Annotated in this window: 186 protein-coding genes, 4 pseudogenes and 2 other annotated features (1 of these 192 running past the window's edge); of the genes and pseudogenes, 58 read left to right on the forward strand and 132 right to left on the reverse strand. The window is 51.1% G+C overall.

The window, feature by feature from the left end; all coding sequences use genetic code 11:
- Positions 1-64 precede the first annotated feature (64 nt).
- From MHI43_RS23800 to MHI43_RS23810, 3 genes are all read left to right on the forward strand, one after another.
- On the forward strand, positions 65-1261 hold the full coding sequence (locus MHI43_RS23800) for an oxalate decarboxylase family bicupin (RefSeq protein WP_015736773.1): 1197 nt from the start codon (positions 65-67) through the stop codon (positions 1259-1261).
- A 189-nt stretch (positions 1262-1450) separates the two neighbouring features.
- Positions 1451-1903: a MarR family transcriptional regulator gene (locus tag MHI43_RS23805; protein WP_015736774.1), complete on the forward strand. Its 453-nt coding sequence runs from the start codon at positions 1451-1453 to the stop codon at positions 1901-1903.
- The gene (locus MHI43_RS23810; protein WP_015736775.1) at positions 1900-5067 is read left to right on the forward strand and encodes an MMPL family transporter; all 3168 of its coding nucleotides are present in this window, start codon (positions 1900-1902) and stop codon (positions 5065-5067) included. Before MHI43_RS23805 ends, MHI43_RS23810 begins: the two co-directional genes overlap by 4 nt.
- A 158-nt stretch (positions 5068-5225) precedes the next feature.
- Here MHI43_RS23810 and MHI43_RS23815 read toward each other — a convergent pair whose 3' ends face one another.
- On the reverse strand, positions 5226-5906 hold the full coding sequence (locus MHI43_RS23815; protein WP_036660127.1) for an O-methyltransferase: 681 nt from the start codon (positions 5904-5906) through the stop codon (positions 5226-5228).
- Positions 5907-6039: 133 nt separating this feature from the next.
- Here MHI43_RS23815 and MHI43_RS23820 point away from each other — a divergent pair, with 133 nt between their 5' ends.
- On the forward strand, positions 6040-6927 hold the full coding sequence (locus MHI43_RS23820; protein WP_036660124.1) for a LysR family transcriptional regulator: 888 nt from the start codon (positions 6040-6042) through the stop codon (positions 6925-6927).
- 194 nt (positions 6928-7121) lie between these two features.
- Here the strand turns inward: MHI43_RS23820 and MHI43_RS23825 are convergent, their stop codons facing one another.
- The 5 genes from MHI43_RS23825 to MHI43_RS23845 all read right to left on the reverse strand — a co-directional run bounded on the left by MHI43_RS23825 (position 7122) and on the right by MHI43_RS23845 (position 13694).
- Entirely contained in the window at positions 7122-8006 is an 885-nt protein-coding gene (locus MHI43_RS23825) for a carbohydrate ABC transporter permease (protein WP_090909547.1), read from the reverse strand.
- Positions 8007-8050: 44 nt separating this feature from the next.
- The gene (locus MHI43_RS23830; RefSeq protein WP_015736779.1) at positions 8051-8962 is read right to left on the reverse strand and encodes an ABC transporter permease subunit; all 912 of its coding nucleotides are present in this window, start codon (positions 8960-8962) and stop codon (positions 8051-8053) included.
- Positions 8963-8972: 10 nt separating this feature from the next.
- On the reverse strand, positions 8973-10589 hold the full coding sequence (locus MHI43_RS23835) for an ABC transporter substrate-binding protein (protein WP_036660121.1): 1617 nt from the start codon (positions 10587-10589) through the stop codon (positions 8973-8975).
- Positions 10590-10923: 334 nt separating this feature from the next.
- Positions 10924-13197, reverse strand: coding sequence for a helix-turn-helix domain-containing protein (locus MHI43_RS23840; RefSeq protein WP_036660119.1), 2274 nt, complete (start codon positions 13195-13197; stop codon positions 10924-10926).
- 152 nt (positions 13198-13349) lie between these two features.
- Positions 13350-13694 (reverse strand): helix-turn-helix domain-containing protein, encoded by a 345-nt coding sequence (locus tag MHI43_RS23845; RefSeq protein WP_036660117.1) that lies wholly within the window; start codon positions 13692-13694, stop codon positions 13350-13352.
- A 199-nt stretch (positions 13695-13893) separates the two neighbouring features.
- On the opposite strand from MHI43_RS23845, the gene MHI43_RS23850 reads away from it, so the two are divergent.
- The 4 genes from MHI43_RS23850 (at position 13894) to MHI43_RS23865 (ending at position 19969) form a co-directional block, all read left to right on the forward strand.
- Complete coding sequence (locus tag MHI43_RS23850) at positions 13894-15069, forward strand: MFS transporter (RefSeq protein WP_015736784.1); 1176 nt, start codon at positions 13894-13896, stop codon at positions 15067-15069.
- Between the two features lie 160 nt (positions 15070-15229).
- Positions 15230-16126 (forward strand): cupin domain-containing protein, encoded by an 897-nt coding sequence (locus tag MHI43_RS23855; protein WP_036660114.1) that lies wholly within the window; start codon positions 15230-15232, stop codon positions 16124-16126.
- Positions 16127-16578: 452 nt separating this feature from the next.
- Complete coding sequence (locus MHI43_RS23860; protein WP_036660112.1) at positions 16579-17940, forward strand: dipeptidase; 1362 nt, start codon at positions 16579-16581, stop codon at positions 17938-17940.
- 889 nt (positions 17941-18829) lie between these two features.
- A complete protein-coding gene (locus MHI43_RS23865) occupies positions 18830-19969 on the forward strand; it encodes a zinc-dependent alcohol dehydrogenase (protein WP_015736787.1) in 1140 nt (379 codons plus the stop codon).
- Between the two features lie 207 nt (positions 19970-20176).
- Here MHI43_RS23865 and MHI43_RS23870 read toward each other — a convergent pair whose 3' ends face one another.
- Positions 20177-20548: a glyoxalase/bleomycin resistance/dioxygenase family protein gene (locus MHI43_RS23870; RefSeq protein WP_036660109.1), complete on the reverse strand. Its 372-nt coding sequence runs from the start codon at positions 20546-20548 to the stop codon at positions 20177-20179.
- A 73-nt stretch (positions 20549-20621) separates the two neighbouring features.
- Entirely contained in the window at positions 20622-21557 is a 936-nt protein-coding gene (locus tag MHI43_RS23875; RefSeq protein WP_036660105.1) for a phosphotransferase family protein, read from the reverse strand.
- Positions 21558-21747: 190 nt separating this feature from the next.
- Between MHI43_RS23875 and MHI43_RS23880 the strand changes: the two genes are divergently transcribed.
- From MHI43_RS23880 to MHI43_RS23890, 3 genes are all read left to right on the forward strand, one after another.
- Positions 21748-22245, forward strand: coding sequence for a DinB family protein (locus tag MHI43_RS23880; protein WP_036660103.1), 498 nt, complete (start codon positions 21748-21750; stop codon positions 22243-22245).
- A gap of 63 nt (positions 22246-22308) precedes the next feature.
- Positions 22309-23301, forward strand: coding sequence for a YafY family protein (locus MHI43_RS23885; RefSeq protein ID WP_036660101.1), 993 nt, complete (start codon positions 22309-22311; stop codon positions 23299-23301).
- 5 nt (positions 23302-23306) lie between these two features.
- Positions 23307-23609 carry an antibiotic biosynthesis monooxygenase gene (locus MHI43_RS23890; protein WP_036660099.1) on the forward strand — a complete coding sequence of 101 codons (303 nt, stop codon included), beginning with the start codon at positions 23307-23309 and terminating at the stop codon, positions 23607-23609.
- 65 nt (positions 23610-23674) lie between these two features.
- Here MHI43_RS23890 and MHI43_RS23895 read toward each other — a convergent pair whose 3' ends face one another.
- Entirely contained in the window at positions 23675-24502 is an 828-nt protein-coding gene (locus tag MHI43_RS23895; RefSeq protein ID WP_015736793.1) for an AraC family transcriptional regulator, read from the reverse strand.
- A gap of 119 nt (positions 24503-24621) precedes the next feature.
- On the opposite strand from MHI43_RS23895, the gene MHI43_RS23900 reads away from it, so the two are divergent.
- From MHI43_RS23900 to MHI43_RS23910, 3 genes are all read left to right on the forward strand, one after another.
- Positions 24622-25971 (forward strand): alpha-L-fucosidase, encoded by a 1350-nt coding sequence (locus MHI43_RS23900; protein WP_036660097.1) that lies wholly within the window; start codon positions 24622-24624, stop codon positions 25969-25971.
- A 226-nt stretch (positions 25972-26197) separates the two neighbouring features.
- On the forward strand, positions 26198-27082 hold the full coding sequence (locus tag MHI43_RS23905; protein ID WP_036660096.1) for an ATP-binding cassette domain-containing protein: 885 nt from the start codon (positions 26198-26200) through the stop codon (positions 27080-27082).
- Positions 27079-27870 carry an ABC transporter permease gene (locus MHI43_RS23910; protein WP_015736796.1) on the forward strand — a complete coding sequence of 264 codons (792 nt, stop codon included), beginning with the start codon at positions 27079-27081 and terminating at the stop codon, positions 27868-27870. Before MHI43_RS23905 ends, MHI43_RS23910 begins: the two co-directional genes overlap by 4 nt.
- Positions 27871-28150: 280 nt before the next feature.
- Here MHI43_RS23910 and MHI43_RS23915 read toward each other — a convergent pair whose 3' ends face one another.
- The 5 genes and pseudogenes from MHI43_RS23915 to MHI43_RS23935 all read right to left on the reverse strand — a co-directional run bounded on the left by MHI43_RS23915 (position 28151) and on the right by MHI43_RS23935 (position 33009).
- On the reverse strand, positions 28151-28951 hold the full coding sequence (locus MHI43_RS23915) for a TetR/AcrR family transcriptional regulator (protein ID WP_036660269.1): 801 nt from the start codon (positions 28949-28951) through the stop codon (positions 28151-28153).
- 147 nt (positions 28952-29098) lie between these two features.
- Positions 29099-29463, reverse strand: a pseudogene (locus MHI43_RS23920) (VOC family protein).
- A 307-nt stretch (positions 29464-29770) separates the two neighbouring features.
- Positions 29771-30604: a carbohydrate ABC transporter permease gene (locus MHI43_RS23925; RefSeq protein ID WP_036660094.1), complete on the reverse strand. Its 834-nt coding sequence runs from the start codon at positions 30602-30604 to the stop codon at positions 29771-29773.
- Positions 30605-30620: 16 nt separating this feature from the next.
- The gene (locus MHI43_RS23930) at positions 30621-31511 is read right to left on the reverse strand and encodes a sugar ABC transporter permease (protein ID WP_009591023.1); all 891 of its coding nucleotides are present in this window, start codon (positions 31509-31511) and stop codon (positions 30621-30623) included.
- A gap of 97 nt (positions 31512-31608) precedes the next feature.
- Entirely contained in the window at positions 31609-33009 is a 1401-nt protein-coding gene (locus tag MHI43_RS23935; RefSeq protein ID WP_036660093.1) for an ABC transporter substrate-binding protein, read from the reverse strand.
- Positions 33010-33291: 282 nt separating this feature from the next.
- Between MHI43_RS23935 and MHI43_RS23940 the strand changes: the two genes are divergently transcribed.
- Both MHI43_RS23940 and MHI43_RS23945 read left to right on the forward strand, forming a co-directional pair.
- Positions 33292-33777 (forward strand): anthrone oxygenase family protein, encoded by a 486-nt coding sequence (locus MHI43_RS23940; protein WP_036660092.1) that lies wholly within the window; start codon positions 33292-33294, stop codon positions 33775-33777.
- A gap of 124 nt (positions 33778-33901) precedes the next feature.
- Entirely contained in the window at positions 33902-34588 is a 687-nt protein-coding gene (locus MHI43_RS23945; protein WP_036660090.1) for a G1 family glutamic endopeptidase, read from the forward strand.
- 81 nt (positions 34589-34669) lie between these two features.
- Here MHI43_RS23945 and MHI43_RS23950 read toward each other — a convergent pair whose 3' ends face one another.
- Both MHI43_RS23950 and MHI43_RS23955 read right to left on the reverse strand, forming a co-directional pair.
- Complete coding sequence (locus MHI43_RS23950) at positions 34670-35896, reverse strand: amidohydrolase (protein ID WP_036660088.1); 1227 nt, start codon at positions 35894-35896, stop codon at positions 34670-34672.
- A gap of 49 nt (positions 35897-35945) precedes the next feature.
- Entirely contained in the window at positions 35946-36602 is a 657-nt protein-coding gene (locus tag MHI43_RS23955; protein WP_051425283.1) for an ankyrin repeat domain-containing protein, read from the reverse strand.
- Positions 36603-36745: 143 nt separating this feature from the next.
- On the opposite strand from MHI43_RS23955, the gene MHI43_RS23960 reads away from it, so the two are divergent.
- On the forward strand, positions 36746-37615 hold the full coding sequence (locus tag MHI43_RS23960) for a LysR family transcriptional regulator (RefSeq protein ID WP_036660086.1): 870 nt from the start codon (positions 36746-36748) through the stop codon (positions 37613-37615).
- Between the two features lie 78 nt (positions 37616-37693).
- Here the strand turns inward: MHI43_RS23960 and MHI43_RS23965 are convergent, their stop codons facing one another.
- The 8 genes from MHI43_RS23965 to MHI43_RS24000 form a co-directional block, all read right to left on the reverse strand.
- Complete coding sequence (locus MHI43_RS23965) at positions 37694-39547, reverse strand: ABC transporter ATP-binding protein (protein ID WP_036660085.1); 1854 nt, start codon at positions 39545-39547, stop codon at positions 37694-37696.
- On the reverse strand, positions 39531-41306 hold the full coding sequence (locus MHI43_RS23970; RefSeq protein ID WP_036660083.1) for an ABC transporter ATP-binding protein: 1776 nt from the start codon (positions 41304-41306) through the stop codon (positions 39531-39533). The genes MHI43_RS23965 and MHI43_RS23970 overlap by 17 nt, the downstream gene beginning before the upstream one ends.
- 262 nt (positions 41307-41568) lie before the next feature.
- Entirely contained in the window at positions 41569-43635 is a 2067-nt protein-coding gene (locus MHI43_RS23975; RefSeq protein WP_036660082.1) for a UvrD-helicase domain-containing protein, read from the reverse strand.
- A 201-nt stretch (positions 43636-43836) separates the two neighbouring features.
- Positions 43837-44676, reverse strand: coding sequence for an ABC transporter permease (locus MHI43_RS23980; protein ID WP_036660081.1), 840 nt, complete (start codon positions 44674-44676; stop codon positions 43837-43839).
- Positions 44673-45623, reverse strand: a complete 951-nt coding sequence (locus tag MHI43_RS23985) for a daunorubicin resistance protein DrrA family ABC transporter ATP-binding protein (protein ID WP_036660080.1) — start codon at positions 45621-45623, stop codon at positions 44673-44675. Before MHI43_RS23985 ends, MHI43_RS23980 begins: the two co-directional genes overlap by 4 nt.
- 62 nt (positions 45624-45685) lie before the next feature.
- The gene (locus MHI43_RS23990) at positions 45686-46504 is read right to left on the reverse strand and encodes an NAD(P)H-binding protein (RefSeq protein WP_036660079.1); all 819 of its coding nucleotides are present in this window, start codon (positions 46502-46504) and stop codon (positions 45686-45688) included.
- A 50-nt stretch (positions 46505-46554) separates the two neighbouring features.
- Positions 46555-47448 carry a YafY family protein gene (locus MHI43_RS23995; protein WP_015736810.1) on the reverse strand — a complete coding sequence of 298 codons (894 nt, stop codon included), beginning with the start codon at positions 47446-47448 and terminating at the stop codon, positions 46555-46557.
- A gap of 276 nt (positions 47449-47724) precedes the next feature.
- Entirely contained in the window at positions 47725-48483 is a 759-nt protein-coding gene (locus MHI43_RS24000) for an MBL fold metallo-hydrolase (protein WP_036660078.1), read from the reverse strand.
- Positions 48484-48609: 126 nt separating this feature from the next.
- Between MHI43_RS24000 and MHI43_RS24005 the strand changes: the two genes are divergently transcribed.
- Positions 48610-49041, forward strand: coding sequence for an Lrp/AsnC family transcriptional regulator (locus MHI43_RS24005; RefSeq protein ID WP_036660077.1), 432 nt, complete (start codon positions 48610-48612; stop codon positions 49039-49041).
- A 91-nt stretch (positions 49042-49132) separates the two neighbouring features.
- Here the strand turns inward: MHI43_RS24005 and MHI43_RS24010 are convergent, their stop codons facing one another.
- The 12 genes from MHI43_RS24010 to MHI43_RS24065 all read right to left on the reverse strand — a co-directional run bounded on the left by MHI43_RS24010 (position 49133) and on the right by MHI43_RS24065 (position 65787).
- Positions 49133-50404, reverse strand: a complete 1272-nt coding sequence (locus tag MHI43_RS24010; protein ID WP_036660076.1) for a Gfo/Idh/MocA family oxidoreductase — start codon at positions 50402-50404, stop codon at positions 49133-49135.
- Between the two features lie 34 nt (positions 50405-50438).
- On the reverse strand, positions 50439-52052 hold the full coding sequence (locus MHI43_RS24015) for an extracellular solute-binding protein (protein WP_036660075.1): 1614 nt from the start codon (positions 52050-52052) through the stop codon (positions 50439-50441).
- A 48-nt stretch (positions 52053-52100) separates the two neighbouring features.
- Positions 52101-52985, reverse strand: coding sequence for a carbohydrate ABC transporter permease (locus tag MHI43_RS24020; protein ID WP_036660074.1), 885 nt, complete (start codon positions 52983-52985; stop codon positions 52101-52103).
- Positions 52986-53003: 18 nt separating this feature from the next.
- Entirely contained in the window at positions 53004-53963 is a 960-nt protein-coding gene (locus tag MHI43_RS24025; protein ID WP_036660073.1) for an ABC transporter permease subunit, read from the reverse strand.
- A 733-nt stretch (positions 53964-54696) separates the two neighbouring features.
- The gene (locus tag MHI43_RS24030) at positions 54697-55737 is read right to left on the reverse strand and encodes a LacI family DNA-binding transcriptional regulator (RefSeq protein ID WP_036660071.1); all 1041 of its coding nucleotides are present in this window, start codon (positions 55735-55737) and stop codon (positions 54697-54699) included.
- Between the two features lie 264 nt (positions 55738-56001).
- Positions 56002-57186 (reverse strand): MFS transporter, encoded by a 1185-nt coding sequence (locus tag MHI43_RS24035; RefSeq protein ID WP_015736818.1) that lies wholly within the window; start codon positions 57184-57186, stop codon positions 56002-56004.
- Positions 57187-57331: 145 nt separating this feature from the next.
- Positions 57332-57634 (reverse strand): metalloregulator ArsR/SmtB family transcription factor, encoded by a 303-nt coding sequence (locus MHI43_RS24040; RefSeq protein ID WP_009591021.1) that lies wholly within the window; start codon positions 57632-57634, stop codon positions 57332-57334.
- A 110-nt stretch (positions 57635-57744) separates the two neighbouring features.
- Positions 57745-58962, reverse strand: a complete 1218-nt coding sequence (locus tag MHI43_RS24045; RefSeq protein ID WP_036660070.1) for a hypothetical protein — start codon at positions 58960-58962, stop codon at positions 57745-57747.
- Positions 58963-58991: 29 nt separating this feature from the next.
- The gene (locus MHI43_RS24050; protein WP_155989826.1) at positions 58992-60425 is read right to left on the reverse strand and encodes an extracellular solute-binding protein; all 1434 of its coding nucleotides are present in this window, start codon (positions 60423-60425) and stop codon (positions 58992-58994) included.
- Positions 60426-61116: 691 nt separating this feature from the next.
- Positions 61117-62673, reverse strand: coding sequence for a 2-isopropylmalate synthase (locus MHI43_RS24055; protein ID WP_036660069.1), 1557 nt, complete (start codon positions 62671-62673; stop codon positions 61117-61119).
- A 97-nt stretch (positions 62674-62770) separates the two neighbouring features.
- Positions 62771-63000, reverse strand: a binding site (T-box leader).
- 81 nt (positions 63001-63081) lie between these two features.
- Positions 63082-64152, reverse strand: coding sequence for a bifunctional 3-deoxy-7-phosphoheptulonate synthase/chorismate mutase (locus tag MHI43_RS24060; RefSeq protein WP_036660068.1), 1071 nt, complete (start codon positions 64150-64152; stop codon positions 63082-63084).
- A 429-nt stretch (positions 64153-64581) separates the two neighbouring features.
- Positions 64582-65787, reverse strand: coding sequence for a DUF418 domain-containing protein (locus tag MHI43_RS24065; RefSeq protein WP_036660067.1), 1206 nt, complete (start codon positions 65785-65787; stop codon positions 64582-64584).
- Positions 65788-66133: 346 nt separating this feature from the next.
- Here MHI43_RS24065 and MHI43_RS24070 point away from each other — a divergent pair, with 346 nt between their 5' ends.
- Both MHI43_RS24070 and MHI43_RS24075 read left to right on the forward strand, forming a co-directional pair.
- Positions 66134-66829: a response regulator transcription factor gene (locus MHI43_RS24070; RefSeq protein ID WP_036660066.1), complete on the forward strand. Its 696-nt coding sequence runs from the start codon at positions 66134-66136 to the stop codon at positions 66827-66829.
- On the forward strand, positions 66826-68283 hold the full coding sequence (locus MHI43_RS24075) for a HAMP domain-containing sensor histidine kinase (RefSeq protein ID WP_036660065.1): 1458 nt from the start codon (positions 66826-66828) through the stop codon (positions 68281-68283). Before MHI43_RS24070 ends, MHI43_RS24075 begins: the two co-directional genes overlap by 4 nt.
- A gap of 77 nt (positions 68284-68360) precedes the next feature.
- Here MHI43_RS24075 and MHI43_RS24080 read toward each other — a convergent pair whose 3' ends face one another.
- Positions 68361-69317: an HD domain-containing protein gene (locus MHI43_RS24080; RefSeq protein WP_036660064.1), complete on the reverse strand. Its 957-nt coding sequence runs from the start codon at positions 69315-69317 to the stop codon at positions 68361-68363.
- 211 nt (positions 69318-69528) lie between these two features.
- A complete protein-coding gene (locus MHI43_RS24085) occupies positions 69529-70449 on the reverse strand; it encodes an aldo/keto reductase (protein ID WP_036660062.1) in 921 nt (306 codons plus the stop codon).
- Positions 70450-70661: 212 nt separating this feature from the next.
- Between MHI43_RS24085 and mgtE the strand changes: the two genes are divergently transcribed.
- The 3 genes from mgtE (at position 70662) to MHI43_RS24100 (ending at position 74154) form a co-directional block, all read left to right on the forward strand.
- A complete protein-coding gene (mgtE, locus tag MHI43_RS24090; RefSeq protein WP_036660061.1) occupies positions 70662-72017 on the forward strand; it encodes a magnesium transporter in 1356 nt (451 codons plus the stop codon).
- A 194-nt stretch (positions 72018-72211) separates the two neighbouring features.
- Complete coding sequence (locus tag MHI43_RS24095; protein ID WP_036660060.1) at positions 72212-72808, forward strand: DUF1349 domain-containing protein; 597 nt, start codon at positions 72212-72214, stop codon at positions 72806-72808.
- Positions 72809-73077: 269 nt separating this feature from the next.
- Positions 73078-74154, forward strand: a complete 1077-nt coding sequence (locus MHI43_RS24100) for an SDR family oxidoreductase (RefSeq protein WP_036660059.1) — start codon at positions 73078-73080, stop codon at positions 74152-74154.
- 71 nt (positions 74155-74225) lie between these two features.
- On the opposite strand, the gene MHI43_RS24105 is transcribed toward MHI43_RS24100, so the two are convergent.
- Positions 74226-74600, reverse strand: coding sequence for a helix-turn-helix domain-containing protein (locus MHI43_RS24105; RefSeq protein WP_015736832.1), 375 nt, complete (start codon positions 74598-74600; stop codon positions 74226-74228).
- A gap of 33 nt (positions 74601-74633) precedes the next feature.
- On the reverse strand, positions 74634-75983 hold the full coding sequence (locus tag MHI43_RS24110; RefSeq protein WP_036660058.1) for a PLP-dependent aminotransferase family protein: 1350 nt from the start codon (positions 75981-75983) through the stop codon (positions 74634-74636).
- Positions 75984-76151: 168 nt separating this feature from the next.
- Here MHI43_RS24110 and MHI43_RS24115 point away from each other — a divergent pair, with 168 nt between their 5' ends.
- Complete coding sequence (locus tag MHI43_RS24115) at positions 76152-77135, forward strand: glycoside hydrolase family 43 protein (protein ID WP_036660056.1); 984 nt, start codon at positions 76152-76154, stop codon at positions 77133-77135.
- A gap of 101 nt (positions 77136-77236) precedes the next feature.
- Here MHI43_RS24115 and MHI43_RS24120 read toward each other — a convergent pair whose 3' ends face one another.
- The 4 genes from MHI43_RS24120 to MHI43_RS24135 form a co-directional block, all read right to left on the reverse strand.
- Positions 77237-77875 (reverse strand): SdpI family protein, encoded by a 639-nt coding sequence (locus MHI43_RS24120; protein ID WP_015736835.1) that lies wholly within the window; start codon positions 77873-77875, stop codon positions 77237-77239.
- Positions 77859-78143 (reverse strand): autorepressor SdpR family transcription factor, encoded by a 285-nt coding sequence (locus MHI43_RS24125; RefSeq protein ID WP_015736836.1) that lies wholly within the window; start codon positions 78141-78143, stop codon positions 77859-77861. Before MHI43_RS24125 ends, MHI43_RS24120 begins: the two co-directional genes overlap by 17 nt.
- A gap of 227 nt (positions 78144-78370) precedes the next feature.
- Complete coding sequence (locus tag MHI43_RS24130) at positions 78371-78874, reverse strand: GNAT family N-acetyltransferase (protein WP_036660267.1); 504 nt, start codon at positions 78872-78874, stop codon at positions 78371-78373.
- Positions 78875-78966: 92 nt separating this feature from the next.
- Positions 78967-79548, reverse strand: coding sequence for a TetR/AcrR family transcriptional regulator (locus MHI43_RS24135; protein ID WP_036660054.1), 582 nt, complete (start codon positions 79546-79548; stop codon positions 78967-78969).
- Between the two features lie 386 nt (positions 79549-79934).
- Between MHI43_RS24135 and MHI43_RS24140 the strand changes: the two genes are divergently transcribed.
- Positions 79935-81101, forward strand: a complete 1167-nt coding sequence (locus MHI43_RS24140) for an MFS transporter (RefSeq protein WP_051425286.1) — start codon at positions 79935-79937, stop codon at positions 81099-81101.
- 197 nt (positions 81102-81298) lie between these two features.
- Here MHI43_RS24140 and MHI43_RS24145 read toward each other — a convergent pair whose 3' ends face one another.
- From MHI43_RS24145 to MHI43_RS24160, 4 genes are all read right to left on the reverse strand, one after another.
- Positions 81299-82780 (reverse strand): chromosome condensation regulator RCC1, encoded by a 1482-nt coding sequence (locus MHI43_RS24145; RefSeq protein ID WP_036660053.1) that lies wholly within the window; start codon positions 82778-82780, stop codon positions 81299-81301.
- Between the two features lie 124 nt (positions 82781-82904).
- Positions 82905-84206, reverse strand: coding sequence for a hypothetical protein (locus tag MHI43_RS24150; RefSeq protein WP_036660052.1), 1302 nt, complete (start codon positions 84204-84206; stop codon positions 82905-82907).
- 464 nt (positions 84207-84670) lie between these two features.
- Positions 84671-85525: an NAD(P)-dependent oxidoreductase gene (locus tag MHI43_RS24155; protein ID WP_036660051.1), complete on the reverse strand. Its 855-nt coding sequence runs from the start codon at positions 85523-85525 to the stop codon at positions 84671-84673.
- Between the two features lie 349 nt (positions 85526-85874).
- Positions 85875-86057: a GapA-binding peptide SR1P gene (locus MHI43_RS24160; protein WP_009591018.1), complete on the reverse strand. Its 183-nt coding sequence runs from the start codon at positions 86055-86057 to the stop codon at positions 85875-85877.
- A gap of 728 nt (positions 86058-86785) precedes the next feature.
- On the opposite strand from MHI43_RS24160, the gene MHI43_RS24165 reads away from it, so the two are divergent.
- Positions 86786-87433: a transcriptional regulator gene (locus MHI43_RS24165; RefSeq protein ID WP_036660050.1), complete on the forward strand. Its 648-nt coding sequence runs from the start codon at positions 86786-86788 to the stop codon at positions 87431-87433.
- 30 nt (positions 87434-87463) lie between these two features.
- Positions 87464-87658 carry a hypothetical protein gene (locus tag MHI43_RS24170; protein WP_036660049.1) on the forward strand — a complete coding sequence of 65 codons (195 nt, stop codon included), beginning with the start codon at positions 87464-87466 and terminating at the stop codon, positions 87656-87658.
- A gap of 160 nt (positions 87659-87818) precedes the next feature.
- Here MHI43_RS24170 and MHI43_RS24175 read toward each other — a convergent pair whose 3' ends face one another.
- The 21 genes from MHI43_RS24175 to MHI43_RS24275 all read right to left on the reverse strand — a co-directional run bounded on the left by MHI43_RS24175 (position 87819) and on the right by MHI43_RS24275 (position 117635).
- On the reverse strand, positions 87819-88439 hold the full coding sequence (locus MHI43_RS24175; protein ID WP_015736845.1) for an SRPBCC domain-containing protein: 621 nt from the start codon (positions 88437-88439) through the stop codon (positions 87819-87821).
- A gap of 79 nt (positions 88440-88518) precedes the next feature.
- Positions 88519-89487, reverse strand: coding sequence for a YafY family protein (locus MHI43_RS24180; protein ID WP_015736846.1), 969 nt, complete (start codon positions 89485-89487; stop codon positions 88519-88521).
- 407 nt (positions 89488-89894) lie between these two features.
- Entirely contained in the window at positions 89895-90815 is a 921-nt protein-coding gene (locus MHI43_RS24185) for an NAD(P)-dependent alcohol dehydrogenase (protein WP_015736847.1), read from the reverse strand.
- 112 nt (positions 90816-90927) lie between these two features.
- A complete protein-coding gene (locus MHI43_RS24190) occupies positions 90928-93636 on the reverse strand; it encodes a LuxR C-terminal-related transcriptional regulator (protein WP_036660047.1) in 2709 nt (902 codons plus the stop codon).
- A 422-nt stretch (positions 93637-94058) separates the two neighbouring features.
- Positions 94059-95159: a nitronate monooxygenase family protein gene (locus MHI43_RS24195; protein ID WP_015736849.1), complete on the reverse strand. Its 1101-nt coding sequence runs from the start codon at positions 95157-95159 to the stop codon at positions 94059-94061.
- A gap of 301 nt (positions 95160-95460) precedes the next feature.
- The gene (tyrS, locus tag MHI43_RS24200) at positions 95461-96720 is read right to left on the reverse strand and encodes a tyrosine--tRNA ligase (RefSeq protein ID WP_015736850.1); all 1260 of its coding nucleotides are present in this window, start codon (positions 96718-96720) and stop codon (positions 95461-95463) included.
- A gap of 440 nt (positions 96721-97160) precedes the next feature.
- Positions 97161-97976 (reverse strand): tetracycline efflux ABC transporter Tet(58) subunit B, encoded by an 816-nt coding sequence (gene tetB(58), locus MHI43_RS24205; RefSeq protein WP_015736851.1) that lies wholly within the window; start codon positions 97974-97976, stop codon positions 97161-97163.
- The gene (gene tetA(58), locus MHI43_RS24210) at positions 97973-99004 is read right to left on the reverse strand and encodes a tetracycline efflux ABC transporter Tet(58) subunit A (RefSeq protein ID WP_015736852.1); all 1032 of its coding nucleotides are present in this window, start codon (positions 99002-99004) and stop codon (positions 97973-97975) included. The genes tetB(58) and tetA(58) overlap by 4 nt, the downstream gene beginning before the upstream one ends.
- Before the next feature lie 246 nt (positions 99005-99250).
- A complete protein-coding gene (locus tag MHI43_RS24215; protein ID WP_036660045.1) occupies positions 99251-102382 on the reverse strand; it encodes an S-layer homology domain-containing protein in 3132 nt (1043 codons plus the stop codon).
- Positions 102383-102858: 476 nt separating this feature from the next.
- Positions 102859-103806, reverse strand: a complete 948-nt coding sequence (locus MHI43_RS24220) for an ArsR family transcriptional regulator (RefSeq protein WP_015736855.1) — start codon at positions 103804-103806, stop codon at positions 102859-102861.
- A 241-nt stretch (positions 103807-104047) separates the two neighbouring features.
- A complete protein-coding gene (locus tag MHI43_RS24225) occupies positions 104048-105445 on the reverse strand; it encodes a family 43 glycosylhydrolase (RefSeq protein WP_015736856.1) in 1398 nt (465 codons plus the stop codon).
- 86 nt (positions 105446-105531) lie between these two features.
- Positions 105532-107274, reverse strand: coding sequence for a sugar-binding domain-containing protein (locus MHI43_RS24230; RefSeq protein ID WP_015736857.1), 1743 nt, complete (start codon positions 107272-107274; stop codon positions 105532-105534).
- Positions 107275-107307: 33 nt separating this feature from the next.
- Positions 107308-108312 carry an aldose 1-epimerase gene (locus tag MHI43_RS24235; RefSeq protein ID WP_015736858.1) on the reverse strand — a complete coding sequence of 335 codons (1005 nt, stop codon included), beginning with the start codon at positions 108310-108312 and terminating at the stop codon, positions 107308-107310.
- A 12-nt stretch (positions 108313-108324) separates the two neighbouring features.
- Positions 108325-110103, reverse strand: a complete 1779-nt coding sequence (locus tag MHI43_RS24240; protein WP_036660042.1) for a glycoside hydrolase family 2 — start codon at positions 110101-110103, stop codon at positions 108325-108327.
- Positions 110104-110154: 51 nt separating this feature from the next.
- Positions 110155-111090, reverse strand: coding sequence for a carbohydrate ABC transporter permease (locus tag MHI43_RS24245; RefSeq protein WP_015736860.1), 936 nt, complete (start codon positions 111088-111090; stop codon positions 110155-110157).
- Positions 111091-111105: 15 nt separating this feature from the next.
- On the reverse strand, positions 111106-112077 hold the full coding sequence (locus MHI43_RS24250; protein WP_036660039.1) for an ABC transporter permease subunit: 972 nt from the start codon (positions 112075-112077) through the stop codon (positions 111106-111108).
- A gap of 29 nt (positions 112078-112106) precedes the next feature.
- On the reverse strand, positions 112107-113840 hold the full coding sequence (locus MHI43_RS24255; RefSeq protein ID WP_015736862.1) for an extracellular solute-binding protein: 1734 nt from the start codon (positions 113838-113840) through the stop codon (positions 112107-112109).
- 776 nt (positions 113841-114616) lie between these two features.
- Positions 114617-115570 carry a glycoside hydrolase family 43 protein gene (locus MHI43_RS24260; protein ID WP_036660036.1) on the reverse strand — a complete coding sequence of 318 codons (954 nt, stop codon included), beginning with the start codon at positions 115568-115570 and terminating at the stop codon, positions 114617-114619.
- Between the two features lie 315 nt (positions 115571-115885).
- Positions 115886-116542 carry an SUMF1/EgtB/PvdO family nonheme iron enzyme gene (locus MHI43_RS24265; protein ID WP_186326472.1) on the reverse strand — a complete coding sequence of 219 codons (657 nt, stop codon included), beginning with the start codon at positions 116540-116542 and terminating at the stop codon, positions 115886-115888.
- Between the two features lie 56 nt (positions 116543-116598).
- Positions 116599-116973 (reverse strand): DUF4180 domain-containing protein, encoded by a 375-nt coding sequence (locus MHI43_RS24270; RefSeq protein ID WP_036660032.1) that lies wholly within the window; start codon positions 116971-116973, stop codon positions 116599-116601.
- Entirely contained in the window at positions 116973-117635 is a 663-nt protein-coding gene (locus MHI43_RS24275; RefSeq protein WP_015736866.1) for a TetR family transcriptional regulator, read from the reverse strand. The genes MHI43_RS24270 and MHI43_RS24275 overlap by 1 nt, the downstream gene beginning before the upstream one ends.
- Positions 117636-118051: 416 nt before the next feature.
- Here MHI43_RS24275 and MHI43_RS24280 point away from each other — a divergent pair, with 416 nt between their 5' ends.
- The 5 genes from MHI43_RS24280 (at position 118052) to MHI43_RS24300 (ending at position 128163) form a co-directional block, all read left to right on the forward strand.
- Positions 118052-122533, forward strand: coding sequence for an S-layer homology domain-containing protein (locus MHI43_RS24280; protein WP_036660264.1), 4482 nt, complete (start codon positions 118052-118054; stop codon positions 122531-122533).
- Between the two features lie 242 nt (positions 122534-122775).
- On the forward strand, positions 122776-123483 hold the full coding sequence (locus MHI43_RS24285; RefSeq protein ID WP_015736868.1) for a response regulator transcription factor: 708 nt from the start codon (positions 122776-122778) through the stop codon (positions 123481-123483).
- A gap of 6 nt (positions 123484-123489) precedes the next feature.
- Positions 123490-124929 carry a HAMP domain-containing sensor histidine kinase gene (locus MHI43_RS24290; RefSeq protein ID WP_036660029.1) on the forward strand — a complete coding sequence of 480 codons (1440 nt, stop codon included), beginning with the start codon at positions 123490-123492 and terminating at the stop codon, positions 124927-124929.
- Positions 124930-125019: 90 nt separating this feature from the next.
- On the forward strand, positions 125020-125784 hold the full coding sequence (locus MHI43_RS24295) for an ABC transporter ATP-binding protein (RefSeq protein WP_036660027.1): 765 nt from the start codon (positions 125020-125022) through the stop codon (positions 125782-125784).
- A 6-nt stretch (positions 125785-125790) separates the two neighbouring features.
- Positions 125791-128163 (forward strand): FtsX-like permease family protein, encoded by a 2373-nt coding sequence (locus MHI43_RS24300; protein WP_036660025.1) that lies wholly within the window; start codon positions 125791-125793, stop codon positions 128161-128163.
- 147 nt (positions 128164-128310) lie between these two features.
- On the opposite strand, the gene MHI43_RS24305 is transcribed toward MHI43_RS24300, so the two are convergent.
- The 4 genes from MHI43_RS24305 to MHI43_RS24320 all read right to left on the reverse strand — a co-directional run bounded on the left by MHI43_RS24305 (position 128311) and on the right by MHI43_RS24320 (position 131697).
- Positions 128311-128793: a hypothetical protein gene (locus tag MHI43_RS24305; protein WP_015736872.1), complete on the reverse strand. Its 483-nt coding sequence runs from the start codon at positions 128791-128793 to the stop codon at positions 128311-128313.
- Positions 128790-129587, reverse strand: a complete 798-nt coding sequence (locus MHI43_RS24310) for a DUF3100 domain-containing protein (RefSeq protein ID WP_036660023.1) — start codon at positions 129585-129587, stop codon at positions 128790-128792. The genes MHI43_RS24305 and MHI43_RS24310 overlap by 4 nt, the downstream gene beginning before the upstream one ends.
- Before the next feature lie 33 nt (positions 129588-129620).
- Positions 129621-130883 carry a M20/M25/M40 family metallo-hydrolase gene (locus MHI43_RS24315; RefSeq protein ID WP_015736874.1) on the reverse strand — a complete coding sequence of 421 codons (1263 nt, stop codon included), beginning with the start codon at positions 130881-130883 and terminating at the stop codon, positions 129621-129623.
- Between the two features lie 214 nt (positions 130884-131097).
- Positions 131098-131697 carry a short chain dehydrogenase gene (locus MHI43_RS24320; protein WP_015736875.1) on the reverse strand — a complete coding sequence of 200 codons (600 nt, stop codon included), beginning with the start codon at positions 131695-131697 and terminating at the stop codon, positions 131098-131100.
- Positions 131698-131963: 266 nt separating this feature from the next.
- Here MHI43_RS24320 and MHI43_RS24325 point away from each other — a divergent pair, with 266 nt between their 5' ends.
- The 6 genes from MHI43_RS24325 to MHI43_RS24350 all read left to right on the forward strand — a co-directional run bounded on the left by MHI43_RS24325 (position 131964) and on the right by MHI43_RS24350 (position 139628).
- On the forward strand, positions 131964-132917 hold the full coding sequence (locus tag MHI43_RS24325) for an ABC transporter permease subunit (protein WP_015736876.1): 954 nt from the start codon (positions 131964-131966) through the stop codon (positions 132915-132917).
- 12 nt (positions 132918-132929) lie between these two features.
- Entirely contained in the window at positions 132930-133859 is a 930-nt protein-coding gene (locus MHI43_RS24330; protein WP_009593207.1) for a carbohydrate ABC transporter permease, read from the forward strand.
- A gap of 88 nt (positions 133860-133947) precedes the next feature.
- Complete coding sequence (locus MHI43_RS24335) at positions 133948-135444, forward strand: ABC transporter substrate-binding protein (protein ID WP_015736878.1); 1497 nt, start codon at positions 133948-133950, stop codon at positions 135442-135444.
- A 135-nt stretch (positions 135445-135579) separates the two neighbouring features.
- On the forward strand, positions 135580-137343 hold the full coding sequence (locus MHI43_RS24340) for a histidine kinase (RefSeq protein ID WP_036660020.1): 1764 nt from the start codon (positions 135580-135582) through the stop codon (positions 137341-137343).
- Positions 137318-138079, forward strand: a complete 762-nt coding sequence (locus MHI43_RS24345; protein WP_015736880.1) for a response regulator — start codon at positions 137318-137320, stop codon at positions 138077-138079. Before MHI43_RS24340 ends, MHI43_RS24345 begins: the two co-directional genes overlap by 26 nt.
- A gap of 28 nt (positions 138080-138107) precedes the next feature.
- The gene (locus MHI43_RS24350; RefSeq protein WP_036660018.1) at positions 138108-139628 is read left to right on the forward strand and encodes an ABC transporter substrate-binding protein; all 1521 of its coding nucleotides are present in this window, start codon (positions 138108-138110) and stop codon (positions 139626-139628) included.
- Between the two features lie 122 nt (positions 139629-139750).
- Here the strand turns inward: MHI43_RS24350 and MHI43_RS24355 are convergent, their stop codons facing one another.
- The 13 genes from MHI43_RS24355 to MHI43_RS24415 all read right to left on the reverse strand — a co-directional run bounded on the left by MHI43_RS24355 (position 139751) and on the right by MHI43_RS24415 (position 155298).
- Positions 139751-140635 carry an IS3 family transposase gene (locus MHI43_RS24355; protein ID WP_155989900.1) on the reverse strand — a complete coding sequence of 295 codons (885 nt, stop codon included), beginning with the start codon at positions 140633-140635 and terminating at the stop codon, positions 139751-139753.
- On the reverse strand, positions 140557-140895 hold the full coding sequence (locus MHI43_RS24360; protein WP_235201830.1) for a helix-turn-helix domain-containing protein: 339 nt from the start codon (positions 140893-140895) through the stop codon (positions 140557-140559). Before MHI43_RS24360 ends, MHI43_RS24355 begins: the two co-directional genes overlap by 79 nt.
- 146 nt (positions 140896-141041) lie before the next feature.
- Positions 141042-141473, reverse strand: a complete 432-nt coding sequence (locus tag MHI43_RS24365) for a DUF1992 domain-containing protein (RefSeq protein WP_015736882.1) — start codon at positions 141471-141473, stop codon at positions 141042-141044.
- A 17-nt stretch (positions 141474-141490) separates the two neighbouring features.
- Positions 141491-142030, reverse strand: coding sequence for a hypothetical protein (locus tag MHI43_RS24370; protein ID WP_341283172.1), 540 nt, complete (start codon positions 142028-142030; stop codon positions 141491-141493).
- A 264-nt stretch (positions 142031-142294) separates the two neighbouring features.
- Positions 142295-145420, reverse strand: a complete 3126-nt coding sequence (locus MHI43_RS24375) for a glycoside hydrolase family 2 TIM barrel-domain containing protein (RefSeq protein ID WP_036659648.1) — start codon at positions 145418-145420, stop codon at positions 142295-142297.
- Between the two features lie 15 nt (positions 145421-145435).
- On the reverse strand, positions 145436-146257 hold the full coding sequence (locus MHI43_RS24380) for a carbohydrate ABC transporter permease (protein WP_015736885.1): 822 nt from the start codon (positions 146255-146257) through the stop codon (positions 145436-145438).
- A complete protein-coding gene (locus tag MHI43_RS24385; RefSeq protein WP_235201618.1) occupies positions 146254-147069 on the reverse strand; it encodes a sugar ABC transporter permease in 816 nt (271 codons plus the stop codon). Before MHI43_RS24385 ends, MHI43_RS24380 begins: the two co-directional genes overlap by 4 nt.
- A 239-nt stretch (positions 147070-147308) precedes the next feature.
- Positions 147309-148619 (reverse strand): extracellular solute-binding protein, encoded by a 1311-nt coding sequence (locus tag MHI43_RS24390; protein ID WP_036659651.1) that lies wholly within the window; start codon positions 148617-148619, stop codon positions 147309-147311.
- A gap of 186 nt (positions 148620-148805) precedes the next feature.
- Positions 148806-150593, reverse strand: coding sequence for a sensor histidine kinase (locus tag MHI43_RS24395; RefSeq protein WP_036659653.1), 1788 nt, complete (start codon positions 150591-150593; stop codon positions 148806-148808).
- Positions 150590-152161: a response regulator transcription factor gene (locus tag MHI43_RS24400; protein WP_036659654.1), complete on the reverse strand. Its 1572-nt coding sequence runs from the start codon at positions 152159-152161 to the stop codon at positions 150590-150592. Before MHI43_RS24400 ends, MHI43_RS24395 begins: the two co-directional genes overlap by 4 nt.
- Before the next feature lie 315 nt (positions 152162-152476).
- Positions 152477-153490, reverse strand: a complete 1014-nt coding sequence (locus MHI43_RS24405) for a zinc-binding alcohol dehydrogenase family protein (protein ID WP_036659656.1) — start codon at positions 153488-153490, stop codon at positions 152477-152479.
- A 19-nt stretch (positions 153491-153509) separates the two neighbouring features.
- Entirely contained in the window at positions 153510-154451 is a 942-nt protein-coding gene (locus tag MHI43_RS24410; RefSeq protein ID WP_015736891.1) for an aldo/keto reductase, read from the reverse strand.
- Positions 154438-155298 carry an amidohydrolase family protein gene (locus MHI43_RS24415; RefSeq protein WP_200868597.1) on the reverse strand — a complete coding sequence of 287 codons (861 nt, stop codon included), beginning with the start codon at positions 155296-155298 and terminating at the stop codon, positions 154438-154440. Before MHI43_RS24415 ends, MHI43_RS24410 begins: the two co-directional genes overlap by 14 nt.
- Positions 155299-155438: 140 nt before the next feature.
- Between MHI43_RS24415 and MHI43_RS24420 the strand changes: the two genes are divergently transcribed.
- The 5 genes from MHI43_RS24420 (at position 155439) to MHI43_RS24440 (ending at position 159826) form a co-directional block, all read left to right on the forward strand.
- Positions 155439-156314, forward strand: a complete 876-nt coding sequence (locus tag MHI43_RS24420; protein ID WP_015736893.1) for an AraC family transcriptional regulator — start codon at positions 155439-155441, stop codon at positions 156312-156314.
- A 141-nt stretch (positions 156315-156455) separates the two neighbouring features.
- The gene (locus MHI43_RS24425) at positions 156456-156911 is read left to right on the forward strand and encodes a MarR family transcriptional regulator (protein WP_036659660.1); all 456 of its coding nucleotides are present in this window, start codon (positions 156456-156458) and stop codon (positions 156909-156911) included.
- 58 nt (positions 156912-156969) lie between these two features.
- Positions 156970-157794, forward strand: a complete 825-nt coding sequence (locus MHI43_RS24430; protein WP_036659662.1) for an NmrA family NAD(P)-binding protein — start codon at positions 156970-156972, stop codon at positions 157792-157794.
- Positions 157795-157907: 113 nt separating this feature from the next.
- Positions 157908-158831 carry an LD-carboxypeptidase gene (locus MHI43_RS24435; RefSeq protein ID WP_036659664.1) on the forward strand — a complete coding sequence of 308 codons (924 nt, stop codon included), beginning with the start codon at positions 157908-157910 and terminating at the stop codon, positions 158829-158831.
- Positions 158832-158911: 80 nt separating this feature from the next.
- Complete coding sequence (locus MHI43_RS24440; protein ID WP_036659666.1) at positions 158912-159826, forward strand: nucleoside hydrolase; 915 nt, start codon at positions 158912-158914, stop codon at positions 159824-159826.
- A gap of 153 nt (positions 159827-159979) precedes the next feature.
- On the opposite strand, the gene dgoD is transcribed toward MHI43_RS24440, so the two are convergent.
- The 17 genes from dgoD to MHI43_RS24525 all read right to left on the reverse strand — a co-directional run bounded on the left by dgoD (position 159980) and on the right by MHI43_RS24525 (position 179131).
- A complete protein-coding gene (gene dgoD / locus MHI43_RS24445) occupies positions 159980-161128 on the reverse strand; it encodes a galactonate dehydratase (protein WP_036659668.1) in 1149 nt (382 codons plus the stop codon).
- Positions 161128-161778: a bifunctional 4-hydroxy-2-oxoglutarate aldolase/2-dehydro-3-deoxy-phosphogluconate aldolase gene (locus MHI43_RS24450; RefSeq protein WP_036659670.1), complete on the reverse strand. Its 651-nt coding sequence runs from the start codon at positions 161776-161778 to the stop codon at positions 161128-161130. Before MHI43_RS24450 ends, dgoD begins: the two co-directional genes overlap by 1 nt.
- Before the next feature lie 263 nt (positions 161779-162041).
- Positions 162042-164045 (reverse strand): AbfB domain-containing protein, encoded by a 2004-nt coding sequence (locus MHI43_RS24455; RefSeq protein WP_036659672.1) that lies wholly within the window; start codon positions 164043-164045, stop codon positions 162042-162044.
- 65 nt (positions 164046-164110) lie between these two features.
- A complete protein-coding gene (locus MHI43_RS24460) occupies positions 164111-165067 on the reverse strand; it encodes a glycoside hydrolase family 43 protein (protein WP_036659674.1) in 957 nt (318 codons plus the stop codon).
- 222 nt (positions 165068-165289) lie between these two features.
- Positions 165290-166123: an AraC family transcriptional regulator gene (locus tag MHI43_RS24465; protein WP_036659676.1), complete on the reverse strand. Its 834-nt coding sequence runs from the start codon at positions 166121-166123 to the stop codon at positions 165290-165292.
- A gap of 228 nt (positions 166124-166351) precedes the next feature.
- A complete protein-coding gene (ptsP, locus tag MHI43_RS24470; RefSeq protein WP_036659678.1) occupies positions 166352-168112 on the reverse strand; it encodes a phosphoenolpyruvate--protein phosphotransferase in 1761 nt (586 codons plus the stop codon).
- Complete coding sequence (locus MHI43_RS24475; protein WP_036659680.1) at positions 168112-168381, reverse strand: HPr family phosphocarrier protein; 270 nt, start codon at positions 168379-168381, stop codon at positions 168112-168114. The genes ptsP and MHI43_RS24475 overlap by 1 nt, the downstream gene beginning before the upstream one ends.
- A gap of 105 nt (positions 168382-168486) precedes the next feature.
- Positions 168487-169221: an SIS domain-containing protein gene (locus tag MHI43_RS24480; protein WP_036659682.1), complete on the reverse strand. Its 735-nt coding sequence runs from the start codon at positions 169219-169221 to the stop codon at positions 168487-168489.
- A gap of 67 nt (positions 169222-169288) precedes the next feature.
- The gene (locus MHI43_RS24485; RefSeq protein ID WP_015736905.1) at positions 169289-170017 is read right to left on the reverse strand and encodes a creatininase family protein; all 729 of its coding nucleotides are present in this window, start codon (positions 170015-170017) and stop codon (positions 169289-169291) included.
- A gap of 15 nt (positions 170018-170032) precedes the next feature.
- Entirely contained in the window at positions 170033-171025 is a 993-nt protein-coding gene (locus tag MHI43_RS24490; protein ID WP_015736906.1) for a phosphotriesterase, read from the reverse strand.
- A 141-nt stretch (positions 171026-171166) separates the two neighbouring features.
- Positions 171167-172462, reverse strand: coding sequence for a PTS ascorbate transporter subunit IIC (locus MHI43_RS24495; RefSeq protein WP_015736907.1), 1296 nt, complete (start codon positions 172460-172462; stop codon positions 171167-171169).
- A gap of 23 nt (positions 172463-172485) precedes the next feature.
- Positions 172486-172749, reverse strand: coding sequence for a PTS sugar transporter subunit IIB (locus tag MHI43_RS24500; RefSeq protein WP_009593269.1), 264 nt, complete (start codon positions 172747-172749; stop codon positions 172486-172488).
- On the reverse strand, positions 172746-173189 hold the full coding sequence (locus tag MHI43_RS24505) for a PTS sugar transporter subunit IIA (RefSeq protein WP_036659685.1): 444 nt from the start codon (positions 173187-173189) through the stop codon (positions 172746-172748). Before MHI43_RS24505 ends, MHI43_RS24500 begins: the two co-directional genes overlap by 4 nt.
- Before the next feature lie 35 nt (positions 173190-173224).
- The gene (locus tag MHI43_RS24510) at positions 173225-175315 is read right to left on the reverse strand and encodes a BglG family transcription antiterminator (RefSeq protein WP_235201610.1); all 2091 of its coding nucleotides are present in this window, start codon (positions 175313-175315) and stop codon (positions 173225-173227) included.
- A gap of 287 nt (positions 175316-175602) precedes the next feature.
- Entirely contained in the window at positions 175603-176970 is a 1368-nt protein-coding gene (locus MHI43_RS24515; RefSeq protein ID WP_015736910.1) for a HAMP domain-containing sensor histidine kinase, read from the reverse strand.
- Positions 176967-177641 (reverse strand): response regulator transcription factor, encoded by a 675-nt coding sequence (locus tag MHI43_RS24520; RefSeq protein WP_009593251.1) that lies wholly within the window; start codon positions 177639-177641, stop codon positions 176967-176969. The genes MHI43_RS24515 and MHI43_RS24520 overlap by 4 nt, the downstream gene beginning before the upstream one ends.
- Before the next feature lie 464 nt (positions 177642-178105).
- The gene (locus MHI43_RS24525; RefSeq protein WP_036659687.1) at positions 178106-179131 is read right to left on the reverse strand and encodes an SGNH/GDSL hydrolase family protein; all 1026 of its coding nucleotides are present in this window, start codon (positions 179129-179131) and stop codon (positions 178106-178108) included.
- Between the two features lie 264 nt (positions 179132-179395).
- On the opposite strand from MHI43_RS24525, the gene MHI43_RS24530 reads away from it, so the two are divergent.
- Positions 179396-180463, forward strand: coding sequence for a GntR family transcriptional regulator (locus MHI43_RS24530; RefSeq protein ID WP_235201611.1), 1068 nt, complete (start codon positions 179396-179398; stop codon positions 180461-180463).
- A 42-nt stretch (positions 180464-180505) separates the two neighbouring features.
- Positions 180506-181519, forward strand: coding sequence for an SGNH/GDSL hydrolase family protein (locus MHI43_RS24535; protein ID WP_015736923.1), 1014 nt, complete (start codon positions 180506-180508; stop codon positions 181517-181519).
- Positions 181520-181591: 72 nt separating this feature from the next.
- Here the strand turns inward: MHI43_RS24535 and MHI43_RS24540 are convergent, their stop codons facing one another.
- From MHI43_RS24540 to MHI43_RS24550, 3 genes are all read right to left on the reverse strand, one after another.
- Positions 181592-183130 (reverse strand): extracellular solute-binding protein, encoded by a 1539-nt coding sequence (locus MHI43_RS24540; protein ID WP_036659689.1) that lies wholly within the window; start codon positions 183128-183130, stop codon positions 181592-181594.
- A gap of 88 nt (positions 183131-183218) precedes the next feature.
- Positions 183219-184130 (reverse strand): carbohydrate ABC transporter permease, encoded by a 912-nt coding sequence (locus tag MHI43_RS24545; protein ID WP_015736925.1) that lies wholly within the window; start codon positions 184128-184130, stop codon positions 183219-183221.
- An 88-nt stretch (positions 184131-184218) separates the two neighbouring features.
- Positions 184219-185130 (reverse strand): ABC transporter permease subunit, encoded by a 912-nt coding sequence (locus tag MHI43_RS24550; RefSeq protein WP_235201612.1) that lies wholly within the window; start codon positions 185128-185130, stop codon positions 184219-184221.
- A 299-nt stretch (positions 185131-185429) separates the two neighbouring features.
- On the opposite strand from MHI43_RS24550, the gene MHI43_RS24555 reads away from it, so the two are divergent.
- The gene (locus tag MHI43_RS24555) at positions 185430-187721 is read left to right on the forward strand and encodes an AraC family transcriptional regulator (RefSeq protein WP_036659694.1); all 2292 of its coding nucleotides are present in this window, start codon (positions 185430-185432) and stop codon (positions 187719-187721) included.
- Between the two features lie 107 nt (positions 187722-187828).
- Here MHI43_RS24555 and MHI43_RS24560 read toward each other — a convergent pair whose 3' ends face one another.
- The 7 genes from MHI43_RS24560 to MHI43_RS24590 form a co-directional block, all read right to left on the reverse strand.
- Positions 187829-189454, reverse strand: coding sequence for a hypothetical protein (locus MHI43_RS24560; RefSeq protein WP_051425275.1), 1626 nt, complete (start codon positions 189452-189454; stop codon positions 187829-187831).
- Between the two features lie 602 nt (positions 189455-190056).
- Positions 190057-190194: a hypothetical protein gene (locus tag MHI43_RS24565; protein ID WP_200868598.1), complete on the reverse strand. Its 138-nt coding sequence runs from the start codon at positions 190192-190194 to the stop codon at positions 190057-190059.
- A complete protein-coding gene (locus MHI43_RS24570) occupies positions 190191-193238 on the reverse strand; it encodes a glycoside hydrolase family 38 C-terminal domain-containing protein (protein ID WP_036659696.1) in 3048 nt (1015 codons plus the stop codon). Before MHI43_RS24570 ends, MHI43_RS24565 begins: the two co-directional genes overlap by 4 nt.
- 96 nt (positions 193239-193334) lie before the next feature.
- The gene (locus tag MHI43_RS24575; RefSeq protein WP_036659698.1) at positions 193335-194960 is read right to left on the reverse strand and encodes an extracellular solute-binding protein; all 1626 of its coding nucleotides are present in this window, start codon (positions 194958-194960) and stop codon (positions 193335-193337) included.
- A gap of 111 nt (positions 194961-195071) precedes the next feature.
- Positions 195072-195968 (reverse strand): carbohydrate ABC transporter permease, encoded by an 897-nt coding sequence (locus MHI43_RS24580; RefSeq protein ID WP_015736932.1) that lies wholly within the window; start codon positions 195966-195968, stop codon positions 195072-195074.
- 11 nt (positions 195969-195979) lie between these two features.
- Entirely contained in the window at positions 195980-196894 is a 915-nt protein-coding gene (locus MHI43_RS24585) for an ABC transporter permease subunit (RefSeq protein ID WP_036659703.1), read from the reverse strand.
- Positions 196895-197480: 586 nt separating this feature from the next.
- Complete coding sequence (locus MHI43_RS24590; protein ID WP_036659705.1) at positions 197481-198329, reverse strand: helix-turn-helix domain-containing protein; 849 nt, start codon at positions 198327-198329, stop codon at positions 197481-197483.
- A 146-nt stretch (positions 198330-198475) separates the two neighbouring features.
- Here MHI43_RS24590 and MHI43_RS24595 point away from each other — a divergent pair, with 146 nt between their 5' ends.
- Positions 198476-199417, forward strand: a complete 942-nt coding sequence (locus tag MHI43_RS24595) for a DUF1861 family protein (RefSeq protein WP_036659707.1) — start codon at positions 198476-198478, stop codon at positions 199415-199417.
- A gap of 516 nt (positions 199418-199933) precedes the next feature.
- On the forward strand, positions 199934-201019 hold the full coding sequence (locus MHI43_RS24600) for a GntR family transcriptional regulator (protein WP_036659709.1): 1086 nt from the start codon (positions 199934-199936) through the stop codon (positions 201017-201019).
- Between the two features lie 162 nt (positions 201020-201181).
- On the opposite strand, the gene MHI43_RS24605 is transcribed toward MHI43_RS24600, so the two are convergent.
- The 10 genes from MHI43_RS24605 to MHI43_RS24650 all read right to left on the reverse strand — a co-directional run bounded on the left by MHI43_RS24605 (position 201182) and on the right by MHI43_RS24650 (position 213308).
- The gene (locus MHI43_RS24605; RefSeq protein WP_036659711.1) at positions 201182-202624 is read right to left on the reverse strand and encodes a DUF1565 domain-containing protein; all 1443 of its coding nucleotides are present in this window, start codon (positions 202622-202624) and stop codon (positions 201182-201184) included.
- Between the two features lie 278 nt (positions 202625-202902).
- Positions 202903-204030, reverse strand: a complete 1128-nt coding sequence (locus MHI43_RS24610) for a Ger(x)C family spore germination protein (RefSeq protein WP_036659714.1) — start codon at positions 204028-204030, stop codon at positions 202903-202905.
- Complete coding sequence (locus MHI43_RS24615) at positions 204027-205121, reverse strand: endospore germination permease (protein ID WP_036659716.1); 1095 nt, start codon at positions 205119-205121, stop codon at positions 204027-204029. The genes MHI43_RS24610 and MHI43_RS24615 overlap by 4 nt, the downstream gene beginning before the upstream one ends.
- Positions 205122-205124: 3 nt before the next feature.
- Positions 205125-206621, reverse strand: a complete 1497-nt coding sequence (locus MHI43_RS24620; protein ID WP_036659718.1) for a spore germination protein — start codon at positions 206619-206621, stop codon at positions 205125-205127.
- A 273-nt stretch (positions 206622-206894) separates the two neighbouring features.
- Positions 206895-208604 (reverse strand): iron ABC transporter permease, encoded by a 1710-nt coding sequence (locus tag MHI43_RS24625; RefSeq protein ID WP_015736941.1) that lies wholly within the window; start codon positions 208602-208604, stop codon positions 206895-206897.
- Positions 208601-209629, reverse strand: coding sequence for an ABC transporter ATP-binding protein (locus MHI43_RS24630; RefSeq protein ID WP_036659720.1), 1029 nt, complete (start codon positions 209627-209629; stop codon positions 208601-208603). The genes MHI43_RS24625 and MHI43_RS24630 overlap by 4 nt, the downstream gene beginning before the upstream one ends.
- A gap of 2 nt (positions 209630-209631) precedes the next feature.
- On the reverse strand, positions 209632-210735 hold the full coding sequence (locus tag MHI43_RS24635) for an extracellular solute-binding protein (protein WP_036659722.1): 1104 nt from the start codon (positions 210733-210735) through the stop codon (positions 209632-209634).
- A 41-nt stretch (positions 210736-210776) separates the two neighbouring features.
- Positions 210777-211595: an MBL fold metallo-hydrolase gene (locus MHI43_RS24640; protein ID WP_036659724.1), complete on the reverse strand. Its 819-nt coding sequence runs from the start codon at positions 211593-211595 to the stop codon at positions 210777-210779.
- A gap of 39 nt (positions 211596-211634) precedes the next feature.
- Positions 211635-212786 (reverse strand): GntR family transcriptional regulator, encoded by a 1152-nt coding sequence (locus MHI43_RS24645; protein WP_036659727.1) that lies wholly within the window; start codon positions 212784-212786, stop codon positions 211635-211637.
- Between the two features lie 297 nt (positions 212787-213083).
- Entirely contained in the window at positions 213084-213308 is a 225-nt protein-coding gene (locus MHI43_RS24650; protein ID WP_155989817.1) for a hypothetical protein, read from the reverse strand.
- Between the two features lie 466 nt (positions 213309-213774).
- Between MHI43_RS24650 and MHI43_RS24655 the strand changes: the two genes are divergently transcribed.
- Both MHI43_RS24655 and MHI43_RS24660 read left to right on the forward strand, forming a co-directional pair.
- Positions 213775-215199 (forward strand): hypothetical protein, encoded by a 1425-nt coding sequence (locus tag MHI43_RS24655; protein ID WP_036659729.1) that lies wholly within the window; start codon positions 213775-213777, stop codon positions 215197-215199.
- Positions 215200-215250: 51 nt separating this feature from the next.
- Entirely contained in the window at positions 215251-216471 is a 1221-nt protein-coding gene (locus tag MHI43_RS24660; RefSeq protein ID WP_036659732.1) for an MFS transporter, read from the forward strand.
- 112 nt (positions 216472-216583) lie between these two features.
- Here the strand turns inward: MHI43_RS24660 and MHI43_RS24665 are convergent, their stop codons facing one another.
- A complete protein-coding gene (locus MHI43_RS24665; RefSeq protein ID WP_036659734.1) occupies positions 216584-216946 on the reverse strand; it encodes a helix-turn-helix domain-containing protein in 363 nt (120 codons plus the stop codon).
- Between the two features lie 164 nt (positions 216947-217110).
- On the opposite strand from MHI43_RS24665, the gene MHI43_RS24670 reads away from it, so the two are divergent.
- Positions 217111-217737 carry a TetR/AcrR family transcriptional regulator gene (locus MHI43_RS24670; RefSeq protein WP_015736948.1) on the forward strand — a complete coding sequence of 209 codons (627 nt, stop codon included), beginning with the start codon at positions 217111-217113 and terminating at the stop codon, positions 217735-217737.
- A 212-nt stretch (positions 217738-217949) separates the two neighbouring features.
- On the opposite strand, the pseudogene MHI43_RS24675 reads toward MHI43_RS24670, so the two are convergent.
- The 4 genes and pseudogenes from MHI43_RS24675 to MHI43_RS24690 form a co-directional block, all read right to left on the reverse strand.
- Positions 217950-218186: pseudogene (locus tag MHI43_RS24675) on the reverse strand (SDR family oxidoreductase); the annotation flags it as partial.
- 121 nt (positions 218187-218307) lie between these two features.
- On the reverse strand, positions 218308-219177 hold the full coding sequence (locus tag MHI43_RS24680; RefSeq protein WP_036659739.1) for an SDR family NAD(P)-dependent oxidoreductase: 870 nt from the start codon (positions 219175-219177) through the stop codon (positions 218308-218310).
- Positions 219178-219221: 44 nt separating this feature from the next.
- The gene (locus tag MHI43_RS24685; protein ID WP_081746244.1) at positions 219222-220172 is read right to left on the reverse strand and encodes an NADP-dependent oxidoreductase; all 951 of its coding nucleotides are present in this window, start codon (positions 220170-220172) and stop codon (positions 219222-219224) included.
- 173 nt (positions 220173-220345) lie between these two features.
- The gene (locus MHI43_RS24690) at positions 220346-221104 is read right to left on the reverse strand and encodes an SDR family oxidoreductase (protein WP_015736951.1); all 759 of its coding nucleotides are present in this window, start codon (positions 221102-221104) and stop codon (positions 220346-220348) included.
- A 181-nt stretch (positions 221105-221285) separates the two neighbouring features.
- Here MHI43_RS24690 and MHI43_RS24695 point away from each other — a divergent pair, with 181 nt between their 5' ends.
- Complete coding sequence (locus MHI43_RS24695) at positions 221286-221924, forward strand: TetR/AcrR family transcriptional regulator (RefSeq protein ID WP_036659741.1); 639 nt, start codon at positions 221286-221288, stop codon at positions 221922-221924.
- Between the two features lie 429 nt (positions 221925-222353).
- Here the strand turns inward: MHI43_RS24695 and MHI43_RS24700 are convergent.
- Positions 222354-222552 (reverse strand): annotated as a pseudogene (locus tag MHI43_RS24700) (hypothetical protein).
- A 47-nt stretch (positions 222553-222599) separates the two neighbouring features.
- Complete coding sequence (gene ilvB / locus MHI43_RS24705; RefSeq protein WP_051425280.1) at positions 222600-224312, reverse strand: biosynthetic-type acetolactate synthase large subunit; 1713 nt, start codon at positions 224310-224312, stop codon at positions 222600-222602.
- Between the two features lie 404 nt (positions 224313-224716).
- Positions 224717-224984 (reverse strand) — a binding site (T-box leader).
- A gap of 245 nt (positions 224985-225229) precedes the next feature.
- Between ilvB and MHI43_RS24710 the strand changes: the two genes are divergently transcribed.
- The 3 genes from MHI43_RS24710 to MHI43_RS24720 all read left to right on the forward strand — a co-directional run bounded on the left by MHI43_RS24710 (position 225230) and on the right by MHI43_RS24720 (position 227335).
- Positions 225230-225406, forward strand: coding sequence for a hypothetical protein (locus MHI43_RS24710; protein ID WP_235201613.1), 177 nt, complete (start codon positions 225230-225232; stop codon positions 225404-225406).
- Between the two features lie 111 nt (positions 225407-225517).
- Positions 225518-226366 carry a helix-turn-helix transcriptional regulator gene (locus tag MHI43_RS24715; protein WP_036659748.1) on the forward strand — a complete coding sequence of 283 codons (849 nt, stop codon included), beginning with the start codon at positions 225518-225520 and terminating at the stop codon, positions 226364-226366.
- Positions 226367-226462: 96 nt separating this feature from the next.
- On the forward strand, positions 226463-227335 hold the full coding sequence (locus MHI43_RS24720) for an SDR family oxidoreductase (RefSeq protein WP_036659751.1): 873 nt from the start codon (positions 226463-226465) through the stop codon (positions 227333-227335).
- 213 nt (positions 227336-227548) lie between these two features.
- Here the strand turns inward: MHI43_RS24720 and MHI43_RS24725 are convergent, their stop codons facing one another.
- Positions 227549-228427 carry a helix-turn-helix transcriptional regulator gene (locus tag MHI43_RS24725; protein WP_036659753.1) on the reverse strand — a complete coding sequence of 293 codons (879 nt, stop codon included), beginning with the start codon at positions 228425-228427 and terminating at the stop codon, positions 227549-227551.
- Between the two features lie 193 nt (positions 228428-228620).
- Here MHI43_RS24725 and MHI43_RS24730 point away from each other — a divergent pair, with 193 nt between their 5' ends.
- Entirely contained in the window at positions 228621-229190 is a 570-nt protein-coding gene (locus MHI43_RS24730; RefSeq protein ID WP_036659755.1) for an NAD(P)H-dependent oxidoreductase, read from the forward strand.
- 23 nt (positions 229191-229213) lie between these two features.
- Positions 229214-229516 (forward strand): Dabb family protein, encoded by a 303-nt coding sequence (locus MHI43_RS24735; protein ID WP_036659757.1) that lies wholly within the window; start codon positions 229214-229216, stop codon positions 229514-229516.
- Positions 229517-229734: 218 nt separating this feature from the next.
- Here MHI43_RS24735 and MHI43_RS24740 read toward each other — a convergent pair.
- A pseudogene (locus MHI43_RS24740) lies at positions 229735-230094 on the reverse strand (MerR family transcriptional regulator); the annotation flags it as partial.
- A 200-nt stretch (positions 230095-230294) separates the two neighbouring features.
- Between MHI43_RS24740 and MHI43_RS24745 the strand changes: the two are divergent.
- Positions 230295-230686, forward strand: partial view of an alpha/beta fold hydrolase gene (locus MHI43_RS24745; protein WP_036659762.1) — the 5' end (the start) only. 541 nt of this gene lie beyond the right edge of the window; only the first 392 of its 933 coding nucleotides appear in the window; it begins with the start codon at positions 230295-230297; its stop codon lies beyond the right edge, outside the window.

A 230686-nucleotide genomic window follows, 5' to 3' on the forward strand; every position in this document is an offset into this window, starting at 1 on the left:
TAAACTTAATGGATGGCAGTTTAAACGGATGCGTTTCGTAAAAACCATGTGGAGGGAGATACCGATGATGGAGGATCAGAACCAGAAACGAGAAAATGCCGGCCGTATACCCCAGCCGATTCGCAGCGACGGTGCTGGCGGGCCGGACTATGGTCCGCGGGATGTGATGAGGGATATCGAGAATCCCGACATGCTTGTCCCTCCGGTCACGGATGCGGGCTTGATGCCGAATCTGAAAATGTCGTTCTCCGACACGCATATGCAGCTGAATCATGGCGGCTGGTCGCGGGAAATTACGGTACGGGACCTGCCGATTGCAACCACGCTGGCCGGCGTGAACATGAGCCTGACGCCCGGCGGAGTTCGGGAGCTGCATTGGCATCAGCAGGCGGAATGGGCCTATATGATATGGGGCATCGCCAGGATTACGGCCATGGATGCAAGCGGCAGGAATTTTATCGCGGATGTGGGACCGGGCGACCTTTGGTATTTTCCGGCCGGCCTCCCCCACTCGATCCAAGGACTCGAGGAAGGCTGTGAATTTCTGCTGGTCTTTGACGACGGCCACTTCTCGGACCTGAACACCTTATCGATCTCCGACTGGTTTGCCCACACGCCTAAGGACGTGTTGTCCGCCAACTTCGGCGTGCCGGAGAACGCGTTTGATCATATCCCTAAGGAGCAGGTTTATATTTTTCAAGACCAGGTACCGGGTTCGCTTGCCAGCCAGGAGGTGCAGTCTCCCTACGGAACGGTGCCGCTCAGCTTCAAGCACCGGCTGTTGGCGCAAGAACCGATCATAACCCCTGGCGGAAGCGTAAGGATCGTGGATTCCCGCAATTTTCCGATCTCCAAAACCGTTGCTGCCGCGTTAGTCGAGATCAAACCTGGCGCCATGAGAGAGCTCCATTGGCATCCGAATCAGGACGAATGGCAGTATTACTTGACCGGGCAGGGACGAATGACCGTATTTGCAGGCAATGGAGCGGCTCGGACCTTCGATTACAGAGCCGGCGACGTCGGTTACGTGCCTTTTGCCTTCGGTCACTACATACAGAACACGGGGACGGAATCCTTATGGTTTCTGGAAATGTTCAGAAGCGACCGGTTCGAGGATATATCCTTGAATCAATGGATGGCCTTGACCCCTCGGGATCTGGTCCGGGATAACCTGAACGTCGGAAACGAAGTCACCGACGCTTTGCGCAAGGAGAAGTGGCCCGTCGTAAAATATCCGGGATTTTCGTATTATCCGCGATAACGCTCCACTCCCCTTCTTTGTCTCAGACATAGCCCGTTTTACCAAAAGAGCTTGCAGGCCTGCCAAAGGGCTTGATTCCGAGGCGGTCTGCATGTGCTCTCATGCTGAGATTGACTTTTCCTTCCTTCTGCCATATAGTTCATTAATGAAACTATTTCATACGTGAACTATTTGAGAGGAGAACTATCATTGAACGACAAAGCAAGGCAGTGGATCGACCGCTATGTCGATGTCTACCTGCTGGTATCGCGGCGGATCAATGCCCAGATCCGAGAGCAGCTCGGCGAAGACCTCACCAGCGACCAGTTTCAGGTGGTACGCTTGATCAACGGCATGGATCGCTGTACCTCATCCTATCTGGCGGAAGCGCTCGCGGTCGGCAAAAGCTCGGTCACGGCCATCGTCAACCGCCTCGTGGATGCCGGCATTATCGACAGAACCCGAGACGAAGCGGATCGCAGGCTGGTGTATCTGACTTTAACGGAGTACGGACATACGATTTTTGAATCGGCCCAGGAGCAGATAAGGGAGATCGTCTCCCCTTACCTGCAGCATTTTGAAGAAAAAGATATCGAAATGTTTATCTCGATGTTCGAGAAACTGGGGCAATTGATGTTTGAATCAGGGGGGAGAAAGAATTGAAAGCTATACTGAAAGCAAGATGGGCCATCATCGTGCTGTGGCTGGTGGCCGCCGTCGCGCTGTTTATGTTCGCGCCTTCCATGGCGGACCTGGTGCGGGAGAAGGGCCAGCTATCCGTGCCGGATGGATACACCTCTTCGCGCGCGGCTGAAATCCTGAAGGAAGCCTCCGGGGGCGAGGGCGGGGAAACTCTGAACCAGGTTGCGCTTGTCTTCAACAAACCCGACGGGTTAAGCGAAGCGGATAAGGAAAGCATCCGGCTGGGCGTTCAAGCTTTAAACGACAATAAAGACAGCCTTCACATCGATTCCATTAATGAACCGTTCACGCAGACGGAGCTGGAAGACACGCTCATCGCCAAAGACGGCAAGACCATCATGGTCGCGCTTCAGGTCAGCGGGGGCGAAGAAGCCGTGAAAGAGCTGCCCGGGAAGGTCGATCAGGTGCTCGAAGGCGTTCAAGCCGATCATTATCTGACCAGCGAAGGTCTCATCAACGAAGATACCATCGTCAGCTCCGAGGAAGGCCTGAAGAAAACGGAATATATTACGGTCATCTTTATTCTGTTGATCCTGTTCGTTGTTTTCCGTTCCTTCGTGGCACCGTTCGTGCCGCTGTTGACCGTGGGGCTTAGTTATCTCGTGTCCCAGTCGGTCGTATCATTTCTCGTGGACCAGTTCAACTTCCCGATATCCACTTTCACCCAGATCTTTATGGTGGCCGTCATGTTCGGGATCGGAACCGACTACTGCATCCTGCTGATCAGCCGGTTTAAGGAAGAACTCACCACGTCCGAAGATACCCAATCGGCCATTATCGAAACTTATCGGAAAGCCGGCGGCACCGTGCTTTATTCCGGGCTTGCCGTATTCGTCGGCTTTGCAGCCATCGGTTTATCCAAGTTCATTCTGTATAAATCCGCGGTTGCGGTTGCCATCGGCATCGCGGTTATGCTTCTTGCGTTAGTCACGGTCGTGCCGTTCTTCATGGCGGTCCTCGGGAAGAAACTCTTCTGGCCGTCACGCGGCAAGCTGGAACACAGCGAAAATAAACTATGGGGAGCGGCCGGTTCCTTCTCCCTCAAGCGTCCTTGGGCCGCCATGCTCGTCGTGGCCGTCATCGTCGGGCCCTTCCTCGCTACGTACAGCGGCAAGCTGTCGTTTAACAGCCTGGAGGAAATCGGTCCGAGTTATGATTCGGTCAAGGGCTTTAATATCATTTCGGACAGCTTCGGTCCCGGGCAGTCGCTGCCTTCCACCATCGTGATCAAGAACGATGACCGGATGGATACGGCGGAGTACATGGGACTCGCGGAAAAAATCAGCCGGGAAGTGGAAAAGGTTGAAGGCGTTTCGAGCGTTCGCGGACTTTCGCGTCCAACCGGCGAGCAAATCAACGATTTCCTCATTCCAACTCAAGTCAAAACGTTAAACGAAGGACTCGGGGAGTCCAAAGACGGGCTGACCCAAATTCAGAACGGACTTTCCGAAGCAGGCAAGCAGCTCAGCGAGAATGCGCCGAAGCTGAATGAGGCTGCTGCGGGAGCGCAAGAGCTGACGAAGGGAACGGCCGACCTGAAGGACGGCATCACCGAGCTGGGTCAGGGTCTCAGCGCCATTCAAAAAGGGATACAAAGCGGAAGCGCCGGTGCCGGCGAGCTCAAAGCCGGACTCGCCAAGGCAGCGCAAAGCGCGAAAGAGTTGGCTGCTGCCCACGACCAGCTGCTTCAAGGCTACAAGCAGCTCGACACCGGATTAGCGGCCCTAAACGGCGGCGTTGCCGGAATCCAGGAACAGTTGGGCGGCGTTGCCGCTGCTCTGAAAGGACTTGAAGGCTCCTTCACGGGATTGGAGAGCAGCCATCCGGAACTCGTTCAGGATACCGATTATCAAACGATTAAAGGCACCGTTACCCAAACGGCAGCAGGCACGGCCGAATTGGCCGCGGGATTGGGACAGATCTCCGAGCAGCTTAAGGGCGCATCGGCAGGCTTATCGGAAGCCAACGCCGGCTACGCCAAGGCAGCCGCAGGTCAAACGGCGCTTGCCGACGGTCTTCAGCAGCTTGTGTCCGGGATCGCAGAGCTTCAATCCGGCCTCTCGCAAGCCGCTAACGGGCAGGGCCAAATCGTAAGCCAGATCCCTTCCATTACGGGCGGACTGGACCAGCTGCAAGGCGGCCAGAAGCAGCTTGCCGACGGGTTCGGCGATCTTACCGGACAGATCGGAGAGCTGACGGAAGGACTGAATTCCAGCGCCGACGGGCTGAAACAAATTTCGGACGGACTGCATTCCGCTCAGGATTACCTGCAGCAAATTCAGGACGTTCAGGATGAGGACCTCAGCGGATTCTTCATCCCGCAGGAAGCCCTGGAGAACGAAGAATTCCAGACGGTATTCGATACCTACTTGTCCGATGACCGCAAAGTGATGACGCTGGATGTGGTGCTGTCAACCAATCCGTACAGTGAAGAAGCGCTGGGCAGCGTCGAACAGATTCAGGCAGCCGTCGACCGTGCAGTAAAAGACACGAAGCTGGAGAACGCCGAGGTTGCCATCAGCGGCATTACCAGCACCAACAACGATTTGCAGAGCATCTCGAATGAAGATTACACGCGTACCGTGATTCTCATGCTGAGCGGAATCTTCATTATCCTGGTCGTGCTGCTGCGATCCATCGTGATGCCGATCTACCTGATTATTTCGCTTGTCATCACGTACTTTACCGCCGTCGGCGTTACGGAGATGATCTTCGTCCACGGCTTCGGATATTCCGGCATTACTTGGGCCACGCCGTTCTTCAGCTTTGTGATGCTGATTGCGCTAGGGGTGGATTACAGCATTTTCCTGATGGCACGCTTCAACGAGAACAAAGCCTGGAACGTTCAGGATGCCATTCTCCATGCCATGCGCAACATGGGCACGGTCATTCTGTCCGCGGTGGTCATTCTTGGCGGTACCTTTGCGGCCATGTATCCATCCGGCGTATTGTCCATGATGCAGATCGCCACGGTCGTCTTGGTTGGACTTGTGCTTTATGCTCTCCTGTTCCTGCCATTCTTCGTGCCGGTGATGGTTCGCATCTTCGGCCGGGCCAACTGGTGGCCGTTCAGCCCTAAGGAACAGGGCGACGCTTCCAGAACGGGTCATGACCTGAAGATGTAATTAACATGTTGAATACGATAAAAAGGGCTGCACCCTCGTTAGGCATACGGGGGATGCAGCCCTTTTGTCGTTCCCTCCCAAACATCGGAATCTTCATACCATTCTTCCGTAAGGGCAGGGCTATCGCATTCAGAGTATGGTACGGGCCGTTATGTCCTCTACTGCACAATTCCGATATAGAACCCGTCATATCCCTTGCTTCCAACCGTTTGAATGGCCGTGCCGGCAATCGAGGAGTCTGCCGACAGCATATCCATGAATTTTCGGATGCCATGCACCCGAGGGTCTGTGCTGTGATAATCGATGACTTCTCCGTTCCGGATGACATTATCGCTAATGATGACGGTGCCGGCCTTGGAGAACTGCAGCGCCCACTTCAAATAATTCGGATTGTTCGGTTTATCGGCATCGATGAAGATCAGATCGAACGGCTCCGCCTTTTCCTTAGCCAGTTGCTCCAACTGCGCCAATGCATCGCCTACGCGGATGCTGACCCTATCCTCCAGTCCAGCCAACTCTACGTTGGATTTGGCAACCTTCGCATGATGCGGATCGAGCTCCAATGAAATCAGCCGCCCTTCTGCCCCGATCGCCCTAGCCATCCAGATCGTGCTGTAACCGCCAAGCGTACCAATCTCCAAGATTCGTTTCGCTCCCTTGATCTGAACGATCACGTTCAGCAGCTTGCCCTGAGCGGGAGATACATCGATCTCAGGCAAGCCTGCCTCCCGGTTTGCGGCCAACACCTTCTCCAGCACCTTGTCATAAGGAATCAAATGTTCCGTCACATAATCGTCCACTTTGCCCCAAGTCGCAGCATCATTCGCATTCGCTTTCATGCCTGTTTCCTCCCTTAAACTTCAAATTGGATTTTACACATTCATTGTATGTGATTTATTATTATAAAAATAATATATAATTAAATAATTTATATAAATATAATATATAAATAAGACAGGAGTGCGGCTCCATATGAATTTACATGCCTTACGGCTGTTTCACGTCATTGCCACAACCGGCAGCGTCACCCGGGCTGCCGAATTATTAAATATAAGCCAGCCGGCCATAACGGCACAGGTTAAGAAATTCGAGAAGGAGCTTTCCCTTACCCTGTTCAAGCCGCAGGGCAGAGGCATCGGATTGACGCAGGCTGGCGCCGAGCTGCTCCCCCTTGCCAAAAGGCTCTTCTCGGTTGAGCAGCAGATCGAACAATTCTGCCGGGATTACCGCAGCGGTTCGAGGGGGCATATCCGACTGGCCGCAACCTACCTTCCCTCCCATTTTCTTCTGCCGGCCTGGCTCGCAAAATACAAGCAGCGGTACGAAGACGTCGAAATGAGCATTACCACCACGAATTCCAGCGATGCGCTTAAGCAGCTGCTGAACATGGACGTGGATCTTGCGATATACGGCGGCCTCCCTGAGGAATCGCCGGATACGATACAGACTGAGGAGCTGTTCCGGGATGAGCTGTGGTTTGTCGTCTCCCCCGACCACCGTTATGCCAATCAGCATATCTCCCTGGTCGAGATGATGAGAGAGCCCTTTGTCATGCGGGAGGAGGGAAGCTCAACGCGAGAAAGGTTATTTGCCTTATGCCGCACCCACAGCGCGCCTTCGCCCCGCATCACGCTGCAATTCAACGGCCTGCACGAAGCGATCACGGCCGTCATTGCCGGATACGGAGCCAACTTCGTGTCTTCGCTCGTGGTGCGGGAATACGTGGAGCGCGGCGAGCTCAGCCAGGTATACGTCGATGGCATCGAGCTGCAAAATATCATTGCGGTCTGCACCCGCAAGCATGAAGCATTATCCGCTGCCGCCATGAATTTCGTGGAGATGATCCGAGAACGGCCATAAGTTAATCGTAAGTCGTTTGGGAAGATGGAGCTGCGCATTTTGGAGCTTGCCTGCATTAGTTCCTTTGGGCCTTATCTGAGAAAACAACCCGTATGCTGCTCCGGCATACGGGTTGTTTATTTGCGTTCTGTTCACTTGGATCTGCCCTACCGTTTTCATACGTTTAGGGTACGATCGCGGAAAATCGCCGCGCGTCACCCTTTAATGGAGCCGATCATGACGCCTTTCTCGAAATATTTTTGCATAAACGGATAAATGAGCAGAATCGGAAGCGTCGAGACGATAATGACGCCGTACTTGATCTGGTCGGCATATCGCTGCGCGTACCCTCCGGCATCCCCGCCCGTTCCCGCACCGCTCGAGAATACCTGGTTCGACAGCAGGATATCCCGCAGAACGATCTGCAGCGGCTGGAGCTTCGTATCCCGGATATAGATCAGCGCCGTAAAGAAATCGTTCCAATGTCCCACCAAATAATAGAGCCCGATGACGGAGACCAGCGCTTTGGACAGCGGCAAAGCCACTTTGAAGAAGAAGGTAAAGTGAGAGCAGCCGTCCATGACGGCGGCTTCATGCAGCTCCTGCGGCAGCGAGTTTTCAAAGAACGTCCTCGCAATGATCAAATAAAACACATTCACGGAGAACGGGAGAATAAACACCCAGATCGTGTTGGTCAAGCCAAGACCCTTCATCAATAAATAGGTCGGAATCAGCCCGCCGTTGAAGAACATCGTGATCACAAAAATAAACATAATGATGCGTCTGGCGCGAAATTCCTTTCTGGACAGCACATAAGCCGCCGGAAGCGTGAACAGCATGTTCACCAGGGTGCCGAACACCGTGTAAAACAACGTATTTCGGTACCCGGTCCAAATCCGCATATCCTTGAAAATTTCCTGGTAACCGAAAAAACTAACATTTTTGGGGATAAACATGACCTTCCCCGTAGAGACGAGCGTTGAGTCGCTGAACGAAGCAATGATGATAAAATACAGCGGATACGCAATCAGCAGAAAAATCAAAACGCACAGAAAACCCAAGATGATCTTAAATCCCAGCTCCTTGCCGTTGATGCGCATTCTGGCAGTTTCATGTTCCACAACCGTTTCTCCTTCCCCAATCATTAGAATAAGCTCGTTTCCGACATTCTCTTCGATATCGTGTTCATCGCATACAGAAATACGAAATTGATGAGCGTGTTAAACAAACCGATAGCCGAAGCCAAGCTGAACTGGTTGGAGATGATCCCGATTTTGTAAACATAGGTGGCTATGACCTCCGAGACGGGAAGGTTCAGCGAATTCTGCATCAGGAATATTTTCTCGAAGCCGGTCCCGAGGATATTCCCCATACTGAGAATGAACAGGATGATGATGGTTGGAACGAGTGCGGGAATATCGACGTACCGGATCGTCTGCCAGCGGCTGGCCCCATCGATCTTGGCTGCATCATACAGCTGGGGATCCACGGTGGACAAGGCCGCAAGATAGATAATGCTATTCCAGCCGCAGTGCTGCCATATGTCGGAGAGCACGTACACCGGAATAAAGGTCGAGGTGGAGGCTAACAAATTGATATGCCCCAGCCCCACCGACTTCATAAAGTGACCGACAACGCCGGTTTCGGAGGACAGCAGCACGTTCAGCATCCCGACCAGCACGATGATGGATATGAAATGGGGCAGGTATACGGTGGTCTGCATCACCTGCTTCATTCTTTTTCGGCGAATCTGGTTTAGAATGAGCGCTAAGATGATCGGGGCCGGAAAGCCGAGCACGATCGTGGCCAGACTGATCAGAAACGTGTTTCGCATCAAATCGGTGAACAGGTAACTGTCGATGAATTGCTGAAAGTAGGCGAGCCCGCGCCACTCTCCGCCGGTCAAGCCTTGGCTGAAATCGTAATCCCTAAACGCAAGCTGGATGCCGTACATCGGCACGTAGTTAAACAACAGAATGACGGCAATCGCCGGAAAAATCATAATCCACAGCTGGTAATCACGTCTGAAGGTGTCCAATCTTTTGCGAGGCCCCATATCCTCCCTCCTAGTTTTGATTCATGTAATCGTCGTAATATTTTTGCATAATCTCAAGATTCTGCTTCAGGCCTGCCTTCTCGCTTTCCTTGATATACGCGTCCCATTCGGCTTCCACGCCGCCCTTGGTGACCCATTTGGCAAAGCTGGATTCCGCCAGATTCATTACGTTCGTATTGTTCAGGCTCATGGCGTTATTGTCCATGGTGGAATACTTGATGAACATGCCGGGGAACACGTCTTTATCAGGATCCACGTCCAAGGCCGCCTCCAGCGGCTCCGATTGACCCAGCACCTCCTGCATATCGGTGCCAAGCGTCAGCTTTAAGGTATCGGGAATATAAAATGCGCCGTTGTCCGCCATCGTCGAGGTCCATTTCCACGTGCCCGGATCCATCTTGGCATCGGCCGGAGGCAGAACGGCATATGTACCGTCTCCGTTATCTTTAATGTTCGGTCCGAGGGATCCGAACAGCACCTGCATGCCCACCTCGGGCGCATAAAGCTCGTTGATGAATTTCATGGCCGCTTCTTTGTTCTTGGTCTTGGAGGACATGACGATATGGTTGGTGCCATAATTCAGGGAGTAATGATCGTAGCTCCAGGACAGCTTCCCTGCATAATCTGCCGACACCTTCATCGGCGGCATGGAAGCATACTGCGGTGCCAGCTGCTCGCCGAAGCGGTCGGACGCCACCCATCCCCAAGTAAAGCCGACCTTGGCCGTATCCCCTTCCCCACGCGCGATGGATTGAAATTTCGTATAATCATGCGTGAACACTTCCGGGTTGATCAGACCCGCCTTGTACAATTTATTCAGAAATGCCACCATCGTTTTGTACCGTTCATCCGTCAGGAAGTTCTTCACCTGACCATCTTCCACGAAATAACCTTGTCCGCTGCCGTCCGTCAGCGTAATGCCCATGCTGCCCAGGAGCACCGCGGGGTTAAAATATCCGCCGATGCCTCCCGGCCAATCCATCGGAATCTCGTCATTCGGATCGCCGTTGCCGTTGGCATCCTTCTCTTTGAAAGCCACCAGGACTTCATACAGCTCATCCCATGTGGTCGGCATGCTCAGACCGAGGTGATCCAGCCACTGCTGGTTAATGAACTGCCTGCTGGCGGTAGCGGGCCAGAACCGCTGATATTTCGGGAGACCGTAGATTTTGCCGTCCGACTGCGTGGCGATTATTTTCGTATCCGGTTTTTCATTAAACATGTTCTGTACGTTGGGCGCCTGCTCCAGCATGCCGGATAGATCCTGGAACAAACCCTGGAATTGCGCAAAGTCTGCATCCGTAATGACGTTCGGCCCGATGAACAGATCCGGAATATCGCCGCTGGCCAGCATCGTCCCTTTCTTCTGTCCCCAATCCGCGGTAATCTCCTGCCATTCGATGTCCACGCCCGCCGTCTCCTCAACCTTTTGCAGCCACTCCATTTCGGCCAGCGGCTTCGTGAGCGGGTGCTTGGTAATGATAGCGGTAAGCTTTACTTTGCTGCCGGTTTGGTCTCCGGGAGTCTCCGCCGAGTCGTTCTGGCCGCCTCCGGCCCCGCTGCAGCCTGTTAACAACATGGTCGTCATGGCGACAAGCGAGATGAAAACGTTTACCCTTTTCTTCATTCCATTACCTCCTGGTTTCGTTTGTTGGTCTGGTCCATGGGGGTATACGGCCTTGAGTCGGCCTTGCCTTGGGACAGTTTTCACTCTAAATGAAGGCGGCGAGCACCGTAAACGGACAGTTTTTCAGGCATCCTCATTTTTTGAAGGCGCCTATCATCCCATAAATGTAAACGCATCCATTACAAGCCGGCGCATGGAATTCAAATTTTGTATATGTTCAAAAATTGAAACATCTTAGCCTGTAAAACAACTGCCTAGGAATAGCTTCTAAGCAAGCAGGTTTATAAAAGACCGCTGTAATCGGCCTTGTCATCGGCATCAGCGGTCTTTCGTTTTAAGCTTTATGCGTATTTCGATATTGCCCCGGCGTCGTGCCCACCATTTTTTTGAAGGATCGGATAAAACTCGAGGTATTGGTGTACCCGACCTGTTGGGAGATGGCTTCGAGCGTCTCCTCGCTGTCCCGCAGAAGCTGAATGGATTTCTGAATTCGAAGCTGATCGATATGCTCTTTGAAATTTTGCCCCATCGTTTTTTTGAAGTGATGGCTGAAGTTGGAGACCGACATATCAAAATAATCGGCCATCATCTGCAGCGAACAGTTCGGATCCATCCCTTTCTCCGCAATCAGGGACAGGATCTCATCCTGGGTTGCCGCCCGGGAAACGGGGAGGGTTTCCTTGATCATATCGCACAGCTTGGCATAGCTTTCCCTTATGATCCCGATCATCTGTTCCAGCGTATAACGATGGTTAAAAGCCGCATCCGTAAGTCGCAGCAGGCTCTGATCGTCATGACGGAACCGCTGGAGGCCGTTGAAGATGACGGTAACGGTATTGAGATACACGCTCTGAATCATATGTGGCGGCAGGCTGTCATTGCTTAGGTAACCGATCATTCTCTCTGCTAGAGAGGCCAGCATGGCTGCATCATTCTTGAGGATTGCAAGCTCGAGGGATTGCAGGATTTCGGCATAATAGGAGACAGCTCCGGTCTGGGGAATCCCAATGTTATCAAAGACCAGCACGGCGTCGGTCTTTCGGATGCGCAGAAACTCCGCCGTCCGGAGTGCCTGCAGATAAGAGAGATGGAGGTCCTGCGGAGACGGGGCTTCGCCAGGCTTGCCGATGCCGATCACCGTTCGCCGGCCCGTGTGCTCCAATATTTCATCCTGCATCCGTTCCAGGCAGGATGTGAGCGGGACATTCTCCGCATGGGAGCACACCAGAATCAATTCCTGCGGATAGATGCTTTTAAAGAAATAACCTTGGATATCCTCCGGCAGCCGTCCTTCATAGCACCGGCAGTAATCCAGTATCTTCTCCATCTCTGCTCCATCCGCTTCGCAGCATAGTACGGCAACCGAGAAGTAATCATACTGAAACCGGAGGCCGACCTTTCTTGCTTCCCGTTCGAAATCATCCCAGCCTGCAAGATGCCCGCTCACCAGTTCAAACAGCAGGTTATCCCGCATAATCGGCAACGATCCCTTCACATGCTCGTCAAGCTTGCTGTTGGCCAGCGAAAGCTCCTCCAGCGTATATTTGATCGTATCGATCTCGTTCATGGGCTTCCGGTCCCGCGGTTCGAAGACTTGAACGGCAAGATCAACCAGACGGCGAATCGGCTGATAGTTGTTCCGGATCGATATATAGATGATAAACACTTCAAGCAGCAGGATCAGGCCGACCAGGATGGCCGTATTCAACTGAATTGTCCGAATGCCCTGAAGGGATGAGGATACCGGCAGCAGGCTCACGTATTTCCATCCATTCTTGTCCGAAACCGAGGACGATACCAGATAATCCGATCCGCTGATCGCATAAATGCCCGAAGAGGAAGATGTCTCATCCCCTATGCCCTGCACAAGCTTCCTGAAGTCATCGGAGGATTGGTATGACGTATCATGGGAAGATACCAATCGCCTTCCCTGGCCGTCAAACACAAAAAAATCGCCGCTATAGGTTTCCGAGACGGACTTCATCATCCGGACGATCGTATCTTCCCTTACCATGATCATGACGGCTCCGGGGGAATTCGTGCCTCCTACCGGCAGCGGTTGCACGAAGGTCAGCATTCGAACCCGGTTATTGCCGGGCACAATCACGTTCTCAACCGGCCTGACGATGGGAGACTCGAGATCATTCAAGGTCTGGATCATATCTTCGCCGGCCCAGTTTTCATAGTAGTAACCGACGCCCGGAATGGACAGATCGTCCAAACTGTATGCGCTTCCAGTTTTGGAAAACAAATAACCGATGTTCTTTACATACAGCAAGGTGTTGTAAATAAATGCATCGGTTGCATTGTATTTTTTCATCTCATTGGCAATGAGGACACGCTGGTAGTCGCTTTCCTCGGCCTTGTACATCTTGAATTCCCGATTCTGCACCAGCTCGAACGGCAAATTGTATACATACCGGGTAAACGTATCCATCGATGTCATGAACTGCTCCGTAATATGCGCATTCCAGTCCATTTCCTTCTCTTTCACAACGTCCGCCGAATAGGGATAGTAATAACACAGGATGACGATCACGGGAAACATCAGCACGAGCAAATAGGAAATCAACAATTTGGTCAGCAGGTTAATCTTATGGATTCGCAAACGGCAACCACCTCCCTATCACTTCATTCCCATTTTCGAAAATGTTATCTATAAGAATACGAAATTTTCAAAAAAAAGAAAACTCATTTCCGCTGTATACGCGTCGGAAATGAGTTTTCTGATATCATACCATTTTGGCGGCAGCGGGAACGTCAGGAGGATTGTTCCACTCCCCATTTTTCGGCCCACTTCTCCATCTCCTTCAAAGAATCCAGGAAGTCCATCCCCTTCTCGGTCAATGAATACTCCACGGAGACCGGAACGGTAGGGAATACCTCGCGTCTCACGATGCCGCTGCTTTCCAAATGGCGCAGGGCATCCGTCAAGGATTGCGTCTTGATGATCGCTGCATCCCGGTGAAGCTGATTAAACCGTTTCGGTCCTTGGGCTAATTGCGCGATGACAAGGAACGCCCATTTGGCTCCAAGAATTTGCAGCACCGAGCAAATATGATTGAACGCTGGCTTTTCCTGAAACTCTTCTTTAACCGGCTCCATTGCCTCACCCCATCACTAACTAATCGTAAGTTAGTCAAAATGACTGGATAATATCCAAATACTTTGCCTTCTTACATCATATATGCGTGCTGCTTATAATACAAACACAAAGAGATTTCATGCTTTACTATCCGAAACGGCATGTGCTAGCCATGATCCGATTGAGGGTATCAATCTCCCAACGGAAAGGATAATGGATATGAATCGATATACGATATATTTATTGGCGCTCGGTGTTTTTCTTACCGCTACCTCGGAACTGGTCGTCTCGGGTATTCTGTACGCGATTGCTGACGATCTTCATATTTCCTTGGCTTTTGCCGGCCAGCTGATTACCGCCTATTCGCTTGCTTTTGCGATCGGAACACCGATTTTGGTCTCGCTTACCGCTCGAATCAATCGAAAAAAGGTGCTGCTCGGCTCGCTTCTGCTATTCATTGCCGGCAGTCTTGTTTCTTTTTTTAGCACCGAGGTATGGATGCTCATGGCTTCCCGTGTCATTCTTGGCGTAAGCTCAGGCGTCTATCTCGTTGCCGCAATGGGTACCGCAGCCAAAATGGTGCCACCGGAAACGTTAGGCCGTGCGATCGGCACCATCGTGCTGGGTTTCAGCAGCGCCATGGTGCTGGGCGTTCCGATCGGCATATGGATCACGAATCTGCTGAACTGGCAATCCATTTTTCTGCTGCTGGCTCTGCTCAGTCTGTTGGTCGCTTTTGTCCTTATCAGGCTCCTGCCGGATGTTCAAGGGGATGCCCCCGTTTCCTTCCGCCAGCAATTCAAAGTGCTGGGGAGTCTCGTGATCGTCAGCGCCCTGCTGCTTACGTTCTTCCGGGAATCCGGCAATTCGGTACTGTTCACGTATGTGACGGCGTTTATCCAGGATATTTTTCGCATCGCGCCGTCCGGCATCAGCATCATTATGCTCGGCTTTGGCCTATTGGGAGCCATCGGCTCCAGGCTCGGCGGTTATGGTGTCGACCGTTTTGGGGCAGGGAAGGTGATTGTCCTCAGCACGCTCGTTCATATTGCGGTATTTGCGCTGCTTCCGCTGCTCGCCGGTCAATCGGTCATTGGACTTTCGCTGATGGGAGTCATGGTGATGTCCATGTTTGCGGCGGGCCCGGCGGTCCAGAGCTATTTTATCCAGCGGGCACCGGGTTCTTCCAATCTGGTTCTCAGTTTAAACACCTCCATTGTCCATCTGGGGTTAGCCGCAGGAGCAGGTGCAGGAGGCTTCATGGTCAATACGTCATCCACGCTTCAATACCATCCATGGCTCGGGGGAGTCGTGCTCGCGCTTGGCTTGGTGGCAGGACTCGTCAGCTTCTCGGCCGGACGGAAGTCGCCGGTTTCCATCCCGAAATCGGCCTGACCTCGCCTGCTCCACCCTATGAGTGTTTAGCGCAAGCCGCCCTGTCAACGGGCGGCTTGCATCCTGCTGATTGTTAAAAATGGGCTCACGGATGTTTGCCCATGGGCATAACGTGTGTTATGGGTCAACGCCTACTACATGATGAAGGGCAGGAGTCACAGTGGCAGTCTCTTATATGGATTTCACCTCACCGTCCGTTCGGTATACTTACGATATGAGCAATAACCCGTTTTTCAAAAAAGATAGTCAAAATTACATTAATTCTCTCTCCGTAAAAGAATTGAACACGCTCGGCAACGCTTCCCTGCTGGATATATATCTCAGTACCGGAAACGTAGTGGAGCCGCATATCCATCAAAATGCATCGGAGCTGGTATATGTCGTTTCCGGCTCGGCCATCGTCTCCCTTGTCAATCCGTTTACGAAAGAACTGCTGAACTTCACGGTAACGCCCGGTCAAGTTGCGCTCGTGCCCCAAGGCTGGTGGCATTATGAAATGGCGACGGTTGACAATACGCATCTGATCGCGGTCTTTGACGCGCCGGTGCCTGAATTCATTGGAGGTTCGGATCTCTTGAGATTGACGCCGGCCAGCGTGTTTGCTCACACCTACTGCCTGGATGAAGCCAAAGTCAAAGAGACCTTGGCACCGATTACCGACACGGTTGTTATCGGGCCGCCAAAAAACTGTCCGCAGCAAGGCCAAGTGCAAGGGCAAGTGCAAGGGCATATGAAACATCAGCCTCACGCGTCTCATCTTAATCAGCACTATTATCATCAAGGAGCGCCTGGCCATCGAGATTATGAGCTTCTTCAGCAGCAGCAACAGCAATTCCAGCAACAGCAGCAGTTGTTCCAGCAGCATTTCAATGCGCAGGATCAAACGCAGCATGGAACGTATGCTGCTGAACCGCAGCGAACCCCAACTCAAGCACAAGAGCAGTTCCGTTCGCAACAGCAATTACATGAACAACAGCGTCAGCAGTTCATTCAACAACAGCAGCAGTTGCCATTCCTGCAACGCCAGCTAATTGGAAACGGCTGGGATAAATTCTGATTAGCCCTTCGGTGATGGAGGGTCATCCATTGAAATACGCAGCATCATGATTCGTCATAATGCTGCGTATTTCTTTTTAATATGGAATTATATGATTTAGGAAGACCGGATGCTCCCGTTATTCTCAGAATCCGGCTGGGGTACGGCATGATTGCGGAAGCCGCGATACAAGAGGAGTGTTGCAGAGGGGAAGCTGCATACACGACCTATTCCGTCCTGGGTGCCTGAACGCCGGATTTATGCGGTTCGACACCGCAATAAGCTGATCAGTCCGGCACTGCGCATGTTCTGGAGAACCTTTTGGACAATTTTGCATGACAGCTGCCCGATTAGATTCAAGACAGGTTTCCGATTTGATCCGGCTGTATTTCGTATTCTCCGAAAAACGGTTAGAATAGTAAGATACGGCATCTTTTCGAATGCCAATGTAAATCGAAGGAGGATCCATATTCATGAGCGTTGATTATAAAGCGTATTTCGCTGAACACCGCGAAACCCATCTGAATGAATTGAAGGAATGGTTGTCCATTCCGAGCATTTCGGCCTTGTCCGAGCACAAAGGCGATGTCGCCAAAGCTGCCGAGTGGCTCGCAGGCAAGCTGACCGAAGCGGGACTTGAGCATGTGGAGGTTCACCAGACGGCCGGGCACCCGATTATTACGGCAGACTACCTGCATGCCGAAGGCAAGCCGACCGTGCTCGTCTACGGCCACTATGACGTTCAGCCCGTTGATCCGCTTCATCTGTGGGAAACGCCGCCGTTCGAGCCGGCTGTCCGCAACGGCAAATTGTACGCGCGCGGAGCAACGGACGACAAAGGCCAGCTCTTCCTGCATGTCAAAGCCGTCGAAGCCATTTTGAAGCAAGAAAAGGAGCTTCCGGTCAACATCAAATTCTGCATTGAAGGCGAAGAGGAGGTTTCCAGCCCCAACCTGCCGCTCTATCTTGACAACAACAAGGACAAGCTGGCGGCAGATGCCATCGTGATCTCGGATACATCCCTGCTCGCGCCTGGCAAACCGGCCATTTCCACGGGCCTTCGCGGGTTGTGCTCCCTGGAATTGTCCCTGGAAACAGCCAATACCGATCTTCATTCCGGTACATACGGCGGCGGCGTGCCGAACGCCCTGCACGCAATGGTGTCCTTGCTCTCCTCGCTCCATGACGAGCAGGGCCGCGTCGCGGTTGAAGGCTTTTATGACGGCGTACTCGAACTGTCGCCCGAAATGCGCGAGGAATTTGCCAAGCAGGAGTTCGACGAGGATAAGCTGAAGCGGGACCTCGGCCTTGATTCCTTGTACGGCGAAGAAGGCTTCTCCTTCGTTGAACGCGTGGGAGCGCGTCCTACCCTTGAGCTGAACGGCGTATACGGCGGGTTCCAGGGAGAAGGCAGCAAAACGGTCATTCCGAAGGAAGCCCATGCGAAAATCACCTGCCGCTTGGTCGCCGATCAGGATCCGCAGGCTGTTCTTGACGCGATCGAGAAGCATCTGCATGCGCACACCCCGGTCGGCGCCAAGATCACCTTCCAGCCGAAGGAAAAGGCATTCGCCTTCAATATCGATCCGTCCCATCCGATGCTGCAAAAAGCCGCAGATGCCTTCGAGAACGTGTACGGCACGCGTGCACTGTTCACGAAAGACGGAGGATCGATTCCGATCGTGGAGAAGCTGTCCAGCACGCTGAACGCACCTGCCGTCATGATGGGCTTCGGCTTGCCCGACGAGAATCTGCATGCGCCGAACGAGCATTTTAATTTGGAGAATTTCGATAAGGGCTTGCTGACGATCGTAGAATATTTGAAGCTGGTATAACGGTGACGCCAACAGTCCGAAAGTAACATAGTAACATCCTAAATAAGAACGCGTATGGCGGGATAATTGTATCCTTTCCAATACGCGTTCTTTTGCTTTTATGAGAGCCACTTGCGATTCATAATCCGGTTATTGGCGTGGGAGCCACTTGACATTCATAAGCCGGTTATTGGCGTGGGAGCATCGATTTACCGACGGAAAGCGGCCAGGACGTGTTTACACGACTAAACACCTGCAGATCCCCAATCAGACGGTGCCATATTAAATGGTTGCCGGTCCTATGTATGCGGTGGTTTCCCTACCAGCAGGCAGCTCTTCACCACAACATGTGGTTTCCACACCTAACAGGTGTCTTCATCCCATCACATGCGGTTTCCACGGCAAACAAGCGCCGTAATCCCCATACCCATCGGACTACAGATCCGTTATTTACCACAAATCAGGCCATTCTCTAAGTGTAACGGACACCAGTTCCGTTATTTAACCCTTTCGCCGCCAAAAAACGGACTTTTTATGCAAATAACGGACCTCATGTCCGCAAGTATCAAAGTTTAGCTCTTATCAGAGCAAATAACGTATCCTGTGTCCGCTAAAGCCCGAAGTATACAATATGGTGGACAGCCGTTACATGTCTCGGACCACGTACCGTGCGAACAGGGTGCAGGGCGCCGATATACTTAAATAAGCATGTTTGTCATCGGTTCGGACAACCGATTCGCACTTACTGCCTCGCGCCATGTTGCCGAAGCCATAGAAGTGAAATTGGGCGAAGAAACTATGTTTTTGCGCGTATCAGCGCATATGCATGAATAGCGGTGGGGATGTTAATACAAGTGGAAATCGGGTATTTAAGAAGATAACTTCTCTACAAAGCATAAGGAGGGAACGTATGAGAGCAGTCACATTTCAAGGCGCCAAAGACATTCAGGTCAAACACGTAGAGGATCCATCCATTCGGACCCAGGATGATATTATCGTCCGCATCACTTCTACAGCCATTTGCGGTTCCGATCTTCATATATACCTAGGGGCTATGCCCGCGGCTAAAGATTTCGTGATCGGCCACGAGCCCATGGGGATCGTAGAAGAGGTCGGTGCCAACGTAACCCGCGTGAAAAAAGGCGACCGCGTCGTTCTTCCGTTCAATGTTTCTTGCGGTCACTGCTACTATTGCAATCATGATATGGAGAGTCAATGCGACAATTCCAATGGCAACCCGGATGTCCATGCCGGAGGGTACTTGGGTTACACCGAACGCTACGGAAGCTACCCCGGCGGACAAGCTGAATATTTGCGCGTGCCCTACGGGAACTTTATGCCGTTTGTCATACCGGAGTCGTGCGAGCTGGAGGATGAGGCGCTTCTGTTCTTGTCCGACGTTCTCCCTACCGCCTATTGGAGCGTGGAGAATGCCGGCGTAAAACCGGGCGATACCGTAACGGTGCTGGGCTGCGGGCCGATTGGCCTGATGACCCAGAAATTCGCCTGGATGAAAGGCGCAAAGCGGGTGATCGCCGTGGACCGTCTACCTTACCGTCTGCAAAAAGCAAAGCGGCTGAACAACGTGGAGATCTACAATTTTGAAGAATATGACGATATGGGCGAGTACATTCGAGAGATCACCAAAGGCGGCACGGATATCGTGATCGACTGCGTCGGCATGGACGGGAAGAAGTCGACGATGGAAGCCATCGGCCAAAAGCTGAAGCTCCAAGGCGGAACGTTGAGCGCGATTGATATCGCCATCCAGGCCGTGCGCAAATTCGGCACCGTCCAGCTGACCGGCGTATACGGTTCGCTGTACAATATGTTCCCGCTCGGCCATATCTTTGAACGGAACATTACCCTTACCATGGGGCAGGCCCCCGTTATTCATTACATGCCGGAGCTGTTCAAGAAGATCACCGCCGGCGAATTTGATCCGACGGAGATTATCTCCCACCGGCTTCCTCTGGAACAGGCAAGCGATGCCTATCGGATATTCAGCGATCACGAGGACGAATGCACCAAGGTCGTTCTAAAGCCGTAGCATAATTTCACAGAAAAAAGATAACCAAGCATTCCCTGTCACATCCTTTATCTTGGATAGGAGATGCTTGGTTTTTTGTGTCCCGGTTCATGGAATTTAGGGAGTGAGCCTAAAATTTCGCAGGGTGCGTGTTAGACGCTTCGACATATCCTCACCCGTCTCAAGGGGTGCGTAGTCAACGGCAACCACATTTACCGGGTAGGCTGTCTATTCACTCGCTTTTCTGGGATTCACCCGGATGATCGTCCCGCACGGATCCGATATCCAGTAGCCCCGCGAGTTCTCGTAAACCTCCACCTCATCCCTGCGGTCCACTCTGTGCTCTCTCAAATATCGGGCAGCCTCCTCCGGATCCTCCGTGTTGACCTCTAGCCAAACATCCTGCTGCGAATAGTTGAGCATGCAATCCAGCCATAAGGTATTCGGGCCGTGCTGAAAAGCATGCGACCCGTCCCTGAATCCCAAATATGGCAGCCTTAAAACCTCTTTGTAAAAAAACACGGTCTCCTCATACTTGTGCTTCGGAATTTTAATGGCAATATTAATTCCACCGATAAACTGAATGTCCGCTGATGTCATGAGTGCAAACCTCCATTGTGTTTTTTTGCCATTGTATCATGCAGCAGCTTGGTTAAATTCTTCCGGATTGCTGTTATTCGCGGCGATTTGGCATAACCTCGGCATTCGTTATATACCAATTGGGCACATGCGTCCGGAATCCATCATACCAATTCAGCACGGTTTGAGCTTGATTCATCATAACCTCCACTTCCTGCTCTCCGAACGGGATGGCCCAATGAATGGAGGAAATCTGATTGCTTGCGATATAAAGCGCCATTAATCTGAAAAATGAATCCGGCACCTCTCGTCCTTGAAAATATCCATGAATACGACCCGAAGCGAACCACGGGCTAATCGCGGCATCCCACGTAATCCGGTTAAACTCCTCCCAAGGATCACCGTAGTCCGCCCGGTTGAAATCAATGATGCCGAGTTCCCCTTCAGGCGTAACCACCATGTTGCCGACATGATAATCCCCATGTTGAAAAGCAACGGGACGCTCTTCTAGCAAATACCGGTGCGCCTCCATAAAACGGACGATGTTCTCAGCGCCGGCAAGCCGGATGCCGCAGCTCTCATAATTTTTTATGTATCGATCCATTTTTGAATTATAGTAAGACGCCCACGTATCCAATCCGCTTTCAGCCGGAATGCCATGCATCCTGTTCAAATATGCGCCTGCCTGAACGCCAAGCCGGTACTGCTCCTCTGAATCCAGCAAAGGAATCGCCTCCCTTGCATCTTCTCCCGGAACCCAGGTGAACAGGGAATACACTTGCCGGCCACCATGACAGACGCCAAAATCTATCGGGCGAGACGTTCGCATTTCGATGGGATCCAGCTTTTTAACCGTTTCAAACTCCCATTTCTTCCTCTCGAACTGAGAGATATCGGATAGCCGGAGGAGCCGCTCCTCGCCTTGCATATCCTGAATATAATATTTACGATCTGCCGACCAGCCCTTGTCAACCGCTTGAATGACAATCCATCCATCAGCCCCCGGGATATCACGAATCGCTTCCTGCATGCCATGCACCTCCTGTATCCAAAATCCTTAACGATCCTTGAGCCCTTATTCATTATAAATGAAGATGGATACTTAGAGCATACAATCCCATTTTTTTAATTTGGCCTACAATCACTGACCGTAACTGTCAGGAATGATGTAATATACTCGATTTGCAGCACACATCCTAAACCAAAGCGAGGGTTAACACATGAACATGAGCAAGGCGGATTTTACGACAGAATGGTTAAAAGAGGCTCAAATAACGGAACAAGTCATGAACGCTTTAACCGACGATTCGCTTAAAACCGCCATGACGGAGCAGCATCGCACGCTCGGTCAGCTGGCGTGGCATTTGGTCATGTCGATTCAATACATGACCATGCTCGGTTTGCAATTTGAGGGCCCGTCCCGCGAGCAAAAAATTCCCGATTCGGCTGCCGAAATTACCGACAGCTACCGCCGGATCCGGCATGCCCTTCTGGATGCGGTTCAGTCGCAATGGAGCGAGGAGGATCTTCGCGCTACCCGTGAATTCGACGGAGAGCCTTGGACCAATGCGGCATTCCTGCATTTTACCCTGGTTCATCAAGCGCATCACCGCGGACAAATGACGGTGCTGATGAGACAAGCCGGCCTGCGGATTCCCGAGCTCTATGGTCCGACCTACGATTCCTGGATCGACAAGGGCATGGACCCGCTCGTATAAAAAAGATACAATCTACTTAAAAGTAAACGGTTGGGATCGTCCCTAAGGAAGGAGCGCGTTTTGATGTCCAAAGCGGATAATATGCTGTCGATCCTGTGGATGCTTCGCTCGGGCAAAAAGATGACCGCGCAGCAAATCGCCGATGAGCTGGAAATCCATGTTCGAACGGTGTACCGCTGCATCGATTCGTTATGCGCCAGCGGCGCGCCCATTATCGCCGATTCCGGGCCGAACGGCGGCTTTCGGATTCTCGGACCGTTCGCCGAGTCCCCGCTGATGTTTGATGCGGAAGAGCAGAAGGCTTTGGTGCATGCCTCGATTTTTGCCAAAGAAACCGGCTATCCGTTCACGGACGCGCTGGAGCGGGCGATCGGCAAGCTGAAGCTTTATACGAACGAGGAGCAGCTTCATCAGATCGAACGGCACAGCAGCGGCATCGCGGTTTTGCAGCCTCCGGTCCATGACGGGCTTCGCCCGCTGCTGCAGACGCTGGAGAATGCTGCGGCACAGGGACAAACCCTGAAGATGACGTATTCGAAGGGCCGGGAAGGCGCCGGAACCGTCCGAGACTTCGATCCCTACGGCATTATCCATTGGAAAGGCCAATGGTATGCTGCGGGCTACTGCCGTCTGCGCCAAGAGATTCGCAATTTTCGCGTGGACCGGATCCTCGGTCTGGAGACGACAGATCTGGTCTTTGAGCGGCCCGTTGATTTTTCGGCCAAGGATGTCTTGCTTGGCAGTCTTCTCCCGGATCCACGCAGCACGGAACCCCTGGTCGATGTTGTCATCCAAGCCCACGAGCATGTTCTGAATGAATTGAGCCAGCATTGGTTGTTTGGGCATACCCTCGTATCGCGTCATGATGGCGAGGCTCGTTTCGGGCTGGACACGTCTTCGCTGAAGTCCTATGTGCCCTACTTCCTTCTCCCCTACGGCAAAGCTTTAACCATTATGGAGCCCGCTTCGCTCGTCCTGAAACTGTCCGAGATCACGACAAGCCTAGCACTCCATTACGAACGCATGTTAATCGGCATGACCAAAAAGGAAGGATGATACCCATGGAGAAATTTGCAATGTACGGGAAACTGATCGCCCATCCGGGCAAACGGGATGAACTTGCGGAGATCCTGCTTGAAGCAGCCGCGATGCTTCGCGATAACGAAGACTGTGAGCTTTATATCGTCAACGTCTCGGATAGCGATTCGAATGCCGTATGGGTCACGGAATTGTGGAGCAGCCAAGACGCGCATGCCGCTTCCTTGCAGGGAGCGGATACGTCCGAGCTGCTGCAGCGCGGGCGGGCGCTGATTGCCGGCGCAGAGCCGCTCAGGCTTAAACCGCTTGGTGGCAAAGGGTTTTAGGTAATTCCGGTTAGGAATAAAAGAGGCCGTTCCCGAATCGAAATTCAGGAGCAGCCTCTTTTTTGCTATATATTGTTACGATATTCCGAGGGGCTGTAGCCTACCTCTTTCCGAAACGTTTTCGAGAAATAGTTCGCCGATTCAAAGCCGGTGGCATCCGCAATTTCCTTGATGCTTAGAGACGTCGTCCTCAGCATGAGTTTGGCCTGCTCCATCCGTTTGAGGCTTAAATATTTTTGCGGCGTGATTCCGAAATGCCGTTTGAAATACTTAATAAAATAATTCGGGTGCAAATGCAGCGTTCCCGCCATCTGCTCCAGCGTAATTTCCTCATGCAGATGATTTTTGATGTACTGCTGCACTTTGTGGAGCCTGCCCATATCCTCCATTTTGTCCGCATGAATCTGCGGCTGCTGGTGTTCGAACACGCGGGAGAGAATGTCCAGCATTACTGACTTTTCCCTCAATCGCGCGGCGAGGGTATCGGAACGATGCGCATCGACGAGCTGCTGGAATAATGCCGGCATCTCCGCGTTCCCCGACAAATCGTAGCAATGGGGCACGTTCAGCCAGGAAAACACATCGGAATCGCCCACGGTCGCCGAGAAGTGAGACCAGTATTTAAGATAGGGGCGGCCGCTGATGACAGAGTAGGATTGCCGCGTCCGTGCCGGCATCAGAACCAATTGACCCGGTACGGGATACAGCTCCTCATCGCCGATCTTCACCCACCCTTCCCCATCCAGGATAAAATAGAGCTTGTTGTACGACACGGTGTAGTCGAATTCCTTCCATTCCGGCCAGCACTGCGTTCTTTCGGCCTCCCAGATCTGAACCTGCATGTTCAGGAGCATCTGCTGAATGGCTTCATGTTCATTTCGTTCATTCTTCATCTTCGATTATCCTCTAAAGTTATTATAATACCCATCGGAGTTAAGTAATTATCTATTCATACTAACACATTCTTGTTAAAATCAAACTCGACAATTCCAAGAATCGGAGGTTTGAATCCATGACAACGACTACCACTCCAACCAATCAAGTCATCCATGATCGAAACCAGCGCGTGCAATGGTTCCAGAACGACCGTTTCGGCATGTTCATTCACTGGGGGCTTTACTCCATCCCGGCCCGAGGCGAATGGCTCCGAAGCACGGAACAAATGAGCATCGAGGACTATCAGGCCTATTTCGATGAATTTGATCCCGTTGACTATAATCCTCGGGAGTGGGCCAAAGCGGCCAAGAAAGCAGGCATGAAATATGCGGTGCTGACGGCCAAGCATCATGACGGATTCTGTTTGTTCGACAGCAAGCTGACGGAATATAAGTCAACGAATACCAAAGCCGGCCGGGATCTCGTACAGGAGTTTCTGGAAGCTTTCCGTGAAGAAGGCCTTAAAGTCGGCCTCTATTTCTCGCTGATCGACTGGTATCATGAGGACTACCCGGCTTATGGAGACCGGATTCATCCGATGCGGGCGAACGAAGACTTCAAGCGCGATCCGAAAAACTTCGACCGATACCTGGATTACATGCATGGACAAGTGCGTGAGCTGCTCACAGGCTACGGCAAACTCGATATCATGTGGTTTGACTTCTCTTATGATAACATGCGCGGCGAGGTGTGGCGCGCCACCGAGCTGATGAAAATGATCCGCGAGCTTCAGCCGCACATTCTTATCGACAACCGGCTGGAGGGAAGCGGCGAGAGCGGCGGCAGCATCTATACCACCGATCCGTCCGTATACAGCGGCGACTTCGCGTCGCCGGAACAGATCATTCCGCCGCACGGGGTTGTGGACCAGACAGGTGCCCCGATTCCATGGGAAGCCTGTATTACGCTGAACAACAACTGGGGTTATGCCGCAGCTGACCGCAATTACAAATCGGCAACCACCATCATCCGCAAGCTGGTGGAATGCGTCAGCAAGAACGGCAACATGCTGTTGAACGTCGGTCCTGACGCGAAAGGCTCCATCCCGAAGGAGAGCCTCGACGTGCTGGAGGAAATCGGCGACTGGATGAGCAAGAACGGAGACAGCATCTATGGCTGCGCGGCTGCCGATTATCCGAAACCGGAGTGGGGTCGTTATACCCAAAAAGGCAATACGCTCTATGCCCACGTCTTTGAGGAGTCCATCGGACCAATCAATCTCATCGGCATGGCCGACAAGGTGAAGAAGGCCCGGCTGCTCGCGGACGGATACGAATTGTTCCTCAGCCGCCCATGGAGCGCGGCCGAATTCGTCGAAGACGCATTCGTGAACTTCGCGCGTCCTGAACACTTCACCTATCCGCTCCCCGACAAACGCAATACCGTCATTGAACTGGAGCTTTATGACGAATCGGATCGTTCGTAACGATAAGATCGCTTATACATGAACTAATCCCTATAAGAGCCTGACTCGATGTTTTGTTACATCGCGTCAGGCTTTTTTATGTCCGGACGCCTCGTCCTCCCAAGATCATCATGCCGTTTTCAAAACGCAAAAAAATCGTATTGCACAATAACTGTTTATGCAATATACTAATTATCAATTAAACTGTTTATATAATACACAATTATTTAAAGGAGATGTTCGGCTCATGATTAACTATGCTGTTGAAATTCGTCAGCTTCGCAAAAGCTTTGGGCACCAGACCGTGCTGGACGGGATCGACCTGAGCGTGCCGCAAGGAAACGTATTTGCTCTTCTCGGTCCTAATGGGGCCGGCAAAACAACCTTGATTCACATCCTGTCCACGTTGGTGACGCCCGATGCCGGGAGCGTGATGATCAACGGGTTCGATCTCCGCGATCACAAGCAGGAAGTTCAGCAGTCCATCAGTCTGACCGGCCAGTTCGCGGCCGTTGACGAAGTGCTGACCGCCGAAGAAAACCTCAGGATGATATGCAGGCTGTCGGGTCTATCCGCTGCGGAAGCCGGGCGGAGAACCGCCGAGCTGTTGGAGCACTTCGATCTGGCGGCCGCGGCGGCCAAGCGCGTGAAGACGTATTCCGGCGGGATGAAGAGACGGCTTGATCTGGCGATCAGCCTTGTCGTACCGCGGCCCGTGTTGTTCCTCGATGAACCGACCACAGGACTTGATACGCGCAGCCGCCGTGCGCTGTGGGATATCATCCTGCAATTGAAGAGCCAAGGCATCACTATCCTGCTGACCACGCAGTATTTGGAGGAAGCCGACCAGCTTGCGGACCGGATTGCGGTTCTGGATGGGGGACGAATCGTGGCTGAAGGTAGTCCGGCCGAGCTGAAGACCCGGGTCGGTGGTGAAATGCTGGAGCTTCGCGACGCACGTGACGAAGTGATCCACAGGATTCCGACAAGCGGCAGCATCGGCGACGTCGCACATACGCTTCAGGAGTTCATACGCTTGCTCCCGAATGAGACGCGCGTAAGTCTTCACAGACCCAATATGGATGATGTATTCCTGTCGCTTACCGACAAGAAAATGGAGGGAATTGTATGATAAGAGCAACGGCTGCGAAAACAAAAACAACGTCCCTAGCAGTTACCCAGTCTGTCTTTATCGGCCGCAGCCTGCGTCACAGCATCCGCAACGCGGAGGCGATGATAACGGCAATGGTGCTGCCGATCATGCTGATGCTGCTGTTCACCTATGTATTTGGCGGTGCCCTCGATCCCAGCGGACAGTATGTTAACTACGTGGTTCCGGGGATCATCCTGCTATGCGCCGGCTTCGGATCGTCCAGCACGGCCGTCGACGTCTCCCAGGATATGACCAATGGCATCATTGACCGCTTCCGCACGATGCCCATTCAAAGCTTGAGTGTCATCACGGGGCATGTGGTCGCCAGCCTTGCCCGGAACATGCTTGCGACAGGCGTTGTTATCGCAGTGGCTCTGCTCGTTGGATTCAGGCCATCAGCAGGGCTTATGGATTGGATACTCGCCATCGGCTTGATCGCGCTCTTCATCTTTGCCTTTACCTGGCTCTACGCCGCTATCGGTCTCGTTGCAGGCAGTCCGGCAGCGGCCAGCAGTTATGGATTCATCCTGCTCTTTCTCCCTTACCTCTCCAGTGCTTTCGTTCCCACCGAGACAATGCCGGCTTGGCTGCAAGGGATCGCAAGCAACCAGCCGATTACGCCGGTCATCGAATCCATTCGCGGATTACTGACGGGAGGCTCCATCCAGGATCAGATCGGCTGGGCGATCGGATGGTGCCTGTTCATCCTGATCGGCTCGATGGTATGGAGCATGTGGACGTTTAAGAGGAAAGCCGGACGACGCTAAATACGGGTGGTTGCTTTACTAAGGGCGCACGAAGGATACTCCATCCGCTTCCAGAAGGCTGCCGTGTCCTTCCTATCTCATAGTCGGTCATTCCACCAGTACCCCCGTAACTAACGTTAATGAAAGTCCGGCCGGAACGATACCAACCAACCGGGCGCTGAACAAGTCGGGCTTGGTCCGACTCAATCAGCAAAAAAAAAACGATCCTCATGAGGATCGTTTTTTTGCTCGGCTGTTGCTGCACTTTTTGGATCGACCAAGCCCCGTAACTTGGCCGACATCATGGCTTGTCCGGTGGTTCCTGTTGTTTCTTGGCTTGAAAATATTGCTCGATACCATCCAAAATGCGTTCTAACCCGAAATCAATGTCATTGCCTATCGGATTCACTTCCTCGCTGTCTTCCGTATAGACCCCCGACATCACAACCGGGTACAGGAACGGAAACCGATCCGGCTTCATAAGCTGTTTCAGCGCTTCCGTATAATCAAGTCCACTAAACTGTTCCGGGGTGGAGCCTGCCTGTATGGCGCGGTCCATATCCCGCTGCATCATGCCGCTCGTTCTGGCATAATTGCTTAACAAGAGAATCAAGGACATCCGCTCATAATCATTCAGCGGAAGATCCTTCATGAACCGCAGACCCCAATCGATAAATCGCAGATTGTTCGGCGTAATGGGAATACCCGTAATCGGAATATCTCCGAACCAGGGGTGATCCCGGAATACCTGCATCGTCGATTTGACGTAGACCCGCATATTCTCGCGCCAGTCAGCAGAATCTTCCGCCGGAATGGGAATATCGCACGCGGCGTTCTGCATCAGCACCAAAAGGTCGTCCTTGCTGGATATGTACCGGTACAGCGACATGGCGGTAAAACCCAAAGTGGACGCAATTCGATTCATGGAGACAGCTGAAAGCCCTTCTTTATCGGCGATGTCGATGGCCGTATCTACAATCTGGGAAAGGCTCATCTCCCGTTTCGGTCCCCGCTGCGGCGGCTTAACCAATCCCCAGCTGAGAGCCGCCCCTCTGGGCAGCTTGGATCCAATATCCGGATCTATCGTCTCATCGTTAGACATGATCATGTTTCCTTTCTGCATCCTTGCATCTGATAATAATTGTTTATATTATAAACAGTATAACATATCTCATCATCCATAGGTAAAGAGGGCGAATCAGGGTCTTTGCAGAGAGCTGCCGGCTTCGCCGCCCTGTGCTCAATCATGCTAAAGATGCGTCAAAATGTGGACCAGCTTGCCGAACGGATCGCGGACAAAAAAGCGCGTACTCCCCAAGGCTCATGAACAGGCCCATATTCAATGCGAAAGCCTCCCCGCCTCATGCCCTCCAGCACGGTCTCTATATCGTCCACTTCGATCGACAAATCCGGTACCGGCGTGCCGCCGCCCCCCTCGGAAGCAAAGCTGATCTGAACGCTCATCTTCTCCTGCGAGCCATAAGTGGTGATCCAGCCGTGATCCATGATTTTATCCAGTCCCAACACATCTTGATAAAACGTTTTGGCTGCGGCGGCATCCTTCGTATCGATATTCGCAACGATTCGTTTAACTCCCGCCTTGTCCTCCTCCATTCATCATGCTAAAGATTCAAGGTATCTAACGCTATACGCGCTCTCACGCAACTGCACATCTAAAGTATAACAAATCCTTCCATCATAAAAAGCTGTTGAGATTGAACTCAACAGCTGATTCGTTAGCTCCCTGATGCAGTTGGCCTAATGATGATTTCATTCACAGCCCGAATCGGCTCACCGCCAAGTCGCGGCGATCGGATACGAACAGCAAAACGGAAGGGATTCGCCAGTCAAACATAAAAAAACGGCATTTCTGCCGTTTTTTTATGTCAGGCATCAAGCCGCCCTGCCTTTTATTCGCATGCTATCCTTTCGTTCCGCCCTGCAGCCCGAAGCCCTTGGACATAAACTGCTGGGATAGAATGTACATGATGATCGCCGGGATGGCGTACAGCACCGAGAAGGCCGCGAGGCTGCCGTAGTCGACCATGCCGTACTGCCCGAAGAACTGGTACAGCTTCAGGGATGCCGGGAACTTCTCGGGCGATTGCAGCAAGATATACGGAACGAAGAAATTGCCCCAGCTGCCCGAGAATGTAAAGATGGCCACCGTGCATATCCCCGGAACCATCAGCGGCGCCACCACCTTGCGGATCCCCGTAAACACCGAGGCCCCGTCCACCCATGCGGCTTCCTCCAGATCGCTCGGCACGGAATCCATGAAATTCTTCATCATCCATATCCCGTACGGCATGGACGACGCTACATAGAACAAGATGACGCCCAGGATGTTGTCATACAGCTTTAACCCCAGGAACAACTGATAGACAGGGACCATAACGGCCGTAATCGGCAGCGAGGTCATGAACAGAATGGTCAGCATGAAGGGCTTCTTATATTTCATCTGATAACGGGATAACGGGTAAGCCGCTAGCAGCGCCAGCAGGACAACCAATACGGCTTGGCCAAGCGACATCACCAGGCCGATCAGATAAGCGCGCTGGTTCTCGCTGCTTGTAATCACCTCTACGTAATTGGCGCCGGTAATCTTGCTGGGCACTTTCAGGGATTGCATTGCATTCGGATCGACGGAAGCTACAAGCACCCAGAGCAGCGGCAGCACGAAGCAAATGCCGATCCCCGCAAGAATCGCATACGGCAGAATTCGATAGACTAATTTACGTTGTTTGGCATTCATATGATTTCACCCCTGGTTACTCTTTCATCGACCTGATATACAGGAGGCTTAACACAATCCCGATCAACAGCAGCAGCAGCGAAATAGCGGTTCCATAGCCTAATTGATAGTTCACAAACGCCTGGTTGTACATAAAGATCGGCAGGGTCGTCGTGGAGTTGCCCGGACCGCCACCGGTCATCGCATAGATGAGCCCGAACACCCCGAGCGTCTGCAAAGTAACCAGCATCATGTTCGTGGTAATGGTGCTTTTGATGTAAGGGATGATGATGCGAGTGAAGATTTTCCACTTGGAGGCTCCATCCACTACCGCCGCTTCCTCGATTTCGTTCGGCACGTCATCCAGCGCGGCTTGAAATACCAGCATCGAGAAGGCCGTGCCGTGCCAAATATTCGCAAGAATGATCGTCAGCATCGGGACGGTAAACAGCCAGGTCACTTCCGAAAATCCGAAAAATGTGATAATCGCATTCAGCGTGCCTTCATCCCCGAAGAAGCTGTACAGACAAAGGGCGCACACGATCTCGGGCGTTACCCAGCCCGCAAGCACAATCGTTCCAATCACGCGCCGAAACGTCTTGTTCCTCTGCTTCATCAGCAGCGCAATCAGAAATCCCAGCACCTGCTGCCCGATCACCGCCGAACCGATAAGAAATACCAGCGTGTTCCAGATACTGATCCGAACCGTGGGGTCCTGGAACATCCGGGTATAGTTGTCAAGGCCGATAAACTTGAGTTCCCTCGCCGCTTCCCCGGTCAACGCCAGATTGGTGAAGGAATAGAAGAACGTTAACAGGATGGGATATATAAAAAACACGAGCATAATCGCGATTGAAGGCAGCAAAAAAAAGAGCCAGGTATACGTTTTTCTTCGTTTCGGGTAAACGTCCACGGACAGACTGCTCATGTGTGGTTCTCCTTCCATACGGATGATCTGAAAAACCGCTTGCCCAAGTCTCCGCGATGACAGGAGCGCTTGAGCAAGCCGGTTTGCTTATAGCAGGTTATTTCTCCACGATATGATCCGCTCCAACAATGCGGGTAACGTCCTGCGCATATTTATTCATGGCATCCGCAGGCGACGTTCCCGTTGCTACGGATTCCACCATCGTCTGGATCTGCGTCGACACTTCCGGATACTTTTCCTGTGCCGGTCTAAACTCTGCGTTCTGCAGGTATTCGGTCGCGATTTCGTTAAACGGCATTTTCGTATATTCCGGATCCTTGGCAACATCGGCACGCACCGTAATATTGCCGGAGGACATGACGAGCTTCTGGGTATTTTCCTTGCCTAGCGCATACTTGATAAATTCCCATGCCTCGTCTTTATTCTTGGAATTGCTTGGAATCGACAGCGCCCAGCCTCCGGCCAGCGTGATCGAGCCGGGCTCCTGTCCTTGGCTGGTCGGCATCGGCGCAAAGCCGAGCACGTCCTTATATTCAGGCCATGGCGCCGCGCCGGTTTCCATATAGTTGCCCGTGATCCAGGAGCCATCCAGCGAAATCGCCAGCTTGCCCTGCGGCAGGTATTCGCGGGAAGCCGTGTTGCCTGCCTGGCCGTTCAATACTTTGGAGAGCGGCGGTCCCAGCTTCTCTTTGTTGACCGTTTCCACAAAAGTCAGCGCGTCCAGAATGCCCTGGCTTTTCGTAATCCATTTGCCGCTGGCATCGTCATACAGCCTTTCGCCCGTTCCGTAGAGCAGCATCTCGTAGGTTTGCATGGAGGTTGCTTCGCCTGTAGCCTTGCCCATGTTCATCCAGATCGGTACAACGTCGGGCGCCTTCTCCTTGATCGTTCGCGCAGCGTTTAAGACCTCCTCCCAATTCTTAGGCTGCCAATCCTCCGGAAGACCCGCTTGTTTGAAAATATCCTTGTTATACCAAAGGCCCCTGGAATCCGTGTTATACGGCACGCCGTATACCTTGCCATCGCTGGCAGTGACCCCCTTCTTCATCGCTTCGATGAAGGAGCCGTTGCCCCAGTCTTCCCATTCCGCCAATTTATCTTCGAGCGGCTCCAGATAGCCCGCGCTGGCATCCGAGTTCAAGATGAAGGTATCTTCCGTCACGATATCGGGCGCCGTATCTTTGGATTTCAGTGCCAGAGCCACCTTGGCAAAATAATCCCCTTCCGATGCCTGAATCGGTGTCGGCTTAATCTCTACGCTTTTGTCAGGGTAACTGGCCGACACTTCCTTGAGCCATTTATAGAACGCTCCGTTCTCGCCGATCCCGTCATCCCGAAACGTAACGGTAATGATTTTCTTGGCCGTCTCTCCGTCCTTTCCCGGCTCCGGATTGCCGGTATCGGCCGGCGTTTCCTTGCCCCCGGCACAACCGAACAACAAAGAAACGCTTAATAAAGCCGTCGTTACTAGCCAAATCCCCCTCTTGCCTGACTTCATACGGATCCCTCCTTTTGGCTGAACACATTGAATATATGATCCAAATTTTGGATACGCTTACGAGAGCGTATATTCAACTCTATTTAGTAAATAGCGTAGATATGCTAATTACCATATATAGTAAAAACAAGTATACAGATCCCTCTATATCTTCATTCCTTCAATTTTAGGTCTTTACTTTTGCCGAAAACGCCAATATATTTGTATGTACAAACAATTATTTGGTGAATTTACATGGATCCAAACGTCAGAACAACAGATAAAACTGGAGGTAACCTACCCATGAGTGATCGCTTGATTTTTTTGCTGGCTCTATTTTCAGTGACAGGCTCGGGCCTCATAGCCGGCCTGTTCTTCGCCTTCTCCTCCTTCATGATGACCGCTTTATCCCGGATTCCGAACGAACAGGGGATTAACGCCATGCAGTCCATCAATGCAACCATACTCAACCCCACGTTCGGCGCACTGTTTACAGGTACCGCCCTAACCAGTATCGTTCTTGCGGTCCTATCCATCCTCCGCTGGGGAGAACCGGGATCCGTCTACTTGCTGGCCGCCAGTCTGCTGTATCTGACGGGATTCATCGTAACGATGGCCTTCAATGTCCCGCTCAATGACGCGCTGGCTGCCGTTGATCCTGCGAGCAGCGCAGGAAGCGAGATCTGGAATGCCTACCTAAGTAAATGGACGGCCTGGAACCATGTACGGACGGTCACCTCCATAGGGGCCATGATCCTGTTTGTTTTTGCCTTACGGCATATCCCTTAAGACTGGATTACCCTGAAAACTAGATTTAAGGGCTGCCTGTTCAAACTTTCTAACACATAACCCATACCAACTCTACCGATTCTTCATTAGATATACTATCAATCTAGTAAGGGCGGTGGAGATGATGGGGATTTCCACGACAGGTCAGTGGAATCACACATGCCAACTTGACACTTCAGCCAAGCCGCGTCGCAACATCGGATGGATATCAAGCAATTGGAGCGGATACTCTATCACTGGAAAAAAAGGAGCTTTCAAACGGGTCTCCGCCAAATGGAACGTGCCGTTTGTTCGGCCAAGCCGCGGGACGTCCTACTCCTCGGCCTGGATCGGCATTGACGGATTCAGCAACAGCAAATTGATACAGACCGGAACGGGTCATGATTGGATAGACGGCAAGGCTTATTATTATGCTTGGTGGGAGATTCTCCCGGCCTCGGTTACGATCATTCCGCTGCCCATTCAGCCGGGTGACCGCATGCATGCCAGCATCATCAAGTGCAGCGGGTCAAACTGGCTGATCTGCCTTCGCAACGTATCCCGGAACTGGACCTTTCGAACATTGCAGCGGTACGGCGGTCCGCAGACCTCGGCGGAATGGATCGTCGAAGCGCCGCAAATCAATGGGGCGCTTGCCACGATGGCACGATTGTCCCCCGTTGTCTTCTCCTGCTGCCGCGTCAATGGGAAACGCCCCAAACTCACGGCGGATGATGGGGGCATTATGCTTCAGAATTCAACCGTTACCTCCATTCCTTCCAATCCGAACCGGGCAGGAGACGGTTTCGTTGTCAAAGGCGTTCATCAATAAGAGCCTGGCGCCTTAATGCCCATCAACCAGCAACAGCCGCTGCACGCCGGAAAAGTCCGGCATGCAGCGGCTGTTGCTTTATCATATACCGTAAACCGGTTTTCCCTTATACAGCACGGCATGGCGGCGGGACCGCCTGGCAACGGCTTCTGCGGAGCAGCTGGCTTCCACAATCACCGCATCCGCCGTATCCCCGACGTTTGGCCACGCATAGCGGCCGTCCTGGTCTAGCGGCGTCACGCCTCCCGTAATAAACCCGAGAGCCTGTCCGAGCGAACGCTCATCGCTCATATGGAAGCGTTCGGCCAGCGTACCCGCCTTGTCCAGATTATCCCCTTTGCCGAACGGGGACCAATGGTCCATAATGCTGTCTTGCCCAAGCGAAATGTTTACGCCGCGGCGATGCAGCTGCGGGATCGGGATGGTTCGGCCAAGCGGTACGGAGGAGGTGATGGAAATACCCAAGTCCGCTAACCGAATCGCCACTTCATCCACCTCGCTTGGTGAGACGTCCGCGAAAGCGAGGGCATGGCTGAGCGTGACTCTTCCGTTCCACCCCGCCTCTTCCGTAAGATCAGCTACCCGTTTAAAGGCATTCAATCCGATCTGGGACGACTCATGCAGGTGCAGGTCAATGCCGGCGTTGGCTTCCACCGCCAGCTCCATCACGGTGTTCAGCGATTTCTCCATATCCTCGTCCACCGTCGTGGGATCCAGCCCGCCTACCAGCGCGGCTCCGTTCCGGAGCGCTTCCCTGACCAGGGACACGGACTGGCTGCGAAGCAAGCCGTGCTGAGGAAAAGCAACGATCTCCACAAAAGCTTTTTCCTTATATCCTTCAGCCGCCTGCAAGGTGGCTTCCAAATTTTTCAGACCGACGACGGGATCCACATTGCAGTGGGAGCGGACGTGGGTAGAACCGTAACGCAGCAGCAGATCCAGCAGTCCCTCCGCTCGCTCCTTGGCGGTGGGAAGAAGCTCGGGAAGCAGCCTCTCTTCCTCCTCGATCCGGCTGAAAATTCCGTGAGCCGGACGAAGCGGTGCCTTCCATGGGCCTCCATAATAGGTTTTGTCCAGGTGGATATGCATATCTCTAAAAGAAGGTAGCATCAGCTTCCCCTTCATATCCCATGTCGGCAGCAGCGTATCCGGCAAAGCCTCCGCGGGACGAATCTCAGAAAAAGCCCCATTCTCTATCTTCACATGAAAAATTCCCGTTTCGGTTCCGGTCACGACGTCCTCCTCGTAGCGGTAACCCGTTTCCAGTCGGACATGCAGCAGCCAGTATGCCTTGCTTTGTTCGTTCATATAACCTTCATCCCCTTCTCGCTTATATCCGCCTTCTTTTCGATACTCCTTAGTTCGCAGCCCCCATTAAGATGCGTTCGATTTCTTGATATCCTCGCTCCCGGGCGTGCTGCAGGGGAGTTACGCCGTTCCCGTCCGGAAGCTCAGGGTCTGCCCCATGATCCAGCAGCAGCTTCACGATACGCTGATAGTTCTCGCTGCCGTCACCCAGAATGACAGCCTCCAGCAGCGCGGTCCAGTTCAAATTATTAATATGGTTCACATCGACGCTGGTCCGGGTCAGCAGCTCCTGCACAATCTCCACATGACCGCGGTCGGAGGCCGGTATAAGAGCCGTACCGCCAAAACGGTTCGTGAGCGTCACATCCGCATCGGCATCAATGGCCAGCCTCAGGATGTCCAGCATTCCTTCAGCACCGGCATACAAAAACACATTATTCAGTTGGTGATCCCGAATATTGATATCGGCGCCAGCCTGAATCAAGGCGTCTACCGTATCGACATGATTGCGGTAGGTTGCCGCCATCACCGCCGTTCTTCCCTGTTCATCCGTCGCATCGATGTTAGCGCCGGCTTGAAGAAGCTGTCGTACTTGCTCCGTATTCCCTTGCTCGGCGGATTCAATGAGTTGACGATCCATATTCTTCTTCACCTCGTGTTTCTCCGAATTTGGTTGACAGGCCGACAGGAAAAGGATCAATAGCATAGCTGTTATACGCAGCACCCGATACTCCCCCCTCTTTCTATCGTATATATGGGTATGCTACCATGAGACAGAACCATATGAAAAATACTTAAAAAATTGAATTTATGAAGGTTTTTCATATACAAGGAGGTTTGCATAAGCATATGGATATCAGGCAGCTCCGCTATTTTATTGCCATCGTGGAGGAAGGCACCATCTCGCTCGCCGCCAACCGGCTTCATATATCCCAGCCGCCGCTCAGTCAGCAGCTGAAAGCCATGGAGGAAGAACTCGGATCGGTCTTGGTATATCGAAGAGGGAAGCGGCTGGAAATCACCGAATCGGGGAAAGCGCTCTACAAATACGCGCTCCAAATGACCCAGCTCATGGAAGAGGCTAAAGCTGAAGTGAAAGAGGTCGGGAACGGAGATAAAGGAACGCTGAGCCTTGGCATCAATACCCTGTCTTCGGTAGAGCTGCCGTCATGGCTCCATGAGTTCAGGGCAAGATATCCCCAAGTCTCGTATAAAATTCAGCAAAACGAGTCGTATCAGCTCTGTGAGCTCGTGCGAAACCGGTCGCTCGAAGTAGCGATCGTTCGCCTGCCGCTTGAATTGGACGATTTCTCGATCCTTCATCTGCAGTCGGAGCCTTTTTACATGCTCACCTCGGAGCCATCCATCGAACAGGAGACGACCCTCTCCCATATCGCGCAGCATCCGCTTATTCTGCCAAGCACGGAAGGGCTGGGCGTGTATTATACGATCCAGATGGCTTTCTCGGAGCAGAAGCTGCAGACGAACATCGTAGCCGAATGCTCCGACATTTCGCTGCTGCTGCGCTTGGTCGCTTCGGGGTTCGGCGTGGCGATCGTTCCCGAGACCCTGATCAAACAGCAGCTGCCCGCAGCGGTGCATGCCTTCAAAATCAAGGACACCCCGGCTGCGGCCTCCACGGCCTTAATCTGGCTGAAGGATCACCATGTCTCCAGAACGGCGCTGAACTTCATTGACCTGTTGGCTAGCACCTTATAGATTTGCGAACCTCATCGGATGTCCAGCAGCAAAAAGAGGACAGAGCTAATGAAGCTCCGTCCTCCAATCGGGTGCCGTTTATTTCGTGCGATACAACGAGCCTGCGACCCCCTCCCGCTCCTGCTTCTGTCCTTGGGAGTGAAGATACAGCTCTTCGTAATACCCATGGGAATCCAGCAGTTCCTCATGGGTCCCTTGCTCCACGATTCGGCCTCTGCTCATGACCAAGATTCGGTCCGCCCCCATGATGGTGGATAAGCGGTGGGCAATGACAAGGGTCGTCCGCCCCTCGGCAACGAGCTGCAGCGCATTCTGGATGAGCTGCTCCGTGTGCGAATCCAGGTTGGCGGTCGCTTCGTCCAGAATGAGAATTTTGGGCTGGAACACGATGATTCGCGCGAAGGAGATCAGCTGCCGCTCGCCGGCGGACAAGCCGCTGCCCCGCTCCGACAGCCGGGTGTCATATCCCTCCTTCATCCTCCTGATGATTGAATCCGCGCCGATAAAGCGGCAAGCCTCGATCACCCGTTCCCTGGCTATGTCCTCATCGAACAGCCGCACATTGTCCAGCACCGTTCCGGAGTAGAGATAGGGCTCCTGCTGCACAAGGCCCACGATCCGATGCAGATCGGACTGCGCCAGCTCCCGGATGTCGATTCCATCAATCCGAATGCTCCCTTCGTTCACGTCGTAGAAACGGCACAGCAGGCTAATGAGCGAGCTTTTTCCCGCGCCGGTGGTTCCGACGATCCCGATCATTTCCCCGGGTTGGATATGAAGATCCAAATCCCGAATGACCGGAGCCCCGCCTTCGTAACCGAACGTGACCCGATCAAAGTCGACGCGGCCCTGAACCTTCGCCTTCTCCATGGCCGCCGGCATGCGTCGATCCGTAACCTCAGGCTGAATCGCGAGCAGGCTCCATATCCGGTTAATCGCCACCGTCGCCGATTGCAGCGTGTTCCACTGCTGGGTGATCGTATTGATCGGCTGGAAGAATAAACGGATATACGTAATAAAAGCATAAAGCACGCCGAACTCCAGCGTCGTCCCCAGAACGGCTTGCCCGCCGAGCCACGTCACGAACGCAATCGCCAGGTTGTTCAATATCTCGTAGGAGCGGTTAAACAGCACATTGGTCCGGATCTCCCGGATGTTGGCTTTGAAATAAGAGTCGTTCCGCTCCTCGAACTGCTTCTCCTGCTCCTTCTGCTGATGGAACACTTGGATCAGGTTCATGCCTGAGAGATTCTCCGCCACGAAAGCCACCAGCCGGGATAACCGCGTTCTCGCCATCTGATAGGTGTGGCGCATATACCGCCGGAACGCAATCGCGATCCCTGCAATGATCGGCAGCAGGATGAGGCAGTATAAGGTCAGCGTGACGTCCAGCTGGAACATCATCACCAGGATAAAGATCAGCGTGAAGCCGTCACGGAACAGGCTGAGCAGCACCTGGTTAAAAAACTGGTTGATCGCTTCGGTATCGCTGGATACATGCGTAATCAAGCTGCCGCTCGGCACCTTGTCGAAATACGACATCGACAGCCTCGAGATATGGGCAAACAGCCGTTTGCGAATGCTCGCTACAATGCTCTGCCCCGCTTTTTGGAGCAAATTATTTTGCAGATACGTAAACATCATGCTGAGCAGCGATAACGAAAAATAGATGCCGCAGATGATCATCAGGCTCTTGTAATCGTTCTTGCCGACCATCAGATTATCGTCGATCGCGATTTTCATCAGGTACGGCTGCAGCAGCTCTGCCGAGATGGCAATCAAGGTGCAGCCGATAAACCCGGCAAAGGTCAGCCGGTGTTCCTTCATATAACCCGACAAAGCCCGGAACGTGGATATATACTTTGGCTTGGACTGAGGGGCGTTCAAATCCGCCTTCTGATCCAGCTGCCAATTGTTAATGGCCTGTGCCATGAAACTTCATCCCCTCTTCCTGAATGTCATGCAGCGTCCGGTACAGTCCGTCCGTAGACAGCAGTTCTTCATGCGTACCCCGCTGGACAATCTCTCCCTGATCCAGGACGATGATCTCATCGGCATGCTTCAATGCACTAATCCGGTGGGCAATGATGATCGTGGTCTTCCCCTGGCGGATATCGCGAATCGTCTCCATGATTTCCGTCTCCGTCACCGCATCGACGGCGCTTACGCTGTCGTCCAGAATGAGGATGGGCGCATCCTTGATAATTCCCCTCGCCAGGCTTGTCCGCTGCCGTTGTCCGCCGGAAAGGGTAATGCCGCGCTCCCCTAAGCGGGTCTCGAACTTGTCCGGAAACTCCGCTATGTTGTCATACACCCGTGCCTTTCGTGCCGCTTCCTCGACGACGGCCGGTTCCGTGTCCCTTCTATAGAAAGCAATATTCTCGCGGATGGTCGAGCTGAACAGGAAGCCGTCCTGGGGAACGTAAGCGATTCCTTCGCGCAGGCTTTTTAATGTAAGCTTCCGAATGTCCTCGCCGCCGATCAGCACCTTCCCCGGAGGCGGGTCGAAGGTGCGCAGCAGCAGCTTCATCAGCGTGGTTTTTCCGCTTCCCGTACGACCGATAATGCCCAGCGTCGCGCCGGGCGGAACGCTCAGCCGAATGCCGCGCAGCACCTGCCTGGAACCTCCTTCATGGCCGTCCAAAGCATCGTAGGAAAAAGATAAATCCCGCACCTCAATCCCTGGATACTCCAGATTCAGCTCCTTGGCGCCAGGCAGTTCCTTAATGTCGGCCTGCTTATCCAGCAGATCGTTCAAGCGGTCAAGCGAGGCCCTCGCTCTCTGGACGACATTAATGACATTCCCGATCTGCTGCAGAGGGTTCATCAGCATGCGAATGTAAAGCGTCAATGCGACAAAGTTACCGACCGAGATGCGTCCCATGATCGTTAAGTAACCGCCGAATGAGAGGGCGATAATAAGGGAGGATGCGCCTAGAAACGGAATGATCGATTGAAAGAGCGACGACACGCGCACCAGCCGCAGCTGCTTGTCCCGGATGCTGTCCACCGTCGTCCCGAAGCGCCGTTTCATCGTCTCTTCCACCGCAAACTTCTTCGTGACGCGGATCCCGCCAAACTGCTCCTCCGCCGATTCCGTCATCACGCCGAGCGCTTCCTGAACCTGAAGCGATCTTCTCCTGATGATCGGCCCGAGCCAGACGACGATGATCGGTATCAGCAGCAAAGGAACGATGCTTGCGGCCACCAGATACAGCGGAACATTCGTTATCAGCAGCATGACAATCGTGGAGACCAGCAGGATCGAGGCGTTTGCCGTCTGATTGATCCCCATCGAGATCGCTTCCCTTACCGTCGTCACGTCGTTCATGAAATAACTCAGCAGCTTGCCGACGCCGTTCTTGGAATAAAACCGCTCGCTGAGCCCCGTAAAATGGACAAACAGCCGGCGCCGGTTCATAAATTCGAAATAACGTCCCGTGTACATGACCAGAAACTGGCCGATCCCGCCGATGACGGCAAAACCGACGCCGATACCCAGCAGCGTCCAGCTGTACTGCACAACGCCGCCGACCGACAATAAACCATCTTTCAATTCATCCGTGAAATTGCCCAGCACCCTCGGGAAATTCACGTGGATGATGTTGGCTGCCAAGTGGCAGCAAATCGACAATACGTAAAATGGCCACGTCTTCCTGAAAAAGTCTCCAAGTATTCGATGAGAGTCCAATGTCCCATATCACTTCCTGTCCTGTTATTGGATTATTCAGTCCGTTACGTTCCTCCTTCCGTACGTTTGCTGTGATGCTCCCATATTAATAGTTTCTAGATATAAAGGAGTCCTCCTTCCTAAACCGCCTGATGTTTTATTTAAATTTAGACATAACATCGATCAAGGTCATCGGAGTCCAATAAACTAAAGAAAAAGCCGCGCACATGGGCCGCGGCTCTGGATAACGATATTCTTACGTATGGCACTGCCCTGATCCGGTTTACGCCGGGCCGGCCAACCACGCCGCGGGCTCGCCGGAATAGGTCAGCAGCAGCTTATGCATCGCCCGGGTACAGGCAATGTAGAGCAAACTTCGATCCATCTCGGTACGATAGTTTGCGGCGCCCGCAAAAGGAACGATAACCTGGTCGAATTCCAGCCCTTTGGCCATATGGGCGAAGGTGATCGTGATTCCCTCCTGAAAGCGGTCGCTGCTAAAATCGAGCAGGTTCACATTGTCCGTTAACCCTTTGACCGACTCGTACACCTGCCGGGCTTGCGATGACGTTTTGCATATGATCCCCATCGTCTGCATCCCGGAATTCGGAAAGTTTCGGGTGTGTTCTTGAATGAACGCCAGCTCCTGCGCCGCATCATGACGCCGGATCAGCAGCGGTTCTTCACCATGCCGCTCCACGGGTATCATGGTGCTGCGCGGATGGATCCGCTTTGCAAGCTTCATGATTTCCAGCGTGGAACGATAGCTTTTTACCAGCTCGATCGTATCGGCTTGAGGAAACACGCGCTGGATATCGGGCAGCGAGGTTGAAGTATACACGTTGACCGATTGGTTGCTGTCGCCGAGAATCGTCTTTTTGCAAGCAAACCATTTGGAGATGACGGCATACTGAATCGGAGTATAATCCTGCATTTCATCGACCAGCAGATGCTTTACCATATCGAAGGAGGCACTCCCTTCCAGATACATCTTGAGGTAAATCAGCGGAAAAACGTCAGCGTATTCGATCGTTCTCCTCCCCTTCATGATGAACAGATCCGGTATGTTCCGATATGAGAAGAATGCCTTGTACAGGCTTAACGCATTTTGATATTTGAACATTTTTCGGATCGCGGCTTTGACTTTATTGGCTTCCGCCGAAGTCAGCCTCTCGCCGTCCTCCGTACGGGCCTGCCCCGACAGGACCGAGGCGGTCTTCTCCAATCGCTGCCTGACCGGCAAACTCATGGTGCCCAGGTATTTATCCATAACCTCCGAGGCCGGTATGAGCACCCCCTTCATCTGAATATCCGTTGGCTGGAAAAATTGCTGATCACCATATTCCAGATAAGCATCCAGCTCATGCACAAAATCCAAACCGGCCTTATACCGGATCCGTTCGATGGCCTGCTCGTCATGGGCGTGCACGATTTCGTCCACCTGTTCGGAGAAGGTCTGGAACTGGCATAATCCTCCCAACTCTTTGGCAGCAAGCTCCTCCATCGTGACCTCCATGATTTTCTCTTCGCCAAGCTCCGGCAGCACGCTCGATATATAATCGGAGAACACTTTATGCGGGGATATGATTAGCACGTTGCTGGAAGTCAAGGTTTCCTTATGGCGATACAGGAGAAAGGCCACCCTGTGCAGGGCCACCGAGGTTTTGCCCGAGCCTGCCGCTCCCTGAATGATCAGCTCATGCGCGGTTTCGTTTCGGATGATGGCATTTTGCTCCTGCTGGATGGTAGCCACGATATTCTTCATCTTCTCGTCCGAGTTGCTGCTGAGCTCCTTCTGCAGCACGTCGTCATTGATGTTCATGGAGCTCTCGATCATATATTCCATTTGGCCGTCTTTGATTTTATACTGCCTTTTGACGGTAATTTCGCCCTGCAGCCTCCCCATGGGCGCTTCATACGACGCAGGACCGGCATTGTAATCATAAAACAGGCTGGCAACCGGCGAGCGCCAATCATAGATGAGATGCTCCTGACTCTCCGGGTTCGTGAACGAATGGGTGCCGATATAGTAGGCGCCTTCTTCTTCCTTCGGTTCATTCGTACGAAAATCCACCCTCCCAAAATAAGGCGAGGCAAGCAGCTTGCGCATCCTCTGCAGCCTGGCCGCCTGTTTCTCTCCGGTATCGATCGACAAAGAAATATCAACCCGGTTGGCCGCACGCTCCGCCGCATCCAATTGGGCCATGTTGACCCACAGGTATTTCTTGGCTTCAATGATATCCTTATACGAATCGGACACCTTCCCCTCTAATTCCTCCGATGCCCGTTGAAGCTCCTTTAATACCAATGCAAGATATTCCTGCTCTGCGTTTTCGTTTGGATTCAGCACTCCGATTTCCCCCTCTTCGCTAAAGAATAGCTCTAAGTATAGGGGTTTCCCGAAAAAAATATAGACTTATACTTTCCGTTGTAGTATTGTGTATTTATCGTGGGTCCAAAAATAGCGATACGATGGACATAGACTGCAAATGACGTACCATAGATAAAAACCAGGCTGCATGCTCATGCAGGCCTGGTTTTTTTGTGCTTGTTACCGCTCGTTTTTCGTCTGGTACAGATAAAGCGTAAGCGGGGCAAATATCCCCATAAACAGCACGCAGACTCCGATTCCGGTCATGATCTCGGCCATGCCTGCCGTACCGCTCATCAGCGCCCTGACCGTGGTAGCCGCCATACTGACGGGATTCAGATCGATGAGGGTCGCTGTCCATTTCGGCATCGTCGACGAATCCACCAGAATGCTGCTGGCGAACAGCAGCGGATATATCGCGATCATGCTGGACCCCGACACCGTCTCCGGCCGCTTGGCCACGACGCCGACCAGCGCAAATATCCAGCTGACGCTGAAGGCAAACAACAGGATGAAGGCTATGGCGCACAACACCTGAATGGCACTGCCTTCGGGGCGGAAACCCAGCGCCACGCCCGTACCGAGGGCAGCAGTAACGCCGGCCGCATAACGCAGCCCATCCGTAAGGATGGAGCCAATCACGGATGCGGGCTGCCAGAAGGGCAGCGTTCGGAAACGATTGTACACCCCTTTGGTAATATCCGAGCATATCGTGGTTCCGCTGTACACGGTCATGGGAACGACCGTCAGGATCAGGATGCCGGGCAAGAGGAATTGAATATAAGCCCCGGTTGACCCGGCCATGGCACCGCCGAACAGGTAACTGAAGATGAGCAGCAGCAGAACCGGCGACAGAACCGCATCCATCACCAGACCAAACCCGTTATGCTTGGTATGCTGCCAGGTTCTCCACATAAAGATTCGAATCGACGTCAGGATAGAGGGAGGATCGATGACCGCTCGCCGAACCGTCGGCAAGCCGTCCTTATTCGCTGTCGCTGTATGCTGGTTTGCACTCATGGAGCGCCTCCTTTCGACTTTGCGTCGGTCAGTGACAGAAAGACCTCATCCAGACTCGGCTCGCTTAAGGCAAAATAGTCAATGGCGAACCCGTTCTCCATCAGCGAATGGATGGCCTGATGGGCAGCAATCGCATCCTTCACCGGGATCTTATGTACCAACGGATGATCGTCATGCAATACGGTCAGGGCGTGCGCCTCGTATAACCACGTACCCAGTTTATCCCGATCGGCCAGCTCGTTGAATTGGACGGTTAACGTCCTGTCGCCAATCGAAGCCTTCAATTGCCGAGGCGTCCCTTCCGCTATCAAATTCCCCTTATCCATCACGGCAATCCGGTCCGCCAGTTGATCAGCTTCCTCCAAGTATTGGGTTGTGAGCAGCACCGTAGTCCCCCGTTTCAAGAGCGACCTTACAACATCCCACACTTGAACACGGCTTTGCGGGTCGAGGCCCGTCGTCGGCTCATCCAGAAAAATAACATCGGGCTCGGTAACGATACTGGCGGCAATATCCAGCCGCCTCCGCATCCCGCCGGAGTAATGCTGCACCGCGCGATCCTTCGCTTCGCTGAGTCCGAAGGCTTCGATCAGCTCCTCGCTTACGGACCGGGCCGCTTTTGCCGAATGACCGTAAAGCCTGGAGATCAGCTTTAAATTCTGAAGACCGGAGAGTCCTTCATCCAGTGCCGCAAACTGGCCTGTCAGGCTAATCCTTCTCCGAACGTTTCGGGCATTGCCCACGATATCAAATCCGGCTACGCTGGCGTACCCGCCATCCGGCTTTATCAGGGTGGATAACATATGGATGGTGGTTGTTTTTCCGGCGCCGTTCGGACCTAACAAGGCAAAGAGCTCTCCTTGTTCGACTCGCAGTTCGATTCCTCGAACGACCTCCGTTCCGTTAAAGGATTTACGAAGCCCTTTCGTTTCAATGGCGTAAGACAAGTATCACATTCCCTTCTCTTCCTTTATCATCGCGGTCTCCATCATCTTAAGAAGGCCCGCTCTTAAAAATCGTCCAGATGATCACGGACCCAATCGGCAAGCGTTGCTGCCGGCCGCCCCGTGACCTCCTCCACCGTCGGCAGTACCGTATAACCGATCTCGGGCGGATTTTTTCCCATTTGCACAAAAAACTCAATCGACTCTTCGTCGTAGCCCTGCTCTCTCCATTGCTCTCTCGCCTGTTCCTCGGTCAGTTCGACAAAACGGATCTCCTTGCCTGTTACCTCGCTTATGATCCGAACCGCTTCCGTTCGCGAGAGGGCCTCCGGTCCCGTAAGGAAATATTCTTGGCCATGGTGACCTTCCTCCAGAAGTGCGGCAACGGCCACGCGAGCGATATCGGCTTCATGGATTCTCGCACTCAACGCATGGCCGAACGGCTCGCGGACAACGCCTTCGTCACGGATCGATTCCTGCCAATCGGTCAGTATATTCGCCATAAACTCACCGGGCTTGAGCAGGGTCCATTCCATTCCGCTGTTTCGCAGAGCTGCTTCTACGGGACCTTCTTCATAGCCCACCAATACCGTGACCCGCTTTACGCCCGCCTTCTCGGCCAGCTCGATAATCCGCGGATCCGTCTGAAGGGTTCCGTAAGCCTCATCGCTGGAAATGATCAGATGCATCGCGGTTACGCTTTGCAGCGCGGGGATCAGACTATCCGGGTCATTGAGATTGCCGGCATACATCTGAACGTCCTCGGGCACTTTCGCCTGCTGCGGATGGCGTGAGATCGCTCTCACTTCGTTTCCTTGCAGCACAAGCTGCTGCACGATGTGTTTTCCAACGGTTCCGGTAGCGCCTGTTATTAAAATGGTCATATGGAAATCCTCCTTGTTCGTTGATTAAAGGTACGCGTATATTGGTTGCGTCATGGTTCGTAACGTTTACGGATGTCCTCCAGCTCTTTCAGCAGATCTTCCTTCAGTTCCGGCGGCGAGAGGATCTCCACCTTGGCACCGTAGCTTAGGATCACCGAGATTGCATACGCTTTGGTGTAGAAGATGGTTTGGACATCCAAGCATCCCTCGCTGGAGGCGCATGCATCCGGAAACTGCTCGATCACCCGCGGACCGGCGGACGGATCGAAACGAAGATGCGCCTCAATTCCCTGCATTTCCTCTTGCTCCTCCCGCTCCAGGCCCTCTCTTCGGAGGAACGTGTTCTCGGATATTTCAAGACCGGTTATGCGAGATACCCTGAAAATTCGCTTCGACTGCTGGAGCAAGCAGTAAGCCTCCAAATACCAGACGCCTTGTTCCCAGTACAGCTGCAGCGGCTCCACTTGCCGCTCTGAGCGGCTGCCGGATGCGCTGGTATAATGAAGGGTTATCAGGTTCGAGCTTTCAATGGCTTTCAACATTTGCCGGACCCATGTCCGCTCATGTTCCGACGTGCTCATCTCGACTATGATTTGTTCATGACATCCTCCGTTCAACAGGGCAGGCTGCAGGGTTCCGAGCTTATTCATGATCGCTGTATATCTCCCTTTCACAGTCCCTTCGATGCCCTTTAAGAGATGATAGATAGCCAAAAAGTCATCCACGGAGAAGTGCTGCCTCGTCAGGTAGAACCCGCTCATCAGTTCAAACCCGCCATCCGCACCGGGATAGGAAGCGATTGGAATGCCGGCCTGATTGATGAGGTCCACATCGCGGTAAATCGTGCGAACCGAAACCTCGTACCTAGCCGCCAGCGCCGTGGCGGTCACTCTTTTTTTAGTCAATAACTCCATCGTAATGCCAAGCAGCCGGTCCAGCTTCATCGTTTACACTCCTTGCGTTTCGTCCTTTTTGACTTCTGAATCGAATGTTAAACCATAAATCCTGACATCTAGCATGTCAGGATTAAATTACGTTCCCGTTGAAATAGGGATTAATTTTATGAAAAGCAGCAGATGAGGCGGGACAACAAAAAAGCTCCGTATCACGGAGCTTCCTGCATAGATTATATCATATTCAGACGGTCTCACTGCTGCTGAAGCCATCGGATGGCAGCAAGTTTTTCCCGCTGCTATAGCGAACGGCAACATGTTGCGGTTTTACGCTTTCCACTCGACCCATTGGCCATCCTGCGGAATTTCGATTCGCGAGCCAAGGCCTTCAGCTGCCAGACGACCGGACAGCGCTTCTCTTGACACAAGGCAGTGGTTGATGGCTTCCATATGGACCGCAACGGCCTTCGTATATGGAGCATACCGCAGCAGTTCGATCACATCGTCCTCATCCATGATGATCGGGTCCCCCGCGAGAAACCGGGCGCCGCCGGCATTGACAACCGTCATATCTGGCTTATGTGCATCGAGCGCTTCTTTCACTTCATCGCACCAGATGGTATCGCCCGCTATATAAAGCGTCGGGTGTCCTTCTGCTTTCAGAATAAAGCCGGATACCTGCCCCATCATCTGGCCGATCTCACCGGTTCCATGCCGGCCGCCGGTTCGGATGATCGAGATTCCTTCATATTCCAAGGATTCCGATACTGCCGTCACGGACGCAAAACCCTGTGAAGATAAGGTATCCTCATCTCCCGGTTGGCACAGGATCGGCGTTGACTTCGGCAGTGCGTCGATCGCGTCTTGATCCCAGTGATCCGGGTGCAGGTGCGTGACCAGCACCGCGTTCGGACGGAGCTTGTCAGCCATGGAGAACGGCAGCGGGACAAGCGGATTCCGTCTGTCATTCGCGGAGTTGAAGACGGGCGGGTTCGCCTTGGCATCGCTAAACATCGGATCGACCAGCAGTTCAAGATGGGCGTACTGTATTCTTAACGTAGCATTACGTATTAGCTGAAGTTTCACTTTCATTTCCCCTTTGTTTCAATTAATATGGTTCTTAAACCCATTATAGAGATCGCTATAATTCCTGCCTACGGCTTCGTGAAAGGAATTAGGGGAACTCACTTTCATCGTGAAAGGAACATTCGCATGCCAAGCGCTCATGAATTCGACGAAGTCGATCTTCGCATATTGCAGCACCTGCTCGAGGATGCAAGCCTGTCTCACAAAGCGATCGGACAGCGGGTGCATTTGACGGGACAAGCCGTCGGGGCCCGCGTTCGCAAGCTGCAGGATCTGGGTGTCATTGAAGGCTTTACGCTTCGTTGGAATCCGGACAAAATCGGTCTGACCGTACACGCTTTTGTCACCGTGTTCTTGGCGTTACATACGGCTCACTCACCTTTCCTGTCCTTTATTCAGTCGCACGACATGGTCGCCGAAACCCACCGCGTCAGCGGTGAGGGCTGTTATTGGCTCAGGGTACGGGCGGGTTCGCCCAAGGATTTGAACGATTTTCTGGAAGAGCTTCTGAAGTACGGGAATTATAAAGTCAGCCTGTCCATTGACCAGGTCAAATAAAAAGAAGAAGCGGCTGTCCCCAGGATCAGCCGCTTCTTCTTTTTATTCTTTTGTGAATTTTTCATATGGTGTAATTTTAATATAATCCCGTTTATTTTACCGCGTTTTCTTCAGCCATCAATTCCCGCGCATATTCGTTCAGATTGATGGACCGGCCTTGATTCAGCCTTGATTTCTCCGCTGCGAACGCGATAAGATGGCTCCGCACGGAGGCGCTTGCCGACGTCAGGCTCTCCTGTCCATTATAGCTCCGAACCTCTCTCAGGAAGCTGGCCACGATCCCGCTGTCGCCCCCGCCATGTCCGCTGGATTGCGAAGGAATCGTAATCTCCGTCTTCTGACCGGTCAGGAAATCGTATACCGTGATCTTGCCTTCCTCTCCCCGAAGCTCGCCGCGGGTACCCATAATTTGGATTCTGCGCTCCTGTTCATGCGTAAATCCGCACATGCTGAACATCGCGGTGGCGCCGCCCTCAAACTCCATATTGACGACCTGATGATCAACGACGTTGTTATCGCTCCGATATACGCAGCGGCCATAGTCCGTCTCGCGAAGCCCCTGAATAATGTTCGGCTTGGTCAGCTCCTGGGTAAAATGCCTTGCCCAGCCCTTGTACTCATCGCTCAAGTAAAACCGTGGAGCGGAATAGGGACAGGTGGGTTCCACTTTGCAATCCAGGCATCGGTCCCCCGAGCCTTCGGGCGCCTGGTCCTCACGAAAATGCATCAGCGAGCCAAACGAAGTGACCTGCGTGCAGGGACGGTCCATCAACCAAGACAGCACATCCATGTCATGGCACGATTTGGCCAGAATCATCGGGCTTGCCTTGTCGGAGTTATTCCAATTCCCCCGCACGAAGCTGTGCGCCATATGCCAATATCCCACGTTCTCGTTCAGCTGGATCGAAGCCACCTCGCCGATGGTCCCTTCCTGAAGCACGCGTTTAATGGCACTCCAAAAAGGGGTATACCTCAGCACATGGCATATGGTCAAAAGCCTGTTGTTACGGATGGCGGCCTGCTCCATCTCCAGGCACTCCTTCGGCTCCGGGGACATCGGCTTCTCCAAAAGCACGTGATACTGTTTCTCCAAAGCTTGCATGGTTGGGCCATAGTGCATACGGTCCTGCGTACAAATGACGGCGATATCGGCAAGCCGGGCCTCGGCCAGCAGCGGTTCCCAGGTTTCGTAACACCGCTCCGGCGGGATGCCATGCTCCTCGGCAAATCGGGTGCGCCGCGCCGGATCGGCCTCGGCTACGGCCACGAAGGCCAGTTCATGCGGGTAGTCCAGGGCATAGGGGGCGTACCCCCCGGCGCCGCGCGCGCCTGCCCCGATCAATATGGCTTTCAATTGTGTCATCTCATGTCGCTCCTTTAATGTTTTGGTACTTGTCTTATTCGGTATATCGGTCGGCCGCGGATTGATAAATGGACAGATAGCGCTCCGCTCCCATCTTTTGCAGGTTAGCGACATACTGGTCCCAGTTATCAAAAGACTCGTTGCCGGCTATGAATTTATCCCGCATCTCATCCACGTACGTGTGAATGTCGGTCTGGATTCCGGTAAGCTCGGACTGCTCATCGGCCGTAAAGTTAAACGGCGGCCAGACCTTCTCTTGAGGGATGACGTACGGCTCGGCTTTCTTTGCGTTCTCTACGGACGTCGGCAGGCCTTCTGCTCCCTTGAAATATTTCTGCGTCACGAAGCCCGGATAATATCCGCCGGGCCATATCAGATACTGCCCGACCGCTTGGTCCAGGTTAAGCCCTTCCGGATTGTTCTTGATTTCGTCCACGTAATCCACATTGCCGGCCGCATCTTCCTTATACGTTTCGTCTTTCCAGCCCATGAAGAACATGCGGATGCCTTCGTCGCTGTAGAAATAATCCATCCAGCGGATCAGCGCGGCCGGATTCTTCGCTTTATCCGTCAGGACAAACATCCCGATGTTCCCCAGCGGGGAGCCTGTAGCACTGAACATCTGATCGCCGTGCGGCCCCTTCAATACCGGAAGCCCCACATAACCCTCCTGGTTGTAGATGGCGACCGGATCCACGTTATCAACGACGCCGAGAAGGCCTTCAACGCCTTTGGCGTCCACCTCCGTGCTCTTCACGGACATGATATCCTGCTCCAGCAGGCCGTCCTTGTACAGCTTGTTCACGAACTGAAGCAGTTCCTTGTATCTTGGATCCGTCGGAATGAAACGGACCTTTCCGCTCGCCGGGTCGGTATCCACGTTAATGTTCGAGGTTCCGTGATAATTAAGGCCGAACGAACCTCGCAAATAGTTGACGATGCCGGCGGTTCCTACGCCGCCCCAAGCATATTCATCCTTCTGGCCGTTGCCGTTCGGGTCCTTCTCCTTAAACGCCTTCAGCATATCGTAGAATTCATCCAGCGTCTGCGGCTCTTGAAGGCCAAGCTTGGTCAGCCACTCCGTCTTCACCCACGGCGTTCCGTACAGCACGGACCGGAATTCCGGATCATACAGCGTCGGCAGCCCGTAAATGTTGCCGTCCGGCATCGTAATCCCCTTCTCGATGACCGGATATTTCTCCATCAACGCTTTAAAATTCGGCGCGTATTGATTTATCAGGTCATTCAACGGGATAAAAGCGCCCTGCTTGCCGTACTTCAGCAAATCCGCCCTCGGGAATGCGGAAGCATAGAACATCTCCGGATAATCGCCGCCGGCAAGCAGCAGGTTGCGTTTTTCGGCCAAATTGTCTTTATGCACCGTGTCCCACTGCACCTTGATATTGGTCATTTTCTCATATTCCTGCCACAGCTTGATGTTGTTCCAGTCGGCATTGGCAAAGAACTTTCCGGCAAAGCCGGTCACCGTCATCTTGTCGTCGACAATCGGAAATCCCGTTTCATTTATCGCGGCTTTCCCTTCATCGGCCGAGTCTGTTCCGCCCGAACCCTTCGGGCTGCAGCCCGCCGCCAGCGATACCGACAGCATGCAGGTCAACAGAAGACTTCCCCATTGCTTCAGCTTCATCCGTAATCCTCCCCTTTTCGTGTTCCATCCATTTATCCATGCAAGGAATTATCCTTTGATGGCCCCGATCATTACGCCTTTGACAAAATATCGCTGCAGGAACGGATAGAGCGCCAGCACCGGAATATTGGCCACGACCAGCACCGCGTACTTGATGCCCTCCACTTCCCTTTGCTGCTTGATCGCCGATTCGGTCGACATTTTGACCATGTCGTTCGTTTGTCCCTGAATCAGGATTTCGCGCAGGATGAGCTGCAGCGGAAATTTATCTTTGTCCGACAGATACAACAGTGCATTGAAGAACGCATTCCAATGACCGACCGCATAGAAGAGAATGGTCACCGCGATAATCGGCATGGACAGCGGCAATATGATCCGGGTCAATATTTTGATGTTCGAGCAGCCGTCGATGGTCGCGGCCTCCTGCAGCTCGCCGGGAATGGACTGCTGAAAGAAGGTGCGCATGATGATGATGTTCCAGATGGATACGGCATTCGGGATAATCATGACCCAGAGCGTGTTCAGCATGCCGAGGTTCTTGATCAGCAAATACGTCGGAATGAGTCCTCCGCTGAAAAACATCGTGAAAACCAATAGTGCCATGATGGCATTTCGCCCGACAAAATCCTTCCGCGACAGCGGATAGGCCGCAAGAATGGTCATCGTGAGGTTGATGAACGTGCCCAGCGATGTGTACACCAGCGTGTTGGTAAAGCCGCTGATGATATCCTGGTTCTGGAATATTTTCGCGTAGGAATTCAGGTTGACTCCCTTTGGCCACAACAGCATCTCGCCCCGGAGAACCGCCTGCGGGTCGCTAAACGATGCGCTGAGCACAAAAAGCAGCGGGTACATGACGATGATGGTGACCAGGATCAGAATCGCATAGTTGATGACATTAAAAATACGGTCCCCTCTGGATTCAATTTGCATGGTTCGATGCTCCCCTCTTTACCAAAGACTTGTTTCGCTAACCCGCTTCGAAATAAAGTTCACCGCAACCAGCAGAATGAAATTGATGACGGAATTGAACAATCCGATCGCCGCGGAGAAGCTGTACTCGGCATTCTGGATCCCCATTCGGTAGACATAGGTGGCTATAATGTCGGAGCTCTCCATATTCAGGTTGTTTTGCATCAGGAGCACCTTCTCGAACCCGATGCCCATAAGGCTGCCCATGTTCAGGATCAAGAGTATGATGATCGTTGGCATGATGCCCGGGATGTTAATATGCCATATGCGCTGAAGCCTGGTCGCACCATCGACACGCGCGGCTTCGTGCAGCTGGTTGTCAATGCCGGCAAGGGCAGCCAAATAAATGATGGAGCTCCAGCCCATCGTCTGCCATACATCCGACAGCACGTACAGGGACTTGAACCAAGATGGCTCCGTCATGAAATTGATCAGCTGGCCGCCGAACATTTCAATGAAATGGTTGATGATACCGTAACGGGGCGATAAGAAGATCATCATCATCCCGACAACGACCACGGTAGAAAGAAAGTGAGGAGCATAGGTGATGGTCTGCACGAATTTCTTAAAACGTTCGGCCCGTATCTCATTCATGAGCAATGCCAGAATAATCGGGATCGGAAAACCGACGGCCAGGCTGTATAAACCGATGCCCAGCGTGTTCTTGATCAAGCGCCAGAAATAATAGCTGTTGAAAAATCGGTCAAAGTGCTCAAAGCCGACCCACGGACTGCCCCATATCCCTTGCGTTGCAATAAAGTCCTTAAAGGCGATCTGGATGCCGTACATCGGAACGTACTGGAACAGGACGTAATAGGCGATGACCGGTGAAATCAGAGCATAAAGCTGCCAATTACGGAGGATGCGATTCCACATGAAGCGCTTACGCTTCGTCTCGGATACCGCATTTGCTGCGGGCTGCAGGGTCGTATTTGCCAATGAGCATCACCTCGGTATGTATTGGTTAATCTAGAACGCCAACAAAGCAAACCATAACGTTCCATTGACCCCCTCCTTTAGCGGGTACCTTTAGGGGATCATGTTCTCTTCCTATGGATCCAGCTGGTAAAGCACTCGGTTTACGATTTCCCTCCTTTTCTCTGCAATCCGTCATCTGACAAAAGCAACAACCGCATCAAGCCACCGTGATTCAATGGGGCATTTCAGGATCTTCATGTCATAAATAATGACATTCTCATAGTTTATAAATAAAATCCGATGGAATCGGACGTTATTCTAGTTCTTTGGATTTATTTTTGGATAATATCAGAATATATTTGGAATTAGTTTGGATAATTATCGATACTAGCAAGAGTTGAAACTTGCAATTTGAAGGGTCTTCAACTTCTCTACGGGGAATATTTAATATTATTCGATTACGTTGATATAAAAGGGATGAAAACGCAATCAATGTGTAAATGGAACGATGCGGACGGTGATTATCCAACTCCAAAAAAGGAAAACCCAACGCCAAACATCTCCATGATTTTCACTCATAATAATATAGGATTTTGGCAAAGTCAAACACTTTTTTGGATCTTTTTGGTGTGAAATGATTTGTTTTGGAGTGAGTAACAGCAAAAAACAGCCGCCGGTTTTCAAGCCGACGGCTGTTTGATCATCTTTTTCTTGTCTTTAAATGTCAGTTAACCGAACATAATAAGTTATATTTTTACTGCTTCCGGGTAAATCTGGAGGATTCCCGCACAATCAATGAGCATGGCAGCAATATCTTGGTTGCCATCGGGAAATGACCATCCAAATAATCCACAATCGATTTGGCCGCTACCCTGCCGATTTCGTATTTGGGAACGGATACGGAGGACAGCGGCGGTGTAGTATACTGGGCCACATCGATGTTATCCATTCCTACGATCGCGATATCCTCCGGTATGCGGCCGCCGTTCTCGACAACGGCCCGCATGGCTGGAATGGCAAGCATGTCGCTTGCACAAAAAACAGCCGTCGGCCATTGCCCTTTGGGAAGCCCCCCCAATAACTCGGACAATTTGCTGAAACTTCGGTCCACGTTCCATCCGGTGTTCATCTGCCACTCCTCGCGCACCTCTAAGTTGGCCTCGAGCATAGCGAATTTGTATCCGACATACCGTTCCTCGCTTTCCATCTGCTTGGAATATGCGGGGCCTCCGATATAAGCGATCCGCGAATGCCCTTGGTCGATCAGGTGGCGTACGGCTGCCCTCGCCGATAGGATCCGGTCACAGTCTACAACCGGGACGTTCAGCCGGTCATCATTCAAACTCACGCCCATGATGGCAATCCCGGCCTGCTGCATCAGCTCAAACAGTTCTTTGTCGTACCAGCTTATGGCTACGATCCCTTGCGCCCCCGTCTCCCTCAGCATGAGCCGTATCCGGTCCGCATCGCCGACCTCTTCGCATGTGCGGACGATAGCCGGGGGCTGGCCCAGCTCCTCCATTTTTTTATGAAAACCGGCTAGAACCGTTGAAAAATACGGGTGATCGTCCATCAGATGTTGGGGGACGACACAGACAACCCGTTTGTCGGCCGTATTGTAAGCATGTACGCTTCGGGGTGGTTCATGTAGTTTATAACCGAGTTCAAGAGCCGCTTCCCGAATTTTCTGCTTGGTTTCTTCATTGACCGGACGGTTAGCATCGTTGCTGATGGCCCGCGAAACCGTGGATATGGATACGCCGACCCTTTCGGCGATATCTTTAAGCTTAGCCAATCGATCTCCTCCTCCTGCAAAATTTGGAACCAAATTTTCCGCTATCATTGATCATAGCATAAACGTTCCGGTTGGAGGGCGTCAAATGGATGTCCATTTGGCTGTACGAGGAGCCTCGGCCTCAGCCGCAGCTACTGCTTTCTTCCATTATCGAATTTTAGAAACGAAGCCGGGCCTCTTGAACAGACTTTTGTTATCTTAGCAGCGATGCTGCCGGAGCATCGCAGGCCCCGGAGCAGCAGGCTGTTACCATCGGTCATGCTTTCAAGCATCGAGTGCCGCGTGATCCGTGCTCTCCTGCTTAATGTATTGAAACAGTACAAGCGATACAACCGCGGCTATCGCAACACCCGCAGCGCCGATCCATGCGATGGACGACAACGAAATTCGTTCGATCGCGATTCCACCGATACCCGCGCCTGCCGCCATGGACAGCTGCATCATGGACTGGTTCAGGCCAAGCATGACCCCCGAGGAATTCGGCTCCAGCTGGACGAGATTATACTGCTGCGTGGGCCCGGATGACCAAGCGGCCAGCGACCAAATCACAAGTACGGCAAACACCAGCATAACGGATGCTCCCGCATCGGTAAAAGTCAGGACGATTAAAGCAATAATATGCAGAAGCATGCCGCCGATTAAGGTAAGCGGTACTCCCCATCTGTCCGTGCTGAACCCTCCGAACTTGGAGCCGATGAGGCTGGCAATGCCGAAGGCAAACAGGGCTGAACTGATCCATTGTTCGTTCAAACCGCTAACGTTCAGCAGATAAGGGGACAGGTACGTATAGGCGACGGAATACCCGCCCAGCCAGAAGAACGTAATCGCCAAACCAAGTGCCACTTTGGGTTTCTTGAGCAGGGCGAACTGCTGGAGCAGCGGAACCGGGGCATCACCTGTTGTTTTGGGAATGGCCTTATGCAGGACCAACATCGAAATAACCCCCAGAACGGCAATCAACCCGAACACCGATTTCCATCCAAAAGCAGCGGCTGCGACTCGCCCGAGCGGAACGCCTATGATGAGCGAAGCCGTGAAGCCCATGACCACCGTGGCGATCGAGCTCGCCTGCTTGCCTGGCGGCGCGATTTTGGCGGCGATTCCGAGCGCCGTGACAACCACCATGCCAGCGCCCATCGCCATAAGTACGCGGGCGATGACAAACGGGATATATCCCGGCAGAGCGAATGACAAAAGATTGGCAACCACAAACACGCCTAACGAATAGACCAGCAGCTTCCGTCTCTCCACCTTAGCCGTCAATGCCATAAGCACGGGAGTCAAGATTGCGTATACCAACGAGAAAATCGTGATTAGCTGGCCTGCAGCGGTGATGGTAATCCCTAACGAATCCGCGATTTTATCCAACACCCCCGATATGATATACTCCGACGTCCCTACTAAAAAACTGACGATAGCCAAAACATAAATTTTCCATGAACCTGTCATGATTCCACTCCTTTATTTTATATTTACATATCGTGAATTGTCGATATGTTAAACCAATAAAAAGTCATATCGCAATATATAGATACGTAATGCAGAACAAAACTGAATATTCCTTCTTACTCTAAGGAAACATTCAGTTCCTGTTCTATATCTCCTGCTTCAAATACTCTCCGATTTCCCGGATCACTTCTTCATCCCGCTTATAATACGTAAATTTCCCCAAGCGTTCCGTCTTGATCAGGCCTGCCCGATGCAGAATCGATAAATACTGCGATGCTGTGGACTGCGTCATGTTCAATTTCTCGGTCACCTGGCTTACGCATACCCCGATTTCCCTCATATCAATCCCTTCGTGGGGCGTAAAATGCTGTTCCGGTTCCTTGAGCCACTGCAATATTTCCAGTCTTGATTCATTGGACAACGCTTTAAACACTTCGATTGGTTTCATACGTATCATTATATCGAGATTTATCGATATGTCAATCCTGATTCCTCCGGTTTCTTGTTGAACCAGCAAAAGCCGATCCCGTCAGGATCGACTTTGCGTCAAAACCTTCGTTATCCGTCAAGCTCATCCGATTGAATGCCGTAGCGTTTCACGGCACTCGCGTAGAACCATTCTTCTGCCGTATGCAGCGCCGTTTCTTCATCGATCCAGCCCGACGTGACCCGCTCCCACAGAAACTCGGCAGCCAGCTTCTTCACAAGCAGGATCTTGCCGTAGCTCCATTCCATGCATCGGGCATCCGAAACGATCACCGAGCTTTTACTGGCCGGGAGTGCTTCCAGACGGTACTGCATGCTGTCCCGGTACGTGCTTGCCCGGAAGTTGAACCACCACATCCCCCCGACATGAACGTTCGGAAAATTCCAGGCAGCCTGCACCGCATCCAGATTGTTCAGCTCCGACGCAAGCACAAGCTCAAAAGGACAACGGTATGTCTCGAATAAAGCGGCGAGCTTCAGGATCCGCTCCGTATCGTTCGCAGGGAACGCCGTGCCGCACCATGACCTTTCGACGCCCAGAAACAGCTGGACAAGCAAGCCGTTTCGATCGGCTGCCGCACAGATAAAGTGCAGCAGCTCCATCAAGATGTCGTCACGTCCGCTTGCCGAGCCGATCTCCCGGCGGAGGTTCGCGCTCGATTCATACCGCGGCAGCGTGGTCATAATGCCCTGGCAGCCCGCTTCTTTATAACCGCCAAGCTGCCGGTTTATCTCGTCCCGTACCGCGAGCAACGTCCTGGCCGGTTCTGAGGATTGCACGATCTGGTCGACCCATCGGCCCAGCGCTCCGTCAATCCGGGGAATCCATACCGCAGGATCCCGCATGCCTTGAAATGTTGCGTGCTCCGGATGGTTCACGACAAACCGGCGGATATTCATCCGGTCTGCCGTTTGCTGTGCCCATCCCTCTTCGGCGGCTGAATGCCGCACTGCGGTCACGGCTTCCCGAATCGAATCTTCATCCTTGATCCCGATCCCGTATAACTCACGCATAATGGAAGTGAACGTCCAGTTCATCAGCGTGCTTCTCGTCGAGCGGTAGGCATTCAGAAATACAGCTATGCGTTCCTCCTCAGGCAGCTTCTCCGCTCCATCCGGATAGCCTCCGGCTTGGAGCTCCCGATAGAACCAGAAGTAGTGCGCGATTTCCCAGAAATCCCTTGCGCCAAGCCGGTCGCCGACAAGGTGGGTATGGGTATCAAAGACCGGCAGTCCCATGATTCGCTCAAAAAACGCGGCTTGTTTGCCGCCGTTATCATGCAGGCTCATGCCAACATCTCCTTCGCTTCAAAAATCGCCTACTTTCGATTTTCCGAAACGACGACGCCCTTCCCTTCGTTGTAACGGTCTGTCGCTTCCTTGATGATTTCGAGGCCGCCTTTTTTCTTATACTCCTCGATTACGTTCGGCCAGTCCGAGATCGGTTCCCTGCCATAGATCATCTTGATCATATGATCGAGAACCAGCTTCGGACCTACATCATCGCCCTGCGGGGCAGCATCCGGATATTTGGCATACGCGTCCAGTGCAGGCGAGAAGCGAATCGAGCCCAGCCCTTCCTTGAAGACCACGGTATCCATAAACTTGATCATGTCCTGCCCGTCTTCCGTCAGCTCTTCTCTTGCCTTGTTATAAACCATATCGTGCACAAACCAGAACATGGCGCGGAAACGGTCCTCATCCATGGCCTCCGGCGTAGTCGGCGCCGTGAACTTTACCGTTCCGTTCTCATTCGTATAGGTTTCGCCTTCAATCCCGAACGAGAAGTACGTTTCCGCCTCCGGCGTCAGCATCCAATCGAAAAACTTGATGATGCCGATCGCCTTTTCCTCCGACACCTTGCTGTTAATGTAGTAAGACGTATTAATGCTGGAGTAGAGCAGATGGCCTCCGACGTTCTCGGGTCCTTTCGGAGCAGGAATGATGTCCAGCTTAGCCTCCGGCACGGCGTTCTTCAGCTTGCCGCGGTATTCCGCGAGCAGCTGCGCGTTGGCCGACCACATGCCCGACTTGCCGCTCTCGTTGTTTTTGCCGTAGTCACTGGATGTCAGGGTTGCAAAATCCTTCGGAATCAAGCCTTCGTCGTACATGGTCTTATAGGTCTCCAGCGCCTTCGTCATATTCTCCACGTCGAAGAACTTGGGAACGACCTCCCCGTTCTGCAGCTCAAACTGGGACGGCAGCACATCAAAAGCGCCTAATATCGTATCCGCATATTTAAAATTCTCGCGCATTTGATACGGAAATTCCACGCCTTCCTTCTTCATCGCACGCATCACGTCCAGAAACTCGTCCACCGTCTTGTGCGCCGGAAGGCCGGTTTTCTCCAGCAGATCGGTACGGATGAACAACGCCCGCCGGGACGGATTGGACAGCCAGGCCGGGATTCCGTATATTTTGCCGTCATAGCTGGTCTCCTGCCACGCTTCCTTCGGCACGCTCTTCATCAAGTTCGGCGCATGCTCCTTCAGCAAATCGTCAAGCGGCATGAATACGCCGGCCTCTACGGAGCCGGACATCCCCTTGCTCGTGGCCCCTCCCACGTTCTGGACAACGTCAGGAATATCATTGGAAGCGAACATCAGCGTCATTTTGCTATCGAAATCTTTCAGCGGAAGCATCGTCAGATGAATGTCCGTATTGGTCAGCTTCTCAAGCTCCTTCACCCATCTTTCTTCGTTCACATCCTTCGAACGCTCGGCGTGTTTGTTTCCGCTGGTCGCCATGGACATCGTAAAGGACAGCCTGCCATCGGCGCGGCCCCGGACGAACCGGCTTTCCCTCCATCCGCTTCCTTAGCACCATTACAGCCGACTGCCGTTAAGGCGATAAGCGCACTCATCAAAATGAAACTCCATTTTCTTCTCATCCACATCGCTTCCTTCCCTATTCTCGCAGATTGCCTATCCAGTTGCTTCTACATGACTGCCCCGATTTCGAGTCTGCTCAGTCTTAATGAAAGTCGGTAAGCCCGCTCCCCCCGAAGAGTGTCACCCACAGTTATAAAGCGCTTTCATAATAACATTCAAATCCCGTCGATTGACATGTACTTTTTTCAGCTCGCCTGTGTTTTCCTATGCAGGGCGTTATATGCCCGAAGCGGAACTCTGTCATCAATGCTACTTTTACGCAACGCACAAAAAAACCGACTCCGGGGCTACGCGAAGTCGGTTTTTTCATTTATATTACGTTACCGTTATTACTTGCCCTTCGGTGAACGCAGCCAACTCATGGGGCATACAGGCAAACACGGCTTTCGGATGTCCTGCCGCAGCCCAAACCGTTTCATATTGAAAAAGAAACCTGATTGCTGTACCCCTTATCGGCCAAAATATTCTGGGCCCGCTGGGCGCTTTCTTTTAAGGCTCCCCTATCCGGCAACACCCTATCTGTTCAACCATCAGGATCCTTACGACGGCAATATTATCGTGCACTCACCGGCGCTTGCGAATCGTGGCCGGCATCAAGCAAGACCGCATTGATTCCGTTAAGAAATGCCAGCGCGCTGGCCTTGATGATATCCGTATCCATCGCGCGCCCGGAATAGATTTTGCCCTGGTATTCGATACGGATGTTCACTCGGCCGATGGCTTCTTTTCCTCTCGACAGACTGTTGATTTTGTAATCCTTCAACTGCACGTCCAAACCGACCAACGCTTTAATGGCACTGTACAGCGCATCGATCGGACCATCCCCCACCATACTGTCCCTGAATGTCTCGCTGCCTTTCTTCAGCTTCACGGTTGCCGTCGGATACAGATCATTGGTGACAACCTGGAAGGAGTCCAGCTCGTACAGATGGCTGCTGACTTCTTCATGGGTGCGGTGCTGGGTTACCAGATAGAAGACGTCATGGTCATATACTTCCTTCTTGGCATCGGCCAGCAGCAGGAATTTCTCGAACAGCGCTTCAAAATCATCGCCTTCACCCGTCTCGAAGCCCAGCTTCTCCACCGCATTCTTGAACGCATGCCGTCCCGAACGCGCCGTCAGGATCAGCTCCATGCTGTCGGCGCCGACTTCCTCCGGCGACATAATTTCGTAGACCTGCTTATCCTTCAGCAGACCGTCCTGATGAATACCGGACGAGTGCGCGAATGCGTTCTCGCCCGTTATCGCTTTGTTCACCTGTACATCCAGGCCCGTCAAATGCGTCAGCAATCGTGAGGTTCGGATCAGCTCCTTGAGCCGGACGTTGGTGGATGCCTTGAAATGATTCTCCCGGACCTTCAGTCCCATGACCACTTCTTCCAGCGAAGTATTGCCGGCGCGCTCCCCTAAACCATTGATGGTGCATTCCACTTTCTCGGCGCCGTTCCGCACGGCGCTGAGCGTGTTCGCCGTAGCAAGTCCCAGGTCGTTATGACAGTGAACGCTGAGGATCACCTGATCGTTCAGGTTTTTCAAGCGTTCGTTGATTTTGCGGATCAATTCGCCGAATTCGTCCGGCACGGCATAACCGACCGTGTCCGGCACGTTAATCATCGTTGCCCCGGCCTTTACCACGGCCTCGATCGTTTTCCACAGATATTCAAAATCGGACCTGGATGCGTCCTCCGTCGAATACTGAACTTGAGGCAGCAGCGTTTTGGCATACTTCACGGCATCTACGCCCATCTGAAGCACGGCATCCTTGGAGCGGTTGAATTTCTTCTCCACATGGATGTTCGAGGTACCGAGCACGATATGAATCAGCGGGTTTTGCGCAAGCTTAATGCTTTCATATACGGCATCGATATCGCCCTTCACCGCGCGCGCAAGCGCAGTGATCGATACGCTGTCGCCCACGGTGCGGGCGATTTCCTGAACCGCTTGAAAGTCTCCTGCCGAAGACGCGGGAAAGCCCGCCTCGATAATATCGACGTTCAACCGCTTCAACTGCTGCGCAAACTCTATTTTTTGCTGTACGTTCAATTTGGCGCCCGGAACCTGTTCTCCGTCGCGCAAGGTTGTGTCCAATACGATAATATTTCTTTCCATTCGGAATTCCTCCTTGGTCGCTGAACTTGGGTTTATCTATATCAAGCAGGGTTGGTTAAACCCGGAATTTAACCAACAAAAAAACCCCGCCTCTACGTATAGAGGCGAGGTTGAACCCGCGGTACCACTCTAATTCATTTTATGCAAAATGATCTTCTTCGATGGCCATCACCATCTATCCCTGTAACGGTGGAACTCCGGCTAACCCTACATGTTCAGGCAGCTGTTCATAGACGAGTTCAAAGGGAACGACGTTACCGTTTCGCACCTGCCAACGGCTCTCTGAAAAGTCATTTCGCTTTTACTATTTCTAATCAAAACATTTCAATATGAATTTTGATAATTATCTTAGAGAATGAACAGCGATTTGTCAACCCTTCATTTTCCAGATATTAAAAACGACGCTTCTTACAGCAATCCGGACTTCTTCACATTCGCCAGGAAATCATGGAATTCCGGAATATTCAGCTGCTGAGCCGCATCGGACAACGCCGTGGCCGGATCGGGATGAACCTCTACCATTACGCCGTCTGCCCCCGCAGCCAGCGCCGCTCTGGCACAAGGAGCCAGGATGTCTTTGCGGCCCGTGGAATGCGTCACGTCCACCAGCACCGGCAGATGCGTTTCTTGTTTCAGGATCGGCACCGCCGAGATGTCCAAGGTATTTCGCGTTGCCTTCTCGTACGTCCGAATGCCGCGTTCAATGAGCATGACCTGCGTATTGCCGCGGGACACGATGTACTCCGCAGCGTGCACGAACTCATCGATCGTAGCCGCAAGACCGCGTTTCAGCAGCACCGGCGTTTGAACATCCCCTGCCGCTTTCAACAGCTCGAAGTTCTGCATGTTCCGGGCGCCGATCTGAATGACGTCAATGTATTCGCACGCAAGCTCGATATGGGCAGGATCCACGATTTCGCTGATCGTCTTCAGCCCGAACTCGGACGCCACTTCCTTTAGAATTTTCAGGCCTTCCACGCCCAAGCCCTGAAAATCGTAAGGCGATGTTCTCGGCTTGAACGCTCCTCCGCGCATGACGGTAATGCCGGCTTCCTTGAGGGCTGCCGCTACCTGGCGCACCTGATCATAACTCTCAACCGAACAAGGCCCTGCAATCATCACCGGCGTGCCGCCGCCGATCACCGTATTGCCCAGCTCAATCAGCGTATCCTCCTGCTTCTTCTTCCGGCTCACCAGCAGATGCTTCTTGTGATCGACCTGCTGCAGCTTTAAGGATGCCTGAAAAATCTGTTTAAACAAATGACGCACCGTCTCATTATCAAAAGGGCCTTGGTTATGTTCCACCAAGGTGTCCAGCATTTTCTTCTCGCGTACCGGATCGAAATCAGGCACTCCCTGCTTCACTTTCTCCTGACCGATTTCCTTGGCGATCCGCGCCCGCTCCGACAGCAGCTCCAGCAGCTGAAGATTGACGGTATCAAGCTCCGATCTCAATTGCTCCAAACGTCCTTGACTCATCTAGAATCTCTCCCTCGCATTTTTTTCTGGTATATATAAACAAAAAGACCCCCCGCCCGGAAAGGGACGAGGAGTCGTGGTACCACCCTTATTAGATATGCGAAAAATATAGCAAGCACATCTCACTTGAACCTCTTAACGCAAGGGTTACGGGTAAACCTACGGCTTGCACGAAACATGCAAACGATCAGAATACCAGCTCCGGAATGAACTTCGGCGGAGAACCTTCACCGGGGCGCTCTCAGTCGGTGGCTGCCCTTTCCTGTCAGGAACGTTCTTTCGCTTACTCTTTCCATCATCGCTTGTTATAACATATCGTGTTGGTTAATTAAGAAGCATTGTATTACACCCCGGATTGAAATTGCAAGAGTTTTATTTAAAGCTTGGGTGCTTTGATGCAGCGATGATTTAAATGGGCGGCCTTGTTCTTCAGGAACGAGCATGCACCCTTTCTCTTTGTTTCACGGGATTTCCCCAATACGTAAACAGGCGCCAAACATATTCGAACGGGCCGATCGGAAGCCGTTTGAACCAGACTTTGCTGCAGGCTGCTTGCACAATAAAAATGACCACGGCCATCAGCATCTGCCAGACCGGCTCGATGGTTCCGTACCACCCCAGACCGTAGCTGTAAAAGATCAATCCGCACAGGATCGATTGAAGCAAATAGTTGGTGAAGGCCATTTTGCCGGGATAGGAAAACAAATTCAACACCTTCTGCCACGATTTATTCTGGTATAAAAGTGCAAACACTCCGATGTAAGCCAGCGCCAAGAGCGGTGCCCCCACGAACAAGGCTGCCGCCTCGGCCCAGGACGGAAGTCCATCCGCTAGCGTCATCACGAATTGAAGGAGAAGACCGAGGCTTCCGCCAATGACGACCGATCGGATGATCCCCTTCCGGTTCTTCTGGACCTCATGCAAAATACGGCGCTTGCAGAAGTAGGCACCCATCAGGAACATCCCTAATACTTGCGGGTAGAAGACCACCATATTCAAGATGGAGCCGATGTAATCATTCAGCCGCTGAGCCATGATCTGGGCCATCGACCCTTCCCCGTAAATAGCGGCATCCCGCTCCTGGAAATAGATTCCCATCTGATGGGCATCCGCCGGGCTAAACGGCTCGAATACCTGGCCGGATGCCGGGTTCAGCAGGCTTGCTCCCGTTAGCAGAACGGGAACGATCAGCAGCAGGGATATTGACCAGATCAGCAGCGTTTTCGGCTTGCAGCGCTGAAACAGCATCAATAGGAATCCCATAAGCGCGTAATGCGTTAGAACGTCCCCGTACCATATCAAGATTCCGTGGATCAGGCCGATCAGAAGCAGAGCCGTTAATCTTCGGGTATAAATGCGGTTAAAACTGCGGCCTTTCGCCTGACTGCTCTCCCGTAACAGCACCATCCCGTAACCGAACAGGAAGGAAAAAATCAAAATGAATTTGCCGTCAATGACAATCCCGCGCAGCATTATCAGGACTTCATTGTACCAGCCCGACCATAATTCGACCCCGAACGAAATGGTTTGCAGCGATGTCGTAAAAAACGTAATGTTCACCAAAAAGATGCCTAATAGTGCAAATCCCCTCAAGCTATCGATGAGCTGTATTCTGGGCTGTGAATTCGTTGCCATCATCGTACCTCCTTATCATTGTGCCTACAGGTTAAGGTACAATCATAAAGAAAGGATAAAGAAACTCAAATTGACCTGTAAGTATACAGCAGCTTAAGCATCACTGCGCATGCGGATCATTCTTCCGATCGCTGTTGCCCCCAGATTTCTATCTATCCATTTAAGAATGGTTGAAATCCGGGGGCAAAGGCGACCGCTTCCGCTTCTCCAGAACGATTCCGCCTGCTCCGTTGAGGTAGGGGCATATATAAACTTCAAGTAACAGGACTTTCTTTATTCATTCTTTAGAAATGACGTGTACACTAACCAGATAGACCTTTTGAATAGCTATTTCTTGGAGGATGTAATGGATATGGCAAACGAAACGATCCTATTGGTGGATGATGAAGAAGAAATCATCTCTTTTATACAAGATTCATTGGAGCTTGAAGGCTACCACGTACTCACGGCCGGAAGCGGACAGGAGGCGTTAATCCAGAGCAAGCAGCAGCCGTCCCTGATCATACTCGATGTGATGATGCCCGAGATGGACGGCATTGAGGTCTGCAAGCAGCTAAGGGAAACGACGCAGTGCCCCATTGTATTCCTGAGTGCCCGCCAGAGTGAAGTGGACCGAATTAAAGGTCTGGCGGCAGGCGGGGATGATTATCTGCTCAAGCCCTTCAGCCTCGCGGAATTAAAAGCCCGAATCCATGCCCATCTGCGGCGGGAACAGCGAATCCACACGCAAAAAGAACAGGGCATCCTGCGGTTCCAAGCCCTGACGATCGATTGCAAGGGGCATGCGGTTAGTTGCAATGGGCACGACCTCCCGCTAACGAATAAGGAGTTTCAGATCGTAGAACTGCTGGCGATGCATCAGGGGCAGGTCTTTTCCAGAGAGCAGATTTACGAGAAGTTATGGGGATTGGACGCCGATGGGGACGACTCTACCATCACCGAGCATATCAAGAAAATCCGGGCCAAGCTGGCCGCTCATGCACAGAACCGCAGCTTTATTCAAACCGTCTGGGGCATCGGCTACAAGTGGGATCCCCAATGATGAAACAGCGTTCCATCAAAAATACGTTCGCCCGCCATTTCATCTCGATTCTGATCTGCAGTTTGCTGGCTACGCTTGTAACCTGGGGACTGCTTGTGATGTTGCTGGATTACTTGTTCAACCATGATATCGCGCTACCGGCAAATCATTACGAGGCGCAAATCCCCGTGATTACGGAATACGCCCAGACCCGGGGCGACTCCATCATGAGCACGGAGGGGCAAGCCGAGCTGGAAAAGGTAATTCCCTCACAGGGCATGTCCTACCTGGTCGTGTCCCTTACCGGCAAACCCTTGTACGGGGATCTTCATATCCATGAATCGCTTAGCCGGGAGAAAATCCTGGCGCGATTAAACCAGACGCGCAGCGGCATGAATGAAATCGTAGTATACAAGCCGGTTGTCTCCCGGGACGGCAATCTGATCGGGGCTCTGCTGGTTGGATACAGTCTGAAGGTAACGGCGGCCAATCCTGCGCTGAATCCCTTGGTGACCTTTGGGTTCCTTGCGTTCTTCCTGACGCCATTTTTGTATATCGTTTTGTTCACCTTGGTATTCGGCAGGCGGTTCAGCCGAAAAATCAGCGCTCCGCTGCAGCAGCTTCTGCAAGGAGCCGAAATGATTAAAGAGCGTAATTTAGGCTTTAGCATATCCGGGGCTTCGTCCATTGCGGAGGTAAACCGGCTAACGAAGGCTTTTGAAGACATGCGTCAGGAGCTGGAGCATTCCATCGAGCGGGAGTGGAGAATGGAGCAAGAACGAAGCACCATGTTTGCGGCGCTCGCTCACGACCTTCGGACGCCGCTAACGATTGTTCAAGGCCATGTCGAGGGGCTTGAGCAGATGAACGGGGAGCCTGATGAAGGCAAACGGCTGCAGTACCTGCAGGTCATCAAACGGAACACAACCCGCGCTTCGAAGCTTCTTCAAGACATGAACACCATGGCGGAGATCGAGAAGGTGTCTTTTCGCCTCCAGCCGCTTCCCGTGGATATCGAAGAATTGGCGGACGAAAAAACCGGGGAATATGCCGCTTTATGCAGGGGGAAGAACATCGCCTTCCAATCGAAGGTTTACGATAACCGAACGGCCAAGACTCCGGTCATGCTCGATCCCTATCGCATCATCCAGGTTCTGGACAATCTCGTATCCAACAGCCTTCGCTACACCCCTGAAGCCGGGCGGATTCTATGGCACATCGAGATCACCGAGCAGCAGGTAGTGATGGCCGTCACGGATAACGGAACAGGCTTTGGGCAGCAGCGGCATCTGCACCAGGTGTTTAAGCCTTTTTATCAGGGTGAGGTTCATTCCTCCAGGCAAAAAGGGCATTCCGGTCTGGGACTGTATATCGCCAAACTTCTCGTTCAGCACCACGGAGGACATATTGTTGCCGAGAACAACCCGCTTCGCGGGGCAACAGTGCGCTTTACGCTGCCGATCCAGGGAACATGAGCCGTCCTACACCATAATGAAAAGGCATGCCCACAATTCAATGGATCGGGCCAATGGATCGGGGAATGCCTTCATCGTCATACCTTCAACCGATAGATTGCTTTATTATCCAGGCCGCGGATCATTGGTGTCCACGGCTCCGTTTCAATCGTCGTATCCAAGGCGTCCTCTACCATCTGCAGCTTGGCATCCAGCAGATCGATATGATGCAGCGCGACGGCCTCGGCCGTTTGCGGCTGAACCGGGCTGCCCCACTCTCCGAGGTTATGATGGGAAAGCACCAGATGCTGCAAGCCCAAAACCACTTCGGATTCAAGCGCGATGCCGTTCTCGATCGCCGCCTCCACGATCCAGTTGGACGCCAGGGCGATATGCCCTATCAGCTTGCCCTGGTTGCTGTAATCCGTTACGATGCCCATCTGTGCGATCATCTCTTCCGGCTTCGCGATATCATGCAGGATAATGCCTGCCCTGATCAAATCCGGATTCAGAAACGGCCGCTGCTTGCAGATGAAATCGCCAATCTCCAGCATGCGGACGATATGGTAAGCCAGCCCGGCGTAATAGGCATGATGATAGGTTTTGGCAGCAGGATAATGCATCAGCTTCTCTTCCACCTTCGACACGCAATACTGTACGATGCTTCGCACCTGCGGCTCCGTAATCTCGTTCATCGTAAGTTTGATCGTATGTAACAGATCCACGGGGCGAATGGGCGCCGCCCTCACAAAATCCGTTAACGAGACGCCATCCGCATCGGTGGCCTTGCGGATACGGCTGATCTTGACTTGAGGCTGGTCCCTGTAGCTCAGTACGGTTCCCTGGATTTTGACCAATTGCATCGGCAGGAACGTTTCTTTATCCTGTATGGTCACATCCCAGTACTTGGCCGATATTTGACCGCTGGCATCCGCGAGAACAATATCGAAATAGTCTTTCGGCGGCGTGCCGTTGGTCTGTCTCATATTCAATTCTTTCAACAAATAAAAACCGACAAAATCATCTTGTATGCTGAGTTTATTAATAGGTTTCATCTGTTCCTCCCCAAAAAATCCCGTTAGGTTTACTATAACAAAGTCCCGTACAGTGAGTCTATTACCCTATACCAGCTCTGTAAAATCGCAGATTCCTGCCTGCGAAGCGGACGGTTGCCGGTTCGCAGGCAGGATAGGGATGACACAAGAAAAAGCACCCGCGGGTGCTTTTTCTGTTATCGCCCTATTCGCATTCGAGTCATGGCGGGTATTAAGATTTCCAGGCTCCCGGATGGTCGTCCTGCACCAAATCCAGCTGAACGGCCTTCGCGTTCATCTCCACCTGTTCCACGCTCTTGCAGCCGGGAATGACGCAGCTGACAGCCGGATGCTTCAAGCACCAGGCCAAGGCCCACTCGGCCATATTTACGCCCTCCGGCACTTCATTCTGCTTGATCTCCTCCACAAGCTTCAGCTTGGCGTTGATCTCATCCTGATCGCGGTTCTTGCGCACATTGTCGCTGAACACCGTGCCAGGCTTGTATTTTCCGCTTAAGTAGCCGCTCGCAAGCGGAACTCGCGCCAATACGCCAAGATCCTGCTTCAAACATGAAGGGAAAACCTCATCCTCCGGCGCTTGATCGAGACGGTTATACACGACTTGGATGGCTTTGGCATTCACCTCCGCCGCCTTGTCGGTTTGATAGATATTTCTGTTGCTTCCGATGGATATGCCCAGATTCCGGATGGTTCCCGCCTGAACCTGCTTGTCCAGCATCGTCCACATCTCATCATTGTTGAACACGTCATCCGAGCCGGAATGGAATTGATACAGGTCGATATAATCGGTACGAAGCGCTTTAAGTGATTCCTCCAGCTGAATTCGGATCTGCTTCGCATCCCAAGCATTCTCCCATTGTTCATGCCATCGATGGCCGAACTTGGAGGCAATGACCCAATCCTCGCGGCGGTCGCGCGCCAAGAAATCACCGATGAAATTCTCGGACATATGATGAGGCCCGTAACATTCGGCTGTATCCAGCAAATTAATGCCCAGCTCCTTGGCATGCGTCAAGATGGCATCGACTTCCTTTTGGTTGAAATCCTTCCCCCAATCACCGCCAAACTGCCAGGTTCCCACACCGACTACCGATACTTTCAGATCGGTTTTCCCGAGACGTCTGTATTTCATATGCTCACCCCTACTCATGAATTTGTGCGCCTATATCTTATTGTAAAATGCAAGCGTTTGCAACTCTTGCCGAGGATTCTTTTTTCGTTCGCCAATTCTTTTTTCATGCACTTGCCGTATCCATGCTGTTTAACAACAAGTCGTTATGGTGAACCCTATAATACGTAATCATTTCGTTAATGGATCGGAACAATAAAAGGAGGAATCCCCGCGTGAATTCCCGGACACTGGAGCAATGGATCCCTGACATTACAGAGAGTCTAAAGGCAAAGACGTCAAATGATTTTCAGCGAATCATCGACGAATTCCTCCCTTATGACCTGGCAAAAATACATAGTCATCTGAGCGACACGGAACAAACCCGCTTTCTGCAGTTTCTGAACGAAGAACAACTGGCCGACATGATTCAGGAAATGGAGCATGACCAGCAAATTGAAGTTCTGGGCAGGCTGGGCAAAGAGAGAACGGCCATTATCCTGGACTTGATGGATAACGACGACCTCGCCATTCTGCTGGACGAGCTGTCACCCGAGCAGAAGGACGAATTTCTCAAGGGAATGCGGGACGAGGAATCCCAATTTGTCCTGAACCTGATGAAATACCCGCCGGAAACCGCCGGCCGAATCATGACGAACCGTTATGTGTGGATCCCCCAGCATTACACCGTTTCGGAGGTGGTCCAGAAGCTGAAAACCTACGTCTCCATTTCGGAAACCATCAACTATTTGTACGTCATTGATCATGACAAGAAACTGATGGGCGTGGTGTCTTACCGGGGACTCATCTTGGCCGAGCCGGAGGAATATATCGTGGACATCATGCACAGCCGGGTGCTGTCCGTGCCCGTGGATGCCGATCAGGAGGAAGTCGCGCACATAATCCAAAAATACGATTTGGTTGCCATCCCCGTCGTTGAACAGGACAACCGTCTTGTTGGGATCATTACGGTTGACGATATCCTGGACGTCGTCATTAAGGAAGCCGATGAGGACATTCGGAAAATGAACGCCACCGGAGGCAAAACCATCGACTTCAACACCAAAGCAACCGTTGCCGCCTATCGAAGATTGCCGTGGTTGATCCTGCTCTTATTCATCGGGCTGATCTCGGGAACGATCATTTCCAGATTTGAAGAGACGCTGGCGCAAGTTGTGGCGCTGGCCTTCTTCATGCCTATGATTGCAGGAATGACCGGAAATACCGGAACGCAGTCGCTTGCTGTCATTGTAAGAGGCTTGACCACCAAAGAAATGACCAAATCGCTGGTGCTCCGGTTGTTAGCCAGGGAACTGAAGGTCGGGCTGATGATCGGGGTGACGTGCGGCATTCTGATTTCCTTGATCGCATACTTCTGGCAGGGCAACCTCTACTTGGGGCTTGTGGTCGGAAGCTCGTTGATTGCCACGCTGATCGTGGGCACGATGGCCGGCACCGTCATCCCCCTCATTCTGTTCAAATTCAAGATCGATCCGGCTGTGGCTTCCGGTCCACTGATTACAACCATTAACGATATTCTCTCGCTTGTTATCTACTTTGGCATCGCTACCCTGTTTCTTGCCTATATCTAGCCGAGAACTTAGGATTAACAATCCCTTGCGATAAAAAGACTTCCGGGTAATTCCCGAAGGTCTTTTTTTTGGGGATCCGCCAGTTTTAGGATATCATGATCTCTCAAATCGGCAGGGTCTTATGGGGTAAAGAGGAAAAAGTTTGCAATTAATGCCATCCGGGTTATCATATACGTAAAAGAGGAGAAATGGCGATGAGTAAAAATTTATTTCATCCTGAAGCAAGAGAGAAACTAATGTGGCTTAATGAACCTGGACATTGGGAGTTTACGACAGATGACGGGCTCATCTTGGATGCTCCACCGAAAGCCGATTTTTTCAAAGACCCTGCAGGAAAACATATTGTTCATTCTGCGCCCTATCTTCACCTTCAGGTTGATTCAACATTCCAGCTTATAACGCAGCTTCAGGTAGACATGAACCATTTATATGATTCCGGGTGCTTGATGTTGATGGCAGACGAGAACAATTGGGCCAAGCTATGTTATGAATTCAATGGTGAGCATGCCACTATCGTGTCCGTTGTTACTCGGAACGGCGTGTCGGATGACTGTAATTCTGAGCGTGTATTCGTTAGCAATCCTTATTTGAAAATGACGAAAAAAGACAAAACGATTTCCTTTTACTACTCATCCGACGGTGAAGTTTGGAAATTGATTCGATACTTCGGAATGGATGCCCCGATTCCTTTTACTGCAGGTGTGGTCGCTCAATCACCGATGGGAGCAGGCTGTCGAGTCCAATTTCTGTCTTTGTTATTATCAGAATCCGATGAGGAAAGCAGGTTTTAGAAGCAGCTCATGAGCTGCTTCTTTTTTTGGTTTACGGACGTAAATCGTGCCCTACACTTAGCAGATTATACGGCTATTGATAAGGACACAAGTTGCAAGTTCTTGTCCTCAATAAATGCAGTTCGAATATTTCCTTGGTTAAAAGGGCGGGTACTGCTTAAACGTTACCAAAAAGTAATTACATCACTTCAAAGTGCGTACTTCTCAAGCCGAACCCTAACGTGCAAAATGACATTAATCAAGAACAAGACGTTAGGAGATGAACTTATATGAATACAGATCAACGTTCGCATCATTCGCAAAAAACGGCTTTGGTTGTTGGGGCTAACGGGGTGATCGGCCGCAACCTCATCGAGTACCTTGCGACGCTTCAAGGCTGGGATATCATCGGCGTATCGCGCCGAGGCGGGGAATCCACGAACCGCGTACGTTATATCTCCGCCGACCTGCTTGATCGTGAAGATACGATCGCCAAATTAAGCTCCTTGACCGAAGTAACGCATATCTTCTACGCGGCCTATCAGGACCGGCCAACGTGGGCCGAACTCGTCGCGCCGAATCTGGCCATGCTCGTTCATGTCGTGGAAGCCATCGAGCCCATTGCCGACAATCTGCAGCATGTCAGCCTGATGCAGGGCTATAAGGTATACGGAGCGCATCTCGGTCCGTTCAAGACGCCGGCCCGGGAGACGGATGCGAATCATATGCCGCCGGAATTCAATGTGGATCAGCAGAACTTCCTGGAGGAACGGCAGCAAGGCAAAGCCTGGACGTGGTCCGCGCTGCGCCCCTCCGTTGTCAGCGGATTCGCCCTTGGAAACCCGATGAATCTGGCGATGGTCATTGCCGTCTATGCCTCGATTTCGAAAGAGCTCGGCATTCCTCTGCGTTTTCCTGGTAAACCGGGAGCCTATCACAGCCTGCTGGAGATGACCGATGCCGATCTGCTCGCGAAGGCGACCGTTTGGGCAGCGACCGATGAACGCTGCGCCAATCAAGCCTTCAATATTACGAACGGGGACCTGTTCCGCTGGAACGAATTGTGGCCGAAGATCGCGTTGTATTTTGAGATGGAAACCGCACCGCCCCTGCAGATGAATCTGGAAACGGTCATGGCGGATAAAGAGCCGGTTTGGAATCGCATGGTTGAGAAGCATGGGCTTGCGAAGCACGATTATGATGAGGTTTCATCCTGGAAGTTCGGTGATTTCGTGTTCTCCTGGGATTATGATTTCTTTGCAGACGGCTCGAAGGCCCGCCGCTTCGGGTTTCATGAGTATGTCGATACGGAGGCCATGTTCATGAACATCTTTGACGAACTCCGGCGGCGTAAAGTCATTCCCTAAGCGATCGCGCAGCCTGTATGACGAGAGCCGGCTATACGGCGTATAGTCGGCTCTTTCATTTTTACAATCTTTTAAAACCGGTCCTCAAATGCCGGCTTCTCCAGCACCATGGCGGACTCGCCGTATTTTCGCTCGATATGCGTATCCCCCCATCGGCACATCAGATGAAGAATCTCCTTCAGGCTCCAGCCGTACTCGCTCAGTTCATACTCCACCTTGGGGGGAACCTGATTGTACGTTTTGCGTACTATAACGCCCTCCTCTTCCAGCTCCCGCAGATGCTGTGTCAGCATTTTTTGGGTGATCTGGGGAATCAGGCTTAAAAATTCGCTATTTCGTCTTTTACCGAACGTAAGATGAAAGAGAATGACCGGTTTCCACTTTCCGCCAATGACCTCCAGCGTAGCTTCGACCGCCGTGTTGTACACTTTTTCTTTAAACTCCATGCAAGCCTCGCTCCTTCGTTACACGATATGGCATTACCACAGATTTCCGATCTCCCGCTTTACTTCTTCCACTATAACACGAACCCCATCTTCGATCTGATCCAATCGCGCTCTGGAAATGCTGATTCGTATAAACTTTTCGCGCATCAGGTAGTCGGACAGATAAAACAGCTTGCCGGGAACCACATGAACGTTCCGTTCCTTCAGCCGCCTGATCAACCGCTCCAGGTTCACGGTCTGGGGCAGCTTGAACAGCTGATAGATACCGCCGTCGCCGGGCACGGCTTCAATGAACCCGGTTCCCTCGTACTGCCGTACCGCAGCGTTTAAAGCTTGCATTCTGGTTTCGTACTGGCTGTAAATTTTCTGTTTATGTCGCTCGTACATCCCGTTGCTGATATAAATTTCGAGTGCCGCTTGGGACAGCAGCGACGTATCCCCGTAACTTTTGTAGGCATGGAACGTTTCGAGCAAACGTTCCGGCAGGACGACGGCTCCTAATCGCAGTCCGGGAAAAATGATCTTCGAGAAGCTCTTCAGATACACCACGTGCGAGGATCTGTTGTACGCATAGATTGGATCGTATCCCCGTTCTTCGCCTAAATCGGCCATATAGTCGTCTTCCACAATATAAACGCGATATCGGGTCGCCAGGTTTGCAATGGCCTTCCTCTGCTCGGCGCCGTAGGAAGTTCCCAGCGGATTATGATATCTCGGCATCGTATAGAAAAATTTAATGCGCCCGGTTCGGAATTGCTCCTCCAAAGCCTGCAGATCGATGCCAGCTGCCGTGCGCGCGATTCCGATAACGGGGAATCCCTCGCTCTCCAGAAACTTCAGGTAGTTATTGTAGCTGGGCTGTTCTACCAGAATGATGGACTTTCCGCCAGGGAACGGCATTTTCGCCAAGATCTCGAGCGCCTGCTGAGCGCCTGCCGTGACCACGGTTCTCTCGGCGGTAGTGAATACCTGATTTCCGGCCAGGTGAGAGACCAGGGTATGGCGAAGCTTCTCCATCCCTTGCGGATCGCCATAGGTAAACAGTTCATATTTATAGGTATCAATCGCCTTGTTCAAGCAATGTTGAAAATCCAGATACGGGAATACATGCACGTCCGGGGAGGCCGAAGAAAAATCGATCATCGCATGTACGCTCCCGTCCTCCTCCGATTTCGGACGGTCAACCACATAATACCCGCTTTGGGATACGGAATAAATCGCATGCCGTTTCTCAAGCTCCGCGTATGCCCGCAGTACGGTGCTGATGCTGCATCCGTACATGGCTGCCGCACGCCGCACGGAAGGCAGCTTCTGTCCCGGACGGTACTGTCCTTCCGAAATGTTGGTTTCCAGCTCCGTGAGAATGGACAAGTATTTTTGCATCGTGCACCTCCTGTCTTTCTATGCTTGATTATATCCGACTAAGCCTTCATCCCAAAAGATCTAATATTTTTAGGTGAAAAACCTAATTTTATTAGGTTTTTTGAGTGGAAAGCATCTGATAAAATAAATACAAGCGCTTACAATGCAACGATCCAAGGAGGAAACGTGATGACCAAGCCCGTACAGCCTAACGTACCGATCGTAACCCATATCTATACCGCAGACCCTTCCGCCCACGTATTCGAGGGTAAAATTTATATTTATCCATCCCATGACCTTGATCACGAGAACACGTCCAATGATAACGGTGACCAGTATGACATGGAAGACTACCATATTCTATCGCTGGATGATGTGAACGCTCCATGCGTGGACCATGGCGAAGCCCTCCATGTGAAGGATGTTCCATGGGCGAAAAAGCAAATGTGGGCACCGGATGCTGCCTTCAAGAACGACACCTACTATTTATACTTCCCTGCCAGGGATCATGACGATATTTTCCGTCTTGGCGTAGCTACAAGCTCTTCGCCTTCCGGTCCATTCAAGCCGGAGCCCCATTACATTCCGGGCAGCTACAGCATCGACCCTGCCGTATTCGTGGACGACGATAACCGGGCCTATATTTACTTCGGCGGCCTTTGGGGCGGACAGCTGGAACAATGGCAGACCGGATCGCACATTCCGGATGCGGAGGGACCTGCGGCAGATGCGCCTGCCATCGGACCGCGGGTCGCTGAGCTGAGCGACGACATGCTTACTTTTAAGGAGGCACCCCAAGAAATATCCATCGTGGATGAAAAGGGCAGCCCGATCGTTGCGGGGGATGAAGAGCGAAGATATTTTGAAGGGCCTTGGGTTCATAAATACAAAGGCACTTACTATCTATCGTACTCCACCGGATCGACGCACAAAATCGTCTATGCCACGAGTGAAAGTCCGACGGGCCCATTTGAGTTCAAGGGCACGATTCTGACACCTGTTATCGGCTGGACGACCCATCACTCCATTGTTCAGTTCCGGGACAAATGGTACCTCTTCTACCATGACAGCTCCCTGTCCGGCGGAGCTGACAACAAACGCAGCGTCAAATTCACCGAGCTGACCTACAACGAGGACGGCACCATCCAGACGATTGACCCATACTGCAAATAAGCCGTCACACACGTTCTGCCGTAAAATAAACAAGCTGACCCACATTATGGAGTCAGCTTGTTGTCGTTCGTGATATCGTTAATGCGTTGCAGCCCCGTCCGCTACACACCCTTTTTAAACAAAGAAAAGGAGTAAATTGCCGGAGCCGCCGCGATCAGAATTATGACAGGGACGATGGCGATGGCCAGGTTCACTTTCAGAAACGCCGTCAGGATCATGAAAGCTCCGCCTGCCATCCACAGATACCCGGCAAAACGATGCGTTTTATTCCAATTTTCCTGGCTGTTCAGCGTCCAAGGCAGCTTGATGCCCACCGTATAATTCTGTTTGCTCTTCGGCAAATAATTGCCGGTGACCACGAGCAGCATGCCCACGAGAGCCGGTGCAATCGTCTGGATCGGCAGCTCGGCCCCCATAGCCTTGAACAGCGTGATTGGCATGAGAATGAGAGACAGTGCGGGGATGAGCCATAGACCCATCGTTCTTAAAACCGGGGCAGCGTTCATTTTCTTAGGATCGTTGTTAAGCCCCACATTGACAATGACGTTAATAACCGCGGTAATCAACGGCAGCACAAACGCCGCAACCGCCTTCGGCACATAATTATCCGGATTGCCCGCCGCATTCCAGTGAACAGCCACTTGCTCAGGCAATTGGCTGTACAGCGTCATCGATAAAATAATCGGCAATAAGCATATCAGCGTTGTTATAACCAGCATCGAATTATTCTTTTTCCTCATCTTGTTTCCCCCCGTTAAATTGTGAAAACCACAGCATGATTTCTTCGAAGACGGATACGTTGATTTCATAGTAAATATAATTTTTATATTTTGTTTCAAATATCAGTCCGGCCTTCTTCAGCTGCGACAGATGATACGAAATGGTCGCCCCGGTCATATCGAAATGCTGACCGATCTCTCCGGCTGACATTTTCCCGCGTTTGAGCATAACCAGGATGTCCCGTCTCACCGGATCAGATAACGCCTTGAATGTTTCCGGAAATCCCAATGTGCATCACCCATATTTCTATTTAGAATTTCATCTAAATACATTATCGCTTATACCTGCATCCAATTGCAATACCTATTTTGAAAAAAATCTAAATAGAATGCAAAATGAGCAACCGGGCAAGCCCCATCGCCGTGGTCATCGTTATTGTTTGCCAATAAACAACAAAAGCCCGCCACGGACCCGCATTACGCGCTGATCCATAGCAGGCTTGCTTCACGGCCTGTTTATCCAAGCACCTTCTCGAATACCGGAAAGCTTGCCGCTCTCCCTGGGAAATTCACTTCTCCCCGCAGATCATAACCTAAGCCTTGATACAGCTTAAGCGCAGCCGTATTCTTGGCATAGGTGTCCAGTCGAAGGCTTCGGTAACCCTGGCGTGCGCCATACTCCTCGGAGAAAGCTACCAATGTTCGCGCAATGCCCTGCCCGTGTGCTTCCGGATCGACGGCAAGGCGATGCATCATAAGATGCGGTCCCTCGTCCTGCTTCCAGCTAATGGTTTGGTACTGTTCTGCCTGCGATTCGTCGAGAACAACGATCCCTAAAATACGGCCTTCGCCTTCAGCCGCAAACAACGTTCCGCGCTGTAAATCCTCACCGATTACCTCCCGGTTCGGATATTGATCATCCCATTGATCGCTGCCTCCAGCCTGCATGACCGTAACGCAGCGTGCAACCAAAGCCATGATTTCCTGAAGGTCTTCTATCCGTCCCGTCCGTATGTTCATATTCATCGAAACACCTACTATTTTTTTTTTAGAACAGTTTACTATGGTTGGACGGCTGCAACAACTCGTAACGCATGACCCTCGAAAGCATCCTATTTAAGCAATGTAAGAGTCACCTCTATCGTATTGTTTACGAAAGAGCGCTCCGGACGGGATTTCAACATCACGGTCAGCCCAATCAAGGATACGATGAGCGCTTGCGATAAAGCTTTGGCGTCTGTGCCCTTCGCAAGCTCGCCCGATTGTATGCCCCGCTCAATGGTTTCTTGGAATATGACCGCCAGATACATCTGATGCTCCCTTGTCAGAATTTCAAATTTCTCATCATGAGGCGCAAGCTCGACCATCGTGTTAATGCAAAAACATCCGCGGCTGCGGCTTTCGGCGTATTCCTCATCCACTACATTCTCAAAATAGGCTCGAAACGCATCCCTGACCGATCGATGATTTTGCAGCCTGGTTCGCACCTCGGAAGCATGCCCTCTCGTGTATTTGCGCAGCGCGGTTTCGAACAGCTCTTTTTTGTCTCCGAACGCAGAGTAAATACTGGGCCGCTGAATACCCATTCTGGAGGTCAAATCGCTTAATGAAGTAGCCTCATATCCCTTCTCCCAAAACAGCTGCATCGCGGCATCCAATACCTTCTCTTCATCAAATTCGCGAACTCGTCCCATCGTTAATTACCTCTCGTTACTTTAGATTTAAAGGAAAGCTCGATGATCACAGGCGATAAGCAAATAGTTTGATTTCATTACCAATCAGTAAAGTAATTTTAAGATCTACGAATGCTTTTGTCAAACAACGAAAATCCGATTTTTACATTTATATCAACACTCGTAAGTATAATTTTAATCATTTCAATAAACGTATTGACATGAATTGTCACTGTGGGATATATTTATCGATGATTTTAATATACCGATCGGTACACAAAAAAAACGAAAGGATTGGATGCATGAAAATGGAGGGAATGCTGGATAAAAAAGCGGCCCGTAACGAAACGGGGGCTGTTACGTCACAGGGGGCGCCAAGTTCGCCTGAATGCGTTAATGCTGCTCCAATGACTCGTTACGTGACGTTATTGTTTGCGATTGCCTGCGGCACGTCGGTTGCTAACATCTACTTTGCACAGCCGCTGCTCGATCAGCTGTCAATCGAGTTCAACATGGATTATTCCATCATCGGCATTGTAATTACCGTCACGCAGGTCTTCTATGCATTGGGACTGCTGCTGCTCGTCCCTCTGGGAGATTTACTGAACCAGCGCCGATTGATTATCGGTCAGATGACGATCTCCGCAGCAGCTCTAGTTATCGTTGGTACTGCTTCCTCTGGTGCGATGCTCTTCGCAGGCTTGGCTTTGGTGGGACTGCTTGCCGTTGTGACGCAGACCATCGTGGCATTCGCGGCAACTATGGCTGCCCCTGCTGAAAGAGGGCGTGTCGTCGGCATGGTAACCAGCGGAATTGTGATTGGGATCCTTCTTGCGCGAACCTTTTCGGGAATCCTGAAGGATCTTGCAGGATGGCGCTTCGTTTATCTGGTTTCGGCTGCTTTGATGCTGCTCATGGTCTGCGCATTATATAAGGTGCTGCCAAATGCTGCGCGCAAGGTAAAGACTCTTTCTTATGCTCAACTGCTTAAGTCGGTATGGATGTTGTTCCTGCAAGAACGGCTATTACGTATCCGCGCTGTGTTGGCTATGCTGATTTTTACGGCTTTCAGCATGTTGTGGACCCCATTGGTACTGCCTCTGAGCTCGCCGCCGCTATCCCTTTCGCACTCGGCTATCGGGGCGTTCGGCCTCGTGGGCGTCGTAGGGGCATTGGCTGCAGCAAAGGCCGGTAAGCTGGCCGATCGAGGTTATGGACAGCGAACGACGGGAATTGCATTGTTCCTGCTATTGCTGTCATGGCTGCCCATCGGCTACACGGAACGGTCGCTGTTCGCCTTGGTCATTGGCATTATTCTGTTGGACTTGGCGGTACAGGCCGTACATGTCACGAATCAGAGCATGATTTTTGCATTGCGGCCGAAGGCGCGCAGTCGGATTGTTGGCGGCTACATGATGTTCTACTCCATCGGAAGTGCTGCCGGTTCCATAACTTCGACCCATGTTTACGCGCACTTCGGCTGGCATAGGGTATGCGTGCTCGGGGCCTCCGTCAGCACGGTTGCTCTTATTTTTTGGGCCGTGACCAAAGGCGCTAAAGGTGCTGCCCACTGATAGTAATTCAAACTACTAAAGATCGCTTCCCTCGGAAACGGGGTGGCGATCTTTTAGAATATCCACGAACAGCGGCGAGCTTCCAGCCCATACGTCAATATAAAACTCTCTATTTATTGTTATGGATGCAGTTCCTATGGATGCAGTTCCTCAAAATAACGAAAGACACGCCGTTTGGGCGTGCCTTCATCCTATTCTTATGGCGTTTTCCCCAGGATCACTTCGCCTGTCGTCTTATTCCAGGACATCGGAATGCCAAGTTTTGATGTGATCAACTCCAATGGAAACATGGTCGAATTCGCCAGGAATGGAACGCTAGCATCTTCTCGCGTCACCTTCCCGTTCACCAATACAACGGCGGGATCACTGGATTTAATGGATACGGTATTTCCGCCATAAGAGAAAGACCATATCGGAAACCGCTGATTTCCGTGTTTCGGATCCGGATTGGACTGTCCGCGCTTCACTTTGATCCCCAGGGCTTCAAATACGCTATTATACGGTACATATAGCTTGCCTTCCACCATGGCAGAAGAACCGTAGAAGCTAACCGTTTGTCCGTTTACCGTCCAAGATAAAGGAGGCTGCACCATGACCGGATTCCCATCGTTCTCGTTAGGCGAGCCGCTGCCTTGATATTTCTCTTCTCCCCAAGCCAGCACCTTGCCGTCCTGATTGGTTGCATAACCGGTATATCCCTTGCTTCCCCAAAGTGCCGTTATACCTGTCAGACCTTTCACTCGAAAAGGCTTTGCCGTCGGATCGTTGTAATTCCACTGCCAGACCGTGCCGTCGTTTTTAAGCATAAATAAACGGTTGTTCCCCGTTCTTATCTCTTGGATATCGTTTAATCCCTTCACCGCAGCCGGCGCTTGCTGCTTCGTATTCACATTCCAGCGCAGCACCGTCCCGTTCTCATGCAGCAGAAACACGTCATACCAATGCGCGGCGATTCCGGTAATGGAGGAAGCAACCAGCGGTTTAACTTCGCGAAACTCGCGTTCCAGGCGGAACCGGTCGTAGAAACTATTATATACCGTTAACATATCGACGCTGCCGTCTTTACCGAGAATCAGGGCCTCATGTCCGGCGACCACTATTGTTTTTGCATTCGTGACTCCCTTGATAGGAAAGTATTTTACCGTCATCTTTAAATGATCATTCGGATCAAACGTCGGACTCCATATCGTTGCAGACCCATCCTTATGCAATGCGACAGAACCATGGTTTGAAATGGCCAGGCTGGCTACATCCTTAAGTCCTTCCAGCTTGATCAGCCCTCCCCTTTTTTGGAAAGGTAACAACGGATCCCCGTTAATATAAGGCGAGTAATAATCGCCCCAAGCCCACACGTCCCCGTTCTTGTCCAAGGCAAATGAAGAATTGTCGCCTGCCGCCACCTGAACAATATCAGTCAGACCCGCGACTTGCTTGGGCACCAATTGATGAATGCTGGTCCCGTCACCTACTTGACCTGACTTGTTATAACCCCAGGCGGTCACGGAGCCGTCGCTCCATGCCGCAACACCATGTCCGCTGCCCCCAGCCACGCTTACCGGTATGGAGCGGGAATCTACATTCGTTGCTTCCGCTGCTCCCACAGCGCCCAGCACCGTACAATTGACTGCTAATAGTATCGTCACTAACATAAAAGCTACTCTGCCATTCAATTTCTTCATGAATGAGGCCTCCAATTCTCAATCTATAATGGTATATACTACCATATCAAAAGATGGTAGGGAAAAAATAGTATACCCGCTGCTGATAGCTAGAAGCCGTTACTCAAACATGGCAGGATTCAGCCTATGTTTGTTGGAATAGAGTTGCCGTGACCTTGCAGTCCGCGCACAGGAACATATAATAGATGCCTTCCCCGTACTCCTCGATCTGTTCCCAATCCAGCTGCCCGATGAATGTCATGCTTCGGGAACAGCAAGGGCAGGAAGGATAGACGGCGTCCTGGATCCAAGCCGGATAACCGCCGATTTGCGAGACCGCCGGACCGAGCACCCAATAGGCGGCATAATAGCTGCTGCGAGGCTTGTCCGCAATCCGCAAGGAGCGTCCCGCGGACGTAAAGCTTCGCTCATCCTCCCCGGAATCAGGCCCAGGCACATATTCCGGTTTAATATTAGTCTGGCTCCATTCGGATTTTCCGTGCAAATCCACATCCATGTAGATCGTATCGTAACAACTGCAGATCACGCAGGTGCTCACCCGAAGCCTCTCTCCGGACAACCCCAGGAATCGAAGCTTCGGATGGCTGATGTCCAGATCCGCCAAAATGGTCAGGCTGCTTCCGCACCATGGACAGGAAGCGGAATCCTCCTTCAAAAATTGTGCGGGCTCGGGTTCCGCTGCATAAGTGCTTTCTGATGGCACTATTTTCGCTATGGCGTAGCTGTCATGGTAGAATAGTCCGCGCTTGCTCCCATTCTCCGTGAGCTCCCAGCCCCCCTCATGCGCATAAGCTTCAGGCGGGACATACAGCTCCTTAGCCCAAGATGGAGGATCGGACCTCCATTCTTGAAATTGGCGCACAACCTGATCATCGCCGATCCAAGCCAAGGCCAAGAGCAGATGGTTGCGGTTATCCTTGTCCTGTTCCACTTGTTGAAGCAGTTCATCCCGGCTATGGACAGATGCATCTTTGAATAAAATGCCGGGGTAATAGATCCCCCGCTCCAGCAGTATCGGTATGCAGGATTCAAGCGAGTAGTCCCGATAGCAGATCAGGGACACAAGAATCTCCTGGCAGGTGTCCTCATCGCCCGATTCGAGCAGTTCAAGGGCTGCATTCAGCATGCGGTTGGCATCACCCGCAGATAAAGCGGAATATACCTCTTCTCTTTTCAGATGATAGGGAATATATCTGATTAATGGATCACGCTTCACCGGGGCATGCATGATCTTAAGGATCTCTACCGGGTCCGTTATCCCCTCGTACAAGTCGATATCTCTCCGGTGCTGTTCTATGTAACGCTGCCGTTCTGCGCGCTCCATCTCCTGCTTGCACGGCATGCAATAACCTCCGGTTTTGGCCGCGGTTGCCGGCAATATCGTTGCCGAACATCCTTCGCTACGGCATGGCAGCCGTTCTGTCATGCGGTCCCCTCCTTATTCTAGTAAGTTCACTCAGTTGGAGCCCGGCCTCTATTCTATGGTAAGTCCACCTCAGCTGGAGCCCGGCCTGTTTTCTCATGGCCATGAATTTCCTCTATTAACTATAGCTTTCTTTTCATTCCCATATCAACAAGGAGCTCTCTTATCTTCGTGATCTATCACCACAAGAAAGGCGAGATCCGTTAACGTCTATGAATACGCAATATTCGACGGAAACGCATATTACTGAAAATAGCGATCCTTCATGAAAGGCATATGGCCGACCAGCCATCCAAGCATGCCCCGAACCACGCATCGTGCGCACAGGGAGCAGTGCGCACGATGTACAAAAAACTGTTACATCAGGGAGTTGTTCACGCAGAAAAATGAACGCGAGAAAGGGGAATAGCATACTCCGAGCGTATCGACTCTTAAACGCCAGCCTGGCGGCGGGCAGTTAAGCTCTTTCACCTCAGCGATTGCGCTAGCCCGGTTCGCCACGTGGGATGGAGCGGCTGCCAGCCATACTCCTTCCGGGCTTTGGCGTTGGATGCGCCGCGCTCGCCGCGCTTGCTCCCTGCTTGATAGGCTGGAGCTGGTGCTTGCAGCGCATCGGCATACACCGGCAGCCATGCCGTTCCCGCAGCAGGCTCATCGTCAACGATGTTGACCGGACCTGACGGCCAGTCCAATGCCAGCAGAGCGGCAATCGCCGCATCCTCGACATGGAGAAAGGACTGAACGCCATCCGTTGCCGGCAGAGCTCGACTTCGTACTTTTTCCGCCATGATTCCGTTGGCGTCGTACCACGTGCCGGGACCGTAGAACATTCCGTACCTTAGAATGACGTGGCTCGGCATTTGGGCAACGGCATGCTCCAGCGATACGATACCGTCTATCGTCGACTTGCGAGGCGCAGGCGCCTGAACATCCAGGGGGGCGTCTTCGGTGGCGGGATGCTCTCCCGGCTCGTACGCCCAAGCAATGCTCTGGGCAATCATTCGCTTAACGCCATGGATTTGGGCGGCTTCCACCAAATGACGCGTCCCCTCTATCCGAATTCTGGCATTATCCTCCAGATTCCATCGGCTTAACGAAGTAAGCTGATGGATAATGACATCCGGCCGGATCTCCCCGATTGCGGCGATCATTCCTTCGCGGTCAAAAGCATCCGCAACGATCCCTCTTGCTCCCCAGGATTCGATCAACCCTTTACCCTGATTATTGCGGGTCATGCCTGTAACCTTATGACCGGCTTGCACCAGCTTGGGAAGCAGCTGCTGGCCGATGACTCCCGTAGAGCCTGCAACAAATATGTTCATATAAACTGACAACCTCCTGTTTGTTAGATATAAAATGAATGGAACCCTTCCCCTTCGAGAGTGAAAGACATTAAGGGGTCCTGGTCCTGTCGGAAATTGGAATTGCAGTTCCATCTTAGCATGATGGATAAGCATCCTTAAGGGCCACTTTTCATCGGGCAGATCGTGCCAATTCATCCCCGGCGCAGATGATCAACACGGTTAACCCGGAAGCAGCCAAAGCGAGTCAAGCGCACTACAAACTCTTTTTAGCCAAGCCGGGTGGATCCTCGCCGTATTCGCATAACACAAAAACGCACCACATAAAAGTGGCGCGTTCACTTGAGAATAATAGCCGGTTCCCGTCCATTTACTCTTCTTCTGTTACATCACGTATCGACGCATTCGTAGCGCTGCGCTGCTGCCGGCATTCCGGTTGATTGCATACGCCATAAAAGGTCGCGATTCGATTCGTATCCACCGTATCGATTAGAGCGTTGCAATGTCTGCATAGGATGACACCCATATTCACCTTTTTAACGGAATGGTTCATGCTTCACTCATCCTCTCTTGGTATCAGATTTGTGTTCAGAACTTCCCAGCCATGTGCTTCCTGCTTACCTACAGACCGAACCTCCATTTCCGCTTCTTCTCTTTGGGTTCGATTCACCTCCAATTAAGCATGTTAAATATGAATCGGTTGTAATTAATGTACACCATAAATATATAATACACAATATATATTCAAAAAAATAGTTATTTCCATTATATATGACGTCATATTAAACAAACTATCGTTCCGTGTCTCCCCAGTGTCCATCATGCCTTGTGGAGGGGATTTGTCGCAGTCATTGAGTTTTTAATCGCTTGTGCTGGTTGGGATACTTCACCTCACCCCTTTATACAAATGAGCTCGTACAGAGGTACCGAAAGATAATGTCCCTCTGATATCCGCAAGGCGGCTTATAGTGTAGTGAAACCAATAAAAAAGCCCCATGATTTAGCCAGCATTGCATCGGCTTCTCATCAGGGACATTTTTTCATGGTCGATATAGACTGATGTAATTAGGATCCGAATATCGGTATCCCTTCAATCATGAGAACAATACCTATTGCTAAACCCGCAAAACACAAGTTATACTAGCCAACATAAGGACGTGAAGAACACGCCGCTTCTATGCAAAGTGCCCCAATGAAGGATTGGGGTTGCATTGTATGGGGCGGCTTTTTTATTTTCTAGCAAAATCGCATTCCGTCTTATACTGAGGAGGGTAACTGATCATGTCACGGTTCGATCAACAATATGAGCTCTGGATACACACGAATATCCTCAATGAAAAGAATCCCCGCAGGCTCGAAATCCTTAATAAAGGCCTAGGCCATGGCACCGTCGAGTTTCTGCGTTCCGTATGGTTTCCAGCGATCGGTCATTTCAATGACTTGCATCCGGAATGGGAAGTACGCGATTTCAGCAATGGTTATCGTTATTTGGACCTTGCCTATATGCCAGGTGATGCTAGAGGAGGCATCGAAATACAAGGGTACGGACCGCATGCCCGCGATCTGGACGTCAGAAGGTTTAAGGATTTATGCCGCCGCCATTGTTTATTGGCATTGGATGGCTGGACATTCCTTCCCATAGCCTATCCCTCCATCGTCGAAGAGCCAAAGCAGTGCCAGCAGCTCATCCTATCCTTCGTCGGCAGATTCGTTGCAACCGATGTACCTGCATCATTAAGCTGGCTGGAGGCTGAAGCTGTGCGATTTGCCCGGCGACTTCTGCGCCCGATAACCCCTTTGGAGCTTGCCGCCCATCTTAGGATAAGCGACCGGCATACCCGACGAATATTGCACAAACTGGTCGAGCTCCGGATTCTGGACATCGCAAGCGGAGAACAACGAGCCCGTACCTACAAACTCCGCTTGTAAATGGTAGTAATGATGGGGGCATAATATTTATTGGAAGAAGAGGCGCAATATTCCAACCGGGAATATGAGGACAGCAAGGAGGGGGCTTGTGAATTGGGTACCGGCCATATTGCAGATATCCAAGAGAGAATATTAGTTGCACTAAGTGGACACCAGATCCGTTATTTCGAAAAAAACAGCCACTTTATCCGAACTTCCGGACACAGGATCCGCTATTTACTCTAAACACCATGATTATCAGCCATTTTCTAAGTAATAGCGGATCTGGTGTCCTCATATAACCCAAAATTCGCCATTTAAGACCAAATAGCGGAACCTCGGTCCTCATCAGTTGCAACGGTCACCAACGCGAGCCCGTACCTACAAAATAACGGAACCTCAGTCCTCAAACCTCACTACTTCTGCCCTCCACCTGATGCTGGATCTCAATCAGCGTCTCATCCCAAAAACGCCTCATGATCTCTCGCACATAAACGTCATCCAACATCTCCTGATGGATCGCGATGGTCGTGTTTCCCGTTTTCGTGGACAGCACATAGATTTGCAGCCGGGACGGGTTGTCCCACTCCTTACGTTTCCAGGTCAGGCGCAGCTTATGGTAAGGGACGACTACCGTAATTTTGCCGGACACGCCTTCCTTTGACTCATACTCCTGCCCGACCCGCAGTTCCAGAGAAGGGACAGCTCCGATCCATAATGACAGGCCCTCTGGAGACGTGAGGAAATCCCACAAGCTCTCCTTCGTCACGGCCATCGTTTTCCTGACCCCGAACTGAACCCCGGCATCTTTCGTAACCCCGACAGGCATCCGGCCCATCAGCTGTTCGTACATCGTCGCGATCCATTCGCCCCACTCCCCGGATACCTGATGCTGCTCGACAATGTGGTTTCTGATCTGCTCATGGGACCAGAGCGGGTCCACTTCCTGCCCAAGGGCTACGACCCATGCTTCCCACGAACGTTCCGTTGCCTTTATCACTTCTTGTTTAAAAATGGAGCCAACCATCGCGCGCTCTCCTCCTGATACGATCTGATGGAGTTCATTATATAACACAAACACTGACAAAGAAGGTCAGTGTTTATCATCAGCTTTGATAATATTTGAATAACGACTCGGCAATATCGGCCAAACCTGATTTCAGCTCCTCGGGCCCGACGATGCGAATCTTACCGCCGAAGGATAGAAGATAGTAGGCAACTTGCGTATACAACGTAGACTCATCCAGTCTAAATACCGCCTCTTCCGCCGTACGTTCGACGAGCGCGTGGCCGAGCAGCCAATGCCCGCATAAATCGTCCAAAGCTTGGGGGATGCCTTGGATATGCACGGAAACCAAATGGGGATTGGATTCAGAGCCTTGCTCCGTCAACAGGCTGTCCAATAAAAATTCACGCGGGGAAAATGTCGCCGGGCGGTCAAACACGACGTCGGTAGGCCGAATCTGGCCCATGCGGTCGACACGGAAGGAGCGAATTTCACCGCGCAGATGGCAATAGCCAACCGCATACCATTTGCTCTTCCAGTGAACGAGCCCATAAGGATCTAAGGTCCGTGTCTGCTTAACGCCATCATAGCCTGTTGTGTAATCGATCTCGAGACTGGTTTGCCGGTCGATCCCGGCTTCGATCTCATGCAGTATGGAGGTAAGCCCGGAAGCTGCAGGCGGATGGATGGCCTCGATGCTGTTCTCCTGTTGCTCCAAACGCTTCAACTGCTCCGGATTCGTATATCGTTTGATTTTGGATATGGCCCGATTCAGCGGCTCTTCGGATGGATACCCCGCTTCCCGTGCGAATGCTGCTGCATGAAGAAGCGCTTTTTGCTCATCGGCATCAAAAAACAAGGGCTCCAGCTTGATATGATCCGGAATGGAGTACCCTCCGTCGCGTCCCATCTCCGAAATGACAGGCACTCCCGAAATGCAGAGGGCATCGATATTCCGGTAAATCGTTCGGATGTGAACGCCCAGTTCCTCCGATAGCTGTTTTGCCGAAATTCTTTTGCGCGATTTCAGCAGCCAAAGAATTGCCAGCATATTATCCGCTTTGGACATCGTGTGCAGCCGTCCTTCCCTTGGAATTCCTTCGTTTGCCGTTTGTTCTATTATATCTCACTTCCTTAGAAGGTTTGGAGATATTCTTCCTGCTGCTGCGCTCTGACGTTGTCCAGCGCTCCCAATGAGAAAAGCCGACCCGCTGCAGGATCGGCCTGATTTTGTACATCGTGCACACTACTCCCACGCGCACGGTACGTGGTCAGGGGCATGCTTGGATAGCTGTCGACTAGATGTAACGGAAAGATGATGCCCTGCTTCATCGGCTGTCATACTTCATGCGCATCGTGAACGACGACGGTTCCTGCTTCATCTGCTGTCACTCTCATGCGCACCGTGAATAACGACGTTTCCTCATTCATCGGCTGTCATACTTCATGCGCATCGCGAAGTCAACTTTTCTTTCCTCAATGATCATGCCCCACCGTGATGACAACACTGCCCCTCTTACGTCCTGTATCCGCGTATCGGTGTGCCTCGGCGATTTGCTCCAATGCATACCTTCTATCGATGACCGGTTTGATCTTCCCTTCCCCAAGCAGATCCGTAAGCCGTCGCAAATCCTCCATCAGCACCTTGGCTACTCCCTGCCCTTCTACCGTTACATAACTCCCGCCCGCGGCAAGCAAATGCTTGCAACGGGATTTCGGCAGTTTGCCGACCGCGTCCAGAATGATGTCGTACCGATCCCCGCTTTTCGAAATATCCTCTTGGGTATAATCCACGACTTGGTCGGCTCCGAGCGACTTCACCAGCTCTACATTCACGGTGCTGCAAACGCCGGTAACCACGGTTCCCGCATGTTTGGCAAGCTGTACGGCTAAATTCCCCACCGCGCCGGATGCACCATAGATCAGAACCTTGTGCCCCTGCCGGATGTTCGCTTTTCTAAAAAAATGCAGGGCCGTCGTCCCTCCGAAAAAGATCGCGGCCGCATCGTCATAAGTCACGTGCTCCGGCTTCATTACGATCATCCCGTCTTCGTGCATACAGATGTACTGCGCATACGTGCCAAATCGCATTCCCCTGAATGCCAGAACCTGATCGCCGATCTTGAACCGTGTAACATCCTGGCCTATCGCTTCCACTTCCCCCGCTAGCTCCACCCCAAGTATCGGTTGTCTTGGCTTCCTCAGACCCAGCACCAATCGCATGGGAATTTTATACAATAGAGGACTACGAAATCCTCGCACGCGGCAATCCCCCGAATTGACGGTAGTGGCATAAATTTTGATCCGAACTTCGTGATCCTTAGGAATAGGCTTCGCTACCTCCTGGAGCTGTAACACCTCCGGTGGTCCGTATGCGGTGCATACCATTGCTTTCATGGGTTTCCTCCAAACCTGCTTTTGCAATCAGTATATCTGCCGAGACGCACCGGGATATAGATACTTTAGTATGGTTTTCGAATAAAATACGGTATTCAAACCGGGCTGTCACCTATAGCAAGCCCAACTCGCGGGCACGCGCAACAGCTTCGGTACGGCGGGTAGCCTGGAGTTTATCGAATATGATCCGGTTATGCCCTTTGACGGTACTAAGCGCAACAAAAAGCTTTTCGCTGATCTGGCGATTGGAAAGTCCTTGGGCAATGAGACGCAGCACCTCCAATTCCCGCCGGCTCAGGGGCTCGATCAGAGACTCTGCAAGCTGAAGCTGGCTTGGAGAGGACTTGCCCGCGCTTTTCAGTCCTTCCATCTCAAAAGCATGCAGCAGCTTCTCCAGATAATCATGCATCGGTTGGGTTCCGGTTGCCTCTCGTATCGGTTGGCTGGCAGATGCTGCTCTGAGCAGCTCCTGCATCGGCGGCCCTTCATCGATGAATAACCGGATAAAACCGCCGGGCTCGGCCATCACCACAGCATTTGCGGCGATCCGGGCAGCTTTCAGCCTATCGCCCTGGGCATGCAGAGCCAGGGCCAGCACAACCATGACCTTGAGCTGCTCGTCGGCCCATTCCTTAGCTTCCATCTGCGCCCGCAAGGGTTCGATGATCGCCAGGGCGGCCCCCGCGTGCCCTTTAGCCAACAAAACTCTGGCCTGGCTGAGACGGAGCCCATGCTCCTGCGCCAGCTGGGAGGCTTCACCGAAATTACCTTGTTGAAGCAGGACAAGCACCTGAGCTTCGGCAATGAAGGGCAGCTGACTCATGAACTGCTGCTGACGCCCGAGGCGATCCGCTTTAGCTAACATGGCGGCTGCTTCCCTCACTTCTCCTCGCGATAGCTTCAGCCTCGCTAGAAACACCTCGCAAGCCACGGCTCTGTCGGTTTGATCAAACTGCGCGGCTAATTGAAGGGCCTTCAGCCCATGCCGTTCAGCGGCATCGAGATCGTTCCACTCACTGCAGATTCGGGCCAGGCCCAAATGCGCTTCGCATGCTGCCGGCGGCGGAGGGTCACCCGCCAACTCCAGAACGCGTCGATAGGTCACGGCCGCTGCATATAATTGATTATCCGTTTCCTGAAGAAGTCCGAGTCCTAGCGTTGCCATCATGGCGATCATGAAATGTCCGATCTTCTGACTGATGGCAACGGCCTCATGATAAGCTTGCCCTGCCGCGGCACGATCGCCCTGGAGCTGGTAAGCGTATCCCAGCGTCCACATCGCGGCCGTGCGGACAGGCAGATTATGCGGACTTAAATATTCCAAGGCCCGTCGCGATTCCGTCATGATGACTTCCGGCTGATGCTTGCTGACGGCAAGCGTGGCACGTATGGAGGCAATATGTCCGATAAGATCCCGGATATTGCCGTCCTCCCCGGCTTGCAGATGAACCTCGGCAGCTTGAAGTTTATGTTCGACGCCGTTCATTTGGCCGACCATCAGGAGAGCGGAGGCATGCATGACATAAAGCGCGGGCCTTGCGTCCAATTCCGCCTTCGGCAGGGAATCCAGCCAATCGAGCACAGGGTGGATTGCTCCACGGAAGACCAGGGGCATCCCCTCCCCTTCAATCAGACGCGCGGCCCGATCCACATCCTTCGCGGCAATCGCATGCTGGAAAGCTTCCAGCAGAAGCTCATGTCGTTCATGCCAGTCGCTGGCACGGCGATGCAAGTCGGACACATCCCTCTTCCCGCCAACCGCAGAGACACCCTTTCGGGACAAACGCTGCCGCAGCGCATCCAAGAACAAGTGATGATACCGGTACCAGCGCCTCTCGTTATCTAGCGGAACGATAAACAAGTTGGCCCTCTCCAGGTACTCCAAGGTTTCTTGTCCGGAAACGGCGGTCACCGGGGAATCGCCGGCTTCCCCCTGTAGCACGTATTCGCACAAGGAACCGCACATCCGGTCGAGAAAGGAGGTGCGCAGCAAAAAATCCTGCACGCTCTCAGGCTGCTGCTGCAGCGCTTCTTCAATCAGATAGTCCAGCACGTAATGGTGACTGCCGCTGAAGGATCGAATGAAGCTGGCAGCGTCTGGATGGCCCTGCAAGGACAGCGCCGCTAACTGCAGGCCGGCGATCCAGCCTTCCGTACGGGATTCAAGAAGCGCCGCATCCTCCCTTGACAGGTCCAGCCCCATCACCTGCCACATGAATTCGGAGGTTTCAGTGGAGGTGAACCGCAAATCCGGTGTCCGCACTTCCGTCAGCTGGTTCCTAGAACGGAGCCGGGCCACGGGCAGATCGGGATCCTTGCGGCTGGCAATAACCACATGCATCTGCGGCGGCATGTGCTCAATGAGAAAGCCAAGGGCGCGGTCTATCGGTTTGGAATCAAGCACGTGGTAATCATCCAGCACGAGAATGAAACGGTCCGGCTTGGCCGTGATTTGATTCAGCATGGCCATAACGATGGCTTCGACCGGCAGAGGATGCGGTGACGGCGCGTGGAGTGTACTCACCATCCTCTCTCCGACATCAACCCCGATGGTTTGCAGGGCAGCCAAGAGGTAAGTTAAAAATCTGGATGGCTCCCGGTCCCCCTTATCCAATGACAGCCAGGCGACGGGCTGCGGGCAGCCCCCGATCCATTGGCTGAGCAGCGTGGTTTTGCCGCAGCCAGCAGAGGCGGAAATCATGGTCATCTTCCGGTGCTGACGCAGCCCCTCGTTCAAACGTTCGATCAGCCTGGGACGAAGGACAGCCTGGGACCGGGGAGAAGGAATATATAATTTCGTGGACAAAATCGTCGTGGACATCATAACCCCCGATATGCCGTCATTGCAGCAGTTTTCAACTTATTGTTTACTATGTTTAAGTGTTCGACGGATGCAGGGTTTTCCCTCTTATGCGCTACATCCGCCCGCTGCAGTCGAACCGGAAGCATGATTGGAAGGATTAGGCATGCGATGAAAGATTTTATAATTAGAGCGCTTTAACAGGAGTCCGATTCAAAGGCGAGGTGATAGGCGTTAAGAGAGAACAACGTAATGCAGCGATTCCGACTGAACGGTTGAAGTATCGAAATTAGTGAGAAGGTTTTATATGATGATCAAGCCATCCTTCAAGTTTGGCGGAGATACTTACGATTTCTGATAAAAGGCTGGCAGGCCACCCAAAGGTTCTTCCTTAGGCGGCCTGCTGCATGATGAATTCCTTAAGTTTTGACGCATAACCTCTCTCAGCTCACATCGTCAGAGTTACGATTTGGACATATCAACAGCGCTTCCCGGATTGTCTCGGCTACGATATCTGCTGCCGATTGCCCCGAAGTGAGCCCTCTTGTGCCTTGCCCTGCCCATAAGGACATATATTCCGGATTGCTTTGGCGATTGGCTGCATTTCGTATATCGCGGGTCACCGTATTCTGGGTAGGAAAAGGCAGCGGCTCTATGCCGCTTGCATCCCATTGCTTAATGAAGGCATTGCGGATGCCTCTCGCCGGCCGCCCTGAGAACGCTTTGGTAATGACCGTGCTCTCTTCCGTGCTGCGAAGCAGCGCTTGCTGGTAAACCTCATGCGCACCCGATTCGGCCGCCGTCAGAAACCGCGTACCCATCTGAACGGCTTGGGCGCCAAGAACAAGCGAGGCCACGAGTCCGCGTCCATCCATGACGCCCCCGGCGGCAATGACGGGGATCTTGACCCGGTCCACGATCTGCGGCACCAAAGCAAATGTTCCGATTTGGGCCCCCATCGGGTGATCCGAAATATCAAATGTGCCTCGATGTCCCCCCGCTTCGCTGCCTTGGGCAACGACGGCGTCGCAGCCTGCTTGTTCGGCCAGGATGGCTTCGCGGACCGTGGTTGCCATTGCAACCACAAGCAGCTTAGCTTCTTTCGCTTGTCGCATGAGGGGCCCATCCGGAATGCCGAATGCCGTGCTGATAACGGGCACCTTCTCTTCTAGCAGAACCGCGAATTGCTGCTCAAACCAATCGGGCGTTGTTACGTGATCCGACCCCGCATGGGGAATGCCAAGGTCGCCGCGCATCCGGTTTAACTCCTGTTGAACATCTTCGATTCGCTCCTGGCGATCCGAGGCCCGGGACGCAAAAAGATTGACGGCAAAAGGTTGATCCGTCCGCTTGCGGATTTCCTGGATGCTATCGCGAATGGCAGCCGGCTCCATGTAAGCCGCACCCAGCGTACCGAGCCCGCCAGCGTTGGATACGGCGGCGACCAGCTCAACGGTTGTCGGTCCCCCGGCCATTCCAGCCAGTATAAGCGGATAGCGGATGCCAAACCGATCGCACAGCTCGGTCTGCAGTTGAATGTTCATGATATCATCTACCTCCTTTAACGCTAAGGATATTATCCTATTAAAAGAGGGAAACTTTCAAATAAAAGAAAAACGTCAATCGACGAACCCTCTCGAAGACAGACCGCTTATAGCAAATGTTTACTGGCGAGATCAGGAGGGTAAGCCTCGGAAGTTATTCTTTCGCAGCTCTAGTAAAAAGGCCAACCAGAAGACTCTGGCTAACCTGATCATACGAAAGCCGCTAAGCACATGAAACGTGTTTAGCGGCTTTTGCGGGTGCGTTCGTCCGGGGAGACCCTTTTCCCTGATAGTAACTCTTCTAGGACATTTTCACCAAACTGTAGTTTTTCTTGCCCTTGCGAATGATGATAAACCGGCCGCCAATCGCCTGGTCGGCAGTCACCTCGTGGTCCAAATCGCTGACGCGCTCGCCGTTCATCGAGATCGCGCCTTTGGTGATATCCTCACGGGCTTGACGCTTGGAAGGCTCGATGCCCAGATCCACTAGCCAATCGACGATATTCTTCGTTTCCGGCGTTGCTTCGAATGTCGGCATCTCCTTAAAGCCCTGCTCGATCTCATCGGCCGTGAGCGATTTAATATCGCCGCTGAACAGAGCCGCCGTGATGCGCTTGGCCTGCTCCAGCATCTCCTCGCCGTGCACGAATCTCGTCATTTCCTCGGCCAGCGTTTTTTGCGCTTCGCGTTTATGCGGCTCGCTCTGCACCTTTTCGGCCAGCTCGTCAATTTGTTCCTTGGTCAGGAAGGTGAAGTATTTCAAGTATTTGACGACGTCGCGGTCGTCGGTGTTCGCCCAGAACTGGTAGAACTCGAACGGCGTCGTTTTGTTCGGGTCAAGCCAGATCGCGCCGCCGGCCGTTTTGCCGAACTTCGTGCCGTCGGCCTTCAGCATGAGCGGTATGGTCAGGCCAAAGGCTTTGGCTTCGGGTCCTTCCTTCTTCCGGATCAAATCCAGTCCGCTTGTAATGTTGCCCCATTGGTCCGATCCGCCGATTTGCAGCTGCACGTCCTCATGCTGGTACAGATGCAGGTAATCGACCGACTGCAGGATTTGGTATGAGAATTCCGTAAACGAAATCCCGCTGTCAAGCCGGCTCGCAACCACGTCCTTCGCCAGCATCGAGTTGATGCTGAAGTTCTTCCCGTAATCGCGCAGGAATTCGATAATGTTGATCTTATGCGTCCAGTCGTAATTGTTGACCATGCGGATTTGATTGTCGCCCTCCGTCACGAAGAGCTTTTTCATTTGTCCGGTCAGCGCGTCCACGTTAGCTTGAACCTGCTCCAGCGTCTGCAGGGAGCGCTCGGTTTGACGTCCGCTTGGATCCCCGATGGTGCCGGTTGCGCCCCCGATCAGAATGACCGGTCGATGGCCGGCAAGCTGGAAGCGTTTGAGCATGATGAAGGGAATCAGGTGACCGATATGCATGCTGTCGCCCGTAGGATCCACGCCGCAGTACAGCGAAATCGACTTTTCATTCGTAAGCTCCCGGAGGCCTTCGGCATCCGTCTGTTGGTTGATCGCATCGCGCCATTCCAGTTCGTCGATAATATTCACAGCGTTAACACTCCTTCAATACATAATTTTTCCTTATAACGAAACGCCCATCTGTTGAAAAAACAAAAAATCGCCCCTTGTCTGTTACAGACATAGGGACGATTAATAACCGTGTTACCACCCAGATTGCACGAATGGTCTGCAACGCTTGCCGCGCGCCATTCATGCCGCTCATTAGACGAGGTATCGTTCGCCGTTTCCGCTCGGCATTACCCGAGATACTCCAGAGTGTAATTCGCTGCGTTGGTTTGTACCGGGTTCCATCGCCCCCCGGCTTTCTAGAACAGGGACCAAGCTGCTACTGGGCTCTTTCAACGTATGTCGCTTATAAGATTACAGACAGTATAGTGAATTAATAAATCGATGTCAACTCCGTTTTGGACGGATGTCCTGCTTCCCCCGGCAGCATGGGTAAATATCGCGGGAGGAGTCCCAGGATATCAGGTGCGGCGCATGTATGCACGAACCGTGATCGGAGCAAAGATCGCCACGATGACCGCGGCGCCGACCAAGGATATCGTCAGATCCCAGCCCACGGTTCCGGCGTTCGTTAGATCCCGGACAGCCGTCACCAGATGCGATATCGGGTTGATGTTCACGAACCACTGCAGCCAGCCCGGCATCGTATCCACCGGCACGAACGCATTGGAGAGAAACGTGAGCGGAAACAGCACGATCATCGATATCCCCTGCACGCCGGAGGCGGATCTTGCAATCACGCCGCAGAAAGCAAAGATCCAGCTAATGGCCCATGAGCACAAAATGACGACCAACCCCGCAAGAGCAACATATCCCAAGCCGCCCTCGGGCCGATATCCCATAATGTATCCCATCGTAAAGGTAAGCACCGTTGCAATGGTATAACGAATCGTATCTGCCAGCAGGGCACCTGCCAGCGGTGCGATGCGCGCAATCGGCAGCGATTTGAACCGGTCGAATACGCCTTTATCCATATCCTCGCGCAGCTGCACGCCTGTGACGACGGAGGTCGTAATGACGGTCTGGACAAGGATGCCGGGAATGATGACGGGCAAATAACTCGCCACGTCGCCGGAGATGGCGCCGCCAAAAATATAGGTGAACATCAGCGTGAAAATAATGGGTTGAAACGTGACGTCAAACAACTGCTCGGGCGTGCGCCGAAGCTTCAGCAGCCCGCGGTAGGCCATTGTCAATGAATTTCGGACCGTCTGACCGAAACTCGTGCGATTTTTGAGTCGACGTTCCGTCCCAGGCTGAATCATGGTGCTGCTCATATCCGTGCCACCTCTCTATCATTGGATTCATAAGCCCCTTGGGGGGCGTCTTCCTTCACGCCGTGGCCGGTGATCGTCAGGAACACCTCATCCAGGGTCGGCTTCTGCACGCTCATCTCGGATAAACCGATTCCTGCCGTGCGCAGTTCGATCAACAGGTCTGTAACAAGGCCCGCATTAGCCATCGGCGCCGTTATCTTTCCGGCTTCCGGCGATACATTGGCATGGACGCCCAGCACCTGTTCCACGGTATGGCGGGCGCGATCCATGTCCCGTGAATCCTGGACAGTCAAATGCAGTGAGGAAGTGCCTACCGACATCTTCAGTTCATCGGCCGTCCCCTCGGCCACAACCCGTCCGTAATCAATAACGGCGATCCGGTCTGCCAGTTGGTCCGCCTCCTCCAGATACTGCGTGGTCAGCAGCACCGTTGAACCGGTCTTCACCAAACGGCGGATCGTATCCCACATCTGGGAACGCGTGCGCGGGTCAAGCCCTGTCGTCGGTTCATCCAGGAAGATAAGCGGCGGCTGGGCAATGAGACTTGCCGCCAGATCCAGTCTTCTCCGCATGCCGCCGGAGAAATTTTTGAGCGGACGCTTCGCGGCTTCCGACAAACCGAATTCCTCAAGCAGCTCATCCGCCTTGCGCCGTGCCTCCGTGCGTCCCAGCCCCAACAAGCGGGAGAAGATGATCAGATTCTCCGTAGCGCTGAGCGATTCGTCCACCGACGCATATTGGCCGGTTACCCCGATCAACTGACGGACGATCTGCGATTCCGATTGCACATCGTGCCCGAAGATTCGGGCCGAACCCGCATCCGGTCTTAGCAAGGTCGCCAGCATCCGGATGGTGGTCGTCTTGCCTGCCCCATTCGGACCAAGCACACCGTAGATCGTTCCGGTGCGTACGTTCAAATCCACGCCGTCCACGGCGCGGTTATCGCCGAACGTTTTGACCAGCCCGTAAGCCTCAACGGCCAAGTCACCAGGGTTTGGCTCTATTTTCTTTTTGTATCCATGCTCCATTATGATTTCCTCCTCTTCGCTAATGGATGATGTTTGAATCGTATCACCGCTATTTAAACGGAATGTAAACCGGGGAAAGAATAGGCTGTCTGCAACAAACTTTGGCGGAATATATGAATTGCTTCAAACCCGTTTCACGACAAGCGGGCTTAGTTAGTTGATTGGTTGGAATCGCAGACAATAAAAATACCCCGTCGTTCAACGCTCTTCGCGCGATCCGGGGTATTTTAAAAATTCTGCTTGATCTCAATGTCCTTTACTTGCAGCGGCCGTCTGTTCATCCAACTCACCCGAGTTCATAACACGGTCGTCTCGTACGGGCCTTTTCAATTCCATAGCTCGGAGGAGAAGGACCACGGCCTCAGCACGGGTTACTTTTTTCTTAGGAAGAAAACTGCCATCTGGATAGCCTGTCATGACTCCCTGCTCCGACATTGCCGCCGTCGCTTCACGGGCCCATGAGGAAACGCTATCCTGATCCATAAATGCCGGCGTTCCTTCCACTGCGGATAATCCCGCCCATCGCATAACCATTACGGCCATCTGCTCACGTGTAATCGGATCATTCACTCCGAAGTACGTTGCCGTATATCCCTCGATGATCCCGTAGGCTTGGGCTGTCGCAATCATATCTTGTGCCCAATGGCCATACGTATCGGGGAAAACATGTCCGCTTCTCTCCTCCATGCTGAGGGAATGAACGAGCAGGGATACAAATTCCGCTCTGCTAATGGGACGTTCAGGTTTAAAGGAGCCGTCCAAATAACCACGAATGAAGCCGATTCGAGCCAACTGGTTAATCATGTCCTTAGCCCAATGGCCCTCAAGATCGGTGAACTCTCTCTCAGGGTTGACATCGGCTTCTTTTTTAACCGTTGTAGCAATCACCGCAAATTTGGCCAAATGATCGATTGACCCGGTCACGGTCCCCTGGTCCCAATCCACTATGATGTTCTTTAGTTCGATCCATTCGCTCGATTTTTCGTTGAGCCAATAAAGACTCACGGCATCCTCTTCATGGTTGACGGCATCGGTTCCAAATTGTAAGTTGAGGGTGACCTCTTTGTGAAAAGCTCCAGTCCAATTCTTCGTAATTTCGATCACTTGGCCGACAAACCGATCGGTTTCAGGTAATGGTAGCCCGCCAGTGTCCTGGATAACCTTAAAGTTGAGACAAAACCCCGCGTTCCAAGCACTCTTCGGTATAATGATCCTACCAATAGGAAATGGAATCGTTTTTCCTTCCGTTCCGTTTACGCATGTGTTGTCCGGCAGTTCATCTGTCCCGCCGCTCACCCCGGAGTCGTTACTTCCGCTTGAACCTCCATCCCCGCTTTTTTCAAGAACGGTGACATGAACAACTGCACGTAATTGGTCCGGGTTGATAACGCCCTCCGACAACTCCAAGGAGCCCTTGAAAATGTAGTCACCTGCTTGCCCGCCATTATACGCCGGTTCTTCATGGTCCCAAGTCACATTTGCCTTGGCAGTACCGCCATGACTTAATCTAACCTCTACCTGCTCAGGAAGAGGAATGGAGGATTTTTTAGTACCGTGGCTTACCCGGATAGCTGGAATATCGTTCACCTTGACGATAAACCTTTGCCCCACCGTTACATGGATCGTTGTCTTCATACGATCCGGATTCGCCATATCTTCCGTTAAATTCACCAAACTGCCCGTGAAGACATAGATGCCTGGGATTGCAGCCTGATAAGGATGATTCTCATCTGCGAAGCTCCATTCCACCTCAGCAGATTTCCTCAATTGACCCGGGCTCAACGTCACTTGGACCGTACCCGGCAAGCCTATTTCATCGACGGGCGTTCCGTTAGCGACAGTTAACGCATTAGGCTCCATGACGCCTGTTATCATATACGGATGAACAGTTACTTCAATCCGGGTGGTTTCGCCGTGCAACGAGACGCTAATCACCGCTTTCCCTGGAGCTTTCGCTGTAACCTGTCCCTCTTGATCAACATCAACAATAGATTCTCCCTCGCTGACAGCATAATCTGCGTTATTCGTTGCAATAAACGACGACTGTTTTTGATGATTAGCGGTCACTACCATTTGAGTACTGTCCCCAACATCCAACGCTTGGGAATCCATCGTGACAACTGTTCTTTCAAACGGATCCTCCCATTGCAGAAACGGCAGCGTCTGCCCGTTATACAGGTACCAGGTATCCTCAAAATCCCAATGATCATATATCTCATACTGCTTCATTTCGTCCCCGGGCACCGGCGTTCCGATCCCGTTGTCAGGAGGGGCCGAATTATATGCACTCGTATTCCAATAGGACGAATCCACCGAGCCATGGCTGATCCCAACCAGCCCTCCGATACCGTAGCCTGCTCCTGATATGGTTCCGGAAAAGTAAGTGTCGCTAATCATGCCCCTGTCCAAATTAACGCCAACCAAACCGCCGGAGACCTGTCGTCCATTCACGGTTCCCGCGGCATATGATGAATGAATCCGGCCGTCGTTGCGTCCTGCAAGGCCTCCAACGTTATCATCTCCAGAGACCTGCGCCGAAGCATAGGATCTGCTCATTTCACCGTCATTCTCTCCTGCCAGACCACCAACGCCGACTAAACCTGCTACCGTCCCTGAGAAAGAGGAGCCGTCAATCAGGCCGTAGTTCATTCCTGCCAAACCGCCGGAATAATGGGATCCTTCTACAGCTCCCGTCACATACACTTCTCGGATCGTGCCGTAGTTAATTCCAGCAGCCCCGCCTGAACTCTGGTGATAATAACTTCCTACGCCTATCCTCACGTCTTCAAGAATGACATTTTCAATAATTCCGCTGTCACCGACAAAACCAAACAAACCCAAGGGGCTCCAATAATGAGCACCTATCCCCAAACCGGTAATGCGATGCCCCTGCCCGTCGAATGTCCCACTGAATCTGGCCGAATCAATCCCGATTGGTTCCCAGCCACCTACCAAAGCATAGCCTGACAGATTAATATCATGAGCCAAAAGGTAATGGGCCTCAAGGTTATTTCGGACAGCGTACAACTGCTCAGCTGTCTCGATTAAGTAGGGAAACTCCAGTGAGCCGTCTCCGCCTGCAAATATGCCGAACGCCCCGATATCCGCTGTCTTTGTTTGCTTGGTGCCGTCATCCGGCCCAGCCACCTCCTCTTCCTTTCCGGCTGAGAGAGATTCGTCAGATCCGTCCTCTTCCTCCTTCGCGACTTCTCCTTCATTAGAAGGCAAAGTCACATTTCCATAATCTTCGGTTAAAGATACCGGACCTACGGGGCCTTCTGCCGATACTCCATAGACAGGCGGCATACCGAACCACATCAATACTGCCGTCAATACGAAAACCAAAAAGCTATGCTTCCGTTGTCGTTTGTTGTTCATTTTGTTCTTTCCTCCCCCGAGACGTACGGGACTAATTACGTGTTTCATGAACTCTACCCTATAGTAAATTGCTTGGTATGTTCGGGTATGTTTACGAGACACCTGTCAGCCATTTTCCATCTCTCCGTATGATTAAAGGCTTTTCACTTGCAGATGCTGAGGAGTATTGCTCCAATAACTAGTGTAATATATTAAAAAATTGGCGATGTTTCATTTTTGTCTCAAATTATAAGCAGGAGCATATCGTGACCATGGAACCCGGATTGCTCGGCCACAACTCCATAATCGGCTGCTTCAAACCGAAATGTTGGAACAGTCTCCTGTTATAAGCAGCTAAACATGTCAGAGTATGAATGGCGAGCGGGTGTGAAATGAACATTAAGCGAGGAGCAGCTAAAAAAAATGGCAGTGCAGATAAAAACTCTGCACTGCCATTTATGAATTTCATGGTGACAACTGACCCTGCGGCCATGGAATCAAAGCTCTTCCTCATCCTGATCCATCGTATATTTCACCTGCATGATGATATTCTGTTCGTGATCGCCAAACTGGCGGCCGAACAGATTCAGCCCTCCCTGATTCACGGCATCGGGCTTGATGCCGATGCGCAGCCGCAGTTTGGGGCTTGCGGCAATATTCAGCTGATCCAAAGTAACGCTCGATATCTTCTCCATATCCAGCGTCGTCTTCTCATCATCCACGCGCCATGTTTTGAGAAACCCGTATTGCGTTGCCCAATCGTACCACCAGTTCGGGTTCAGCTTGCCGCGGCGATCCCCGAAATCGCCGGGGCTTGTCCACATGCCGATCTCCACGCCATTGACCCACACCGAAATGTTCGAAGGCCAGTTTTGGTCATAATTCGGGGCCTCCGAACACATCTCCATGGACAGTTCAAGCGATTCGATTCGCGCTCCGGCCGGAATATCCATCGGCATCAAGTATTCCAGGTATCCCTTGCGAAGCCAGATGATCTGGGCATTCACGTGCTTGGGATGGTAGAAGCTGGCCGGCTCGTCTTCCTTAATGATGTATCCGTCCGCATTCGCCATTCCACAAGTAGGCGCTACTTCGCAATCGCTGTAATGGCCGATCGGCATATCGACTTCATAGACATGCGTGACTCCCTTAGGAACCGAATTTTTTAAATTCAACGCAAAATGAACATCATCATAATTACGGCTGCACACCTTCATTGCTCCTCGCGAAGCCGGAAGCAATTCCGTATTGATTAACTCGGCCGCTTCCAGCACTTTGATATTGCTCGCAACCGTCGAAACGGGAAGTTTGAGTTTCTCGGCGATTTCGATGATATTCAGGTTCTTGGAATTCAAGAGTCTCAGGATATCCACTCGGGAACGCGTTGACAAGGCATGAGCTACCGTGACCAGTCTTTCCGGGTCGTTAAAACCAAGTTCCAGCACTAATCCGCTCTCCTTTAAACATATTCATTACAATAATTTTACTTCTTAATGAAATGAAAAACAATCACACTGAAAAGGCTTACACAAGCTATTTTCCTGCCTCTTCCTATAAGGCATCGTATAGTCGGATGTAGAAAACCAGTCCCTTCCTAGCCAGAAATGGCTTCCGGGAGAACCGGAAGCCATCCATGATCGAGCTTGCAGCACTTCATTTTTCGGTTGACTAAGCCATCCGCTGGTCCTAATTCGCCGGCTTGATGTCGAAGAAGTCGATTTCTCCGTATCCTTCGCCTTTTGAAAAACGTATCGTGTTCACGCCGGCCTTTAACTGAATCCGCGCCGTGGACAGTCCCCAGTTCTCCCACCCTTTATTCGTAATATGGAACTTGTTGGCCGTTCCGCCATTCACGCTGAGCATAAGATGGGACCAATTCCCTCCGGCCGTTCCGTTCGCCGTGCGGGCCAGCAAAATGTAGTCGCCTGCGGACGGGGCATGCACCGAAAATTCCACGTAGCTCTCCGGCGTATCGATATGCCCCGCTTTCATGCCTCCCGAGCCGTTAGGGCTTTGGGATGCATAGGCGACGCCGCCGAACGTTCCCTCCTCACCTTCATAACGGGTGTGGGCCGCTTCGCCGGAAGGCAGCGCTATCGGAGCATTCGGATTCGCCGGCACGCCGAGGTTCGGCGTATGGTCGGCGTGCCATGTGAATTTCTGCGCTCGGACCTCACGGTTCCATCCCGCGTTGTTATACTTGGCGACATGGTATAGCATCCAGTCCTCCGTACCGTCGGGTGACTTGGTAAACGAATGGTGGCCAGGTCCGTACAGACCGTTGCCGGACTTGAATATCGGCTGGCTGCGCTTGGTCCATGAAGCCGGATTCAGCAAATCGCTGGTTGTGCTTGCCGTGATCAGGCCGAGGCAATAATCATTGGTCCAGCTTCCGCTTGCCGAGTACACCAGGCTGATGACGCCGCCGCGTACAATCACCTGAGGCCCTTCGTTAACATGCGGGGAATGATTCGTTTCCCAGCTGTGCGTAGGCCTCGCGATTTCGACGCGGCTTGAATCAATCGTCCAAGGGTTGCTCATATGGGCGATGTACAGATTCTGCCGCACATTGGTGTCCCCTTCCCAGCCGGACCAGATAAAATACAGCTGACCGTTAACCTGCAGCACCGTGCCGTCAATCGCCCATTTGTTTGTCGGGTCCGTTATCTGGCCTTTGTACTGCCAGGTTCCCTGCGTCGGGTCCGCCGACGTGTTCTCCATGACATACATGCGGTGGTTGACGTTATCCCCGTCATCCTTGGCATAGTAGATGTACCAGGCGCCATTGATGTAATGCAATTCGGGTGCCCAGATCCCGCAGCAGCCCGTTTCCACGACCCTCGTCGGAGCCGCGTCCACCGTGGTAAGCTGGGTGGACTTCCATATCGTCACGTTGCCTCCGGTCGTTTTCGTGAAGTAGTAAAAGCCGTCCGTGTGTTTATACACCCAAGGATCCGCTCCATCCTGCATGACCACGTTATAAAAGTTGTTCTGAAGTGTGGCCGCATGCGTCGCCTGACCCATCGGAAGAATAAGAAATGCGCATATCGTGAGCAACAATTTATTCCGGTAATTCACCTTCATCCTTTCGTCACGTTCCTTTCGGATAATGTGCAATCATACACCAAACATGGTACAAGCCTACTTCAAGATACCGGTCATAATGGGCCTTAATCCTCTATTGCGGCTTTGCGGACGTTAATGCGGCGGATCACTTCAGGATCGAATTTCGATCGTCTGTCATAGGTGTACAATCCGTTCACTTCTTGCTCCACGTCGTACAATTGGGTATAACAGAACCCGAACATCATGGGATGGTCCAGCAGCACGTTCGTTAAGCCCGCATAACGCTCCAGAAACGCTTCTTCGGATGTCGGCCTGTCGCCGTAACCCCAAGACTTCTCGTCTTTTTGGTCCGGATTCCACCAAATGCCGCCGTATTCGCTGATAAAATAAGGCTGGCCGCCATACTGCTGCCGATTCGGGAAGCTGTTGTATACCTCTCCACCGTTCTTCATCGGCTCATATCGCTGCTTGAACGTCTCCGGATTTTGGTCATAATCGTGGATATCGAAAATATCGGTCACCACATGGAAGTTGCCGCTCGTATCAATCACGGGGCGCGTCGGGTCCATTTTCTTCGTGACCTCGTATACAATGCGCAGCACATCGTTATTTTGCTTGGCGCCGTCCCGGTCCCACGTCTCGTTGAACGGGCACCAGCCGATGAGGGCCGGATGATTGAAATCGCGTTCCATGCCTTCGAGCCATTCGGGCAGGAAATGGGACAATCCCTCGGAAGTGGTAATGTCCAGCCCCCAATTCGCATGCTCCCCCCATACCAGATACCCTAACCGGTCCGCCCAATACAGAAAGCGCGGTTCAAATATCTTCTCGTGAAGCCTGGCGCCGTTAAAGCCCAGTCCCATGGAAATTTCGATGTCTTTGCGGAGATCCTCATCGCTTGGAGCCGTATAGACTCCATCCGGATAGAAGCCTTGGTCCAGCACAAGGCGCTGAAATACGGATTTGCCGTTGATGCGGAAAGCCATGCCGTCCAGCATGACGGTTCGGAGGCCGAAATATGATTGGACCGTATCGCTCGGCTGGCCATCTCCTTGCAGGGATAATTCCAGATCGTACAGCCTCGCCTGGCCCGTTTCCCACAAATGGACCTCCGACAGTGGAATGGTGAGTTTGACGGACGGCCCGGATACGACAGCACTTGCATTCCCTACCGCATTCCCCTCATACAAGGCGGATGCGGTCAGTTTATGGCCTGCTGCGTTCCCGTCGATTTTAATCTCGAGGTGGGCACAGCCATTATCCGGGTCACCCACCAGCTTCATATCGGACATATAAGCCTGCGGCACTTGCTCCAGCCATACTGTTTGCCAAATCCCCGTCGTACGGGTGTAATCGCAGCCATGCGAATAGAAGCGTCCGCTTTGCTTTCCGCGCGGCTGGCGTCCGGAACGGACATCGTCTTCCGCGCAGACGGTAAGGATATTCTCGCCCGGCTTCACATGCGATGTGATATCAAAACTGAAAGGCGTATATCCCCCGCGATGCGTTCCTACGGATACTCCGTTTACCCAGACTTCGGTTTCATAATCCACCGCCCCGAAGTGAAGCAGAATTCTGCCATTCCAATCCTTGGGGACCTCGAACTCCCGCTTATACCAGACCGCTGCCATGAAATCCTTATACTCAACGCCGGACAGCTTGCTTTCGGGACAGAATGGAACGGTGATCGTTCCGGACAGCTCATGTCCCGGTTCATGGAGTCCGCGCTCCTTCCCGCTCCGGCCATGGTCGATTTCGAATTGCCATGAACCGTTCAGATTGATCCATTGCGGCCTTACCCATTGCGGGCGAGGGTATTCGGGACGCGGTAGTGTTAATTGAGTCATGTCGAACTCCTTTTTATTATGTTTAATTGGGCTTTAGCCCCGGCTTTCCTTTACGTACAGCCGACTGGTCTCTTCCCAGATTTCGTCCGGCCCGAGACTGAAGCAGCCGATTTCTTCGGCAGGCATATCCATATTAGGGGCATTGACCAGGTTGATCTGCGGCTCAGGGCAAAAGAATCCCTCGGTCGCTTGGTTGTTCCAGATCATCCATTGCTTGTAGGAAGTGCCTACGTCATAAACCAGAGTAACCTTCCCGGCCTCATCGGTAAGCTCCATCCGGTTCCTTCCGTTCTGGGGCACGGCGGTATAGTGATTATCCATGCTTTCGAAGAACGGATAAACGCCTGCGCCTTGCATGGCCCGTTCATTCGCGGACAGCTCCTGATGGGAGCCGGTGGGCAGCATTCGCCCATCCAGCTCCCATCGCTTCAGGGCGGTCAGCTTTAAGCGGTAATCCCGGGCGTCGCCCCCCTCGGCAAACGGCGCGTTAACGGATGTATGAAACGCCAGCAAACACGGCATGGCTTCCGTGCCCATATTGGTGATCAATACCCGCTGAGACAATCCCTGATCGCTTAAGCCGTAGCGAAGCTGAATGCGGAACCGGAACGGAAAGTGTTCGAACACCGGATGCTGTTCATCCACGCGGACAGATACGGTCACATAAGCTTCCTGTCCGGTATGCCCGTATTCGTCCACCACCCATGGAATATTGTACAGGAATCCATGCAGATGATGGCCCGTCGCGTCTTCATTGACCGGGAGCTGATGGATTTGGCCGTTCCACCGGAACCGGCCGTCTTCATACCGGTTCGGAGGAAACAATACCGGAATGCCGTGAATCATCGGCCTTGCTTTGAATGCCGGCATTTCCTCCGGCGTCGGCTCATGCAGAAACCGGTAGCCCTTTTCGATGTCCCGAAACGCTATCAAATTGCCGCCGATATCCGGGAGCATGACCGCTTCATAAGCTCCTGCCCGCAGAAACACGGCTTTCTCGTTATGATATACGCCTTCATAGGCATTCGTCCCGCCCATTTCTTTTGCCTCCTATCGTCCCGTCATGATGTTGCGTATGGTTTCAAGCGGAGCCTTCGGCTTGCGGTCATACGTAAGCAAGCCGTTGATTTCCTGCTCAACATCCGTCAGCTGCGTGTAGCAGTATCCCTGGATCACCGGGGAAGAGAACATTGGATCCACTACGGCCTTGAGCCGGATCAGGAAGTCCTCCTCGTTCTCGGCTCCGGAATATCCCCAGCCTTCCCAATCGCTCTTCTTGAAGGCAATGCCGCCAAACTCCGACACCAGGATGGGTTGGCCCTCATAGGAAGCACCGCCGACGAATATCCTCCGGTTGGCCGGCATGGCTTCCACCGCCGACGCTGCTGTCGCATACCGCTTCTCCAGCACTTCCTGGCGGCTCTCATAGTCATGAATAGTGACCAGGTCCGTGGTCATATGCTCCCAGCCATCGTTATAAACAACCGGCCTGCTATCATCCAATGACTTCGTTAGATGGTACATGGCGAGCCCATGCTGCTGCTGGCGCTTATCCATCTGCACATTGGGAACACCCCAGCTTTCATTCAGCGGGACCCAGGTTATGATGCAGGGATGGTTATAATCCCGCCCGATGATCTCCTGCCATTCCGCCGTGAAACGGCGAACATACGACTCGGAATATTCGTACGCGTTGGCCGCCTCGCTCCATAACAGCAGGCCGAGCTTGTCGCACCAGTACAGGAATCTGGGATCCTCCGTTTTCTGGTGCTTTCTCACGCCGTTGAATCCCATTTCCTTCGCCAGCTCCACGTCGCGCTTCAAAGCCTCATCCGACGGCGCCGTCAGGATTCCCTCGGGAAAATAACCTTGATCCAGCACCAGCCGCTGGAAATACGGGCGATTATTCAGGCACAGTTTGCCGTTCTCGATCGATATCTTCCGCATTCCGAAATAGCTGGATACCTGATCAACGACGTCTCCATCCTGAACAAGGCGGAATTCGATGGTATACAAGTTCGGATGCTCCGGGCTCCACAGGCGTCCCAGGCCATGGTCCGTAAAATCGCTGAGGCCGATGGTCCGCTGCTGCTCCGCGCTTCGAATGGCATATTGATCTTCGGCAACACACTCGCCCTGATAGGATACGGTGATCTGCAGCTTGAGGTCCTCCGTCGCCTTGTAGCCTTCAAGGAAGGTCCGGATGCGAATTTCGTTGCGGTCGATATCGGGCGTCATCATCGTTTTGCCCAAGTGTACCGGGGATACCGGCTCCAACCACACGCTTTGCCAGATGCCGGTCGTACGGGTGTAGAAGATGCTTGCCGAATGCTCAAGCCAGTATTGTTTGCCTCGCGGCAGGGTGACGTCGCGGCTGAAATCTTCCGCCCGCAGCACGAGCGTGTTGCTTCCTTTCACGAGCGAAGCCGTAATGTCGGCCTGGAATGGCGTATGCCCGCCTTCATGCATGGCTACCAAGTGCCCGTTTACCCACACTTTGGCCAAATAATCCACGGCGCCGAAATGAAGCACGATCCTCTTTCCGTTCCAGTCCTGCGGAATTTCGAACGTTCTGCGGTACCACACGACATCATGAAAGGAAGGGTCGCCGATGCCGCTCAGCTTGCTTTGAAACGTAAAGGGAACGTTGATCTTCCTTGTAAAGGAAGCCTGCGATTCTGCCTGATGCCACCCTGCATCCTCGCCGATGGCTTCATCGTCAAAACTGAAATCCCATTCTCCATTGAGGGTTAACCACTCTTTGCGCTGAAACTGGGGCCTCGGATATTCGCTGCGAACCGTTTGTGCCTTGCTAACTTCTGTCGTCAAGATGCTGCTCACTCCTAATTATTCAGTCTCTCTATCTGCTTGTTTGAACGCCTAGCCTTTGATCGAACCGACATAAACGCCTTTCACGAAATACTTTTGCAGGAACGGATACACCAATAATATAGGCACCGTCGAAACCACGATCGCGCAATATTTAACCAGCTCCCGGAACGCGGTCGAGCTCTGGGCGCTGTTAATGACGACCCCGCCCGCGCTGCCGATCGTGGTGGCCGTTGAATCATTGGCGACCAGGATTTCCTTCATTAACAGCTGTAACGGGAACAATTCCCTATCCTTCAGCAGGACCATCGCGTTAAACCAGGAGTTCCAATTGCCGACCAAATAGTACAGGAAGATTACGGCCAGCGTCGCCTTCGACAGCGGCAGGATCACCGTGATCAGGATGTTGGCCTGGCTTGCGCCGTCGATCAGTGCCGCTTCTTCCAGCTCTCTCGGAATCGATTGGAATCCGGTCCTGAGAATGATGATGTTCCATGTGCTTAAAGCGGTCGGCAGAATCATGGCCCACAAATTGTTGTACAAGCCGATGTCCTTCATTAACAGGAACCAGGGAATCAGCCCTCCGCCAAAGAACATCGTGATCGTAATCATGACCATGATGTAATTCTTGAAATACAAGTCCCGCCTGGACAGCACGTAAGCGCCCAATATCGTCATGACCATATTGACCAAGGTGCCCAGCCCAACGTAAATGATCGTATTCAGGTATCCCCTGAGCAGGCTGTTGTCCTTAAACACCAGCTTGTAACCGTCGAGCGTGAATCCCAGCGGTTTGAACAATACCCCTCGATGAGCCACCAAAGCGCCGGGATCGCTGACGGAAGCGAACAAGATATGCAATATGGGATAAAAGCACACCAACGTTAAAGCGGTTAACAGCGTATAGTTCGTAAAGTCGAATACGCGGTCCCCGATGCTTTTATGCTTCCTGCTTCGTTTCACTTTGAGTTGCTTGATTTCCTCCATAACCTTCCCTCTCTCTTACCATAAGCTGGATTCAGATCTGCGCTTCACGATGGTATTCGTCATCCATAACAGCCCGAAATTGACGATGGAGCTTACTAAGCCGACGGCAGTGGAATAACTCAGGCTCGCTTCCCTCAAGCCCCTTCGGTAAACATAGGAAGCGATGACATCCGCCGTATCGTAGATCAAAGGATTGTAGAGCAGGATAATTTTCTCGTAGCCGGAAGCCATCAATCCGCCGATCGCAAAGATAAACAGAATGATGATGACCGGGCTGATCTGAGGCAGCGTAATGTACCACATTTTTTTCACCCTGCCGACCCCGTCGATATCGGCCGCTTCATATAACGAAGGATCGATGGAGCTCATCGCAGCCAGGTAAATGATGCTGTCCCAGCCGATGCTCTGCCAGATTCCGGAAAAGGTATAAATCGGCCGGAACAAATTGGAGTACCCGAGAAGGGACGAATAGTCTTTTCCCGTTATGAAGGAAAGCAGCTGCGTAACGACTCCCTCATTGGACGTAAAGATGTGAATGATCCCGCACACGACCACCAGTGAAATAAAATGCGGCATGTACGTGATGGTTTGCACGGTCCGCTTGAACTTGGAAGAACGGACTTCATTCAGCAGCAAGGCCAGGATGATCGGTGCCGTAAATCCAAAGACGATTCCCCATACATTCAGCAAGAGCGTATTCTTGACGACTCTCCAAAAATAGGGTCCTGAGAAAAAATCGATGAAATGCTTGAAGCCCACCCAATCGCTGTCCGCGAAGCCCAGCAAAGGCTTGAAATCCTTGAATGCGATCATGACGCCCCACATCGGCCCGTAGCAGAAGATCAAGAACCACGCCACGACGGGAAGGGCCATCAGATAGACGAACCAGTTCTTTTTCAGGTCCTTTTGAATCAAGCGTTTGGTATTCTTGGGCTCCGTGGGCGTCTGAACATGGTCTATTTCCTTGTTTTCCTGTAATATCTCCATGAATCAACCACCTGTTCTTATTATGAAAACTATCGTTGGTTATACCGATCCAAGGCTGCCTGATGGAGACTCAAGAATTCGTCCAGCCCCATGCTTTGCGCTTCCTTCAAAAATTTATCGTAAGCATCGACCGGCAATTCGCCCATGATGATCTTCGCGAAATATTCTCCGCGCAGCGTGGACAACTGGTTCCCAAGCTCGGCTTCACGCGAGGCTTCTTCTTTCGTAAACGTGATCGGCGGCATCGCCATGCTGGTATCCATGTTCTCCGTCCAGTCCTTGCGGATATCCCCGGAATAGCTGCCTTTCGCCGTGATCAACGGGTTGGCGTTGTGCTCGTCGCGGATATTCGGCCAGCTATGCCAGCGGTATTTCCAAAGCGTGACGTCTACCGGCTGACCGTCCGGATCATTGTACATGTAACTGTTTTCCGGATAATAAGGCATTCCTTGCTCATCCACCAAGTGCACGGTGCCGTACTCCCCGAAGTTGATCAGCTCCCAGCCTTTTTTGGAATAGTTGAAATCCAGCCATGCCATTGCAGCTTCGACATTTTTGCTCTGAGTAGTGATGGCTGCACTGGTTCCGGTTCTTTTGAAGTTTTTGTAGGTGGTCGCGGATTTGTCCCCTTTATTCAGAACAGGATTCAGTGCCCCCACGAAATCAATGTCGTTCTGCACTTTCCAATAGCTCCACATCGTATCCGGAGAATCCATCATCACGGCCGTATCGTCGGAAATCGCGCTGGCCATCCGTTGATTGAAATCGGCGGTAGCCCAGTCCCGATTCAGCAGGCCTTCCTTGTTCCACTTCTGCATCGTTGCGAGATATTCCTTGGCTTTCGGCTGTGCAGGCCCCCAAGCAGCCTTGCCGTTCTCGTCCACGAAGGTCCAATCCCATACGCCATATGCGCCATTAATAATGCCGGTAAAAATTTGGCCGTACGTCGAGCCGTAATTCAGCGGCGCCTTATATCCGACTTCCTTGCTTTTTTTCAGGAACTCATACCATTCGTCTATCGTGTTCGGGACTGGAAGTCCCGTCTTATCCAGCGCCTCCTGCTTGATCAGCATGCCGAACCAGGTCCATTCGGAATACGGCGCGATGCCGTAGAAGCCCAGCAGCCTGCCGTCGTCGGTCACGGTCGTTTTTCTTCTCGTTTCGTCCGAGTTGCGCCATGCCGTATAATTCGGAGCGTGCTTTTCCATCAGGTCGGTGAGATCGAGGTAAGCGCCATCGTTGACCCCTGCTTCGAAGCCTCCCGGATAACGGCCCGGGTCAATTATGATGTCCGGCAGCTCGCCGGAGGAGATCATCAAGGTAAAGGCATCGGCTTCCTGTCCGACCGGCGGCGTAATGAAGTTTACTTTGATGCCGGTGAGCTTCTCCACCTGCTTCTGAACCAAGTGATTATTCATATCCGGGATGTTGGAGTTGGCAGGCATCCAAACATCCAGCACCACATCGCCCTTTACCGGATATGCGGAATAATCGCTTGGAATGACTTCGTCAAATACATCTCCGAGGTATGTATCATTCAGCGTGCCGTTGACCTCATCGATTTGCTCCTGCGTCGGTGCTTTATTTCCGCGTATATCGCCGCTGATATCCTCGAACGTCACCTCATTCTTCTCTACTTCTTCCTCTTGGGTTACGGTGTTGTCAGGCTTGTCATTTGCCTTGCCGCTGCAAGCGGTTACCGTCGAAATAATCAGGATGGATATGAATAACAAAGTGAAAAAACGCTTCATCGTTCCGTTCATGCTTAACCTCCCATGATATGAATAATTGCGAGCACCCCGCCGCTGCGCTCTAGAGGATCCCATATGCCGTCGTTATTCAGGGGGCGTCCGGTTTTAAGGCTTTTATCTGTCTTTTTTAATCCTTCGAAGCTAGTGTCTCCTTGTGTCAAGGCATCTTCATGTCTTTGAAAGCCTTTGTCTCTTCTAATTGGCAAAATCCCGTTTCTGCTCCATCAGCTTCGCTTCATGTTCAACGCTTCATGTCTTTTCAGGCTGAAGCATGACAAGGGTCATTCGCGGTCTAAGCACCTCCGCCCTGACACGATCCTCTTCATCATGGCCATTGGATATGGATCCCCTTTCACATGTGAAATTGATGAGACTGACAGCTGTTGCACATCCATTTAATACAATTATTCTGTATCTTTAACCGAAGTATAAGCATACAACCCCATTCTGTCAACGCTTTCATACATGAATTTCGTAACTAAATTTGTGTATTATCCAAAAAAATATTTTGATAATGAGAATAACGGGAATAATGAGATGCAAAAAACTCCTTTTGAATTAAGGAGTTTTCATGAAATTCCGTTATTTTTATATATTTCGCCGTTCCGTCATACTTGTGCATCTCTTCGTAATAAACCCCCATTTATTACAGATATATTGTAATAAATGGGGGTTTATATAGATCAAATCCTATGGTTATTCGCTTACACCAGCTTGGCACAACTCGCTCTCAACCATGTTCACTCTACAATCCCTTGCATGATCGGGAGGTTGTGAATCCGCGTACATTATTCTCCGGACGGTTTGGCCAAGGCATCCGACTCGCCGGCCGGTACGCCGAAATCCGGAGTTCCATCCGGCTTCCAGCCGAATTTCTGGATGCGGGTCGACCGCAAGGCCGTCTCGACGCCAGGCGCGGGCAGCGCATGGTAAACGATCCAATCCTCCTTGCCGTCCGGCGATTGCGTGAAGCTATTGTGACCGGTCGCGTACACTCCGTTTTCCACGCTTTTGCAAAATACGGGCTGCATCGATTTGGTCCAGGATTCCGGATCCATCGGATCCCCGTTTTCTTCCATCGTGAGCATGCCCAGCGAATAATCCTCCGACCAGGTGGTGCTGGCCGAGTACACCATAAAGATGCGGCCGTTCCGCCGAAGAATGACCGGTCCTTCGTTAATCGCCATTCCGCCTTGTTTTTCCCAGGACAGGGTCGGAGCCGTGAGCAATACATGGTCCCCCGTCAATGTCCAAGGGTTCGACATGCGCATGATGTAAATCGCTGACCCGTAATCCGGGAAATGGCCATATCCGGCATACAGGAAATAAAGCTGGTTGCCTGCGGTCATGACCGTGCCGTCCAAGCCGGGGACGGGGGTCGGCAGCGCGCCTTTCCATGCCCATTGTCCCTCCATCGGATCAGCCTCGGCGTTCTCCAGCACGCATATTTGGCGGGACTCATCCCCTCCTCCGTCATTCGCCGTGAAATAGATGTACCATTTGTTGTCCAAACGATGAATTTCCGGCGCCCATAGGTTATGGCTGTACCTTCCCCCGGGTTCCGGAGTCCAGATCGTTTTCTTCCGTCCTTCCGCAAGGCCGGTTAAGGTTGCGGATTGCGTCAGCTCCAGATGATCGCGTTTCGTCGACATAAAGTAATAATAGCCGTCCGTATGCTTCCATACCCAAGGATCGGCTGCCCGGTCTACGATCGGATTGTTGAATGTTGGTCCATTCACCATCTTCGAATCCCCCTTATCCCTTGACATTCCTGGTTTTGATCAACACTACGGCAATTCAACCCTTGACTCACTTGAGCTCCCCCACACCTCCCGCAAAAAGTTAAACCCAATCTTACTGATGTCTTTCAGCCTTGTCTATACGCAAATTTACGAGGTTTATCGCGTTAGATTATGTGACATCGGGAAGTGGGAGAAATATGAATAGGGAGCATCTAAGCTTCTATAGCCATCTTGGAAGCCGCGGTATTTCGATCTGTTTGATGGAAATTCGGGAGGTGCTGCACAATCAAAAAAGCTGACCCTAACGGATCAGCTTTATCTTTTTCTTGATATCGATCTCGCCAAACGAAACCCGAGATCCTCAATCCGAAACGTCGGGTGGCTGCGGCGGCGGCATGTCGCTCCGCAGCCTCTGGCTTCTTCGGCCCAGCTCCCTCCGCGGAATACTCTGTAGGAGCCGTATACATTCGGATCGTAAAGATCCCAGCACCACTCCCATACGTTTCCGAGCATATCGTAAAGCCCCCACGCATTCGGCCGCTTTTTGCCCACCTCATGCAGGACGCCTCCGGAATTCCCTTCATACCAAGCGATGTCGTCAAGCTCTCCGTAACGGTAGCCGAGACTCCCGGCTTTGCACGCGTATTGCCATTCCGCTTCCGTCGGAAGGCGGTATCCGTCCGCCTCCTTGTCACAAACGAGGGATTCACCGTCATCCGTTACCGAATAACATTCGTTCAGGCCTTCGCTCCGAGATAACATATTACAAAAGAGAATCGCTTCATGCCATGATATATTCACGGCTGGGGACTCCATCAAGTCATCGCATCCGGATGTCTTTGGCATGATTGAGAAATACAACGCCTTCGTTACAGGGACCGATGCAAGCTGAAATGCAGGCACTTCCACCGTCCACGAGGACTTTATGCGGTCGTCCCTTAATTGAACTACGCCTGCTGGAATGTTCACCATCGAAACCCCTTTTGGATCAAACCCAGATACCGGCAACGATCTTCCTCCCGTACTCGCTACTTAGTTATTCCATTGCTTAAACGTTCAATCCCCTGCTGTTCACTGGGCAAGAAAAAGAAATCGTGGCCCTTATTGCATTCGTAAATAAAATCTTGAAGGCTTTGGCTTGGATAAACCGAAAAGTCTCCAATGATCGCCATTTTCACCTGATAATTGATAAACTTCTGGAGAATGTCGCCTGCAAGCCGCGTCTTCAAATCGAAGAAAGACTCGCTTATCAACGATTGATCCATCACAATGCGGCGGCTGTCCGTTTCATATTGCACGGTGGCCACGAGATCCAGGGCCGACTGGACATCCTTAATCAATACCTCGCTGCTGCTTACGACAGCAATCGTTCCTCCATCGGTTTCAACCTTCGTGATATTCATCAAACTCCTCCTCTATTGATAAGTCTTCTTACATAATCCTCACATATGTACCGGTTATCCTCGTCCTTGTCGGGCGGAACCTTCGCTACTCTAAAGAAGCTAAGGCCAATAACCATCGCCATCAAGCCATAGGCGGCACTGTGGGAATCTTCAACCGACATCTGCCCCGTCCGGTTACCGTATTCCATAATCTTGGCGATGCCTTGGAGATCGCGCTCGTAACTCTTGGATGCAACTTCCTGCAAATGACGGTCCAGCATGGCTTTTGAAAAAAACTGCACAAAGAGCTTGCCTTGATCCTCATAGGGGATAAACATCTTGTCGACTCCGTCAAGCTGCGAAACATTCAGCTTCTGATCCGTGTCCTCGCTGAACGGAGGGAGCATATGCTGCAGGACAACCTCCATCATTTCCTCGGCTGACATGGCAGGCTCAATGCCTGATTCGATCTTTAGCCCATAGTAGGCCAGGAACGACTTGAAGGCTTCGGTCGTCAAATGATCCTTATTCTTGAAATAATAAGTGACCACTCCCTTGGAGCAGTGTGCATACTCGGCAACCTTATCCAGCGTCATCCCTTCAATTCCATGCAAGCTGATGCAGGTTAACGTGGCGTTAATGACGTCTGCCCTGCGCTTTTGTTCCATTCCCAATTTGGGCATCACTTCTCACCTGACATCTTGATTTTATTTATACTGAACAGTCGGAATAAAAAAAGTGTACACAATGTTGATTCACGCTGTCAATAAACATTTATTTGGCTGGCAGCTGGCTGCATGGGGCAAATCCTAAGTTTCTCCTACGATCTCTCGCCAGCTGCTGTATCCATCGAAGCAATAAGATTCTGGTTGAAGGATATTTCGCACGAGGCGGACACGCCCGCATCTTTTTAAAGAGGAGCATTTGTAGAGAACCTGTATAGCTATTGTAGAGAATTTGTAGAGCATGCTTTGTTATTCTGATTTCCGCTTGTCAAAATATGTTCTTCCATGTCATGAAGGCCGCTTTGGGGCAGGTTCGCTTGAGATGCAAGTACATGTCGGCACACAAATCAAAAAGAAGGAGGATGATCATTTTCATGAAAAAATCCGGAAAATTCGGATCCTTGTTTATGGTGATCTGTATGCTCGTTGCCACGTTTCAGCCTTTGACGGCACCAGCCTATGCGGCGGCGGCACCCGAGGACAAATGGGTCACCTATAAACTTGATGATTTCAGTAATCCCAAACAGGTCGGATTATTCTCGCTGAACGGCCAGGCCAAAGTGATGCAAGACAGTAAAGGTCGCGATATCCTGCGTCTGACCGAGGCACAAGGAAACCAGTTCGGTACGGCTTTTAACAAAAAGCTGATCGCGGCAGGGAACAACTATTCCTTCAGCACTTTTTTCAAGTTCCGCCTGAACGGGGACAATCGCACCAACTCTCCTGCCGACGGCATCACCTTTACCATTCAGGCACAATCCAACAGTGCGGGTGAAGTCGGCGTGGGCATTGGTTATGGGGGAATCAAACCCAGCTTTGCGGTGAAGTATGATACATACAAGAACCCGAGCCCGGTCAATGATCCATCCGCTAACTACATCGGACTTGCAAAAAACGGTAGTGTGAACAATACCAATCCCGATTGGTATACAACGAACCTCAATGGCATTACGCTGTCTGGGGGAGAAGATCTATACTCCTGGATCGACTACGATGGACAAACCAAGGTCGTTAAGGTTTACCTCAGCAAAGATGCTACGCGTCCGACAACTCCCGTTCTGGAAACAAGCAACATTGACCTGGACGAAATCTTTGCCGGATATCCCGGCGTTTATGCCGGATTCACCTCCGCCACCGGCGGCTCGATGGAAACCCATGATATTCTAGGATGGTATTTCACGAACGAATTCGAGCCGATCGATACGGCAAATCCAGGCTATGTCTACAAACAAGCTCCAACCGACGTCAGAATTGAAGTCGTTCCTACCTCTGAGCCTGGGAAGTATGAAGTGGTAGGAACCGCGCTTGATGTAAACGGCCATCCCGTGGAGGGAGCCCCGATTACCTTCTATTCCGAGGAAGGAGTATGGACTTCTCCATCCCAATCGACCAATAGCCAGGGACAAGCTACGGCCATTCTGGATTTTGGCGATAATCCTCCATCGGGAGAGATAAAGGTTGTGACGGTAGGTGGAGCTTACGCTACGGTACCGAAGGCTCCGGTCCTTTCATCAGGTAATACACCTGCGACAGCTAATGAGCTGTCGTGGAACACTGTAACAGGAGCTACTTATTATAGTCTTTATAAGGACGGTGTCCTGCTCGACACGAATATTCAGGTTCCCTCGTATACCTTAACGGGGGCAGATCTGGATGAGATCTCACAATACACTGTAACGGCAGTTATATCTGGACCGGCCGGTACGATCGAGACCCTTCCATCTAATCCAGTTACTTTAGGGCTCTACTTTGATCTGCCAGAATACAAACTCAATACGAGTCCTCTTGCACAAAACTACACGCATCCTACGGTGGTCACGTCTGTTTATGAGACCGGTAGTAGAGACGTTACCCTGGAGGTAACGGAGTTTACCGTTAAAAATCCACTGGTAGCTACGATAAGCGAAGACGGTTTACTGACGGCAGTAGGTGCGGGCACCACCGTAATCGAGGCCGTATATAACGGTAAGACCACTCAATCCATTGTTAAAGTAAGCATCGATGCTCCGGCATTAAGGGCCGAACACGTTCATGCAACTGGAGCCGAATTATTGTGGAACGCCGTCCCGGGCGCTCAAACGTACAACATCTATGATGCCAACGGACAGCTAATCGCCGACGGATTGACAGGCACTAGCTATGTCTTGTCCGGCCTGAAGCCGGAAACGAAGCAAAGCTATGTCATCAAAGCCGTCAGCAACGGCATTGAATCTGCTGCTTCGCCGCCCGCGGAAGTAGCCACGCCGGTCTCCGGCCTGCGCGATCTGTTGATCGATCCGGCAAGCGTCACGCTGCAGACCGGTGATCAGCACACGCCTAAGGTAACGGCGGTTTCCTTGGATGAAAGCATTCAGGATGTAACAGGCAAAGCCACATATACATCTTCCGATGAAAAAGTGGCCACGGTCGATGCCAATGGCGTCGTTACCGCCGTAGCACCAGGCACGGCCATCATCACGGCTACGCATGACGGCAAATCCGTCACGCAAACCGTCCATGTTCATGATCAGGCATTATCTTACAACCTGGATGTAACCGTGACCCCTGAAGGCGTACTGGCAGACGGGAAGTCTACGGTCACGGTTACCGCTAAGGCTACCGATTCCAAGGGCAACCCGGTTTCTGGAGTACCCGTGGTCATCACATATGATTCTGGTAAAACCAAGACGGTGACCACCAATGAAGAAGGGATTGCCGTATGGACATACGAACCTTCGGTTTTAACGGACACGACGCCGTTATACGACATCGTCGTGGCAGAGATACAGGATCCCGGCACAGGCACAACCGTTCAAGCAAGCAAAGGGGTTCATTACTTCCCTGCCGCCATTGACGGCATCGTTGTGGATCAAATCACAGGCAAACCGGTAGCAGGCGCAAAAATTATCGTGGAATCCGATTTCAACAACGACGGAATTCCTGATTTCTCGGCTGAGGTAACGACCGGCGAGGATGGCTCGTACCAGATACCGGTTCCGCGCGGCAACTATACCTATGAGCTGAATATCGAAACTCCGGTTCAAATCGGTGGGCGTGATTTTACGTTGACTCATACCAAAGAGGTTACGATCGGTACAGTGCAACCTGGCCAAACGATCAAACCTTCGAACCTGCTGAGAGGTCAATTATTCGTTGCTTCCGCAAGCGGAGCATCCAACCCGGACACCATTGGGGATATCCTCGGCAGCGGAAAAGCCGTTGCACTGCTTCAAGGCTTGAACGGCAGCAGCTTTAAGCAGCCGCTCGCCGTCGCCAATGACGGAACGTTCTCGCTGGATCAAGTCCCGCCGGGGAAATACCAAATATCCTACCAGCTTGAACTGGCGGATGGAACGGTATTGGCAGGTCCTGCTTCCATCTTGGACGTGGATATGACCCAAGACGGACAGACCGCGATCGTATATTCCCTGATAGATCCTTACGGCATCATCACGGATGCATCGACAGGAAAAGTGATTAGCGGCGCAGACGTTCAATTGTATTGGGCTGACACTGAGCTGAACCGTCAGAAAGGACGGGTGCCGAACACACTCGTATCCTTGCCTGCACTGGCTGGGTTTGCGCCTAACCAAAATGCCAATCCGCAAATTTCCGACGCGGCTGGCGAATATGCATGGATGGTATATCCGGAAGGCGATTATTACATCGTCGCGAAACGAAGCGGCTATTACACTTATGACACTCGGGTTTCCAAACCGAATGCCCCAGCCGTTAACGGTTCCGACAGTTATATCCAAGACGGGATCATCCATGTGGGACAGAGCATTATCGCATTTGACTTTGCTATGCAGCCAGTACCGTCCTCAGGTAATGGCGGGGATTCATCCGGATCGGGTTCTTCTCCATCAACGCCGCCTTCAAGTCAGCAGGGCGATGTGACATTGAACCTGTCCACGGACAAGAAACAAGTCCAAGAAGGCACGCAGTCGACCATTACCGTCGATTACGCTAACCGCACCAACGCGGCATTACGTGATGCATCGGTTCAAGTTACCCTCCCTGAAGGCGCCGAAGTCGTGAATGCTCACGGCGGAAAGGTTGAAGGCAGAACCGTAACCTGGAATGTGGCTCATCTCCCTGCCGGAAGCACCGGCAGCTTCAAACTGGACATCAAGTGGGGACAGATTGCAGCCAAAGAGATTCAATATGAAATCATCGGACAGCTTACGGCAGGTAGCAGCAAAAAATCCAATAGCGTCCATGTTCAAGTATTCTCTGACCGGTTCGGCGATCTCCAGCATCAGCGTTATATTCTCGGGTTCCCTAACGGTAAATTCCAACCGTCCAATACCTTGACCCGGGCCGAGCTCGCTGCAATCGTTGCTCGTCTTTCGGAGAAAACCGCAGGTAACGAGAACTCAAGCTTTAACGATATTCGAAAAGGACATTGGGCGACCGATTACATTCGAATCGCGGTATCCCAAGGATACTTCAACGGTTACGCAGACCATACGTTCCGTCCGGATGCACCAGTCACTCGCGGAGAACTGGCTGCGGTGCTGGCCCGTTTCCTGGACTTGGACACATCGGCTTCCGTAAATCGCCATTTTACGGACATCGAAGGAAGCTGGGCTGCCGAATCCATTGAGGCATTATATCGCAACAATTTGCTATCCGGTTATCCTGGAAACACGTTCCGGCCGAACAACCGCATCACGCGGGTCGAAGCCGTCACGTTGATCAACAAAGCGTTATACCGTGGACCTTTGACGGGATTGGAGCCGCTCTTCCCTGATGTAGCAGAAACCCATTGGGGTTTCGGCGATGTTCAGGAAGCAACGGTTTCTCACCAGTCCACTCGTAATTCAGACGGCGTTGAGGTTTGGGTTTCCACGCTTAAGGATAATGTGAAGTAATAATACTCTCCCTCATAGGGAGGATGCTGTCGATCATCAAAGCATCCAACCGCTCAACCCCCGGTCTTATTCCAGACCGGGGGTTTTCCTTGTTCCAGATACATGTAGGCATGCATTCAGCTAACTTAAAAATAGCGACAGGGTTATCCAGGTGGATTTTCCTTATCTTCCCTATGCTTAAATCCGACCCGTGCTATAATGGATTCACTATTTAAAGCAAACGGAACAGGGGCGACTTTTTCATGCAATCTCCTAAAACGGTACTGATTATTGAAGATGAGCGGGATATCTCGCGCATTGTGAACGATTATTTGCGTGTCCAGGGATTCAGCTCGTTCATCACGGAAAATGCGAGGGACGGATTGCAGGAAGTCCGTAACCGGCAGCCGGATTTTATCATTCTTGATTTGACGCTGCCAGACGCTGACGGAATTGAAGTATGCCGCGAGCTTCGTACATTGACTTCTGCGCCCATACTTATTTTAAGCGCTCGCAGCAGTGACACGGACAAAGTGCTTGCCTTGGGTTTCGGCGCCGATGATTATATGACCAAGCCCTTCTCGCTCAGTGAGCTGGTCGCCCGGGTTCAGGCGCATTTGCGCAGAATGGTCGACCCGAAACTCCAGGCAACAACACAGCTGCTGTTGCGATTCGGCACGTTATCGATTGATAAAGGCGCCCGCAAGGTCATGGCCGGACAGCGGGAAATTGCACTATCTGCGAAGGAATTCGACCTGCTCTATTTTCTCGCATCCAACCCGAACCAAGTGTTTACCAAAACGCAGCTGCTGGATCAGGTGTGGGGGTACTCCGCCTATGTCGAGGATAATACGATCACGGTCTACGTTCGGCGGCTCCGCGAGAAGCTGGAACGCAGCGGAATCAAATCCGCCTATATCACGACGGTTTGGGGTGTCGGTTATAAATTCGACCCCGATGAAACGGAGTAGCCTTTTATGCACTGGAAACCATGGTATGCAAAGAGGCTCTGGGCGGCTTGCCTGTCTCTTCTTGTACTTTTGCTGTCCGTCGTTTGGCTCGCTTGGCCCTCGAACCAGCCTGCTTCGTCCTCTATCGTCAACCACATTCGCTTGCTGACCAATACGATCGTCCATACGTTGGAGAACGAGTTTGCCGAACTGATCCCTCCCGATGCTCCGATTCGCGAGAAATTAACCAGCTGGAGTCAAGAAACACGGATCGGCCTTAAGGTCGTGCTCCCTGACGGAACCATGATATATGACAGCGATGATTCATCGGTGCGCCGTATTCATCCTCGCTTTGAGCTGGACTATACGCTGCGTATGTCCGACGGCGACCCGCCCGAATACCACCTGGCATTTCCGCTGCTGGATGCCGGAACCAACGCCTTCGCAGGCTATGCGCAGTTTACGGTCCCTGCATCTGCAGCGACCGCGGTCATCCCTTCATCCGGCTTACTTCTCGTTGTGCCATGGACCTTGCTTTCCTTGGCACTTTTGACGCTGCTTTATGTACTCTTCGCCACCGGACGCCGGGTGCAGCGTGATCTGGTTGAGCCTGTTGCCGGGCTCAAGCCCTATGCGGAAGCCATCCTGAAGGGCGATTACGAGCAACGCGCCGAATGGACAAGCAATAACGAGGTCGGCGAACTCTACGCCGTATTTGATCTCATGCGTGAAGAAATTCGCAATTTACATATGCAGCAAGCCTCGCACAGCCAGTCGCACAAGGAGCTCATTTCCAATCTGTCCCATGATTTAAAAACCCCGCTGGCGACCATCAAAGCCTACATCGATGCGATTCGTGAAGGCATCTGCCCCGATCTGCCGAGTGTGATGACTTACCTGGAGGTGGTGCATGCCAATACAAGCAAGATGGCTGTGCTTGTAGACGATTTGCTGCTGCACGCGCTGCGTGATCTGGACCAAATTGCGGTGCGTCCGCTGGAGCAGTACAGTTCTTCGACGATTGAACCTGTGTTGCGAACCATGGCGCACTACATACGTACGATGGGGGTGCGCTGCGTGGAGCCTTCTTCCATTCCGAACGTGCTTGTTATCATCGATGCTGTGCGTTTCGAGCAGGTCATCGCCAATCTCGTCACGAATGCCCTGAAGCATACCAAACCCGGGGATACGATTACGCTCGCCGTTGAGGAGTTCGCCGAATCATCCAGTTTGCGGATCATAATTTCCGATACGGGCAGCGGTATTTCCCCTCAGGACATGCCCTTTATTTTTGAACGGTATTACCAAGGCAGTGTCCCGGACCGCAAGAAACTGGCCGAGCGGCACGGGGTTGGACTCGGTTTGTCGATTTGCAAATATATTATGGAAGCGCATGGCGGCACGATCACGTTTCATAGCAAGCAGCAGCAGGGAACGACCTTCTGCTTGACTCTGCCGCTAAGCTGACCCCTGTCATACTTTATTCATAATTTGATAAGGAATGCGCAAGAATCGTCCTCTATAATTTGGAAACACGAGAAGAGAGGAGACCCTGTCATGCCTACAACCAAAACCATCATGCTGCAAGCTTCCAATTTATGCAAAACCTATACCACCGGCAAGGAGCAGTATCATGCCGTTCGCAATGTCGATCTGTTGATATATGCCGGCGACTTTACTGTGATCATGGGAGATTCCGGGTCCGGAAAGTCGACCTTGCTTTACTTGCTTAGCGGACTCGACGCCGTGACGGCCGGAGAAGTCCACCTTCAGGGACAGCGCCTCGATCAGTTTTCGGCTAAGGAGCTTGCGCGTTTTCGAGCAGATCAAATCGGTTTTATCTATCAAAACAGCAACCTAGTGCCGGATTTGACGCTGTTCGATAACGTCGCTCTTCCTGGTTATATCGCCAATCGGGACAAAGAAGCCGTAAAACAAAGGGCCAATGACCTGATGACAAGCCTGCATCTCGAAAAACAAGGCACCCGGCTGCCTTCCCAGGTGTCCGGAGGCCAGCAGCAGCGGGCCGCCATCGCCAGGGCGCTTATCAACAAACCGGATATGATTTTTGCCGATGAACCCACCGGCAGCCTCAACTACGAACAAGGCGTTACGGTGCTCGATATCCTGAGCCGGATGAATGCGGAAGGCCAATCGATTGTCATGGTCACCCACGATATGAAGGCGGCCTGCCGCGGCAATCGCCTGATCTACATTCGCGACGGCAAGATCGGCGGCACGCTGGATATGGGACCCTACGTCCCGGAGTTAGCCTCCGAGCGGGAAGCAATGATCTTTGCTTATGTCACCGGGAGGAGGTAGTCCAAGATGCGTGCCATATTGACGCTATGCTGGGGGAACATTCGCAAACGAAAATTGCAAAACGCGCTGATCGCATTGCTCATTGCGCTATCTGCTCTATTAGTCGGCACCGCTTTCACGGTCTTGATGAATACGGAAAATGTATTCGAAGAGCGCCATACGGCTGCTCAAGGTGCCCATGAAATCATAAATATGACCCGCGGGCTGCATGATGAACGCATGGTTGCCGATTGGTGGTCAACCCAGGAGGGGGTGACCGCCTCCAGCCTTATTCCTTACAAGCCTTGGACCGGCTTGGTCTATAACGGGCAAGAACTGCCCAATCTTTATCTGTATATGATCGATACGCCTCCGATGCCGCATGGGGTCAATCATCCGCTCCCCGGCGCCGGACCGGCTCAACTGACCGTTCCGGAAGCCGGAACCGTCTGGGTGCCCACCTCGCTCGCCTACAAATACGACATGGAAGTCGGCGATGAATTGGTGTTCACGGCCGGGGCTGCCCCGGTACAATTCACGATCGGCGCTATCGTTATTGACCTGTCACATGGCGGCCCCTTCACCACCACTGCCCGCATCTGGATGAACGAAGCGGACTACCTTTCCACCATGGGCGGCTTGTCCACGCCGGAGCAGTACCTGGTGTCGCTTCGCTATGCGCATCCCGAACAAAGCGGGGAGTACTGGCAGCGCTTTGAGGAGGCGCTCGGATCGCCATTTTTGGAAGAACGCGTTTCGTTTGCCGAGCTGTCCGCCTTTTACTTTATCATGAACAAAGTGATCGGCTTCGTCATGAGTTTCCTCGGACTGGTCATGATTGCTGTCGCCTTGCTTACGATCGGCTTTACGATCACGGACACGATCCTGGCCAATTACCGCACGATCGGCATTCTCAAATCCATCGGCATGACCTCCGAACGCATCATCGTCACCTATATGCTGCAGTACGGCTTGATTACCGTTATCGCCTTGATCCCTGCCCTGATCGGCAGTCGTCTGCTGTCGGATGTCATCATTCAGAATGCCTTATCCTTCCTCAAATCCGAGGCGGCGCCAGTGTCCGTGCAGGCGCTGGGGGTCGCAATCTGGACCGGCATCGGCATGCTGATCATCATCCTCTCGTGCGTTGTCCTCTATGCAGCCAAAACGCGCCATATCGAGCCGATTCAGGCGATCCGCTATGGCATGTCGGAGTCTTCGCATACCCATGCCCATCGAGGTGGAACCGGCACAAGGCTGCTGGACCGATGGTCCGTACCCGCCGTCATCGGATGGAAGCATGTGACCGGCAACAAAAAAGGGGCGGCGCTGATCTTTCTGTTGATGAGCATTACCGCGGCGGTGCTCGTCTTTGGCACCCTGCTGGTAACGAGCGTCTATCGCATCAGCGAAACCTCCGCCCAGTGGGGCTACGACGATGCGGATATCGCCATCATGGTGATCAACGCTGACGGAATGGATCGTACAGAATTGCAATCTTTTATCGAGAAGGATCCCAGGGTCCTCAGCCTGAACTGGTCCGGCTCGGCCATTGGGGTTGTTGCGCAAGCAGATGGCACTCAACCGACGTTCAGCCTCCCGCTGACCGTGGTGGAAGGCAGCATGGACGAGATGGGATTGGCCTCGCTGACAGGCCGGAACCCCGTGCTGCCTAACGAAATCGCGATCGGAGTCAACATTGCCCGCAAATTGAATAAAGATATTGGCGATGCCGTCACGATCTACATCGAAGGAAAACCGCATCAGCTGCTGATCACCGGCACGTTTCAGTCCATTTCCAACATGTCGAATATCGCTCGGATCACATCGGACCTTGTCGGGGAGATCAATCCGGACGCCGGGTTTGTTCAACTTCGGAACCAAGCGGATAGCGATGAGTTCGTGCGACAGCTGAATCAACGCTATAGTCCGGTGATCCAGGCCCTCAAGCAGGAAGTGCTGCTGGATTCCGTATTCAAGGAGGCCGCTGCCGTGCTGCTCATTCCGATGAGTTTGCTGGCCCTTCTGTTCCTCGCCGTCACTTGCCTGATCGTCTATAGTACTTGCCGCCTGCATATTCGCAAGGAAACGAAAACCTACGGCATTTACGCTTCGCTCGGCCTGACGGCATCAGACATCCGCCGCGCGTTGACAAGCGGCATTGCCGGACTCGCTTCCCTCGGTACGCTGGTTGGCATAGTATGCGGAATCTACGCGCTGCCAGCCGTGCTACGCGGCTTGCTGTCTGCCTACGGCATCGTCAAGCTGCCGCTGGTCATGGAGTGGCCGCTGGCGATTGGCCTGACGCTAATCGCTCTTGCCATTGCCGTCAGCGGCTGCTGGTTGGCTTCGCGAGCCCTTGACCGCACCTCCTTGCGAGTGCTGGTGACGGATTCGTAAGGAAAGTCAGCGAGAAACGGCTGCGACAGACTAATGAGCCGTTTACCAAACGAGGCGAAAGCTATCTGTTTCGCTGTTGAACGAGAAAAAGATGACCTCCGCTTTTCGGAGGTCATCTTTTTTAGCTTCTTGGCTTTGTTCCATATTTTACTTACCGGACAAATAAAGGCCGAGCTCTGACAATAAGGCGCTCCCTACGTACGTGCCCGTGAACACGAACACCGCAACGATCGCGACGCGCCAGGAGGTTTTGCGAAGATCAACCAGCCTGTCGGCTACGGAGATGCCGGCGAACGCCAAAATCGGAGTCGTGATGGACAAAAAGTTGACGTTGGCAATGGCGTCCACAAACACATCCGAAATCAGGCAGCAGATCAACGAAACGATCGATACCCAGCCGAGAACCGGGAATTCCTGCAGGAATTTCAGCGGAACCTTTTTCATGAGCGTCGAGATCAGAACGCCGATGAAGGAAAAAAGCCAAAGCACGGATAAGCCGGCAATCGTCCCCATCGTAATATGGCCCTCTCCGTTTTTGATGAATTTCATTTGCTCCGTAAATAAAATAAGACCGACGCTAAGCAGCAGGACGAGGGCGTATTTTGCGTATTTATTCAAACCTGTGCTCATTTCTTTTCACCTCTGACCATTAATTTGTACATAAACCGCTGCAGCGGCACTGCGAGAAATACCATCGTATACGTTCCGAGGAAGCTGGTAAGCAGCTGGCTTGCAGCAGCGTATCCGTTAATGGTCTCCGTCATCTCAGGAGAATGCGCGATTAACGCCGAAGAAGAGCCTGTCATCATGCTGGCGGAACCGACCCCGGAGGACATCGCCAGCGCTTCGATCGAGAAGCCGGCGGCAACCATCACCGGCGCCAGAATGCTGAAGAACAGCGTGCCGAATAGGGTACCGATAATATAGAGGGACAGTACCCCGCGGCCTTCGTCGGAGTCGAGCGTATACTTCTCGGATATATAAGCAAGTTCCCCTTCCCTTCCAAGTCCAAGCGTAGCGCCGATGGCTTCCCTTCTCAGGCCGAGCAGGATGGCGATGGGAAGTCCGAGCAGAATCGTCCCCAGGTTGCCGATTTCCTGAATGATGAATACCCAGCCTACTTTTAAGATTTCTTCTAATCTAGGAGCAACGTCGGCTCCGTATCTCGCCATGAGCGGCAGCATAATAAAGATCAGGTACTTGCTGGAGAAACCGACGTTTTCCTTGCTGTAAATTTTCTTCATCAAGCCTTTCCGGAATATCGACAAGCCGAGCACCATCGTGATCAAAATGGCGAATACGAGTGGAAGCAGGCTTATTTTCACGGAGCCGACCTGGACGGACTGAATGCCGATAAATTCGGCGACCGCTATAACAATGAGCACGAATGCAAGCAAATAGAGATACTGTAGTTTTAACTTCATGCCATGATGTCCTCTTTTCTGTTTTTCTGTTTCTTAATGGGAGCCAACGATCGACGCAAGGAGCTGCTCGTATTCGGAGAATGTGCGGCGGTACAGCTTCGAACGGTCGATGCGTCCGCTCATGCGCTCCAGCACCTGCGTTATAAATCTCGGGAACACTTCATAAATAAATTCCGGATCGATATCCTTGAAATCGTCGCCGTGGATCGTTCCCGTAAAGCCGCTGTAGCCGATTTGAATGCAGGGCATCATGAAGGCTAAATCCCCAATGTCTCCTGCAGCGCTGATGGCGTTGTTGTTCCAAATACGGGCGATCTCCTCGTTATCCTGGAACGCCTCCAGCACGAACTCGGACAAATACCGGTCCTGAACGAACGGCAAGTATCCCATCTGCGTCTTAATCTCGACCTCGCCTTGAAGGGCCAGCGCGCTGCCCCTGGCCGCATCGTCCATCTTGGAGGCCGCTTCCTTCATGTAGTCCACCGACTGGGTGCGCAGATCGCTGCCAACCGTGATCCGGTTGGGAATGACGTTGGTCGACATGTCGGACTCCAGGACGATCGGGTTCATCCGGACCTTCTCGCTGTCCTTCATTTGCTGCCTGCTGAGGCCTAACGCCACATTGAACAGGGTCGACATGCTGTAGGCATTTTTGGCGGAGAAAGGATCGAAACCGGCGTGGGTTGCTTTTCCGGTAAACGTGTAATGCTTATATAAGAATCCGGCCAGGTCGCAGTTGATTTCGATCGTGCGCTCGGCAAACTCGCCGCCCATGGCGTGTACGCACAGCCCGATGTCGATATCGTCGAACACGCCGAGTTTCATCGCTTCGGGTTTTCCTCCGTAATAGGAGATCTTGCCGCTTCCGAGCAGCTCGTCCCTGTAGGCGAGATCCAAATACTCTTCAGCCGGAATGAAAATAAACGTTAGACTATAATCTAAAGCTTCGTACGCCTTAGATTCAAAGTAATGCTTGTACAGAGCTAGGGCAATCGCCACCTGCGTATAATGACCGCAATTGTGTGCCGCACCCGTTGCCTCGTCTGACCGCCAATGGCTTGGAGCATATACCGCATCAAGCTCCGCAATAAAAGCGATGTTCAGCGGCTTGCCGCCGCCAAGCGTTGTCCGAAGACCGGTTGTGCTGAATGATTGCAGCTCGATATCCGGATTAACCTTTTTCAGAAAATCCGCCACCGTTTGATTGGTTTTAAATTCCTTGTAGCCAAGCTCAGGGTTATCGAATATGGTCTGTCCTACACCTGCAATTTCTTCGTACTGTTCTTTAAAACTCATAGCTGCCTCCCTCTTGATGAAAATAATCCTAATGTTAGTTTAGTTTTCTTAATTGTGTCAATAAAAATCACGTTATATTATTTTCCTATAGAAGTGATTATATTTACATATAACGCTCTAGTTTTCCCTTTGTTTAATAGCTGCAGATGAACGAAAGAAAAAAGAATCCGGATTAAACCCGGATTCTTTTTTATAACTTTGTGCACTTTTCTCATTAATAAACTTCATAGTTTTGCCCGGTTTGAGCCCCTTCCACACTCTTTTTATACGCAAGCGCTACACGTGCGGCCGGCACGGCTTCAAAGCCCGGGAAAAACTCGCCATATTTATCTAAGGACTCCACTAAAACATTAGGGCTTACGCTGTTTATGCGAATTCCCCTCGGCATTTCAATGGCTGCGGATTTAACGAAAGCCTTCACACCGCCATTTGCCATGGCTGCCGATGCGCCCTGAGGAATGGGATCATCCATCATAATTCCGGTTGTTAAGGTAAAGCTTCCTCCGTCATTCATATAATCCAGTCCTAGAAGGACTAGATTAATTTGGCCCTTAAGTTTGCTTTCAATGCCAATCTCATTTAGCTCCGGCGTCAATTCTGCAATAGGACCAAAATGCGCACCGCCTGTTGCGCTGATGACCGCATCCACTTTTCCGATTTTTCTGTACATGTCTTTAATGCTATTGACGGAAGTAATATCCACTTGGGCATCGAAGCCGTTTCGCCCAGCATGTACGATTTCGTGATTTTTTTCTAATTCTTTAGCGACTGCTCGTCCGATCGTGCCGCTTGCGCCAATGATTACTACTTTCATGTGCAGCCTCCTTATTCCTATGAGATTTCAATTATATTATACCCCTGGTTTTGCTTGAAGACATTGAAAGATCTCTTGGAGAACGGCCTTGAAATATTATAATAAAAAACCATGTTCTGTAAATGTCCGTCCTAACAAGTCTTTCGAACCTAACGTTTGTTGACTATAGTATCAAGTTTGTTATCTGGAAGCCGCGTTTCCTCCTCTTATACAATGAATTCAACAAGTGCACGACAAGCGAGATTACACCGTAAGGAGTGACAGACATGAGCTCTCAAGCCGAACCCAAAAAACGAAAGCGCTTACGAATGCGCTGGCACAAGCAGGATACGGAATTGACCCTCTTGGCGCTGCCAACCACGATCTGGTACATCCTGTTTAGTTTCTTACCGATGTTCGGGATCATTATCGCCTTCAAAAATTTCAAGATTAGCGGCGGGTTCTTGAGCAATGTGTTCAACAGCCCTTGGATCGGGTTCAAAAACTTCGAATTTCTATTCAAGTCGAATGACGCCTGGATCATTATTCGAAACACGATAGGATACAATATTGTGTTTATTGTGCTGGGGATCGTTCTGCCCGTCCTATTCGCGATCATGATCGGCCTCCTCCACAGCCGCAAAGCCAGCAAAGTCTATCAGACGATGATGTTCCTCCCCTATTTCCTGTCGTGGGTCGTCGTATCCGCCGTAGGCTGGGCATTCCTGAGCTTTGATAAAGGGATCGTCAATCAAATGCTCGTCTCGATGGGCAGCGATCCCATTAACTGGTATATGGAGCCGAAGTATTGGCCGTTTTTTCTGATTCTCTTGAATGTCTGGAAGGGCCTGGGCTATGGCATGGTCATCTATCTGGCGACCATCACGAGCATAGACAGCACCTATTATGAAGCAGCCGTCATCGATGGCGCGTCCATTTGGCAGCAGACAAGATTCATTACGCTGCCCATGCTCAAGCTGGTGATCGTCATGATGTTCATACTGGCGGTAGGGCGCATATTTTACACCGATTTCGGTTTGTTCTATCAGGTCACGCGAGACTCCAATTCGCTGTTCAACGTGGCGACCACGATCGATGTCATGGTGTATAAACAACTGAAAACGGCCACCGTGGGCATGGCATCCGCAGCCGCTTTCGTACAGTCTGTTCTGGGATGCGCTACGATTCTGGCCGCTAACTGGATCGTTCGCCGAATCGATCCCGATAGCGCGATGATGTAAGGAGGCAAGAAGATGACATCGAAATCTACTTATCAGACAGGCCTTGAGAAGTTTAACCGCACAAACAAAGCCGTCAACCTTTTGTTCAACCTGATCTTTATCCTGTTGGCGCTGCTCTGCGTCATACCTGTAATCGTTGTACTGTCCATCTCCTTCTCCAGTGAGGAGTCCATCCGTGAGACCGGATATCATCTGCTGCCGGTCGCCATGTCGGCCGAGGCTTACGTCTACATCATCAAGCAGGGAACGATGATTCTGCGGGCCCTCGGCGTATCCGCCCTCGTGACCGTGGTTGGTACCGTGCTCGGGGTGCTGCTGACCGCCTCCATGGGTTACGTTCTCTCTCGCCCCAACTATAAGCTGAGGGGATTTCTGACCTGGGTGGTATTCATTCCGATGGTATTCAACGGCGGCTTGGTATCCAGCTACTTCATCAACACGAATTTGCTGGGACTGAAAGATAGCATCTGGGCGCTGATTCTCCCGCTCGCCGTTTCATCGTTCAACGTCATCATATGTAAAACCTTTTTCAAAAGCACGATTCCCGACGGGCTGATCGAATCAGCCGAAATCGACGGCGCGAGCCAGCTGCGAATCTTCTTCTCCATCATCATGCCGATTTCGCTGCCGGTCATCGCCACCATCGGACTGTTTCTCTGCTTTGCTTACTGGAACGACTGGTTCCAATCGATGCTGTATATCGACAACCAGAACCTGTATTCCCTGCAAGCGCTGCTCAACAGCCTAATGAGCAATGTGGACGCACTCGCGAAGAATGCAGCGAGTATGGGCGTAAGCTACGCGATGCTCGTCGCAACGATGCCGAAGGAATCCGCCCGCATGGCGGTCGCCATTCTCATCGTGCTGCCTGTAGCATTCGCCTACCCTTTCTTCCAGAAGTATTTTATTTCCGGATTGACGGTCGGCGCGGTGAAGGGCTAATGACGAAATAAACCAAGACAACCTTGGTTTATGATAAATATCCGCTGTACACACTTAGGTAATCCAACTTCAAAAAGGGGGAAATGAAATGAAAAGAGCATTAAAGTTCATCTCTACGCTGTGCGTGCTGACGCTTATGTTGACTGCTTTGGCAGCCTGCGGCGGCTCGAAGCCTGCACCTGCGACAGACGGATCCCAAGCGACGCCGGACACGTCCAATGACACCGAAACGGCAAGCAAGGATGTACCGACGTTGACCTGGTGGACCATCGGCGGCCAAGTGCCTAACAATTTCAGCAAAGCGGTGGATGCCATGAATGCCTACACGGCCGAGAAGATTGGCGTGAAGGTCGACATCAAGGTAGCCAGCTGGGGTGAATGGGACACCAAAATGAATACCATCGTGAATACCGGCGAGCCATTCGACATCATGTTCACGAACAGCGGTAAATACAGCAAGCAAGTGGCTATGGGCGCGTTTGCCGATATTACGGATCTGGTTCAGAGCGAAACGCCGGACTTATACAAATTGATTCCCGAGAAGGTATGGGAAGGCACAAAGATCGGCGGCAAATATTATTCCGTTCCGACTTACAAGGATTCCGCGCTGACGCAGTACTGGGTATTCGATGATAAGTACGTGCAAAAGTACAATATCGACATCAACAATATCAAAACATTGCAGGACCTGGATAAGCCGCTTCATGACATGAAGGCCGGCGAAGGCAAAAGCTTCTATCCGCTGCCAATGACGCAAGGCGAAGGCTTGAACGGCTTCTTTAACGACTATGACGATTTAACCCTGGGCTTCCCTCCGATCGGCGTCAAAGCGGACGACGCATCGCGCACGGTTGTCTCCGTGCTGGAGCAGCCTGATGTTGTGGCTAATCTGAAGCTGCTGCATCAATGGTACCAGGATGGCATCATCAACCCGGATGCGCCGACGAAGACGGAGAACGACAAAGGCAGACCGTTCTTTGCAGCCCAGGCATTCCCGGGAGCCGAGATCAGCTGGCAGATCAATGACGCCATCGAGAAGTACGATATGGTTCAGCATTACGGGCCGATCTATACCACCAGTACGATCCAAGGCTCGCTGAACGCGATTTCGGCGAATTCCAAGTATAAGAAGGAAGCCTTGAAATACCTTGAGTTGGTGAATACGGATCCTAAACTTCGCAATATGCTGGCATTCGGCGAGTTGGGCGTGGATTACAACAACGTCGATGGCGAAAAAGTGATTGAGCGTACATCCGATACTTGGCCGCTCGCGGCTTACACGCAAGGCACGTTCTTTAATCTGGCGGTTACGAAAGGCGCTCCTGAAGATCAATGGGAGCAGGTTAAAAAGCTGAACGATGCAGCGACCTCCTCCACCGTCCTCGGCTTTGCGCTGGACATCACCGATCTTCAGACCGAAGTGGCGAACTGCCAGGCCGTGTGGGATAAATACAAATATGAAATCATTACAGGAGCATCCGATCCGGAGAAAGTGATACCGAAGGTCACCGCTGAATTAAAGTCGGCCGGCATGGACACGATCATGCAAGCCGCCCAAGAGCAGATCAATAATTACTTCAAGTAAATTCCTGCGCATCCCTTATTAGGACACTTTTAAGGGATGCTTTTTCCATCCTATCTATGAAGCTTGGCGTGAATCGTGTTACATTGAGATTAAGCTGCGCATATTTAAAGCGACCTGCTGCAATTGAGGTGTCGTATGGGCTCATTTTTACAAATCAAAATCTATCGCCACAAGTTTATTGCCTATGTCATCTTCGTCGTGGTCATCGGTCTGACGCTTGGTACGCTGACCAGTGCCATGCTGCTGAATCAATGGGTGGGCAATGCCCGCATCGAGGCGGCTAATGCCTTTGCGCGCGTGGAGAATGAGCTGCAGTATGATGCTGACCGAATCGAGGCTTACATGCAGCGCATCTACTCCAATCCCGGACTGATGGACGATGCTCGCAGCTTTCTAAGCAGCAGCGCGGAAGGCTATTTAACCAGCAGGCTGCAGAACAGCCATTTCTCCCAGCCGCTGGTTTCGTTTCCCGAGGATGTGAAGACCTATCTGTACAGCTGGGCGCAGGGCGAAATCACGCAGATTAGCCTGCATACCGGCCATTACGGCAATGTCGTACGTTTTAATGAGCACGGGATAACAAGCTTTACCTTCGGGCTGCCAAATACGGACGAGGCGTTCCGCGATACGATCATGAAGGGCTTCGTCTATCGCAAGAAACTGTCGAATCCGACGCCGGGCGCTCAGGAGTTCGGGGAAATGCGCTTTTTGGTCAGCAGCGATCAAATTTTTAAATCCATTCGTAATTTCCGGTTTGGCAATGCCGCCGCGGTCAGTGCTACCGGCGAAACCTACCTCATCGGCAATGGGCAGGACCAGGACTTGGAGGAGCTGTCCCGACTGGCCGAGGCAGACGGCCGCAGCCATGGTTTTATATCGAGGGGTGTATGGAAGCATATCTTGTTCGTTTCCTTTCCGTCCACCAAGTTTAATTTCAAATTTATTAGCATCATTGATTTATCCATGCTGATTCGTGAGCATGCCGGGATGCTGGTCGCCATCTTTCTGATCGTATTGACGGCCATGGTCAGCGTGCTTCTTCTCATCGCATACAATATGCGGGACGATGCCCTTTTCCTCCGCCGTATCATTCAATCGATCGGACGGGTAAAAATGGCCAATTTTACGCCGAACCGCCCCGCCCGGTACCGTCGCAACGAATATGGCATGATCGCCAGGGAATTGGACGATATGATTCAGCAGCTGGACAAGCACATCCGCAATGAGTATCTGCTCAAGATCAAGCAGCAGGAAACCGAAATGAAAGCGCTTCAACACCAAATCAACCCTCATTTTTTATACAATACGCTGGAGGTTATCCGCTCCACGGCGCTAGTGAATCAGGACCGGGACACCGCCGACGCCATTGCCACGTTAGGCACGCTCTATCGTGAAATCGTCAAAAAGGAAAATATCATATCGATTGCTAGCGAGCTGGAATTGCTGCAGAAGTACTTGGAGATTATGGAGTTCAAGTATCCCGAGCGTTTTTATTATCAAATCAATGTCGAGCCGGCGCTGCACTCGATCCCTACCGTGAAATTCTGGATGCAGCCCCTGGCTGAGAATTTTTTCATTCATGGCTTTAACGCGAATCATGAGTTTAATCTGTACGTCGTCAACGGCTTTGAAGCGGATGATGATTATGTGCTGGAATTCGTGGACAACGGAAGCGGGATTGCGCCGGAGCGTTTGGATGCCGTCCGCAGCACGCTGTCCAACCATGATGAAACTTCTTCCCATAGTATCGGACTGCGCAACGTATATACGCGCCTTCATTTCTTTTATGGAAACGGCCTTTCGATCGAGATCGAGAATAATGAGGAAGCTGGAGTCAAGATTTCCGTGCGGATTTCAAAAGAGGTGATTGAACATGTACAAACTGATGATTGTGGATGACGAACCTCAGATTTTGGAGGGAATGAAGCGAATCTTGGATTGGAAGCAATACGGATTTGGACGGATCGAAACCTGTGAATCCACGGGTGAAGCGATGTCCAAGGTGGTGGACCTGCTGCCGGACGTCGCCATTTTCGATGTTTGCATCGGCAAGGAGCTTGGATATGAAGCGATCCAGAGACTCAACGAATTTCAAATCCCTACGAAATACATCATCATGAGCGGCTACAGCGAATTCAAGTATGCCCAGGAAGCCATTCGGTGCGGCGTCAAAGACTATCTGCTCAAGCCGGTCGAACGTGCCAAGCTGCAGCAAGTGATCGAGAAGATCATCGTCGAGGATCTGGGCGGTTCGATAGGTGACCGAAACGGCGAAAGCTTGAACCAGGATCCGGTGCTTGGCGTTAGCTATGACAGCTTGTCCAAGCTGGTGAACCGGATTCTGCTGATGATCAGGACGGAGTATGCTCAGAACATCACCTTGAAATCCGTGGCGGAGCGTTTCCAGATGAACAGCACCTACCTCGGACAATTGTTTCTCAAAGAAACCGCGATGAAGTTTTCCGAATACCTGATGGCTTACCGCATGCTTCTGGCACAGGAGAGAATTCAATCGACGGATGAGAAAATTTCCTATATCGCGTTTTCCGTGGGTTACAACAATCTCAATTATTTTTATACGCACTTTCACAGCTTTTTCGGGAAATCTCCTTCTGAACTGCGGGGAAAAGGGTAACGCATACGTGGCGGAAAGGAGGACATCGATGGTTAAATATGCTAGACGCTTACGGTCTTTAATGAAGATCAGCCTGGTGCTGCTGTTCACATTCTACACAACCGGCTGCTTCGGACAGCCTGGCTTTGACGACGAACCGCATGTCGGCGACACGGTCAACCTGATCTATTATACGATCGGTGAGCCCGACAAGGATCTTCGCCTCGTCAATGATAAAATCAATGAAATCATGGCTCGCAAGATCGGCGTGACGATCACCTATATCAAGGTAAGCTGGCAGGAGTATGAAGATCGGCTGAACACGCTGATATCCGCCGGAAGCCCGTTCGACATTGCTTTTGCGCCCGACTATGCAACCACCGCGATGCGCGGAGCCTGGCTGAGGCTTGATGACCACCTGGCCGGCCTGGGCAAGGATATGTATGAGGCCATCGATCCCACCTTTTGGCAAGGGGTCCGCATGAACGACGGCAGCATTTACGGCGTCCCTACCAATAAGGAGTTAGCCGTACGCGATCACTGGATGTACCCCGCCTCGATCGTGGACAAACACCATATCGACATCACCAAGTACAATACGCTGGAATCGCTTGAGCCTCTCCTCCGGATGATTCAAGAGAAAGAGCCGGATTACATCCCTATGGAGTTGGATCGGGATTCCCATAATTTCTTCGCTCTCTACGGATACGAATACATCATGAACCATAAAGTGCCCTTGATGATCAAATCGCTCGACCCGGACGCACCGGTGGTGAATATCTTCGAAACCAAGGAGGCCCGGCAGGTTCTCGATACGCTGCGGCATTATTATAAGCAAGGCTTCATCAATAAGGACGCGGCGCTGCGCGAGCCGGGAGGGCTCAAACGAGGCGCCAAGGTGTTCTGGAAGTCCTCCGGCGGGGGGCCGCTCTCCGAGACGACTTGGAGCAAAGATCGCGGTTATAAGATTGTAGCGAATCCCGTAACCCCCAGCACCGTTACTACGGAATCCGTCCGGGGAGGCATCATGACCGTTAATGCCAATACCAAGCACCCCGTAGAATGCATTAAGTTTCTGAATTTGCTCAATACGGACCCCGAAGTACGGAATTTATTCAATTATGGGATCGAAGGCATTCACTACACATTGGACGAACAGGGGCAGGTCGTGTTGATAACCGACAAAGACAGCCATGGCGAACCGATCCCCGATGCGCCTGCAAGCAGTTACTCAGGCGTGCAGTACACCCAGGGGAATTGGTTTATCCTGAAAACCATGGGCGGCGATAACCCGGACCCCCTCGACAAATGGGAGCAATTCCGTCAATACAACGCCGGAGTCGTCAATTCCACCGTGCTTGGATTTACGCCGGATCTATCCGCGCTGACCGCTCAAACCGATAACATCGAGATGGTCTGGCATAAATATTATCCAAGCCTCATGACGGGCTCCGTGGATGTCGATGCGATCCTCCCTAAGTTTAACGAGGAGCTGAAGCAAGCAGGCATGGATGACGTGATACGAGAGGTGCAAACGCAGCTGGATGCTTGGCGCAGAGGCAGGAAGTAAGTGCTGGAATCCGCTTCCCTGATTGGTTCGAGCTTGGCCCAAATCGAGAAATGGACCCTATTCAAAAGAGACCCTAAAGCGGATTGGTCAAGACCCCATTTAGTAGACATTAAAAAAAACACCTAGGCTGCAAACTGGCGTCGGTACTCTACCGGCGTCAGTTTCTTTAGTTTCCGCTGTGGTCGCTCTCGGTTATAAAACCGTATGTATTTCTCAATTCGCCTTTGTGCCTCCGTCAAATTTCGGATATCATAGGGATAGAGTCCTTCCGTTTTGAGATGCGAGAAGAAGCTCTCCATGGAGGCGTTGTCTAGGCAATTGCCCCGGCGAGACATGCTGATTTGGGCGCCAACCTTTGGCAGCATGTCGTGGTAAGCGTAAGACGTGTACTGGAAACCTTGGTCGCTGTGAACGACCAATCCGGTCACGTCTTTTTGCTTGGCAAACGCTTTTGCAAACGTCCGTAGAACCAGTTCATTGTCGTTACGTTGGCTGAGTTGGTACGCTACAATCTCATTGTTGAATAAGTCTTTAACTGCCGAAAGATACAGCCATCGCTCGCCCACCCGGTATTGCGTCACATCTGTCACCCATTTCTGGTTCGGTTTTTCTGCCGTAAAGTCTCGCTTCAGCAGATTCTCCGACACACGTTCTCCAGCTTGGTATGTCGTGTTAAAGCGGCGTTTAGGGCGAATGTTCGCTTGAAGCCCGAGTTTTTGCATCAGCCGCAGCACTTTCTTATGGTTCATCCATACACCGTCATCCTGCCACAAGAACAATTGGAGCTGCCGGTAGCCATACTTTCCTTCGTAGCGATTGTACGCTTCACGGATTAGCCGTTTCGCCTCGGCATCTCGGTCGTTCCCTTTTCGCTTCAAATAGGCGTAGTAACCACTTCTAGAGACACGAAAGAGCTGGCATAGTTCAGCTACTTGCCTTGGAATCGCTGCTTGCTCGATGAGCGTAAAGCGTTCTTCCTTTCCTCCTGGATCCAGATTTCCAAGCACTTTTTTAGCATTTCATTCTCCCGTTTGAGCTTTTGGACATACCGATCTTGATCCATATATTCTTTTCGTCGTCCTCGCTGATCCAACAATCCAAACTCGCCTTGTTCCCGATATTTTCGCATCCACCGCTTCATTCGGTCTTTGTCTTGAATACCAAGGTGTTCGTTGATTTGCCGATAAGTCCACTTCTCTTCTACATGAAGTCGAATCGCTTCTAATTTGACCTCTTTTGAATATTGCTTTAACTTTTGTCCTTTCATTACCACAAAAATACACCCCTTAGAATTCATCGGAATAACCAAGGGTTTTTTCCAATGTCTATTCTAAGGGGTGCACTTCAGATAGCTTCAAGGTCTCTTTCGCTTGTTCACCCGGACGGTAACGGGGAGCACATTCAAGATATTCTCTACTCCCACTTATCATAGGCTGCGTGCAAATGGGACCCGGACAGGAGACCTTTTTGCAGCTGCGGATTCGGAACGATCCGGTTATACTTCATAATTTTCTGGTTGATGGCCTCTATCTCGGCCTCGGGAATCGCATTCGGGTCCTGAAGGTCAAGAAGACGCTTGATGTCGGCGGCGATTTCTTTTCTCAGCTCCACCCAGGCCGGCTGGTAATTCGCGTTCTTCATGATACTGGTTAGCACATCGCCGTCCTCGATCTTGATCGGCTTTCCCTTCAACGGCAAGTCGTCAAAACCGCCTTCTCTGGCAAACTTGTCGATGGCCGATTCCAGGAGCCCGCTGCCGGTCGACATCGGGCGTCGTTCTTTTTCATTTTGCTGATTTTCTTCAGCAGCAGAAGCCATTTCTTTAGCGTCATTGTTCAAATCCATATCGGACACCTCCGTTTTTACATATCAGGGAAATAAATCCGTTTCTCAAATGACATGTCAAAGAATTTGTACTTCCCGTTCTCGTCCTGCTTAATATGCAGCGCAAAGTCCTTCTTGCTGTAAAAGTAAGGGGGGTCATTCTCTTCAACCTTCCTATGGTATGTTCGTTCCGTGAGAGTCCCTTTGTAAATGAATCCGCCTTCCTCCGCTGGTTCGACGGATTCACTTTCGATTTTGTCGACCTCAGCCTTATCGTAGTTCTTCAGATCCGTCTGGTGATGAATTTTCGCAGCATGGTATACCGGATGGTCAAGCATCGATTCATCGAACAGCTCATTCAAGTATCCTTCATCGAATGCTTCCGTGGTCGTGAACTTATAGTAAGATTCAGTATATTTCGTTAATAGATCTCTGCCTATTGCCTTCCGATCGTTGTCGTTTACCGCCGGCTTCGTTGGCTCAGCCTCAGCCTCGTTCTCTACCGGTTTCGTTTGCTGATGGTTGTTGACTTCCGGCGCGGAGACCGGCTGTTCCGAACCATTGCATGCCTGCAGCAAGAACAAGAGTAAGCACGAAAGAATCGAAACAAGCATGAAATTCTTTTTTCTCAGGTGAATTCCCTCCCGACTGTCATGTGAAATTATCCAAAATATAACATACTACACATGGTTTTAACAGTTGGTTTCGGTATCAAATTTGATTTTGCGGGACGCGGCATAGGCGGATTCATACTACGGTTATGCTGATCATGCTTACAACGAAGGCATGAAGCAACGCTCGGCCCACCCATATTGGTGAGCCGAGCGTTGTTTGGCATTCTACTATTTCATGATTAGGCTTTTGCAAATGGTAAATTCAAAGGACATGTCCGTCGAAGGATCGAGTTGATACTCGTCATGAACCGGAGCCCCCCAGCTGTCGTCACCCCCAACCCCCATCTGCCGCCCGGCAATGGTAACAACGGTATGGTGAACGTTCGGCAGCTCATAATGATGCGTCGCATTCTCCAGCTCAAATGCGGTATAGGGCGATATATTCGCCTCAACCGGTGCTGCCGCCGGCGCTTTTATCGTAAGGCCATGACCTTGATCGCTCGTTATGGATACCTCCCGCACGCCTGTACGATTGCCCGATTCCTGCGGTACCAAATAGGCTGAAACATGATCCGCCGCACGACTTCGGAAGCGACACAATCTAGCTCCGAACGCACGATCGATATAGTTCTCTTCCGGCCCGTTTGCATACCAATCCAGGTTGTCGTAGTCCGCCGGCACTTTGAAGGTAAGAGCAAAGATCGGCAGCTTCGGCAGCCCCGGCTCTCCTTGATACCCCGACTTTACATGAATGCTGCCATCGGTAAACACCGTGTAGGATACACGCACCCGTATTCCTTCGGATACACTCAGTTTATACACGTAGGTCACAGTTGCGCGATTTGAGTACTCCATTAGCTCGCAGCTTTCCGTTCTTCGAGTCAGGCTTGCTGCATACCAAAGCGCGGAGTCGAACGGCAGCCCGGCCCCTTTATCGTTATCCGTCATCGCTCTCCAGAAGAGCGGCGCCGGCTGCGAAGAGATCATCTCCCGTCCCGCATACTTGACGGATATGAGGGTCCCAGCCTGCTTCGAGAACATGACGGAGAAATCGCGTCCGTGAACGCCGATATTTACGTCCCCTTCAACAACACGGAAATCATTCACTGGCTTATCATGCGAAACCTCTGAACCTGATTGCAGGCGTTCTGCCTCCGACGCTGACGCATTGTCAGTATCATCAACAGCGAGCGCGTCCTCCACTTGGAAAACAAACTGTCCAAAAGCAATTTCATACCCGGCTTCCGCCCATAACGAATCCTTCTTGGTCACGAGTGAAACGTCTAGCGCATACTCACCGGCTGGATACCCGGCCTCAGGCAGTTCCAGCTTTACATATCCCTCTTCGCCGGGACCAACCTGGGTGCATACAGCTCCGCTATAGATTTCCCTGCCTTCATGATACAGAGAGTATTTAACATGATAAGCATCCAAACCCACGAACAAGCTCTCGTTTCGGATCGTGACGCCATAACGATCCGGTGTCAGCTTGATGTTTTGATACAGGAATTTCACTTCCTGCATTTTGGGGGACCATGTCCGATTTGCATATACGATGCCGTTGCCGGAGAAGTTGTAATCGGTTGAGCGGTCGTCAAAATCCCCTCCATAAGCCATAAAAGGCTTGCCGTAACGATCATGTTTCACGATAACCTGATCCATGTAATCCCAGATGAAGCCGCCTTGATACATCGGATACTTCCGTTCCAGCTCCGTGTATTTATGCAATCCGCCGACGGAATTGCCCATGGCATGCATGTACTCGCAGCTGATGTAGGGCTTGGAAGGATCGTTTAACAGATACTGTTCAATATCCGCCGGTTTGGCATACATGCGGCTCTCCATATCGCTTGCATCGTCATATTCCCGGTTATGGAACACTCCTTCGTAATGCACGAGCCGGGTAGGATCCTTCTCCCGGAAAACATTCGCAACGTTCCGAATGACTTCACCCGCATAAGACTCGTTGCCGCAAGACCAGATCAATATCGATGGGTGGTTCTTGTCCCTCTCGATCATGGAAATCGCACGGTCCAGAACGATATCCTGCCATTCCGGCCTGCTGCCCGGTATGTTCCAGGATGGCTCAACGGCCCCCATTTTCTGCCACGATCCATGCGTCTCCAGATTCATCTCGTCGATGACGTACACGCCGTACTCGTCACATAGCTCGTACCACAGCGTCTGATTCGGATAATGCGACGTCCGAACAGCGTTGATATTCGCCTGCTTCAATGTCTTGATATCCCACAGCATATCCTCTTTCGTAATGCAGCGTCCGCGGCGGGAATTAAATTCGTGCCGGTTGACACCTTTGAATATAATGCGCTTGCCGTTTAAGTGCATCACCTTGTCGATCATCTCGAATTTGCGAAAACCTATCTTTTGCGGCACGACCTCCACAAGGTTTCCGGATGTGTCATAGACGGATACGTACAGTGTATATAAATTAGGTTCTTCTGCACTCCACCGCTTAACCTTTCCCGCAGCTAACGCAATCGACGCCGTTCCCCCGGAAGCTCCGGTCTCCCCCCGGACCACTGGATTTCCTGCTGCATCCTTAAGCTCAAGGACTATTTTCGAAGCAGGCCTGCCCTTGAGCTGCATCGCAACCTTCAGCGTTCCAAGTTCATACGTTTCATCCAAATCGGTTTGAACATGCAGATCCTGCACATGAACGTCAGGTACCGTGTACAGATACACGTCGCGAAAAATTCCGGAAAAGCGCCAAAAGTCCTGATCCTCCAGCCAGCTTCCGGTGCTGCGTTGATAGACCTCGACAGCCAGCTTATTCTCGCCTTCCGCCAAGTACGGCGTGAGGTCGAATTCGCTCGGCGTAAAGCTGTCTTCGCTGTATCCGACAAACTCCCCGTTCAGCCATACATAGAAAGCCGATTCAACTCCCTGAAAAGAAATGTACAGCGGGCGCTGCTGCCAGCCGGCAGGAACGTCGAAATACTTCACATAGCTGCCCACGGGATTGTGGTCCTCTGAGATCATCGGGGGTCTAAGAAACTCCACACCGTCCCATGGGTACATCGTATTCACGTATTGCGGCTGCCCGTAACCCTGAAGCTGGATATGTCCGGGAACCTCAATATCATCCCATCCTCTGCAGGAAACATCCATTGTATAAAAATCCGCTTGGCGTTCCTTGGCGTTATGCGCATAACTAAACTTCCAGCTTCCATTCAGACTGTGGCGCCAAGGCATCTCTCCAAGCAAATCGGCTTCTCGTATCGTTGCGTAGTATCGGTGATCGGAGTGCGCAGGCATCCTGCCTACCGCGAATATGCCGGGATCGGACAACCATGCAAGGCTTGGCGCGACTCCCCGTTCAACCTGCTGTTTCATCTGTTTTCCTCCTTTTTATTTAACTGAACCTGTCATTCCGGCAACAAACTGCTTCTGCATCATGAAGAACACCAGTGCCGTCGGCAGCGTCGTAATGACAATCGCAGACATGATCAAACCGTAGTCGGGGGCGTAGCCTGATCCCAGGTTCGATATCAGCAGGGGCACGGTCATATTCTCCGGCGATTGCAGCACGATCAGCGGCCACAAATAGTTGTTCCAGCTGTTCAGGAACGTAATAATCGCGGCGGCGGCATAGGTCGATTTCATCGTCGGCATATAAATGCGGAAGAACAAGCCGATCTCCGAGAGTCCGTCGATGCGACCGGCTTCCATCATGTCCTTGGGAAACATTTTTGTGCTTTGTCGGAAGAAGAAAATAAGGAAGGCCGTCGTGAATGTCGGCAGAATGACAGCCCCTGCCGTATCAATGCCTAGAAAGGGGACAACCCCCGATACTTTGGCAAACATCTGAAATAAAGGCACCATGATTGCCGCGAACGGAATCATCATCGAGGCCAGGAGGATATTAAATACGATATCTTTGCCGCGGCTGCGGTACATCTCAAATCCATAACCCGCCGCTGATGCTACCAGCAGTGAAAGCACGGTAGTCACCACCGAGATTTTTGCGGAATTCCACAGAGCTTGCCACATGTCCACGGAACTGAACAGATTGTTGATATTCTTGACCAGGTGCGAACCCGGCAGCAGCGTCCCTTTCGTTACGTCCACGGACGGATTGGTGGCACTGACAACCATCCAGATAAACGGAAAGATGGAGATCAGGGCAGCGACAATTAAAAACAGGTAAGTAAACACGCGTTTGGTTCTCATGATCTCTTGTCACCTCCAACTTTGTTCTGGATCATCGTCAATAGGACCACCATGAGTACGATCGAATAAGAAACGGTAGCTGCGTATCCAAAGTCAGGCGTGTATTCGAAAGAAAGGTTGTAAATATATTGCGATATCGACATGGTTGCGTTTCCGGGGCCGCCTTTGGTGATGTTAACCACCTCGTCAAACAACTGGAGCGTTCCAATGGTCGATGTGATCGTCGTAAACAAGATGATCGGCTTCAAGAGCGGAATCGTAATTTTGAAAAACTGCGTGAAGGCATTCGCACCATCAATGCGTGCAGCTTCATATACGGATTTATCGATATTTTGCAGTGACGATAAATAGAAAATCATATTATAGCCTGTAAAACGCCAGGTGATCGCGATGATAATCGTGACTTTGGCCCAGAACGGGTCGGTAATCCATTGAATCGGTTCCTGGATGAGATGAAGATTCACCAGAAATTTATTGACGATGCCGTCAGCTCCGAACATGTACTTGAAAACGACGGAGTACGCGACAAGAGAGGTTACCGTCGGCAGGAAAATCGCCGTTCTGAAAAAACCTTTGAACTTCAATCGATCGTCATTGAGCAGCACAGCGATAAAGAGTGCCAGCACCAGCATGACCGGAACCTGAATGAGTAAGTAAATAAACGTGTTCTTGACGGCCGTAAGGAAGGTGGTATCGCTGAACAGGCGAATATAGTTGTCTAGTCCGACAAACTGAAGATTGCTGCCCCTGCCCGATTTGAAGGATAGGATTAACGCTTGAACCATCGGATAGAAATAAAAAATACTAATCATGACAACCGGCACAAGGATAAAGAACCAGCCTGTCAAACGTATCCGCCTTTGACTGTTAAGGCCCTTGTGAATTTGCGGGCTTAGCCTGGCTTTTTCTGTATTCACACCACTCCACACCCTTCTGTTGATCATTTCTTTTGGATAGAAATAATAAAACCCTCGCTCCCCTTCCTTCAGCAGATGTCCACTTTACAGGAGAAGAAGGAGCAAGGGCATTGGTTGTACTGCCTGAGTGTGTTTTAACGAATTTGCGTATCGGCTTGCGCCTGCGCATCTTTCAGAACGGTTTCCACGTCTTTACCGCCGAGATACGCCTGCATGGCAACGACCATAATGTCCTCGATCGCGTAAGTGTTCATGCCGTAGTTCACGTTAGGAATTTGTTCGGTCCAAGCGGCAAAGTCCGAAACGACTTTTTGCCCTTGGAAATACTCATCCGCTGCCGCGTAAGCTTCTCCGCTTGCAGCGGCTTTCAGGGTGCCGATCACCCCGACTTTTGTGTTCAATGTCTGATACAGCTCAGCATCGGAAGCAAACGTCTTCGCGAGGAACTCCGCAGCTGCTTCTTTACCCTCTACATTCATAACATACCAGGAACTGCCGCCCAGGTTGGATGCATGGACAGAGCCTTCGGTTGCTGCAAGCTTCGGCAGCGGGGCTACCGCCCATTTACCGGATTGGGAAGCTTCGGCTTTGATCGAAGGCGTGATCCAGTTGCCGGTCGGCACGGTAGCCACTTCACCGCTGTTGAATGCTCCGACGAATTGGCTCCAGTCCGAATTCACCTTCACGATGCCGGAATCCATCATTTCTTTGTATAATTCAAAGGCTTCCTTCAATGGAGCATTGTCAGCAATCGTCGGCGTATGGCCGTCTTCCGCCGTATACCATGCCCCCGCGGATTGGATCATCATACGGATAAGTCCCAGGTCATTAGGATCCAGCGTAATCATGCTTTTGCCGGTTTTCTCTTTGACGGCTTTGCCAATCTCGATGTACTGCTTCCAGTCGATGTCCTGCAGGTCGTCCAGACTGTAGCCTGCCTGCTCGAGATAATCCGTCCGTACGTACATTCCCGTCACGCCGGAGTCAAACGGAACGCCGTACTGCTTACCGTCGACGCTGGTCGGGCCAATCTTGTAATCCGCGAAATCGTCCACTTTCACGACGTCCGTCAATTCGTAGAAGGAGTCCGGATACGCTTGCAAGAAGCTCTGTGCACGGTAATCCTCAATGAGCACGATGTTAGGCAACCCTTTCGTGGAACCGGAATTCAACCCGGTGTTCAGCTTTTGGACGATATCGGCCTGGGCATTCTCTACCACATTAATCGTGACATCCGGATTCACTTGAGCATAGGCTTCCTTGGCAACATTCATGGCCGCAATGTTAAATGCCGGGTCCCAAGCCCAAACCGTAATCTCTTTTGTCCCGGCACTGCCTTCATTGCCGGAATTGCCGGTGCTGTCGGATCCGCCTTCCGTACCGCCCGAAGAGCATGCCGACAAGAGTACAACGCCAGCCAACAGTAGACTCATTAATTTTTTCAATCCGTAAACCCCCTTTTTAATCTGAAAAATAATAAAAGATGGAAGCGTTTTCTCTGTTACGCATCCATCTTATCACCTTGTATTCGTTTTCATTGGCACTATCTTTGTCAGCTTTGGTGCTATTATTGGATCCTGTTTTCGCTTTCATACCGGCTCTGGTACTATTTTTAGGTTCTTGTAATATCTTTAGCTTTGGGTCAATGGAAGCGTAATGATGATTTTTGTTCCTTCACTGCGTTTGCTTGTAATGTGGACCCCGTATTTCTCGCCGTACATCAATTTAATTCGATCATCCACATTGCGTATCCCAATGCCGGAGAACAATTGACGTTTGCTCATCGGTGCAGGCAACGAGTCTTCTTTGGGCAGGTTCTGCTCAAGATTCATACCGTCCCCGTCATCTACGACTTCACACACAAGCTGGTCTTCCTGAACGGCAATCATGATCAGAATTCTTCCCTCTCCCTTGATGTTGAATGCGTGGAAGAATGCATTCTCAATAAAAGGCTGAAGAATGAGCTTGGGCATATGATAATCCAGGCTATCCGGCTCGACGAAGTAATGAACGCGGATTTTCTCTCCATAACGCACATGATTAATATATACATAATGCTTTAGCGTCTCGAGTTCCTGCCGCACAGGTATCGTAGAATGAATATCGCTGACCGTATTTTGCAGGAGCGATATGAGCGCGTTAATCGTACCCGCGGCTTTTTCCTTGTTGCCCTGCTGCACCAGAAATTTGACCGAAGCCAGCGTATTATACAAAAAATGCGGATTGATCTGCATTTGAAGCGCGGCCAGCTCCGCGTTTCGCTGCTGCTTCTGGGTTTCCATCAATCGTTCCACATAATCATGCAGCGCATCAAGCATATAATTATAGGCGCTCCCTAATTCCTTCACTTCATAACTGCTGTTTGCCACATCTACATGATGATCGAACCCGCTCGTCGGCATGCTCGACATCTGTTCGACGAGTACGCGGAGCGACTGCGTCATTCGCCGGGTGATCAGAAAAACAATGACAAGCGATATCGCAACGATGGCCATGATCGTCAACGTGACGGCTTTTGCATTCACCATCTGTCCGGTCACGGCTTTCTTGTCGATCATATTCACCAAATAGAATTCGAATTCGGGCAAATATTCCGAGAATACAATTCGTTCGTTCCCCATTACATAGGCGGATTGATCGTCTTCTCCCTCGCCCTGATCCGTTACGACTTCTTGAAGCAGCCCCTCATCCGACATCCCGATCAATTCGGTCCTGTTGGCGGAAACAATGACCCCTTCCTTGTTCAACAGCACGACGTCATTGCCTTCGCTCGTAAAATTCGCATAGAAGGGCTTAAAATTCCGGTCGCGAATGGCTACGTACAAGGTGCCGTAAATTCTGCCGGTAGACTGGTCAAAGAGAGCTTTGGAGGCGACGAGCATGGGCTCCTGTGCGTTATTAGGATCATCGCCGCGATAGAGCTGGTACAGGATTTGCGCAGGATGGTCCATCGTTGTCTTGGTAATCGGGTGATCCTTCAGTTCCTCGGCCGAGACCGACCAATACCAAGGATCGGTAGAATAACTTCTGCCATTCGCTCCAACGATCATGATGCCGACGTCATAGGCGCTAAAGTTGGACTGAATCGACTTCATGCCCTCTGTCATCCGGTACGTTTTCATCGCAAGAGCCACAGCCTCCGTTTCTCCGCCCGATAAATAGCTTCGGATCGCTGCATTCTGGGCGATCATGGTGGCACCGGTGGCTATAGCGTTATTATAGGACTCCAGGTTTGACTTCATCTGGTTCAACAGCTTGCCGTTCGTGATGCTGAAGGTCTGCAGAAACAACTTCTCCGACATGCTGATGGTAATGGACAGCGTCAGGAGGGAAACGGTAACGATGCTGATGAGGGTCACAAGAAACAGCTTAAGGAATAATCCTTGTTTTCGCAGCTTGGTTATGACATTTCCGATCATGATTCCCGTATCTCCCGCGCGTCTTGCCTCCGAAACTGACTCGGAGAGATGCCTGTCTGCTTCTTGAACACCTTAGTGAAGTAACTCTGATCGGAGTACCCTACGCTGGCGCTGATTTCGGAAATCGTAAGTTCCGTTGTCAGAAGCAGCTCCATGGCTTTTTCCAAACGGATTTTATTGAGGTATTCGCTGAATCCCTCCCCATTATACGAAGCAAAATAACTCGACAGATAAGAAGCATTAAAGTGAAACTGCCTGGCCACTCCGGTAAGTGTGATGGGGTCGGCATAATGGTCCTGAATATATTCAAGCAGCCTGTCCATATTGGGATTAACGGATGTATTCGTCTCGCCTATCGCACGTTCCGCTTCGCGGATGAACGCTTCGACAACGGCGATAGCTTCGCCGGCATACCTGGCTTCGTCTATTTTTCGGAAATAGTCGTATTTGGCATTCTCCAGGCTTCCGGTCTCGACCTTCATTTTTCCAAGCGTGGTCGCCACGTTAAATATGAAATTCCCCAACGACGATTTGAATTCGAAAATATCGGTACGATAATCCATCGAGCGCAGGCAGGCGTATTCCAAAAAGCCGCTGAAGGCCTTCCGGTACTGCTTGCGCTTCAACTGTTCCAAGAGCTCGCCCATGTCGTATTCGAGAGGCGAATCCGGAAGGCCCGGCAAATGTTCGTATTCAATCAGCGTCCGATCCTTAAGGAAGAAGCCGTATCGCATGAGTTTCAGATAATTGTCATGATATACCTCGCCGAGACTATTAAAGTCGGCGAAGCACTGGCTGATAACAAAATGCGTCTCACTCGTATCATGAGCCAGTTTGGGGATCAGTTGCCGGAGTTCAATGACAAGTTCGTTCCTCCGCTCGGGATTCACGTTCAGCAAAAAAAGAGCCGTATCGTTGACAAACTTCAACCGCATAAACACCATGTCGGCCATCGCTAGCTTTTGGAGTTCGCTTTCCAATTCGTTTCCGAAACTCCATCTGTCCCCGGACTCTTTCATATGCTTCATATCCGCACCGAAAAACAAATACTGTCCGAAAGGAAACCTCGAATGCAGCAGCAAGGGATCCAGCGAAGACTCATAACCCGTCATGAGTTTCTCGATGGCTTGCAGGATCTGCGCTTCCCCTTGATCCGCACGTGGATCGGCGTCCGGCTTCATGGCGACCATTTTGGCCGTAACCTTATTAAGGATGGACAACAGATAATCGGCTTCCAGCTTCGGCTTCAGGATATAGTCCGCTACGCCGCTCTGAAAAGTAGACCGAACATAATCGAATTCGCTGAAACTGCTAAGAACGATGATTTCAATGTGGGGATACTTCTCCTTAACGACCTTGACCAGCTTCTCCCCTCCCATGACGGGCATTACGATGTCGGTAAGAATGACATGAGGACTCACCTCATCCATCAAATTCAGTGCTTCCTGACCGTTTGAAGCCTCGCCTACGATTCGGTACCCCTCCTGTTCCCAATCCAGAAGGTGCTTAATCCCCTGCCTGACAAGCATTTCGTCGTCCACGATCATGATCTTGAATACGGGTTTCATGTCCGCTCCCCCCTTGCAGCTTGCAACCTTCCGCAGTCATACACGGTATGAATACAATTTAAAAAAAGCCCTGAATTACCAGGGCAATCCCTTCCATCCCCGCCTTGATTCCTAATGTAACCGTTTACGAATTCCCGAATATGACTTAACCTCGTCCGTCAATGGAAGAGAATCCGCGTGGAAGAAATTAAGACATACTGTTATCATACACTGCAAAATAAAATTAAGAAATATGCTGTCCATTTCCATCTGCCGTTTGACCTTCCATGATCCTCTTTCATCTGAACGATGTTCAAACCAATTCAAGAGAATGGTTCAAAGTTCCACCATCGCCTTAATGACCTTGGCGGAAGGACGGAGCCAGCCCTGGAATTCTTGGATCAAATCGTCAAACCGGCATCGATGGGTGATGTACGGATCTACATCCATGCCGCCTTCCGAGATCCGCTTCATCACATCATGGAAATCATCCCTGGTCGCGTTACGGCTGCCCATCAGCGTCAATTCCCGCTTATGGAATTCGGGATCCCGAAATGAAATGTCCCCTTGAATCAAGCCTACATACACCAGGGTCCCCCCGTGTGCAACCATGTTAAAAGCGTTGGTCATGGAGGATTGGTTTCCCGTTGCGTCCAAAACGATGGAGGGAAATTCTCCATCCGTTAGCTTCGAAAGATCGGACAATTCATCTCCAACCTGGAGGGCATGATCCACCTTCGCCCAGGTTTTGCAGAAGGCCAACCGATCGGCGTTCATATCCATGGCAATAACGGTTGCCCCTAGCGCCTTGGCAAAAACCATGATCCCGAGTCCTATCGGACCGGCTCCGATGACTAAAACCGTATCCTTCGGGGTCACATTCGCTCGTTTAACGCCATGCGCGCCGATGGCAAGCGGTTCTACCAAGGCAGCCTGATCCAAGGTCAGCCCTTCCGCCCGCATCAAATGGCGAGTCGGAACGGAGATGCGCTCACGCATGCCGCCGTCGATATGCACACCCATCACCTTCAACGATCTACAACAGTTTGTTTTGCCTCTAAGGCAAGGCATACATTCCCCGCAGTGAATGTAAGGAATGACGCAGACGGTGTCTCCGGGCTTCAATCCCTCTTCGTTAGCTCCGACTTGTTCAATGATGCCGGATAGCTCATGGCCGAGAATACGCGGGTACGTAAAAAAGGGCTGATTCCCGCGAAAGGCATGCAGATCCGTGCCGCAAATCCCGATCCGCTTGATGTTGACGATGGCTTCTCCTTCGAGCAATGGAGGCTCGGGCAAATCCTCCCGGAATTGAAATTTCCCGATCTCTTGACATACGATACCCTTCATCCCAGCTGCCTCCTCTTCATCATCGGATGCCTTCATTGTATTCCGGGCGTCCACTTGTCCAAGTCCGCCCTTGTACGGGCTCCAATATCTTCAATACTTCCGCCAAGAGGGTCTGATCCAGCGGCTCTTCACTCCAAGCGGCATTACGTTGTATATTGTCGGGATTGGCCGTACTGACCAGCGTCGTCGGGATCTGTTCATTCGAAGTCGAGAATTGCACGGCTAGCTTCGCGATATCTGCTCCAGCTTTAGCGCAATACTCGGCCGCACGTCTGCAGGCTTCCCTGATATCCGCTGAAGCCGGATGCCAGGAGGGTGCTCCTCGGGAACCGAGAAGGCCCATGGATAAGGGAGATGCGTTAATGAGCCCAATTCCCTCCTTGTCAAGCAGCGGCAGCAAACCGGTAAGCGTCTGATCGTTCAAAGAATAATGGCAGTAAGAAATGATGGCGTCCACTTCGATTTGAGGCAGCAATTTTTCGAACAGCTGCAGAGGCAGACCGCAAATCCCTCCAAAACGGATTTTCCCCTTTTCCTTTAAAAGCTGGAGTGCAGGAAGGGCTTCCTCCATTACAACGGATGCGGGAACGAACTCAATATCATGCAAAAAGAGAATGTCCACGTAATCGGTTTGGAGTCGCTTCAAGCTCTCATCGATACTGGCGATTATCCGCTTGGACGTGAAATCAAAATCATTCTCGCCATAGCGGCCTGCTTTCGTAGACAGGATAAATTGGTCCCGGGGTAATTGTCGGATCGCTTCGCCCAGCACGGTTTCCGCCTTCGTCAATCCGTAATAAGGGGATACATCGATCAAATTGATGCCCGCATCCATGGCTGCGTGCACGGTACGGATTCCCTCGCTGTCGTCGGTTTCCCGAAAGACGGAGCCTAGGGAAGACGCTCCGAAGCCTAATACCGAAACATCCAGACCGGTTCGGCCTAACTTACGGTATTTCATGATGAACACCACCCTTTTCCAACTTATAGAACGCCTTGGCGTTCAGACCGAACAAACGCGCATGTTCCCGTTCTCCCCAATGCTTTGGCAGCGCTTCTGCCAATACGTTAACCACTTGGTCATATCCCGCCGATAGCAGGCACACGGGCCAATCGCTGCCGAACATGATCCGATCGGGACCGAACATCGCGACCACTTTATGTACATACCCATTAAAGTCTTCCTGGCTCCACCGGCGATGTTCCGCCTCGGTGACCATACCGGATAGCTTGCAGTAGATGCGCGGAAAACGGGCGATTCGCTTCATGATGTTCTCCCAAGGTTCGATCTGTCCGCTTCGGATCGGCGGTTTGCCCAGATGATCGATGACGCCGCGGATGCCGGGGACCTGCTCAATCAGCTTCAACAGCGTCTCCAGCTGATGACTCCGAACAAGAAGATCGATCGGGACGTCTTCCTTGACATATTCATTCAATGCTTGGATAAAAGCCGGCTCCAGGATCACATTGGCATCCGGCATATCCTGAATCATGATGCGAAAGCCGATAAATTTCGGATGTTTCCGAAATCGCTCATAATGCCGGCGGTGCTCCGGATCGAACAGGTCGATCCATCCTACCACTCCGACAATGGAAGCATCGCGATCCGCCAACGATAAGAGATAGTCCGTCTCTTCCAAGGTCGGTGCAGCCTGTACCGTTATGCTGCCGTCCAATTGATGCGAATCCAAATGCGGCTTAAGATCGGAGGGCAGGAAATTTCGGTAAAGTTCCGGAACCTCCGGCGTGATCCATTCATAGTCCCCTCGCTCAATCAGCCAATAATGCTGGTGGGCATCCAATCTCATATACATCCCTGCCTTTTAGGTGTTATGTTCGCTATCTTTATTGTACGTTCATAATCTGTGCACAAAAATAGCCAAGGATTGCATTTTTATAACCTATTTTGATATTGTTGTCCTTAATAGAGGATAAGGAGTGGTGAATCATGACTCCCCTGCGTAAACCCTTTCAAGGGGACCCCCTGTTTCCGATGGAAATGGTTTATCGGACTAAAAAAAGCCCCCAATTGGAGCTGCCTCATCACTTGCATGATCTTTACGAATTGGTTTATGTGTACCAGGGAAAAGGCACTTTTTTTATTGAGAACAAGCTGATGGAGAAAAAAGAAGGCGACCTTTTCATCATACCTGGGAACACGATTCACAGCTCTTTCCCTGACCCGGACCAGCCCATTGTTTCGAGTGCTTTATTCTTTGCGCCTTCGCTTGTACTCGGTGCGAACGGAAGCGATTTGCAATACTCCGTCCTCAGTTGTTTTGAATATGCTCAAAAAACAGGCTCCTATCGTCATCAATTACCCGAGTCGAACCAAGCCTATATCGAGGACATGCTGAAAGGAATCTCGGAAGAAATCCGGCTTGCCCAGCTAGGATTCCGCGAGGCGCTCGTGCTTCAGCTTCGCTCCTTGCTGCTGCATATCAATCGCTATATCAGCACCCTGTCCGCAGAACAGACCGCCCACTCCCAGATCGGCCCGGCCTGGCTGATGGATTCCATCCAATGGATTCACGAACACCTGGATCAGCCTATCGGACTAGCCGCTCTGTCGGCACAAGCTGCGGTGGACCCCGCCCATTTCTCCCGCATGTTCAAGAAATACACCGGTTTGCATGTGACGGGTTACATGCATGCTAAACGGATTGCCCGTGCCAAAGAGCTTCTGCGAAACCACGAGGCGTCTGTCGGGCAAATCGCTGAAATCTGCGGGTACGCCACGCTGACGCACTTTCATCGCAATTTCAAAAAATTGACGGGCATGACCCCGGGAGCATACAGGAGGCAAGCTGTTTCCCATCGTTAAGACACGCCAGCAAGCACTTGCGATCATGGCAAGTGCTTGTTGCTTTACCTGGAACGACGGATTCACACATTTTTCTCAGTTGACAATGGCTCACTCAAGAATTACATTGAATATAGTTAAGGACTTAACAATATGGGAGGCATGATCACTTTGAATGACCTGCAACATTACGTGCTGGATTTGCCGCTGCCTGCCCTTGCTTTTTTTTCCCTAGTGGAGACAACGGCAAAGCTGGTCGACGTATCCGAAAGCTATTGGAAATCGCAAGGACTGAACGGGGCCAGAATACGGATATTAGTTGAGCTTATGAAAGAGGGAGGTACGATGCTTCCTTCCAAGCTGGCACAAACAATCGGTGTAACCAAACCCAATATCAGTCTGCTGCTTACCCCCTTGGAGCATGAAGGCTTGATTCGCCGGGATCCCCATCCCCGGGACGGTCGAAAGTCGGTCATCACCATTACAAGCGAAGGTCAGCATCTATTGCTTCACAACCTGCCCGCGAACAGGCAGCGGATATCCGAAAAAATGAACGTGCTGAGTGAACTTGAATTAAAGCAGCTTCTGGGCCTTCTGCAAAAATTAAAGGAGTCGTAACGGTGATTTCATGCCAATTTAGTTAAGTACTTAACCAAATAGGGAAAGGATGACATTGATGTCTATCGTCATTACTGGAGCCAGCGGCCGGCTCGGCCGGCTCATTATTAAAGAGCTTTTACACCATGTTCTGCCCAATCAAATCGTTGCTTGCGTTCGCCAGATGGACTCTGCAGCAGCATTGGAGGAGCAGGGAATTGCGGTCCGCTACTGCGACTACGACGAACCCGCTTCCCTGAAGGGGGCATTCGCCGGCGCTTCTCGCCTGTTGTTCATTTCTAGCCCCCACCCCGATGACACCGTTCGTTTGCGGCAGCATGCCCATGTGGTTGAAGCTGCAAAAAAAGCGAACGTCGGCCATATTTTATACACCGGCTTTGCCTTTCCTGAACACAGCGACATTTCAATGACCCATTTGCATTTGGCTACCGAGCACGCCATTCGCACAACCGGAATTCCTTATACGTTTCTTCGCAGCGGTTTGTATATGGACTTTATTGAAGCACTGGATTTACATGCAGCCATGTCGACAGGCCATCTTCGCGTCCAACCGGGATCGTGGCAGTTCAACGCGGTTACGCGCTCCGATCTGGCGGCCGCCATAGCGGGGGTATTATCCGGTGAGGGTCATTCGAATAAGACTTATGAGCTTGTTGCGCCTTCCGTTTGGACTTTCAACGATTTGGTCTCCTCTCTTTCCGAGCTAACGGGAACACCGATATCCCTCTGTCTCACCAATAAGGTGCAGCATTGGATATTTAGCTTTTTAAGAAAAATCGATACGTCTTCCACTTCTGGCGATCTGGAGAATTTATTGGGCCGGCCCCCAGCGTCCCTGAAAGCAAGCCTCCAATCTTATATAGGGGAAGTCAGGTCTAACTGACGATTACTTATTCCCGCTTCATTTCAGTACTGTGCAGATGGCGTATTCAATATAATCTAGAAAGAAACACGGGAATACGAGGCTTCTTCTATTTCAAGGTAGGAGGCAGGAATATGCCGATACGTCCGCCAATACTACAGAGAGGCGATACCGTTGGAATCGTTACCTTGGGCAGCCCGCTCGCGGCCAGCATCATTGATGCACGGATCGAATATTTGAGAGCAATGGGGTTCAATATTGTATTGGGTCAATATGTTTATGCGCAAAACGGGTTTCTGGCTGGCACCGACGAACAGCGGGCATCCGATTTAATGATGATGTTCCAAAACGAGCAGGTTAAAATGATACTGCCTACCAGAGGCGGCACAGGCGTAGCCGGAATCCTCCCGTACCTGGATTATCAGGTTATCCGAAATCACCCGAAAATCTTGACGGGCTACAGCGATATCACGGTTTTATTAAACGCCCTGCATCAACTGGTCGATTTAATTACATTCCATAGTCTATTGCTTATTGACTTCAAACCCGAAACGCCAGCCTATAATTTCGATCAGTTTTTTGCGGCAACGTCCCTGTATTCATTAACGCGCCCCATCCTGAACCCGCCTGGTATGCCCCTGATCGGCCGGGTTCCGGGCAACGTTACGGGGCCGCTTGTAGGCGGTAATTTAACGTCATTCGTTGATACGCTGGGGACTCCCTTCGAAATCGATACACGGGGGAAAATCATCGTTCTTGAAGAAACGCATGAACCTACCAATACCGTCTACAGATACTTCAACGATTTGAAGCTCGCCGGAAAATTTCGTGACTGCATCGGCATCATCATGGGGGAATGTACAGGCTGTCAGACGGCTTACGGCAAAGCCTATGAGGATGTCATCAACGAGTTCATCGTGCCTCTCGGCAAGCCGTTGATCACGAATCTTGCCACGGGCCATGGTGTGTATAAAGCAGCTCTGCCGATTGGCGCAACCGTTAATCTCGATTCCATCCGTAATGCCATAACGGTGGTCGAACCCACGATCAGCGTATAAAGTTCGTTTCCTAATGCCAGATGAACCAGCTGGAGCGGCTCCTCTGCGGCCTAGCCCAAACATGATTGGAGGATATGGCGATGACAACTTTTCCAACGATCCCGGCAAGCCAATTGCTGCAGCGTCTGGAGCATCCGGGACGTAAAATCCGCCTGGTGCTGGATACCGACGCGTTCAATGAAATCGACGATCAATTTGCGATCGCTTACGCGCTGAAATCGGCGGACAACATGACCGTAGAGGCACTATATGCAGCGCCTTTCTTCAATGAGCTATCTTCAGGTCCTGCGGAAGGAATGGAAAAAAGCTACCAGGAAATATTGAACATCCGCCGCATTCTGGGACGTGAAGACATCCCTGTCTATCGCGGCTCCACGGGTTACCTTCCTGCTTCCGACCAGCCGGTCGAAAGCGAAGCCGCGCGCAATCTCGTCAAGCGGGCCATGGCAAGCGATCCTGCCGATCCCTTGTATGTCGTTGCGATCGGTGCCATCACGAATGTTGCATCCGCCCTGCTCATGGAACCCCGGATCCTCGAACGGATCGTGCTGGTATGGTTAGGCGGGCATGCCCTGCATTGGAGCGATACGAAGGAGTTTAACCTTTTTCAGGATTTGCACGCATCCAGGCTGGTCTTGGACTGCGGCGTTCCGCTCATTCTCGTTCCTTGCCTCGGCGTGGCATCACATTTGCAAACCTCATTATCCGAACTGCGGGACTTCGTCAAAGGCCAAGGCGAGATCGGGGATTATTTATTCGAAACATACTTAAGTTGTTCCGACGATCATTTTGCTTATTCCCGGGTCATCTGGGACATTGCCGTCATTGCCTGGCTAAACAACCCGGAATGGTGCCCAAGCGCTCTCGTTCACAGTCCGCGCATATCCGAGGATTTCCGATGGATACATGATCCGTTCCGGCACATGATTCGCTCCGTTCATTTCATTCGGCGTGACGAGGTGTTCCGGGATCTTTTCTTGAGGATTGCCCGGTAGACATGGATAACTTATAAAAACGCCCTCATAAAGGATACATCCCAAAAAAACAGCCCCTTCTACTTGATATAGAAGGGGCTGCCGGCGCTCCAGGAAGCTATATGCAATACACATACAAATACCGGTGATTAGGATTGACATCCGTTTGGGTTATCACCACTCCGCGATGCTTCCATCCGTATGCCGCCAAACGGGGTTTCTCCAATTGTGTCCGATATCGGCCATTTTTCGCACATGATCTTCGTTGATTTCAATTCCCAAGCCAGGACCCTCCGGTATTTTCACGTAACCGTTCTCATACTCGAACACAAGATTATCCACAATGTAATCGAGTAAATCGCTCCCCTGATTATAATGAATGCCAAGGCTCTGTTCTTGAATAAATGCATTGTGGCAAGTCGCATCGACTTGAAGGCAAGAAGCCAACGCAATCGGTCCTAATGGACAATGCGGAGCTGCCGCCACATCAAACGCTTCAGCCATGGAGATGATTTTTTTGCATTCCGTAATTCCGCCTGCATGGGAAAGATCCGGCTGTATAATATCAACATATCCATCCATCAATATACGTTTAAACTCCCATTTGGAGAACATTCGTTCACCGGTTGCAATAGGGATGGCTACATGATTAGCGATGTCGCGCAGCGCTTCATTATTTTCGGGCAAAACCGGTTCTTCAATAAACATCGGGCGAAAAGGTTCCAGCTCTTTGGCTAAGATTTTGGCCATTGGCTTATGCACGCGACCATGAAAATCAATGCCGATTCCAACATACGGACCTACCGCTTCCCTGACAGCTGCAATGCGTTCAATGACCTGGTCTATTTTCTCATAGGAATCGACATATTGAAGTTCTTCCGTACCGTTCATTTTTACGGCTGTAAATCCTCGGGAGACCACTTCTTTCGCCGAATTCCCGACATCTGAAGGACGATCTCCCCCAATCCATGAATAGACCTTGATGGACTCCCTTGCTTTTCCCCCAAGCAATTGATGAACGGGCGCGTTATAATATTTCCCTTTGATGTCCCATAAGGCTTGATCAATGCCCGAAATCGCACTCATTAAGATGGGGCCGCCCCGGTAAAAGCCTGATCGATACATGAGATTCCAATGGTCCTCTATTCTTAATGGGTCTTTCCCTATTAAATTCTCCATTAACTCTTCTACTGCGGTTCCTACCGTTCTCGCTTTTCCTTCAATGACAGGTTCGCCCCAGCCGATAATGCCTTCATCCGTCTCCATCTTTAAAAACAACCAGCGGGGCGGCACCAGGAATAATTCGTAACCCGTAATTTTCATTATGAATACGCTCCTTCATCCTCGTTAGATTGTACGGCTGAAGCAAATTGTCTCGCTTTTTCTGTTAATTGCACTAGATACTCATCGGTTATCTCATGCTGCGTATTCACAAGTGCGCTTCCAATACCGCAACCAACAGCGCCCGCTTTCATAAATTCCTGAATATTGTCTAAATCGACGCCGCCAGTTGGCAGCAACGGAATTTGCGGAAGCGGTCCGCGTATATCTCTAATGAAGCTTGGTCCCAACGTCGCAGGGAATACTTTGATTATATCTCCGCCATTTTCATGAGCCGATAAAATTTCAGTTGGAGTAAAGGCACCCGGGATGCTGACTGCTCCGTACCGTTTTGCCATTCTAATCGTTTCTATATCAACCGTAGGAGACAGAATGAATTTGGCGCCTGCTAAGATAGCGGCTCGCGCAGTTTCAGCGTCCAGAACGGTACCGGCACCCACCACCACCCGATCTCCTAGCTCATCGGATACCTCTTTAATGACAGACAAAACGTTTGGTGAATTCATGGTGATTTCTAGAATGTTCACCCCGCCTTCGTGCAGCGCCTTTGCCATGTTCAAAACGTCTTTTGAATTGGCGCCGCGGATAATCGCTATTATTTTGTTATCTAGAATGCTGGACATGGTATTCATGAAGTTTATGCTCCCTCCTTACATTTAACGCGTGGCATCTTCTGTACCTACCCGGCCTACAGGACCCGCTGCATGTCCACTTAAAAAAGCCGGATTCATTCCTGTTATATAAACGTATTTCGTATTCGCGATAAAAGAACTGATAGTGGAATGTTATATTTTGCAAGAAAAGAAGGCAGCCGATCGCCTGATCAGCTGTCTTCTCTTGTTAATTATGTTGCAAGAACAAGCACACAATATTAGGCTTATTCCTTACGTATGAATCACTTCACGTAAAATGTGGCGTCCTTCTGATCCAATTCAGTCGTGATCGGCGAGATCTCCAACATGCCGTCCCGGTGCCTGATAAATGTTCCGGATATGTTATAAGACTCGAAGGAGGCTGCCCATGGACTTGAAAAGCCGGTACGCAACTTCCATGTCGCATCCTGTTTAAACAGAGAGGACTCATTATTGGACTCCAGCCAAATCTTGCCGTCGCGATGTCTGAGATATTGACCTGGAAAGGACACCGATTCGATGGAGACGGCGGATGGATCGGCCAGTCCAGGAACCATTCTCCATTGCGATTCACCGCTGTACTGCCCCCCGTCAATCTTCCCTCGGCCGTCATGATAACGAACAAAACTGTTTGCGATGTTAAAGCTCTCGAACTGATTGACCGGAATTTCCGCATCCACCCGCACCGCTTTCCAATTCTGCGTATCCAAACCATTGGCCGTCCATTGAATGACCTTGGTACCGGCCGGAGCGCCGGCACCCGCATTGTCCAGCATCAATCCGCTGCGCTCGTTCATGCTGGTGTAGTATCCGTTGCCCTTGTGCGTAAATTTCCACCTCTGAGTATCCCATTCATTATTCGTCCACATGATCACGTTTGTACCCGGTGTCGTGGCTCCGTTGGGATTATCCAGGATCAGGCTGTTGTTTACATTCATTGCCCGGAAGAAGCCGCCGTTTCTGTAATCCAACCGCCACCACTGGGTATCTGCCCCGAGATCGTTCCACTGGATGACGTTTGTCCCGGCCGGCGAACCGCCGCCGGCATTATCCAGAAGAAGCTGGTTATTCTGATTGACCAGCTTATAGGTCCCCCCGGATACAATGGAGAATTCCTTGTCCACCTGGGCTACATTGGCGCGGATTTCATTCCGGCTCCCTACTTTTACGGTATTGACCTCCAGGAGCAATGACGGGCCTAGCGGCAGCAGCGTTCCGCTCCAGGCAGCCGGTGTGCTCTGATTAGTCCCTTTTACGGTCAGCGGGGCGTCCATTTGCGTCCAGGTCGCTCCGTAATCGGCGCTCGTAAACATTTTGTTAGCGGAAGAAACCACATCCGTCATGCCCCGAACGTAAAAGCGGCCATTCGCGGTTCCGTCATCGATGTAAGCAACCTCCGGTGTCTGGGATGCGCGATATATTCCTGTTCCTACAACCTCCCCCAGATCCGTCGGGCTTCCCCAATTGATGCCATCAGGTGAGGTTTTGAACCGGACCGCAAAGTTAGGGGCTGCCCCCAGCATCTCAAAAAACATGAAATAGCTTCCGTTCTTCGCTTGTATGACCCGCGGCATCCCCGGACGCCAATTCCAATCTGCCTGATTGCCCACAATGATGCTGTAATTTCCCCAGGTCAGTCCACCGTCACTGGAAATCTCCTGCGCGATTGCCTGGTTATACCCCGGTTTCCGCTCATCCGAGTAATAGCAAATCAACCGGCCATCGGCCGTGATCGCAAACTCCGGCTCCCATGTACGCTTTGTCCCCTCGGTTCCCCTTGCAGCCAGGTTGCTGTGAAACTGCCAAGTGGCGCCGTTGTCCGTGCTTCTCCAGATATGAATCGTATACGGTGCGGAGTTGTCCCAATCCGTGGATGCAAACAATAAGGTTCCTGCCGGATAATCCCCAACCTGCTGAGGCAGTACATACAGCGTTGTCATGCCTTGCTGATTCCGGTTCAGTCCGTAATCATTCGGATCAATTTCACTGAATAAGGACCAGGTTGCCCCGTTATCCGTGCTCTTGTAAAAGGGAAAGGGCTGCATGCCGCTCCATCCTGCGTTGCCGGGAAACCGCGGGGTGAAGGTGGTCAGAATATCTCCATTATCAAGCTTGACCGCCCTTACATAATAAGGCTCCGGTTCAGCCGGATTACTATATACAACCGTTCCGATAGCAGCCGCCTGCGCCGTTGGCGCGGCTAAGGTTGACATGAACAGCATAACGATGACTGCAAGCAGCCCAAAACGTTTCAGCCTAGTATTCATCTCGATCCCTCCATAATAGATAATGGATCATTTCATATGCAAACCTGTTTAAAGGCGTTCATTGATCACTCCCCCGATGGTACGGGCTGATGATGCGCATCGCTCCAAGGAACCCCGAAATCAGGCGTCCCATCAAGTTTCCAACCGAATTTCTGTATGCGCGTCGAGCGGATGCTCGCATCGGCGTCGGCTGAAGGAAGCGCATGGAAGACGATCCAGTCCTCTTGATCATCCGGAGACCTCGTAAAGCTGTTGTGGCCGGTCGCATAGACTCCGTTCTCTATACTTTTGCGAAATACAGGCTCCATCGACTTTTGCCATGAAGCCGGATCCATCGGATCGGCATCTTCATCCATCGTCAACATTCCCAGGGCATAATCCTCGGACCAGGTCGTGCTGGCGGAATAAACCAGAAAAATGCGGCCGTTCCTATGCAGCGTGACGGGACCTTCATTAATGGCCATTCCGCCTTGTTTTTCCCACGTAAGCGTTGGAGCCGTTAGCAAGCGGTGTTCCCCGGTCAATGTCCAAGGATTAGCCATTTGCGCAATATAAATAGCAGATCCGTATTCGGGAAAATGTCCGTATCCGGCATATAGAAAATAAAGCCGATTCCGTACCGTCATCACGGTGCCGTCCAAGCCCGGAACGGGAGTCTTCATCGCCCCTTTCCAAACCCATTCGCCTTCGAGCGGATCGCTATGTTCGTTCTCCAGCACGCATAGCCCCCGCGATTCGTCTCCTCCGCCATCGTTAGCCGTATAGTAGATGTACCATTTGTCATTCAGATCGTGTATTTCCGGTGCCCACAAGTTATAGCTGTAGGGACCTCCCGGTTCTGGAGACCATATGGTCTTCCTTCGGCCCTCTGCAAGTCCGGTCAAGGTGGAGGATCGGGTAAGTTCCAGGCGACCCGGCTGCGTGGACATAAAGTAATAATAGCCATCCGTGTGCTTCAGCACCCAAGGATCGGCTGCGTTTGCTACGATTGGATTGCTAAACGTCGTTGTGCGATTTGACATGCTCTCTCTCCTTTTATCCCTTCATTCCAGTCAAGGTAAAGCCTTCAGCGAAGTCCCCCCTTCGGTTTATTCCTACTTTCATTAATTATCAGGGATGAATTCTGGGCAAACAATTATGAAAACGCTTTAGTATATATGCAAAATAAAGCAATACCGAATCGTTTTCGACGGTCGAAAAAGAAAAGGGCCGCCCTGACGGACGGTCCTCATAAACGATTCGATTCATGGATTCTGCTTACGCCATTCAAGCGGTGTGGCTCCATTCGCTTTCGTAAAGAACTCATAAAACCGACTGGAAGAGGTAAAGCCCACCTCGGCGGAGATCGATTCGATCGCCTTATCGGTTTGTCGCAACAGCCGTTTAGCCTCCATCAAACGAAGGTTGATGATATACTGCTTTGGCGAGACGCCGAAGGATTCCGAGAACTTCCTGCGAAGATTGCTTTCGGAAATAAAATGGCGAGCTGCGAGCTCGTTAACCGTAATTTGTGTATGATAGCTGCTATGAATTTCTTTTAATATCGCTTCCAATACGACTTGATCGGTACCTGCCGCCCTTATCGACGTTTCCCTGTTACGCTGGAATATCAGCAAGGTTGTCTCAAAGGCAATCCGCATCATGTTATAGGCATCGATGTCTTGCCTCTTGGAATTCCATTCTTTCTCCAGCTGAAAAAAACTGATTTCCGCCCACCGCATATCATCTTCGTGAAGATGGGCGCTCCGGATCCGATATGGTTTGGACTCTATTTCATGAAAGAGGTATTGGCAATGGACCGGAAGCCTATCGTGGAAGAAATGAACGGATATCCCCTGCCAAGGCCTCGTACAAACGAAGCCGTGATGAAGCCGGGCAGGTATCAGGATAAGATCGCCGGCAGCTACCTTGATATTCTGTTCAGAAGAGCTGTAGTACCCTTCCCCATCCAATACCAGCGTCAGCTCATCGTATTCATGGGCATGTGACTGGAAGAGGCCCTCTCCCTGCTCGGCCTGAAAGGTGTGAGGCTTAAAGCGCTCCATACTGATCACAAAGCTCTTTTCACTGTTTTCCATGTTCCATCCTCTTTCTATGAGGCTTCTAATAGGCAGTCCTTCTCTATTCATTCTATGAAGTCCTCCGAAACTGGTCAATAAATATCGAGGTCCCCTGGTTGTTCTGACATGGCTTGGTGTGAAACATTGAAGCGAATAAGACTAAAAACCCTTGATGAATCATCAAGGGTTTTTTTCTTGCGGAGCCGCGAACGGAATCGCTACACTATGAAATTCTCGAAGATGAAATCAGCAGGGAATCTTAGCGCTGCAAAATGCCTCCAGCTCCTGACGAACGGCTTGGGGCGTGTCCAGGCGAAGAATGCGTCCCGCCAGATCGCGGCATTCCGCTCGATCCAATCCTTCGAGCCTTTCCTTGATCGAGCTGAGCCTGCCAGCCTCCATGCTCCATTCGTCAAGTCCCAGACCGAGCAAGAGCGGTGCGGCCAACGGGTCGCCCGCCATGCTGCCGCACATGCCGGTCCATTTACCGGCCTTATGGGAAGCATCGATCACCGTTCGGATGAGCTGAAGCACGGCGGGATGGAAATAATCGTACAGGTGCGCTACGTGTTCGTTCATGCGATCCGCGGCAACCGTGTACTGAACGAGATCGTTCGTACCGATGCTGAAGAAATCGACTTCGTCCGCGAAAAGTCCTGCCAACACGGCCGTGGAGGGAATCTCGACCATAATGCCGACTTCCATCTTCTCGTCGAACGGTACGCCCTCCTCCCTCAATTCACCCTGCACTTCCGCCAGGATGGATCTCGCCTGCCTCCATTCTTGCAAACCGGAGATCATCGGGAACATGACCTTCACCGTACCGAAGGCGCTGGCCCGCAGCACGGCCCGCAGCTGCGTGCGCAGCAGTTCCTGGCGGACAAGCCCTACCCGTATTGCACGGTAACCCAGGAAGGGATTCGTTTCCTTTGGCAGCTGCAGGTACGGAAGCTCCTTGTCTCCGCCGATGTCCATCGTGCGGATGATCACGGGGCGGCCCTCCATCTGCCGGGCCGCTTCCTGATACGCACGGAACTGCTCCTCCTCGCCCGGCATGGCCGTGGCGTTCATGAACAGGAACTCCGTGCGGAACAGCCCCACGCCGTCCGCGCCCTGCCGGACGGCGGCCTCGGCTTCCGCGGCGCTGCCGATGTTCGCCGCGAGCTCCACGCGCGTACCGTCGGCGGTCACCGCCGGACGCGCAATGTATTCCTCGAGCGACTGCCTGCGCTCGAGGTCCTGCTGCATGCGGAGCCGATGCTGCTCCGCCTCCGCCGCTTCCGGCCGGGCGATGCACAGCCCGGCTGATCCGTCGAGGACGAGCAGATCGCCGTCCTCGATGCCGTTGATCCCGTCTCCCGCGCCGACGACAGCGGCAATGCCGAGCGACCGCGCGAGAATCGCGGTATGCGAGGTTGCTCCTCCGGTACGGGTGATAAAGCCGACCACCAAGGCAGGGTCCAGCTGCACCGTATCCGAAGGCGTCAAATCGTCGGCAACGAGAATCACCGGCTCGGTGATTCCGGCAAGTCCCTGCGATTGTCCAGGCGACAGACAGGCGAGAAGACGGCCGCCGATATCGCGGATGTCGGTCGCGCGCTCTTTCATATAATCATTGCTCATGCCTTCAAACATGGAAGCGACTTGGTTGACAACCTCGGCAACGGCCCTTGGGGCCGTCTCCAATTTCTCCCGGATCCGCGCCTCCATCTTCGGGTAGAAGGCCGGATCGTCCAGCAGCTTTCGGTGTCCCGCAAGAATGCCGGCTTGCTCTTCGCCTACCGCTTCCTTCGCTTTCTCGATCAGCTTCTCCATTTGCTCGGCGCAGCCCGCTTTGGCTTCGCGAAGCTTATGAAGCTCGTCTTGGACCGCAGCCGAGGTATCGGGAATATAATTCCCTTCGGGGCTGCTTTGGCCGCTGGCACCCGCCGAAGATTCGTAGATATAGGCCTTTGCAATCCGGATACCCTCCGATACGCCGATTCCTTGAATATCCAGCCTATTCATCAGGCTTCACCAAACTTGCTTTCGACGAGCTGTATCAGGGCTTCGACGACTTCTTGCTCACCGTCTCCGTTGGCTTCGATGGTCACGACGGCTCCTTGTTCAACGCCGAGCGTCATCAGCTCCAGCATGCTCTTGCCATCCGCCGAGCGTCCTTCGTTTGTCTTCAGACGTACCTCTGCTCCAAATTGTCCTGCTTTTTCCGAGAATAGCTGAGCCGGACGTACATGAAAGCCCTGCTCATTCTGTATGGTTACCGTTTGTGCGAACATGTCTTTCCTCCTCATCCTGTAACCGCCAGCCCGGGGCTGTTACTTACTGAAACGTAAAGTTGCGGTTTCTCTGTTGTTTCCTGCCGTTCATCCGCTCGACCCTTGTCAGGCCAGTAAGGTTATCCGGCCTTTATACGCCTCGACCAGCGCTTGGTTATGCTCATCGGAGCCGTCGATATTTCCGCTAAGAAATACAGGGGGGTTAAAGCCTTGTTCAATCATAATCTCAATGGATTCGGCGAACAGGGCGTTCAAAATCAAGGCTCCGATCACTGTCGAGCTCGGGGTAAAGGGGACTTGAAGGCCGGGATGGCTCAATACCGCATCGCCCTTGACCGAGAAATTGTCGATCACCAGATCCACGGCATCCGCCAGGTGCTTGCCGCTGCTGTGCCGGGACGGCATGCTTTTGGAATATTCCAGTGAGGTAATGCCTACGGTGAAGGCCCCCTTCTCCTTCGCCATCAAAGCGACATCCACGGGAACCGGATTGCGGCCCGAGGTGGACAGGACGAATACGACCTCTCCCTTGCGGATGTCCTGCTTGCTCATGAATTCGACGGCAAGATCGTTTTGTCTTTCCAGCTCGGACGAACGTACCGCGCCTTCATGCAGCATCAGCTTCTCTATGAGAATCGGACGGATCGGTACGAGTCCGCCTGCCCGGTAGAAGACTTCCTCGGTCAATATATGCGAATGCCCGCAGCCGAACAGATGAATAATGCCGCCCTGCTGAATACAGGCCGCCACCTTTTCCGCCGCTTCACGTATCGACTTGGCCTGCTCCGCTCGTACTTTGTCAAACAACCCGCCAATCACATCAAAATAGGTGTCCATCATCATCGCTTTCACCTCGTGGTTCCTGTATTTGTATAGATTTCTGTTATTCTTCCGCGAGTGAACGGGTTCATATCGCTTTTTTCGCCCGGAGTACCATGTCGGCCATGACTTCCAGGCTTCGCTCGATAATCCGCTCTCCCTTCTCCCTCGTTGCCAACGTTGCATCCCCAAGCACCGCGGAAGCCGTCATTTCCTCCCAGGGTGTAGGCGTGAAGTCCGCTTCAATCGGGATGTGCGGAGCGCCGTCGATCGCCTTGCTCATGTCCACGTATTCGCCCGCAAGATACAGCATGTAGGAGGTCTCGATTTCATCGGCATGCATGTAGCTGCCGTGAGCGGCCGAAGCCTCGCGTACCTCCGCCGTGATTTCCTTCGTGCCTGGATAAAAGAAGTAGAACACCTTCAATTCGGGTACCCGTTCGTATAAAATTCTCGCCGCTTCCTTCAGCGCAACCGCATTGCCGAGATGGCCGTTGACCATGATGAATATGCGGAATCCCTGATGATATATACTCTCGCCGATATCGGCAAGCAGCCGGATGAGCGCTTCGTTCGACACGTTGATGCTTCCCGGAAAATTGCGCAGACTCCACACTTGACCATAAGGAAGGGTCGGCAGAACGAAGCTGTCCGTCCGTTCCGCCAATTTGTCCGCGAGCCTGGACGCAAGCAGGTTATCCGTGCCCAGCGGCAGATGGGGACCATGCGCTTCAACGGCCCCGATTGGAAGTATGGCCGCGCCGAGTTTGCGGATTTTCTCCTCCACCTCAACCGAATTCTCGAGTTCGAATTTCATGACGCTAAGCCCCCCTTACTTTTTGAATGAGAAGCAGTCGGCCGGATTGCTTACGAAAAATTTCTCCACCAGCTTCCGGCCGTCAAAGCCGCTGCGATTCGCCTCATCTACAAAGCGCGGCACCCATTTGGAAATAATGTACTCCAGCCCGAGACCGTAATCGTAATGCTTGTAGTAAGTTTTACGGGCGGTATCTCCGCTGATGAGAATCTGATCCTCATAGCCTTTTCGGACAAGCTCCAGAATCAGCGAGATGCGGGTGCTTTCCGGCGCATACTTGATTTTGCCGATACCGTCAAAGCTCATGTAGGCTCCGGTTGCGGCGATTTGCTCATGGTAATACGGGTCGGGGTTCCGGTCCATATGCCCTAAACTCAAGTAGGATAGATCCACGCCTTCGCTTTTTAGGAGTTCGATTTGCTCCAGCGCCATGGTGCCGACTTCCGTATGGGAGTGGATGGGGGCTTTTGTTTCGTGATGAGCGCGGGCTACAGCGCGCAGCGTCTTCTCCTCCAGCGGCGTGATGCGGTTATAGCCTGTCCCGAACTTAACCTGGCCTGCTTTGAATGGCGTGCCTTCCAGCCCTTCTTCCACCTCCCGGATGACGAAATCCGCCAGCTCGTTGATGCTTTTGGCCTCGATCCACTGCGCATAACTCTCATAATCGCCGATCAGCGGCTTCAGCTCCTCTTTGATTTTGGCATCCCACAGGAAGCTTTTATTGAAGCCCGCCGTTCCTACAATGCGAATGCCGGTTTCAAGCGCGATTTCCTGCACCGCTTGAACATCCCGTCCATAATCGACGGCTGTAGCATCCACGATGGAGCATCCGCCGTGTTGTTTGAAATCCAGAACGTCGCGCTTGGACTTCTCTTTATCATCCAACAGCAAATCGTCCACTCCCCGTTCCTGCCAGTAGGCCGGACGGCATACGATATGTTCATGGGAATACGTAAAGCCCAATTCCTCTTTGCTGATATCTCCATGCAAGGTACGGATAAAGCCCATATCGTTTCTCCTCCACTCTCTATAAAATAAGAACCTGACCGATTCATAAAAGTGCATGTTCAAAAAAGCCGGCTTCTCTCAACGCCTTAGACCGCTTTCTGATCTATCTCGTGATCCAAAGCCGACTTTTTTGTTTAACCTCTAAAAGAACAGTTTCGCCAGGAAGTGCAGAATCGGTCCGATGATGAACATGTCGGAATCGGCTGCCCACATGGCCGTATCCGGCACCGTCGAGGCGATAAAGAAGCGGACCATCAGGAACTGACCCCAAGCGACTACGGTTGACGTGATGAAGCCGCCGATCACGGCACCGCGGACACCGCCTGTCGAGTTCCCGAACACCCCTGCCGTAGCGCCGTGGAAGAATAGAACGATCATCGTCGGCACGAAGATGTAAGAAACGGTGTTGCCCAGTACGAGCAGCCAGATAATCGCGCCACCGAAAGCTCCCAGGAAGCCAAGCACCACCGCATTCGGCGCGTAAGGGTATACGACTGGCGCATCCAGTGCCGGTTTGGCGCCTGGCACGAGTTTGGTAGCAATCCCGTTGAAGGCCGGCACCAGCTCGCCGACAAACATCCGGACCCCCATCAGAACGATGGCGATTCCGCCTGCGAACGTGAACGATTGGATAATGGAATAGATGATAAAGTTCTGGTCACCCGATTGTTTCATCAGTTCTGCCGCAGCCGGCGTGCCCTTCGTCGAGAGAATAATGGCCCCGATCAGGAATAACACGCCCATGCTGAGCGCCGTGATGACGTTGGAATCGCGAAGAAATTCGAAGCCTTTCGGTACTTTGATTTTCTCGGAATCGTTGTTTTTGTTGCCGAGCAATTTGCCGAACAAGGCAGCCAATAGCGCAACCGAAGCCGACGTGTGTCCAAGCGCAATGTTATCGTTGCCCGTGATTTTACGCAGGAACGGCTGAACCAGCGCCGGCTGGAACGTCCAGTACACCCCAAGAACCACGGCGATCATCAGTACCAGCTTCCAGATCGGAATTCCGCTGGACGCATGGACGATGACGCCCGCAAAAACGGTCGACGTCCAGAACATCATGTGCCCGGTCAGATAAATAAATTTAAACCGGGTGAAGCGTGCCAGCAGAACGTTAATCAGAAAGCCGATGAGCATGGCAAGCGTAACGGCGCTGCCGAATTTGGAATTGAATGCCTCCTGCCCCATAAAGGTACCGAGGGATCCGCTTTCCAATCCGAAGACTTCTTTCCACATCGGCTCGAATACGTTCAAGGCTTTTACGATAACGTCAGAGCCTGCGCCGATGATGAGGAAGCCGATGATCGCTTTAAAGGTGCCGCTTACGAGCTGACTCGTTGATTTCTTCTGCAGCAGCAGGCCGATCAGAACGATAAACCCGAGCAGAATGGCCGGCGTTCCAAAAATGTTGGTAGCGATCCAAAAAAGTACGTCCATAAGCCCTCTTCCTTTCTAATGGTTTACAGCACTTCTTCCAGCTTCTGTTTGATCTCGTCGTTGTCAAAATAGTTGTTGACGATAACGACCTTGGCTTCATGCCCTTGCAGGCTTTGTGCCAGCTCGTTGCTTGTAATGATATAATCGGCTGCGGTACCCGAAGCCGTCGAAACGTCCGTGTGCTCCACGTCGGCGTTTACTCCCATGCCGTTCAGCACATTCTCCACATTCATTCTCAGAATCAAGCTGGTTCCTTGTCCTAATCCGCATACGCATAAAATTTTCATTGTTCGTTCCCCCTAATTAGTTGTTGGATTGACTCTACATCAGATGCCTGCTTGAATAGCTCCACGTTGTCCGGATTGCTGAGCAATGTCGTCAGCTTGCGCAGCATGGCGATATGCTCCGAGCTTGAGGAGCCGCCGAGCGCGAATACAAGCTGGACCGGGTCATTGGCGGCATGGCCAAAAACGACGGGTGTCTTCAATCGAAGCAGCGAGACGGAGGCTTCCCTCACTCCGTCCTCCGCACGGGCATGCGGTAGGGCGATGTGCGGCGCAAGAACAAAATACGGCCCTTTGTCACGATACGATTCCACCATGGCATCGGCATAACGTTCTTCCGCCGCTCCGGCATTCGCCAGCAGCGCCCCTGCCAAACGGATCGCTTCTTCCGCCGTCTCGGCCTCAACATCCAAGGCAATTAGTGACGGTTCCAAAAATTTCATTCTCATCTCTCCCAAATCCGGTATTCTGTTCGGTGCTAAGGACCGGTTAGTAATTGTTGAAGGATCTGTTCTTTCGTCCTGGCCTCTTTCAGTCGGATCAGGTTTTCCTTATCTCTCAGCAGGAGCGTCAGCTCCGACAGTGCTTTCAGGTGGGATTCGCCGTCAATCGCCGCCAGGACCAGAATGATCTGCACCTGGTGGCGCGCTTCCTCCGAGAAGGCGACGGGCTGCTCCAGCCGGAGCAGACTGATCCCAAGCCGCCGGACTCCATCCTGCGGCTTGCCGTGCGCGATGGCGATGCCAGGTGCTACGACAATGTAAGGGCCGAGCGCTTCCACTTTGGAGATCATCGCATCAATGTAAGCCTCTTCGATGCGTCCATCCTTCAGCAGCGGTTCGGAGGCTTCGCGTATGGCGCTCCGCCAATCTGTCGCTTCTCTGTTCATCCGAATCATTTGCTCGGTGAGCAGATCCGTCAGAGATGGCTTGCGAGCCTCGCTGAGCCAAGTTTTCCCTAAGGACATGTAGCGGTTAAGCTCCTCCGCAAGTCCGGCTTCATCCCTTACCGCCGCGTATTTATGGACGATGTCCAGCAGCGCTTGAACCGTGTTGGCCTGGGTTCTTGATTTGCGTCCGGAAACCATGTTGATCTGGTTAAGCAGATGCTCCTTATCCTTATCGCTCAGAATCGGATTCACCAGGAGAACGGGCACTTTGCTGTCCGGGAGCGGTACCGTCGAGAATATAAAATCGACATCTTCTTCGCGAAACGACTCATAATCGCGGAGCGACAATACGGCTGTGATGTCCACTGCCGAGAACAGGTTCTCCAGCTGCGATTTCAGCATCCGCGATGCGGAAATGCCGTTCACGCAGACGATGGCGGCCTGCCGCCTTACGGCCGGCTTCGTATTCTCTCTGCGCAGCCAACCGCCGAAGTGCATGGCGAGGTATCCGATCTCGTGATCGTCAAGTTTACGTCCAACCAACTGCTCGAACGGTGCGGCGGAACGGCGGGTAAGCTCGAATACTTCCCCGTACTTGGAACGGATATTTTCGAGCAGCGGATTTTCCAGGCTGAGACCATACAAGATCCGGTAATAAGCCGGTTTCAAGTGGACCAGCAGATTCTCCTCCATGGCTTCCCGGTTCGGCAGAAATACGCAGGCATACCGTTGAAAATGGTCGGTCATCTCCGTCGTCACGTTCCGAAGCTGCTTCAGCACTTCTTCGGACCCCGTCATCTGTTCCATCCGGTTGACTCTCGCCCCCAGCAGATGCATCGCGAAATAGCAGACCTCATCATCCGGAACGGAAACGCCGAACATTTGCCCGAGGCCTTCCGCAATACGCGCGGCAGCTTCATACTCTGGCGTCCTCCGCAGAACGCTTCGTTCATCATCGTCGATCGAGACCCATTGAGCGGTTTGAATCCGTCTTACATACAACAGGAAGCGGGCGGTCAGATGAAACAGCATCTCATCCGTCAAATCTACGCCGAGCGTGATCTCGCTATCCGAGATCAGGCGATAGACTTGCTCCAAACCTCCCTCTTCCATAGGCGGAAACAGGAGTGGGGCGAGATCGGGAATTCCCGATTCCGGGTTCAGGTTGAATGCCTGTTCCCAGCCCGCATGACCGAAAATCTGCCCGAAGTAATGGCTCAGCGTCTTCCGCTTGTCCCGCTCCTCCCCGTGTACGCCGTACCCCCGCTTACGGTCGTAGGTTACCTTGAGTTTTACGGACTTCATCTCCAAGCGGACCATGTTCAAATCCTTGAGCACGGTTCCGCGGCTAACCTGCAGAAGTTCGGTCAGATGGTGAACGAAGAGCTGACTCTCCGCCGACAATAGGTAAAGCGACATCCAGGCCAGCCTTTCACGTGGAGACAAATAATACTGCTGTGCATGGGGCTTTTCACTCAACTTCGGAAGCCCCGCCCGGCTTTCTTCAGGCAAATAGTAGCCTGCTGTCCTGACATATTGGACCGATGGAAGTTGAACCGCTTTCAACCAATCGTTTATTTTGTCCATATCATAGTAAACGGTTCGTCTGGAGATGCCGAGCTTCTGCATCAGTTCTTCCAGCGATACATAATCGGCTGCCTCATGGAGCAGCGTCAACATCTTGGTACTGCGTTCATCCAGAATACGGCATCAACTCCTTTGCCGTTAGTTTCGTGCTTTTTGCAATTTGATTATACCTATAGGCAATTGTTCAAGGACAGTTCAATTCATGGAACCCGATTTGTGCAAAAATGTACTCTAGTGAAATGGGCAAAAAAAAGACAGGCCCCATGGCCTGTATAAGATATGGTTCAACTTTGCGACTGCCCGGTTCATCGTGTCTTGGCAAAAATTCGGCACGGTCAGTTTTCACGAACCGGTCATCATCGGTGTTTGCGGATCGATAACTAATTCGCCGGCGTCATGATTGGCAAGGTGACGATGAAGGTCGCTCCTTGACCAGGTTCGCTTTCCACTCGGATATCGCCTTGATGAAGCGATACGATCTGCTTAACAATGGCGAGTCCCATGCCGCTGCCCTCATATTTACGACTGCGGGAACGGTCGGTTTTAAAGAAACGTTCGAATATGCGCTTCTGATCCTCAAGGGAAATACCGATGCCCGTATCGGATATTCGGACGGTCACGTTATTCATGTCTTGTTTGATGCTGACGTTAATCACGCCGCCATCCTTTGAGAATTTGATGCTGTTGCCAATGATGTTCGTCCATACCTGGTTTAATTGATCATGATCGGCCGTAACTTTAACGGGCAGCAAATCAAGCTCAAACTGAATGCTGCGGGCAGCCCATTGCGGCTGGAGCGCCACGATGACCCGTCTGATCTGTTCATCCAGGCTGAGCGTGCTGAGCCCCGGCTGCTGTGACTGGGATTCAAGCAAACTCAGCTTGAGCAGGCTGTCGCTCATTTTGGACATCCGCTTCGCCTCAGCGATGATAATATCCAGATAACGTCTTCGCTCGTCATCCGAAAGATTTACCTGCTTCAGCGCTTGAGCATACCCGGAAATCGAGGTGAGCGGCGATTGCACCTCGTGCGACACGTTCGTTACGAATTCCCTGCGCAGCTGCTCCAACTGCTGGAGCTCGTGCATCATGTCTTCAAAGCTGCGAGCCAGCGTACCCAGCTCGCTTGTTTGCTTAATATTCAGCTTGACGCTGAAATCTCCGGCTGCAATGCGTCGGGTCGCTTTTGTCAGCTTTTTGATCGGCCTTACCAAGTAGATGGAGGCAATCAGGATCAATAAACTCCCTGTAATCAACGAACTGGTAGCAAAGATCGATCCCCATTTGACGACAAAAGAGGTAGAAGGAGGGGCGAGCATTTCCAGGAACATCGCTTTCGTTCCCGTTTCCGTTTTCAACGGCAGCCCTAAAAGAACCGTAGCAATGCCTTTCTGCGTGTCTTGAACAACGCCTCCTTCGATTACTTGCTGTAGTTTATCCATCGTTACTTCAGCAGGTTTGTGTCCGTTAAGCTTGCCGTAAGCCTGGAACTGGCCCGTCGCTTCGTAGATGCGGACATAATAGGAATCGAGCTGCTTCATTTCACTAACGAACAAGTCGGCTTCGCGTAACGGAAGTGTCTTGTATATCCGGACGACGTCTTGACCGAAGTTGCGTAAGGTGATTTGCGCGTTCTCGTTCAATTGTTCCTTGAACATCCAAGTAGACATAAAAAACGAAAGGATCGTGCCCCCGATGACGGACACTAGAAACGTCAGGACTACTCGAATATATAAGGATCTGATCATTCATAGACCTCAAGCCGGTACCCCAGCCCGCGCACCGTTTCGATCCGGAAATCCGGCGTCGTTGCGAACCTTTCGCGAAGACGTTTAATATGTACATCCACCGTTCGATCATCTCCTGCGTAGTCGATTCCCCAAATCTGATCGATCAGCTGCTCGCGTGTATAGACTTGTCCGGGTGTTCCAGCCAGCTTGTACAGCAATTCGAACTCTTTGAGCGGCAGCGTGAGCGTCTCCGGCCCGCTGCTCACCTTATAGGTCTGCCTGTCGAGAATGACGTTGCCGAACTGGATCGTCTGCGTAGAGCCGATCCGATATCGTTTCAGCAATGCCTTAACGCGGACCGTCAACTCCAACGGATCGAATGGTTTCGTTAAATAATCATCCGTCCCCAGCTCGAAACCCTTTACTTTTTCCCAGGTTTCGCCTCTCGCCGTCAGCATAAGCAGCGGCAAATCCGGATTGGCTCTTCGAAGCTCCTTGCATAACGTCCAGCCATCCATCATCGGCATCATAATATCTAGGACAACAAGATCGACGGGCGTCGAGCCATAGACGCTGAGCGCTTCCTTGCCGTCAGCCGCCTCGACCGTGGTGAATCCGTCATTGCGTAAAAATAAACAGACGAGCTCGCGAATGTTCGCATCGTCGTCAGCAACCAGTATAGTAGGCATCGGTTCCCTCTTTCCTTCATTTCCATCCCCTATTGTGTAATAACTATATACTATTATAAATACAAGGATTATGGGAAATGGTTCAAATGGCGCGGCAATTGTGCGTCTATTTTGCATTCTAGCCTACGCTAAAAATGGCCGCGCATTCCGCGCGGCTTTTTGTTCGTCCAATCCCTTGTCTTCAGCCCTTATTCTTAGCCAGCAAAATGAAATCTCGAGCCTCGAACCGGCCGCATCATCTCCAGTCTTTTCCGTTGAATGGGAAAGCTATCAAGTAATGCTTACCTAAGTTTAGTCAAGGAAGATGAACTGCCAGTGACATCAATATGAACGGAACATGAACAAACCATGTGCATAGCCCCCCTCTACGGCATACCAAAAAAGTCGGCCAATTCAGGCCGACTTTTTCTACCAATTCGTTTTGCGATGTTTTTGGTTGGCATCCGATCCGCTGCAGGACGATTTCAAAACACGCATTCCGTGGCGATCGACGGACGCTTAAGCAATTCCCAACCAGTCTTGGCGGATATAAAAGAGGCAAGCTCCAAGCCCATTCGGTAATGCGTCTGATAGCCGGGATGATATCGGCCGCCCCATCCTTCGACCTCCGGATGAATCAATCCTAAATCAACCACGAATACCTTCCCGTTTCCGCTTTGATTGAAATAGGACACCGCCTTATTCACGCTGGCAAGATAGTTGTTATTCATGGTTCCAACACAACAAAAGACGTAGGGATCGTTATACTTTTCCAGGATAACCTGGATGAATTCAATATAAGCGGCAATATACGCCTCATCATCAATTGGCGTAGAATAATCGTTCTGGCCCAAATTAATGACGACTCCATCAGGAGTATACCGGGAAAAGTCCCATGGCGCCGTCCCTTTGCCGAGGGTCCCAGAAAAATGTTCCGGCAATCCTTGCTTGTTCCCTACCGCATCCTGCCAAACGCCGATCCCGCAAATGGCCATCGTATGATATTCCGCATTCAACATTCTGGCGCTGATTCCGACATAGGACATGTATCCGTCGTCAAGATGCGGAGCTTCAGCGAGCACATGCGGATGGCCGATCCCTGCTCCATCCGTGATGGAATCCCCAAAGTACTCAAGCCGGAGTGGTTTTGCCGCGGGCGGGGCAAGGAAGCTTCCGCCGTCAGGCAGCGAAAACTGATGAAATGCTATACTTCCGGTCAGGATCCCCGTTCGCTTGTGGATCTCTAAAGTGTGTTCACCCTCCGGCAGTCCCTGTTCGATTATGTATTGATGAACCCCCTTCTTCAAGTTGATCCAATTACGAGCGACACCGTCCACTACAATTTCAACGTAATCCTGGCCATCGGAATCCTCAGCCGTCATCGAGACGGCCGTACCTCGGAAGGCAAGAAAAACCGCGCTGTTGACCCAGGCGCATTTCGGCTTCTCTCTCTCGGTCAGATCAAATCTCCCCATCAGCCTGGCGAATTCGGCAAAGCTAAACTCCAACATAATCCCTCCCTTCAGCTTTTGCATTGACTATCAGTATAGCACTCACTACTCACGAATAATAAAGTATACTTTATTTTATCGATAAACCTATATTTATATTATCAATTCATATGAATTCAGTCAATTATAAAGCAATTCTCTACTATAATATATATATATAACGTAATCATAGATTGCAGGCTTGATTTTAATATATTAATAAAGTATACTTTTATATAATCATTTAACATGCCAAACTTATCATCAGTTTGTAAAAAGAGGAGAATGATTGTGAACGAGCCGAAGTACATGACGGTTAAACAAGCGCTGCTGCATCAGATTCAAGTCGGCAAGCTTCGACCCGGCGATAAACTGCCGAATGAAGAAGACCTGATGAAACAATTTCATGTAAGCGGAATAACGATTCGAAAAGCGATGACGGAGCTGGCAAACGAAGGCGCAATCACCCGAATCAAAAGAAAAGGCTCTTTTGTAAACGGAGCTCAAGCCGCGGACCGTTCGAGTCACTTGATCGCGTTTATCTTATCGGCAGAGGACAATTACGATGTATCGTATATGAAAATCATCAAAGGCGCGCAGCAAGTGGCAGCCGAATTCAATTACTCCTTAATTGTGGAATGGAGCAATGAAAATTTGGCCGTTGAACAATCATCCATTCAGAAAATGCTGGACCGGAAAGTCGACGGCTTCTTGATTTATCCGTTCGATCCGATCCAGAGCAAGGATAACTACCTAATCATCGAACAAAACAACATCCCCTATCTGTTGGTAGACCGGTACAATGTGGATCATCCCAGCTATTTTTCCGGAAGCAACAACTACGACGGGGCGATCCTGGCCACCCGGGAGCTGATGCGTCTGAAGCACACCAAAATAAAGTTTGCAAGCTATCACTTCTTTCTTCACTCCGAGCAGGAGCGGTTCGCCGGCTACTGCAGTGCCATGCGTCAGGCAGGATTTCCGGTAACCGACGATAACTTGCTGACCCGCGTGGACTATGACGCACTAGCCGACAGTATTTTGAAGCGGGATGTTACCGCTTTGTTTTGCTGCAATGACAAACTTGCCATAGAAATGATCGAGAAGCTGACCGACCGCCGCGTTAGAATTCCGCAGGATGTTTCCATTATGGGATTCGACGATTGGGACCATTCCAGCAACTTATCGATCGGACTGTCTACCGTCCGGCAAGATTTCGAGGAAATCGGCAGAAACGCTGCGAATTTACTTCACCAGGTTATTCTAGGCAAAACTCATGGACGCAACACGAAAATATTGTCGGGTGTTTCTTTGGTGATCCGGGAGTCTACTTGCGAGAACCCTTACGCCTAACTTTGTCAGCTCAAATAGATCAATGAAAGGAAGGAATGCGTTATGAAATTCGACTTTTCGACTTCCAGTCTGAGACACGGGCTCTTTCATCAAGAGCAGGATGGCATATCTTGTTTTCTTCCCGGCAGTGCGATAACCGTGCGCTTTCATGGACGGGAAATAACGGCCGAGATCGAGGATGTCAACGGAGAGGGGAAAAGCTGGCTTAACGTCTATATCGACGATCTTCCGGTAAGGGTGATGAGAATCGATCCGGATAACCGGCTGTACCAGCTTGCGGATGACCTTGAAGACGCGCCCCATACCTTAACGCTGCAGAAGCGTACGGAAGCGGCATTCGGCAGCATTAAATTTACCGATTTGACGACGGAGAACGGAGCTTTTCTGAGCCCGCCAGCCCCTCTTCCCCATCGCCTGCTCGTCATCGGCGATTCGATCACCTGCGGCTTCGGCAACGAAGCGCAGATTCCCTGCGACTGCGATGCTTCTCGCGAAAATATCGCGCTTGCTTACAGCTCGCTGACCGGTCAACTTCTGAATGCCGAAACATTGATTGTGGGCGCATCCGGTACGGGATGCTATCAGAATTTCGGCGGTGGCAAGGAAGGCCGCATGTCGGATTATTTCATGAAAACCATCTGTCCTGATCTCGATCAAGAAGCCATGGACCCGTTTCATCCTGAGTTCGTTGTCGTAAATCTCGGGACCAATGATTGGTCCGCGCCCATCGAGCCTGCGGATTACCTTGAACAATATCGCAAATTGACGGGTTTTATTCGCAATAGATATCCGTCCGTCCCATTGTTCTGCGCAATCGGTCCGATGACCCTCGGCCCCGCCCCCCATTTGAAGGCTCTCGTCAAAAGCCTTAACGAAGAAGGCGACAACAATATTCATTTCGTCGAATTCCCGCTCATTAAACGGCCGGAAGACGGCATGGGAGGCTGCGGACACCCCTCCGTCAAGAAGCATCGGCAAATGGCCGAACACTTGGCTGCGACGATCCGTCAGGTTTGTTCCCTGTCCCCCCCTTCCCCGGCAGCTGCTAGAACATAACGAAAAGAACCGCTCCGTATAGGAAGCGGTCCTTTTTTTCGTGTCGCCGTTCTCAATGGACAGGGAACCCTTTTATTTTGCCAAGAAGGCGTCTACTTGATTCTGCAGTTCAGTCTGGATTTGCTTCAGCACCGCTTCGCCTTCCGTTTTGAATCTGGCGAAGTATTCGTCCGGATCAAGCGCACCGTTAAATAATCCGCTATAATATTTGGCCTGAATGGTCGCGAACTGGGCCACTTCGTTCTTCACCGGCGTCGGATCGAAAGTGAAGCCGGTCATGATATCCTTCGTGAAGTTGTCGGCTTGCGTAATGAATTGACTATACTCTCGGGTCTCTTCGTCGATACCGGCCCACTCCCGCTCTAACGTTGGATTCAACATGAGCTGGAACGAGACAATGCCGCCATCGTTGTTCAGCGTGTCGTATTGATGCTCGCCGACCGCTTTCCAGTTCACGCCTTCGATGCCGTGCTCCAACAAATCATAATTCTCCTGCCGGTTGGCCCAATCGAGGAACATCATCGCACGGTCTTTATGTTTGCTCGTCTTCACAATACAGATGAAATTATCCATTTTGTAATTGGATAGGTTCTTTCCAGGCGTCAGATCGAATAGACGGACGGCTTCCAGCTCTCCATCGGGCACGACCTGCTTCAACTGGTCGTTGTACGTTTTGGGAATGCCAAAGGCCATTTGGGGCGTGGCCGCAACTTTGTTCTGGAGCTGCATATCTCCCGGGCTGCTTTTATTCGTCAAAACGTCCTGCGACATGACTTTGTCAACGAACAGCTGGCGGACATCCTGGATGCCGGACCAGATCTTTGGTTCCTGGGTTTCAAAGAAGTTATAGACCTTGCCATCGTTGCCCTTGTAATACAGCATCAAGCTGGCGCCAGCAAAATTCGTTGGACGAATGTTGACGCCGGTATCGTCCCGGATCAGCCAGTTGACCCAGCTGTAGGTGACGTCGTCAGCGCCCGCGAGGAGCGGAGTGATGCCGGAGTTACTGTCACGAACGGCGTAGAGATAAGCTTTTAGATCTTCATACGTCTTTACGGGCGGCAAGTTTAACTGCTCCCTCAGGTCCTTTCGGATGAAAATCGATCTCTGTTGGGTATAGGCGCTTCCCAAGGGAACACCGTAGATGTTACCGTTAATTTTGTTCGCGTCCCACATTTGTTGCGGCCTCGTCTTTTTCACATTAGGGCCGTATTGGTCCAGCAGTTCGCTTAATTCTTCGTAATAGCCCTGGGAAGCCATCGTGTCCAAATGCAGCCACGGGGCATCAAACATCAAATCCACGCTCTCTCCCGAAGCCAGCATGACGTTGGTCTTCTGATTTAGATCGGCAAAGTCGACAAATGTAAATTTAACCTGCGTATTGATTTCGGCTTTTAATCGCTTGTTGACTTCGGTCAGCACCTCGTCATAGTTAGCTCCCTTTGCCCCCGGAATGACAACCTCCAAAGTGACCGGTTCAAGGGACGGATCGCCGGTTTCCCCGGCATCGCCCGGCGCGGAGGCATCCCCGCCGGATCCGGAGCACCCGGACAACGCGATGGCTAGTCCGAGCAGCGCCGTCACCAAGAATTTGCGTTTTGATTTGGCCATGTAAATGACTCCCTTCAAATAATCAACTTATGTATAAGCGGCTGGGCCAATCTATAACGCGCTCAGCCATTTGCGTAGAGCCCCAATCTTAACCTTTTACCGAGCCGAGGGTCAGACCTTTGACGAAATATTTTTGAACCATCGGATAGACGAGTATAATCGGGCCGATCGTCAGGCATACCGTTGCCAACTTGACCCCTTCCGCCGGCGGCAGCGTCAGCACATTCCCGTGATTGAGCGACGTGAGCTGCATCTGCGACATGAGCTGCCGAAGAAGCAGCTGCAGCGGGTACATATCGCTGTTGTCGATAAACAGAAGCGACAGCCACCAATCGTTCCAATATTGCAGCGCGTAGAACAAGCTGATCGTCGCAATAACCGGCGTTGAGATCGGCCGGATAATTTTGAAGAAGATCGTCCACTCTCCGGCGCCGTCCATGTTAGCCGATTCGTTCAGCTCATAAGGCAACGAGCGATAGAACGAGACTAAGATAAACGCAAAGAACGGATTCATGACGTAAGGGAGCACAAGCGCCCACAACGTATCTTTCAGATGCAGCCATTGAACGACCAGAAGATAGAAGCCGACGAGTCCCGAGCCGAAGACCATCGGTACGTAGGTCATGAACGAGAGGAAGCCGCCGTACCGGTTCTTCGGATGGGCCAGCACGTATGCAAACAACGCGGTGACAACGAGGCCGATTACGGTTCCGATGACTGTTACCGCAATGGTGACGCCATAGCTGGTAAACATTTGTTTGCCCTGGAGGAGGAAACGATACGACTCCAGCGTAAATTCATCCGGCCATACGGAGTATCCGTTCACCGCCAAGCTTCGGGTGCTGGAGAACGAATTGATGACCATCAGCCAAAAAGGAAACAAACAAACCAGCGCAAATAGAATCAAAAACAGCCCGAACAAGAACACCGCCATTTTATCGGAGAACCCGTTTGTCCGTCGGACTCGTGGGGGCGGGATCAGAGCAACCGGACGATTCATATGAAGTTCACCTCCCTATGGATTTCGAAAAATTAATGCACGTGTTCAAAGAGTCCGTTCATGGAAGGATGACATTTTGAACAACCTCTTAAAATAATCTGGAGTCTTTATCGATTTTCCGAACCAGCGCATTAAACGAAACGACGGCGATTAGCCCCATAATAGACTGATAGAATACGATAGCCGATGACATGCTGAAATTACCAAGCTGTCTTAACGCCCGATAGGAGTATGTATCGATGACATCGGTCGTCGGGAATAGAATCCCGTTGTCCCCGATAATTCCGTAGATCATGCCGAAATCCCCGTAGAAGATCCGTCCGACTCCCAAGAGGACGAGAATGATGATTTGCGGCTTCAGCAAAGGCAGCGTAATGTATTTCATCTGCTGCTGCCTCGTGGCTCCGTCCAGGCGGGCGCTCTCATAATAGTCGGTGGAGAACCCGGTAATGGCAGCGAGCAGAATAATCGAGTAGTAACCGGCACTTTTCCAGATTCGCGTTAAGGTTAGAATAATCGGCCACACCCACGGGGTCTGGTACCAATCGACGGCTTGAAGTCCGCTCATGCTCAGCACGCGGTTAATCAGACCGTCCGTGTTGTTGAATAGAATGAATGTCATATACCCTACGACGACCCAGGAAATGAAGTAAGGCAGGAAGACGACGGATTGGATCGTACGTTTAAACCATTTCAAGCGAATCTCATTCAAGAACAGCGCAATGAGAAGCGCAAAGACCATCTCGAAAATAATGAACAGCGCATTTAAATAAACCGTATTGACCGTAACTTGAATCCAATCCCGATTGGAGAAAAAGAAGCGAAAGTTGTCCAGACCCACCCAATCACTGCCCCATATGCCTTTGCTGATCTGAAAGTCCTTGAATGCTAGCAAATGTCCGGACAGAGGAATATAGGAGAAGACAACGAGAAAGATGATTCCCGGTATCGCCATCGTATACAAGCCCCGGTTCTTTACAAGATCCCTAAACATTCTCAAATTATAGTATCCCTCCATTCGAGCTGGTCTGTCCGATGTGGCCATATCCTGACAGTGTTTATTATGTACGGAAGGAGGCATTCGGAATAGTCCTCATTGTGTCACAAAGAGTACTCAACCTAAGGATTGTGCGGCAATCGGACTTCCGGTATCATCTTAATTTCTACTTTGTCAAAATGAGGACTTCACACAAGGGTCAGGATATGATTGAGTAAGGAGGTCCCGGTTCGTTTCTTCTATCGAACCGTTACGTTATACCCTTAAACCGTCAATCCATCAGCAAGGGGTGCTGGCATTATATGAAGATCAAACCCATTTTACAGAAGACCTATTTTCGAACCTTTCTTTTACTGACCACCGTTCTGATCTGTTCCATTATTCCTTTCGTCTATTTACTGTCTGCGGAATTCGCAAAATATACCATGCTGGAGGTTCACAGCAATTCGCAGAACGAAGTCAACAACCTGGCTTCGAAGGCCGAAATGATTCTCGGCAATTTGAAAGCCAACGGGCTCAGCATGTATGCCGATCAGAATATTCAGAACTGGTTCTTCAATACAAGCAACGATCCGCTCATCAACCATGCTGCACTCGTCGCCCAATCCAATTTCATGTCCACCGAACCGCTCATCCAGCGATCTTATCTGATTAATTTGAAGCACGATCTTGTCGTCGATTCCAAAGCCGGAATCGTCCGTAATGAATCCTTTGCCGACCAGCGCATGCTGGAGCGCGTGGAGTCATTCCACCCCCAATACTTGCGCTTCTTTAATCATTCGCTGGATGGTTCGGACTCCCTGGCTCTTATTCTGCCTGCAACCCCCGAGAAGCCGTCTGACTATTATCTCGTGCTGCTCGTTGATAAACCGCTGCTGTCGAAGCTTCTGTTCGGCCAAACGGTCTCCTCGGAGCAAGACATTCGGATTCTCGACGAGCATGGGCAGCTTCTATTGGGCATGTCCAATCCCGCGCTGAGCGGACAGCTTTATCAAGCGAGCCGGGAGCAGCAGGACAGCGATTTTCAAGTTCGGCTTCCCCACCAGAGATGGTTCGTCAATACAGCCAAGCTGACTACTGAAAATTGGTCGGTATACTATTCGAACGAGTATCATATTTTGACACGCCATATCTCCTTATTCCAACAAAAATTGATAACGTATACATTGCTGCTATTGGCACTCCTCTCCTTGTTGTTCTTCTGGAGTTCTCGCCGTTCCTTGCGCTCCATCACCTTCTTGTCGGAAAAGCTGAAGGGAACGGTTGCGTTCGCAAACTCCACGACCGATGCCAAGCCGGATATCCAATGGATCCATGACGGCATCGATATGCTGCTGAATAATGTGGAACAGCTTCATGAATCCATGAGAAACCAATCCGAGCTCGTTCGAACGGAGCTTCTCGCCCAGTGGATGCTCCACGGGACGCCGGGTACCAAGAGCTACGAATATATTCAGACCAAGACCAAACTGGCCTCCTGTGAATCTCTGTTTTTGGCCGTCCTTCGGATCGAAGCCTATACCGTCTTTTGCGAACGTTACGATTTCCCCTCCCGGAAATTGATCAAGTACGCCATACGCAATATTAGCGAAGAAGTGATTGGAGCAGGTTCTTATGCAGCCGAAGGCTTGGATATGGGCGGCGACCATATCATACTGGTCATTGGGGGCCATGCATCCGGCGAGCTTCAACTACAACGTCTTCTGGAGGAGACCCAGAATCAGGTAGCCTGCATCCTAAACGTTGATACAACCGCCGCAGTCAGCAATGCCTATGACTTTGGCGCCAATATCCGAAATATCTATGACCATATCTACGAATTGACGAAGCTGCGATTTCTTAACGGAGAGAAGCAAATTTTTCTGGAGAGCGATTATGAAGAGTTCATGGCAGGGTATCCTTCTGCATCTGAGGCGCTGGAGACAGCCGAGATCATTAAGGCGATTCGCCGCGGCCGCCCGGAGACCGCGCTCGTTCTGCTGGGTCAGCAGATGAAGCACGTCCATGAGCTGCCTTATCGCGACTGTAAGCTTAACCTGACCTACTTTACCTATGATCTACTCAAGAACTTCAACAAGTCCAGCGTCCTGCACGAAATCAGCAGCATCCATCAATTGCTGGAGCGGTACAGCACGCTGTCCGAGTTTCAAGCATGGCTGGAGAGCATCGTCACGATGCTCGCATCCGAGACCGAAGTTCCGAAATCCTCGAGCCGCAAGGAAGAGATCGTCTTGGAGATCAAAGAGTATGTGGACAACCACTTGCAGGATGCGCAATTATCGATCGAGCAGGTAGCCGACAATTTTTCCTTCTCCGTCAGCTATATCCGGCAGCTATTCAAGGAAATCATGAACGTATCATTGTCCGAGTACATCCTTCAGGAACGAATCGGGAGAGTGAAGGAAAAACTGACATCCAGCCAGCTCTCGGTGCTGGAGATCGCTGATCAATGCGGCTTCATATCCAAAGGGCATTTTTTCTCCGCATTCAAGAAGTTCACGAATCTCACTCCGAAACAGTATCGGGAAATCCACGGAGACTCCGCCGGTAAAGATATCGCTTCTCCCAGCTTATCATGGAGAAGCGGCAGCTAGGTACGCTTGTTCCGCAGAAACAAGTTCAAGTCGAAAAGGACCTCTCCGGTAGGGCTCTACGGCGCTTACGGAAAGGTCCTTATTCGTTTATCCAAAAAGCTCCGGCGCTATTTACCGGTCGTTTCTTGAACCGGCTCCAGCCCTAGCTTCGGATTCGCCAAGTCGAGTTTATACATGACTTGATTGTAGTTATACCGCGGCGTTGGGACATGATTCGTGAATGTATTCGTGTAGGTTCCTTCAAAGTAGATGATTCGGCCGCCGTCCTTGTTGAATTGTTTATGCTGGGCTACGTTATAAAAAGTATAGTCGTTATGCGTAACAATATGCTTGGCATTGGTCCAAGGACCTTGAGGCGATGGTGCTTCCGCGTACCAGACTTCCCCAAGTACCGATGTCTTGCCTTGTACCTGCTGCGCGATCATCACGTAACGCTGCCGATATTCATTCCATTCAATGGAGCTTTGGGCGATTTGAACGTCTTCACCAGTATCGATATCCTTCAATTGATAATAACGCGGGTCGTCAGCTTTGATCAGGCCTAATTGGATCAGCTCTTTTTCTTGTTCTTGGTTGAGCGGCTGAGTGTCCTTTTTCCAGCCCCATACGAGCTTGCCGTCCGCGTCGCGTTCCAGCGACGTTTGATCCCCGTTGTATGTCGTTCCCGGCGTCAGGCAAGTAAACGATTCGTATTGGGTATAGTCGATGATGGCGTCATAGCTGGCAGCAACGCGCAAATTCGGAATTCGGTGTTCGGTAAAGAGCCAATATCCCTCCCCGCCCTCCTCGTAGTAGGTCGCCTGTCCGCCCGGATGGCGCCAATCGTCTTTGGAAGGGAACTGGACGACCTGCTCAAACTCCTTCGTGGTGTCGTTAAAGACGAGAATACCGAAGGCGGTGGGTTCAGGATTGTGCGTGCTGTAGCCGGCGAGCAGACGCTCCTGTCCGGTGCTATCTTTGGCGGTCATCAGACCGAATACCCAGGCTATGCCTGCACCGTCAGGCAGTGGCGGCACCAAACTTTTGACGAAACCGTCTTGATTCGTAAAATAGTCCAGATTCACGCCGACATCCGGGTCCAGCCCCCCTTTACTCGGAAGCTTGGAAGTCGCACCCGTCACGCGGAAGTTCCCCAGTGGATAGGCCGGTCTGTCGGTATCGCCCCAAAACCAGTACAGCTTATTGTTGTGCTCAATCGTCTGAACGGAATCCTGTCCCATGACCAGACCGTTGATCAGCGGCTCCTTAATGGGCGGCTTCTGGCCAACGAGTAAGCTGTCGCGATAAATGCCTTGGCCTGTCAGCCGGTACAGCCGCTCTGCAATGTTGATCCGATTCATCTCGAGCGTTACACTGCCGTTGGGCTTAACCTCTACAGCCTGCCCCCGGTTGCCAAACATATCGGCAGGAATGTCGTAGCCGTCGCTCGACATATGGAAGAAGACCGTCTGGTCCATCAGACCTGGCTCGTCGAATGCCACAATTCCGGCACTGTCCGTATAATACAGCACACTGTTCGTCGTCTTCAGTTGGACATGAGGAATGCCCCTGCCCGTCTCGGCATCCACGACCTTGATCATGAATGGAACCTGGACTTTCATCTTCTCACTGCTCACATTCTGCTCGGCGCTGCTTCCGGCCGCCTGCGCTGCGATCGCGGCGCCCGGCGCCGTCATGGCCATCAGCAGGATGCAAGTCCATATCCCCGCACGTTTCCACTGTTTCAGTTTCATTACTCTTACCTCCCGGTCTTTGTCGTTTTAATAGAAAAAATCATTGCACTGTCCCGATACCGTCTGTTCAAACCCTATTTCTACAACCATGGTTACGAAATACCTCTGGATGCGATTGATCTATCGCGGCCAAGCGATCGAAGCGACGCTGAGTCTCATCGCTTCTCCGTTGTTGGACTCCTCACTAACCACCTCCTTTCGCAGTAAGGAGAGCAATACAAAAACGTAGGGGATCGAGCAATAAAAAGCGTCTATCGACGTGCTTATTCAATGAAGCCAGATTACATAGCACCGGAACTTTTCTTGCGGTATGAGGAAGCCTCGTCTCGAAGCCTATAATGTAAGCGAATACATAATTCTTTATGTGTAACAGCCGCTCAAGCTGCGCGGCTGTTCTCTGTGAAGAAACGTCTTTTGAACCCATAAATCTGCTTATGAATATCGCGCGAAGCGGCTCAGGCGAATAGGGCAGGTCCGCTTCGAAGAACTTTCCAGAACTTTGCACAGATCTCGGGATGCATATTGCGGATCACCTGCCCCATGCTGATGAAGGAAGCATCGGTTCCCTTTTTCCCCCCAATAAATAGTAGAAACTCTACCAACTAAGGACAGTTGACGTCAGGAGCCCATTCGCATGCGCGACCAATCAAACCCGATCGCCTCCCGTATGGATACTTACGCTCACAGACCGTGATCGAGTCGCCGATCATGACCAGGGGCTGCCCTTCGTTCAGCCTCATCCCCTATTCCTCCCATACGGCCGGAGCCTGATCGTCTTCACCTCGAACGGACGGAACTGAAGCGATACCTCTTCGCCCTCGTGCGGCAAATCCGCCAACTTCGCCTCCAGCATATTGGTCTCATAAACCGCCGCAACGGACAGCCCGAAGTGAAGCCCGCACGCTACGGAAGCTCCCTTGCTCTCGTACAGACGCACGATCCAATCGCCCGATCCGTCTTCGGCAAGCTTGACCGTCTCCGCGATCACATTGGCTTGATCGATGGAGAGCAACGTTTGCGCCTCCCGGCCCCCTCCGGACACGAGGCTGACAGGATAGTTCAGCTCGTAAGCTTCCCGCACGACAGGACTATCCAGGAACGCGCCGTTCCAGAACGTAAATCCATATGTAAAATGATGCGTCCCTTGATCGGACGTCTCATCCGGCCACGTCGGTGCCCGAAGCAGCGTTAGGCTCATCGTGTTGTCGTTGACGGAAATCCCGTATTTGCAATCGTTCAGCAGCGAAAAACCGCGGTTCGTCTCCGCAAGCGCCGACCATTTATGCTGAACCACTTCGTAACGATCCGCATCATGCGGACGCGAAGCATGATTCGGCCGCTTGACGTAACCGAACTGAATTTCCTGCAGCGACTCGTTTGTGTGAACGCGAACAGGGAAATCGACTTTTAGCAGCTTATTCTTCTCGCGCCAGTGAATCGTCGTATGGAATTCCACACGGCGGCTGCCGGCACTTAGCCGGATATCCTGGATCAGGGTCGATTGGTTCAGTTCGCGCTCGACCCGAATATTCGCGAAGAGCGGGCCGTTCGCGGTAACGGAAACTTTGGCGCTCGCATTCAGCTCGACGGGTGCCAAGCGGTAGCGCCGATCGATCTCCCAAGCATCGAAATCCGAATTTTGATCCCGATACATCCGCATGACGTTGCAGCGATCCGCCGCCCATTCCGTGCCGGTCTCCTTGTCGGAAATAGCTGTTAACTCGCCCCGTTCGTTTATTTCGAGCGCAATCCATTCATTCTCCAGACGCGATTCCGTCGCAAGGACCGCCGACGCTGCTGGAGCACCCGTCGCTTCCGCTTCAGCCTTGTACGTCGACCAGCCCATGGAAGGGGCCTCCACCTCGGCATAGGTAACGCCTTCGTGCAATTGCACCGGCAGAACCGCCCCGTTCCCATCCGCAATGCCCTGAACGCCGGCAGGCAACGCGACCAGCTCCTTTCTCGGCCACGACAGCGAGTTAAAGACGGTAACCCGGGATGCATCGCCGTCCGTGAGCGCATCCCTTGTCTCCGAAGCCAAGTCATACACGTTCTCATTCAATGCCTTCAGCTCCATCTGTGCCTCTTCATGGACGCGATGGATGGAGGAGCCCGGCAGAATATCGTGGAACTGGTGCAGCAGCAAGGTCTTCCACAACCGCTCCAAGTCCTCGTAAGGGTAAGCCCGGTTATTAAACAGCTCCGCCGCAGCCCCCCATAGCTCCGCCTCGCGGAAACCGATTTCCGCCTTCCGGTTCAGCTTTTTGATGATCGCTTGCGTCGTATATGTTCCGCGGTGAGCGGGATAATAGAGCTCTCCTACATATTTGGCTTCAGGAATGCCTCTTTCGATCTGATCCTCAAAAAATTCGATCGGCGAGCCATGTTTCGTCTTGGGGACGCCTTCCAAATTGCCGAGCCTGCGCATAAATTCGAGATCATCCCGATTGGAGCCGCCGCCTCCGTCGCCGTGTCCGAACTGCGTGAGCCGCGTGGAAATTCCTTCAAGCTGGACGCGATCGCTCCACTGATGGATCAAGAACGACGGGTTGATCCGAATCGGGTAGTAATCGCCGTAGTTCATCAGATGCGTCAAAATTTGCGAACCGTCGATCCCTTCCCACAGGAACGTATTATGCGGGAACGGGTCCGCTACATTATCATAAGTACCGAACAATTTTGTAGACGCGAAATAATGGATCCCGCAGCCCTTCATAATTTGCGGCAGGTTCCCGGAATAGCCGAATACGTCAGGCAGCCACAGCATCTCGTTGTCCACGCCGAATTCGTCCTTGAAGAACCGCTTGCCGTGCAGCGCCTGCCGGATCAGGCTCTCGCCGCTGGGCAGATTCGTATCGGGCTCCACCCACATGGAGCCTTCGGGAACGATCCTCCCTCCCTTTACAGCCTGTTTGATGCGCGCATAAAGCTCCGGATACAGCGTCTTGACCACCTGGAACAAATACGGCTGGCTCTGGGTGTACGTGTATTCCGGATATTCGTCCATGAGCGCCAGCTGATTGGACATGGTCCGCGCAATCTTCCGCTTTGTCTCCGCGATCGGCCACAGCCAGGCGACATCCAGGTGGGACTGTCCCATCAGGTACAGGGTCGGCGCCGTCGAACCGTTCACGCAGGCCAATAGCGGCTCCATCAACTTCCGACACTGCTTAGCGTTCTCGCCGAGCGATTCCTGCCGGAGGGTCAGGTCAATCGTCGCGAACACCTGAGTCAGGCAACGATCAATCTCCGCCACGCGGAGGGATTTGGAATCCAGATGATTGCGAAGATCGTACAAGCATTCCAAATCGATGAAAAACTGGTAGACTTCCTCTTCAAAAACGCAGAGCTGCGACTCTCCGAACGTCGGCCTGGAATCCGAATGTCCGGCGTACGCTTCCGCGACGATTTCAAATGACTCGCCGGCTTTTGCCGAACGGGTTAAAGTTACGTAATGATGGTTAAGGTCCTTTGCGCCGCTCACGCTACCGTTTATGTATACGGTCGCTTCGGATCCGAAATCAAGCATCGCCACTAGCCGTTTGCCTTCGGCCTCTTTGGGAACGATGATGTTGGAGCGGAACCAGCCGTACCCCCATTTTTCTCCCCACCGCTGACCCGGAGCGTAACTCTCAAACGGTTGTCCATCCATTTCATGAATGAACAGTTGTTCCATTGTCGTAAAACCGGAAAAATCTATAGAAGTAAGCTTCGTTATCATAAATGGATCTCTTTTGTTTAGCAGCTTTTCCACATGGAATAAAATCTCTTTTTTTTCACTCAAGGTTTCTCACATCCTATGATTTCGTTATCTTTGTTTTGATCCTATCGTTTTGCAACATAAGCGCCCCTCCGCGGTAGCAGCGGAGGGACGCTCTCTCTATTCGTTTCCTAGCGCTCTTTGTGCAGCATCATTATAGATTTTCAGCGCTTCATCAATGTTGCCCATTTTTTTGACCTTATCGATGAATGCCTGCCAATTGTCGAAGCTGTTCTTCCCTGCTACGAATTTGGCTTGTTCTTCCGTAACGAACGTCTTGATCGGGTTCATAATCTCCGAAACCCGCTGGCTTTCGCTCCCCGTGAGTTGAATCGACGGCTCGCTCAACCAGGAAGGAACATAGTCGTTCTCGGGCATGGGCAGACTCGTCAGGAATTCCGCCTTCTCAATCGGCACCTCTTCATATTTGCCGTTGAATACCGTATAGTCTGTCGCGGCAAAATCTACGAACGCTCTTGCGTCGCTTACCATCTGCAGACCGGGGTTATGGTTTCGGCTTGCGCGCATGCCGTATTTATCCCCCTCCAACCAGGGATCCTTGGCCGTTTTCAGCGAGTCGACAAAGGTCGGAACGCCGTCTTCTCCGATCGTATAGGTCGTGCCCTCGATTCCCCAAGTGATGAGCTGGATCATTTCATCCGAATATTGATAATCGATGAATTTGATCAATTCTTCAGGGTTTTTGACTTTCGAGCTTACGCCGTAGACTCCCCAGCCCAAGTCAGGGGTATTGCCGTTCACGACCTCCTGCCAGGCTTTTCCGTACTTCGGATTGTCGGGATACAACGAAACCGCGAAAATCTTCCCGTCGTCGGCCGTTCTCGTATACTCGGCCGGCGTCGTAAACCACTGTGTCAGCCACATGAGGTTGTCGCCGTTCAGCGCTTTTCTTTTCAGCGTATCGTCTGTATCAATGGTGTATTCCGGATCTAACAGCTTCTCGGCATACAGCTTATTTGCAAATTGGAGGGCATCTTTATATCCTTCATCCAAAACTCCGTATACGTATTTCTCGCCGTCCCAGAAAATTTCATCCCGGATATGGTTCGCGGAGAACAACGATCTCAAGCTATTCCACTTTGTCGCAACGGGATATTTGTCGGGGTAGAGCTCTTTAAGTTTTTTGGCAGCCCCATAAAATTCATCAAGCGTTTCCGGAATTTTGATGTTATTGGCCTCGAACACGTCATAGCGGTAGGCAGACGTATTCTGGATGAGCATGCCGCGATCCTCGGGGAATCTGGGCGTGGAGGTTTCTTTAAAGGTGAACATGTTGCCTTCAGCATCCGTTACCCGCTTCATCCCGTTTTTTACCTTGCCAATGTAGTTCATATAGTTCGGCATTAAATCTTTATACTGGCCTAACTCGAGAAGCTGGCCTTGTTCGGCCATTTCGGTCGTATCATAGAACAAAGGCGTCACGAAGAAATCCGTCAGATCGTCGCTTGCGATCATAAGTTTGACCTTCTCGTCATATTCGGAAGACGGAATATAGTTATATTCAATTTCCACCTTCTTGCCCATATAAGCTTCCATGCGTTTATGCCATTCCTTGCCTACCAGGCTGTTCGGATTATCCACACCGTTCGCAGGCAGCGTGACCGAAAAGCGCATGACTTCTTGATTCTCTTCATGGGTATCGGTTTTTTTGGAATTATTCGAACATCCGGAAAAAACCATCAGTAGGGCCAATCCGAGGACAAGCATCTTTGCCAATTTGTTCATTCCATTTCCCCCTAATTTGCACAATGAACCGCTTCTTCTTCAAATCTGCTATTCGTTACTGATCATGAATGACTGCACACTTAGCTAACTTGCACCGCCGCATCCGCTTCTCTAGCCTTTGATGGAGCCGACGAATATCCCTTTGGTGAAATGCTTCTGGAAGATCGGATAAATACACATGATCGGAAACATGGTAATAATGATGACGCTCATTCGTACCGCCTTTGGATCAAGCGTTTCCCCCGGAGCATTGATGGCGACCGCGCCGCCTCCTACCCGCCCTTGAATCGCAGTCGTATCCAAGGTAAACAGGTAGTTTCGAAGCACCATCTGCAAGGGATACTTGTCCTGATCTCGCAAATAAATCAAAGCCTCGAACCAACTATTCCAGCTTCCGACAAGACCAAATAGAGCAAAGGTTGCAAACAGCGCTTTGGACAACGGAAGTATGATCCTGAAGAGAACCACCAAGTCACTCGCCCCATCGATATAGGCGGAGTCCTTCAGCTCAGAAGGAATATTCAGAAAGAAGGTCCGAAACAGAAACACATTATAAGCACTGATCGCACCGGGGAGAATCATGACCCAGACCGTATCCAACAGGTTCAATCCGCGCATAAGCAGATAGGTCGGAATTAATCCGCCGCCGAAAAACATCGTAATCATGAGAAAAATGGTCAGAAATTTCTTGCCCGCAAATCCCGGAATCGTGAGCGGATACGCCATCAGTGCCGTAAACAGCAGCATGATGCCCGTAGAGCCGGCCGCATAAATGATCGAGTTCAGATATCCTTTGAAAATGTAAGGATCCTGAAACACCGTCGTGTACGCTTCCAGATTAAATCCCTTGGGCCAAATCGTTACGCTCCCCGAGGAGATGTAACGCGTGCCGCTTAACGATGTCGCGATAATGTTCAGAATCGGATACAGCACGACAATCAGGATGAATAGCATGATAACAACATTGAATACATCGAAAGCTCTGGAACCCAAACTAGCCTTTTTCAACATCCCACCACCTAGAACAAACTCGTCTCTGATACTTTCCGGCTTAACCAATTGGTCAAGTAAAGGATCGTAAAGGAAATAACCGACATGAATAATCCGATGGCCGTCGTGTACTCGTATTGTGCGCCCAGTATACCTTGACGATAAACATAGGATCCGATGACATCCGCTACTTCGTAAGTCTCAGGCGAATAGAGCAGAATGATCTTCTGGAAATCGCTCCCGAGGATTCCTCCGACGGCAAAAATCAGCAAAATAATGGTGGTCGGCTTGAGCGACGGCCATGTGATGTGCAAGACTTTTTTCCACCGGCCTGCGCCGTCTACATCGGCCACGTCATACAGCGTAGGATCAATTCCGCTTAATGCAGCAAGGTAGATGATGGTGCCGAACCCGACGCCCTGCCATATGCCGGAAGAAATGAAGATGGTCCGGAAATAGTCAGGTTCGAGAAGAAACATGATCGGGTCTCCGCCGAAGAATCCGACAATATGGTTAAACAAACTGTCTCTTGCCGTAAATTCCTTAAGCATCCCCGCAACAATGACGACCGAAATAAAATGCGGAAAATAAGAAACTGTCTGCACAAGCTTCTTGAAGCCCTTGTTCTTCAATTCATTAAACAACAGAGCCAATATAATCGGTGCCGGAAATGACCAAAATAAAGTATACAAACCAAGAAGCAAAGTATTCTTTAATACCCTGAACGCCATCGGATCGTTAAAAAAAGAAGCGAAATATTTTATACCTACCCACTCGCTTCCCCAAATCCCCTTGGAAGCATTGAAATCTTTGAAAGCGATTAATATTCCGTACATCGGAAAATAGTGAAAGATTAACAGCGTCAGAAAGCCGGGAAGCACCATAAGATAGAGATAGCGGTGCTTGATGATCCTGGCCACCAGCCTGTTATTGGTTGTTTTCAAAGGAACACCTCCTGACTGTTAGAGGTTGTTCAAAAAGTCCCGCTTTGATCACGAAGTAGCACTGAAAGTTTATTCGACATCGAATCTTGAATTCAGCCGGGCCTAAGTAGAAGCTTCCGAAGCATGTTTCCTGCGGAAACATTTCAGGTGCTCACGTACCCAAAACAGCAGATGCTTTCGAAGACGTTTTCTGCGAAAACGTGTAGCTCCACTCCTCAGTCCCTAGCTTCATCCAACTGAAGCGTTTTGAAAAAACGCACATCGGAAGCATAAGCTTCGGTGCTGAAAGTCTGGCTTTTTGAACACGCACTATTAACTTAACACGTTGTGATCGGATATAGCTGGTGTTATTGGTCCAGGTCGTATGAGCCTGGCCATTTGGTTCGTTCTATATGTAAGCGCATTCATTTTCACCCCCAGACTGTATCCTAACGTTCGCCGAAAACGCATTTGCTTTCGTCTACCGTCCCCTATAGATATGATTATCATGTTGTCTCACAACTTGTTATGCTAAGTAGAAAATAACACATACTATTTAGAGCGTCAACAGATAAAAATGTTTATGTTCTCCTCGTTAATTGGCATACTATCTCCGAATCGTGCCGAACTGACGATACCGATGGGGCGTTACATTATGCCTCCGCTTAAATAAGTTATAGAAGTAGCTGACATTATCAAGTCCGATTTCAAGGCTGATGTCCACGATATCCATATCCGTGTTCATCAGCAAATTCTCGGCGTAGGACATTCTCAATTCGTTAATGTACTGGGTCGGGGACATTCCGAGGTGCTTCCTGAACATTCTGCATACGTAGGCATGCGATTTACCCGACAGCTGGACAAGCGCAGCCGTTCCCCGCGTGAAGTGCTCTTTCTTTTTTGCCTCTCTGCATAGGGACTTAAACCATTCCGGTTGTCCAGTAAGTTCAATCGGATCTGCGTCAGCTTTGATATACCTAGAGAACAGGTCGGTCATGACGGCTCTTACCTCCGCTTTGACGGCCAGCTTCTTCTCCTGCGGGATCAGACTGAGCTGGTCCAGCCGGTACCGCACATATTCCTTTTCCATTTTGGACAGCAAGGTCCACGGCGGCATGGCCGGTCCAAGCAGTCTTTCGCTTGGAAACCCTTCCCCCAAGAAAGCTATGAGGTCTTCCAGGACCTGGCGATGGAACGACAAATTGATGAACTGGCAATCGCTGTCCGTCGTTTGCTCATAATAATGAACGTCCCGGTCCCGTATGAACACGAGTGTATTTTCCTGCAGCAGCTGTCTTTTGCCGTTAATGACATGCACAACGCTTCCTTTCAGGATAAGAAACAATTCAAAGAAGTCGTGCGTATGCATGCCGATCGTGTCGCGCACCGAAGCGATCAGCCGATAGTGGGCCTGAATTTCAGAATCAATGCCGTCTGCCGCATAAAGCTTCAACATGGGCGTTATCCCTCCTAGTTCGTATATTGACTAGATTCCTCCGATGTCAAAACACCATAAAGCATTCCAAAATAGAGCAAGATCGAGAGCAGTACTTTCGATTAGGATAGAGATGTTATTAAAGCCTGAAAGGAGATTTGCCACGAATGAACTTACTGGAACTGCGGCAGCAATTCGATGCAAACAAACGCATTTATGAAAGCGCCAAGCTTGTCTTCCGCGGAGTCGAGGGCTTCGATGTCTACAATCCTTCCATTCCGTTCGCATGGAACGGCAAGCGCTACATTTACGGACGCGTGGAGAAACGACATGAGTGGGCAAGGTCCTGGGTTCGCTTGTTCGAGCAGAGCGGTCCGGACGAGTGGACTGCCGTGCCGAATACGATGATTTATCAGCTTGAAGACCCTTATATTAGCGTGATCGACAAACAGCTTGTATTAGGCGGCACGCATGTCCGTTACAAGCAGGGACGGCTTGATACGTTCTACGGTTATTTCTACAAAGGCAGTGATCTTCACGATCTCTTCTACTTCACGACCGGTCCGGATTATATGAAGGACATTCGGCTCGTAGAGCTCCGGGACGGGAGAATCGGCGTCTTCTCCAGGCCGCGCGGCGAAGGGATCCGCAAGGAATTCGGCAGCGAGTCCTTGGTGGGATTCACCATCATCGACAGCCTTGACGATCTGTCACCGGAAATCATCGAGAACGCCCCTTATATCCGAGGATTATTCAGCAAGGATGAGTGGGGCGGCTGCAACCAGGCTTACTTGCTCGAAAGCGGGAAGATCGGCGTCATCGGCCATATCTGCTATGCTCAGGGAGATACGTCGACTTACATGAACATGGCTTTCGTACTGGACCCGCGGACGAATCAATTTTCGGATTTGAAAATCATCGGCACCCGGCCTTGTTATCCGGATGGCCCCGCCAAGAAGGCACATCTGACCGACTGCGCGTTCACCGCCGGCATCGAAATGCGTCCCGACGGCAAGGTCAATCTGTACAGCGGCATCGGCGATACCGAAGCGGCTCGCATCGTCATCGACTACCCGTTCGAGAAGGAAGGTGCCATTGTAACTTTATAATGCATGTTCAAAAAATCGGGTTTACAGGACCGAGAAGGTTGGATAAAGCTAGGGACTGAGTAGCGGAGCGTACATAGCGGGTACGTGAGCAACGGAAGGCCCGGCTGAATTCAAGATTCGATGTCGAACCCGCTTCCTGATCTGCTTCGTCCTGGAAAGACGACTTTTTGAACAACCTCTTATAGTTGTAATTCCATGATCGAGCTGCTGGATTACCCGGCAGCTCATTTTTATATCTGGTTGCGGTTTGGTATAGAACCATTCATTTTTATGCAAGGTGTCCCTTAAAAAGTTATTATTATAAGTTAATTAAAACACATACTTTATTCGACCCCATCGTAATACAGAGCACCACATAATTCAAACTTTTTATATCATTTCGCTTCTTTTTTACTTAATTCCTGAAAATTCCTCACCTATTCGACAAAATCTTTTCCGATTCACACTCCAACTACGTATACTTTTTAAACGGATGTGCGCTATAATTGAGGAAATGTTTATACGAGGTGAACTTACTTGAACAAGAAGGACTTGGCTCTGCCAAAGTACCAGATGGTAAAAGACTATGTCTTATCCCAGATCGAGAATCGGGAATTTACGAAAGACGATCGGATTCCTAGCGAGTCGGAGTTCTCCAAGCTGCTGGATGTCAGCTCCATCACGGTGCGTAAAGCGCTGTCCGAGCTGGTGAACGAGGGCGTGATCTACCGCGTCCGAGGTAAAGGAAGCTTTGTCGCCAGCCAAGCTGACGCCTCGGAGAAGACCTCCACCTCCAATCTGGTGGCCTTCGTCATCTCCGGCGTCGACCTGTACGACAGTTCGTATATGCAGATCATGAGAGGCATTCAGTCCTTTCTAGGCCAGCATGGCTGCAAGCTCATCATCGAATTCGTGGAGAACGACTTCGAACAGGAACGCGAGCTCATTCTGGGACTCATTCAAACGGAGCTAAGAGGTTTACTCATCTATTCCTCCGATCCCGAAGCTGCAAAGGGCTATCTCGGAGAGATTCGAAAAAAATCGATTCCGTTCGTGATGTTGGATCGTTCCCCTTCCGGCTATCCGGTTAACGTTGTCACCTGTAACAATCATGACGGTGCTTATGAAGCAGTAGAATACTTGATCCAGCAAAGACATCGGCGAATCGGATTCGCCGCTTACGACTATCATCTAAGCCCGGAGGTTGACCGATATAACGGTTATTGCAACGCCATGTCGAATGCGTCCATTCCGATACCCGATTCGCTTTTGTTCCTGGATAAGGAACTGGACTATGCTGAACTTGTCAGCCTTATCCAAAACGGAGAGCTGACCGCGCTGTTCTGCGCGAACGACAAGCGGGCCCTGGAGGTAATCGAACAGCTCACCGCACTTGACATACGTATACCCGAACAAGTATCCCTCATGGGCTTTGACGATTTCGAGAGCTCCAAGTTCGCCAAGGTGGCCTTGAGCACCGTGAAGCAATATTTCGACGTCCTCGGCTATGAAAGTGCCAAACTGCTGTTCGAAATTACCGAGGGCTCATCTTACGGCAATAAGAAAGTCATGTTGCCTACAAGCTTGGTCATACGCGACACGATCAAGCCGTTCCAAGGTTAGAGCAACGCCAAAAAGGCAATGGTTCCGGATTGTGCTGTGGAATCCATTGCCTTTTCACAATGCTGCCTGTCTGCTGTACTATTCGTCGCTGACGGATACGACATCGCCGATTGCATGCCAAGGCCTTAGCATTCTGCAAGTACCCTAAAACGACGAAGTAATCTACTCTAAGTTCAAATCCGAATGCAAATCATTCCCTGTCTGTGTCCGATAAGCGCTGAAGTCATCATATTCTTCGCCTTTCCAGATCCAAAGCGATTGATTTTTGCTGCTGTAGTGATTAAAGTCCACGATGTTCCCTTCATTTTGGGTGAACTCGTTGGTGATCATCAGCCCATCCTCATTCGCTTTGATGGAGTTATAGCGCATTTCATTGTTCCTTGTATCGAAGGCCAAATTGATTTCACCGTAACCAAGATGCTTGGTGTTGTTATCAGTGAACTCATTCTCTTTAATGATACAATTTTCCGTCCTTCCGCGATCTTCGTCATAGCCGCCAAGCGTGATGCCTGCCGCGCTATTGTTATAAATGCGGTTAAGTGACACCTCTACATTTGAAGTTGAACCTCCGGCATGCTCACTTGCCAATTCAATCCCAAAATCATTGTCGTGAATGTCATTGTCGATGATTGTGATATCTTTGCCACCGTCAACATAGATACCAGCGGCGGAATAGTCGTTTCCATATGCGGGATTGCCATAAGAGGAGTTGCTGTATACCTGATTCTCCTGAATAACACCGTTTCGCGCCTGATCTAGAACGGGGTTCGGTCCGGTACCTTCAAACCCGATGATGTCGACCCCGATATTGTTGTTATGATGCACGAGGTTCTTCGTAACACGAAACCCGTCTACGTTTCCATTAATCGCCATGGCCTCGCTGGCTCCCAGTTTCAGGTTGTACAGCTCATTTTGGGTAATAGCAATCTGCTTGAGCGGAGCCTCCGAGTTGCCGTAAACTGCAATGCCATGGGCATTACCGCCGCCTGCCTTCTGACCCGCATGGGTCCCCATATCGTGAACGCGATTCCCTATGATTTCGATATTTCTGCCGCTTCCGCTCACATGAATGCCGATGGGAGTGACATCAGCGGAACTTGTATCGTAATGGCGTATTTCCAGCCCTTCCACGCGTACATAGCTGGCATTGTCAATATGGATGACGCCATTTTCAACGGGTTGAACGCCTTTGCCGTCCATGACTGCCGTATGTCCCTTTGCACTGCGCAATGATATGTAGCCCTGGTCTGACGATCCTGATTTTTCGATGCTCACCGTTTGGTGATATACTCCTTCAAGAAGGATGACGGAACCGCCCGGCTTGACTAATTCGATTGCTTTCTGGATGCTGTCTAGCGGCGCATTCATCGTCCCCGGATTAGCGTCTTTACCTTGCGGCGAGACATAATAATCCCTTGCCGATGCTTCACCCGCTGCTCCCGCAGTCATGATCCCTGTTGAATCAGTTCCCGATTGTTCGGTGACAGAACTAATTGCATCACTAGGAAATATCTTAGCAATGAAGTAAGTTGTACTTACCAACAACAGAATGAGGAAACTGGCACCAAGAATAATCGAGATATTTTTTTTACGAATGATACCCACATCCTTAAAACCGAATAGTTAGTAGTATTTTATCAAGCCCGGGGTATTACGGCCAGCACGAGCTCATTCTTGTCCTCCGTGAGTGCGATTGTTGAGCGGCTTTTTATTTAAGGAGCCTGCCAGATCGAATCTAAAGGAAAAGGGAAAAAGACTAGCATGATCAGCGATTCTGATCATACCAGCCTTTTTTAGTTCGTCTCTTTTATATGAGTGAGGGTACACCATATGTTCCTACTGCGTCCTACTCCTTCTCGTTATTGCTTACATAACTCCATCGTTTATTCCACAGCCCCCGTCGCGCCGATCCGAAGGTCGACCTCTACGTGAAATTGAGCTCGGGCAAGCTCTTCGCCCCAGTTATCCTGGGCGGCCTTGTATAACGGATAATGATATGCTCTTGCATACAGGCCGAATCCTACCGGGTCAATTTTGTGCTTCTGAAATTTATCGATGAGCTTCTCAATGCTTTTCTTCATTTCCTTGCTTAAATTACTCGCCATTTCCTCGGAATTCTCCAGAAGCTCATATTCAAGAAACTTTTCCGTAATGCTGATAAACGAGTTTATCTTAATGTAGTAATGGAACCTGCCATCTTCATGGGAAGTTTTAACCTTCACCGAAATGTCCCCTATGCTAAAACTCACCAAATCGGTGTTAAAAGGTAATCGTTCCCGCACCCCTTCAACAGGAAAAGTGAGGCTGACTCCTGGTTTAGCTTCTTTTTTTAAAATTTGCAGAAGCGAAGTTTCTTGATAGCTAAGCGAATCCCGGTACTGTCCTTCTTGAGATAGCAGCGTCGTGCCCTTGAGCAAAATCTTTCCATTCTCGATCATGATCTCAGAGATAGCAGGGGTTATTGCACGGTCATGAAATTGTCTATGCATCTCTTGAGCCGTCGTCTTTACCGTTGTTGACCTCCTGCTTCCCGAATCGATCAGCGCTCTTAAAAACACGGAGGTTGTTGGCTGGTCCATTGCTTGAAAATTAATGATATCGGCAACGGGACCGTCATAAGCAATGATGCGGTTGGTAGTCGTATTGCGTGGGTCGCGGAACGTAACATCGAGCACTTTAAACCAATCCTTATATTGAAGCAGCTTCTTCCCCACAACGATCACCTGGAAATTACGGCCGGCAACCGCTCCTGGAAACTGGGCGTCTTCCTGGTTTCTTGCCTGTCTTAAACCTTCTGCTATTCCTTCCCCCTCACGGCTTTTCTTCTTAATGTCTCTGCTAAATACCGGTGCGGACAAATAATAACGAAGCTTCCCGTCTTTGACATCCAGACCGAGGGCTAAAGGTACGGTTGCATCTTCAAGATTGGTTTTGTCATTACTGCAGCCTATCAGGGCAAGCAGCAGCATGCAGCCCATAACCGCAGCAGAGAATGGTTTAACCCATCTCATGAGCGTCTCCCCCCTCTTACCTTTTTGGTCATGGCCACATACAGAAGAAGGCATACAGGCAAAGCAAATTCCATCACAAAACCCGTGAGGTTTAGGAAGTTATTAACTCGAGCGACATCGATAAAGCTTGGCCTATAGATGAAAAAACTAACCGCAACTGCGAAACACCAAACGGCTAGGTGACCCCTTTCTTTATCTTTCCCCAATAGCCATGCCGAGTTCATGGAGACAAGATGCATGGAAGGGATCCATATGCAAGAGAACACAAATAAATAGAATGCAATAAAGGGAACTTCTATCCGCTCAATAAACCGAAGTTCGATCGACTTCATGATGCTGATGACCGGTTCATTGAATTCGCCGATTTCATCAGGACTGAAGTACACATAACACACAAGGGTGATTCCCAGGTAAACCAGGCAGGTGAGCGTGTTCGAAATCACCATGGCCGTCAAAGCTTTTTCTTTTTTAACGAGATGGGGGTAAATAAAGAACGCGAGCCCGATACCCAGCATCGGGTAGAACATGATTTTTACGGTTGAAAGCACCGGAAACCAGCCCTCTTTTAAGACAGGCAGCAAATAAAGCCAGCGGGCATGGCGCAGTGTAGTTAAATAAACGAATGGAATCCATATGGAGATAAGCGCCACGATTTCGCTATATCTCCCGATTGCCTGGAACCCATGCTGCGCAATTTGAAACGTAGGAATGAGCAGCAGCAGCACTAGAATATAGATATACGTGCTGGGTAATAACCAAAGCTTGATAACAAGTGAAGCAATCATAAAACCGTCATAAGCCAGTAACAAATAATAGGCCATAAATATGAAAGCAGCTATTTTAGCTGCCCAGACTCCCATATACCGCTGTATCAACTCTAGTATCGAACCGTCTGGACTATTTTTCATCACCTTAACGAGCGCTGCGGATGCCAATGTTGCCATTCCCCAGCCAAAAAAAATCGCGATCCAACCATCCGTTCCCGCTTGTCTGGCCAGTTCTCTAGGAAGGGATAAAAATGCAACGCTGATTTGAAAAGCCGAAACCATCAGCGTAAATTGAAGCATGGATACCTGACGAATGGTCTTCATCTGTTATTGTTTCTCCTTCCAGCCTCGGGTCCTTCCTTGCCGTTTTGCTTGTATTGCTCTTGTACTTGTGGGACGGTTGCTCATCAGCCATAGCGGAACGCGCAGAAGGGTGTCCTTCCAGTCTGCAGCTTTAAACGGAGCAATCGGCGTACTGTAGGAGGTATTAAGCGAGTTAAGCGTGATGAGTCTCCCCATGATCGTCATCATGCCCACAATCAGGCCAATGAAGCCGAACCAAGTCGCAAGAACCATGATCATGAATCGCATGAGACGGACGGCAGCCAACATATCTTGATTAGGAATAATGAAAGAAGAGATAGCCGTGAAAGCAACTACGATCACCATGACATTGCTGATCAGTCCTGCTTGCACCACAGCCTGTCCGATCACGATACCGCCAACGATCCCCACCGTCTGCCCAATAGGAGCAGGAAGCCGAACCCCCGCTTCCCTCAGCATCTCAAGCGTGATTTCCATAATGATCGCTTCCACGAATGGAGGAAACGGAACTTGCCCCCGTGATTCGCCAAGTGTTAGCAGCAGTTTCATGGGGATGATTTCAAAGTGATAAGAGATGACCGAAATGAAAAAACCAGGTAAAAAAATAGCGATGAAAAATGCAAAGATTCGCAAAATTCGAAGGAACGACGATATGGACCAACGAGAGCTGTAATCATCCACCGTCTGAAAAAAAGACATAAAAGTTGCAGGCGCCACCAAAACACTGGGCGAACCGTCCACAACAACGACGCAGCGTCCTTGCAAAATATGTGAAGCGGCCGTATCCGGCCTTTCGGTCGTAAGGATCTGCGGAAGCAGCGCAAGAGGCTGGTCTTCAATGAATTCGGCTAGCTCGCCGGTATTAATAATGGCATCGACATCGATGGATTGAATGCGTTCCTCGAATACCTTAATAATTTCCGGTTGAGCGACATCTTCCAAATAAATTAACGTAACCGCCGTTTGTCCCCTTCTTCCAACGATGTAGCGCCTTAACTTCAACTCCTTGTCTGGGATATAACGACGGATCATGGCAATATTTTGAGAGCCGATTTCAATGAATCCTTGATGCGCCCCTTTGAGTGAGGGCTCCTGCTGCGGATCTTCGATCGCGCGTGTAGGCAGTCCTTTGGTGTCCAGTATATACGCGATGCCGCGACCTTCGATGAACAACACGCTGTTACCGAGCATAAGGTTCAGCCTCAGTTTAGTCCATAAGGATTCAGGCTTTACATATCCTACATTTGTAATAAAGTCATCGGACGGGTTCCCGGACTCAAGCTGAAGCGGAGCAAGAATATCGTGATTGAGGCATGTCTTATCGGTCAATTCCTCCATATACACGATTGCCGCTTTTTCCCCGGTTTGTTTAATGGTTAGTTTTCGTACGATCAGGTCGGGAGTATCCGTGAACATGTCTTGGATTCTGCCTATGGACTCGGTTAGACACGGAGTAATTTGTTCCTCTTGCTCATGGTTGGCAGAATGTTCCTTCATCATGTTAGGCTCCCTTCCTCACTGGATGTTTTTCCTTATTATGTTGATTTTGGACACGGTTATGCATTCCCGCTAGGTTCATAACCCGTTACGATACAGGTATACTTCGAACTTGGCCAGGATTAAGCAATTAGGCATCGCTTGGAGTCAAATCAAAAAGGCGGATTGGACAAAAGTCATCCAGGTCCGCCTTAAGTTTTTCTTTGTGTTTGAATTCTTCACCAAAAGCCCGTGTTCAGGGAATGAAAAACCTATGCGGCACGTATCCTCGTGCCTTCAAGATCTGCTATTTCTTCCATAAACGAAATATAACGTAATGGACGACATGATCATCAGTATCACCGAATAAACCAAGGTCAACGCTTTGGTATCCGCTAGCGCCTGCGCATCCGTGCTGTTCTTGATGACGATTCCTAACGGCTGGTACAAAGGATGATAGAGGAACACGGTAACGTCATAATCGGCCAAAATCCCGTTGAAATTCAAGGCAAGCACAGCTAGCGTCGACGGTAGAATGATCGGCAGCAATACTTTTCTGAACGTATAGAACGGCTTGGCACCCAAATTCCTTGCAGCATCTTCCAGATTGCTGTCCAGGCTGAAGAAGGAGGCCTTGACCATTCGCAGGGTGAAAGGAATATGGATGATGACGTAGGCAATCAGAAGCATCCAGATCGTGCCAACCAATACCGTATTCCCGATCATCAGCTTCGGCGTGTTAAAGGTTACGATCAGTCCGATCGCAATCAGCGTCGACGGCAGAATCCACGGAATCAGCAATGCGTATTCCAGGGCAAGCGCCCACTTATTCTTATATTTATGCAATATCCTTGACGCGGCCAGCGCCAATGCGACGACAATGACCGAGGCTGCCGCAGCATATAGAATACTCACAAGATAAGGCTTGAATGCCGACATGGATGAAAACACTTGAATGTAATTATCCAACGTGAAGCTGTTTATATTCAACGTGGCGGTAGAGATACTTGCCGCATCGGTGAACGAAAAGATGATGATCAGCACAACCGGAACGATGTAGAGGACAAACAGGCTGTAAGCCAGAATATGAGCGGCTATGTTACCGGATTTGCTGCGGATTTTTTGTTTGACCAGCTCCGATTTGACTTTGGAGACCGACATGAAGTTGCCTTTACGTTCGAACCGGATCATCACGGTCAACAACACCAGTGTGGCTACTCCGAGAATAAGCGCCAGCAGCGCAGCCAAATCTCTTGACGTCATGCTTTTCGAGAACGTCAGAATCATCGGCGTAATCGTCTGGAATTCCTTCCCCCCGAGAATAAGCGGCGCGGACGTCGCAGCCAGGCCGGTGAGAAAAGTCAGGATCGTCAACGCATAGATCGTAGGCTTCAGGACCGGAAGTACGACCCGCCTTAAGATATACCAAGTAGACGCCCCCATATTTCTCGCGGCCTCCACCGTTTGGAAGTCGATTTTGCGAATCGCATTGCTCAGGAACAGGAAGTGGTTCGACGTGCATGCGAACGTCATGACGAATAAAACCGCCCAGTAGCCATGAAACCATGTCGTATTAAAAGAAGGGAACCATTGAGCCAGGAGCTTGGTCATAAACCCTTCTTCGCCATAAACGAATTTATAGCCGGACACCAGCACGACTCCGCTGTAAATCAAGGTCGTAAAATAACCCAACCGCAAAAATTTTGCGCCTTTGATATCGAAATATTCCGAAATCAAAACCAGCGTTATACCCACCACATTTACCGTAATGACAAGGGAAAAGGCGAGAATAAAGCTGTTATATAAACTTCTCATCGCGCGCTCGGAAGAAAACAGCTTCTCTGCCGCTTCGAGCGTAAATTTGCCGTCCTTAAAGAAAATTTCGCCGTAAATATTCAAGTTCGGATAAATCAGAAAGGCAATGACAAACCAGGCAATCAACCCGTATAAAAGGATCGAAACAGGGTTTACGGAAGCCAGCCGGGCGCTCAGGTTCCGGGCATTCATGCTTCCCCCTCCTTCATCGGGTATTGCAAAATATCGCGGACCGGGAGGTAGATGTCCACATCGTCACCGACCTCATGATGGACGATCCGGCTTTCGATTTCGATGGTCTTTAGCCGTCCGCCGCCGGCAATCTCCAATACGTACTTGCTGTATAAACCGTAAAATTCCCGGTCCGCGATCTTGCCTTTCAGTTCGACCGTATCGATCCCCTGCAGGGGCAGCAGGCTTACCTTTTCATTGCGGATATAGGCGATATTCCCTGGCTGAACAACATCGTTCAACCGGCTGTTCTCCACCATCCGCGGATCGATCCGATTAATATCTCCTATGAAATTGCATACAAATTCCGTTTGCGATTGATTGTAAACTTCCAAGGGCGTTCCCACTTGCTCCAGGACCCCATGATTGAATACTCCAATTCGGTCGGACAGCGTTAATGCTTCTTCCTGGTCGTGCGTGACATAAATCGTGGTGATCCCGAATTTCTTCTGCAGTTGTTTCAGCTCGTTGCGCAGCTGCACCCGCAGCTTGGCGTCCAAGTTGGATAAAGGTTCGTCCAATACCAAGATGCTCGGCTTCAAAACCAGCGCCCTGGCAATCGCGACGCGCTGCTGCTGGCCTCCGGATAGCTCCGATACCTTCTTGAACAGCTGATCATCTTTCAAATCAACCTTCCGGGCAATGTCCTTTACCTTCTGGTCCACTTCCGCCTTGGAAAACTTCTTGACTCGCAAGCCGAAAGCAATATTCTCGTACACATTCATCGTTGGAAACAATGCATAACTTTGAAATACCATTCCGATCTCTCTTTTTTCGATCGGCAAACGGGTAATGTCGGCGTCTTTCAGCAGGATCTGTCCGCTCGTAGGCATAATAAACCCGACCAGACTGCGGAGGGTCGTCGTCTTCCCACAACCCGAGGGACCGAGGAACGTGAAGAATTCCCCTTCCCGAATATGCAAATTAAGGTTTTTGACCGCATGAAATTCTCCGAATTTAATATCAACGTTCTGGAATGTAATCATATTTATTGCATAATCTCCAATTCGATTTTCTCCGCCCACAGATCCATGTTTTCGGCAATAAAGGCCCAATCGAAATCTTGTGGTTTTAACGAAGTAAACAGCTCCTTGACGGACTCATTGGCTTGCTCGACCGCCTTCGTATTTGCCGGCATGGCATTGAACTCAGCCGCAAATTCCCCTTGGACTTCGCTGGATCCGAGCCATTCCACGAACCGCTCCGCCGTTGCCTGCTTCTTCGTTCCGTTCACGATCGCCGCATGTTCCACGACCATCGGTACGCCGATTTCCGGACTGACAATGCCTGCTTTCACGTTATATTGCTCTTCCTTCTGCTGCAGGGTTCCGGAGACGAGCGCTCCCAGCGGGGTTTTACCGCTGGCCAAATTGGCATAGAAGTCTTCGCCCTCGACTGCGCTGACACCGTTGTCATACAATTGCTGAATTTCATTCCAGCCCTCCTCGGATACCCCGAGATCGCCGTTCGGATCTTGGAAACGGGTCAGAATGCCCGCTACAACAAGGCGAGGCGTATTTTGTCCAAGCAGCGTAGGAGCTTCGTATTTCCCTTTATACGCATCGTTCTTATAAAGGTCCGTCCAGTCCTTTGGCGCAGTATCTGCCGTGAATTCGTTCGGGTTATAACCAAGCAGAATCGCTTGCTTCACAAGCCCATGATAGTAGCCTTCCGGATCGTTCAAGCCCTGCTCAACATCTCCGGCCCAGCTCGGTACAAACTTAGCCAGAGCGTCTTCCTTTTTCAAATTCTCATAGAGCATATTGTTCAAGCCGTATACGACGTCCGCGATCGGGTTGTTCTTCTCGGCAATCAACCGGTTCGTCAAGTCGGCGCCGCCCGCTCCGACAATTTCGATGTCAAAGCCCGCACCCTTCGCTTTCTCCATCAGCCATTCGCCGCGGCCGTCGGAGTTCGCATTGGTGTACACGATCAGCTTTTCATTCTGGGCTGGTTCATTTGATGACGATTCCGACGGAGCCGGTGTCCCCTCCGAAGTGCCCGTGTTAGCATTGCCGGCATTGTTGCCGCCTCCGCAAGCCGAAACAATCACACACATAATGAGAAGTAGCGCCATTGAAAGTTTTCTCATGATTTCCTTAACTCTCCTTTGATCGTGTCATTTTGTTTGGTTTAAATGTTGATGATCAACCCGTCATATGCCGGTAAAATTCCGGCGGGGCTGAAGATGCGGACAAAATCCTCATGTAGCAGCTTGGAATTATGGCTAAAATGTGTGACGACGATTTGGCCTTCAGGCTTCAGGATATTTTCTTTTTGAAACTCGCGCTGGGCTTCCAGCACCGTTTCCACGCACATATGATTGCGGTCGCGGGAGTTCCCCGTATATCCATGCGTGCAGTCGAGAATGGCGCAATCCAGGCTTTTGCCCTTTAACCACGCCCATGTCGCATCCGGGAACCAGCCCGAATCATGCCCGTACAGCAGTTTTTTCCCTTCCTTTTCGATCACGTATAATAGACAGGTTTCCATCCGGTCATGATCGGCCAATAATGGCGTTACCGTTGCATCGCCCATAGCAAAGGTCTCATACGGGCGCAACAGATGAAATTGATACCTTTGTCCTTCAAAGCGGCCGATGGCAGCACGCGTGTGATGCATCACGGTACCATTCCCATAAATGTGCAATGGATGCTGGAGGCCGTGCGCAATCCCTTCCCTGCGGCATTCCAGATCAACGGCATTGTAATGGTCCGAATGCGAATGGGTGACGAGCAGATGCTCGATTGCTCCCAGATCGATATTGTCCCGCAGCGCCTGCATATAGGAATCCGGGGAATAGTCAAATTTGATGACATCGTCCAGGATGGCGGAAGTCCGTGTGCGGATATTTTCCCCCCCAAGCTCCCGCGCTTTGTTGCAATGCTCGCAGCGGCAAAATGCATTGGGGAAGCCCTCTGCGGCTGCGGTTCCTAGAAAGTGAATTTTCAAAGTCATGTCTCCTTGCCATGCAACCGATAGTGATCCATTTTACGCCCAGGACTGAACGGACTGCCGTTCTACTATCGATGTTTTAATTTTAATGGTGATGGGATTCTCGTTGGAGTTGCCAACGCGCTTCATCAGCAAATCAACGGCCGATCGGGCAAGCTTCTCGGTATCTTGTCGAACCGTCGTAAGCGGTGTCGGAATATATGCCGCTAACTGGATATCGGAGAACCCGACGATGGACAGCTTTTCAGGAACCGGAATCCCCATTTGCAATGCGGTGTGAATTGTCGAGATGGCGACATGGTCATCCCCGCACATGATGGCCGTCATCCGGGGATTGTCCTGAATAAACCGCTCCTGTTCCGGATCGAGCTCATTAATGCGGCTGGTATCGCAAGTGACGCTTCGAAAATGAATGTTCTGGATCTTCACCGGAATTTTATGATCGAGCAGCGCTTGGATATAGCCTTGATACCGTTCCTTCCGGCTTGTGATATTGTCGATCGGGTTCGAAGTGTATCCGACCTCCCGGTGCCCCTTCTCGATCAAATACTTGGTCATTTGATAAGAGCCCATATAGTGGTCGTGATACACGCAATCGATCTCCACTTCATGGAAAATACGATCGATGATCACCAGCGGCAGTTTGCAAAGCTTTAGTCGCAGCACCTGATCGCTGCAGGTCTTCCGCCCCTGAGGAAACAGAATGATGCCGGTGATCCCTCCTTCGGCCAGCCTTTCCAGACAAAGATCCTCATCGTCGCGGTCCTTCGTCATTTTTAAAATGAGGTCGCACCCGTGCTTTCGCACTTCAGCCTCGGCGGCGGCGATGATTCTGGAAGTGTAATCGGATAGATGGGGCATAATGAGCGCGATCTGTCCGAACGGCCTCTCCACGTTCGGTGCCGCCTCGGTGACCTGGGGTGAAGTTCCTCCATGGACCATCAATCCATCTTGCGGCTGGGCAAGGAAGGTCCCTCTGCGGGGGAGGCGGTAAACCAGTCCCTGCTCTGCCAGCTTTTGAAGCGCCAGCTTGCTCGTCATTCGACTCACGCCAAATAACTTGGCAAGCTCTCCTTCGGATGGAACAGGATCATGCGGCCGCAGCCGACGACTCTGAATAATCTCGATTACCTGATCAGCCACCCGGTGATATAATTGATTCTGTTTCATCAAACGTGCATCTTTCATCAAATTATCCCTCTAATCGTTGAGTCGACTCGTATCCGCAAGGGATCTAATTTGAAGTTAATTTATGTCACTGACATATTCAATGATATATATGTAAAAGTCTCGTAAATTCTATGTTAAATCGTAAATCCGATCTCCTGAACCCCATATTACATATCAGTGATTTATTCTGGCACAGGTGAAAAAAAGCGTCCCGCAAGCCTTGAAAAAAGACTCGTGGGACGCTTTGGGTTATTATGGCCGGGTAAATTCCGCCCGGTCAAAGCTTCCGATAAAAAACAAAAAGCCTTGATTTCTCTAGGGTTTTTCTTCGTATGGAGCCTGAGGGGATCGAACCCCTGACCTCATCGCTGCCAGCGATGGAAATGTAGGCCGTGATTTATTGACGACATGCCCAGGTGCATGAATTGATTCCTGTTGAGCGATTTCTTTTACCAGATCAGGGTTTACATCTACTGCCTTGGCATTGGTCAATGAAACGGCGAGTAATAGCAAAAACAAGACAAGTCTAACTGCTGCCATTTAAGGGACTCTTTGTTAAACTTGGAAATCCCGATCATTCTCTATGATCGTATACCCCTATTCCTTTACCTCTTCGGTATCGATATGCGAAATGACTGCGGCTTCGCATGACAGCTCCTGATCTTCCCGCATTTTACGATAGGCGTACACAGTATGGGGTTAAACCGCTGCAGAATGAGCAATAGGGTCATGATCACGTTCGCCGGCTGCCTTCAAAAGGCTATATGACCCATCCTCTCCCGTTAGTTCAATGATGGTTCCTTGATTTGATTTATTACGGTCTTTGTATCTAATCCATTTCTAAGTATCAAAATGTATCCTACCCCACAAAAATGTTCCGTTCACACAAAAAAGTGCGTACTTTTCACCAATTAGTAAGGGTGATAACCTTACATACAGAACGATCGATCCACAATTGATTGAGCGACACACGGTCGTTAAAAAAACATAGGTGAGGTGCTAAGAAATGAAGGAATATCAACTTATTTTGAAAGAGAAGAAAATCGTTTGGGGAGAAACCATAGATATCGAGCGGCTTATTGACAACAAACCAGTCAACACCATCAGACAGAGCGAAAACTCGAACATGGATTGGAATTTGCCTGCAGGCGTATATCGAGCCAAAGAGATTGTTATCGAACTCGATAAAATGCTTGAGGCCATGCTGGTTCAGCTGGGCGAACCAGTGAATAGCGATCCGACAGTACTCTTAGATAGCCTGTTAGCCAATTTGGCGATTTCCGGACGCTTGTCTTCTTTGCCCTTAAAATCATTGGAACTTGAAGATCATGCCGGTATAGAGATTAGATCTCAAGCGGTACGTATCGGAGAACAATTGGTAAGCTGGGCCAGAGAGATCAATGCTGAGAAAAGGACATTGGCTGAGTATGGGTCAGAAACGCTTAGTGAACTGGAATTTCGAAGCCACTGTTATGGTCATCCGCTGACCCCGGAAGCTACTGCTCAGGTTTGGGGACCATTCGGCGGACCAAGGATTATGCAGATTTATAATGAATACTTACACCAATTCGTTTTACTTCGGGATGCCTTGTTGCCATTTGCCAATTGGGAAGAGGTTCCGTTTGAAGTCAAGGAATATAGGGAATTCAAAGGATTGCGTTTTCTGGAGCCATCCCGAGAAGTATTCTTAACGCAACTGTTCAAGAAAAAATTGACACACAAATCGATCATCAACTATGCACAAAGTGTGGTTAGCTCTGGGCTCAAAAAGGTCGGTTACGGTTTCCAATATCGTCTAGGTACCGTTTTGCCGGCTGGTTTGGGTGAGTCTCCCCGCACGGCATCCCGCTATCTCCTGAGATGGCATCCCGTACAAACGATACAGATAGAAGATGCAGAAGGTTTGGCTGCAGTCTCCTTCGATTATGAATATGAAGATTATTATTCCGCACCCCGTAAAGAGGCAGGAAAAGGAACACCGGCAGACGACGAATTACTTCCTGAGTATGGGGAGGATTACAATGAACCATCGATTGCCCGGTTGCTGCCAAATACCAGTACAGATCGAACGACCCTACAGTTCAGTTTCGAGATGAAAGGCAGCAAGTTTACAGTAGATCTTGGTCAGCTTTTTAGGGGGCAGCGCTTTTTATATCGGCCACAAAGAAGCAGCGATGCCGGGAGCGAACTTATAAAACGAGAATACATCCACTGGCACCCTGCTGAAGACATTCTCTCGCACTCCGGATTGGTCACCAATGCAGATGGCATCCATTTCATTCCGACTGCCAAAAATGAACTTGTCCTATGGGCTTTACTAGGCAAACTCTATCCCGAAAATGTAGTTTTATTGGATAAAGGAGATCAGGAGGAACTGGAAGCGGCTTATGTTTCCGGCAAAGGCTTCGGTACGCAATTTCTAGTGCTGTAAATCGTGGAATGAAATCCAAATTCCATTTTGGATAGAAAGGGAGACTCTATATTGACCAGACAACAAAAGTTTTTGACAATGAATTTATTTTTATTGACCTTTATTCTGGGGACCAGTGAGTTTTTGATGGTCGGATTATTATCTGAAGTTGCCACTGATATGAAAATCGCCATATCGACTGCAGGCTTTCTGGTGACGGCTTTTGCGTTTACCTTTGCTATATGTACCCCGGTCTTTACGGCATTATTCAGCCGTTTTTCCAAATTCCCGCTCATCCTTGTCTTGCTCAGCATATTTATAGTTGGGAATATCGTCACGGCTTTATCAGGATCGTATGGAATGCTTCTGGTGTCCAGAATAATCACGGCCGTGGTTACCGGCGTCTTGATTGCACTCGCGATGTCAGTAGCAAGTCAAGTCATGCCTCCGGAAAAAAGAGGGCCGGTGATCTCCATCATCTTTACTGGTTTCACTGTGGCTAGCGTCCTTGGCGTACCCCTTGGCACTTTTATCGGACAATGGGGCGGATGGCATTTGGCCTACTGGTTTACCACATTGTTGGGAATCATTTCTTTGATAGCAAGCATCGCAACCATTCCTAGAGGACTAAAAGGAAAACACAGTTCACTCACAAAACAACTCAGATTGCTCGCTTATCCCAGAATTGTGCTTGCTTTTGCCATTATGATGTTAAGTATAGCAGCTACTTATAGCATCTATACGTATTTAGCTCCTTTGCTTCAGGATGTGCTTTTTGTTCCAGCTCGTTATATTAGTCTCATCTTTTTACTGTATGGTGTTGTGTCTATTTTCAGCACGCTAATCGGAGGAAAGCTGGCTGTCGGTGACGGGATGAAAAAAATGCGCTATGTGCTTCTGGCTCAAGCCGTCATCTTAGTGTCACTTTATTTTACTTCCGATTCTCTTGTTGGAGGACTCGTCAGCATCTCATTCATGGCTCTCGTTGTTTATCTTATGAACTCGACGATGCAGTTGTACTTCATTGATTTTGCTGATGAGCATGTTCCGGAGACAAGAGACTTAGCCTCGTCCTTAACCTCCGTTGCCAACAATGTTGGCATTGCGATCGGATCCGCTTTAGGTGGCTTTGTCACTACAAACATGAAGCTTATTGATCTATCATGGTCTGGTGGGATTGTGGCCGTACTCGCAGCAGTGTTGGCATGGGTCAACTATCGTTTGAAGCAAGGAACTGTCAGTACGACTAAAGAGAATAATGCACTGCATGAGCAATACGAAGGAAATATATAATTAAGACATATAAAAGCAGGAGGTAATTGGGAAAAGTACCTCCTGCTTTTCGAGTGTCAAGAGCAGCCCGATCAAGGCAAGATTAATGGTAAATGGACAGATTGTAGCTTTTTTATGCATTCTTGTGATTTGTGTACAATACTTCATCGGGAAAGCTTTCAATATAGTCGGTTCCAAAATCGCATAACATCGTGAGCATAGGGGCCAGTTGTTCGCCTAGCCGAGACAAGCAATATTCCACTTTTGGCGGTGAAGCTGGATAAACCTTGCGAATAATAAGTCCGTCGCTTTCTAGCATTCTTAGCTGCATCGTAACCATGCGTTGGGTTGCTTCAGGAAGTTCCCGTCGCAGCTCATTGTACCGTACTGGACCTTTTGCTAAGCGGTTTAAAATGGATATCTTCCATTTCCCACTAATTAAGCCGAGTACAATTTCCGAGGTACAGCGATATTCTTTGTCTCTAAAGTTTATCATCTGTCGACACATCCTTTTTAGAAAAGATTGTGTAAAAGCAAGTTGTCTCTCTTCAGCCAATTCGAATTACAGACTATTCATTCCATATATTATCTTCAAACAGCTCAATTCTTGTCAAGGACTTCTGGATCGATTAGTATAAAATTAATAAAGGAGGTCATCTTATGCCGCGAACAGGACGTCCACGTACATTTAATCGTGACGAGGCGGTTGCCGCCGCCATGATTCTTTTCTGGGAATATGGCTTTGAATCCACTTCACTGGCTCAGTTAAAGGCAGCAATGGGAGATATATCATCTGCAAGTTTTTACGCAGCGTTTAAGTCAAAAGAAGAACTGTTCCGTGAAGTGATTGATCGCTACATATCGATGTATGGACATGCTTCGGAAACTTTCAAAAATACAAACATAACGTCGAGAGCAGCCATGGAAATGGGATTGCTAGAAGCAGCTCGGTTCCAGACAGAGAACACTCACCCTTTAGGTTGTCTGTTGGTTTTGTCCACAGTTAACTGTTCTCCTGAGCAACAACATATCCAAGACCTTCTGTCAAAGGAAAGAAAGAGAGTCCGGGGGTGGATCAAAGATTGTATAGAACGAGCCATAGCCAACGGGGAGTTGCCAGGATCCACGGATATCTCCATGGTGATTACGTTATTTGAAACCTTCTTACGAGGGATTTCTACACAAGCCCGAGACGGTGTTCCATACGAGGAAATTGCAGCTGCCATAACTCATTTGATGAGCGTATGGGATTCGTTATCTGTTGAACACGATATTCGGGAGGATTGATTGAGCATACAAATTACTCAATAAGTGGCATCGATGCCCATACGACGACCAATCTAAAAAACAATAAATTGAATTAAAAGAGCTCACTCTCTTTTTCTGATCAGCACGTTAATGTCACATATATTGAGCTATGCTGTCCAATTGTTTAACGAGGTTGCCCGATCTATTCCGCGGCAACCTCGTTGTGTTTTAATGAAATTAACGTTTCCCGGCATGGATATGGTCACACCGTATTGAGGCATCTGTCCGGAGGTCATGACGGCTTCCTCACTCGCGATGAAGATAATACGGCCGTATTCGCGACTCAGCATGGAAGACAAATAAAACTTGGTTACGTCGTTGGCGGCGAGAAAGTTCGTGCAGAAGTACTTCTCCCATAGCGCATCGTCTACTTCGTAATAGGACATGATCTCATTGATGCCCATGCTGTTGACGAGGATATCGACGTTCCTGACACCGTGGATATATCAACCGTAAATGATAATTTACTTAATTCGAATTGCTTTCATCTCCCTTGGCCAGCAGGTTAACGGCCGTTCCAACCCAACCGGCGCTTTGCACTTCTGGAACTCAGCCATTAACTTGAACATTCCCTCCAAGATATTCAAGGCTATATATATCGGAGATTTTTTCCAGCACACGCTGCGCATGTTCTGTAAATTTCAAGTCCGCAATCCGATCTTTGAACAGAAACACGCCGATCTCATTGCTGTTTTTGCCGAGAGCTCCCTCATATATTAGGTTGGCTCCATGAGTAGGCGGAGAGGAAAAAAACTTCATAAACAGTTCAAATCCTGCGGTCAGTCCGGAGTCTTTTCCTTTTCTTAGCGTATTGTTAATGCCTGGGTCAACGCTGCGGATCTTGATGCCTTCCTTGGCAAGCTGCGGTGCGACGGCTTGGGTCCACAACGAAAGAGCCAGCTTTGAAGTCGCATAGGGTCCATACATTTTGCGGAAGGTTTTGGGATGCTCCAATTTTTCGATCGTAAACTCCTTCGTAAATCTAAACACCTGCGACGAAGTGTTAATCACGGTTTTTAAGCTGCCGTTCTTCAACAGCTCCTTCAATTCCATCAGAATAATAAAAGGAACGACCGTCAACAATTCATAATGCAATTCGCGGCCTTGTTTCGAATAGCGCAGCTCACTTAAGCCTCCTCCGGCGTTGTTAAACAAAATATCGATCCGCTGTTCCTTGCTTTTGATTTCTTCCAAAGAGTGCCTCAAGCTGCCATAATCGGTGAGATCCTTCACTTTATAGGCTCGGAGCCGTCCGTCCTTGAGATGATTTTGGAGGAATCTATCGTCCGCTGGAAAATCCGACCGGTTCAAAGCAACCACCTGCCAGTTCTCCGACAGCATTTTGCGGGTCAATGCCAACCCGATCCCGTTACTTGCGCCTGTAATCAGTGCAATATGTTCTCGTTGGTTCTTACTCAATGCATGTCCTCCTTCATTCTGAATTTCATCGGTTAATGCGCTCATCAGTCAGAGTCTGGCAGGAGGATCAGTTTGCCGCGGGCACCCCCGCTCAGGCTGATTTGAACAGCTGAACGCCATTCATCGAGTTCGAAAGTCTTCGCGACCGGAATCGTGAACTTGCCGTCCGCTGCATACCCGGCAAAGTCGCCGACAACGTCATAACGTGCGGTATGTAGTTCTCCATAGCTGGTGCGAACGCCAAGTTCAGCGGCTGCGGCGAAATCGCTGACGGTTAGGACATGCTGGGGATGCCCGTTGACGATTTCGACCAGATCTTTCAATGAACCGCTGTTTGGCGCCGTATCCAGGGCGAGGTCAACCGGCTGTTTTGCCAGTTCGGTCACTCGTTCGACCATTCCATCACCGTACGAGGTCACCAACGCCCCCATTGAGCGGAGCTTGTCGGCGTAGGTGGGCCCAGCGGTTGCGATCACACGGGCACCGCGCATGAGGGCAATTTGAACGGCGGCGAACCCTACCGTGGTGCCGGCTCCGTGCACGAGTACGGTCTGACCTGATTTCACCCCAAGAGTATCAATGCCACGGTAAGCGGTTTCGACTGCCATTGGCAACGCTGCAGCTTGAACAAAGTCGAGTCCGGCCGGCATTCGGAACCAGTAGTACATAATCGCTTGATCCGACGCACCGGCGCTCGATCCATTCATGAAATCTGCCCCACCCAGAACGGAATCGCCGATGGCAACATCGGTTACGCCCTCTCCGATTGCGTCTACAATACCGGCCACGTCCAGCCCGATTCCGCGAGGCAAGGGCAATTGAGCGGCAAAATGGCCTTGGCACGTCACCCAGTCAACCGGATTTAAGCCGCAAGCGCGTACTCTCACGTGAATGCGTCCCGGCCCTGGCTCTGGGATCGCCACCTCATCCAAGCATAAGACATCCGTTGGTTCTCCGTATTCGTGGAACCGGATGGTCCGCATGGTATTCTCCATTGTGATCTCCCCTCCATTTTGCTCTGATAAATTCGCGTTCTGTGATTTCGAACGGTCTTCCAAGGAAAACAACGAACTCCTAAACTATAAAATTCACTAGAAGCCAGGGGGTCATGAGGAGAACCTATGCCCCCTGCCCTCGCTTTAATAGTCAGGTGTGCGAACTGAGGAGCTTAAATCTGGGAGCCGCCTCCATCGACAGGGAACTCAGCCCCGGTGGTATAGGTGGCCTCAAATGCTAGAAATGCAACAGCCTTGGCTACCTCAACTGGATCGCCTAAACGCAGCATTGGAATCTGCTGTCTCATCTGTGCCTTTGTCTGTTCGGCAGCTTCTTCAGGCATTGACTTTTCCATGATGCCTGTGTCAATAACGCCGGGACTGACTGCGTTGACGCGAATATTTCGAGGTAATAACTCGCGCGCCAGACCTCGAGTCATGGAGCGCAGCGCTGCCTTACTAGCTGCGTAAGCACTGAGCATTGGGAGACCCACTACGTTCACGATTGAGGTGGTAAGGACTACCCCGCTACCTGAGCCTAACAGCGGAGCGAGTTTCTGCACGGTAAAGTACGGTCCTTTGGCATTGATTGTAAGTATCTCGTCGTACTTTTCTTCTGTCATTGCTTCGAAAGGGACAAACCCCGTGACACCAGCGTTAACGAACAGGGCATCTACGGTTCCAAATTCAGCCTCCACTCGATCGGCTAATGCGGCGATATCCTTCAATGAGGCGGCATCGCTTAAGACCGCGATCGCGTGGCTTCCGAGTTGTTCACGAGCCGCATCCAGCGTCGCCTGAGTACGTCCGGTAATCAGAACGTGTGCGCCTTCATCCACTAGCAATTTCGCCGTCGCAAGGCCGATTCCGCTGCTACCTCCCGTGATCACGACCTTTTTTCCAGAAAATTTACCCTTACTGAATGATTCCATTTAAATCGTCCTCCCTTTGATAATCCGTAATCGGATGATTAGGTACAGGAGCGATTATACATCAGTAAATTTAATAAGTAAACAAAATTAATTAAATTAGTTCATTTAATTAATTTCATACATAAAGGGCAGCAAATTTGTTATAATATGTTTTATAGGCATCAAAGGGAGGTACTTATCCGTGAGAAAAGCTGTGAGTGTAGATACCTATGTGGAAAAAATAAAACCCATTATAAGAAAAACAAAATTCAGCCAACTGAAAGTCGACGATCTCGCAAAATATATGGATATCAGCAAAGTGACACTCTATAAGCATTTTTCCTCCAAAGACGACATCATCGAACAAGTCGTGGATTATTACATTGATTATTCGAAGAAGGCTGACACCGTTGTGAAAGACGATTCCGTCTCTTTTTTGGATCGTTTTCAATTAACATTTTTACAATCTTTGATGTGTGCCGCGTATATCTCTGATTTGTTCTTGCAAGATCTGAAGGAATTTTATCCACACCATTTTGAGAATCTGTCCGTTGCCCTGCAAAATCGGAATAAAAGCTTACAAACTTTTTTTGAATCCGGTATGGAGCAACAGGTTTTCAACAGATTGAATGCCGTGTTGTTTATGGTTCAAGATGACGCTGTTCTGCGACGCTTTATCGAGCCGTCATTTTCGATTCAGTATGATATCACTGTGAAACAAGCGATTATGGATTTCTACTACATGAAGCAGTATCAATTGCTCAAACCTGAATATCTGAAGATGATTGACGACTCCGATATGGAAAGGAAGATCGTTCATATTTTGCAAGCCATTTCGTAAGTGAAGCATCCATATCCGATTCCGTTGTGGACTACATTGCTAGACGTCTTCCCATAAGAGTTGAGTGTTACGCTGAACGTGAACAGACGAAGTATAAGCACCTTAACGAATGTAAACTTCCATGATAGATGTGGGGCGGATGCTAAAATAAACAACGAATAAAAGTTTCAGTTCATAATCAGTAATTGCCTACAGACAATCACGCTGCTCCGCGGCACCAGCGATAGTATTAAAACGACTGTAAATTTCCATATCATAGCCCTTGTGAATAAAGCATTAGTTGACCCTTGAAATCGAAAAAGCGACAGCCATGGACGAGAAAATAATGTCCTAGACTTTCGCTTTTTCATTGAACGCTAACGTTACCTATTAAATTAATCCCACAAAAGTATTAAGCAATCGGTGTACATTTTTTACTGGTTCGTCTGGCTACAAAAGAACAACATCACCCTCCTCTGGAATGCCTCCAATTACCAGTACTTCAGATTCAAAGCTATCAACGCTTAAGACCCATTCACCAAAACCTATCTCCAACTTCATTGCAGGATTTGGAATTTATGGAAAATTATTCGCTTTAAGCACAGTACCGATACGGATATCATTTGAAAAAATCATCAAGTGTTGCCAAGAGTATGCCTTGCTCCTTTTAAACGATTTTTTATCTCTTCAGCGCAATTATTCGTCGTATCCTAGAATCATTTGGTCCAGCGGCGTGCCGGCAAGCACCATTGGGTACACATTCTCGTTGGTCGGGATGACGAACTCGACGAGCACAGGTCCTGTCGTCTGCAGCGCTTCTAACCAGACCTTGGAGGCTTCATCCTTGTTCGTTGCCCTTAATCCCTTGATCCCGTATGCTTCCGCTAGCTTGACGAAGTCCGGACTGCCGGACAGATCAATCTGGCTGTAGCGTCGTTCGTACATCAATTCCTGCTGCTGCTTAACCATGCCGAGCACCTGGTTGTTCAAGACCACGATCTTGACCGGAATCTGATGAATCGCGCAGATCGCCATCTCCTGCGCGCACATCTGCATGCCCCCGTCGCCGTTGATCGAGACGACGAGACGATCTGGATTTCCGACTTTAGCGCCGATCGCGGCCGGGAAGCCAAAGCCCATCGTGCCAAGACCGCCCGACGTGATGAGCGAGCGAGGATGCTTGAAGCGGTAAAACTGCGCGGTCCACATTTGGTGCTGGCCTACATCGGTGGTGATGATTGCCTCTCCTTGCGTCGTCTCGCTAATCATCTCGAGCACATATTGCGGCTTAATGACTGTATCCGAATCGGTATACCGAAGCGGATGCTGCACCTTATACTCTTGAAGCTGCTCAAGCCAGGTGCCCGTCTGGGCTGCTTGCGCTTTCGTGTTCGCATAAGCCAGCACGTTTTTAATATCGCCGATGCATGCGAGATCTGTCTTGACGTTCTTGCCGATTTCCGCAGGATCGATATCGATATGGGCGATACGTTTGGCCTGAGGCGCAAATCCGTCCAGCTTCATCGTGACCCGGTCATCAAAACGCGAGCCGATCGAAATAATGAGATCCGCATTCTGCACCGCCATGTTCGCCGCATATACGCCATGATGTCCGAGCATGCCCAGCCACATCTCGTCATCGCTTGGAAACCCGCCGAGGCCGAGCAGAGTGGTCACGACCGGAATCTGCGTAGTGTGGACGAATTTGATCAGCTCCTGGGAGGAGTTCGCATAGACAACGCCGCCGCCTGCGATAATAACCGGCTTGCGCGCTTCTGCAATCGCCTGAAGCAGCGCATCCATTTCCGCCGGATTCGGTTCCGGGGCTCCATGGTATCCGCGCAACCGAACCGTGTCCGCTGGACGATATGCCATCCGCTGATTGGTCACGTCTTTGGGAATATCGATCAAGACAGGACCTTTGCGGCCCGTATTCGCGATGTAGAACGCTTCATGAATGATGCGAGGAAGGTCGTGTACATCGCGAACCATGTAGCTGTGCTTCGTAATCGGCATCGTGATGCTAATAATGTCCGCTTCCTGAAAAGCATCCGTGCCCATGACATTCGTAGATACGTTCCCCGTTATGACAACCAGCGGCACCGAATCCATATAGGCGGTTGCGATGCCGGTCACCAGATTTGTTGCTCCGGGACCGGATGTCGCGATGCATACCCCAACCTTCCCCGTCGACCTGGCATAGCCGTCCGCCGCGTGAATCGCGCCTTGTTCGTGCCGGGTCAAGATATGCTTGAATTCAGGCTGATGTACCATCGCGTCGTAAATATAGAGCACATTTCCTCCCGGATAGCCGAATACGCACTCTACGCCTTCCTGCAGCAAGCCGCGCAAAAGCACCTCCGAACCGGTGATATATTCCTCTGATGGCGTCGTTGTTTCATTCGTCATTCCTAATTGCTGTTCCACTTGGGCAGCCTCCTTTGCAAAATAAAACCCCCTCTCCTCCTGAGCAAACTGACAGCGGTCAGCTCATACAGGGACGAAAGGGGAATCGCGGTACCACCCAAGTTTACTGCAATCTCGCAATTGCAGTCTCATGAGGTAAAGCCGATGCTTTACCTGCAGCATGTTAACGGATGCCAGGCCGGTTGATCCTACTTGCGGGCGTGTTATCACGCCTTCCGCGTTCGGTCAACAGCTCCGAGACGACACCATACAAAGGGTTAAGGCAAAGGTTTCAGCGTTTCCTCTGCTCTCTGGGCATAACCGCCCTTGCCGGCTTTCTCTTCATCGCCTGTTGGTATTAAACAAATAACCCCTTCCTTCCCAAGGCTCATAGCAAATGCTAGAAGCCTTGGGACGAAAGGGGAATCGCGGTACCACCCAAGTTTACTGCAATCTCGCAATTGCAGTCTCATGAGGTAAAGCCGATGCTTTACCTGCAGCATGTTAACGGATGCCAGGCCGGTTGATCCTACTTGCGGGCGTGTTATCACGCCTTCCGCGTTCGGTCAACAGCTCCGAGACGACACTATACATGCGTTACGACGGAGGTTTCAGCAAACCCTCCGCTCTCTGGACATAAACGCTATTGCATAGCCTTCTCTTCTTCGCTATGTTTGGATTTTTCTGATAATAGCACAGACTCGACTTTTTTTCAAACCGAATGAATACTATGCTGCTTTATGATTATTGAGCTCTTGTACCCGTTAAGTTTAACCCATTCATGCTCCAGATGAGAATTCACGGTTTCGAAAAATATAAAAATGCCGGCAACACCACATGATCAACAATCGTTAGGCATTGAAATAAAATCCGTTTACTTGGACCAAGAGACGCCCCTGTTTTCTCCGGAGACGACCGTTATGTTCAAGTTGGTTTACGATCCAACAACTTTAGAGATTATAGGAGGACAAATCATGTCTAAAGTTGATTTGACTGCTAATATCAATACGGTCTCCCTCGCGATTCAAACCGGATGCACATTAGAACAATTCAGCGGGATTAACAGCCTCGGTACTCGTTATGGTTCTCTTTTGTAGAAACGGCATTCAACAGAGACTATAATAATCATGTATAGAGTGCTTTTGGTCTATTTGGTTAATAGCGATATGTATCTTCCATATGAGTAAATAGAGGTGACCCACTTAAAAATGAATCGTTCCTCATCCGCATTGGGTGACTTCCTTAAATCGCGCAGAGAACGGTTGCAGCCTTCAGAGGCCGGGATTCAGCCGCTGCCCGGACGAAGACGCACTCCGGGACTTCGAAGAGAAGAAGTCTCTTATCTTGCCAATATAAGCGTGACTTACTATGCCTGGCTGGAGCAAGGCAAGGAGGTTAATCCTTCGCCGGAAGTGCTGCTAAGTATCAGCAAAGCGCTTCAGCTTGACGAAGACGAGCAGAAGCATCTATTCGATCTGGCCAATGTAGATGTGGCGAGCGTCGTCACAGTGCCAAATAACGGTGGGCCGGATACGGGAGTTCTGCAGAAAATCGTAAATCAACTGCATTATCCTTCTTTTATCACAGACGAAGGTACGGATGTTATCGCTTGGAATCGGGCGGCTGAACTGATCGTAGCCGATTTCGGCAGTCTGCCGGACAACGAACGGAATATGATGGACATTATGTTTTTAAAGCCGGATTACCGCAACAGACTGGTGAATTGGGAAGGCGCTGCCCGTTATTCTGTAGCCGTTCTGCGGGCAGGCTTCGATCTTTACAAGAACAACCCGTTATATATGGAACGGTTTGAACGCTTGACGCGGGAAAGCGTGGAGTTCGTACATTTCTGGGAGCTATATGAAATCAAACAAAAACGCGTAGCCACCGCTTTATTCCGTGTTCCTGACGCACAGGAGATGGAGTTCGAGCTCCATTCCGCGGCTGTAATCGATAATGACCCGGGACTGCACTGGTGTTTCTTTGTTCCGGTGCCCGGTTCAGGCACGGAGGAGAGATTATTGCGTTTACTTGAGCAGGACAGGCAGCTACCGTAGACTGTTACTCCCGTTAATAGAATAGACGTGCTGTGGCTAGCACCCTCCAGTTGCTTGTATGATTCAGTGGAAGACAACGATTGGAGGGTATTTAGTATGCAAACATGGTTCATTACAGGAGCGTCAGGAGGCTTGGCTTCACGTATAACTCGCCGGTTGCTTGATAGGGGGGACCGTGTAGCTGCAACGGTACGCAAGCCGGGGGTGCTAGATGATCTGCAGGCACAGTATGGCTCTGGGCTTTGGCAGGCTAATTTAGATCTGACAAACTCTCAGCAAATTGCTGAAGTGGTGGAACGTGCATTTTTAGAACTGGGCACGATCGATGTGTTTGTCAATAATGCAGCCTATGGCTTGTATGGCGCAGTGGAAGAAGCAAGCGACAGGCAAATTGAGCATCAGTTTATGACCAATGTGCTAGGCTCCCTGCGTGCAGCGCGTGCAGTCCTGCCCTTTTTCCGTAAGCAGGGCGGCGGTCACATGGTACAGATTTCGAGTATGGCGGGTCATTATTCTATTCCGGGTATGGGACTGTATTGCTCTTCGAAATGGGCGGTCGAAGGAGCCTTTGAAGCGCTAGCTAAGGAAGTGGCTCTGTTCAATATTAAGACCACTATGGTGGAGCCCGGCGGAATCCGAACGAATTTCATTACAAGCAACGCCGTATTCGGCGAGCGGATGGACGAATACCGGGATACGGAGGCGGGCCAATTCGTTAGCCTGATGAAGGGAGAACTGCCTGGTATAGATATGAGCATGTTCACTCAAATGGTTGTCGGCGATCCGGATAAAATGGCGCAGCAGATTATCCGCCGAGTCGACCAGGGAGAGGGTCCGATACGTATGGCGTTGGGCAGTGACGCCTATGAGCAAATCCGGGCAGCCCTGCTGGACAGACTCGCCGCTCTGGAAGCACAGAAAGAGCTGGCTTACTCCACTGATTCAGATGATGTGGTAAAACCATTTTAAAGGACACCAAAGAATTCGACAGCCACGGCAACTGATATGCTCCTCTGAAGTAGCCGGTTTATTTATTAAACCGGCTTACTTAAAGGGGAGCATTTTTAAAACTTGCCGTTACTTATGATACAGTTCTCCGTTTCACCTATAGAACAAAATTAAAAGACATCCGCTCGGATGTCTTGATTCATGCCTAATAACAGTTCTGATTGCCTTCCTATACTAAACTCTTGGAGAAGATTCAAGCTGCTCTGAATGCTGGCTCTGATAATCGATTAACAGTTGCTGCATCTTATCCACCGTGCCATCTGGATGAGGAACATGAATGGAAACGGTCAAATTGGAATCGTTCAAGTAATGAAATGAAACAAGATCAAAATTCAAGATCCCGAGATTCGGACAATGTAGCGTCTTAGGAGCATCAATAGCATCGAGAACCTCGTGGGAATCCCAAAATTCTCGAAACTCCCTGCTAGCCTGTGAAAGCGCCTCGAACTGCACGCACCACCAAGGATCGTCGACGTGACGAGCATACCCGGCATGAAAATTAGCAACGATTCGCCTGGCATGCTGTTCCCATTGGTCTCCCTTTAGATAGCGGAAACGGGGAGAAGTAAAGGTCATCCATACCAAATTCCGCTCCCTTTCCGACATAACCGCGAGATTCCCATTTATTGCGCAGTAGGCATCATTCCAGGCAATGATGTTCATGCGCGCATCCATGACATTCGTAGGGGAAAGGTTCTGGCTATCCAAAAAACGTTGAAGTTCCGGCGTTACCTTAGAGGGTTGCTTCGTACCGGTCAAGGGAAATTGCTTACGGGCAAGATGGTACAGATGCCTGCGTTCCGATTCATCTAACCGAAGCACTTTCGCTATTCGATCAAGAACCTCAGCGGATACGTTGATATGACGCCCTTGTTCCAAATAGGTGTACCAATCCAATCCCACGTCTGCCAGCAGAGCTACCTCGCTGCGGCGAAGTCCGGGTGTTCGTCTGCGTCCGGAATCCGGCACCCCTGCTTGTTCGGGGGTTATTCGTTCACGGCGTGAACGCAAAAAACGGGACAATTCCTCATAACGGTCCAATCTGTTTGCCATGATCTCCATGCCTCCTACCCATTCATGAACGTAGGATTCCCAATCCTACGATAACTAGATCTCTTCCTAGCCTCTTCGGGTCCATTTAGACTAGTTTATGTCCTCCCTAGGAGGAAAAGCAAGAATGGATAGACAGTGATGATCGGACCCACCTGTTCAACTCCATTCAGACCCTATCATTGAGGTGATGAAAATGAAAGTAGCCGCCATTGTCGGAAGCATTCGCAAAGATTCATACAACCAGAAGCTAGCCCGTTATATTCAAAACCGTTATCAGCATCTTTTTCAATTGGATGTGCTGAGCATTCGGGATCTCCCCTTTTACGATCAGGATATCGAGTCTATTCCGCCGCAGCCGGTTATCGATTTTAAGGCGCAAGTCGCTGCTGCCGACGCGGTGTTGTGGATCACTCCGGAATATAATTCGACTATTCCCGGCGTCATGGCGAACGCGATTGACTGGTTATCCCGCGTGGATCGAGTCATGATCGGGAAGCCCTCATGGATCGCCGGATCTTCCATGGGATTGTTGGGATCGGTCAAAGCGCAGGGCCATCTGCGTGATATTCTGTTCGCATCCGGTATTTCCTCGCCGCTGTTGCCTGGAAATGAAGTGTACATTGGTCTTGTTCATGAGAAGTTTAACGAGAAGGGTGTGCTGACCGATGAACCTACCGTTCAGTACCTTGATCTTGTTACCGACAATTTCGTGAAATGGATGAAGGAGCTCTCCCAATTGAAGCAGCTCCAAAGTCAAAAATAAACAGAAACCTAGGAGGGAGTAAGATGTTTGAGCATATCGTGCTATTGAAATTCAAGCCCGATGTTTCTATTGAAGTAAAAGAAAGTGCAATAAAGCGCGCATATGACTTTAAAGGGAACATACCGGGGATTGTGGAGCTTAGCGCCGGGATTAACGTTACGGAGGAAATAGAGCATATGCAGGGGTTTACGTTGGGAATCAGAGTCACTTTCGAGGATCAACAGGCTTGCCGGGATTATATTCAGCACCCCCTGCATCAAAGTTTATTGCAATCCATTGGTCCGTTTGTTGAAGGAATCGTCGTTATGGATTACCCGTTTGCTTAATGTTCCCGATACTTGTCATGCTGAAGCATGGCATCTCCGGGAGCACCACAGGTATCCAGGATATCATCCGCCACCTCGAAAAGTCGCATACCGCTCGAATGTCGGGAACGCTCTTCCGATTACCTCCAATATTTGTTTTGTTGTAACCGCCACAGTTGTAACTGCGTTGATTACAACTCGTGTATAAAAAAGCCCGCATCGAGCTTTAATTATTGGGGCCTACCTTCTTTCAGCTTTATGTCAATAAAATCAACGATCTGCTGAAGCGAGGAAATTTGAATCATAATATGTTCACGTTGACTTCTTAATTGATCCACCAGTTCAGGATAATTAACGGAATCGGAGTCGACTGAGGCAGCCAAAAATGGCCGCATAGCCTCGAGCGACATTCCCGTTTTTTTGAGGCAGGTTATTTGCTTGATCCTATAAATGTCCTCTCTTCGATAAAAGCGATGCCTGTTTTCCTTCCGTTCTGCCTGAGGCAGCAGCATGATCTTTTCGTAATAGCGGATTGTATCCTCGGAAATACCGGTTTGCTTGGCGACTTGCTTGATCGTAAAAGTTTGTTCTTCCATTATGTCTCCTCCCTAAATTGCCGTTTTGAGCATTATACATCTTGGAGCATACTCCAAGTCAAACTTATTTCCATCATTTATCCTTAATCAACTTTTTTGTTTTCGCCCCTTGACTTGGATTCGACTCCAACTTTTATTATGGGATCTGACAGGGAGAAAACTCCCGGCAAAAATCTATCTTAAGAAGGGCAGGAACATTAATTATGGAACTAAAGATTACCGCACCCTCTCCAGTCGTCTCGGTGAAGCCGATAGTGCTTCCAGCCCCAGGCCGTGGCGAGAATCTGCAAGTGAGAGTCTCCGCGCCGACGACCGGTCGTAACTTACCTATTATTGTTTTCTCACACGGTTCTGGCTCATCGTTGGAGGGTTACGGCCCCTTGGTTGACTTCTGGGCTGCACACGGCTTCGTAGTCATTCAACCTACCCATCTCGACTCAAGGACATTGGGTCTCCCTCAGGACGATCCCCGCACACCACAGATATGGCGTTTCCGAGTGGAAGACATGAAGCGCATCCTTGATCAGCTTGATTTCCTGGAATCTGCCGTTCCCGGCCTCAGCGGGCGCCTTGACCGAAGCCGCATCGCCACAGC

Origin of the sequence: Paenibacillus sp. FSL H8-0457 (genome assembly GCF_038051935.1) — a bacterium.
GTDB classification, from domain to species: domain Bacteria; phylum Bacillota; class Bacilli; order Paenibacillales; family Paenibacillaceae; genus Paenibacillus_AQ; species Paenibacillus_AQ lautus_A.

Excerpts from the sequence above, each read along its gene's own strand:
- MHI43_RS23800 (WP_015736773.1), top strand. The coding sequence starts at position 65 with ATGATGGAGGATCAGAACCAGAAACGAGAAAATGCCGGCCGTATACCC.
- MHI43_RS23815 (WP_036660127.1), bottom strand. The coding sequence starts at position 5,906 with ATGAAAGCGAATGCGAATGATGCTGCGACTTGGGGCAAAGTGGACGAT.
- MHI43_RS23820 (WP_036660124.1), top strand. The coding sequence starts at position 6,040 with ATGAATTTACATGCCTTACGGCTGTTTCACGTCATTGCCACAACCGGC.
- MHI43_RS23825 (WP_090909547.1), bottom strand. The coding sequence starts at position 8,006 with ATGCGCATCAACGGCAAGGAGCTGGGATTTAAGATCATCTTGGGTTTT.
- MHI43_RS23830 (WP_015736779.1), bottom strand. The coding sequence starts at position 8,962 with ATGGGGCCTCGCAAAAGATTGGACACCTTCAGACGTGATTACCAGCTG.
- MHI43_RS23835 (WP_036660121.1), bottom strand. The coding sequence starts at position 10,589 with ATGAAGAAAAGGGTAAACGTTTTCATCTCGCTTGTCGCCATGACGACC.
- MHI43_RS23845 (WP_036660117.1), bottom strand. The coding sequence starts at position 13,694 with ATGGAGCCGGTTAAAGAAGAGTTTCAGGAAAAGCCAGCGTTCAATCAT.
- MHI43_RS23850 (WP_015736784.1), top strand. The coding sequence starts at position 13,894 with ATGAATCGATATACGATATATTTATTGGCGCTCGGTGTTTTTCTTACC.
- MHI43_RS23860 (WP_036660112.1), top strand. The coding sequence starts at position 16,579 with ATGAGCGTTGATTATAAAGCGTATTTCGCTGAACACCGCGAAACCCAT.
- MHI43_RS23865 (WP_015736787.1), top strand. The coding sequence starts at position 18,830 with ATGAGAGCAGTCACATTTCAAGGCGCCAAAGACATTCAGGTCAAACAC.
- MHI43_RS23870 (WP_036660109.1), bottom strand. The coding sequence starts at position 20,548 with ATGACATCAGCGGACATTCAGTTTATCGGTGGAATTAATATTGCCATT.
- MHI43_RS23875 (WP_036660105.1), bottom strand. The coding sequence starts at position 21,557 with ATGCAGGAAGCGATTCGTGATATCCCGGGGGCTGATGGATGGATTGTC.
- MHI43_RS23880 (WP_036660103.1), top strand. The coding sequence starts at position 21,748 with ATGAACATGAGCAAGGCGGATTTTACGACAGAATGGTTAAAAGAGGCT.
- MHI43_RS23885 (WP_036660101.1), top strand. The coding sequence starts at position 22,309 with ATGTCCAAAGCGGATAATATGCTGTCGATCCTGTGGATGCTTCGCTCG.
- MHI43_RS23890 (WP_036660099.1), top strand. The coding sequence starts at position 23,307 with ATGGAGAAATTTGCAATGTACGGGAAACTGATCGCCCATCCGGGCAAA.
- MHI43_RS23895 (WP_015736793.1), bottom strand. The coding sequence starts at position 24,502 with ATGAAGAATGAACGAAATGAACATGAAGCCATTCAGCAGATGCTCCTG.
- MHI43_RS23900 (WP_036660097.1), top strand. The coding sequence starts at position 24,622 with ATGACAACGACTACCACTCCAACCAATCAAGTCATCCATGATCGAAAC.
- MHI43_RS23905 (WP_036660096.1), top strand. The coding sequence starts at position 26,198 with ATGATTAACTATGCTGTTGAAATTCGTCAGCTTCGCAAAAGCTTTGGG.
- MHI43_RS23910 (WP_015736796.1), top strand. The coding sequence starts at position 27,079 with ATGATAAGAGCAACGGCTGCGAAAACAAAAACAACGTCCCTAGCAGTT.
- MHI43_RS23915 (WP_036660269.1), bottom strand. The coding sequence starts at position 28,951 with ATGTCTAACGATGAGACGATAGATCCGGATATTGGATCCAAGCTGCCC.
- MHI43_RS23925 (WP_036660094.1), bottom strand. The coding sequence starts at position 30,604 with ATGAATGCCAAACAACGTAAATTAGTCTATCGAATTCTGCCGTATGCG.
- MHI43_RS23930 (WP_009591023.1), bottom strand. The coding sequence starts at position 31,511 with ATGAGCAGTCTGTCCGTGGACGTTTACCCGAAACGAAGAAAAACGTAT.
- MHI43_RS23935 (WP_036660093.1), bottom strand. The coding sequence starts at position 33,009 with ATGAAGTCAGGCAAGAGGGGGATTTGGCTAGTAACGACGGCTTTATTA.
- MHI43_RS23940 (WP_036660092.1), top strand. The coding sequence starts at position 33,292 with ATGAGTGATCGCTTGATTTTTTTGCTGGCTCTATTTTCAGTGACAGGC.
- MHI43_RS23945 (WP_036660090.1), top strand. The coding sequence starts at position 33,902 with ATGGGGATTTCCACGACAGGTCAGTGGAATCACACATGCCAACTTGAC.
- MHI43_RS23950 (WP_036660088.1), bottom strand. The coding sequence starts at position 35,896 with ATGAACGAACAAAGCAAGGCATACTGGCTGCTGCATGTCCGACTGGAA.
- MHI43_RS23955 (WP_051425283.1), bottom strand. The coding sequence starts at position 36,602 with ATGCTATTGATCCTTTTCCTGTCGGCCTGTCAACCAAATTCGGAGAAA.
- MHI43_RS23960 (WP_036660086.1), top strand. The coding sequence starts at position 36,746 with ATGGATATCAGGCAGCTCCGCTATTTTATTGCCATCGTGGAGGAAGGC.
- MHI43_RS23965 (WP_036660085.1), bottom strand. The coding sequence starts at position 39,547 with ATGGCACAGGCCATTAACAATTGGCAGCTGGATCAGAAGGCGGATTTG.
- MHI43_RS23980 (WP_036660081.1), bottom strand. The coding sequence starts at position 44,676 with ATGAGTGCAAACCAGCATACAGCGACAGCGAATAAGGACGGCTTGCCG.
- MHI43_RS23990 (WP_036660079.1), bottom strand. The coding sequence starts at position 46,504 with ATGACCATTTTAATAACAGGCGCTACCGGAACCGTTGGAAAACACATC.
- MHI43_RS23995 (WP_015736810.1), bottom strand. The coding sequence starts at position 47,448 with ATGAAGCTGGACCGGCTGCTTGGCATTACGATGGAGTTATTGACTAAA.
- MHI43_RS24005 (WP_036660077.1), top strand. The coding sequence starts at position 48,610 with ATGCCAAGCGCTCATGAATTCGACGAAGTCGATCTTCGCATATTGCAG.
- MHI43_RS24010 (WP_036660076.1), bottom strand. The coding sequence starts at position 50,404 with ATGACACAATTGAAAGCCATATTGATCGGGGCAGGCGCGCGCGGCGCC.
- MHI43_RS24015 (WP_036660075.1), bottom strand. The coding sequence starts at position 52,052 with ATGAAGCTGAAGCAATGGGGAAGTCTTCTGTTGACCTGCATGCTGTCG.
- MHI43_RS24020 (WP_036660074.1), bottom strand. The coding sequence starts at position 52,985 with ATGCAAATTGAATCCAGAGGGGACCGTATTTTTAATGTCATCAACTAT.
- MHI43_RS24035 (WP_015736818.1), bottom strand. The coding sequence starts at position 57,186 with ATGACAGGTTCATGGAAAATTTATGTTTTGGCTATCGTCAGTTTTTTA.
- MHI43_RS24040 (WP_009591021.1), bottom strand. The coding sequence starts at position 57,634 with ATGAAACCAATCGAAGTGTTTAAAGCGTTGTCCAATGAATCAAGACTG.
- MHI43_RS24045 (WP_036660070.1), bottom strand. The coding sequence starts at position 58,962 with ATGAGCCTGCATGATAACGGCGGCAAACAAGCCGCGTTTTTTGAGCGA.
- MHI43_RS24050 (WP_155989826.1), bottom strand. The coding sequence starts at position 60,425 with ATGTCCATGGCGACCAGCGGAAACAAACACGCCGAGCGTTCGAAGGAT.
- MHI43_RS24055 (WP_036660069.1), bottom strand. The coding sequence starts at position 62,673 with ATGGAAAGAAATATTATCGTATTGGACACAACCTTGCGCGACGGAGAA.
- MHI43_RS24060 (WP_036660068.1), bottom strand. The coding sequence starts at position 64,152 with ATGAGTCAAGGACGTTTGGAGCAATTGAGATCGGAGCTTGATACCGTC.
- MHI43_RS24065 (WP_036660067.1), bottom strand. The coding sequence starts at position 65,787 with ATGGCAACGAATTCACAGCCCAGAATACAGCTCATCGATAGCTTGAGG.
- MHI43_RS24070 (WP_036660066.1), top strand. The coding sequence starts at position 66,134 with ATGGATATGGCAAACGAAACGATCCTATTGGTGGATGATGAAGAAGAA.
- MHI43_RS24075 (WP_036660065.1), top strand. The coding sequence starts at position 66,826 with ATGATGAAACAGCGTTCCATCAAAAATACGTTCGCCCGCCATTTCATC.
- MHI43_RS24080 (WP_036660064.1), bottom strand. The coding sequence starts at position 69,317 with ATGAAACCTATTAATAAACTCAGCATACAAGATGATTTTGTCGGTTTT.
- MHI43_RS24085 (WP_036660062.1), bottom strand. The coding sequence starts at position 70,449 with ATGAAATACAGACGTCTCGGGAAAACCGATCTGAAAGTATCGGTAGTC.
- MHI43_RS24095 (WP_036660060.1), top strand. The coding sequence starts at position 72,212 with ATGAGTAAAAATTTATTTCATCCTGAAGCAAGAGAGAAACTAATGTGG.
- MHI43_RS24100 (WP_036660059.1), top strand. The coding sequence starts at position 73,078 with ATGAATACAGATCAACGTTCGCATCATTCGCAAAAAACGGCTTTGGTT.
- MHI43_RS24105 (WP_015736832.1), bottom strand. The coding sequence starts at position 74,600 with ATGGAGTTTAAAGAAAAAGTGTACAACACGGCGGTCGAAGCTACGCTG.
- MHI43_RS24110 (WP_036660058.1), bottom strand. The coding sequence starts at position 75,983 with ATGCAAAAATACTTGTCCATTCTCACGGAGCTGGAAACCAACATTTCG.
- MHI43_RS24115 (WP_036660056.1), top strand. The coding sequence starts at position 76,152 with ATGACCAAGCCCGTACAGCCTAACGTACCGATCGTAACCCATATCTAT.
- MHI43_RS24120 (WP_015736835.1), bottom strand. The coding sequence starts at position 77,875 with ATGAGGAAAAAGAATAATTCGATGCTGGTTATAACAACGCTGATATGC.
- MHI43_RS24130 (WP_036660267.1), bottom strand. The coding sequence starts at position 78,874 with ATGAACATACGGACGGGACGGATAGAAGACCTTCAGGAAATCATGGCT.
- MHI43_RS24135 (WP_036660054.1), bottom strand. The coding sequence starts at position 79,548 with ATGGGACGAGTTCGCGAATTTGATGAAGAGAAGGTATTGGATGCCGCG.
- MHI43_RS24140 (WP_051425286.1), top strand. The coding sequence starts at position 79,935 with ATGACTCGTTACGTGACGTTATTGTTTGCGATTGCCTGCGGCACGTCG.
- MHI43_RS24145 (WP_036660053.1), bottom strand. The coding sequence starts at position 82,780 with ATGAAGAAATTGAATGGCAGAGTAGCTTTTATGTTAGTGACGATACTA.
- MHI43_RS24150 (WP_036660052.1), bottom strand. The coding sequence starts at position 84,206 with ATGACAGAACGGCTGCCATGCCGTAGCGAAGGATGTTCGGCAACGATA.
- MHI43_RS24155 (WP_036660051.1), bottom strand. The coding sequence starts at position 85,525 with ATGAACATATTTGTTGCAGGCTCTACGGGAGTCATCGGCCAGCAGCTG.
- MHI43_RS24160 (WP_009591018.1), bottom strand. The coding sequence starts at position 86,057 with ATGAACCATTCCGTTAAAAAGGTGAATATGGGTGTCATCCTATGCAGA.
- MHI43_RS24165 (WP_036660050.1), top strand. The coding sequence starts at position 86,786 with ATGTCACGGTTCGATCAACAATATGAGCTCTGGATACACACGAATATC.
- MHI43_RS24175 (WP_015736845.1), bottom strand. The coding sequence starts at position 88,439 with ATGGTTGGCTCCATTTTTAAACAAGAAGTGATAAAGGCAACGGAACGT.
- MHI43_RS24180 (WP_015736846.1), bottom strand. The coding sequence starts at position 89,487 with ATGTCCAAAGCGGATAATATGCTGGCAATTCTTTGGCTGCTGAAATCG.
- MHI43_RS24185 (WP_015736847.1), bottom strand. The coding sequence starts at position 90,815 with ATGAAAGCAATGGTATGCACCGCATACGGACCACCGGAGGTGTTACAG.
- MHI43_RS24190 (WP_036660047.1), bottom strand. The coding sequence starts at position 93,636 with ATGTCCACGACGATTTTGTCCACGAAATTATATATTCCTTCTCCCCGG.
- MHI43_RS24195 (WP_015736849.1), bottom strand. The coding sequence starts at position 95,159 with ATGAACATTCAACTGCAGACCGAGCTGTGCGATCGGTTTGGCATCCGC.
- MHI43_RS24215 (WP_036660045.1), bottom strand. The coding sequence starts at position 102,382 with ATGAACAACAAACGACAACGGAAGCATAGCTTTTTGGTTTTCGTATTG.
- MHI43_RS24225 (WP_015736856.1), bottom strand. The coding sequence starts at position 105,445 with ATGAAGGTGAATTACCGGAATAAATTGTTGCTCACGATATGCGCATTT.
- MHI43_RS24230 (WP_015736857.1), bottom strand. The coding sequence starts at position 107,274 with ATGACTCAATTAACACTACCGCGTCCCGAATACCCTCGCCCGCAATGG.
- MHI43_RS24235 (WP_015736858.1), bottom strand. The coding sequence starts at position 108,312 with ATGGGCGGGACGAATGCCTATGAAGGCGTATATCATAACGAGAAAGCC.
- MHI43_RS24245 (WP_015736860.1), bottom strand. The coding sequence starts at position 111,090 with ATGGAGGAAATCAAGCAACTCAAAGTGAAACGAAGCAGGAAGCATAAA.
- MHI43_RS24250 (WP_036660039.1), bottom strand. The coding sequence starts at position 112,077 with ATGGAGATATTACAGGAAAACAAGGAAATAGACCATGTTCAGACGCCC.
- MHI43_RS24255 (WP_015736862.1), bottom strand. The coding sequence starts at position 113,840 with ATGAACGGAACGATGAAGCGTTTTTTCACTTTGTTATTCATATCCATC.
- MHI43_RS24260 (WP_036660036.1), bottom strand. The coding sequence starts at position 115,570 with ATGGTGAATGGACCAACATTCAACAATCCGATCGTAGACCGGGCAGCC.
- MHI43_RS24265 (WP_186326472.1), bottom strand. The coding sequence starts at position 116,542 with ATGGTGAACATTCCAGCAGGCGTAGTTCAATTAAGGGACGACCGCATA.
- MHI43_RS24270 (WP_036660032.1), bottom strand. The coding sequence starts at position 116,973 with ATGAATATCACGAAGGTTGAAACCGATGGAGGAACGATTGCTGTCGTA.
- MHI43_RS24275 (WP_015736866.1), bottom strand. The coding sequence starts at position 117,635 with ATGCCCAAATTGGGAATGGAACAAAAGCGCAGGGCAGACGTCATTAAC.
- MHI43_RS24280 (WP_036660264.1), top strand. The coding sequence starts at position 118,052 with ATGAAAAAATCCGGAAAATTCGGATCCTTGTTTATGGTGATCTGTATG.
- MHI43_RS24285 (WP_015736868.1), top strand. The coding sequence starts at position 122,776 with ATGCAATCTCCTAAAACGGTACTGATTATTGAAGATGAGCGGGATATC.
- MHI43_RS24290 (WP_036660029.1), top strand. The coding sequence starts at position 123,490 with ATGCACTGGAAACCATGGTATGCAAAGAGGCTCTGGGCGGCTTGCCTG.
- MHI43_RS24295 (WP_036660027.1), top strand. The coding sequence starts at position 125,020 with ATGCCTACAACCAAAACCATCATGCTGCAAGCTTCCAATTTATGCAAA.
- MHI43_RS24300 (WP_036660025.1), top strand. The coding sequence starts at position 125,791 with ATGCGTGCCATATTGACGCTATGCTGGGGGAACATTCGCAAACGAAAA.
- MHI43_RS24305 (WP_015736872.1), bottom strand. The coding sequence starts at position 128,793 with ATGAGCACAGGTTTGAATAAATACGCAAAATACGCCCTCGTCCTGCTG.
- MHI43_RS24310 (WP_036660023.1), bottom strand. The coding sequence starts at position 129,587 with ATGAAGTTAAAACTACAGTATCTCTATTTGCTTGCATTCGTGCTCATT.
- MHI43_RS24315 (WP_015736874.1), bottom strand. The coding sequence starts at position 130,883 with ATGAGTTTTAAAGAACAGTACGAAGAAATTGCAGGTGTAGGACAGACC.
- MHI43_RS24320 (WP_015736875.1), bottom strand. The coding sequence starts at position 131,697 with ATGAAAGTAGTAATCATTGGCGCAAGCGGCACGATCGGACGAGCAGTC.
- MHI43_RS24325 (WP_015736876.1), top strand. The coding sequence starts at position 131,964 with ATGAGCTCTCAAGCCGAACCCAAAAAACGAAAGCGCTTACGAATGCGC.
- MHI43_RS24330 (WP_009593207.1), top strand. The coding sequence starts at position 132,930 with ATGACATCGAAATCTACTTATCAGACAGGCCTTGAGAAGTTTAACCGC.
- MHI43_RS24335 (WP_015736878.1), top strand. The coding sequence starts at position 133,948 with ATGAAAAGAGCATTAAAGTTCATCTCTACGCTGTGCGTGCTGACGCTT.
- MHI43_RS24340 (WP_036660020.1), top strand. The coding sequence starts at position 135,580 with ATGGGCTCATTTTTACAAATCAAAATCTATCGCCACAAGTTTATTGCC.
- MHI43_RS24345 (WP_015736880.1), top strand. The coding sequence starts at position 137,318 with ATGTACAAACTGATGATTGTGGATGACGAACCTCAGATTTTGGAGGGA.
- MHI43_RS24350 (WP_036660018.1), top strand. The coding sequence starts at position 138,108 with ATGGTTAAATATGCTAGACGCTTACGGTCTTTAATGAAGATCAGCCTG.
- MHI43_RS24360 (WP_235201830.1), bottom strand. The coding sequence starts at position 140,895 with ATGAAAGGACAAAAGTTAAAGCAATATTCAAAAGAGGTCAAATTAGAA.
- MHI43_RS24365 (WP_015736882.1), bottom strand. The coding sequence starts at position 141,473 with ATGGATTTGAACAATGACGCTAAAGAAATGGCTTCTGCTGCTGAAGAA.
- MHI43_RS24375 (WP_036659648.1), bottom strand. The coding sequence starts at position 145,420 with ATGAAACAGCAGGTTGAACGGGGAGTCGCGCCAAGCCTTGCATGGTTG.
- MHI43_RS24380 (WP_015736885.1), bottom strand. The coding sequence starts at position 146,257 with ATGAGAACCAAACGCGTGTTTACTTACCTGTTTTTAATTGTCGCTGCC.
- MHI43_RS24385 (WP_235201618.1), bottom strand. The coding sequence starts at position 147,069 with ATGATTAGTATTTTTTATTTCTATCCGATGGTTCAAGCGTTAATCCTA.
- MHI43_RS24395 (WP_036659653.1), bottom strand. The coding sequence starts at position 150,593 with ATGATCGGAAATGTCATAACCAAGCTGCGAAAACAAGGATTATTCCTT.
- MHI43_RS24400 (WP_036659654.1), bottom strand. The coding sequence starts at position 152,161 with ATGAAACCCGTATTCAAGATCATGATCGTGGACGACGAAATGCTTGTC.
- MHI43_RS24405 (WP_036659656.1), bottom strand. The coding sequence starts at position 153,490 with ATGAAGGGTATCGTATGTCAAGAGATCGGGAAATTTCAATTCCGGGAG.
- MHI43_RS24410 (WP_015736891.1), bottom strand. The coding sequence starts at position 154,451 with ATGAAATACCGTAAGTTAGGCCGAACCGGTCTGGATGTTTCGGTATTA.
- MHI43_RS24415 (WP_200868597.1), bottom strand. The coding sequence starts at position 155,298 with ATGAGATTGGATGCCCACCAGCATTATTGGCTGATTGAGCGAGGGGAC.
- MHI43_RS24420 (WP_015736893.1), top strand. The coding sequence starts at position 155,439 with ATGACTCCCCTGCGTAAACCCTTTCAAGGGGACCCCCTGTTTCCGATG.
- MHI43_RS24425 (WP_036659660.1), top strand. The coding sequence starts at position 156,456 with ATGATCACTTTGAATGACCTGCAACATTACGTGCTGGATTTGCCGCTG.
- MHI43_RS24430 (WP_036659662.1), top strand. The coding sequence starts at position 156,970 with ATGTCTATCGTCATTACTGGAGCCAGCGGCCGGCTCGGCCGGCTCATT.
- MHI43_RS24435 (WP_036659664.1), top strand. The coding sequence starts at position 157,908 with ATGCCGATACGTCCGCCAATACTACAGAGAGGCGATACCGTTGGAATC.
- MHI43_RS24440 (WP_036659666.1), top strand. The coding sequence starts at position 158,912 with ATGACAACTTTTCCAACGATCCCGGCAAGCCAATTGCTGCAGCGTCTG.
- dgoD (WP_036659668.1), bottom strand. The coding sequence starts at position 161,128 with ATGAAAATTACGGGTTACGAATTATTCCTGGTGCCGCCCCGCTGGTTG.
- MHI43_RS24450 (WP_036659670.1), bottom strand. The coding sequence starts at position 161,778 with ATGAATACCATGTCCAGCATTCTAGATAACAAAATAATAGCGATTATC.
- MHI43_RS24455 (WP_036659672.1), bottom strand. The coding sequence starts at position 164,045 with ATGAATACTAGGCTGAAACGTTTTGGGCTGCTTGCAGTCATCGTTATG.
- MHI43_RS24460 (WP_036659674.1), bottom strand. The coding sequence starts at position 165,067 with ATGTCAAATCGCACAACGACGTTTAGCAATCCAATCGTAGCAAACGCA.
- MHI43_RS24465 (WP_036659676.1), bottom strand. The coding sequence starts at position 166,123 with ATGGAAAACAGTGAAAAGAGCTTTGTGATCAGTATGGAGCGCTTTAAG.
- ptsP (WP_036659678.1), bottom strand. The coding sequence starts at position 168,112 with ATGAATAGGCTGGATATTCAAGGAATCGGCGTATCGGAGGGTATCCGG.
- MHI43_RS24475 (WP_036659680.1), bottom strand. The coding sequence starts at position 168,381 with ATGTTCGCACAAACGGTAACCATACAGAATGAGCAGGGCTTTCATGTA.
- MHI43_RS24480 (WP_036659682.1), bottom strand. The coding sequence starts at position 169,221 with ATGATGGACACCTATTTTGATGTGATTGGCGGGTTGTTTGACAAAGTA.
- MHI43_RS24485 (WP_015736905.1), bottom strand. The coding sequence starts at position 170,017 with ATGAAATTCGAACTCGAGAATTCGGTTGAGGTGGAGGAGAAAATCCGC.
- MHI43_RS24490 (WP_015736906.1), bottom strand. The coding sequence starts at position 171,025 with ATGGGCTTTATCCGTACCTTGCATGGAGATATCAGCAAAGAGGAATTG.
- MHI43_RS24495 (WP_015736907.1), bottom strand. The coding sequence starts at position 172,462 with ATGGACGTACTTTTTTGGATCGCTACCAACATTTTTGGAACGCCGGCC.
- MHI43_RS24500 (WP_009593269.1), bottom strand. The coding sequence starts at position 172,749 with ATGAAAATTTTATGCGTATGCGGATTAGGACAAGGAACCAGCTTGATT.
- MHI43_RS24505 (WP_036659685.1), bottom strand. The coding sequence starts at position 173,189 with ATGAAATTTTTGGAACCGTCACTAATTGCCTTGGATGTTGAGGCCGAG.
- MHI43_RS24510 (WP_235201610.1), bottom strand. The coding sequence starts at position 175,315 with ATGTTGACGCTGCTCCATGAGGCAGCCGATTATGTATCGCTGGAAGAA.
- MHI43_RS24515 (WP_015736910.1), bottom strand. The coding sequence starts at position 176,970 with ATGATCAGATCCTTATATATTCGAGTAGTCCTGACGTTTCTAGTGTCC.
- MHI43_RS24520 (WP_009593251.1), bottom strand. The coding sequence starts at position 177,641 with ATGCCTACTATACTGGTTGCTGACGACGATGCGAACATTCGCGAGCTC.
- MHI43_RS24525 (WP_036659687.1), bottom strand. The coding sequence starts at position 179,131 with ATGTTGGAGTTTAGCTTTGCCGAATTCGCCAGGCTGATGGGGAGATTT.
- MHI43_RS24530 (WP_235201611.1), top strand. The coding sequence starts at position 179,396 with ATGATTGTGAACGAGCCGAAGTACATGACGGTTAAACAAGCGCTGCTG.
- MHI43_RS24535 (WP_015736923.1), top strand. The coding sequence starts at position 180,506 with ATGAAATTCGACTTTTCGACTTCCAGTCTGAGACACGGGCTCTTTCAT.
- MHI43_RS24540 (WP_036659689.1), bottom strand. The coding sequence starts at position 183,130 with ATGGCCAAATCAAAACGCAAATTCTTGGTGACGGCGCTGCTCGGACTA.
- MHI43_RS24545 (WP_015736925.1), bottom strand. The coding sequence starts at position 184,130 with ATGAATCGTCCGGTTGCTCTGATCCCGCCCCCACGAGTCCGACGGACA.
- MHI43_RS24555 (WP_036659694.1), top strand. The coding sequence starts at position 185,430 with ATGAAGATCAAACCCATTTTACAGAAGACCTATTTTCGAACCTTTCTT.
- MHI43_RS24560 (WP_051425275.1), bottom strand. The coding sequence starts at position 189,454 with ATGAAACTGAAACAGTGGAAACGTGCGGGGATATGGACTTGCATCCTG.
- MHI43_RS24565 (WP_200868598.1), bottom strand. The coding sequence starts at position 190,194 with ATGAGGCTGAACGAAGGGCAGCCCCTGGTCATGATCGGCGACTCGATC.
- MHI43_RS24575 (WP_036659698.1), bottom strand. The coding sequence starts at position 194,960 with ATGAACAAATTGGCAAAGATGCTTGTCCTCGGATTGGCCCTACTGATG.
- MHI43_RS24590 (WP_036659705.1), bottom strand. The coding sequence starts at position 198,329 with ATGTTGAAGCTTTATGCGGCAGACGGCATTGATTCTGAAATTCAGGCC.
- MHI43_RS24595 (WP_036659707.1), top strand. The coding sequence starts at position 198,476 with ATGAACTTACTGGAACTGCGGCAGCAATTCGATGCAAACAAACGCATT.
- MHI43_RS24610 (WP_036659714.1), bottom strand. The coding sequence starts at position 204,030 with ATGAGATGGGTTAAACCATTCTCTGCTGCGGTTATGGGCTGCATGCTG.
- MHI43_RS24615 (WP_036659716.1), bottom strand. The coding sequence starts at position 205,121 with ATGAAGACCATTCGTCAGGTATCCATGCTTCAATTTACGCTGATGGTT.
- MHI43_RS24620 (WP_036659718.1), bottom strand. The coding sequence starts at position 206,621 with ATGATGAAGGAACATTCTGCCAACCATGAGCAAGAGGAACAAATTACT.
- MHI43_RS24625 (WP_015736941.1), bottom strand. The coding sequence starts at position 208,604 with ATGAATGCCCGGAACCTGAGCGCCCGGCTGGCTTCCGTAAACCCTGTT.
- MHI43_RS24630 (WP_036659720.1), bottom strand. The coding sequence starts at position 209,629 with ATGATTACATTCCAGAACGTTGATATTAAATTCGGAGAATTTCATGCG.
- MHI43_RS24635 (WP_036659722.1), bottom strand. The coding sequence starts at position 210,735 with ATGAGAAAACTTTCAATGGCGCTACTTCTCATTATGTGTGTGATTGTT.
- MHI43_RS24645 (WP_036659727.1), bottom strand. The coding sequence starts at position 212,786 with ATGAAAGATGCACGTTTGATGAAACAGAATCAATTATATCACCGGGTG.
- MHI43_RS24650 (WP_155989817.1), bottom strand. The coding sequence starts at position 213,308 with ATGGCAGCAGTTAGACTTGTCTTGTTTTTGCTATTACTCGCCGTTTCA.
- MHI43_RS24655 (WP_036659729.1), top strand. The coding sequence starts at position 213,775 with ATGAAGGAATATCAACTTATTTTGAAAGAGAAGAAAATCGTTTGGGGA.
- MHI43_RS24665 (WP_036659734.1), bottom strand. The coding sequence starts at position 216,946 with ATGATAAACTTTAGAGACAAAGAATATCGCTGTACCTCGGAAATTGTA.
- MHI43_RS24670 (WP_015736948.1), top strand. The coding sequence starts at position 217,111 with ATGCCGCGAACAGGACGTCCACGTACATTTAATCGTGACGAGGCGGTT.
- MHI43_RS24685 (WP_081746244.1), bottom strand. The coding sequence starts at position 220,172 with ATGGAGAATACCATGCGGACCATCCGGTTCCACGAATACGGAGAACCA.
- MHI43_RS24690 (WP_015736951.1), bottom strand. The coding sequence starts at position 221,104 with ATGGAATCATTCAGTAAGGGTAAATTTTCTGGAAAAAAGGTCGTGATC.
- ilvB (WP_051425280.1), bottom strand. The coding sequence starts at position 224,312 with ATGACGAATGAAACAACGACGCCATCAGAGGAATATATCACCGGTTCG.
- MHI43_RS24710 (WP_235201613.1), top strand. The coding sequence starts at position 225,230 with ATGTTCAAGTTGGTTTACGATCCAACAACTTTAGAGATTATAGGAGGA.
- MHI43_RS24715 (WP_036659748.1), top strand. The coding sequence starts at position 225,518 with ATGAATCGTTCCTCATCCGCATTGGGTGACTTCCTTAAATCGCGCAGA.
- MHI43_RS24720 (WP_036659751.1), top strand. The coding sequence starts at position 226,463 with ATGCAAACATGGTTCATTACAGGAGCGTCAGGAGGCTTGGCTTCACGT.
- MHI43_RS24725 (WP_036659753.1), bottom strand. The coding sequence starts at position 228,427 with ATGGCAAACAGATTGGACCGTTATGAGGAATTGTCCCGTTTTTTGCGT.
- MHI43_RS24730 (WP_036659755.1), top strand. The coding sequence starts at position 228,621 with ATGAAAGTAGCCGCCATTGTCGGAAGCATTCGCAAAGATTCATACAAC.
- MHI43_RS24735 (WP_036659757.1), top strand. The coding sequence starts at position 229,214 with ATGTTTGAGCATATCGTGCTATTGAAATTCAAGCCCGATGTTTCTATT.